Annotated in this window: 214 protein-coding genes and 1 tRNA gene (2 of these 215 running past the window's edge); 106 read left to right on the forward strand and 109 right to left on the reverse strand. The window is 62.0% G+C overall.

Features of this window, described 5'->3' with window-relative positions; translation table 11 throughout:
- On the forward strand, positions 1-731 hold the 3' portion of the coding sequence (locus CXK91_RS09255; RefSeq protein ID WP_103455862.1) for a response regulator. The gene continues 184 nt to the left of window position 1, outside the view; 731 of the gene's 915 nt are visible here — the last part of the coding sequence; its start codon lies beyond the left edge, outside the window; the stop codon is at positions 729-731.
- Positions 732-875: 144 nt separating this feature from the next.
- The gene (locus CXK91_RS09260; RefSeq protein ID WP_103455863.1) at positions 876-1,772 is read left to right on the forward strand and encodes a peptidoglycan DD-metalloendopeptidase family protein; all 897 of its coding nucleotides are present in this window, start codon (positions 876-878) and stop codon (positions 1,770-1,772) included.
- A 57-nt stretch (positions 1,773-1,829) separates the two neighbouring features.
- Here the strand turns inward: CXK91_RS09260 and CXK91_RS09265 are convergent, their stop codons facing one another.
- From CXK91_RS09265 to glcC, 7 genes are all read right to left on the reverse strand, one after another.
- Positions 1,830-2,591 (reverse strand): outer membrane protein, encoded by a 762-nt coding sequence (locus tag CXK91_RS09265; protein ID WP_103455864.1) that lies wholly within the window; start codon positions 2,589-2,591, stop codon positions 1,830-1,832.
- A 200-nt stretch (positions 2,592-2,791) separates the two neighbouring features.
- Complete coding sequence (locus CXK91_RS09270; RefSeq protein ID WP_103455865.1) at positions 2,792-4,135, reverse strand: hemolysin family protein; 1,344 nt, start codon at positions 4,133-4,135, stop codon at positions 2,792-2,794.
- Positions 4,136-4,227: 92 nt separating this feature from the next.
- The gene (gene phoR / locus CXK91_RS09275) at positions 4,228-5,529 is read right to left on the reverse strand and encodes a phosphate regulon sensor histidine kinase PhoR (protein WP_103455866.1); all 1,302 of its coding nucleotides are present in this window, start codon (positions 5,527-5,529) and stop codon (positions 4,228-4,230) included.
- Positions 5,530-5,598: 69 nt separating this feature from the next.
- The gene (gene phoB, locus CXK91_RS09280) at positions 5,599-6,288 is read right to left on the reverse strand and encodes a phosphate regulon transcriptional regulator PhoB (protein ID WP_063539518.1); all 690 of its coding nucleotides are present in this window, start codon (positions 6,286-6,288) and stop codon (positions 5,599-5,601) included.
- 147 nt (positions 6,289-6,435) lie between these two features.
- The gene (ubiA, locus tag CXK91_RS09285) at positions 6,436-7,326 is read right to left on the reverse strand and encodes a 4-hydroxybenzoate octaprenyltransferase (RefSeq protein WP_103455867.1); all 891 of its coding nucleotides are present in this window, start codon (positions 7,324-7,326) and stop codon (positions 6,436-6,438) included.
- 42 nt (positions 7,327-7,368) lie between these two features.
- Positions 7,369-7,905: a chorismate--pyruvate lyase family protein gene (locus CXK91_RS09290; protein ID WP_103455868.1), complete on the reverse strand. Its 537-nt coding sequence runs from the start codon at positions 7,903-7,905 to the stop codon at positions 7,369-7,371.
- Positions 7,906-8,035: 130 nt separating this feature from the next.
- Positions 8,036-8,809: a transcriptional regulator GlcC gene (gene glcC / locus CXK91_RS09295; protein ID WP_103455869.1), complete on the reverse strand. Its 774-nt coding sequence runs from the start codon at positions 8,807-8,809 to the stop codon at positions 8,036-8,038.
- 235 nt (positions 8,810-9,044) lie between these two features.
- On the opposite strand from glcC, the gene glcD reads away from it, so the two are divergent.
- The 10 genes from glcD (at position 9,045) to CXK91_RS09345 (ending at position 19,859) form a co-directional block, all read left to right on the forward strand.
- Positions 9,045-10,544: a glycolate oxidase subunit GlcD gene (gene glcD / locus CXK91_RS09300; RefSeq protein WP_103455870.1), complete on the forward strand. Its 1,500-nt coding sequence runs from the start codon at positions 9,045-9,047 to the stop codon at positions 10,542-10,544.
- Positions 10,544-11,605 carry a glycolate oxidase subunit GlcE gene (gene glcE, locus CXK91_RS09305; protein ID WP_103455871.1) on the forward strand — a complete coding sequence of 354 codons (1,062 nt, stop codon included), beginning with the start codon at positions 10,544-10,546 and terminating at the stop codon, positions 11,603-11,605. Before glcD ends, glcE begins: the two co-directional genes overlap by 1 nt.
- A 1-nt stretch (position 11,606) precedes the next feature.
- Positions 11,607-12,824, forward strand: a complete 1,218-nt coding sequence (glcF, locus tag CXK91_RS09310; RefSeq protein WP_103455872.1) for a glycolate oxidase subunit GlcF — start codon at positions 11,607-11,609, stop codon at positions 12,822-12,824.
- A gap of 73 nt (positions 12,825-12,897) precedes the next feature.
- On the forward strand, positions 12,898-13,302 hold the full coding sequence (locus CXK91_RS09315; RefSeq protein WP_103455873.1) for a heme-binding protein: 405 nt from the start codon (positions 12,898-12,900) through the stop codon (positions 13,300-13,302).
- 20 nt (positions 13,303-13,322) lie between these two features.
- Positions 13,323-15,503 carry a malate synthase G gene (locus CXK91_RS09320; RefSeq protein ID WP_103455874.1) on the forward strand — a complete coding sequence of 727 codons (2,181 nt, stop codon included), beginning with the start codon at positions 13,323-13,325 and terminating at the stop codon, positions 15,501-15,503.
- A 215-nt stretch (positions 15,504-15,718) separates the two neighbouring features.
- Positions 15,719-17,422, forward strand: coding sequence for an L-lactate permease (locus tag CXK91_RS09325; RefSeq protein WP_103455875.1), 1,704 nt, complete (start codon positions 15,719-15,721; stop codon positions 17,420-17,422).
- A gap of 114 nt (positions 17,423-17,536) precedes the next feature.
- Complete coding sequence (locus tag CXK91_RS09330) at positions 17,537-17,704, forward strand: rubredoxin (protein WP_103455876.1); 168 nt, start codon at positions 17,537-17,539, stop codon at positions 17,702-17,704.
- Between the two features lie 34 nt (positions 17,705-17,738).
- On the forward strand, positions 17,739-18,923 hold the full coding sequence (locus CXK91_RS09335) for an NAD(P)/FAD-dependent oxidoreductase (protein ID WP_103455877.1): 1,185 nt from the start codon (positions 17,739-17,741) through the stop codon (positions 18,921-18,923).
- Between the two features lie 149 nt (positions 18,924-19,072).
- On the forward strand, positions 19,073-19,345 hold the full coding sequence (locus CXK91_RS09340; RefSeq protein WP_003283322.1) for an HU family DNA-binding protein: 273 nt from the start codon (positions 19,073-19,075) through the stop codon (positions 19,343-19,345).
- Between the two features lie 139 nt (positions 19,346-19,484).
- Positions 19,485-19,859, forward strand: coding sequence for an SCP2 sterol-binding domain-containing protein (locus tag CXK91_RS09345; RefSeq protein ID WP_103455878.1), 375 nt, complete (start codon positions 19,485-19,487; stop codon positions 19,857-19,859).
- Between the two features lie 182 nt (positions 19,860-20,041).
- On the opposite strand, the gene CXK91_RS09350 is transcribed toward CXK91_RS09345, so the two are convergent.
- The gene (locus CXK91_RS09350; protein WP_103455879.1) at positions 20,042-20,944 is read right to left on the reverse strand and encodes a LysR family transcriptional regulator; all 903 of its coding nucleotides are present in this window, start codon (positions 20,942-20,944) and stop codon (positions 20,042-20,044) included.
- A 172-nt stretch (positions 20,945-21,116) separates the two neighbouring features.
- On the opposite strand from CXK91_RS09350, the gene CXK91_RS09355 reads away from it, so the two are divergent.
- On the forward strand, positions 21,117-22,298 hold the full coding sequence (locus CXK91_RS09355) for an acyl-CoA dehydrogenase (protein WP_103455880.1): 1,182 nt from the start codon (positions 21,117-21,119) through the stop codon (positions 22,296-22,298).
- A gap of 130 nt (positions 22,299-22,428) precedes the next feature.
- Positions 22,429-23,652: a CaiB/BaiF CoA transferase family protein gene (locus CXK91_RS09360; RefSeq protein WP_103455881.1), complete on the forward strand. Its 1,224-nt coding sequence runs from the start codon at positions 22,429-22,431 to the stop codon at positions 23,650-23,652.
- Between the two features lie 17 nt (positions 23,653-23,669).
- On the opposite strand, the gene CXK91_RS09365 is transcribed toward CXK91_RS09360, so the two are convergent.
- Complete coding sequence (locus CXK91_RS09365) at positions 23,670-24,683, reverse strand: zinc-binding alcohol dehydrogenase family protein (protein ID WP_103455882.1); 1,014 nt, start codon at positions 24,681-24,683, stop codon at positions 23,670-23,672.
- A 102-nt stretch (positions 24,684-24,785) separates the two neighbouring features.
- On the opposite strand from CXK91_RS09365, the gene CXK91_RS09370 reads away from it, so the two are divergent.
- The 4 genes from CXK91_RS09370 (at position 24,786) to CXK91_RS09385 (ending at position 27,806) form a co-directional block, all read left to right on the forward strand.
- A complete protein-coding gene (locus tag CXK91_RS09370; RefSeq protein ID WP_103455883.1) occupies positions 24,786-25,703 on the forward strand; it encodes a LysR family transcriptional regulator in 918 nt (305 codons plus the stop codon).
- A gap of 91 nt (positions 25,704-25,794) precedes the next feature.
- Positions 25,795-26,418 carry a LemA family protein gene (locus CXK91_RS09375; protein WP_181003933.1) on the forward strand — a complete coding sequence of 208 codons (624 nt, stop codon included), beginning with the start codon at positions 25,795-25,797 and terminating at the stop codon, positions 26,416-26,418.
- Entirely contained in the window at positions 26,415-27,170 is a 756-nt protein-coding gene (locus CXK91_RS09380; RefSeq protein ID WP_103455884.1) for a TPM domain-containing protein, read from the forward strand. Before CXK91_RS09375 ends, CXK91_RS09380 begins: the two co-directional genes overlap by 4 nt.
- An 18-nt stretch (positions 27,171-27,188) precedes the next feature.
- Positions 27,189-27,806, forward strand: a complete 618-nt coding sequence (locus tag CXK91_RS09385) for a TPM domain-containing protein (RefSeq protein WP_103455885.1) — start codon at positions 27,189-27,191, stop codon at positions 27,804-27,806.
- Between the two features lie 40 nt (positions 27,807-27,846).
- Here the strand turns inward: CXK91_RS09385 and CXK91_RS09390 are convergent, their stop codons facing one another.
- Positions 27,847-29,823: an AAA family ATPase gene (locus CXK91_RS09390; RefSeq protein WP_103455886.1), complete on the reverse strand. Its 1,977-nt coding sequence runs from the start codon at positions 29,821-29,823 to the stop codon at positions 27,847-27,849.
- 494 nt (positions 29,824-30,317) lie between these two features.
- On the opposite strand from CXK91_RS09390, the gene CXK91_RS09395 reads away from it, so the two are divergent.
- The 3 genes from CXK91_RS09395 to CXK91_RS09405 all read left to right on the forward strand — a co-directional run bounded on the left by CXK91_RS09395 (position 30,318) and on the right by CXK91_RS09405 (position 32,514).
- A complete protein-coding gene (locus CXK91_RS09395) occupies positions 30,318-31,076 on the forward strand; it encodes a substrate-binding periplasmic protein (RefSeq protein WP_103455887.1) in 759 nt (252 codons plus the stop codon).
- Positions 31,077-31,471: 395 nt separating this feature from the next.
- Positions 31,472-31,933, forward strand: a complete 462-nt coding sequence (locus tag CXK91_RS09400) for a FecR domain-containing protein (RefSeq protein WP_103455888.1) — start codon at positions 31,472-31,474, stop codon at positions 31,931-31,933.
- Positions 31,934-31,956: 23 nt separating this feature from the next.
- Positions 31,957-32,514: an OmpA family protein gene (locus tag CXK91_RS09405; protein WP_181003942.1), complete on the forward strand. Its 558-nt coding sequence runs from the start codon at positions 31,957-31,959 to the stop codon at positions 32,512-32,514.
- Positions 32,515-32,561: 47 nt separating this feature from the next.
- Here the strand turns inward: CXK91_RS09405 and CXK91_RS09410 are convergent, their stop codons facing one another.
- From CXK91_RS09410 to CXK91_RS09430, 5 genes are all read right to left on the reverse strand, one after another.
- Complete coding sequence (locus tag CXK91_RS09410; RefSeq protein WP_103455889.1) at positions 32,562-32,942, reverse strand: RidA family protein; 381 nt, start codon at positions 32,940-32,942, stop codon at positions 32,562-32,564.
- A gap of 110 nt (positions 32,943-33,052) precedes the next feature.
- Positions 33,053-35,161, reverse strand: coding sequence for a bifunctional GTP diphosphokinase/guanosine-3',5'-bis pyrophosphate 3'-pyrophosphohydrolase (spoT, locus tag CXK91_RS09415; RefSeq protein WP_103455890.1), 2,109 nt, complete (start codon positions 35,159-35,161; stop codon positions 33,053-33,055).
- A gap of 60 nt (positions 35,162-35,221) precedes the next feature.
- On the reverse strand, positions 35,222-35,485 hold the full coding sequence (gene rpoZ, locus CXK91_RS09420; RefSeq protein ID WP_003283345.1) for a DNA-directed RNA polymerase subunit omega: 264 nt from the start codon (positions 35,483-35,485) through the stop codon (positions 35,222-35,224).
- Between the two features lie 116 nt (positions 35,486-35,601).
- Positions 35,602-36,222 (reverse strand): guanylate kinase, encoded by a 621-nt coding sequence (gene gmk / locus CXK91_RS09425; protein WP_103455891.1) that lies wholly within the window; start codon positions 36,220-36,222, stop codon positions 35,602-35,604.
- Positions 36,223-36,292: 70 nt separating this feature from the next.
- The gene (locus tag CXK91_RS09430; protein ID WP_103455892.1) at positions 36,293-37,156 is read right to left on the reverse strand and encodes a YicC/YloC family endoribonuclease; all 864 of its coding nucleotides are present in this window, start codon (positions 37,154-37,156) and stop codon (positions 36,293-36,295) included.
- A 153-nt stretch (positions 37,157-37,309) separates the two neighbouring features.
- Here CXK91_RS09430 and rph point away from each other — a divergent pair, with 153 nt between their 5' ends.
- Together rph and CXK91_RS09440 are read left to right on the forward strand one after the other, a co-directional pair.
- Positions 37,310-38,032 carry a ribonuclease PH gene (gene rph, locus CXK91_RS09435; RefSeq protein ID WP_103455893.1) on the forward strand — a complete coding sequence of 241 codons (723 nt, stop codon included), beginning with the start codon at positions 37,310-37,312 and terminating at the stop codon, positions 38,030-38,032.
- 17 nt (positions 38,033-38,049) lie between these two features.
- Positions 38,050-38,418, forward strand: coding sequence for a DUF4870 domain-containing protein (locus tag CXK91_RS09440; protein ID WP_103455894.1), 369 nt, complete (start codon positions 38,050-38,052; stop codon positions 38,416-38,418).
- Between the two features lie 16 nt (positions 38,419-38,434).
- On the opposite strand, the gene CXK91_RS09445 is transcribed toward CXK91_RS09440, so the two are convergent.
- A complete protein-coding gene (locus tag CXK91_RS09445; RefSeq protein WP_103455895.1) occupies positions 38,435-39,214 on the reverse strand; it encodes an exodeoxyribonuclease III in 780 nt (259 codons plus the stop codon).
- Positions 39,215-39,299: 85 nt separating this feature from the next.
- Between CXK91_RS09445 and pyrE the strand changes: the two genes are divergently transcribed.
- The 3 genes from pyrE (at position 39,300) to CXK91_RS09460 (ending at position 42,247) form a co-directional block, all read left to right on the forward strand.
- The gene (gene pyrE / locus CXK91_RS09450; protein WP_103455896.1) at positions 39,300-39,941 is read left to right on the forward strand and encodes an orotate phosphoribosyltransferase; all 642 of its coding nucleotides are present in this window, start codon (positions 39,300-39,302) and stop codon (positions 39,939-39,941) included.
- Between the two features lie 20 nt (positions 39,942-39,961).
- Positions 39,962-40,555: a DUF4124 domain-containing protein gene (locus CXK91_RS09455; protein ID WP_181003934.1), complete on the forward strand. Its 594-nt coding sequence runs from the start codon at positions 39,962-39,964 to the stop codon at positions 40,553-40,555.
- Positions 40,556-40,771: 216 nt separating this feature from the next.
- Positions 40,772-42,247 carry a DUF3360 family protein gene (locus CXK91_RS09460; RefSeq protein WP_103455897.1) on the forward strand — a complete coding sequence of 492 codons (1,476 nt, stop codon included), beginning with the start codon at positions 40,772-40,774 and terminating at the stop codon, positions 42,245-42,247.
- A 56-nt stretch (positions 42,248-42,303) separates the two neighbouring features.
- Here CXK91_RS09460 and argB read toward each other — a convergent pair whose 3' ends face one another.
- Genes argB through coaBC form a run of 4 tightly spaced genes read right to left on the reverse strand, consistent with a single transcriptional unit; the run spans position 42,304 to position 47,503 of the window.
- Entirely contained in the window at positions 42,304-43,206 is a 903-nt protein-coding gene (argB, locus tag CXK91_RS09465) for an acetylglutamate kinase (protein WP_103455898.1), read from the reverse strand.
- Positions 43,207-43,222: 16 nt separating this feature from the next.
- Entirely contained in the window at positions 43,223-45,796 is a 2,574-nt protein-coding gene (locus tag CXK91_RS22995; protein WP_103455899.1) for a phosphomannomutase/phosphoglucomutase, read from the reverse strand.
- A 41-nt stretch (positions 45,797-45,837) separates the two neighbouring features.
- Positions 45,838-46,293, reverse strand: a complete 456-nt coding sequence (gene dut, locus CXK91_RS09475; RefSeq protein ID WP_103455900.1) for a dUTP diphosphatase — start codon at positions 46,291-46,293, stop codon at positions 45,838-45,840.
- Between the two features lies 1 nt (position 46,294).
- Complete coding sequence (coaBC, locus tag CXK91_RS09480; protein WP_103455901.1) at positions 46,295-47,503, reverse strand: bifunctional phosphopantothenoylcysteine decarboxylase/phosphopantothenate--cysteine ligase CoaBC; 1,209 nt, start codon at positions 47,501-47,503, stop codon at positions 46,295-46,297.
- Between the two features lie 138 nt (positions 47,504-47,641).
- Between coaBC and radC the strand changes: the two genes are divergently transcribed.
- Positions 47,642-48,316 carry a RadC family protein gene (radC, locus tag CXK91_RS09485; RefSeq protein WP_103455902.1) on the forward strand — a complete coding sequence of 225 codons (675 nt, stop codon included), beginning with the start codon at positions 47,642-47,644 and terminating at the stop codon, positions 48,314-48,316.
- Positions 48,317-48,322: 6 nt separating this feature from the next.
- On the opposite strand, the gene CXK91_RS09490 is transcribed toward radC, so the two are convergent.
- Both CXK91_RS09490 and CXK91_RS09495 read right to left on the reverse strand, forming a co-directional pair.
- Complete coding sequence (locus tag CXK91_RS09490; RefSeq protein ID WP_103455903.1) at positions 48,323-49,666, reverse strand: hypothetical protein; 1,344 nt, start codon at positions 49,664-49,666, stop codon at positions 48,323-48,325.
- Between the two features lie 3 nt (positions 49,667-49,669).
- On the reverse strand, positions 49,670-50,113 hold the full coding sequence (locus CXK91_RS09495) for a PaaI family thioesterase (RefSeq protein WP_103455904.1): 444 nt from the start codon (positions 50,111-50,113) through the stop codon (positions 49,670-49,672).
- A 117-nt stretch (positions 50,114-50,230) separates the two neighbouring features.
- Between CXK91_RS09495 and CXK91_RS09500 the strand changes: the two genes are divergently transcribed.
- The 3 genes from CXK91_RS09500 (at position 50,231) to CXK91_RS09510 (ending at position 54,118) form a co-directional block, all read left to right on the forward strand.
- Complete coding sequence (locus CXK91_RS09500) at positions 50,231-51,754, forward strand: 3-hydroxyacyl-CoA dehydrogenase (RefSeq protein ID WP_103455905.1); 1,524 nt, start codon at positions 50,231-50,233, stop codon at positions 51,752-51,754.
- Between the two features lie 171 nt (positions 51,755-51,925).
- Entirely contained in the window at positions 51,926-53,491 is a 1,566-nt protein-coding gene (locus CXK91_RS09505; protein WP_103455906.1) for a methyl-accepting chemotaxis protein, read from the forward strand.
- A 102-nt stretch (positions 53,492-53,593) separates the two neighbouring features.
- Positions 53,594-54,118 (forward strand): DUF962 domain-containing protein, encoded by a 525-nt coding sequence (locus CXK91_RS09510; RefSeq protein ID WP_103455907.1) that lies wholly within the window; start codon positions 53,594-53,596, stop codon positions 54,116-54,118.
- A gap of 5 nt (positions 54,119-54,123) precedes the next feature.
- Here CXK91_RS09510 and CXK91_RS09515 read toward each other — a convergent pair whose 3' ends face one another.
- The 4 genes from CXK91_RS09515 to CXK91_RS09530 all read right to left on the reverse strand — a co-directional run bounded on the left by CXK91_RS09515 (position 54,124) and on the right by CXK91_RS09530 (position 58,555).
- Positions 54,124-54,867, reverse strand: coding sequence for a hypothetical protein (locus tag CXK91_RS09515; RefSeq protein ID WP_103455908.1), 744 nt, complete (start codon positions 54,865-54,867; stop codon positions 54,124-54,126).
- Between the two features lie 155 nt (positions 54,868-55,022).
- Positions 55,023-56,570 carry a phospholipase D family protein gene (locus CXK91_RS09520; protein WP_103455909.1) on the reverse strand — a complete coding sequence of 516 codons (1,548 nt, stop codon included), beginning with the start codon at positions 56,568-56,570 and terminating at the stop codon, positions 55,023-55,025.
- 58 nt (positions 56,571-56,628) lie between these two features.
- Positions 56,629-57,939, reverse strand: a complete 1,311-nt coding sequence (locus CXK91_RS09525; protein WP_103456067.1) for an NAD(P)/FAD-dependent oxidoreductase — start codon at positions 57,937-57,939, stop codon at positions 56,629-56,631.
- Positions 57,940-58,066: 127 nt separating this feature from the next.
- Positions 58,067-58,555 (reverse strand): Lrp/AsnC ligand binding domain-containing protein, encoded by a 489-nt coding sequence (locus CXK91_RS09530; RefSeq protein WP_103455910.1) that lies wholly within the window; start codon positions 58,553-58,555, stop codon positions 58,067-58,069.
- A gap of 146 nt (positions 58,556-58,701) precedes the next feature.
- On the opposite strand from CXK91_RS09530, the gene dadA reads away from it, so the two are divergent.
- From dadA to CXK91_RS09555, 5 genes are all read left to right on the forward strand, one after another.
- Positions 58,702-60,000 (forward strand): D-amino acid dehydrogenase, encoded by a 1,299-nt coding sequence (gene dadA, locus CXK91_RS09535; protein WP_103455911.1) that lies wholly within the window; start codon positions 58,702-58,704, stop codon positions 59,998-60,000.
- Positions 59,975-60,349: a RidA family protein gene (locus tag CXK91_RS09540; protein ID WP_103455912.1), complete on the forward strand. Its 375-nt coding sequence runs from the start codon at positions 59,975-59,977 to the stop codon at positions 60,347-60,349. The genes dadA and CXK91_RS09540 overlap by 26 nt, the downstream gene beginning before the upstream one ends.
- Positions 60,350-60,466: 117 nt before the next feature.
- Entirely contained in the window at positions 60,467-61,015 is a 549-nt protein-coding gene (locus CXK91_RS09545; RefSeq protein ID WP_103455913.1) for a cupin domain-containing protein, read from the forward strand.
- A 161-nt stretch (positions 61,016-61,176) separates the two neighbouring features.
- On the forward strand, positions 61,177-61,602 hold the full coding sequence (locus tag CXK91_RS09550; protein WP_003283385.1) for a c-type cytochrome: 426 nt from the start codon (positions 61,177-61,179) through the stop codon (positions 61,600-61,602).
- A 132-nt stretch (positions 61,603-61,734) separates the two neighbouring features.
- Entirely contained in the window at positions 61,735-62,271 is a 537-nt protein-coding gene (locus CXK91_RS09555; protein WP_103455914.1) for a cupin domain-containing protein, read from the forward strand.
- Positions 62,272-62,278: 7 nt separating this feature from the next.
- Here CXK91_RS09555 and CXK91_RS09560 read toward each other — a convergent pair whose 3' ends face one another.
- The 4 genes from CXK91_RS09560 to CXK91_RS09575 all read right to left on the reverse strand — a co-directional run bounded on the left by CXK91_RS09560 (position 62,279) and on the right by CXK91_RS09575 (position 66,740).
- Positions 62,279-62,851 (reverse strand): xanthine phosphoribosyltransferase, encoded by a 573-nt coding sequence (locus CXK91_RS09560; RefSeq protein ID WP_103456068.1) that lies wholly within the window; start codon positions 62,849-62,851, stop codon positions 62,279-62,281.
- 136 nt (positions 62,852-62,987) lie between these two features.
- Positions 62,988-63,572: a 3-keto-disaccharide hydrolase gene (locus CXK91_RS09565; RefSeq protein ID WP_103455915.1), complete on the reverse strand. Its 585-nt coding sequence runs from the start codon at positions 63,570-63,572 to the stop codon at positions 62,988-62,990.
- Between the two features lie 10 nt (positions 63,573-63,582).
- Complete coding sequence (locus CXK91_RS09570; RefSeq protein ID WP_103455916.1) at positions 63,583-65,202, reverse strand: alpha-amylase family protein; 1,620 nt, start codon at positions 65,200-65,202, stop codon at positions 63,583-63,585.
- Between the two features lie 2 nt (positions 65,203-65,204).
- Positions 65,205-66,740: an alpha-amylase family glycosyl hydrolase gene (locus CXK91_RS09575; protein ID WP_103455917.1), complete on the reverse strand. Its 1,536-nt coding sequence runs from the start codon at positions 66,738-66,740 to the stop codon at positions 65,205-65,207.
- A gap of 187 nt (positions 66,741-66,927) precedes the next feature.
- Between CXK91_RS09575 and gap the strand changes: the two genes are divergently transcribed.
- The 5 genes from gap (at position 66,928) to CXK91_RS09600 (ending at position 72,241) form a co-directional block, all read left to right on the forward strand.
- A complete protein-coding gene (gene gap / locus CXK91_RS09580; RefSeq protein ID WP_103455918.1) occupies positions 66,928-67,938 on the forward strand; it encodes a type I glyceraldehyde-3-phosphate dehydrogenase in 1,011 nt (336 codons plus the stop codon).
- On the forward strand, positions 67,938-68,519 hold the full coding sequence (locus tag CXK91_RS09585; RefSeq protein WP_103455919.1) for a cyclodeaminase/cyclohydrolase family protein: 582 nt from the start codon (positions 67,938-67,940) through the stop codon (positions 68,517-68,519). The genes gap and CXK91_RS09585 overlap by 1 nt, the downstream gene beginning before the upstream one ends.
- A gap of 163 nt (positions 68,520-68,682) precedes the next feature.
- Positions 68,683-69,849 carry an iron-containing alcohol dehydrogenase gene (locus CXK91_RS09590; RefSeq protein ID WP_103455920.1) on the forward strand — a complete coding sequence of 389 codons (1,167 nt, stop codon included), beginning with the start codon at positions 68,683-68,685 and terminating at the stop codon, positions 69,847-69,849.
- Between the two features lie 4 nt (positions 69,850-69,853).
- Positions 69,854-71,356, forward strand: a complete 1,503-nt coding sequence (locus tag CXK91_RS09595; RefSeq protein ID WP_103455921.1) for a CoA-acylating methylmalonate-semialdehyde dehydrogenase — start codon at positions 69,854-69,856, stop codon at positions 71,354-71,356.
- A 90-nt stretch (positions 71,357-71,446) separates the two neighbouring features.
- Positions 71,447-72,241, forward strand: coding sequence for an IclR family transcriptional regulator (locus CXK91_RS09600; RefSeq protein WP_103455922.1), 795 nt, complete (start codon positions 71,447-71,449; stop codon positions 72,239-72,241).
- On the opposite strand, the gene trhA is transcribed toward CXK91_RS09600, so the two are convergent.
- Positions 72,229-72,846, reverse strand: a complete 618-nt coding sequence (gene trhA / locus CXK91_RS09605) for a PAQR family membrane homeostasis protein TrhA (RefSeq protein ID WP_103455923.1) — start codon at positions 72,844-72,846, stop codon at positions 72,229-72,231. The genes CXK91_RS09600 and trhA overlap by 13 nt on opposite strands.
- A gap of 441 nt (positions 72,847-73,287) precedes the next feature.
- Positions 73,288-75,297, reverse strand: coding sequence for a DNA helicase Rep (rep, locus tag CXK91_RS09610; RefSeq protein WP_103455924.1), 2,010 nt, complete (start codon positions 75,295-75,297; stop codon positions 73,288-73,290).
- A 246-nt stretch (positions 75,298-75,543) separates the two neighbouring features.
- Between rep and CXK91_RS09615 the strand changes: the two genes are divergently transcribed.
- A complete protein-coding gene (locus CXK91_RS09615) occupies positions 75,544-77,172 on the forward strand; it encodes a putative bifunctional diguanylate cyclase/phosphodiesterase (protein ID WP_103455925.1) in 1,629 nt (542 codons plus the stop codon).
- A 42-nt stretch (positions 77,173-77,214) separates the two neighbouring features.
- Here CXK91_RS09615 and CXK91_RS09620 read toward each other — a convergent pair whose 3' ends face one another.
- From CXK91_RS09620 to CXK91_RS09630, 3 genes are all read right to left on the reverse strand, one after another.
- Positions 77,215-79,188 carry a BCCT family transporter gene (locus tag CXK91_RS09620; protein ID WP_103455926.1) on the reverse strand — a complete coding sequence of 658 codons (1,974 nt, stop codon included), beginning with the start codon at positions 79,186-79,188 and terminating at the stop codon, positions 77,215-77,217.
- Positions 79,189-79,318: 130 nt separating this feature from the next.
- A complete protein-coding gene (locus CXK91_RS09625; protein ID WP_103455927.1) occupies positions 79,319-80,815 on the reverse strand; it encodes a YifB family Mg chelatase-like AAA ATPase in 1,497 nt (498 codons plus the stop codon).
- A 36-nt stretch (positions 80,816-80,851) separates the two neighbouring features.
- Entirely contained in the window at positions 80,852-81,112 is a 261-nt protein-coding gene (locus CXK91_RS09630; protein WP_103455928.1) for an accessory factor UbiK family protein, read from the reverse strand.
- Between the two features lie 397 nt (positions 81,113-81,509).
- On the opposite strand from CXK91_RS09630, the gene glnK reads away from it, so the two are divergent.
- The 5 genes from glnK to sutA all read left to right on the forward strand — a co-directional run bounded on the left by glnK (position 81,510) and on the right by sutA (position 85,514).
- Positions 81,510-81,848: a P-II family nitrogen regulator gene (glnK, locus tag CXK91_RS09635; protein WP_003096476.1), complete on the forward strand. Its 339-nt coding sequence runs from the start codon at positions 81,510-81,512 to the stop codon at positions 81,846-81,848.
- A 38-nt stretch (positions 81,849-81,886) separates the two neighbouring features.
- Complete coding sequence (locus tag CXK91_RS09640; RefSeq protein WP_103455929.1) at positions 81,887-83,203, forward strand: ammonium transporter; 1,317 nt, start codon at positions 81,887-81,889, stop codon at positions 83,201-83,203.
- 123 nt (positions 83,204-83,326) lie between these two features.
- On the forward strand, positions 83,327-84,577 hold the full coding sequence (locus CXK91_RS09645; RefSeq protein WP_103455930.1) for an ammonium transporter: 1,251 nt from the start codon (positions 83,327-83,329) through the stop codon (positions 84,575-84,577).
- A 103-nt stretch (positions 84,578-84,680) separates the two neighbouring features.
- A complete protein-coding gene (locus tag CXK91_RS09650) occupies positions 84,681-85,106 on the forward strand; it encodes a secondary thiamine-phosphate synthase enzyme YjbQ (RefSeq protein WP_103455931.1) in 426 nt (141 codons plus the stop codon).
- A 78-nt stretch (positions 85,107-85,184) separates the two neighbouring features.
- Complete coding sequence (gene sutA, locus CXK91_RS09655; protein WP_103455932.1) at positions 85,185-85,514, forward strand: transcriptional regulator SutA; 330 nt, start codon at positions 85,185-85,187, stop codon at positions 85,512-85,514.
- A 69-nt stretch (positions 85,515-85,583) separates the two neighbouring features.
- On the opposite strand, the gene CXK91_RS09660 is transcribed toward sutA, so the two are convergent.
- The 6 genes from CXK91_RS09660 to lptM form a co-directional block, all read right to left on the reverse strand.
- Positions 85,584-86,285 (reverse strand): HAD family hydrolase, encoded by a 702-nt coding sequence (locus tag CXK91_RS09660; RefSeq protein WP_103455933.1) that lies wholly within the window; start codon positions 86,283-86,285, stop codon positions 85,584-85,586.
- Entirely contained in the window at positions 86,282-87,187 is a 906-nt protein-coding gene (gene xerC / locus CXK91_RS09665) for a tyrosine recombinase XerC (RefSeq protein ID WP_103455934.1), read from the reverse strand. The genes CXK91_RS09660 and xerC overlap by 4 nt, the downstream gene beginning before the upstream one ends.
- Before the next feature lie 81 nt (positions 87,188-87,268).
- Positions 87,269-87,964 carry a DUF484 family protein gene (locus CXK91_RS09670; protein WP_103455935.1) on the reverse strand — a complete coding sequence of 232 codons (696 nt, stop codon included), beginning with the start codon at positions 87,962-87,964 and terminating at the stop codon, positions 87,269-87,271.
- Entirely contained in the window at positions 87,961-88,791 is an 831-nt protein-coding gene (gene dapF, locus CXK91_RS09675) for a diaminopimelate epimerase (protein WP_103455936.1), read from the reverse strand. Before dapF ends, CXK91_RS09670 begins: the two co-directional genes overlap by 4 nt.
- 10 nt (positions 88,792-88,801) lie before the next feature.
- The gene (gene lysA, locus CXK91_RS09680; RefSeq protein WP_103455937.1) at positions 88,802-90,049 is read right to left on the reverse strand and encodes a diaminopimelate decarboxylase; all 1,248 of its coding nucleotides are present in this window, start codon (positions 90,047-90,049) and stop codon (positions 88,802-88,804) included.
- A 12-nt stretch (positions 90,050-90,061) separates the two neighbouring features.
- Positions 90,062-90,202 (reverse strand): LPS translocon maturation chaperone LptM, encoded by a 141-nt coding sequence (gene lptM, locus CXK91_RS09685; protein WP_103455938.1) that lies wholly within the window; start codon positions 90,200-90,202, stop codon positions 90,062-90,064.
- A 189-nt stretch (positions 90,203-90,391) separates the two neighbouring features.
- On the opposite strand from lptM, the gene cyaY reads away from it, so the two are divergent.
- Positions 90,392-90,724, forward strand: coding sequence for an iron donor protein CyaY (gene cyaY / locus CXK91_RS09690; protein WP_103455939.1), 333 nt, complete (start codon positions 90,392-90,394; stop codon positions 90,722-90,724).
- A 161-nt stretch (positions 90,725-90,885) separates the two neighbouring features.
- Positions 90,886-91,290: a nucleoside diphosphate kinase regulator gene (rnk, locus tag CXK91_RS09695; RefSeq protein WP_015278422.1), complete on the forward strand. Its 405-nt coding sequence runs from the start codon at positions 90,886-90,888 to the stop codon at positions 91,288-91,290.
- A gap of 174 nt (positions 91,291-91,464) precedes the next feature.
- Here the strand turns inward: rnk and CXK91_RS09700 are convergent, their stop codons facing one another.
- The 12 genes from CXK91_RS09700 to argH all read right to left on the reverse strand — a co-directional run bounded on the left by CXK91_RS09700 (position 91,465) and on the right by argH (position 105,168).
- Positions 91,465-92,571 carry a cytochrome-c peroxidase gene (locus CXK91_RS09700; RefSeq protein WP_256055745.1) on the reverse strand — a complete coding sequence of 369 codons (1,107 nt, stop codon included), beginning with the start codon at positions 92,569-92,571 and terminating at the stop codon, positions 91,465-91,467.
- Between the two features lie 77 nt (positions 92,572-92,648).
- Positions 92,649-95,432: a TonB-dependent receptor gene (locus tag CXK91_RS09705; protein ID WP_181003935.1), complete on the reverse strand. Its 2,784-nt coding sequence runs from the start codon at positions 95,430-95,432 to the stop codon at positions 92,649-92,651.
- Between the two features lie 100 nt (positions 95,433-95,532).
- Entirely contained in the window at positions 95,533-96,453 is a 921-nt protein-coding gene (locus CXK91_RS09710; RefSeq protein WP_181003936.1) for a FecR family protein, read from the reverse strand.
- 59 nt (positions 96,454-96,512) lie between these two features.
- Positions 96,513-97,019 carry a sigma-70 family RNA polymerase sigma factor gene (locus CXK91_RS09715; protein WP_103455941.1) on the reverse strand — a complete coding sequence of 169 codons (507 nt, stop codon included), beginning with the start codon at positions 97,017-97,019 and terminating at the stop codon, positions 96,513-96,515.
- 86 nt (positions 97,020-97,105) lie between these two features.
- Positions 97,106-99,928: a class I adenylate cyclase gene (locus tag CXK91_RS09720; RefSeq protein WP_103455942.1), complete on the reverse strand. Its 2,823-nt coding sequence runs from the start codon at positions 99,926-99,928 to the stop codon at positions 97,106-97,108.
- 152 nt (positions 99,929-100,080) lie between these two features.
- Positions 100,081-100,326, reverse strand: a complete 246-nt coding sequence (locus CXK91_RS09725; protein ID WP_103455943.1) for a TIGR02647 family protein — start codon at positions 100,324-100,326, stop codon at positions 100,081-100,083.
- A gap of 78 nt (positions 100,327-100,404) precedes the next feature.
- Positions 100,405-100,848, reverse strand: a complete 444-nt coding sequence (locus tag CXK91_RS09730; RefSeq protein ID WP_103455944.1) for a hypothetical protein — start codon at positions 100,846-100,848, stop codon at positions 100,405-100,407.
- A gap of 72 nt (positions 100,849-100,920) precedes the next feature.
- The gene (locus CXK91_RS09735; RefSeq protein WP_103455945.1) at positions 100,921-101,448 is read right to left on the reverse strand and encodes a hypothetical protein; all 528 of its coding nucleotides are present in this window, start codon (positions 101,446-101,448) and stop codon (positions 100,921-100,923) included.
- A gap of 91 nt (positions 101,449-101,539) precedes the next feature.
- Complete coding sequence (locus CXK91_RS09740; protein WP_103455946.1) at positions 101,540-102,688, reverse strand: NnrS family protein; 1,149 nt, start codon at positions 102,686-102,688, stop codon at positions 101,540-101,542.
- 41 nt (positions 102,689-102,729) lie between these two features.
- Positions 102,730-103,209 (reverse strand): GNAT family N-acetyltransferase, encoded by a 480-nt coding sequence (locus tag CXK91_RS09745; RefSeq protein WP_103455947.1) that lies wholly within the window; start codon positions 103,207-103,209, stop codon positions 102,730-102,732.
- 22 nt (positions 103,210-103,231) lie between these two features.
- On the reverse strand, positions 103,232-103,777 hold the full coding sequence (locus tag CXK91_RS09750) for an AAA family ATPase (RefSeq protein WP_103455948.1): 546 nt from the start codon (positions 103,775-103,777) through the stop codon (positions 103,232-103,234).
- Positions 103,774-105,168 carry an argininosuccinate lyase gene (gene argH / locus CXK91_RS09755; RefSeq protein WP_103455949.1) on the reverse strand — a complete coding sequence of 465 codons (1,395 nt, stop codon included), beginning with the start codon at positions 105,166-105,168 and terminating at the stop codon, positions 103,774-103,776. The genes CXK91_RS09750 and argH overlap by 4 nt, the downstream gene beginning before the upstream one ends.
- Here argH and CXK91_RS22705 point away from each other — a divergent pair.
- The 10 genes from CXK91_RS22705 (at position 105,155) to CXK91_RS09800 (ending at position 113,728) form a co-directional block, all read left to right on the forward strand.
- Positions 105,155-105,400: a hypothetical protein gene (locus tag CXK91_RS22705; protein WP_181003937.1), complete on the forward strand. Its 246-nt coding sequence runs from the start codon at positions 105,155-105,157 to the stop codon at positions 105,398-105,400. The genes argH and CXK91_RS22705 overlap by 14 nt on opposite strands.
- A complete protein-coding gene (locus tag CXK91_RS09760) occupies positions 105,375-106,433 on the forward strand; it encodes a sensor histidine kinase (protein WP_103455950.1) in 1,059 nt (352 codons plus the stop codon). Before CXK91_RS22705 ends, CXK91_RS09760 begins: the two co-directional genes overlap by 26 nt.
- On the forward strand, positions 106,430-107,176 hold the full coding sequence (locus CXK91_RS09765) for a LytR/AlgR family response regulator transcription factor (protein WP_103455951.1): 747 nt from the start codon (positions 106,430-106,432) through the stop codon (positions 107,174-107,176). Before CXK91_RS09760 ends, CXK91_RS09765 begins: the two co-directional genes overlap by 4 nt.
- Positions 107,177-107,343: 167 nt before the next feature.
- Positions 107,344-108,282, forward strand: coding sequence for a hydroxymethylbilane synthase (gene hemC / locus CXK91_RS09770; RefSeq protein WP_103455952.1), 939 nt, complete (start codon positions 107,344-107,346; stop codon positions 108,280-108,282).
- Positions 108,279-109,049, forward strand: coding sequence for a uroporphyrinogen-III synthase (locus tag CXK91_RS09775; protein ID WP_103455953.1), 771 nt, complete (start codon positions 108,279-108,281; stop codon positions 109,047-109,049). Before hemC ends, CXK91_RS09775 begins: the two co-directional genes overlap by 4 nt.
- 16 nt (positions 109,050-109,065) lie before the next feature.
- Positions 109,066-110,247, forward strand: coding sequence for a uroporphyrinogen-III C-methyltransferase (locus CXK91_RS09780; protein WP_103455954.1), 1,182 nt, complete (start codon positions 109,066-109,068; stop codon positions 110,245-110,247).
- The gene (locus CXK91_RS09785; protein WP_103455955.1) at positions 110,244-111,464 is read left to right on the forward strand and encodes a heme biosynthesis HemY N-terminal domain-containing protein; all 1,221 of its coding nucleotides are present in this window, start codon (positions 110,244-110,246) and stop codon (positions 111,462-111,464) included. Before CXK91_RS09780 ends, CXK91_RS09785 begins: the two co-directional genes overlap by 4 nt.
- A 118-nt stretch (positions 111,465-111,582) precedes the next feature.
- Complete coding sequence (locus CXK91_RS09790; protein ID WP_103455956.1) at positions 111,583-112,074, forward strand: disulfide bond formation protein B; 492 nt, start codon at positions 111,583-111,585, stop codon at positions 112,072-112,074.
- 261 nt (positions 112,075-112,335) lie between these two features.
- Positions 112,336-112,800 (forward strand): sigma D regulator, encoded by a 465-nt coding sequence (gene rsd / locus CXK91_RS09795; protein ID WP_103455957.1) that lies wholly within the window; start codon positions 112,336-112,338, stop codon positions 112,798-112,800.
- 94 nt (positions 112,801-112,894) lie between these two features.
- Positions 112,895-113,728, forward strand: a complete 834-nt coding sequence (locus CXK91_RS09800) for an AlgP family protein (protein ID WP_103455958.1) — start codon at positions 112,895-112,897, stop codon at positions 113,726-113,728.
- Here CXK91_RS09800 and CXK91_RS09805 read toward each other — a convergent pair.
- Complete coding sequence (locus CXK91_RS09805; RefSeq protein ID WP_103455959.1) at positions 113,701-114,180, reverse strand: TIGR02444 family protein; 480 nt, start codon at positions 114,178-114,180, stop codon at positions 113,701-113,703. The genes CXK91_RS09800 and CXK91_RS09805 overlap by 28 nt on opposite strands.
- A 69-nt stretch (positions 114,181-114,249) precedes the next feature.
- Here CXK91_RS09805 and CXK91_RS09810 point away from each other — a divergent pair, with 69 nt between their 5' ends.
- Genes CXK91_RS09810 through CXK91_RS09830 form a run of 6 tightly spaced genes read left to right on the forward strand, consistent with a single transcriptional unit; the run spans position 114,250 to position 118,660 of the window.
- Positions 114,250-116,160, forward strand: coding sequence for an ATP-binding cassette domain-containing protein (locus CXK91_RS09810; RefSeq protein ID WP_103455960.1), 1,911 nt, complete (start codon positions 114,250-114,252; stop codon positions 116,158-116,160).
- Positions 116,157-116,741: a mechanosensitive ion channel domain-containing protein gene (locus CXK91_RS09815; protein WP_103455961.1), complete on the forward strand. Its 585-nt coding sequence runs from the start codon at positions 116,157-116,159 to the stop codon at positions 116,739-116,741. Before CXK91_RS09810 ends, CXK91_RS09815 begins: the two co-directional genes overlap by 4 nt.
- The gene (locus CXK91_RS23055; RefSeq protein ID WP_423833779.1) at positions 116,738-116,854 is read left to right on the forward strand and encodes a hypothetical protein; all 117 of its coding nucleotides are present in this window, start codon (positions 116,738-116,740) and stop codon (positions 116,852-116,854) included. Before CXK91_RS09815 ends, CXK91_RS23055 begins: the two co-directional genes overlap by 4 nt.
- Positions 116,802-117,509, forward strand: coding sequence for a TerC family protein (locus CXK91_RS09820; RefSeq protein WP_423833780.1), 708 nt, complete (start codon positions 116,802-116,804; stop codon positions 117,507-117,509). The genes CXK91_RS23055 and CXK91_RS09820 overlap by 53 nt, the downstream gene beginning before the upstream one ends.
- Before the next feature lie 48 nt (positions 117,510-117,557).
- Positions 117,558-118,190 (forward strand): LysE family translocator, encoded by a 633-nt coding sequence (locus CXK91_RS09825; RefSeq protein ID WP_103455963.1) that lies wholly within the window; start codon positions 117,558-117,560, stop codon positions 118,188-118,190.
- A gap of 14 nt (positions 118,191-118,204) precedes the next feature.
- Complete coding sequence (locus CXK91_RS09830; RefSeq protein WP_103456071.1) at positions 118,205-118,660, forward strand: YaiI/YqxD family protein; 456 nt, start codon at positions 118,205-118,207, stop codon at positions 118,658-118,660.
- Between the two features lie 19 nt (positions 118,661-118,679).
- Here the strand turns inward: CXK91_RS09830 and CXK91_RS09835 are convergent, their stop codons facing one another.
- Both CXK91_RS09835 and elbB read right to left on the reverse strand, forming a co-directional pair.
- On the reverse strand, positions 118,680-119,147 hold the full coding sequence (locus tag CXK91_RS09835; RefSeq protein WP_103455964.1) for a thioesterase family protein: 468 nt from the start codon (positions 119,145-119,147) through the stop codon (positions 118,680-118,682).
- Positions 119,148-119,289: 142 nt separating this feature from the next.
- The gene (gene elbB / locus CXK91_RS09840) at positions 119,290-119,955 is read right to left on the reverse strand and encodes an isoprenoid biosynthesis glyoxalase ElbB (RefSeq protein WP_103455965.1); all 666 of its coding nucleotides are present in this window, start codon (positions 119,953-119,955) and stop codon (positions 119,290-119,292) included.
- Positions 119,956-120,256: 301 nt separating this feature from the next.
- Here elbB and hemB point away from each other — a divergent pair, with 301 nt between their 5' ends.
- Together hemB and ppk1 are read left to right on the forward strand one after the other, a co-directional pair.
- On the forward strand, positions 120,257-121,270 hold the full coding sequence (gene hemB, locus CXK91_RS09845; protein WP_103456072.1) for a porphobilinogen synthase: 1,014 nt from the start codon (positions 120,257-120,259) through the stop codon (positions 121,268-121,270).
- Between the two features lie 19 nt (positions 121,271-121,289).
- The gene (ppk1, locus tag CXK91_RS09850) at positions 121,290-123,500 is read left to right on the forward strand and encodes a polyphosphate kinase 1 (protein ID WP_103455966.1); all 2,211 of its coding nucleotides are present in this window, start codon (positions 121,290-121,292) and stop codon (positions 123,498-123,500) included.
- A 116-nt stretch (positions 123,501-123,616) separates the two neighbouring features.
- Here ppk1 and ppx read toward each other — a convergent pair whose 3' ends face one another.
- Entirely contained in the window at positions 123,617-125,119 is a 1,503-nt protein-coding gene (ppx, locus tag CXK91_RS09855) for an exopolyphosphatase (RefSeq protein WP_103455967.1), read from the reverse strand.
- Between the two features lie 183 nt (positions 125,120-125,302).
- On the opposite strand from ppx, the gene trxA reads away from it, so the two are divergent.
- The 4 genes from trxA (at position 125,303) to CXK91_RS09875 (ending at position 129,754) form a co-directional block, all read left to right on the forward strand.
- Positions 125,303-125,629, forward strand: coding sequence for a thioredoxin TrxA (gene trxA, locus CXK91_RS09860; protein WP_003283463.1), 327 nt, complete (start codon positions 125,303-125,305; stop codon positions 125,627-125,629).
- 231 nt (positions 125,630-125,860) lie between these two features.
- Positions 125,861-127,120, forward strand: a complete 1,260-nt coding sequence (rho, locus tag CXK91_RS09865) for a transcription termination factor Rho (RefSeq protein WP_058063663.1) — start codon at positions 125,861-125,863, stop codon at positions 127,118-127,120.
- 123 nt (positions 127,121-127,243) lie between these two features.
- Positions 127,244-128,710 (forward strand): 4-hydroxy-3-polyprenylbenzoate decarboxylase, encoded by a 1,467-nt coding sequence (ubiD, locus tag CXK91_RS09870; protein ID WP_103455968.1) that lies wholly within the window; start codon positions 127,244-127,246, stop codon positions 128,708-128,710.
- Between the two features lie 72 nt (positions 128,711-128,782).
- Positions 128,783-129,754: a CDP-6-deoxy-delta-3,4-glucoseen reductase gene (locus tag CXK91_RS09875; RefSeq protein ID WP_103455969.1), complete on the forward strand. Its 972-nt coding sequence runs from the start codon at positions 128,783-128,785 to the stop codon at positions 129,752-129,754.
- Positions 129,755-129,809: 55 nt separating this feature from the next.
- Here CXK91_RS09875 and CXK91_RS09880 read toward each other — a convergent pair whose 3' ends face one another.
- The 3 genes from CXK91_RS09880 to CXK91_RS09890 all read right to left on the reverse strand — a co-directional run bounded on the left by CXK91_RS09880 (position 129,810) and on the right by CXK91_RS09890 (position 134,551).
- Positions 129,810-130,475: an SPOR domain-containing protein gene (locus CXK91_RS09880; RefSeq protein WP_103455970.1), complete on the reverse strand. Its 666-nt coding sequence runs from the start codon at positions 130,473-130,475 to the stop codon at positions 129,810-129,812.
- Complete coding sequence (argS, locus tag CXK91_RS09885; RefSeq protein WP_103455971.1) at positions 130,476-132,215, reverse strand: arginine--tRNA ligase; 1,740 nt, start codon at positions 132,213-132,215, stop codon at positions 130,476-130,478.
- Positions 132,216-132,328: 113 nt separating this feature from the next.
- The gene (locus tag CXK91_RS09890; protein WP_103456073.1) at positions 132,329-134,551 is read right to left on the reverse strand and encodes a primosomal protein N'; all 2,223 of its coding nucleotides are present in this window, start codon (positions 134,549-134,551) and stop codon (positions 132,329-132,331) included.
- A 197-nt stretch (positions 134,552-134,748) separates the two neighbouring features.
- Between CXK91_RS09890 and rpmE the strand changes: the two genes are divergently transcribed.
- The 3 genes from rpmE (at position 134,749) to CXK91_RS09905 (ending at position 137,199) form a co-directional block, all read left to right on the forward strand.
- Positions 134,749-134,961, forward strand: a complete 213-nt coding sequence (gene rpmE, locus CXK91_RS09895; RefSeq protein ID WP_003283472.1) for a 50S ribosomal protein L31 — start codon at positions 134,749-134,751, stop codon at positions 134,959-134,961.
- 20 nt (positions 134,962-134,981) lie between these two features.
- Complete coding sequence (locus CXK91_RS09900; protein ID WP_103455972.1) at positions 134,982-135,776, forward strand: thermonuclease family protein; 795 nt, start codon at positions 134,982-134,984, stop codon at positions 135,774-135,776.
- Between the two features lie 154 nt (positions 135,777-135,930).
- Complete coding sequence (locus CXK91_RS09905; RefSeq protein ID WP_103455973.1) at positions 135,931-137,199, forward strand: malic enzyme-like NAD(P)-binding protein; 1,269 nt, start codon at positions 135,931-135,933, stop codon at positions 137,197-137,199.
- A 67-nt stretch (positions 137,200-137,266) separates the two neighbouring features.
- Here CXK91_RS09905 and CXK91_RS09910 read toward each other — a convergent pair whose 3' ends face one another.
- Positions 137,267-139,693 (reverse strand): penicillin-binding protein 1A, encoded by a 2,427-nt coding sequence (locus tag CXK91_RS09910; RefSeq protein ID WP_103455974.1) that lies wholly within the window; start codon positions 139,691-139,693, stop codon positions 137,267-137,269.
- A 180-nt stretch (positions 139,694-139,873) separates the two neighbouring features.
- Between CXK91_RS09910 and CXK91_RS09915 the strand changes: the two genes are divergently transcribed.
- From CXK91_RS09915 to hemE, 11 genes are all read left to right on the forward strand, one after another.
- A complete protein-coding gene (locus tag CXK91_RS09915; protein WP_103455975.1) occupies positions 139,874-140,938 on the forward strand; it encodes a pilus assembly protein PilM in 1,065 nt (354 codons plus the stop codon).
- Positions 140,938-141,510: a type 4a pilus biogenesis protein PilN gene (pilN, locus tag CXK91_RS09920; RefSeq protein WP_103455976.1), complete on the forward strand. Its 573-nt coding sequence runs from the start codon at positions 140,938-140,940 to the stop codon at positions 141,508-141,510. The genes CXK91_RS09915 and pilN overlap by 1 nt, the downstream gene beginning before the upstream one ends.
- The gene (gene pilO, locus CXK91_RS09925) at positions 141,507-142,130 is read left to right on the forward strand and encodes a type 4a pilus biogenesis protein PilO (protein ID WP_103455977.1); all 624 of its coding nucleotides are present in this window, start codon (positions 141,507-141,509) and stop codon (positions 142,128-142,130) included. The genes pilN and pilO overlap by 4 nt, the downstream gene beginning before the upstream one ends.
- Positions 142,127-142,654, forward strand: a complete 528-nt coding sequence (gene pilP / locus CXK91_RS09930; protein ID WP_103455978.1) for a type 4a pilus biogenesis lipoprotein PilP — start codon at positions 142,127-142,129, stop codon at positions 142,652-142,654. Before pilO ends, pilP begins: the two co-directional genes overlap by 4 nt.
- 53 nt (positions 142,655-142,707) lie before the next feature.
- Positions 142,708-144,789 carry a type IV pilus secretin PilQ gene (gene pilQ, locus CXK91_RS09935; protein ID WP_103455979.1) on the forward strand — a complete coding sequence of 694 codons (2,082 nt, stop codon included), beginning with the start codon at positions 142,708-142,710 and terminating at the stop codon, positions 144,787-144,789.
- Between the two features lie 4 nt (positions 144,790-144,793).
- Positions 144,794-145,339: a shikimate kinase AroK gene (gene aroK, locus CXK91_RS09940; RefSeq protein WP_103455980.1), complete on the forward strand. Its 546-nt coding sequence runs from the start codon at positions 144,794-144,796 to the stop codon at positions 145,337-145,339.
- Between the two features lie 23 nt (positions 145,340-145,362).
- Positions 145,363-146,466, forward strand: a complete 1,104-nt coding sequence (gene aroB, locus CXK91_RS09945) for a 3-dehydroquinate synthase (protein ID WP_103455981.1) — start codon at positions 145,363-145,365, stop codon at positions 146,464-146,466.
- 10 nt (positions 146,467-146,476) lie between these two features.
- Positions 146,477-148,030, forward strand: a complete 1,554-nt coding sequence (locus CXK91_RS09950) for an AAA family ATPase (protein WP_103455982.1) — start codon at positions 146,477-146,479, stop codon at positions 148,028-148,030.
- A 172-nt stretch (positions 148,031-148,202) separates the two neighbouring features.
- Positions 148,203-152,651 carry a glutamate synthase large subunit gene (gltB, locus tag CXK91_RS09955; RefSeq protein ID WP_103455983.1) on the forward strand — a complete coding sequence of 1,483 codons (4,449 nt, stop codon included), beginning with the start codon at positions 148,203-148,205 and terminating at the stop codon, positions 152,649-152,651.
- 108 nt (positions 152,652-152,759) lie between these two features.
- Positions 152,760-154,178, forward strand: a complete 1,419-nt coding sequence (locus CXK91_RS09960; protein ID WP_103455984.1) for an FAD-dependent oxidoreductase — start codon at positions 152,760-152,762, stop codon at positions 154,176-154,178.
- A gap of 139 nt (positions 154,179-154,317) precedes the next feature.
- Positions 154,318-155,382 carry a uroporphyrinogen decarboxylase gene (gene hemE / locus CXK91_RS09965; protein WP_103455985.1) on the forward strand — a complete coding sequence of 355 codons (1,065 nt, stop codon included), beginning with the start codon at positions 154,318-154,320 and terminating at the stop codon, positions 155,380-155,382.
- Positions 155,383-155,440: 58 nt separating this feature from the next.
- Here hemE and CXK91_RS09970 read toward each other — a convergent pair whose 3' ends face one another.
- A complete protein-coding gene (locus tag CXK91_RS09970; RefSeq protein ID WP_103456074.1) occupies positions 155,441-156,706 on the reverse strand; it encodes an MFS transporter in 1,266 nt (421 codons plus the stop codon).
- Positions 156,707-156,895: 189 nt separating this feature from the next.
- Between CXK91_RS09970 and CXK91_RS09975 the strand changes: the two genes are divergently transcribed.
- The gene (locus CXK91_RS09975) at positions 156,896-157,795 is read left to right on the forward strand and encodes a LysR family transcriptional regulator (RefSeq protein WP_103456075.1); all 900 of its coding nucleotides are present in this window, start codon (positions 156,896-156,898) and stop codon (positions 157,793-157,795) included.
- 21 nt (positions 157,796-157,816) lie between these two features.
- Here the strand turns inward: CXK91_RS09975 and CXK91_RS09980 are convergent, their stop codons facing one another.
- The 23 genes from CXK91_RS09980 to CXK91_RS10090 form a co-directional block, all read right to left on the reverse strand.
- The gene (locus CXK91_RS09980; protein ID WP_103455986.1) at positions 157,817-158,107 is read right to left on the reverse strand and encodes a hypothetical protein; all 291 of its coding nucleotides are present in this window, start codon (positions 158,105-158,107) and stop codon (positions 157,817-157,819) included.
- A 129-nt stretch (positions 158,108-158,236) separates the two neighbouring features.
- A complete protein-coding gene (locus tag CXK91_RS09985; RefSeq protein ID WP_103455987.1) occupies positions 158,237-158,677 on the reverse strand; it encodes an excinuclease in 441 nt (146 codons plus the stop codon).
- Positions 158,678-158,712: 35 nt separating this feature from the next.
- A complete protein-coding gene (locus CXK91_RS09990; RefSeq protein ID WP_103455988.1) occupies positions 158,713-159,945 on the reverse strand; it encodes a beta-ketoacyl-ACP synthase in 1,233 nt (410 codons plus the stop codon).
- Positions 159,945-160,673 carry a 3-oxoacyl-ACP reductase FabG gene (fabG, locus tag CXK91_RS09995; RefSeq protein ID WP_103455989.1) on the reverse strand — a complete coding sequence of 243 codons (729 nt, stop codon included), beginning with the start codon at positions 160,671-160,673 and terminating at the stop codon, positions 159,945-159,947. The genes CXK91_RS09990 and fabG overlap by 1 nt, the downstream gene beginning before the upstream one ends.
- Positions 160,670-161,122, reverse strand: coding sequence for a hotdog family protein (locus CXK91_RS10000; RefSeq protein WP_103455990.1), 453 nt, complete (start codon positions 161,120-161,122; stop codon positions 160,670-160,672). The genes fabG and CXK91_RS10000 overlap by 4 nt, the downstream gene beginning before the upstream one ends.
- The gene (locus CXK91_RS10005) at positions 161,119-162,315 is read right to left on the reverse strand and encodes a beta-ketoacyl-[acyl-carrier-protein] synthase family protein (RefSeq protein ID WP_103455991.1); all 1,197 of its coding nucleotides are present in this window, start codon (positions 162,313-162,315) and stop codon (positions 161,119-161,121) included. Before CXK91_RS10005 ends, CXK91_RS10000 begins: the two co-directional genes overlap by 4 nt.
- The gene (locus tag CXK91_RS10010) at positions 162,312-162,821 is read right to left on the reverse strand and encodes a DUF3261 domain-containing protein (protein ID WP_103455992.1); all 510 of its coding nucleotides are present in this window, start codon (positions 162,819-162,821) and stop codon (positions 162,312-162,314) included. Before CXK91_RS10010 ends, CXK91_RS10005 begins: the two co-directional genes overlap by 4 nt.
- 10 nt (positions 162,822-162,831) lie before the next feature.
- Positions 162,832-164,076: an NAD(P)/FAD-dependent oxidoreductase gene (locus tag CXK91_RS10015; RefSeq protein WP_103455993.1), complete on the reverse strand. Its 1,245-nt coding sequence runs from the start codon at positions 164,074-164,076 to the stop codon at positions 162,832-162,834.
- Positions 164,063-166,411, reverse strand: a complete 2,349-nt coding sequence (locus CXK91_RS10020; protein WP_103455994.1) for an MMPL family transporter — start codon at positions 166,409-166,411, stop codon at positions 164,063-164,065. Before CXK91_RS10020 ends, CXK91_RS10015 begins: the two co-directional genes overlap by 14 nt.
- Positions 166,401-167,021, reverse strand: a complete 621-nt coding sequence (locus tag CXK91_RS10025; RefSeq protein WP_103455995.1) for an outer membrane lipoprotein carrier protein LolA — start codon at positions 167,019-167,021, stop codon at positions 166,401-166,403. Before CXK91_RS10025 ends, CXK91_RS10020 begins: the two co-directional genes overlap by 11 nt.
- Entirely contained in the window at positions 167,018-167,443 is a 426-nt protein-coding gene (locus CXK91_RS10030; RefSeq protein WP_103455996.1) for an acyl-CoA thioesterase, read from the reverse strand. The genes CXK91_RS10025 and CXK91_RS10030 overlap by 4 nt, the downstream gene beginning before the upstream one ends.
- On the reverse strand, positions 167,436-168,968 hold the full coding sequence (locus tag CXK91_RS10035) for an HAL/PAL/TAL family ammonia-lyase (RefSeq protein ID WP_103455997.1): 1,533 nt from the start codon (positions 168,966-168,968) through the stop codon (positions 167,436-167,438). Before CXK91_RS10035 ends, CXK91_RS10030 begins: the two co-directional genes overlap by 8 nt.
- Entirely contained in the window at positions 168,961-169,905 is a 945-nt protein-coding gene (locus tag CXK91_RS10040) for a glycosyl transferase (protein WP_103455998.1), read from the reverse strand. Before CXK91_RS10040 ends, CXK91_RS10035 begins: the two co-directional genes overlap by 8 nt.
- The gene (locus tag CXK91_RS10045) at positions 169,902-170,669 is read right to left on the reverse strand and encodes a glycosyltransferase family 2 protein (protein ID WP_181003943.1); all 768 of its coding nucleotides are present in this window, start codon (positions 170,667-170,669) and stop codon (positions 169,902-169,904) included. Before CXK91_RS10045 ends, CXK91_RS10040 begins: the two co-directional genes overlap by 4 nt.
- Before the next feature lie 50 nt (positions 170,670-170,719).
- The gene (locus tag CXK91_RS10050; RefSeq protein WP_103456000.1) at positions 170,720-172,396 is read right to left on the reverse strand and encodes an acyl-CoA synthetase family protein; all 1,677 of its coding nucleotides are present in this window, start codon (positions 172,394-172,396) and stop codon (positions 170,720-170,722) included.
- On the reverse strand, positions 172,393-172,935 hold the full coding sequence (locus CXK91_RS10055) for a hypothetical protein (RefSeq protein ID WP_103456076.1): 543 nt from the start codon (positions 172,933-172,935) through the stop codon (positions 172,393-172,395). The genes CXK91_RS10050 and CXK91_RS10055 overlap by 4 nt, the downstream gene beginning before the upstream one ends.
- Before the next feature lie 99 nt (positions 172,936-173,034).
- The gene (locus CXK91_RS10060) at positions 173,035-173,292 is read right to left on the reverse strand and encodes an acyl carrier protein (RefSeq protein ID WP_103456001.1); all 258 of its coding nucleotides are present in this window, start codon (positions 173,290-173,292) and stop codon (positions 173,035-173,037) included.
- 12 nt (positions 173,293-173,304) lie between these two features.
- Positions 173,305-173,568: a phosphopantetheine-binding protein gene (locus CXK91_RS10065; RefSeq protein WP_103456002.1), complete on the reverse strand. Its 264-nt coding sequence runs from the start codon at positions 173,566-173,568 to the stop codon at positions 173,305-173,307.
- Complete coding sequence (locus CXK91_RS10070) at positions 173,549-174,355, reverse strand: lysophospholipid acyltransferase family protein (protein WP_103456003.1); 807 nt, start codon at positions 174,353-174,355, stop codon at positions 173,549-173,551. The genes CXK91_RS10065 and CXK91_RS10070 overlap by 20 nt, the downstream gene beginning before the upstream one ends.
- The gene (locus CXK91_RS10075; RefSeq protein WP_103456004.1) at positions 174,331-175,056 is read right to left on the reverse strand and encodes a beta-ketoacyl synthase chain length factor; all 726 of its coding nucleotides are present in this window, start codon (positions 175,054-175,056) and stop codon (positions 174,331-174,333) included. The genes CXK91_RS10070 and CXK91_RS10075 overlap by 25 nt, the downstream gene beginning before the upstream one ends.
- 193 nt (positions 175,057-175,249) lie before the next feature.
- The gene (gene trxC, locus CXK91_RS10080) at positions 175,250-175,687 is read right to left on the reverse strand and encodes a thioredoxin TrxC (RefSeq protein WP_103456005.1); all 438 of its coding nucleotides are present in this window, start codon (positions 175,685-175,687) and stop codon (positions 175,250-175,252) included.
- 79 nt (positions 175,688-175,766) lie between these two features.
- Positions 175,767-177,044: a bifunctional O-acetylhomoserine aminocarboxypropyltransferase/cysteine synthase gene (locus CXK91_RS10085; protein ID WP_103456006.1), complete on the reverse strand. Its 1,278-nt coding sequence runs from the start codon at positions 177,042-177,044 to the stop codon at positions 175,767-175,769.
- 92 nt (positions 177,045-177,136) lie between these two features.
- The gene (locus CXK91_RS10090; RefSeq protein WP_015278349.1) at positions 177,137-178,927 is read right to left on the reverse strand and encodes an SLC13 family permease; all 1,791 of its coding nucleotides are present in this window, start codon (positions 178,925-178,927) and stop codon (positions 177,137-177,139) included.
- A 403-nt stretch (positions 178,928-179,330) separates the two neighbouring features.
- Between CXK91_RS10090 and CXK91_RS10095 the strand changes: the two genes are divergently transcribed.
- A complete protein-coding gene (locus tag CXK91_RS10095; RefSeq protein WP_102820714.1) occupies positions 179,331-179,582 on the forward strand; it encodes a helix-turn-helix transcriptional regulator in 252 nt (83 codons plus the stop codon).
- Complete coding sequence (locus CXK91_RS10100; RefSeq protein ID WP_103456007.1) at positions 179,582-180,778, forward strand: type II toxin-antitoxin system HipA family toxin; 1,197 nt, start codon at positions 179,582-179,584, stop codon at positions 180,776-180,778. The genes CXK91_RS10095 and CXK91_RS10100 overlap by 1 nt, the downstream gene beginning before the upstream one ends.
- Before the next feature lie 410 nt (positions 180,779-181,188).
- On the opposite strand, the gene CXK91_RS22585 is transcribed toward CXK91_RS10100, so the two are convergent.
- The 11 genes from CXK91_RS22585 to rpsU all read right to left on the reverse strand — a co-directional run bounded on the left by CXK91_RS22585 (position 181,189) and on the right by rpsU (position 193,373).
- Positions 181,189-182,262 (reverse strand): hypothetical protein, encoded by a 1,074-nt coding sequence (locus tag CXK91_RS22585; RefSeq protein WP_146048127.1) that lies wholly within the window; start codon positions 182,260-182,262, stop codon positions 181,189-181,191.
- Between the two features lie 47 nt (positions 182,263-182,309).
- Entirely contained in the window at positions 182,310-184,073 is a 1,764-nt protein-coding gene (locus tag CXK91_RS10105; RefSeq protein WP_103456008.1) for an ATP-binding protein, read from the reverse strand.
- The gene (locus CXK91_RS10110) at positions 184,070-185,116 is read right to left on the reverse strand and encodes an SIR2 family protein (RefSeq protein ID WP_103456009.1); all 1,047 of its coding nucleotides are present in this window, start codon (positions 185,114-185,116) and stop codon (positions 184,070-184,072) included. The genes CXK91_RS10105 and CXK91_RS10110 overlap by 4 nt, the downstream gene beginning before the upstream one ends.
- A gap of 99 nt (positions 185,117-185,215) precedes the next feature.
- Complete coding sequence (locus tag CXK91_RS10115; RefSeq protein ID WP_103456010.1) at positions 185,216-186,136, reverse strand: restriction endonuclease; 921 nt, start codon at positions 186,134-186,136, stop codon at positions 185,216-185,218.
- A gap of 47 nt (positions 186,137-186,183) precedes the next feature.
- Positions 186,184-186,585, reverse strand: a complete 402-nt coding sequence (locus tag CXK91_RS10120; protein WP_181003938.1) for a lysozyme inhibitor LprI family protein — start codon at positions 186,583-186,585, stop codon at positions 186,184-186,186.
- A gap of 31 nt (positions 186,586-186,616) precedes the next feature.
- A complete protein-coding gene (locus tag CXK91_RS10125; protein ID WP_103456011.1) occupies positions 186,617-187,387 on the reverse strand; it encodes a nuclease-related domain-containing protein in 771 nt (256 codons plus the stop codon).
- Between the two features lie 112 nt (positions 187,388-187,499).
- Positions 187,500-188,621 (reverse strand): Fic family protein, encoded by a 1,122-nt coding sequence (locus tag CXK91_RS10130; protein WP_103456012.1) that lies wholly within the window; start codon positions 188,619-188,621, stop codon positions 187,500-187,502.
- A 345-nt stretch (positions 188,622-188,966) separates the two neighbouring features.
- Positions 188,967-189,043: transfer RNA gene (locus CXK91_RS10135), tRNA-Ile, on the reverse strand.
- 111 nt (positions 189,044-189,154) lie between these two features.
- A complete protein-coding gene (gene rpoD / locus CXK91_RS10140; RefSeq protein WP_103456013.1) occupies positions 189,155-191,008 on the reverse strand; it encodes an RNA polymerase sigma factor RpoD in 1,854 nt (617 codons plus the stop codon).
- A 67-nt stretch (positions 191,009-191,075) separates the two neighbouring features.
- On the reverse strand, positions 191,076-193,019 hold the full coding sequence (gene dnaG / locus CXK91_RS10145) for a DNA primase (protein WP_103456014.1): 1,944 nt from the start codon (positions 193,017-193,019) through the stop codon (positions 191,076-191,078).
- Positions 193,020-193,157: 138 nt separating this feature from the next.
- On the reverse strand, positions 193,158-193,373 hold the full coding sequence (rpsU, locus tag CXK91_RS10150) for a 30S ribosomal protein S21 (RefSeq protein ID WP_003283508.1): 216 nt from the start codon (positions 193,371-193,373) through the stop codon (positions 193,158-193,160).
- Between the two features lie 196 nt (positions 193,374-193,569).
- On the opposite strand from rpsU, the gene tsaD reads away from it, so the two are divergent.
- On the forward strand, positions 193,570-194,595 hold the full coding sequence (gene tsaD / locus CXK91_RS10155; protein WP_103456078.1) for a tRNA (adenosine(37)-N6)-threonylcarbamoyltransferase complex transferase subunit TsaD: 1,026 nt from the start codon (positions 193,570-193,572) through the stop codon (positions 194,593-194,595).
- Positions 194,596-194,610: 15 nt separating this feature from the next.
- On the opposite strand, the gene plsY is transcribed toward tsaD, so the two are convergent.
- Positions 194,611-195,180, reverse strand: a complete 570-nt coding sequence (gene plsY, locus CXK91_RS10160; RefSeq protein WP_103456015.1) for a glycerol-3-phosphate 1-O-acyltransferase PlsY — start codon at positions 195,178-195,180, stop codon at positions 194,611-194,613.
- A gap of 74 nt (positions 195,181-195,254) precedes the next feature.
- On the opposite strand from plsY, the gene folB reads away from it, so the two are divergent.
- Both folB and folK read left to right on the forward strand, forming a co-directional pair.
- A complete protein-coding gene (folB, locus tag CXK91_RS10165; RefSeq protein WP_058063682.1) occupies positions 195,255-195,608 on the forward strand; it encodes a dihydroneopterin aldolase in 354 nt (117 codons plus the stop codon).
- Positions 195,599-196,141 carry a 2-amino-4-hydroxy-6-hydroxymethyldihydropteridine diphosphokinase gene (gene folK / locus CXK91_RS10170; protein ID WP_103456016.1) on the forward strand — a complete coding sequence of 181 codons (543 nt, stop codon included), beginning with the start codon at positions 195,599-195,601 and terminating at the stop codon, positions 196,139-196,141. Before folB ends, folK begins: the two co-directional genes overlap by 10 nt.
- Before the next feature lie 9 nt (positions 196,142-196,150).
- Here the strand turns inward: folK and CXK91_RS10175 are convergent, their stop codons facing one another.
- From CXK91_RS10175 to CXK91_RS10225, 11 genes are all read right to left on the reverse strand, one after another.
- On the reverse strand, positions 196,151-197,329 hold the full coding sequence (locus CXK91_RS10175; RefSeq protein ID WP_103456017.1) for a multifunctional CCA addition/repair protein: 1,179 nt from the start codon (positions 197,327-197,329) through the stop codon (positions 196,151-196,153).
- A gap of 95 nt (positions 197,330-197,424) precedes the next feature.
- Positions 197,425-198,972 (reverse strand): SpoVR family protein, encoded by a 1,548-nt coding sequence (locus tag CXK91_RS10180; RefSeq protein WP_103456018.1) that lies wholly within the window; start codon positions 198,970-198,972, stop codon positions 197,425-197,427.
- A gap of 10 nt (positions 198,973-198,982) precedes the next feature.
- Positions 198,983-200,254, reverse strand: coding sequence for a YeaH/YhbH family protein (locus tag CXK91_RS10185; RefSeq protein ID WP_103456019.1), 1,272 nt, complete (start codon positions 200,252-200,254; stop codon positions 198,983-198,985).
- An 81-nt stretch (positions 200,255-200,335) separates the two neighbouring features.
- Complete coding sequence (locus CXK91_RS10190) at positions 200,336-202,258, reverse strand: PrkA family serine protein kinase (RefSeq protein WP_103456020.1); 1,923 nt, start codon at positions 202,256-202,258, stop codon at positions 200,336-200,338.
- A 270-nt stretch (positions 202,259-202,528) separates the two neighbouring features.
- Positions 202,529-202,858 (reverse strand): thiosulfate sulfurtransferase GlpE, encoded by a 330-nt coding sequence (gene glpE, locus CXK91_RS10195; protein WP_103456021.1) that lies wholly within the window; start codon positions 202,856-202,858, stop codon positions 202,529-202,531.
- A complete protein-coding gene (locus CXK91_RS10200; RefSeq protein WP_103456022.1) occupies positions 202,855-203,682 on the reverse strand; it encodes a symmetrical bis(5'-nucleosyl)-tetraphosphatase in 828 nt (275 codons plus the stop codon). The genes glpE and CXK91_RS10200 overlap by 4 nt, the downstream gene beginning before the upstream one ends.
- Positions 203,679-204,062 carry a Co2+/Mg2+ efflux protein ApaG gene (gene apaG / locus CXK91_RS10205; protein ID WP_058063689.1) on the reverse strand — a complete coding sequence of 128 codons (384 nt, stop codon included), beginning with the start codon at positions 204,060-204,062 and terminating at the stop codon, positions 203,679-203,681. Before apaG ends, CXK91_RS10200 begins: the two co-directional genes overlap by 4 nt.
- Before the next feature lie 37 nt (positions 204,063-204,099).
- Positions 204,100-204,894 (reverse strand): 16S rRNA (adenine(1518)-N(6)/adenine(1519)-N(6))-dimethyltransferase RsmA, encoded by a 795-nt coding sequence (gene rsmA / locus CXK91_RS10210; RefSeq protein ID WP_058063690.1) that lies wholly within the window; start codon positions 204,892-204,894, stop codon positions 204,100-204,102.
- 124 nt (positions 204,895-205,018) lie between these two features.
- Entirely contained in the window at positions 205,019-206,011 is a 993-nt protein-coding gene (pdxA, locus tag CXK91_RS10215) for a 4-hydroxythreonine-4-phosphate dehydrogenase PdxA (protein WP_103456023.1), read from the reverse strand.
- A 103-nt stretch (positions 206,012-206,114) separates the two neighbouring features.
- The gene (locus tag CXK91_RS10220; protein ID WP_103456024.1) at positions 206,115-207,422 is read right to left on the reverse strand and encodes a peptidylprolyl isomerase; all 1,308 of its coding nucleotides are present in this window, start codon (positions 207,420-207,422) and stop codon (positions 206,115-206,117) included.
- Positions 207,403-210,174, reverse strand: a complete 2,772-nt coding sequence (locus tag CXK91_RS10225; protein WP_103456079.1) for an LPS-assembly protein LptD — start codon at positions 210,172-210,174, stop codon at positions 207,403-207,405. Before CXK91_RS10225 ends, CXK91_RS10220 begins: the two co-directional genes overlap by 20 nt.
- 129 nt (positions 210,175-210,303) lie before the next feature.
- Here CXK91_RS10225 and CXK91_RS10230 point away from each other — a divergent pair, with 129 nt between their 5' ends.
- Genes CXK91_RS10230 through CXK91_RS10240 form a run of 3 tightly spaced genes read left to right on the forward strand, consistent with a single transcriptional unit; the run spans position 210,304 to position 212,760 of the window.
- Entirely contained in the window at positions 210,304-211,323 is a 1,020-nt protein-coding gene (locus CXK91_RS10230) for an aminoglycoside phosphotransferase family protein (protein ID WP_103456080.1), read from the forward strand.
- Entirely contained in the window at positions 211,320-211,991 is a 672-nt protein-coding gene (gene murU, locus CXK91_RS10235; protein ID WP_103456025.1) for an N-acetylmuramate alpha-1-phosphate uridylyltransferase MurU, read from the forward strand. Before CXK91_RS10230 ends, murU begins: the two co-directional genes overlap by 4 nt.
- A gap of 1 nt (position 211,992) precedes the next feature.
- Positions 211,993-212,760: a TerB family tellurite resistance protein gene (locus CXK91_RS10240; RefSeq protein ID WP_103456026.1), complete on the forward strand. Its 768-nt coding sequence runs from the start codon at positions 211,993-211,995 to the stop codon at positions 212,758-212,760.
- Between the two features lie 6 nt (positions 212,761-212,766).
- Here CXK91_RS10240 and CXK91_RS10245 read toward each other — a convergent pair whose 3' ends face one another.
- Positions 212,767-213,789 carry a DUF3530 family protein gene (locus CXK91_RS10245; protein ID WP_103456027.1) on the reverse strand — a complete coding sequence of 341 codons (1,023 nt, stop codon included), beginning with the start codon at positions 213,787-213,789 and terminating at the stop codon, positions 212,767-212,769.
- Between the two features lie 96 nt (positions 213,790-213,885).
- Here CXK91_RS10245 and CXK91_RS10250 point away from each other — a divergent pair, with 96 nt between their 5' ends.
- From CXK91_RS10250 to trpD, 13 genes are all read left to right on the forward strand, one after another.
- A complete protein-coding gene (locus tag CXK91_RS10250; protein ID WP_103456028.1) occupies positions 213,886-216,303 on the forward strand; it encodes a PAS domain-containing sensor histidine kinase in 2,418 nt (805 codons plus the stop codon).
- Entirely contained in the window at positions 216,300-216,929 is a 630-nt protein-coding gene (locus CXK91_RS10255; protein ID WP_103456029.1) for a response regulator, read from the forward strand. Before CXK91_RS10250 ends, CXK91_RS10255 begins: the two co-directional genes overlap by 4 nt.
- A 148-nt stretch (positions 216,930-217,077) precedes the next feature.
- On the forward strand, positions 217,078-218,187 hold the full coding sequence (locus CXK91_RS10260) for an ABC transporter ATP-binding protein (RefSeq protein ID WP_103456030.1): 1,110 nt from the start codon (positions 217,078-217,080) through the stop codon (positions 218,185-218,187).
- A gap of 48 nt (positions 218,188-218,235) precedes the next feature.
- Positions 218,236-219,267 carry an ABC transporter substrate-binding protein gene (locus CXK91_RS10265; RefSeq protein WP_103456031.1) on the forward strand — a complete coding sequence of 344 codons (1,032 nt, stop codon included), beginning with the start codon at positions 218,236-218,238 and terminating at the stop codon, positions 219,265-219,267.
- Positions 219,268-219,330: 63 nt separating this feature from the next.
- On the forward strand, positions 219,331-220,584 hold the full coding sequence (locus CXK91_RS10270; RefSeq protein WP_103456032.1) for an ABC transporter permease: 1,254 nt from the start codon (positions 219,331-219,333) through the stop codon (positions 220,582-220,584).
- Positions 220,585-220,647: 63 nt separating this feature from the next.
- The gene (locus tag CXK91_RS10275) at positions 220,648-221,475 is read left to right on the forward strand and encodes an ABC transporter permease (RefSeq protein ID WP_103456033.1); all 828 of its coding nucleotides are present in this window, start codon (positions 220,648-220,650) and stop codon (positions 221,473-221,475) included.
- A gap of 12 nt (positions 221,476-221,487) precedes the next feature.
- Positions 221,488-222,954, forward strand: a complete 1,467-nt coding sequence (gabD, locus tag CXK91_RS10280) for an NADP-dependent succinate-semialdehyde dehydrogenase (protein WP_103456034.1) — start codon at positions 221,488-221,490, stop codon at positions 222,952-222,954.
- 157 nt (positions 222,955-223,111) lie between these two features.
- On the forward strand, positions 223,112-224,392 hold the full coding sequence (gabT, locus tag CXK91_RS10285; RefSeq protein ID WP_103456035.1) for a 4-aminobutyrate--2-oxoglutarate transaminase: 1,281 nt from the start codon (positions 223,112-223,114) through the stop codon (positions 224,390-224,392).
- A 104-nt stretch (positions 224,393-224,496) separates the two neighbouring features.
- Positions 224,497-225,171 (forward strand): ribulose-phosphate 3-epimerase, encoded by a 675-nt coding sequence (gene rpe, locus CXK91_RS10290; RefSeq protein ID WP_103456036.1) that lies wholly within the window; start codon positions 224,497-224,499, stop codon positions 225,169-225,171.
- Positions 225,168-225,869, forward strand: a complete 702-nt coding sequence (locus CXK91_RS10295; protein WP_103456037.1) for a phosphoglycolate phosphatase — start codon at positions 225,168-225,170, stop codon at positions 225,867-225,869. Before rpe ends, CXK91_RS10295 begins: the two co-directional genes overlap by 4 nt.
- A 179-nt stretch (positions 225,870-226,048) precedes the next feature.
- Positions 226,049-227,533, forward strand: a complete 1,485-nt coding sequence (gene trpE / locus CXK91_RS10300) for an anthranilate synthase component I (protein ID WP_103456038.1) — start codon at positions 226,049-226,051, stop codon at positions 227,531-227,533.
- 2 nt (positions 227,534-227,535) lie between these two features.
- Entirely contained in the window at positions 227,536-228,129 is a 594-nt protein-coding gene (locus CXK91_RS10305; protein WP_103456039.1) for an aminodeoxychorismate/anthranilate synthase component II, read from the forward strand.
- On the forward strand, positions 228,129-228,671 hold the 5' portion of the coding sequence (gene trpD, locus CXK91_RS10310) for an anthranilate phosphoribosyltransferase (protein ID WP_103456040.1). Its footprint extends 504 nt past the window's final position; the window shows 543 of its 1,047 coding nt (coding positions 1-543); it begins with the start codon at positions 228,129-228,131; the stop codon falls past the right edge of the window. The genes CXK91_RS10305 and trpD overlap by 1 nt, the downstream gene beginning before the upstream one ends.

Genomic DNA, 228,671 nt, shown 5'->3' on the forward strand with positions numbered 1-228,671 from the left:
TGTCGGGGCTGGAACTGCTGACCTGGTGTCGTGCCCAGGATTCGCTGAAGACCACGCCCTTCATCATGGTGACCAGCCGTGGAGACAAGGAGAACGTGGTGCAGGCCATTCAGGCCGGGGTGTCGGACTTTGTCGGCAAACCGTTTTCCAATGAACAGCTCACCAGCAAGGTTCGCAAGGCTCTCGGGCGTGCCGGCAAGCTGGATGCGCTGGCCGCCAGTGCCCCGAACAGAAGCATGGCAACCGGCATGGCCAATGATTCGCTCGCCGCGCTGACTGGCGGCAAAGCGGAGGTGGTGCGTCCCGCCGCTTCTTCTGCGAGTGCAGCGGCCAAGGCGTCACCGCTTATCCAGCAGTCGGCTGCGCCTGCGAGCAGTCCGCCCGGCGCTGCGTCCGGTCGTGGGCAGGGCCAATTGCGCCTGGCCAACGGCAGTATCTCTTGCGTGATCAAGGCGCTGAGCCTCAAAGAGGCACTGCTGGTGGTCAAGCGTGGCGAGCAGCTGCCTCAGGTGCTGGAAAGTGCGGTGCTCGATCTCGAACAGGGTGATGGCGGTGAGGTCGCCCGTCTCAATGGCTATCTGCACGCCGTTGCAGCTTTCGAGCCCAAGCCCGACAGCGAGTGGCTGCAGTTGTCGTTCCGCTTCGTCGATCGCGACCCGCAGAAAATGGACTACCTGTCCCGTCTGATCGCCCGCGGCACAGCACAGCGGCACTTCGTTCCAGGCGCCTGAATCGGTGTGGCCAGGCGACCGTTCGGCGCCTGGCGGCTCGCACAAACTGACCGGCATCACACCCCGACGGTCGGTAGCTCGCGCAGGCCTGTCGCCACTGCTAGTCTTCCCGCTCCAACACTATAACCACTAGAAAATGCCGTTATGCTGGGGCGAATCCTTCTGTTGCTCGGGCTGTCCGTGCTGGCCTCGCCAGTGCTGGCTCTGACCATCTATAAATACACTGACGCCAATGGGGTTGTTACCTATAGCGACCAGGCCGCGCCTGGTGCGCAGGTATTCGTCTTCAGTGACCGTATGGTGGAAAAGCTCGATACCCAGGTCAAACTGGAAACCCGCAAGCATGCGGCCGGTGAAACGCTGCTGGTGCGCAATGATCTGTTCGCGCCGGTTGATATCGAGTTGAAGCTGGAAAACGTCGATAACGTTGTCGGCGCACCCGCCAAGCCCATCCGCTGGGTACTGCCACCGCGCAGTCAGATCCGCCTGGCGACTCTGGCGCCGCGCGATCCGTCCAAACCAATCAAATACACACCCAAGCTGCGGCACGCGCTGGGTGATCCGCGTCTGATTCCCAAGCCCTACAAATATCCGCTGCCCTGGCGCGGCGGTCCGTTCCGCCTGACTCAGGGCGCTAACGGCCAATACAGCCACTTCACGCCCAAGGGGCGTTACGCGGTGGATATCGCCATGCCGGAGGGCACGCCCATCGTCGCGGCGCGTGGTGGCATGGTGGTAAAGGTCGAAAACGAACAGAGCGGGCGCGGCAACAATCCGGCCGGCAACTTCGTGCGCATCATGCATGACGACGGCACGATGGGCGTTTACCTGCACCTGATGAAGGGGTCGGTAGCGGTACGCGAAGGGCAGCGGATAGAGAGCGGTGCGCGTATCGCGCGCTCCGGCAACACCGGCAACAGCACCGGCCCGCACCTGCACTTCGTGGTGCAGCGTAACGTCGGGCTGGCTGTCGAGTCGATTCCCTTCGACTTCTCGCAGCCGGTCAACAGCCTGCCGAACTTCGCCGTGGGTGGTGAGTAGCCGCACGCCGGCTACTTCCTGGCTTTTTCATCCGACAGGCGGGCGGGCTTCGGCCGCTTAGAACGCCAGGCCTACCTTCAGACCAACTTGCTCCTGCTTGAGCTTACTGTTCTCAGCGAACTCGCTGTTGCTGTCGAGCTCGTAGCGGGTCTGGGTGTAGTACAGGCTGGTGCTGATCGGCATGTTGTTGATGCCCTTGTTCCATAGCACGCTCAGCTCGCCGTAAGGGTTGACCTTGTCCTTGAGGTCCACGGTGTCGCTTTCCCCGCCAACTTTCAGTTTGCTATCGGCTTCGATGGAATAGCGAGCGCCCACTTCCAGGCGCACGGTGTAATCCGGCGTCAGGTAGTTATAGCCGACACCGGCTTTGGCGAAGGGCGAACGGGTAGTCAGCTTGACGTCTTCGTCGAACAGGCCGAAATCGACGTCATCTTGCTCGATGCGGCCCCAGTCATAACCGCCGCCAACGATTACGTCGACATAGTTGTTGGTGCTGAGCGCTGCACGCAGGCCGAGATCCACGTCGGCTCGAGCGGAAAGATATTCCACGTCGTCCTTGTCGCGGTATTGGCCTTCGATGCCTAGCTGGTAGATGAAGCCTTCCTGACCGGTCAGCTTGTTGCCGAAGGTGTAGTACAGACCACCCTGGTTCAGGCGTTCCTTGTCGCTTTCATCGTTCACGGTCAGCTTGTACTGGTTGTGCGAGCCGATCACGCCGATGGTGGAAATCGGGCCGGTCGCGGACTGAGCGAAGGCCTGGGACGTGCCAGCCAGGCAAAGGGCCAAAGCTGCGGTACTGGTCAAAGCATTGATGCGCATGTGGGTAGCTCCATCGCTATTCGATAAGAATCGGATGGCGGGGATTAAGAGCGCCCCGCCTAATCCCGTGGACCAGTACTACCCGGAAATAATTCTGCACTCTGCGATGGGCGGTCATATTTGTTGCAAATCAAGCACTAGCAGCAAGTACGTAAACGAGAATGTAAGTGACAGGTTTAGTCCTGTGACCCGTTGGTCACTTAATCCTGAAGGCGGAGGACTTTCGCCAACACGATCTTCGGCCCGCGCATTTTCTTGATGACGATCTGCAGGCCATCGACCTGAAGCACCTCGTCCTCATCGGGTACACGCTTGAGGGTTTCGTAAACCAGCCCGGCCAAAGTCTCCGCCTCGACGTGGTCGAGATCGATGCCCAGAAGGCGCTCGAGTTTGAACAGCGGCGTGTCGCCGCGAACCAGTAGCTTGCCTGGTTGGTAGGCGAGCACGCCACGCTCGGTCTTGCGGTGCTCATCCTGAATGTCGCCGACCAGTACTTCCAGCACGTCCTCCATGGTCAGGAAGCCGATGACCTTGTGATCGCCTTCCTCAACTAGCACGAAATGCGCACCACCCTGGCGAAATTGCTCCAGCAGGGTTGCCAATGGCATGTGCTTGGACACCCGCTCCAGCGGACGCAGCAGCTCGCTCAGGCAGAAGTGCTCGGTCAGATGGTCGTCGGCGGCCAACGCCAGTAGCAGGTCCTTGATGTGCAGCAGGCCTACGTATTCGCCCTTGATGCTGTCGTACACCGGGTACCGGCTGTACTTGTGACGGCGAATCACTCCAAGCACATCCGCTAGCGATGCGTCGTGGTCGAGCTGTAGCAGGTCCTCGCGGGAGTTGGCCCAGTCGACCACTTCCAGTTCGCTCATTTCCACCGCCGAGGCCAGCACCTGGATCTGCTGGTTGCCGGGGTCGCGGGCGCGGTTGGAATGCAGGATCAGCTTTAGCTCTTCGCGGCTGTAGTGATGGTCGTGATGTGCGCCGGGCTCGCCCTGGCCGGCGATGCGCAGGATGGCGTTGGCACTGGCGTTGAGCAGGTAGATGGCCGGATACATCAGCCAATAGAACAGGTACAGCGGAACCGCCGTCCACAGCGATAGCAGCTCCGGCTTGCGGATCGCCCAGGACTTCGGCGCCAGCTCACCAACCACGATATGCAGGTAGGAAATGATGAAGAAGGCGGTGAAGAAAGCGATGCCGTGCACCAGCGCCTGGGACTGGATGCCGATGCTGGCCAACAGCGGTTCGAGCAGGTGCGCGAAAGCCGGCTCGCCGACCCAGCCGAGGCCGAGCGAAGCCAGGGTGATGCCCAGCTGGCAGGCCGAAAGGTAGGCGTCGAGCTGAGCGTGAACGGTGCGCAGGATGTGCCCGCGCCAGCCGTGCCGGCTGGCGATCGCTTCCACCTTGGTGGCGCGCAGTTTGACCATGGCGAACTCGGCGGCGACGAAGAAACCGTTGAGCAGCACGAGGAACAAAGCAAAGAGAATCAGACCGAACTCGGCGAAGTAGGAGGTGGCGGCGTAACTGGGGGAGGGGTCCATGAACGGGTCGGGTGGCCTATGATCGCGACAGAATGGCGGCGGCGAGTCGGCTTTTCAAGCGATCAGCCGTGAATTTTCAGCTCGATGGCGAATCATCGGCCAGGCACCTGGCTGTTCTGAAAATGGCAGGCAAAACGGCTGCCCTGCCCGGGGGTGCTGCTGATATCCAGGCGGCCTTGGTGGCGCAGTAGCACGTGTTTGACGATAGCCAGGCCCAGCCCCGTGCCGCCGGTGCTGCTGGCGCGGCTGGAATCGACCCGGTAGAAGCGTTCGGTCAGACGCGGCAGGTGCTTTTGCTCGATGCCGATGCCACTGTCCTCGACGCTCAGATGCGCACCGACCTCGTCTCCCCACCAGCGCACATGCACACTGCCGCTATCGGGCGTGTACTTCACTGCATTGAACACGAGATTTGAGAAGGCGCTGCGCAGCTCCGTCTCACTGCCCTTGAGTTGCAGCGCCGGGTCGGCATCGAGGCTGATGAGGTGCCCGCGGGTGCCCGACAGCGCGCGGGCATCGCTGATGATCGACTGTAGCAGCAGCCCCACCTCTACCGGCTGGTTGTCGGTTGGACGGCTGCTGGTTTCCAGGCGTGCCAGTAGCAGCAGATCGTTGAGCAGGTGCTGCATGCGCCCTGCCTGCTGGTTCATCTGCTGCAAGGCGCGTAGCCAGCGCGGATTCACCCCTTCGGCATTCTCCAGCATGGTCTCCAGGTAGCCAGCGATCACGGTCAGTGGCGTGCGCAGTTCGTGGGAGACGTTGGCGACGAAGTCTTTGCGCATCTGCTCCAGCTGGTGCAGGCGGGTGACGTCGCGCACCAGCAGCAGGTGCTCGCTGTTGCCATAGCGGGTGACGTTGAACTGCAAGCGAAGGCGATCATCCACCGGCGAAGCCAGGTCCAGCGGCTGATCGTAGTTGCCATTGTCGAAGTACTCTTTGAAAGCCGGGTGGCGCACCAGGTTGCCAATCGGGTGGCCCGCGTCCTGCGGCTTTTTCAGCCCCAGCAACCGGTTGGCGGCGGGGTTCCACCACTCCAGGTTGCCTTCGCTGTCGAGCATGATTACCGCGTCCTTGAGGGCTGCGGTGGAGCCTTGGGCGCGATCGATGATGCCCTGTAGCTGCTCGCGCAGACGCAAGTCACGCCGTTGCATCTGGTACAGGCTGTCGAACACATCGCCCCAGATACCGGCCGAATCCGGTGGAGGCTCGTCGGGATCGGCGCGGTGCAGCCAGCGCTGCAGGCGCAGCAGTTGGCGCAGCGTCCAGAGCAGGTAGCCGGTCAGGCCGATGACCAGCACCCAGGCATAGTGGCCAGTGATCAGGCCCAGCAGCAGGCAGCTGCCCAGCAGGAGCAGCAGGCGACGAACGAGGGCTCCTTGCCAGTCCTGATTCAACCGATTCACTCCAGAAAGATAACGATGGTGGTTAGCGGACGGCGCCGGGTGCATACCCACCCGATGTGCTCAGCTTTTGCTGGAGAAACGATAACCGGTGCCGCGCACGGTCTGCACCAGATTCTCGTAGGCTTCGCCGAGCGCCTTGCGCAGGCGCCGGATATGCACGTCCACGGTGCGCTCCTCAACGTACACATTGCCACCCCAGACTTGGTCGAGCAGCTGGCTGCGAGTGTAGGCGCGCTCCTGGTGAGTCATGAAGAATTGCAGCAGGCGGTACTCGGTAGGGCCCATCTCGGCCGGCTTGCCGTCGATGGTGACGCGGTGGCTGACCGGGTCGAGCAGCAGGCCACCGATTTCGATCGGCGATTCGCTATCCACCGGCGCGGCCCGACGCAACACCGCTTTAAGGCGGGCGACCAGCTCGCGCGGAGAGAACGGCTTGGTGATGTAGTCGTCGGCGCCGACTTCCAGGCCCTGGATCTTGTTGTCCTCTTCGCCCTTGGCGGTAAGCATGATGATCGGCGTGTCGGCGGTGAGCTCGTCACGCTTGAGGCGGCGGGCCAGCTCGATTCCTGAGGTGCCGGGCAGCATCCAGTCGAGCAGGATAAGGTCCGGCTTGCGGTCGATGATCAGCGCATGGGCCTGCTGGGTGTTCTCTGCTTCGAGACAGTCATAGCCGGCCATTTCCAGGGCGACGACGATCATCTCCCGGATCGGCGCCTCGTCATCGACGATCAGTATGCTCTTGCCGTTCATGGTCCAGCCTCGGGTCTGTTCTTGTCGTCCGGCATTAGATAACGGAATTATTGCAGCCATGTGACAGGAGGGCTTCAGGCTGCAGCTTTGAGGCCAGGGCTGGATGCCAGAGGCTGGCGGTGTGCCGAGAAAGGCGCCTGAAGCCGCTCAGCGAGCGGCGTAGTCCAGCACGATGCCAGCAAGAATCGCCAGCCCCGCCCAATGGTTGTGCAGGAAGGCCTTGAAACAGGCCTGCGGCTTGCGCGACTTGGTCTTCCAGAACTCCCAGGCAAAGCACCCGGCCGCAACGACCAGGCCGAGGTGGAACCACTGGCCGAGTTCGAAGCGCACGCCTGCGAGCAGCAGGCAGAACAGCGCCAGACCCTGCAGCGTGACGATGATGACGCGGTCTGCTTCGCCGAAGAGGATGGCAGTGGACTTGATGCCGATCTTCAGATCATCGTCGCGATCCGCCATGGCGTAGTAGGTGTCATAGGCCACCGTCCACAACAGGTTGGCGATGAACAGCAGCCAGGCTTCGGGCGGCAGGCTGCCGGTTTCGGCCGTGAAGGCCATCGGCATGCCCCAGGAGAACGCCGCACCGAGCACCACTTGCGGGTAGAAGGTGTAGCGCTTCATGAATGGGTAGCAGGCGGCCAGGGCCAGGGCGCCGAAGGACAAGTAGACGGTTGCCGCGTTGGTCAGCAGTACCAGCCCGAAACTCAGGCCCACCAGCACGGCGAACAGCGTCCAGGCCTCGCGCGAACTGATCTTGCCGGCGGCCATGGGGCGCGTCTGCGTGCGTTGCACATGGCCGTCGAAGTTGCGGTCGGCGAAGTCGTTGATCACGCAGCCTGCCGCACGCATCAGGATCACGCCGGTGACGAAGATGAACAGGTTCTTCGCGCTGGGTATGCCTTCGGCGGCGATCCACAGCGCCCACAGCGTCGGCCACAGCAGCAGATAGGTACCGATTGGCCGGTCCAGGCGCATCAGCTGGATGAAGTCCCAGGCGCGCGGGTGCAGGCGGTTGCTCGATTGCAGCAGTTTCAGGTACATCAGCGGCTCTCCTTGGCGGAAGGGGCATGTAGAGCGGCGTGCTCAGGGCTTGATGGCGGCCTGCCACAGCTCGGGGAGGAACACCTCGGCAACCAGTACACCGAGCTGATTCTGGCTGAAGCACGAACGGCGTGCCCAGAGGCCGTCGACACGGCACGCATTCGGTAGCCAGTGCGATGGGTACTGGCAGGCCTCAAGCGTGCCGCGAGTGAACGCCGGATTGCTGAACAGCAGCTCGCCCAGCGAGCGATTGCCCAGGCTTTGCAGGTCGAGGCCGGATTCAGCCAGTTGCGCTCGCGCAGCAACGCTACGAGCGAATACCCATGGCTGGCCGTGACCGCACAGATACACCTCGCGCACCCAACCTTCGCTTTCTGCCGGCACACCGAGCGCGGCACATTCGTCGGTGCGCAGGGGCTGCCAGGCTTCGTGCAGGGGCGTCACGCTGAAAGCGCCATCGGCCAGCTCGGTCAGGCGGCGGGTCAGCGAGCCCTTTTCGACGTACAGCCAGTCATGCAGGGCGGGATCGAGGGGGGCGGGCAGGCGGTCGGCACTAAGCCAGTCATGAATTTCGGACACGGTGCGTCAGAGCTAGCGAAAAGAGCGGCGAGTCTAGCACGCGCCTCGGCCGCGGCAGGACCAGGCGACTTCGCTGCAGCGGTCTGAGCAGAAGAGGCTGTAGCAGCGCTCGGCTGGCGCTACAACAGCGTCAGGTCCAGCCTTCCAAGCGCATGGTAGCGCGCACCAGGCGCTGTTCCTCCTGCTCGATCTCCTTGAGGTTGTCGCGAATACCGTGGATATGGTCGCGTGCGGCGCGCTGGGCCTGTTCGGGCAGGCGTTCGATCACAGCGTGGTAGAGCCGTGAATGCTGGCGGTCGATCTGCCGTTTCTGCGCTGGGCGATGGTAGAGGTTGTTCACCGAGGCGAACACGGTGCTTAGCATCAGGTCGGTCAGCGACTGCAGCGTATGTACCAGCACCGGGTTATGCGAGGCCTCGCAGATGGCCAGATGGAAGGCGTGGTCAAGGCGGGCATGCTCACGTGGGTCGGCACCTGCCTCGCTGGTATGCGCGGCGAGCATTTCTTCGTAGCGCCTGCCAAGCAGGACGAAATCCGCGTCGGTGCCGCGCAATGCTGCCAGCCGGGCTGATTCGCTTTCGAGCAGGGCGCGTACTTCCAGCAGGTCATAGAGCGTGCGTGGCTGCGATTTGAACAGGTGCATCAGCGGGCTGGCATCGTGGTTGCCGGAAAGCTCGGCAACGAATGAGCCGCGACCCTGGGACGTCTCGATGATGCCGCGGCCACGCAGAACACGTAGACCCTCACGCAACGCAGAGCGGGATATGCCCAGCTTTTCGCACAGACGCCGCTCTGATGGCAGCGCCTGCCCGACCTTCAGTACGCCGTCGACGATCAGCCGCTCAATGCGTTCGGCGACGACGTCGGCGACTTGACGACGATCATTGTGGTTTTCGTTCTGCATGCCTCTCGCTCTCCACTGGTAGGACCAGTTGGAAGGGAGTTTAACCCTAATATCATAGAGCTAGTAATAACGGCGTCTGGAGAGGTGTTAGGTAGTGCCTTCCATCGGGCAACTACAAAAAACTGGTAGGACCAGTTGCATGGCTCATGGACTGACGCCCATCTTCGACGTTAAAGATGCGTCATTCCACCGCAGTCGTTCGTGCTGGCTGCAACCCACGAGAACGGAACCTGTCATGAACATTCTCTACGACGAACGTGTCGATGGTGTGTTGCCAAAGGTCGACAAGGCTGCCTTGCTGGCCGAGCTGCAGGCGCAGCTGCCCGACCTGGACATCCTCCATCGTAGCGAGGACCTCAAGCCTTATGAGTGCGATGGGCTTTCCGCCTACCGCACCACGCCACTGCTGGTGGTGTTGCCCGAGCGTATCGAGCAGGTTGAGACGTTGCTCAAACTCTGTAACCAGCGTGGCGTGCCGGTGGTTGCCCGCGGTGCCGGCACGGGCCTGTCCGGCGGCGCGCTGCCGCTGGAGCAGGGCATCCTGCTGGTGATGGCGCGTTTCAACAAGATTCTCGAAGTCGACCCCGCCGGTCGCTTCGCCCGTGTCCAGCCCGGCGTGCGCAACCTGGCGATTTCCCAGGCTACGGCGCCCTATGAGCTGTATTACGCGCCGGATCCTTCGTCGCAGATCGCCTGCTCCATCGGCGGTAACGTCGCCGAGAACGCTGGCGGCGTGCACTGCCTGAAGTACGGCCTGACCGTGCACAACCTGCTCAAGGTGGACACCCTCACCGTCGAGGGCGAGCGCATGACGCTCGGCTCCGATGCGCTGGATTCGCCGGGCTTCGACCTGCTGGCGCTGTTCACCGGCTCCGAGGGCATGCTCGGTATCGTCACCGAGGTGACGGTCAAGCTGCTGCCCAAGCCGCAGGTGGCCAAGGTGCTGCTCGCTGCCTTCGACTCGGTGGAGAAGGCCGGGCGTGCGGTCGGCGACATCATCGCCGCCGGCATCATCCCCGGCGGCCTGGAAATGATGGACAACCTGTCGATTCGCGCTGCCGAAGACTTCATCCATGCTGGCTACCCGGTGGATGCCGAGGCCATCCTGCTCTGCGAGCTGGACGGCGTCGAAGCCGATGTTCACGACGACTGCGCGCGAGTCAGCGAAGTGCTGAAGCTGGCTGGCGCCACCGAAGTGCGCCTGGCCAAGGACGAAGCCGAGCGCGTGCGTTTCTGGGCCGGGCGCAAGAACGCCTTCCCGGCGGTCGGGCGCATCTCGCCGGACTACTACTGCATGGACGGCACCATTCCGCGGCGCGAGCTGCCGGGCGTGCTCAAGGGGATTTCCGACCTCTCCGAGCAGTTCGGTCTGCGCGTGGCCAACGTGTTCCATGCCGGCGACGGCAACATGCACCCGCTGATCCTCTTCGATGCCAACCAGCCCGGTGAGCTGGAGCGCGCCGAAGACCTGGGCGGCAAGATTCTCGAGCTGTGCGTGAAGGTGGGCGGCAGCATCACCGGCGAACACGGCGTCGGCCGCGAAAAGATCAATCAGATGTGCTCGCAGTTCAATGCCGATGAGCTGACGCTGTTCCACGCGGTGAAAGCGGCATTCGACCCGAGCGGCCTGCTCAACCCGGGCAAGAACATCCCGACTCTGCATCGCTGCGCCGAATTTGGCCGCATGCACATCCACAACGGCGAGCTGCCTTTCCCTGAACTGGAGCGTTTCTGATGTCCGTAATCGCCAACGACGCCAGCGCGCAGTTGCTGGATCAGGTCAACCAGGCGCTAGCCGCCAAGACGCCGCTGCGCATTCAGGGCAGCGGCAGCAAGGCCTTCCTCGGACGACAAACCGAAGGTGTACTGCTCGATACTCGTGAGCACCGTGGCATCGTCACCTACGACCCCACCGAGCTGGTGGTCACCGTTCGCGCTGGCACGCCGCTTGCGGAGCTGGAAGCGGCGCTGGATGCTGCAGGGCAGATGCTGCCTTGCGAACCGCCGCACTTCGCCGAAGGCGCCACTGTCGGTGGCATGATCGCCGCCGGGCTGTCCGGCCCGCGTCGCCCGTGGAGCGGTTCGGTGCGCGATTTCGTGCTCGGCTCGCGGGTCATCACCGGCCAGGGCAAGCACCTGCGTTTCGGTGGCGAGGTGATGAAGAACGTCGCCGGCTACGACCTGTCGCGCCTGATGGCCGGCAGCTTCGGTTGCCTCGGCGTACTCACCGAAGTCTCGCTCAAGGTGCTGCCCAAGCCACGCCTGTGCACCAGCCTAAGACTGGAAATCGACCTCGACCGCGCGCTGCTCAAGCTTGCCGAGTGGGGCCAGCAGCCGATCCCGATCAGCGCCGCCAGCCACGACGGCCGGGCGTTGCATCTGCGTCTGGAAGGCGGCGAAGGCTCGGTGGGGGCGGCACGCGAGCGTATCGGTGGCGAGGATCTCGACCCCGGTTACTGGAACGACCTGCGCGAGCAGCACCTGGCCTTCTTCGCCGATCCGCGTCCGCTATGGCGCCTGTCGCTGCCGAACAACACGCCGGCGCTCGGCTTGCCGGGCGATCAGCTGGTGGACTGGGCCGGCGCCCAGCGCTGGCTGAAGTCCGATGCCGACGCGGTGACCATCCGTGGGATCGCCATCGAAGTCGGCGGCCATGCCACCTGTTTTACCGCTGGTGCCACGACGAATCCGTTCCAGCCGCTGTCCGTACCGCTGCTGCGCTATCACCGCCAGCTCAAGGCCGCGCTTGATCCGCAGGGGATATTCAACCCCGGCCGCATGTATTCCGAGGTCTGATATGCAAACCAATCTGAGCGAAGCGGCCAAGCGGTTGCCGCGCGCCGAGGAAGCCGAAAGCATCCTGCGCTCCTGCGTGCACTGCGGCTTCTGCAATGCCACCTGTCCGACCTACCAGCTGCTGGGCGACGAGCTGGACGGCCCGCGCGGGCGCATCTACCTGATGAAGCAGATGTTCGAAGGCGGCGAGGTGACCGAGAGCACCCAGCTGCACCTGGACCGCTGCCTGACCTGCCGCAACTGCGAGACCACCTGCCCGTCCGGGGTGAAGTACCACAACCTGCTGGACATCGGCCGTGACTTCATCGAGCAGCAGGTGCAGCGCCCGTTGGGCGAGCGTGTGCTGCGCGGTGGCCTGCGCACGGTGATCCCGCGTCCGGGCCTGTTCAAGGCACTGCTGGGCGCCGGCAATGCGCTGAAGCCACTGATGCCCGCGTCACTGAAGGACCACCTGCCGCGCGAGATCCGCCCGGCCAAGCCGCGCCCGCAGGTCATGCACAACCGTCGCGTGCTGATGCTCGAAGGCTGCGTGCAGCCGAGCCTGTCGCCGAGCACCAACGCTGCCGCGGCGCGGGTACTCGACCGCCTCGGCATCAGCGTCAGCCCGGCGCGCGAAGCCGGTTGCTGCGGCGCGGTGGATTACCACCTCAACGCCCAGGATGCCGGCCTGGACCGCGCACGGCGCAATATCGACGCCTGGTGGCCAGCCATCGAAGCGGGTGCCGAAGCCATCGTGCAGACCGCCAGCGGCTGCGGTGCCTTCGTCAAGGAATACGGTCACCTGCTCAAGGATGACCCGGCCTACGCCGCCAAGGCCGCCCGCGTCAGCGAGCTGGCCAAGGACCTGGTTGAGGTTTTGCGCAGCGCCGAGCTGGAAAAACTGGACGTGCGCGCCGACAAGCGCATGGCCTTCCATTGCCCCTGCACCCTGCAGCACGCACAGAAGCTCGGTGGCGCGGTCGAAGACGTGCTGTCACGCCTGGGCTACCAACTCACTGCGGTACCGGATGCGCACCTGTGCTGCGGCTCGGCCGGCAGCTATTCGATCACCCAGCCGGAGATTTCCCACCAGCTGCGTGACAACAAGCTCAACGCGCTGGAGAGCGGCAAGCCGGAAGTGATCGTCACCGCCAACATCGGCTGCCAGACCCACCTCGATGGTGCCGGCCGTACGCCGGTCAAGCATTGGATCGAAGTGGTCGAGGAATCGATGCAGTAGCAATGCCTCATGGTTCGGTCGCCCACCCAGGGCGTCCAACGAACAACCGAAATACGAAGACAGGAGAATCGAGATGAAAAGCAAAGCCGTACTGAGCCAGACCGAAGTCGCCACCATCCTCGCCGCCGCCCGTGCCGAAGCGCAGGCCAACGGCTGGGCCGTGACCATCGTCGTCGCCGACGACGGCGGCCATCCGCTGGCGCTGGAGCGTCTGGACGGCTGCGCGCCGATCGCCTCCTACATCGCCACCGAGAAGGCCCGCAGCTCGGCCCTCGGCCGCCGCGAAACCAAGGGTTACGAAGACATGGTCAACGGTGGCCGCAGCGCCTTCCTCTCCGCGCCGGTGGTTTGCTCGCTGGAAGGCGGCGTGCCGGTGGTAGTCGATGGTCAGGTGGTCGGCTCGGTCGGCGTCTCCGGCGTGACCGCCGCCCAGGACGCCCAGATCGCCAAGGCCGGCGTCGCCGCCCTGACCAACTGAACAGACAAGGAGAGCGACAGATGACCGAGCGTGTAACCCTGGGCCGCCTGCAAGTGGCGGCCAATCTGCAGCGTTTCATCGAAGACGAAGTCCTGCCGGGCACCGGTATCGAGGCCGCGACCTTCTGGCATGGCCTGGACGCCCTGGTCCATGACCTGGCGCCGAAGAACCGTGAGCTGCTCGCCGAGCGCGACCGCCTGCAGGTCGAGCTGGACTCCTGGCACAAGGCCAACCCGGGCCCGATCAGGGACATGGCTGCTTATCGCGCCTTCCTCGAATCCATCGGCTACCTGCTGCCGGTGCCGGGCGAGGTGAAGATCGAGACCGCCAACGTCGACAGCGAGATCGCCACTCAGGCCGGCCCGCAGCTGGTGGTGCCGATCATGAACGCGCGCTACGCGCTGAACGCCGCCAACGCCCGCTGGGGCTCGCTGTATGACGCGCTTTACGGCACCGATGCCATCTCCGAAGAGGGCGGTGCGCAGAAGGGGCCCGGCTACAACGAAGTCCGTGGCGCCAAGGTCATCGCTTACGCGCGCAACTTCCTTGATCAGGCCGCGCCGCTGGCGCAGGGCAGTCACGCCGACGCCACCGCCTACCGCATTCAGGACGGCCAGCTGAAGGTCACCCTGGAGAACGGCAGCGTCACCGGCCTCAAGCAGCCGGAAAAATTCGTCGGCTTCCAGGGTGAAGCGGTCGAGCCAAAGGCCGTGCTGCTGAAGAACAACGGCCTGCACATCGAAATCCAGATCGATCCGAACAGCCCGATCGGCCAGACCGATGCCGCTGGCGTGAAGGACCTGCTGGTCGAGTCCGCCGTTTCCACCATTCTCGATTGTGAAGACTCGGTCGCCGCGGTGGATGCCGACGACAAGGTGCTGGCCTACCGCAACTGGCTGGGCATCGCTCAGGGCAGTCTCAGCGAGGAGGTGGCCAAGGGTGGCTCGAGCTTCGTACGCCGCCTGAACCCAGACCGCGAGTACAGCGCACCGAATGGTGGTGAGCTGAAACTGCACGGGCGTTCGCTGCTGTTCGTTCGCAACGTCGGTCACCTGATGACCAACCCGGCGATACTGCTGGAAGACGGCCGCGAGATTCCCGAAGGTATCATGGACGGTGTGTTCACCAGCCTGATCGCCAAGCACGACCTCAAGCGCAAGGGCAACTCGCGCACCGGCAGCGTCTACATCGTCAAGCCGAAGATGCACGGGCCGAAGGAAGTCGCCTTCGCCGACGAGCTGTTCGGTCGCGTCGAGGACCTGATCGGTGTGCCGCGCTACACCCTGAAGATGGGCATCATGGACGAGGAGCGCCGCACCAGCGCCAACCTCAAGGCCTGTATCGCCGCGGCCAAGCACCGCGTGGCGTTCATCAACACGGGCTTTCTCGACCGTACCGGCGACGAGATGCACACCTGCATGGAAGCCGGCCCGGTGCTGCGCAAAGGCGACATGAAATCCACACCGTGGATCCAGTCCTACGAGCGCAACAATGTGCTGGTCGGTCTAGCCTGCGGCCTGCGCGGCAAGGCGCAGATCGGCAAGGGCATGTGGGCCATGCCGGACCTGATGGCGGCCATGCTCGAGCAGAAGATCGATCATCCGAAATCCGGCGCCAACACCGCCTGGGTGCCGTCGCCGACCGGCGCCACCCTGCACGCGCTGCACTACCACCAGGTGAACGTGCAGGCCGTGCAGAGCGAGCTGGAGAAGATCGACCTGGCTGCCGAGCGCGATCAGCTGCTCAACGATCTGCTGACCATTCCGGTGGTCGCCGAAGACAACTGGAGCGCCGAGGAGAAGCAGCAGGAGCTGGACAACAACTGCCAGGGCATCCTCGGTTACGTGGTGCGCTGGGTCGAACAGGGCGTCGGTTGCTCCAAGGTCCCGGACATCCACAACGTCGGCCTGATGGAAGACCGCGCCACCCTGCGTATCTCCAGCCAGCACATTGCCAACTGGCTGCATCACGGTGTGGTCAGCCGCGAGCAGGTTCAGGAGACCCTGGAGCGCATGGCCAAGGTGGTGGACCAGCAGAACGCCGGTGATCCGCTCTATCGCGCCATGTCCAGCGACTACACTCAGTCGATCGCTTTCCAGGCGGCGTCGGATCTGGTGTTCAAGGGCCGCGAGCAGCCGTCCGGCTACACCGAGCCGCTGCTGCATGCATGGCGCCAGCGTTACAAGGCAAACCAGGCCTGAACGGCTAGGAGGCCGCGTGCTGCCGGAGGCTCGGCGTACGCGGTGCAGGACAGCAGCCCCAGGCGCCAATTGGCGTCCGGGGCTTTCGAGCATTGGCGTCGAGGTTACGGCCTCGGCGCTGCGAGACGCACCGTGAGGGGGCGTTTCATGCGAAGCACCGGGCACGCCCGGACACATTAGAAGCGGTTCACAACAAAAACACAGGGACCCAACAAATGAGTCAAACACTACTGTCCATCCTGGCCTTCGTGCCGCTGGTGCTGGCGGGTGTGCTGCTGATCGGCTTTCGCTGGCCGGCCAAGTACGCCATGCCGCTGGTATTCGTCCTCACTGCGCTGATCGGTCTGCTGGCCTGGGACATGACCCTCAACCGGGTCATCGCCTCAACCTTGCAGGGCCTGATCCTTACCGCGGCGATCCTCTGGATCATCTTCGGTGCGATTCTGCTGCTCAACACGCTGAAACACTCGGGGGGGATCAGTTCGATTCGGCGTGGCTTCTCCAACGTCAGCCCTGACCGTCGTGTTCAGGTGCTGATCGTCGCCTGGCTGTTCGGCTGCTTCATCGAGGGGGCCTCGGGCTTCGGCACGCCAGCGGCGGTGGCGGCTCCGCTGATGGTCGCACTGGGCTTCCCGGCACTGGCGGCGGTGGTCATGGGGATGATGGTGCAGTCCACGCCGGTGTCATTCGGTGCGGTAGGCACACCGATCCTGGTCGGTGTCGGTGCGGGTCTGGACAAGACTGGCATCAGCGAACAGCTGGCGGCGGTGGGCAGTAACTGGGAGGTGTTCTTCCACCTGATCTTCTCGCGCGTCGCGATCATCCATGCGCTGTGCGGAATCCTCATGCCGCTGATCATGGTCAGCATCATGACCCGCTATTTCGGTCGCAACAAATCCTGGACCGAAGGTCTGGCGGTTGCGCCGTTCGCCGTGTTCACCGGTCTGGCCTTCGTCATTCCGTACGCGGCCGCCGGCGTGTTCCTCGGTCCGGAGTTCCCGTCGATGATCGGTGCGCTGGTCGGTCTGGCCATCGTCGTGCCGGCTGCCAAGGCCGGGTTCCTGCTGCCCAAGGACACCTGGGATTTCGCCCCGGCGAAGGAATGGCCGTCCGAATGGATGGGCAAGATCGAAATGAAGATCGAGGACGTCGCTGGCAAGACGCCGATCTCCGTGCCGATGGCTTGGGCGCCGTATCTCGTGCTGGCCGGGCTGCTGGTTGCCTCGCGGGTGTTCCCGGACTTCAAGGCGCTGCTGATGTCATTCACCTTCGGCTGGAAGGACATCCTTGGCGAAACCGGCGTGTCCGGCACGCTGGAGCCGCTGTACCTGCCGGGTGGCATTCTTTGCATGGTGGTGTTGATTACCTTCTTCCTGCATCGCATGAAGGCGCAGGAGCTGGGCGCGGCGATCTCCGAGTCGAGCAAGACTCTGCTCGGCGCGGGCTTCGTGCTGATCTTCACCATTCCGATGGTGCGGATCCTGATCAACTCCGGCGTGAATGGCTCCGATCTGGTGTCCATGCCGGTGGCGATGGCGCAGCTGGTGGCCAATAGCGTGGGCGGCGTCTATCCGTTCTTCGCACCTGCGGTCGGTGGGCTGGGAGCCTTCATCGCCGGTTCCAACACCGTGTCCAACCTCATGCTGTCGCAATTCCAGTTCAACACCGCGGGCCTGCTGGGTCTGTCCGGTGCACTGATGGTGGCGTTGCAGTCGGTGGGCGCGGCGGCAGGCAACATGATCGCCATTCACAACGTGGTGGCGGCGTCGGCCACGGTCGGCCTGCTCGGTCGCGAAGGGATCACCCTGCGCAAGACCATGTTGCCGACCCTGTACTACCTCATCTTGGCCGGCACCATCGGCATGATCGGGTTCTACGTAATGGGTATCAGCGATCCGCTGGCCGGTGCTGCAGGCTGAGCCTGACGGTATCGCGACGGGCGGCCTAGGCCGCCCGTTTTCATTTGTGGGATTGGTGCGGCGCGCCGTTCTGGTATAGCGTGCGTCGCAGTCGACAGAGCATCGAGGTTACGCATGAAGAAATGGCAATGTGTGGTGTGCGGCTATATCTATGACGAAGCGCTGGGCGTCCCGGAAGAGGGCATCGCGCCGGGGACCGCTTGGGAAGACGTGCCGGAAGACTGGATGTGCCCGGACTGCGGCGTCGGCAAGATGGACTTCGAAATGATCGCCATCGGCTGATCTCTTTCGCAACGCTTCACTGGAGGACAAGATCGTGAGCGCACCTGTAGTCATCATCGGCACCGGCCTGGCCGGCTACAACCTGGCCCGGGAATTTCGCAAGCTGGACCCGCAAACACCCCTGTTGCTGATTACCGCCGATGACGGGCGCTCCTACTCCAAGCCGCTGCTGTCCACCGGCTTCGCCGCCAACAAGAACGCCGAAAGCCTGGGTATGGCTACGGCCGGCGCAATGGCCGAGCAGCTCAACGCGGAAATTCGCACGCATACCCGCGTGACTCGCCTCGACCCGGCGAATCGGCGCGTCTGGATCGGCAACGAGCCGGTGCCATACCGCGACCTGGTACTGGCCTGGGGCGCGCAAACGATCCAGGTGCCAGTCGCAGGCGATGCCGCCGACGCGATCTTCCCCATCAACGACCTGCATGATTACGGCCGCTTCCGCGCTGCGGTGGCCGGCAACCGTCGGGTGCTGATCCTCGGTGCCGGGCTGATTGGCTGTGAATTCGCCAATGACCTGCTGCTGGGTAGCCACAAGGTCGATCTGGTCGCGCCTAGCGAGCAGGTCATGCCCGGCCTGCTGCCACCCGAAGCGGCCCAGGCGGTTAGAAATGGCTTGGAAGGTATCGGCGCGCGCTTCCATCTGGGTTGCACGCTGCAGCATTTGCAGCGCAGTGAGGACGGGCTGCAGGCGACGCTTTCCGATGGGCGCCGGCTTACTTGCGATCTGGTGGTCAGTGCCGTCGGGCTGCGCCCACGTACCGAGCTTGCCGCCGAGGCGGGGCTCGATGTGGCACGTGGCATCGTCGTCAATCGCCTGTTGCAGACCTCGGCGGCGCACGTCTATGCCCTGGGCGATTGCGCTGAAGTGGAGGGGCTGAACCTCCTTTATGTGATGCCTTTGATGGCCGGTGCGCGGGCCCTCGCTAAAACGCTGTTTGGCAATCCTACCTTCGTCAGTTACGGCCCCATGCCGGTCACGGTAAAGACTCCCGCATGTCCGGTAGTGGTCTCTCTGCCTGCAGTCGGAGCTGAGGGCGACTGGACCGTCGACGCCCATGGCAATGACGTCAAAGCCCTCTATCTCGGCTCTTCCGGGCAGCTGCTTGGTTATGCCCTGACGGGGGCGGCCGTGCAGGAACGACTGGCGCTAAATAAGCAGCTGCCGCCGGTATTGGCGGAACTACCGCAAATTCTGTCGTTAAAGTCCCCAGGCTGATGCTGTAAGGCGTCCAGCGGGACTGGCGCAGGTGCTAGCGTCGTGCCATTCTCCATGGGTCTGCCGCAGCCTAGAGCTGTTGCAGCGCCTTTAGCGCTGTTCTTGTGAACAGTACGGACACAACAACAAAAACGTCTCAGAGGCTCCCCATGCGTAAACCGGAACTCGCCGCAGCCATTGCCGAGAAGGCCGATCTGTCCAAGGACCAGGCCAATCGCGTACTCAACGCCGTGCTGGATGAAATCACCAACGCGCTGAACCGTAAGGACAGCGTAACCCTTGTTGGTTTCGGCACCTTCGTTCAGCGTCACCGTGGCGCCCGCACCGGGAAAAACCCGCAAACCGGGCAACCGGTTACCATCAAGGCCAGCAATACCGTCGCCTTCAAGCCCGGCAAGATGCTCAAAGACGCGGTCAACTGACGCTGCGCCAACCCGGAGCCAGCGAGCTCCGGGTCAACCTGACCACCCGGTCTGCCTCGGACCCGCTCGTATCCATCCTTTCCCCTGCCGACCAAGCCACTACAATGCGGCCTTTTCTCGTACCGGTCGGGACATCACCATGAAATTCCGCTTTCTGCTTTGGATGCTGGGCCGCCTGATGGCCAAGGCCAGCCGTACCAATTCCGAGTTCCAGCAGCAGCTGGGCGACAAGGATCTGAGCTTCCAGCTGCATACGCTGGACGGCAAGGTGGCTCGGCATTTTGTCGTGAAGAACCAGCGCATCACCAGCAAGAGTGGCCCGGCAAGTGAGCCGGCATTCTCCCTCGGCTTCAAGGACGCCGCCTATGGCTTCGCCACCATGACAGCGAAGAACAAGCAGCTGGCGTTCATGCAGGGGATTCAGAACAAGGACATCCAGATTCAGGGGGATCCGGCGCTGGTGATGTGGTTTCAGGGGCTGATGAAGTATCTGAAGCCGAAAAAGAAGAAGTAGTTTCGCCCCGAGTCCACGATTCGGCGCGCCCTGTGGGGTTGGACTTGTCCGCGAATGATGCTGGCTCGCTGGTCGGTATGAGCACGCCGCGCTTTCCTCAGCTGGGACTACAGGGTGCGCCGAGGAAAGCGCCACGCTTCACTCAAGCCTGGGTGCCAACCCTAACCGGACAAGCGCTATTTCTACGCTCCCTCCCGCCAAACCCTCGCCTCATTCTTCAACCAATCCCGAAACGCCACCAGCCCCGCCGACTCCACCTTGCGCTCCGGAATCATCAGGTAATACGCCCGCGTTTCGCTGCGATAGGCATGTGGATGCGCGAGCACCAACCGCCCTTCGGCCAGCTCTCGCTGGATCAGGAACGGCGGAATTAGCGCCACCCCCATGCCGTGCTCGGCCGCCTGCGCCAGCATGGAGAACAGCTCCAGCCGCGGACCGGTCATGTCGCGGGCGACTTTCAGCTCCAGCGAATCGAACCACTGGCGCCAGGCATAGGGCCGGGTGGTCTGCTGCAGCAGCGGTATTTCGGCCAGGGCCTGGGTGGTGAGCTGCTGACCGTCGCGCAGCAGGGTGGGGCTACACACAGGCTGCAGGTCCTCGGGCATCAGGTAGTACGCTTCGGTACCTGACCAGTCGGCATCGCCGAAGTAGATGGCCGCGTCGAACTCGGTATCGGCGAAGAGGAAGGGCCGGGTACGGTTGGTCAGGTTCACCGTGATCTCCGGATGCAGCGCCTGGAAATGCCTGAGGCGCGGCACCAGCCACTGCGTGCCGAAGGTCGGCACCACAGCCAGCTCCAGGCTCATGGCGCCTTGCTGGCCCATCACCGACAGCGTATCGCGCTCCACCGCGTCCAGCTGCGCGGCGATGCGGCGGGCGTAGGACTGGCCGGCAGCAGTCAGCTTCACGCCGCGCCGCGAACGGCGGAACAGCGCCAGGCCGAGAAATTCCTCCAGCCCGCCGATCTGCCGGCAGATGGCGCTTTGGGTCAGTGCCAGCTCGTCGGCCGCGCGGGTGAAACTCTCGTGGCGGGCGGCGGCCTCGAAGGCGATCAGCGCGGCAGTGCTGGGAATCTTGCGGCGCATTATGCAAAGACCTCACGGGATAAGCCTGATAATGGACGCAGAGCTTATCGCGGAGTGAGCGAAACGCACAGTTTGGTGCGAAATCCTCGTTTGCGACGCACCCTAGCGGCGCCTAGGATCAGCTCATCCCGCCCGCGCAACCGCGGTGCCGAAGACAACAAGAGGAGCCCCCATGGCCGGCAAAGCAAGCTTCAACTGGATCGACCCGCTGCTGCTCGATCAGCAGCTGACCGAAGAAGAACGCATGGTGCAGGGCAGCGCCGCGCAGTTCGCCGCCGACAAGCTGGCGCCGCGGGTGCTGGAAGCCTTCCGCCATGAACAGACCGATCCGGCGATCTTCCGCGAGATGGGCGAGACCGGCCTGCTCGGCGCGACCATTCCCGAAGCCTACGGCGGCAGCGGCCTCAATTACGTGTGCTACGGCCTGATCGCCCGCGAGGTCGAACGCGTCGACTCCGGCTACCGCTCGATGATGAGTGTGCAGTCGTCCCTGGTGATGGTGCCGATTTACGAGTTCGGCAACGAGGCGACCAAACAGAAGTACCTGCCCAAGCTCGCCAGCGGCGAATACATCGGCTGCTTCGGCCTGACCGAGCCGAACCACGGTTCCGACCCTGGCAGCATGGTCACCCGAGCGAAGAAGGTCGACGGCGGCTATCGCCTGACCGGCAGCAAGATGTGGATCACCAACAGCCCGATCGCCGATGTCTTCGTCGTTTGGGCCAAGGATGACGCCGGCGAGATCCGCGGCTTCGTGCTGGAAAAGGGCTGGGAAGGGCTGTCCGCCCCGACGATCCACGGCAAGGTCGGATTGCGCGCCTCGATCACCGGCGAGGTCGTCATGGACAACGTGTTCTGCCCGGAAGAGAACGCTTTCCCGGATGTGCGCGGCCTGAAAGGGCCGTTCACCTGCCTGAACAGTGCCCGCTATGGCATCAGCTGGGGTGCGCTGGGCGCCGCCGAGTTCTGCTGGCACACCGCGCGCCAGTACGTGCTCGACCGCCAGCAGTTCGGTCGCCCGCTGGCCGCCAACCAGCTGGTCCAGAAGAAGCTCGCCGACATGCAGACCGAGATCACCCTGGCCTTGCAGGGCTGTCTGCGCCTCGGCCGGATGAAGGACGAGGGCACCGCGGCGGTGGAGATCACCTCGATCATGAAGCGTAACAGTTGTGGCAAGGCGCTGGACGTGGCGCGCATGGCCCGCGACATGCTGGGCGGCAACGGTATCAGCGACGAATTCGGTGTGGCCCGGCATCTGGTCAACCTGGAGGTGGTGAACACCTACGAGGGCACCCATGACGTGCACGCGCTGATCCTAGGCCGCGCGCAGACCGGCATTCAGGCGTTCTTCTGAAACTGCTCCCCTCGTCCTGTGGGAGAGGGGCTGGGGGTGAGGGCGCTTGGCACGGCCCATGGTTCTCTCACCCGGCCCTCTCCCAGAGGGAGAGGGTGCTTGCACCGTCCAATAGCCTGTGAGGTTTTCCATGCCCGGCGCCTTGTTCCATATCCGCGTGCTCGACCTGTCCCGCGTGCTCGCCGGGCCCTGGTGCGGGCAGATTCTCGGTGATCTCGGCGCCGAGGTGATCAAGATCGAGCGCCCCGGCACCGGCGACGATACCCGCCATTGGGGGCCGCCCTATCTCAAGGATCAGCACGGCGAGAACACGTCGGAGGCGGCCTATTACCTGACCGCCAACCGCAACAAGCAGTCGCTGACCGTCGATTTCACCCGGCCCGAGGGCCAGCGCATCATCCGCGAACTGGTTTTGCAGTGCGACGTGCTGCTGGAGAACTTCAAGGTCGGCGGGTTGGCCGCTTACGGCTTGGATTACGCTAGCCTGAAAGCCGTTAATCCGCGGCTGATTTATTGCTCGATCACCGGTTTTGGTCAGGATGGGCCCTACGCCGGGCGCGCCGGCTACGACTTCATGATCCAGGGCCTCGGCGGGCTGATGAGTCTGACTGGGCGCAGCGATGCGGAGGAGGGTGCCGGCCCGGTCAAGGTCGGGGTGGCGCTGACCGATATCCTCACCGGTTTATACGCTACCGTCGGCGTGCTCGCCGCGCTGGCGCACCGCGAACGCAGTGGCGAAGGCCAGCATGTTGATACGGCGCTGCTCGATGTGCAGGTAGCCTGCCTCGGCAACCAGGCGCTGAACTACCTCACCACCGGCGTGGCGCCCAAACGCATGGGCAATGCCCATCCGAACATTGTGCCCTATCAGGATTTCCCCACCGCCGATGGCGACATCATCCTCACCGTCGGCAACGACGGTCAGTTCCGCAAGTTCTGCGAGGTGGCGGGGCGGCCGGAGTGGGCGGACGATCCGCGCTTCGCCAGCAACCGCGCGCGGGTCGCCCATCGCGCCGAACTGATTCCGCTGATTCGCCAGGTCACGGTGTTCCGCACTACGGCCGAATGGGTCAGTGCGCTGGAGCAGGCCGGCGTGCCCTGTGGGCCGATCAACGATCTGGCGCAGGTATTCGCCGACCCGCAGGTGCAGCATCGCGGGCTGAAAGTCGAGATGCCGCATCCGCTAGCCGGCAGCGTGCCGCAGGTCGCCAGTCCGCTGCGCCTGTCGGCCACGCCAGTGGATTACCGCAATCCGCCGCCGCTGCTGGGCGAGCACAGCGAGGCGCTGTTGCAGCGCCTGCTGGGCATGAATGACGAGCAGATCGCCGGCCTGCGCGCGGCCAGAGTTATCTAGCTTGGAGGCTATCTGGCTCAGAAGCCTTCCAGCACGATCTTGCCCTTGGCCTTGCCGCTTTCCAGCAGGGCATGAGCACGGCGCAGGTTGGCCGCGTTGATGGTGCCGAAGTGCTCGCCGAGGGTGGTGCGCAGCACGCCCTGATCGACCAGCTCGCTGACGCGCTGCAGCAGGAGGTGTTGCTCGATCATGTCCGGCGTCTCGAACAGCGAGCGGGTGAACATCAGTTCCCAGTGCAGCGACAGGCTCTTGCGCTTGAGCTTCATCACGTCCAGCGGCTGGGCCGGATCGTCTATCAGCGCCAGGCGGCCCTGCGGCGTCAGCGCCTCGACCAGCTGATCGAAGTGCTGATCGGTCTGGGTCAGGCTGGCGACATGGCTGACGCTGGCGAAACCGGCGCGCTGCAGCTCGGCGTGCAACGGCTGGCTATGGTCGATGACATGGTGCGCGCCCAGTTCACGCGACCAGGCCTGGGTCTCCGGGCGCGAGGCGGTGGCGATCACGCTGACCTCGGTGAGCTGACGGGCCAGCTGCAGCATGATCGAACCGACGCCGCCGGCAGCACCGACGATCAGCAGCTGCTGCCCTGCGCCCTGGCCTTCGACCAGTTGCAGGCGCTCGAACAAGAGTTCCCAGGCGGTGATGGCGGTCAGCGGCAGCGCGGCGGCTTCGGCGAAGCTCAGCGTCTGCGGCTTGCGCCCGACGATGCGCTCGTCCACCAGATGGCGTTCGCTGTTGCCGCCGGCGCGAGCGATGGAGCCGGCGTAGAACACCTCGTCGCCGACCTTGAACAGGCTGGTCTCGTCGCCCACTGCGACCACCACGCCGGCCACGTCCCAGCCCAGCACCTTCGGCTGACCGGCCTCGGGCTGGGTGTTGCGGCGTACCTTGGTGTCCACCGGGTTGACCGAAATGGCGCGCACCTCCACCAGCAGGTCGCGCGGGCCGGGCACCGGCTCTGGTAGCTCCACGTCCTGCAGGGCACGGGGATCGTCGATGGCAAGAGAATCGAAGTAGGCGACCGCTTTCATGCTGTTGCTCCATAGGGTTCGGTTGAGTGCGGGCATGCTCGTTTATTTGACTCGGCGGAAAAACGTGGCGATAAGCGAGGCTCTTTCAACGGAATATTGAAAATGCTGCGTATCGATGACCTACAGCTTTTTGTCCGCACTGCGGACAGCGGCAGTCTGTCTGCGGCCGCGCGGACGCTGGATGTTTCCCCCGCGGTGGCCAGCGCCGCGCTCAAGCGCCTCGAAGCCTCGCTCGACGTTCGACTGTTCGTACGCTCCACACGCAGCCTGCGCCTCACCGCTGAGGGCGAGCTGTACCTCGGCCACGCCCGTGCGGCGCTGGCTAGTCTGACCGAGGGGGCGCAGTCGCTGGCGGGTGGTCGAGAAGCGATCAGCGGCATGTTGCAGCTGTCGGCGCCGTCGGATTTTGGTCGCAATGTGCTGCTGCCCTGGCTGGAAGCTTTTCAGACCAGCCATCCGCAACTGCAGGTACGGCTGCTGCTGGGTGACGGGCTGACCGACCTGTTTCGCCAGCCAGTGGACATCGCCTTGCGATACGGCGCGCCGGAGGATTCCAGCCTGGTGGCATTGCCGATCGCTGCCGACAATCGGCGCGTGCTCTGCGCCTCGCCGGCTTATCTGCAAAGGCGCGGCGCGCCGCAGCGGCTGGAGGAGCTGGCCGCGCATAACTGCCTGCGCTTCATGCTCGCCGGGCGCGTGCATGACCGCTGGTGTTTTCAGGAAGGTCGGCGTGCGCTCACCGTGCAGGTCGGCGGCGATCGGGTCAGCGACGATGCCGACGTGGTGCGTCGCTGGGCGCTGGCTGGCGCCGGAGTGGCATACAAGTCCTGGCTCGACATCGCCGATGACGTAGCGGCGGGCCGCCTGCAGGTGCTCCTGCCTGATTGCCTCGGCGAGGCTGCGCCGCTCAGCATGCTTTGCGCCCATCGTGCGCAGTTGAGCAAACCGGTGCGGCTGTTGCGCGAATATCTGCAGACCTGCTGCGCAGCGCTGTCGACGCGCGCGCCCTGGCATCTTTAGAACCGTTATTCGTGCTTGAGCTGTGAGCTTTTGTTGCGCGCGTGAACTCTTATGGCGTTTGGCTATTCTTATCTGCGTACTGGTTAACAGAATGGACAAGCGCATCATGCAAACGCAGCGTTTTCGCTACACCTGGCAACTGACTGCCGTGATCTTCCTCTCCTGGCTGCTGGCCGGCTGCGGGGTCAACAACATTCCTACCTATGACGAGCAGGTGAAAGCCGCCTGGTCGCAGGTGGAGAACCAGTACCAGCGCCGCGCCGACCTGATACCGAACCTGGTCGAAACGGTCAAGGGATTCGCCCGTCAGGAGCAGGAAACCCTTACCGCCGTGGTCGAGGCGCGGGCCAAGGCCACGTCTATTCAGGTCGATGCGAGCACGCTCGATGATCCGCAGAAGCTGCAGCAGTTCCAGCAGGCGCAGAATCAGCTGACCGGTGCCCTGAGCCGATTGATGGCGGTGTCCGAGCGCTATCCGGATCTGAAATCGAATCAGAACTTCCTGGCCTTGCAGTCGCAGCTCGAGGGCACGGAAAACCGCATCGCAGTGGCGCGTCGCGACTTCATCGCTGCGGTCGAGCGCTACAACACCGAGATCCGTACGTTCCCCGGCCGCATCTGGCACACGCTGATGTATAGCGACATGCCGATCCGCGAGAACTTCGAGGCCACGGCCGAGAATGCCGAGCAAGCGCCTCAAGTGCAATTTCAATGACCTCCAGGTTTCCGCTACTGCTGATTCTGTTGCTCTGGGCGGGAAGTCTCGTCGCCCAAGAGACCGAGCTGCCGGCGCTGACCGGCCGTGTGGTTGATCGCGCCGAGCTGCTCGACACCCAGGCCGAAGCGCGCCTGACCAGCATGCTGGCCGGGCACGAGCAGGCGACGGGCGAACAGGTCGTGGTGGTGACGGTGCCTGACCTCGGGGGGCGCAGCATCGAGGAGTTCGGTCTGGAACTCGGCCGCAGCTGGGGTATAGGCCAGAAGGACGAGGACACCGGAGCGCTGCTGATCGTCGCTCGCGACGATCGCAAGATCCGCATCGAGGTCGGCTACGGCTTGGAAGGTCGACTGACCGATGCGCAGTCCTCAGTGATCATTAATCGGATCATCGCGCCGGCATTCCAGCGCGGCGACTTCACCGCCGGGATCATCGAAGGGGCGGAGGCGATCGTTACCGTGCTCGGGGGCGACCCGCTGCCGGCTGAATTGCGTCCCGTCATGCCCATGGGTCAGGAGCAGCCTGGTGGCCTCGGCATCCTTGGCTTCTTCCTCATGCTGGTAGTGATCTTCGTCATCGGCGGGGGGCGCGGCGGCCGCGGTGGTGGTGGTCGTGCATTGCTGCTAGGCGCCCTGTTGGGTGGCATGGGGAGAGGCGGTGGCGGCTTTGGCGGCGGTGGATTCGGCGGTGGTGGCTTCGGTGGGGGAGGTGGCGGTTTCGGTGGCGGTGGCGCTTCCGGCGGCTGGTAAATCAATGATGGATGAACGATGACCTTACTGAGCGAAAGCGAACTGCAACAAGTGGCCGAGGCGATAGAGCGAGTCGAACGCACCACTGATGCCGAACTGGTGACGGTGCTGGCCGCGCGCGCCGATGATTACCATTACATTCCGTTGCTTTGGGCGAGCCTGATCGCGTTGCTGCTGCCTGGCGCGCTGCTGTTCTTCAGCGGCTGGCTGGGCGCCTGGCAACTGCTGCTGGTGCAGTGGGCGACCTTTATCGTGCTGGCCGTGCTGTTCCGCATGCCGGCGTTGACCAGCCGCATGATTCCACGCTCCGTGCGTTGCTGGCGTGCTTGCAACCTGGCGCGGCGGCAGTTTATCGAGCTCAACCTTCACCACACCGATGCCGACACCGGGGTGCTGATCTTTGTGTCGGAAGCCGAGCGTTACGTGGAGATTCTGGTAGATCGCGGCATTTCCAGTAGGATCGACAATGCTGCGTGGGAGTCGATCGTCGCCTGCTTCACCGATCGAGTGAAGCAGGGGCAGGTGCTGGAGGGGTTTCTTGGCTGCATCGAGGCCAGTGGTGCACTACTGGCGCAGCATGTGCCGAAGACTCACGAGCGCGACGAGCTGCCCAACCGCCTGGTGTTGCTGCCCTGAGGGAGCGGCCGCTGCCAGGCGGAGCAGATCGGTTGGCGTCTCACGCCATTCCGGGCCCTTCCGGTTCAGTGGCATCCTTGGGCTCCCCGGCGACAAGATCGAACAACGCGCCGCTCGTGTCGTCGAAAGCCGACGCGGCGACCCGCTCCAGACCGGTGACGGGGCCATGCAAAGGCGAGACGCCATGGGCGCGATCAACCGGAAGTCGCGCGATGGCGGCCAGTACTTCTTCACCTGGCACCGTCTCACAGTCGAGTAGGCGCTGGGTGATGTGGTCGAGGGCGGGCCTAAGCCGTTGCAGTAACGCCAGGCAATCCTGATTTAGCTGCTGCAGCAATTCGTCGGCCGCTTCCAGTGCGTCGCGCGGATCGCTGTCCAGGTGCGCGTCACGTACGGCTTGCAGGCTCAGCAGCGAGCCACGCGGCCCCATGCCCAGGGCGCCAACCATGGACAGGGCGATCTTCGAGGCTTCCTGCAGATCCTGCCCGGCACCTGAAGACACCTCGTGGAAGTACAGCTGTTCGGCACCGCGCCCGGCAAGCAGCATCTGGATGCGATTGCGCAATTCGGAATACATATGCAGGCGTTTGTCTTCTACCGGCGTCACCAGGGTTACACCCAGCGCCTGGCCGCGCGGCAGGATGGTGACCTTCTCCACTCGACCGACATTCAAGGCCGCTGCGACCAGTGCGTGGCCGGCCTCGTGCACGGCAATGCGCTTGCGATCTGTCGGCGACAGCGGCGTTGCGCCGGAAGGCTGCTCACCAATGCGGCAGGTTTCCACTGCGTCGACGAAGTGGGCCATGTCGACCTGCTTGGCGCCGGCGCGAGCGGCCAGTAGGGCCGCATGGTTGACGATGTAGGCGATGGCGGCCGGCGTCAGGCCGACGGTGTTGCGCGCCAGCTGCGCTAGATCCAGATCGCTCGCGGCGCTGACTTTTGCGACATACAAGCGAAACAAGGCTTCGCGGTCATCCAGGCCCGGCAGGCCAACGGCGATGGAACGATCAAAGCGGCCTTCACGCACCAGCGCCGGGTCGAGGGAGTTCGGAAAATTCGTGGCGCCTAGCACCAGAACACCGGCCGCACCGTCGAAGCCGTCCATCTCGGCGAGGAACTGGTTGATGATGCGGTTGCTCTCGGCATCGCTGGAACGGGTCTGCTCCGCACGTTTGCCGATCCCGTCGATCTCGTCGATGAAGATGATGCAGGGTGCCTGTTTGCGCGCGGTGCGGAACAGCGCCTTGACCTTCTGGATGCCGACTCCGAAGTACATCGAGGAAAAGTCGCTACCGGTCACCTGAATGAAGCTTGCATTCGACTCGCTGGCTAGCGCCTTGGCCAGCTGGGTCTTGCCAGTGCCGGGCTCGCCGGTCAGCAACACACCCTTGGGCGGACGGGCGCCAAGGCGCGCATAGGAGGCCGGGTCACGCAGGTAGGCGGTCACGTCGCTGAGTGCCTGCTTGGCTTCGGCAGCGCCGATGACATCGGCAAAGGTAATACCGCTGCCCTTGCGTTGCACCGCGAAGCTGCGGGTCTTCATGGTGAAGAAGACTCCAGCGCCGATCAGTAATAGGACGAACGGCGAGTAAGGCAGCAGGTACGTGTAGAAGGGTTTTTCCGCATCGGTCTGGAACACGGCAAGCGGGAACAACTCGCCGCTGCGCTGAGCGTACTGCTCGAGCAGCAGGCCGGCGACGCGCCCGGACTGGTCGGGCACCCAGTAGCGCAGACCATCGTTCAGGCTGACATAGACCGCATCCTTGCCCAGTGCAGCACTGGCAATGCTGGCGCCACGCAGATCGCCCATCAGCACCGAGAGGTCGCGCCGATTGGCCTGCCAAGGTTCGGTGGACTCCTGCAGGGCTTCGACCATGCTGGCGGCCGCGCCAGTGGCTGGCACCGATGGGGCGGAAGGGCGCAACTGCCAATAGGCCACGCATGTGGCGATCAGCAGTAGAAAGATAACGGAGAGCACAGGGCCGCGGCGACCTTGTAGCAGACGTGGTGTTTTCATTTCACATCCAATCGGGAAGCCCCGATGTTTCGACAAACCACCGCCAGAGGCGGACCACAGTTGTTTTGCGGGAAACCCGCGGCGCCAATTGCATGGCGCTCCACAGTTCGGATGTGTTGGATGCGATTTATATGCCCGACTGTGTCTCGGATCGGCAGACTCCGATAGCCGGCGAGAATACGGCAAGTGCCACCATGGGGGCGGTCTCGCGACGAACGGAGGGCATCTTTTCGACGAATGACCGGTTGCTGGGGGAACGAAATCTCAGGCGGCAAAAGACTTCAAAGTCCTGCCTCGTCCTACTTCGCTGATGGGTGTCTGTCACGTAAGTGATCCGACGCAGAGATTGTGGCGCAACGGCCTGCTACGGTTCACCGCCGCGCGGCGGTTTGCCTCGAACCGCTGCGCACATAAGCGAAATCTGCCAACAGCTGCGCCGGGCCCGATGCCGGTGGCGGCATAAAAATAACGTCCGTTCGACCCGAGACTTCAACATGCCGATCAACAACAAGTATCTCCGCTCCGCTTTTCTGAGCGCGCTGATTGCTCTCCTGCCATTTGCTTCGGCCAGCGCCGCCGAAGAGGCGATCAACCTGCTCACGCAAAACTTCCCGCCGTTCAGTATGGCCGCCGATGGTAAGAACTTCGCCAAGGAGGGTGCCATCAGCGGCATCGACGCTGAGGTGGTGACCGCGCTGTTCAAGCGGGCAGGTGTGCCCTACACGCTCACCCTGCGCTTTCCCTGGAGTCGCTTGCAGCAACTGGCCGAGAAGAGCCCCGGATTCGCCGTGTTCTCCCTGAGCCGCACGCCCGAACGTGAGCCCAAGTACAAGTGGGTCGGCCCCCTTAGCGAGATTCAGATCGTGTTGCTCAAGAGGCCTGACAGTCCGATCCAGATTTCCTCGCTGGACGATGCCAGGCAGTATCGCATCGGCTCGAAGGATGGCAGCGTGGGCAGCCAGTATCTGATCAGCCGCGGTATCGAGGTGCAGAGTTCGTTGATCGACACGCCGGCCAAGCTCAAGGCCGGCCAGTTTGACCTCTGGGCAACGACCAACCCTTCCGGCGAATACGAGGCGAAGGAGGCCGGCGTGGGGCCGTTGGCCGTTGCGCTGACCTTGAGCCGGGTCGATCTGTACCTGGCACTGAACAAGGAAACGCCTGACGCGGTTGTCGAGAAGCTTCAGCGCACGCTCGACCAGATGAAGCAGGAAGGATTGCTGCAACAGGCTGCCCGACGCTATGTGAACTGAAGTCGGACTCGCTGGCCGCCGAAGTGCTTTGCGCGGCCAGCGCGCAGCGCTGTGAGTCGAAACGCTGATGAAGTGGCGGGGGCAGCCATCTTTTCTTCATTTGCCAGCTGAGGTTTTATTTCAGCCAACCCCGATTGCAAGCCATGCAGAATATCGCGTCGAGTTGAACGCAGTAGACAGCATCTGCGCGGGCGCAACTGCCCAGGCTTTCCCGCCTCACCTGGGAGAGCCTTTTAGCCGAGTTCGCCGGCCCGGTCGCAGCCCTATGGCATCGCTGTCCAGGGCCTGAATGGCCGGAAAACGAAACGGCGGGGATTTTTTGCCGGTTTGGACTGCCTTAGTCCATTGGAGCCAAACGGCATCGCTCCTCCTGCATTCCCGACTCGAGAGTTTCGATGATTTGTCCTCACTTCTATTTATTGCGCGCCTGCTGTGTGGCAGCCGTGGCCTGGGGCGCGCCTGCCGTGGCCGAAAGCCTGCCCGAGCCCATCGGGCACGTGGCCCGGGTGGAAGGCGCTGCCTACATCAGCAGTCGCGGCCATACCAATGCCGCCAAGGTAGGCCAGGCAATTGTGCCTGGCGTGGCGCTGAGCACTGGTGCCAAAGGCGCACTGGGCGTGATCCTCGGCGATGGCAGCGTGCTGTCGTTCGGACCATATAGCGAGCTGACCCTGGATGACTACCGCTTCGTCCCGGCAAAGGATGAACTGCGTCTGCGCGCGATGCTCACTCGTGGCACGTTGAGTCTGATTTCCGGCGATATGGCGCGGCTCGACCCGCAAGCCATCGTCATCGAAACTCCGGAGGGCCGAGTCCGCGTGCGCGGTGGCCACGTACTGATGAAGGTGAGCCCGTGAAACGGCAATTGCTGATACGGCTGATGGTGCTGCTAACGATCGCGTCGCTAGGCGGCTGCGCGCAGCATTCCTATGTGATGCTGGCGGACGACTCGGGCGGGCGCGGTGGAGTGATGCTTGGTGATGATGAGCATCGGCTGCTCGACGTATCGGGGCAGGGTGTGGCCATCGCTGGCGCCGGCCAGGCGTACAGCGTTTCCGAGCTCCAGCGCAAAAGGGATTTTGAGAAGACCTTGGCAGCGCATCCACCTTTACCTGAGCGCTTCACGATCCGCCTGGCGCCATCCGGAGAACTGGACGGTGCAGCCGAGCAGGTGCTCGACAGCGTCTTGCTGGCTGCCCGTCGGCGGGATTATCCGGTTGTCACGGTGATCGGTCACACCGACACCCTGGGCCATCGTGCTGCTAACGAGCAGGTGGGCTTGCGCCGAGCACAGAGCGTTGCCGAACTATTGCGATCCCGCGGGCTGGAGGCGATGGAGCTGCGTGTGGAGTCCCACGGTGAGCGCAATTTGCTGGTGGCGACGCCGGATGCTACCGCCGAGCCGCGTAACCGGCGGGTCGAGGTGCTGGTGCGCTGATCAAGCACGCGCCGGCACGGTGTTGCACCGCGCCGGCCTGGAGCAGATCAGTCGATGACCAGAATTGCGTCCATTTCAACCTGGGCGCCCTTGGGGAGCGCGGAAACGCCGATGGCAGCGCGTGCCGGATATGGCTGCTGGCAATAACGGCTCATCACTTCGTTGACCGTGGCGAAGTTGCCGAGATCGGTTAGGAAGATGTTGAGCTTGACGATGTCTTTTAGCGAGCCGCCAGCAGCTTCGGCTACCGCCTTGAGATTCTCGAACACCTGAACCGCCTGCGCTTCGAAACCCTCCACCAGCTCCATGCTGTTGGGGTCTAGCGGGATTTGCCCGGACAGGTAAACGGTGTTGCCGGCCTTGATGGCCTGCGAGTAGGTGCCGATTGCAGCAGGGGCCTTGTCGGTGTTGATCACGGTCTTGCTCATGGAGACTCCTCTGGGAATTGGGCAACGGGCAGCCAGCATAATGGCTGACGGAGGCAGCGGCCAGCCGAGGCGTTGTGCGGGTATTGCCTGCGAAGGCGTTGGCGGAGTGATCAGGCCTTGACGCGGGTGATGCGTGTGACGCCCTTGATCGCGCGCAGCTTCTTGATAACCCGGGCCAGGTGCACGCGATCATGCACGCTGACCACCAGCTGGACGACACTTATGCGCCCGTCGCGCTCGTCCATGCCGATCTTCTCGATATTGCCGTCGGCGGCGTTGACGCTGCCGGCAAGCAGTGCGATCAGGCCGCGCTGGTGCTCCAGCTCGACGCGCAGTTCGACGTTGAACTCGCCAGTGACATCCTTCGACCAGGACAGCTGGATGCACTTGTCCGGGTTATGACGGACGTCGGCGATATTTCGACAGGTGTCGAGGTGCACCACCATGCCCTTGCCGGCGGACAAATGTCCGACGATCGGATCGCCAGGAATCGGTGTGCAGCACTTGGCGTAGTTGAGCACCAGCCCCTCCGTGCCACGGATCGCCAGCGGCCCCTCGAGTGTCGGGGCCTCCTCGTTGTCGCGCGATATCAGGCGGCGCGCGATCACATAGGCCATGCGGTTGCCCAGACCGATGTCTTCCAGCAGATCCTCGACGTATTCCATATGGTACTCGGCGAGCACCTGCTGGATGCGCTCGGCGCTGATCTTCTCCAGATTGGTCTCGAAGCCACTGAGTGCCTTGCTCAGCAGGCGCTCACCGAGGTTGATCGACTCGGAGCGGCGCTGCAGCTTGAGGGCATGGCGGATATGCGTACGCGCCTTGCCGGTGACGACGAAGTTCAGCCAGGCCGGGTTCGGACGCGCGCCCGGGGCGGTAACGATTTCTACCGTCGAGCCGCTTTCCAGCGGTTGCGACAGCGGTGCCAGGCGGCGATTGACGCGACAGGCGATGCAGGTGTTGCCTACATCGGTATGCACCGCGTAGGCGAAGTCGACTGCGGTGGAACCCTTGGGCATCTCCATGATGCGGCCCTTCGGGGTAAACACGTAGACCTCGTCCGGGAACAGATCGATCTTCACGCTTTCGATGAATTCCAACGAGTTGCCGGCGCGCTGCTGCAGCTCGAGTACCCCCTTGACCCACTGGCGGGCGCGGGCATGAGTACCCTTGGGTACTTCGTCTTCGCTGGATTTGTACAGCCAGTGCGCGGCGATGCCATTGTTGGCCATCTCTTCCATCTCGCGGGTACGAATCTGGATCTCGATGGGCACGCCGTGCATGCCGAACAGCGTGGTGTGCAGCGACTGGTAGCCGTTGGCCTTGGGAATCGCGATGTAATCCTTGAAGCGGCCAGGTAGCGGCTTGTACAAGCTGTGCACGGCACCCAGCACGCGATAGCAGGTATCTGCCTTGTCCACCACGATGCGGAAAGCGTAGACGTCCATGATCTCGTGGAACGCCTTACGCTTGCCGCGCATCTTCTTGTAGATGCTGTACAGATGCTTCTCGCGGCCCAGCACATCGCCTTCCAATCCTTCACGCTCGAGGCAGTGGATCAGCGACTGTTCGATCTTCTCGACGATCTCGTTGCGGTTGCCGCGGGCGCGACGTACGGCGGCGCGGATGCGCTCGGAACGCATCGGGTGCATGGCCTTGAAACCGAGATCCTCGAATTCCACGCGCATGGTGTGCATACCCAGCCGGTTGGCGATGGGGGCGTAGATCTCGAGGGTTTCCTTGGCGATGCGGCGGCGCTTTTCCCCGGCCAGCACTTCCAGCGTGCGCATGTTGTGCAGGCGGTCGGCGAGTTTGACCAGAATCACGCGAATATCGCGGGCCATCGCCATGGCCATTTTCTGGAAATTCTCGGCCTGCGCTTCGGCCTTGGTCTCGAAGTTCATCTGGGTCAGCTTGCTGACCCCGTCGACCAGCTCTGCAACGGTTTCGCCGAACTGCGCGACCAGTGCGTCTTTGGGAATGCCGGTGTCTTCGATGACGTCATGCAGCATTGCGGCCATCAGGCTTTGATGGTCCATGTGCATGTCGGCGAGGATGTTGGCTACCGCGAGGGGGTGGGTGACGTAAGCTTCACCGCTGCGTCGGCGCTGCCCGTCGTGGGCTTGCTCGGCGTAGAAATAGGCACGGCGGACCAGATTGACCTGGTCGGGGCCGAGGTAGGTCGATAGGCGATCCGCAAGCGCGTCTATGGCTGGCAAGATAATGCTCCTTGCCAGCGGGCTTCGATATTATCGGTTCGACTTCGACCTGGCATTTAATCAGATGGCCTCGTTCGGCTCTTCCTCGTACTGCGTGAAGAGCGGTTCGTCGTCAACGATCTCGTCCTGAGCAATGACATCGTAGTCGACCAGGCCGGAAGCGATCTCGCGCAGCGCGACGACGGTCGGCTTGTCATTTTCCCACGCGACCTTGGGCTCTTTGCCACCGGTGGCCAGCTGACGCGAGCGCTTGGTAGCGAGCATGACCAGCTCGAAGCGGTTATCAACGTTGTCCAGGCAATCTTCAACGGTAACGCGGGCCATGGTGTTCCTCATCAGTAACTGTAGAGCGTGCCCGAATGGGCGAGCGGACGGAGTAGTCTAAAAAATCACCAGCCCGAATGGAAGCGATGTTTCTGCGGCGCCGCGCGTCAGGCGATCTACGCCAGCAATTCGCTGAGCAAGCGGGCATGCCGCTGTTGCTGCGTCAGCTGAATTAACTGGTTGGCACGGAAGATCGATTGCAGGTCGATCAGCGCGTGGGCGAAATCGTCGTTTATCACCAGGTAGTCGTACTCGACGTAGTGGCTCATTTCGCTGACTGCTTCGCGCATGCGCTTTTCGATGATTTCGTCGCTGTCCTGCCCGCGATTGTTGAGGCGCTGGCGAAGGGCTTCCTGAGTCGGTGGAAGAATGAAGATCGACTTGGCCTGAGGCATCAGGCGGCGCACTTGTTGCGCGCCCTGCCAGTCGATTTCCAGGATCAGGTCAAAACCTTCGGCCAGGGTAGTTTCTAGCCAGCGCTGCGAAGTGCCGTACAGGTTGCCGAATACCTCGGCATGCTCGAGAAATTCGCCGCGCTCCAGGCGCTCGAGAAAGTCCTCGCGACTGACGAAGTGATAGTTCACTCCGTCGACCTCGCCTGGCCGCATGGCGCGGGTGGTGTGGGAAACCGACACTCGCACCTGCGGTTGTGCATCGATCAGCGCTTTGACCAGGCTGGTCTTGCCGGCCCCGGAAGGCGCGGAAACGATATAGAGCGTACCGGTGGTGGCGGACATGACGGGTTCCTGGAATCGCTATGAATGCTGTGGGACAAAAATAGACCAGCTGCTTTTTGACGGCAGGTGGTTATTCGAGGTTCTGCACCTGTTCGCGCATCTGTTCGATCAATACCTTCAGGTTAACCGCAGCCTGCGTGCTGCGCGTGTCGAAGGCTTTCGAACCGAGAGTGTTGGCTTCCCGGTTGAGCTCCTGCATGAGAAAGTCGAGCCGCCGGCCGGCCGCGCCGCCGGTCTTGAGTACTCGGCGCACTTCGGTTACGTGAGTGCTCAGGCGGTCTAGCTCTTCTGCAACATCACTTTTCTGCGCCAGCAGCACCATTTCTTGCTCGAGCCGCTGAGCGTCAAGCTCGGCACGCATTTCGGCGAAGCGGTCGAGAATCCTCTGACGCTGGGCTGCCAGCATATGCGGCACCTGCTCACGGAGTGTCGCAACTTCTTCAAGGATGCTGTCAAGGCGCTCGTTGAGCAGCTTGGCCAGCTCCTCGCCTTCACGCTGGCGCCCGTCCTTGAGCTGATCAAGGGCGCTGTGGAAGAGCTGTAGGGCATTGTGGTTGAGTGCTTGCGGATCGATAGCATCGCCTACCAATACGCCGGGCCAGCCGAGCACCTGCAGCGGGTCGATGGCGGCGGGTTTGCTGATCAGCGCAGCAACACTTTCGGCCGCGGCGATCAGCTGGCTGGCGCGTTCGCGATCGACCTGCAGAGTCGTGCGGTTGTTTTCCTCGGTGAAACGCAGGGTGCACTCCACCTTGCCGCGAGAAAGGCCTTTGCGTAGGGCATCGCGGATCAGTCCCTCGAGATCGCGAAATGCCTCGGGCAAGCGCAAGTGAGGCTCGAGATAGCGGTGATTGACCGAGCGGATTTCCCAGCTGAGGGTGCCATGGGTGCCGGCCTGCTCGCTGCGGGCAAAGGCCGTCATGCTGTGGACCATCGGGGATACCTCTCGAATACGGGCTGCGAAAGGCGAAGGATTGTAAAGGAAAACCGGGTGTCGCTGCAGTGATGCCCTGACGGCCGCGACCCTATTTGCAATCAATGGCCTCTATAATGCCGGTTACTTTCTTCTCTAGCAGGACGTGTATTCATGAAGCGACCCAGTGGCCGTGCCGCCGATCAGCTGCGCTCGATCCGCATCACCCGCAATTACACCAAGCACGCGGAGGGTTCGGTGCTAGTGGAGTTTGGCGATACCAAGGTGATCTGCACGGTCAGTATCGAGAACGGCGTTCCGCGCTTCCTCAAGGGGCAGGGGCAAGGCTGGTTGACTGCCGAGTACGGCATGTTGCCGCGCGCCACCGGGGACCGGAATCAGCGTGAAGCTACGCGCGGCAAGCAGGGTGGTCGCACCTTGGAAATCCAGCGTCTGATCGGGCGGTCGCTGCGTGCAGCACTCGACATGAGCAAGCTTGGCGAGAACACGTTGTTCATTGACTGCGATGTGATCCAGGCGGATGGCGGCACGCGCACGGCGTCCATCACCGGTGCCATGGTGGCGGTCATCGACGCTCTCAAGGTGCTGAAGAAGCGCGGCGGTCTGAAATCGGGCGATCCGATCAAGCAGATGATCGCAGCGGTCTCGGTCGGTATCTATCAGGGCGCGCCGGTGCTGGATCTGGATTATCTGGAAGACTCCGCCGCAGAAACCGATTTGAACGTAGTGATGACCGATGCTGGCGGCTTCATCGAGGTTCAGGGTACTGCTGAGGGCGCACCTTTTCATCCTGAAGAGCTCAATGCGATGTTGGCGTTGGCCCATGACGGTGTACGGCAGCTGTTCGAATTGCAGCGCGCGGCGCTTGCAGACTGATAGAGAGGACACCTGCGATGACCGATCAGGATCTGGTTCCGCTGCCCAGTCGCGAAGCGCGCCAGTGGGCAATGTTCTGCCACTATTCGGCGTTCTTTTGGTTTCTGGTGCCGATGATCGGAAACGTGATCGGTCCGCTGATTGTCTGGCAACTGAAGAAGGACATGGATCCCTTCGTTGATCAGCAGGGCAAGGAGGCGCTGAATTTTCAGCTCACGTTCAGCATTCTGATGATGATCTGCGGCGTGCTCGCCTGGATCCTCATCGGTTTTCCGTTGATGGTGCTGGTGAGCGTGGTGGCGCTGGTGCTGGTGGTGATCGCGGGCATTCGTGCCAACGAGGGCAAGCCCTACCGTTATCCGTTCTGCTGGCGGATCGTCAAGTAGGGCAAGCCGTGAAGCCTCAGAGGCTCAGCGTCCAGTCGTAGTCCACGATCAGCGGCGCGTGCTGGGAGAAGCGCGGCTGACGCGGCAGGCGAGCGCTACGCACGAAGCGGCGCAGGCCGGACGTCAGTATCTGGTAGTCGAAGCGCCAGCCGAGGTTGAGCATTTCGGCCTGTTCGGTATCCGGCCACCAACTAAACAGGTCGCCTTCGCGGTTGACTTCGCGTAGGGCATCGATATAGCCCATGTTGCCGAAGATTTCGTCCAGCCAGGCGCGCTCAGGTGCCAGAAAACCGGGGTCCTGCTGGCAATCGCGCCAGTTCTTCACGTCGAGTTTCTGATGGGCGACGTACAGCGAGCCGCAATAGATGTACTCGCGGCGCTTGCGACGCTGCTTGTCCATATAGTGGGCGAAGTCGTCCATGAACTTGAGCTTGTGGTTTAGGCCGGCGTCACCGCCTTGGCCAGACGGCGCCAGCAGGCTGGCGATGCTGACCTTGTCGAAGTCGGCCTGCAGATAGCGGCCATAGCGATCCGCCGTCTCGAAGCCTAGCCCCATGATGACGGCTTTTGGTTGCAGTCTGGAGTAGAGCGCCACGCCTCCCTGCTCCGGAATCTCGGCATCGCAGGCATAGAGAAAATAACCGTCCAGTTGATAAGCCGGATCGTCGAGTTCCAAGGCAGAGGCGCGGGTATCCTGCAGGCAGATGACATCGGCATTCTGCGCTTGCAGCCAGCTGAGCAATCCTCGCTGTGCCGCCGCTTGAATGCCATTCACGTTGACACTGATGATCCGCATAAATGGCCCCTAAAAACACGTGCGTGTATGATAACCCAAGCTCTTCGCAATTAGCTAAAACAGTGGTTTTCCGGGAAATTTCTTCATGCAGGCGTACCAGCGCGAGTTCATTCGCTTCGCCATCGAGCGCGGCGTTTTGCGTTTCGGTGAGTTCACTCTCAAGTCGGGCCGCACCAGCCCTTATTTCTTCAATGCCGGTCTGTTCAACAGCGGTAGCGCGCTGGCTCAGCTCGGGCGCTTCTATGCATCGGCGGTAATGCAGAGCGGGCTGGACTTCGACGTCATTTTCGGTCCGGCATACAAGGGCATTCCCCTGGGCGCCGCTACGGCCATTGCCTTGGCCGAGCAGCACCAGCGCGACCTGCCTTGGTGTTTCAACCGCAAGGAAGCCAAAGATCATGGAGAGGGTGGCACCCTGGTCGGTGCCCCGTTGGCAGGTCGCGTGCTGATCGTTGATGACGTGATCACGGCTGGCACTGCAATTCGCGAGGTGATGCAGATCATTCAGGCCCAGAATGCCGAGGCAGCGGGCGTTCTCATTGCATTGAATCGTCAGGAAAGAGGGCAGGGAGAGCTATCGGCGATTCAAGAAGTTGAACGTGATTATCGAATGCCGGTAATCAGTATTGTGTCGCTGGAACAAGTGCTGGAATATCTCGCCGACGATGTTCAATTGAAACAGTACCTGCCTGCGGTAGAGGCTTATCGCGCGCAGTATGGAATCTGACCCAGGGTAGGTGTTCCACCATGCGCAAATCGGTAGCCGTTCGAACGTTGCTTTTGCTGGCAGTCATATGCCCGGCGCTGGCTTCGGCTGCCGAGCTGTATCGCTATGTCGATGAGCGCGGCGTTATCGTGCTCGACCGTCACGGCGTGCCGCCGCAGCATATTTCACGTGGCTATCAGGTCCTCAACGAGCAAGGGCGGGTGATTCGTGTCGTACCGCCGGCGCCGAGCGCCGAGGAATTCGCCCGGCTGCAGGCGCAGAAGGCACGTGACGCTTCTGATGCGCAGCTGCTTCGACTGTATGCCAGTGTCGAGGATGTGGAGCGGGCCGAGACACGCAAGCTTGCCGAACTTGGCAGCGTCATCGGGCTGGCTCGGGGAAATCTGCAATCGATTCGGAATCAGCGCAGCAGTTTGCAGAAGCAAGCGGCCAACCATGAGCGCGCTGGTCGCAACGTGCCGGATAACCTGCTGGCACAGATCAAGAACCTTGAAACCGAAGAGCAAAGCCTGCTGCGTGACCTCACGCGGTTCGAAAAGGCGCGTGTCGATGCCGAGGTCAGTTTTGCCAATGATCGCCAGCGCATCGCTGAGCTGCTCGGGCAGGCGCAGTAGTTTTTGCCGTCTTGCGGGAAAGCTGTTCAGCATCTCCTGCCACATCCAACAACTCCCATCTTTGTCAGATTCGTTTCGAGGCTTATCACTCGGCGCCTGTTGGGTAGCTTGCTTACTATCATAGTGACCGCTCTAACTCAATAGTTTCAAGGTAGGGATGAGTTCAGAGGGGGCAGTCTGTACCGTGTCGCAAATTTTTCGGTATGGCTGAATATCATGAATGATAGGGACCTACGCAGTTATCAGGAGCTCCATAAGCCGAAGGGAAATTTCGCAACTCGCTCCGATTATCTGGAGCACGAACTGGAGATCATGGCGCCGAAACGCTGGGGTATTAACCTGCCGTTTCGTGATTACCGCTTCGAGTACGAAGACTGGGTGCCGGCGATGGCGGCAACCATCGGCAAGATCGTCATGGTGGCAGCGGTAGTCGCGGCCTTCGCTGGCCCCATGGGACTGTCCAATGAGTTCGTCATCGAGAACGCTCGTTACGAGATGTTGATCGCCGCAGTGCTCTTCGTGGTGCTGTTCTCCGGCTTTCTCAACCCTACGGCCAACCTGGCCGGTACCCATGGCCCGCTGATTCCACTGATTCCGCTGATCGTCGCATCGGGTGGGCATCCGATGGCGTTGGGCATCATGGTCGGCGTACTCGGCTTTACCTTGGGTGTGTTCAAGGGCGGAAGCCTGCTGGCACGGCTTACCAGCGACGGGGTTTGCGGCGGCCTGTTGCTCTATCTGGGTTTCATCGGTATCACCTCGCAGATCAAGAAGCTGTTCGGCTGGGCCGACAGCTTCGATATGGGCTATATCGCCTTCGTCGTGGTCTTCGCGACCATCGTGATGTACGCCTATCTCGAGCATATCCGTATGCGCTGGCTGGCGATCCCGCTTGGCTCGGCATTGGCGGCGCTGATCGCCTTCGTGATGGGCGCTCCGTTCGAGTTCACCACCGAGCCGGGCGTGCCGAATCTCAATCCAATGTATTGGTGGGGCGAGAACACTGGTTGGCAGATCGGTTTGCCTGACCTGCACCATTTCATCGCTGTCGCACCCTTCGCCGTGTTGGCGGTGGCGATGTGGTCGCCGGACTTCCTCGGCCATCGCGTGTTTCAGCAGCTCAACTACCCGCCAAAGGCGAAGAAAGTGCTGATGAACATCGATGACACCATGTGCGTCGCAGCGGCACGGCAGATCGTCGGCACGTCGCTGGGTGGCGGTAACCTGGCCTCTTCCTGGGGCACCTTCATGGTGCCGGCAGCCATTGCCAAGCGGCCGATTCCTGCTGGTGCGCTGCTTACCGGGCTGCTCTGCGTGGTGGCAGCGTTGTGGGGTTATCCGATGGACCTTGCAATCTGGCCACCGGTGCTGAGCGTGGCGCTGATGGTTGGGGTGTTCCTGCCGCTGCTGGAGGCTGGCATGCAGATGACTCGTGAGGGCAAGACTTCGCAGTCCGCCGCTATCGTGATCTTCTCGTCGGCGCTGGTTAACCCGGTGTTCGGTTGGTCGCTGACCGTGCTGCTGGACAACCTCGGGCTGATCGGTGACAAGGAGCGTGGTCAGTCCTTGAGCCACCTGCATCGCTGGGTGATCCCGACGATCGTGTTCATCGTGCTATGCGCCGTAATGCTGGGTATCGGCATGTTCCCGGGTATCCCGGCGATGCTCGAGTCGTTCCGCATCGATCTTTGATTACTGGCGGCATAGAAAAGGGGAGCCTCGGCTCCCCTTTTCATTTGCGCCTGCCTTTAGGCCTGGCTGTTGGTGATCAGCGTGCCAACGCCCACGTCGGTGAAGATTTCCAGCAGCACCGCGTTGGGTACGCGACCGTCGATGATATGCGCGCTGTTGACGCCGCCCTGCACCGCTTCCAGAGCGCAGCGGATCTTCGGCAGCATGCCGCCGTAGATGGTGCCGTCGGCGATCAGTGCGTCGACCTGGGCGGTGGACAGGCCGGTCAGCACGCTGCCCTGCTTGTCCATCAGGCCGGCAATGTTGGTCAGCAGCATCAGCTTCTCGGCTTTCAGCGCTTCTGCGACTTTACCGGCGACCAGGTCGGCGTTGATGTTGTAGGACTCACCTTTGTCGCCGACGCCGATCGGGGCTATTACGGGGATGAAGTTACCCTTCACCAGCATTTCCAGCAGCTCGGCGTTGACGCCGGTGACTTCGCCGACATGGCCGATGTCGATGATTTCCGGCTTGGTCATCTCGGGTGTCTGGCGGGTCGCATTGAGCTTTTTGGCGCGGATCAGGCGGGCGTCCTTGCCGGTCAGGCCAATGGCGCTGCCGCCATGCTGATTGATCAGGCTGACGATGCTCTTGTTGACCTGCCCGCCGAGCACCATTTCCACCACATCCATGGTCTGGCTGTCGGTGACCCGCATGCCGTCGATGAAGTGGCTTTCGATGTTCAGGCGCTTGAGCAGGTCACCGATCTGCGGACCCCCGCCGTGCACTACCACCGGGTTGATGCCGACGGCCTTCATCAGCACGATGTCGCGCGCGAAGCCGGTCTTCAGCTCCTCGCTCTCCATTGCGTTGCCGCCGTACTTGATGACCAGCGTCTTGCCGACGAAGCGGCGGATGTAGGGCAGCGCTTCGGACAGTACCTTGGCGAATTGGGTGGCAGCTTCACGGCTGAGGGTCATGCAGGGCTCCGCAGGATCAGAACGGCAGTTTGAGGTCGGGTGCAACGCGCAGCAGCTGTCCGCGGAAGACGTCCTGAATACGGCTGAGCTCTTCTTCGCTGTCGGCTTCGAAGCGCAACACCAGTACCGGTGTGGTGTTCGAGGCGCGAATCAGGCCCCAGCCCTTGGGATAGTCGACCCGCACGCCGTCGAGAGTGATCAGGTTGGCTTCACCCCACTGAGCGTCGCGTTGCAGGGCGTCCATGATGGTGAATTTGCTTTCTTCTGTCACCGTGATGTTGATCTCGGGTGTCGAGATATCGCAGGGGAACGCGGCGAATACCTGCTCGGCGTCGCGCTTGTCCTGGCTGAGGATTTCCAGCAGGCGCGTGGCGCTGTAGATGCCGTCGTCGAAACCGAACCAGCGCTCCTTGAAGAAGATGTGGCCGCTCATTTCGCCAGCCAGCAGCGCGCCGGACTCTTTCATCTTTTTCTTGATCAGTGAGTGACCGGTTTTCCACATGACCGGACGACCGCCGTAGCCGCTGATCAGCGGGGTGAGGCGGCGTGTGCATTTGACGTCGAAGATGATGTCAGCGCCGGGATTGCGCGAAACCACATCCTTGGCAAACAGCATCAGCAAGCGGTCCGGATAGATCATGGTGCCGGCATTGGTGACTACGCCGACACGGTCACCGTCGCCGTCGAACGCCAGGCCCAGATCGGCCTTTTCGGACTTGACCTTGGCGATCAGGTCGACCAGGTTCTCGGGCTTGCCCGGATCCGGGTGGTGGTTCGGGAAGTTGCCGTCGACGTCGCAGTACAGCGGGATCACGGTGCAACCCAGTGCTTCGATCATGCGTGGGGCGATGACGCCAGCTACGCCATTACCACAGTCGACCACCACCTTCATCGGCTTGGCCATGGCGATGTCGCTGCGGATCTGCTGGAAATAACGCTCTAGCACATCGACCTGCTCGACTTTGCCGACACCGCTGGACAGGTCGTTGGTCTCGATGCGCTTGCGCAGGGTTTGAATCTGCTCGTTGGCCAGCGTGTCGCCCGCGATGACGATCTTGAAGCCGTTGTAGTCCGGCGGGTTGTGGCTGCCGGTGAGCATCACGCCGGACTTGCCGGCGAGAATATTGGCGGCGTAGTACAGCACCGGGGTCGGCACCATGCCGATATCGCTGACGTCGCAGCCGCTGTCGAGCAGGCCTTGTATGAGGTGCTGTACCAGTTCCGGGCCCGACAGGCGTCCATCACGACCGACCGAGACGTTGGGTTCCCCTTTGGCGAGGCTCTCGGAGCCGACCGCACGGCCGACCCAGTAGGCCGTTTCGTTGGTCAGGCTGTCGCCGACTACGCCGCGGATGTCATAGGCACGAAAAATACTGGCGGGCAAATTCGGGGCTTTGGCGCTGCTCATTGCGGTTTCTCGCTCCTTGGTGTCGAGGCCGAAAATATCCTGGTCCTCGTCGAGAATGTCGATGTCGAGAATATCGGTCTCCGGCAAGCGCGGATCGACGTACTCGGTAGGTTTGGCTGGCCGGACGACTTGAGCCGCGGCGGGTGCCTGAGTCGGAGCCGGTCCGGCAGAGCGGACGGGCAGTCGGACCATGTTCCTGGCCAGTGCGTCGAGGACCGGCAGGCTCAAGGCCGGTAATTGGATGGTCTTGCCGGTGGAGAGTTCCTGCAGCAGGCGACTGATCTGCAATACGTCTTCGCGCAGCTTGCGTTGCTGAGCGCCGAGCACCAGCTGCAAGCCGATCAGCATGCCTGCAAGGGCCACTAGTGCGGCCGCTATCAGGTGCAGGGGCGTGAGTTTCGCCTGTGCCGCTTCGCTGCCTGGAATGTATGCCAGTTTCCAGTTGGGGTTGCCGCTATCGAGAACCATCGCTGTAGCCGCGTCGCCTGCCGTGCCGCGCTGCAGCAACAGCTGTTCCGGTGCGCCGGAAAACTGCTGGGTCAGGCGTAACTGTCCGGCCCCGGCGGGCAATGTCGGAAGCGTTGCGAGTACCCGTTCAAGGTCGCTGACCAGCAGCAGGGTGCCGCGTATGGCCTGTTGGCCTTCTGCGCGCAGCGGCACCGCGCTGTAGAGCAGCCAGCGGTTGTCGACCTTGTAGGCTTCCGGCGTGGGCGCCTGGCCGGCTTCGACCCGTTGCAGCAGATCGAGCGCGGCGAAGTTCAACGGGCCTGGGCGGTTGGCTTCCGGCACAGCTCTGCCGCGTACATTCAGATGTGCGTCGATCACACCCGGCAGTTCCAGCAATCGCTGCTCAGCTTCGCCTTTGCGCTCGACGTCGCCGCGTAGTGCATCGGCCAACTGCTGCTGATTCACCGCGGCCAGGGTATCGTTCTGCAGCTGCCGTAGGGCATGCTGCAAGGCGCTAGCCTGACTCTGTCCCCAGGCATTGGCGAGCTGCGTCTGTTGTTGCTCCTGAGCATTCTGCAGGCCCAGCCAGAGCAAGGTAGCAGCGGCTCCAATACCGATGAGACTACTGACGAGGCCACCAAGCAGCGGCTTGATATCGAAACCGCTGCGCTTGCTGCGGGTGTTGGCCGGGCTCAGTACGCCTGAATCCTTGGCGGTGCGCTTGAAGAGTGCCATGAAGCTCCTCGAATCATCCTGAAGGTAACGGGGCGTGCTACTTAGTGGCTGCCGGAATGCCCGAAACCGCCAGCACCGCGATCACTACTGTCAAAACTGTCGACCAGCTCGAAGCGGGCCTGCACTACCGGCACCAGCATCAGCTGCGCGATGCGCTCGCCGACGGCGATGGTGAATGCACTCTGGCCGCGGTTCCAGCAGGACACCATCAGCTCGCCCTGGTAGTCCGAGTCGATCAGCCCGACCAGGTTGCCGAGCACGATGCCGTGCTTATGGCCCAGCCCCGAACGAGGCAGAATCAGCGCGGCCAGCCCTGGATCAGCAATGTGGATCGACAGTCCGGTCGGAATCAGCAGCGTCTGTCCCGGCTCCAGCACGGTATCGTTCTGCAGCATTGCGCGCAGGTCGAGGCCGGCCGACCCCGGTGTGGCGTATTCGGGTAGTGGGAAGTCCTTGCCGAGGCGAGGGTCGAGGATCTTGGCTTGAAGTGCGTGCATGTCAGGACTCTTTGTAGCGGTCGGCGATGAAGGCCACCAGCGCGCGGGCGATATTTCCCTTGCTGGCCTGGCCGAAGCGGGTTTCGTGTTGCTGGCGGTCGATTACGCTGACGGCATTGTCTTCGCTGTTGAAGCCGATGCTGGGGTTGGCCACGTCATTGGCAACGATCAGGTCGAGATTCTTGTCCCGTAGCTTGCGCGTGGCGTATTCCAGCAGGTTCTCGGTTTCGGCGGCGAAACCGACGCAGAACGGCCGATCCGGGCGGCCGGCCAGGGTGGCGAGAATGTCCGGGTTGCGAACCATCTGCAGCAGCAGGCCGTCACCGGTGCTGGGGTCTTTCTTCAGCTTGTGCGGTGCCACCACTTCCGGGCGGTAGTCGGCTACTGCAGCGGCGGCGACCAGGATGTCGCAGGGCATTGCGGCCTCGCACGCGGCGAGCATATCGCGGGCGCTGACCACGTCGATTCGTTGCACGCGATCAGGTGTTGGCAGAAACACCGGGCCGGTCACCAGCGTAACTCGAGCGCCGGCTTCGGCGGCGGCTTCGGCGAGGGCAAAACCCATCTTGCCGGAGCTGTGGTTGGTGATGTAGCGCACCGGGTCGATGTTTTCCTGAGTCGGCCCGGCGGTAATCAGCAAATGCCGTCCGGTCAGCAGGCCGGTATCGAAGCAGTTCGCAGCGGCCTGGGCCAGTTCCTCGGCTTCGAGCATGCGGCCCATGCCGACATCGCCGCAGGCCTGGCTGCCAGAGCCGGGGCCGAACAGGCGGATGCCGCGTTCGAGTAGCAGTTCACGATTGGCCTGGGTGGCAGGGTCGGCCCACATGGCCTGGTTCATTGCCGGCGCCAGGGCAACCGGGGCGTTGGTCGCCAGTACCACGGTGGTCAGCAGGTCGTTGGCGATGCCCTGGGCCAGGCGGGCCATGAGATCGGCGGTAGCCGGAGCGATCAATATCAGGTCGGCCCAGCGGGCCAATTCGATATGCCCCATCGCCGCTTCGGCGGCAGGGTCGAGCAGGTCCAGATGGACCGGGTGACCGGACAGCGCCTGCAGGGTAAGGGGTGTGATGAACTCTCGCCCGCCCTGGGTCATCACTACCCGGACTTCGGCACCGTGGTCACGCAAGCGGCGGACCAGTTCGGCGCTCTTGTAGGCGGCGATGCCGCCGCCGACGCCCAGGACGATGCGTTTACGATACAGCCGCTGCATAGGCCTGCCTTGTTATCTTGTAGGGACTGTCCGGAGTGAGAACCAGGTCTGAACTCGCCTGATACCCCGGAAAAATGACGGGCTAAGATAGCACAGCGCCCACAGTGGAAAAGTGGGCTTGCTCGACAGGGAGGTGACATGAGCATACGTGACTGGCCCGCGGCGGAGCGCCCGCGGGAGAAGCTACTCGAACAGGGCGCAGCCGCGCTTTCCGACGCCGAATTGCTGGCGATATTCCTGCGCACCGGCGTCGCTGGAAAAAGCGCGGTGGATCTGGCCCGCCACTTGCTGGCCGAGTTTGGCAGCCTGCGGGCGTTGTTGGAGGCGGATCTCGTTCAATTCAGCGCGCACCTGGGGCTGGGGCCGGCGAAATTCGCACAGCTGCAGGCCGTGCTGGAAATGGCGCGACGGCATCTGGCCGAACGGCTGCGGCGCGATTCCGCGCTTGAGTCGCCGCAGGCGGTGCGCGACTACCTCAAGGCCTGTTTGCGTCATGAGCCGCATGAGCTGTTCGGCTGCCTGTTTCTCGATTCCAAGCATCGTGTACTGGCGTTCGAAGTGCTGTTCCACGGCACCATCGATGGCGCCAGCGTCTATCCGCGGCAGGTGGTGAAGCGTGCGCTGGCGCAAAACGCAGCTGCCGTCATCCTCACGCACAATCACCCGTCCGGTGTGGCTGAACCCAGTCAGGCAGATCGTCAGCTGACTCAGCGCTTGAAAGAGGCACTGGCACTGATCGACGTGCGGGTGCTCGACCATTTCATCGTCGGTGATGGCGAGCCGCTTTCGATGGCCGAGTACGGCTGGATGTGATCGTTGCTATGTCAGCAGCGGCACCAGCAGCAGTGGGCCAAGCACCAGCAGCACGAAACGGCCGTTCCAGCCGAAGGCGATACGCCACGGGGATAACTGGGCGTGGCGTGCCAGCATCAGCGCTGACGGGCCATATGGTGACAGCAGCATGGCCAGCGAGAAGCCGATCAGCAACGCCACCGCTGGCTGCATGATCGCCACACCGTGTCCGGCAAGCTGCGCGAGCAGTGCGGCACACAGGCTCAGCGAAATGATCGGTGCGACGCCGAGCAAGGCCAGGGCGATGATTGTGAGCATGCCAGCGCTACCGAGCCCGAAGAGCGCCAGTGGCGTGCTGCCGAAGTGGCTCGCCAGTCGTTCCACGGGTATCAGCACGGCGGTAACGCCGCCGAGCAGAGCGGAGCAGGCAAAGATGAAGGTCTCGTTGCGCATTCCTGCCAGGGTGTCCCGCATCTCGGTATAAACAGAAGCGAGTGAACCGCCTTGGTATAGCAACAGCCCGACCACCGTGAGCGGCACCAGCAGCATGGCGGCCTGGGTCGCTGAGAGCCAGGTCAGGTTGGCGAGCAGTGTGATCAGCAGAATGCCGAGCAGGCTGCCATACAGCAGATTGCGCAGCCCGCTTGCCGGCCCAGCAGTTTTTGAATCGTCCGCTGGGGCATCGGCTTGCTGCAGCTGCTGCAACCGATGATTTTCCATCGGCCAGCCCACCAGCAGCAGAATGAACCCGCAGAGCAGGCCGAACGGCAGCAGGGTGCTCCAGCTCAGCCCCGGCAGCTCACGGGTGAGAATCGCCACGGCCACGCTGGTGGGGGCCAGCAGCGGCACGAGGGCGAAACCACGGAGCGCCGTGACCATCACCCCTCTGGCCCCTTCGCGACGCTGCGTCGGGCTGTACGACTTCCGATCCAGATGGCGTTCCAGCGAGCCGCAGACCAGATTGAGCATGCCGAAACTCAGCACCGAGCTGATGGCGAAGGTGCTGAACAGATAGCTCGGATAAAGGCTGTAGCGGGGCTGATGCAATAGCAGTCGGTGCAGTTCGCCAAGCTGGGGTAGCCGTTTCACCGCACAATGGGCAAGCCCGAGCGCACCGATAAAGGCGGCGTAGTAAGCTGCTGACGAGAGCATCCGCTCGGCCTGCTGCCAGTCGGGTTCATCGAACAGTATCCAATAGCCGAATAGGCTCAGGGTGACCAGCCCGAGCCGGCGCGGATAGGGCATGAGCGAACGCCAGTGCCAGGCAAAGAACAGCACAAGCAGCGCAGCGCTGATCACACTCAATAGTGACATGCGTGTAACCAAGGCGAGCAGCTCGCAGATGAGCGCCAGCGGCAGCAGCGCACGCATCGTTCAGGACAGCTCGTTGCGCAGCTTGCCGCGCTTGTAGACACCCTCGCCGAACGCCAGCAACCGGTCTTCCTCATCCAGCAGGTCGCAGCTGGCCATGAACACCTTGTGTCCGGTGGACCGATTGACAGCGACGGCCCGAATTCGACTGCCGACCGGCGCCGGAGCACTGAAGTTGACGTTCATTGACAGCGTGGTCGCCACGCGGCGCTGCTCCGGCTGTTCGACCCAGGTCCCGCAGAGGCCCATGGCCACGTCCAGCAGGGTAGCCGTAACCCCGCCATGCAGGTTGCTGGCGTTGTTCAGGTGACGTGGCAGCATTAGCAGTTCGACCACTACTCGTTCCGGGCCGTATTCGATGAGGCGGCAGCCGAGATCCTGAAAGAACCCGGTCAAAGAGTTTTCCACTTCTAGCAACGTGGCGGCGGGGTAGGGCTGTTCAGGCATGAGCAGGTGATTTGGCAGCTGACTTGCGCTGGAGATTGGCAGTCTTTACGCTCACGGTCAATTCGATGGAATGGCATTCCGCACTGCGAAATAAGGTTTGAGCTTGAGGAGGTCTACATGTTTAACCGTATCGGTATCGTCGGCGCTGGAGCTATGGGTCGCGGCATTGCGCAGTTGTTTGCCAGCGCCGGCAAGCAGGTGCGGTTGCACGATGCACGCAGCGAATCGATCAGTGAAGCGTTGCGCTTCAACCGTGAGTTGCTCGAGCGCGGTGTGGCCAAGGGACGCCTGACCGTCGCCGAGCTGGACGCCACGCTCGCGCGCATGCAGGCGGCACCTGCGCTGATCGACCTGTCCGGATGCGATCTGGTGATAGAGGCAATCGTCGAGGATCTTGATGCCAAGCAGGCGCTGTTCGTCGAGCTGGAAGCGCTGCTCGCCGAGGACGCGGTTCTGGCGACCAATACATCATCGCTTTCGGTCACGCGCATCGCCGCTTCCTGCCAACGTCCGGAGCGAGTGGCAGGCTTTCATTTCTTCAACCCGGTGCCGTTGATGAAGCTGGTGGAGGTGGTGTGCGGTGAGCGCAGCGATTCACAAGTCATCGATAGACTGGTGAAACTGGCTGAAGAGGCGGGTCACTTTCCTGCCGTTACGCCGGACACCCCTGGCTTTCTTGTCAACCACGCCGGTCGCGCCTACAGCACCGAGGCGCAGCGCATCCTCGCCGAGGGCATTGCCAGTGCCGAGCAGATCGATCGCATCCTGCGCGATGGGCCGGGGTTCCGCATGGGGCCGTTCGAGCTGTTCGATCTCACGGGCCTCGATATTTCCCATGCGGTGATGGAGTCGGTGTATCAGCAGTTCTATCAGGACCCGCGCTATACGCCGTCCTATCAGGCCGCGCAGCGGGTCGCCGCCGGCCTGCTCGGGCGCAAGACCGCCAAGGGCTATTACCGCTACGAGAGCGGTCAGCAGATCCGCACGCCGGAGCCCCAATGGCCGCCGGTAACCGTCGAGCGTCCGTTCTGGCTGGACAGTCGGGATGCCGAATTGCGTGGCCGGCTGGCGGCTCTGTTGCGTGAGGCCGGTACGCAGCTCGAAACCGGCGAGAGACCGTCGGAGCGCGCCATCTGCCTGATCACGCCGCTGGGTGAGGATGCCAGCACGATGATCGCTCGACTGGATCTGCCCACCACGCGCAGTATCGCCTTCGACTTGTTTGCCGACTTCGAGCGGCGCCGGGTGCTGATGCGCCAGCCGGCGCTCGACCCTGCTCTCGAAGCGCAGGCGCGCCAAGCACTGAGCAACGATGGCGTGCCGGTCGAGGTGATCAACGACTCGCCCGGTTTCGTCAGCCAGCGGGTAGTGGCGAGTATCGTCAACCTGGGCTGCGAAATCGCCCAAAAGGGCATCGCCGATCCACAGACGCTGGATCGTGCGATCACCCTGGCGCTGGGCTATCCAAAGGGGCCGCTTGGATTCGCCGAGCATTACGGCGCGGCTCGAATTCTCGCCATCCTGCAAGCCATGCAGGACTGCTACGGCGGCGAGGCGCGTTATCGTCCGAGCCCCTGGTTGCGCCGGCGGGTGCAGCTCTCGCTACCTCTGACCGCGCCGGACAGGCCGCTCGATGCGTAACGCCCGAGGGCGACCGGAGGCGTACCCGAATACCTTCAGTTTGTTCGAGCGCGGCCGTTAAGTCTGGAGTGAGCCTCCGATGACGGCACGTTGCTACTAAGGCACTACTGTTCTTTATTGGAGGGTATGCGTACAACGTCGGATCGATCCGACAAGAACAAGAGGCCTGCCATGAGCCCCGTCTACCGCCACCCCAAGGCTGTCTTGCTGCACGCCGTGCTGATAATCGGTCTGCTGCTCGTGCATTACTGGTTGGCGCCGCCGTTGCTGGTGACCGCTGCGTTGCTGCTAGGCGCGGCTATGTGGCCCTGGTTTACCGCCTGGACTGCAGCGGAGCGTAGTGCTTCAAATGCTGGCGATGCGCCTGAGGCCTTCGCCGAGCTGACCAAGAATCTCTCGCGCAACACCTGTCATAACGCCCTGTCTGCGGCTCAGGTCGCGTTCAGTGCCGAGCAGCTGGCTATCCGGCTGAAGTCGCAGTTGCAGGCAGTGAGCGAAATCGCCAACGGTGCTCAGGCCATTGCTGCCACCGAACAGGACAGCGCTGAGCGGGCCCGGCACACGCTGGATGCGGCGCAGGCTGTGCGCCAGCGCAGCGACGCCGGGCAAAGCGAGCTACAGCGAGCGATCGAGCGTATGCAGCAGCTCAGCGCGCAGACCCATGCCAGTCGCGAACTGATCGACGGGCTTTCGGCGCGGACTGAAGAAATCCGCCGAATTACCGACGTGATCCAATCCATCGCCAGCCAGACCAACCTGCTCGCCCTCAACGCAGCCATCGAGGCCGCGCGTGCCGGGGAAGCAGGCCGCGGTTTTGCCGTAGTTGCCGACGAAGTGCGCAGCCTGGCAGGGCGCACTTCCAGCGCCACTGAAGAGGTCGGCCGTATGGTCGCCGACATCCGTCAGCAGAGCGAGGCGGTGGTCAGCTATATCCAGCGCCAGGCCAGCGAGCTGGACGCCGCGGCAGAGCAGATCGCTGCAACCGGCGAGCAGCTTAGTGGTATTGCTGGCTTGGCCGGCAGTGTGGAAAGCCAAGTGGAGCAAATCACCACCGGAACCGCCGACAATCATCAACGGCTGACCGCGCAGTTCGTCGCCCTCGATCAACTGCGTACTGACGCTCTGGATAGCGAGAAGCAAACGCGTCAGCTCGAGCTGGCGGCCGAGCGCCTCGTGGCTCAAGCCGAGAGTGCCAGCGAGCAGTTGGCCGAGGTTCAGCTCGACGATTATCACCAGGCCATCTTCGATCTGGCTCGTCGGGGCGCAGCGGCCATTGCCGAGCGGTTCGAGGCGGATATCCAGGCAGGGAGAGTCACTCTTGATGACCTGTTCGATCGTAATTATCGAGCGCAACCCAATACCGATCCGGTGAAATATCAGACCCGCTTCGACCGCTATACCGATGAGGTGCTACCTGCGATTCAGGAACCTCTGCTGCAGCAGCACTCGGCGCTGGTGTATGCCATCGCCACGACGCCCGAAGGCTACGTGCCGACGCATAACCGCGCGTTCAATCAGCCACCGGTGGGCAAACCGGAAATCGACCGGGTCAAAAGCCGCGGCAAGCGCCTGTTCAATGATCGTACGGGCGGTCGCTGCGGCAGCCATCAGCGCCGTGTGCTGCTGCAGACATACAGCCGCGACACCGGTGAGCTGATGCACGATCTTTCCGTGCCGATCATGGTGGGTGGGCGCCATTGGGGCGGCCTTCGCCTGGGCTACCGCCCCGAGGAATAGCCTGGCCACCATCGATGTTGGCGTGATTGCCCTGCGGCTGGCGGGGGTGCAAACGCGCTGGGCAGCTAAGCTTGGCGGATATGACTTGCCGAGGCGCCGTCAATGAAAACCCTAACCGAACACCTGGCGCAGTACGCGGCCTATCATCGCGACCCGCGCAACCTACTCACCCATTTCATCGGAATCCCACTGATCGTGCTTGCCGTGGCCGTGCTGCTATCACGGCCCGGTGTCGAGTGGGGTGGCTTGTGGCTTAGTCCGGCGGCGCTGGTTTCGCTCGCGGCGGCAGTGTTCTATCTACGGCTAGATCTGCGCTATGGCCTGCTGATGAGCGCCGTGTTGCTGCTATGCGTCTGGCTGGGCGCAGGGCTCGCCAGTGCGACGACGATGCTGTGGCTGGGAGTCGGAGTGGGGTTGTTCGTGCTCGGCTGGATCATCCAGTTCGTTGGGCATTACTTCGAGGGACGCAAACCGGCATTCGTCGACGACCTCACGGGGTTGATCATCGGTCCGCTGTTCGTCGCGGCCGAGCTTGGCTTCATGCTCCGCTTGCGCGAGCCGCTGCGCCTTGCGATCGAAGCGCGTGTCGGTCCGGTGCGCCTGCGCCAATCAGCCGCTCACGGCTGAAGCACTCAGGGCTTGGCGGCCATCCACTGGTCGCTGAGGCTGCGGGTATGGCGATCGACCATGATCGGCGCAAAGGGTCGCCCAGACGCAGTGGTGAAGTTATTGCTGCCGCTATTCATGTCCTCCAGGGCGACCTTGAGAAAGTCCCAGCGGGTCTTGAGCTTGGCCAACGCTGGGTCGCGTTTGTCGTCCAGTTCGGCCAGTTGGGCATTGATCGCCGGCACCAGATGGCGTTCATCCTGGCCGAGATAGGTGTCAGGCTGTTCGCGAGCGATTTCGAAGGAGCCGATGTAGGCGCGGCTTAGGTACTGCACCGCCAGATACTCGACCTTTGCCGGCAGTTCGGCCTGGGTGTCGGCGCCCTGCTGCGAACGGGCTGCGGTGAGAAAGTCCCGCAACGCCTTGCTCATCTCCAACGGCCAGCCCCAGGGCATGTCGTCTTCCGCGTAGCCGAAGCTTGCGCCTTCGCGCAGGCGCGCCTGCAGCACCTGATGGCTTTCGCGCAAGGCGGTGGTGGGGTTGGCGACATTCAGCATGGCCGTGTTCAGCGCGCGAATGTCTTCTTCCAGGCGTAGCAGATGCGCCTTCTGGAAACCTTCACCACGGTACAGCAGCAAGCTGCTGGTGGCGCGGTTGGCGTGGATCTGCATGCTTTGCAGATCGGACGGGGGTTCGGCTTGGGACGCTTCAGTAAAAGCGGGCAGCATTCCGAGTATCAGTAACAGCCAGAAGCGAGTTAAACGATCCATTGTCGTGCTCCTTTTTATTTTTATAGAAGCGATGCGTGCGTGGCAGCAGCCATCTGAGCCTAACGGACGGCTGGCTAAGTGGTATCACCCCAAAGAATGATTTGTGGCGGTTTGATGCTATTCAGGCGCGATCATGCAGCGTTGGGTCGCGAACACTAAAGCATCTTCTCCAGTCCGATCACCTCGGCGAACCAGCCGTTGAAGCGTCGCCAGAGCCCGCCTGGCTCTTTCTCGATTACGCGTAGACGCCCGTCATCCTCGGCGATCCATACCAGTTGCTTGCGCCCGTCGCGTTCCTCTAGACGCACCTCGTAGCTCAACGCTGGCGACATGCCTTCGAGTGTGAGGCGATGGACCTCCCGCGCCAGCTCCGGGCTTTCCACAAGTACGCCTACTTCACTGTTCCAGAGCACTGAGCGGGGGTCGAGGTTTAGCGAGCCGATGAAAACTTTTTCCTGATCGAATACTGCGGCCTTGCTATGCAGGCTGGATTCCGATTCACCGAGGAAGCTGTAGGAAGGCTCCTGCTCCGGTTGCCGGCGCAGTTCGAACAGGCGCACGCCAAGCTCGAGCATCTCCTCACGATACGGAGCATAGCCACCGTGAACTGCCGGAACGTCGGTGGCCTCGAGCGAATTGGTGAGAATGCGCACCGCGACGCCCGCGCCGGTGCGGTCCGCCAGGTACTCCACGCCGTTGGTGGTTGGAACGAAGTAGGCGGAAACCAGAGTCAGCTCTCGGCTTACCGCCTGCATGGTGGGTGCGAGCTGCGTGGTTAGCAGCAGCGAGGCGGCCGGTATGCCTTCTGCCAACAGCTTCTCCGGGGCGTCCCACATCGCCTCGCCGGGTGCCCAGATGAGTTCATCGAGCCATTGCTGTAGCTGCGGCTCCTGCTTGTATCGCATCAGGCGCTGGTACTGCTCGCTGTTGTCTTGTTTAGCCTGCTGCAGATAATTGTGCAGCTGCTGTCGGGCCTTCTCCAGCCGGCTTGGCTTCGGCTGCCACCAGAGGAAGCGCTGGATTGGAATGCTCAGTTGATTGTTCCAGTACTGATCGAAGCTCTGCGCCAACTCCTCGGCGACCGGCCCCGCGCTTAGCAGATCGATATCGGTGAAGTTGAAGGCCTGATCGGCGTCGAAATACTCGTCGCCGAGGTTGCGTCCGCCGACGATGGCCAGGCTGCCATCAACCAGCATCAGTTTGTTGTGCATGCGCCGGTGTTGTAGCGACAAGTGCAGTAGTCGTCCCATGGCGCGGGTGACTGCATTGCTGCGCCCAAGATGAAGGGGGTTGAAGACTCGAATCTGGATATTGGGATGCGCGGCGAGGGTGCCGATACGGTAGTCGTGGCCATCGCTGGTGGTGTCGTCCAGCAACAGACGCACGCGTACGCCGCGGTCGGCGGCCTGCAGCAGTTCGCCGATCAGCGCCCGGGTGGTCATGCCGTCATGGACGATGTAGTACTGCACATCCAGGCTGAGCTGCGCAGCGCGAATCATCTCGGTGCGGGCGGCGAATGCCTCCGTGCTTTCCGCCAGCAGGCGATAGCCCGAATAGCCGTGCGGCTGCTCCGCGGCGAGCTGCTGTATACGCCGCCCGAGCGGAGTCGCATCCGGTGCCACGGAGTAGGACTCACTGGGTGGGGGATGGCTGGCACAGCCAACCAGCAGTGTTACCAGCAGAAGGGTCAGGTAAGCGCGCAAGGTATCTCCGGGATGCGTCCTTTCATTTATGCTTGGACGTTACGCTTGGCCCGAAAATTCAGAAGCGGTCCTTGAGTCGATACCAGAGCATACCCATCGCCAGCAGCGGGGAGCGTAACGCCCGCCCGCCTGGGAAGGTCGGATGTGGCACTTTGGCGAACAGGTCAAAGCCGCTGCTTTGCTGGCCAGCAATAGCTTCAGCGAGCAATCGACCCGCCAGGTGCGTGGCATTCAGGCCATGCCCGGAATAGGCCTGGGCATAGAACACGTTTGGATGCTCCGCCAGCCGACCGATCTGCGGCAGGCGGTTGGCACCGATGCCAATCATGCCGCCCCATTGGTAATCGATGCCGATGCCGATCAGCTGAGGAAAGACCTCGAGCATCTTCGGCTGCATGTACGCGGCGATGTCTTTCGGGTCGCGGCCAGAGTAGTGGCAGGCGCCGCCGAACAGCAGGCGGCCGTCGGCAGAAAGGCGGAAGTAATCGAGCGCCACGCGTTGATCACAGACCGCCATGTTCTGCGGCAGCAGCTCGCGGCAAAGCGGCTCGGGCAGGCGCTCGGTGGCGATGATGTAGCTGCCGGCCGGCAGTACCTTGCCCGCCAGCTTTGGCTGCAGGCCGTTGAGGTACGCATTGCACGCCAGCACCAGATGGTCAGCCTGGACCACCCCCTGTGCGGCATGCACCTTTACCTGCGGGCCGTACTCGATACGCTCGACGGCTGACTGTTCGAACAGGCGCACGCCTAGCGATTGCGCCGCCGCAGCTTCGCCGAGTGCCAGATTCAGCGGATGCAGATGCCCCGAGCCCATGTCCAGCAGGCCACCCAGGTAGCGCTGAGAGCCAACTATCGTGGCCAGGTTGGGCCGTGAAACGCGCTGCAGCGGATGCGGGTAGCCGAGGCGCAGCAAATCTGAATATTCCTCGTCGAAACCTTTCAGGTGTCGCGGCTTGGTCGCCAGGTCGCAATAACCCCAGGTCAGATCGCAGTCGATGGCGTAGCGCTCGATGCGCTGGCGGACGATATCCACGGCTTCGAAGCCCATGCGCTTGAGTTCGTCGACGCCTTCTTCACCGAGGATATTGGTGAATTGCTCGACGTCATGGCCGACGCCGCGGATCAACTGACCTCCGTTGCGACCGCTGGCGCCCCAACCGATTCGATGTGCTTCCAGCAGAATGACGCTTAGCCCGCGCTCTGCCAGTTCGATGGCTGTGTTGAGGCCGGAGAAGCCGCCACCAACGACGCAAACGTCGGCTCGTTGTTCGCCCTGCAATGGCGCGAAGGAGAGCTCGCGATTGACGCTCGCGGCATAGTAGGAAGGTGCATGTACGCCGTCGTTCGGCGCGGATGCGCGGTGATTCATCGGATAGTCATGAAAGGTCTGCATGTTTCTAGGGTAGACCGGAGCGGGGGCGTGGGGCAAAGCCAAGCTTGACCGGAGGTACAGGAATAGCGCCGTCCCGAGCCTGCGTCGTCAGTGCCCATCCGCTCTATTCCGGCACCGGCAGGTCAAGCGACTCCTTGATTTCTTCCATAACGATATAGCTCTTCGATTCACGCACGTGGGGCAACTTCAGCAGGATGTCGCCGAGCAGTTTGCGGTAGGAGGCCATCTCCGAAATGCGTGCTTTGACTAAGTAGTCGAAGTCGCCGGACACCAGATGGCACTCCAGTACATGCGGCAACTTGAGCACCGCGCGGCGGAACTCCTCGAATATATCGCCGGACTTGTACGCGAGGCTGATCTCCACGAACACCAGCAGGCCCGCCTTGAGATGCTGCGGATTCAGCCGCGCGGAGTAACCCATGATGATGCCCTCGCGCTCGAGGCGTCGCACTCGCTCGGTGCAGGGTGTGGTGGACAGGCCGACGCGCTCGCCCAGTTCGGTGAAGGGCAGGCGACCCTCGGCCTGCAGGATTCGCAGAATGTGGCGGTCGATTTTGTCCAGCTCGCGGCGTGTCTGATGCCGGGTTCGCAAGGGATATGCCCTCCAAATAAAGCGCCGTTGGCGTGAATAAAGGCCAAAGATAGCTTTTTATATGGTGAATAACACTGCTTGAGCCTTTTTATACTCCGCTTCAATAGTGATCTGAAAAAGTCCGCTCGAGCGGGCGGGAGGCTGCAATGCGTGTACTGGTATTGGGTAGCGGGGTGGTGGGTACTGCCAGCGCCTACTATCTGGCGCGAGCCGGTTTCGAAGTGGTGGTGGTCGATCGGCAACCGGCCGTGGCCATGGAGACCAGCTTTGCCAACGCCGGTCAGGTTTCGCCCGGCTACGCCTCGCCCTGGGCCGCGCCCGGTGTACCGCTCAAGGCGATGAAATGGCTGTTGCAGCGTCACGCTCCGCTGGCGATCAAACTCACCGGTGACGTCGACCAGTACCTATGGATGGCGCAGATGCTGCGCAACTGCACGGCGGCGCGTTATGCGGTGAACAAGGAGCGCATGGTGCGCCTGTCCGAGTACAGCCGCGACTGCCTCGACGAATTGCGCGCCGAAACCGGCATCGCCTATGAAGGTCGTCAGCTGGGAACCACGCAGCTGTTCCGTACCCAGGCGCAACTTGACGCGGCGGCCAAGGACATCGCCGTGCTGGAGCAGTCAGGCGTGCCCTATGAGCTGCTCGATCGCGCTGGCATTGCCTGGGCTGAGCCGGCCCTGGCCAAAGTGGCGCACAAGCTGAGCGGCGCCTTGCGTCTGCCCAACGACCAGACCGGCGATTGCCAGATGTTCACCTCGCGGCTGGCCGACATGGCTGTGGCGCTGGGAGTCGAGTTCCGCTTCGAACAGAATATTCAACGCCTCGAGCATGCCGGCGACCGGCTCGCCGGAGTGTGGATCGACGGCAAACTGGAGACTGCCGACCGCTACGTGTTGGCGCTTGGCAGCTACAGCCCGCAGATGCTCAAGCCCCTGGGAATTCGTGCCCCGGTCTATCCGCTCAAGGGCTATTCGCTGACTGTGCCGATCAGCGATCCGGCGATGGCGCCGCAGTCGACCGTGCTCGATGAAACCTACAAGGTTGCCATCACCCGCTTCGACCAGCGCATCCGCGTCGGCGGTATGGCGGAAATCGCCGGTCATGATCTGTCACTCAACCCGCGCCGCCGGGAAACGCTGGAAATGGTGGTGGGCGACCTCTATCCGCAGGGCGGCGATCCGGCCGACGCGGTATTCTGGACCGGCCTGCGACCGGCCACACCCGACGGCACGCCGATCATAGGCGCGACGCCCTACCGCAACCTGTTCCTCAATACCGGCCACGGCACGCTTGGCTGGACCATGGCTTGCGGTTCCGGCCGAGTACTGGCCGATCTGCTCGCGTCCAAACGCCCGCAGATCAGCACTGAGGGGCTGGATATCTTCCGTTACGGCAAGCACAAGGAGACACGTAAACATGCCCATCCGGCGGCTGCACACTGAAACCCGTTACAGCGAGGCGGTGATCCACAACGGCGCGGTTTACCTGTCCGGACAATTGGCCGACGACCTGTCCGGCGATATCCGCGACCAGACCCGTGAAACTCTGTCGAGTATCGAGCGCTTGCTGGAAGAGGCGGGTAGCAATAAGGCTCGGCTGCTTTCGGCGACCATTCATCTCAAGGACATATCCACCGACTACGCCGGCATGAACGAGGTTTGGGATGCCTGGCTGACCCCAGGCACTGCGCCGGCGCGGACCACGGTTCAGGCGCTGATGTATTCGCCGGATGTACGGGTCGAGATCACTGTGATTGCGGCAATGCCGGATCTTGCAGGCCCGGTACTCTGAGGCTTGGCTGAGCCGCACGCCGCGAGCGACGAGCCGTCCGGAGGTAGTGTTGTAAATTCTGAACGCCATTGCCATGATAGCCCCCTTTCGCACTGCTCTTGAAAGGGGGCTCCCGTATTGGACGTCGGCGTTCGACTGCAAACCATCCGCAAGCTCAGGGGTCTGTCCCAGCGTGAACTCGCCAAGCGTGCCGGCGTAACCAACAGCACCATTTCCATGATTGAAAAGAACAGCGTCAGTCCGTCGATCAGCTCGCTGAAGAAGGTGCTCAGTGGTATCCCCATGTCACTGGTGGAGTTCTTTTCCCCCGACTTCGAGCAGGACGGCGACACCCAGGTGGTCTACAAGGCTGGCGAGCTGATCGACATATCCGACGGCGCGGTCAGCATGAGGCTGGTAGGCAAGGCTCATCCGGGGCGCGCCATCGCCTTTCTGGCCGAAACCTATCCACCGGGCTCCGACACCGGCACCGACATGCTCTCCCATCAGGGCGAGGAGGCCGGAATGCTCGTCGAGGGTCGTCTTGAGCTCACCGTAAACGGTCAGGTGTACGTGCTGGAAAGCGGAGACAGCTACTACTTCGAAAGCAGTAAGCCGCATCGTTTTCGCAACCCCTTCGACACCCCGGCCAGACTGATCAGTGCTACGACGCCAGCGAACTTTTAGCCGCGACCGGCCTCGATTCTCCGAGCGTCGCGGTGCGACAAAGCGTCGCTGGAGTTGGGAGGGCCTTTCGTATTGTTTCGGCCAGCAAGGCTTGCCGTTATACTGACCGCCGCTCGCGTTACCGTGGCCGCGGGCGTGTCTAGCCACAATGAGGGTGTAAGGTGAACCTGATTAAGAAGATCCTGGTAGCACAGACTGCCGTAGTGGCCCTGTGGGCAATGAGCGCTCAGGCTGCGACCGACGATGCAATCGCCGAGCGCCTCAAGCCGGTGGGTAGCGTATGTATTCAAGGTGAAGAGTGTGCCGCTGCTGGTGCCGGCGCTGCCGCTGCTGCTGGTGGTGCCGCTCGTAGCGGTTCCGACGTGTACGGCAAGTTCTGCACTGCCTGCCACGGTTCGGGTCTGCTAAATGCGCCGAAGACCGGTGACACTGCCACCTGGTCCGCCCGTGCAGATGCAGCGGGTGGCCTCGATGGTCTGCTCACGCATGCCATCAACGGCATCAACGCCATGCCGCCGAAGGGCACCTGTGGCGATTGCTCCGATGATGAGCTGAAGGCTGCCATCGAGCACATGTCCGGCCTCTGATCGAGCGTCGAGCCGCACCAGCAAAGCCGCCTCCGGGCGGCTTTGTCGTTTCAATGGGAGCAAAGCCTGCGGGCATCGAGTCGAATCAGCTACGGCTTGTCGCCGGACTTCATCGATGCCAGAGGAGCCCCCATGCCCAGTTCCGCACCACAACCCGAACAGCTGCGCCTGAGCAGCGATGGACGTACGCCCAATAGTCCGCATCCAGTGCTGATCTACCGTCAGCTGCCATTGACTGGACCAAGCCCCGCCGAATCCTTCGAGCGGTTGTTCGACAGCCATCTGTGGCCATCTGCGTGGCGCGGAACGGTTTATGACTACCATCACTACCATTCCACCGCCCATGAGGTGCTCGGCGTGGCCAGCGGCTGGGCGCGGTTGATACTGGGTGGCGAAAACGGGCAGGAGGTCGAGCTGAACGCCGGCGATGCCGTGGTGCTGCCGGCCGGGACTGGGCACTGTGCGCTGCAGGCAAGTGAGGACTTTCAGGTGGTGGCCGGTTATCCGGTCGATCAGCAGTACGACATGCAGCGCCCGGACGCCGCCACCCACGACCAAGCATGCCAGCGTATCGCTCAGGTCGGCGTGCCCATCAGCGATCCGCTGGCAGGCACGCAGGGCGCGCTGGTGACATTGTGGCGCGGCGATGTGGCGCCGGTCAGTCGATAAGGCGCACTCAGTCTATGAACTGCACTTCGCCGTTAGCCAGCGAAGCGACACGGGCCAGCGACTCGACGCGATAGCCGGCTTCTTCCAGCTCCTGGCGACCGGCCTGAAAGGCTTTTTCGATAACGATGCCGAGCCCGGCGATGCTGGCCCCAGCCTGGTTGATGATCGAGATCAGGCCCTTGGCGGCTTTGCCGTTGGCCAGAAAGTCATCGATGATCAGCACGCGGTCGCTCGATGACAGGTGCTGCGTGGACACCGCGATGGTGCTTTCCACCTGCTTGGTGAATGAGTACACCGTGGCGGTTAGCAGGTTGTCCTGCAGGGTCAGCGACTGGTGCTTGCGCGCAAAAATCACCGGCACGCCCAGCTCCAGGCCCGCCATGACCGCTGGCGCGATACCGGAAGCCTCGATGGTGACGATCTTGGTGACGCCATCATTGCGGAACAGGCGGGCGAATTCCTGCCCAACCGCCTGCATCAGCACGGGGTCGATCTGATGGTTGAGGAACGCGTCGACCTTGAGCACCCGGTCGGAAAGCACGATGCCTTGACTGCGAATCTTATCTTTCAGCTGTTCCACGAACGCTACCTCAGGCGTGGGCGGCCGCGGCATGCGTGATGCATGGCGCCTTGGCGCTTCTGCCTTCACTGCGTTTCGCAGCCTGGAAAAGCCGCGCATTCTCGCTCAATTCGCGGTGCCGATCCAAGGCCGGCGTTCAGCGCAGCGTTTCGATCGACAGGCGGCGGAAGCGCACGGCCTCGCCGTGGTGCTGAAGGACGATATGGCCGGAAGCGGCTTGGGCGAATTTCGGCATCTCGGCGAACTTGCTGGTCGTGATGCGTGCATGCAGTGCCGGGTCATCCAGGCGGTAACTGAGCACCATACGGTTGTCCAGCCAGTGCTCGACCTCCGTACCGCGTACCTTCAGTGCGCCTTCCATGAAGCTGCCCGGCTCGATCGGTGTTGCCTGCTGCGTGGCGAGCAGCCCGTACAGGGCACCGTTGCGCGTGGTCGGCTCGGCGCCGTCAGGATGAACTTCATCATCGAGCAGCTGCATTTCCGGGCCGCTGTGCCAACTTAGCTGTGCGCCCCCGTCGGCCCGGTAGAGCACGCCGGAATTGCCGCCCACTGGCAGTGCGAACTCGAAACGCAGCATGAAATCACCGTAACACTCGCGAGAAATCAGATCGATTCTGGGCGCGCCGACGATGGCGCACAGCTGATCGTCACCGCAGTACCAGCTGCCATCGGGAAAGGTATCGCCATGCCAGGCGCGCCACTGGGTTGCATCGAGAATCATCGTCCTGCCCTCATCCGAACAGTTGTTGTTTGCGCCGCAGCCAGCGGTAGCCATATGGCCCGAGCTTCAGCTTTAGCGGCGAACCTTCCGGCTGCCCGTAATCTCGGTCGGCAAGTACATCGACCATGTCCTGCAGATCTTCTGCTGTGATCTCCACCGTCGTTTCCTTGTCGGCGAGATTGACCAGCATCAGTACTGAAGAGCCGTTGTCGTGGCGGATGGCGAATACGGCCGGGTCGTCCACCTCTACGGTCTGCCGCTTGCCGATGCCGATCTCACGCAGCCCGATGCGGGTGCGGATCATGTTGCCGGTGCGCGCCATCAGTGAGTCGCTGCGCAGCGTCTGAGCGAACACGTTGATCTTTTCGTAGGCGAAAGGCCCTTCGTCGATCACCGGTGCGGCCAGCTCACCTTTCGTGCAGGAGAACCCGGCGTTGGGCTCGTTGGACCACTGCATGGGCGTGCGTACTGCCAGCCGCTCAGGGCGATCGAGGTCGTCGCCCATGCCGATTTCTTCGCCGTAGCGAATGATTGGCGTGCCGGGCAGTGAAAACAGCAGCGCGTGGGTCGCCGCGATGCGTCGCTCGTCGCCATCGAGCATGGGCGCAAGTCGCCGGCGGATGCCACGGTTATAGGCGCGCATGTTTTCCTCGGGGGCGAAGGTGTCCATCACCTCGTTGCGTTCATCCTCTTCCAGTCGGTCCAGGCTCAGTTCGTCGTGGTTGCGGATCCACAGCGCGTATTGCGAATGGCTGGGTGGCAGTGGTTGGCTGTTCAGGGCGCGAACCAGCGGCTCGGCCTGCTGGCGTGCCAGGGCAAGGAACAGGTGGTTGTTGGTCCAGAAGTCCAGTAGCAGGGTGACGCGGTCGGCTTCATCGCCGAAGTATTCGACGTGCTTTTCCGGGTCGGTGTCGATCTCGCCGAGAAGCACGGTTTCGGGCCGGCGCATGGTGACGAAGTCGCGCATGTGCTCGAGCAGCCAGTAGCCCTTTTCCAGTTCACCGCCGCCGGCCTGGCGCACCATGTGCACCGCCGCGTCGATGCGGAAACCGGACACGCCCAATCGCAGCCAGAACGACATGATCCGCTCGATCTCGTGGATGACCCGCGGGTTGGTCAGGTCCAGATCCGGCTCGTGTTTGTAGAACAGGTGGCGATAGTACTGGCCGGCTTCCTCGTCCCAGGTCCAGATACTGTCCTCGACGGTCGGGAAGATCGGCTCCATGAAATCGTCCGGCTCGTCGGCCCAGATGTAGTAGTCGCGGTAGGGCGATTTGCGGTCCCGACGCGCCTCCTGGAACCACTTGTGCTGGATGGACGTGTGTTGCACCACCAGCTCGATGATGACGTGCAGGCCCAGTTCTTCGGCCTTTTCCAGCAGCGCGACGATATCCGCCAGGTCACCGAAGCGCTCGGCCACCTGCAGATGATCGCTGATGTCATAGCCGGCATCCTCGAAGGGCGACTGGTAGAACGGCATGAGCCATACGGCCGTGCAGCCGAGGCCGCGAATGTAGTCGAGCCGTTCGGTGATGCCGCGCAGATCGCCGCAGCCGTCGCCGTTGCTGTCGCGAAACAGGGTCGGGTCGATCTGATAGATGACCGCGTTGCGGTACCAGAGTGGGCGCATGCTCAGTTCTCCGTTGGGCGCAGCACGACGGCCTGCCCTGGGTTAAGGGTGCCGTTGTAGGGAGTGCCTTCACCGACGCCGTCACTGGCGATCTCGACGCGCCAGGCGCCCGCATGCGGAAGGGCGTGGGGCTGGTCGGAGAAGTTGATGCAGACCACGCATTCGTCGTTGCCCTGGTGTCTCCGGTAGGCAAGCACCTCGGGGTGTGAAGGCAGTTCTTCATAGCTGCCGTGATGCAACGCTGGGCTGGATTTACGCGTGGCGAGCAGGCGCTGATAGAGCGCGAACATCGAGTTCGCCTCGCCCGTCTGGCGTTCGGCTGCCAATTCGTCAGCCTCGGGTGGAAAGGGCAGCCATGGGGTCGCGCCGTCCCAGCCATGGGGTGGCTCGACCTGCCAGGGGATCGGCGCGCGGCAACCATCGCGGCCGCCGGGGTCGGTGCGTGTTTCGGCCGTGATCACCGCGTCTTCCAGCCCCAACTCCTCACCCTGATAGATGAAAGGCGTGCCGCGCAGCGTAAGCAGCATTACCGCTGCGGCACGGGCGGCTCGCTCGGAGCCCTTATAGCGGCTGCGCTGGCGCACGTTATCGTGATTGGAAAGCACCCAGGTCGGCCAGGCACCGGCCGGCTGCAGCCAGTGCTCGACCTCGCGGATGCAGGTGCGAAACAGCACCGGGTCCCATGGCGCGTCGAGCGGGTTGAAGTTGAAGGCCAGGTGCAGCTCATCGCCCGCGCCGTAGTACTGCAGCACGCGTTCGGTGGAACGGATGTTCACTTCACCCACGAGCATGCGGTCGCCGGGATAGCTATCGACCAGTTTGCGCAGACCACGCAGCACTTCGTGACTGTAAGGCTGATCGTTGAAGTCCGACAGCGGCTGGCCGGCCTGGCAGCGCGGGTCATCGGCGAAGCTCGGGTCCTTGCCGGTGCAGTGGATGACGTCGATGCGAAAGCCGTCGATGCCGCGGTCGAGCCAGAAGCGCAGCACGTCGTGCATCGCCTCCACTACCTCGGGGTTGCGCCAGTTGAGGTCCGGCTGCTTGGCGAGGAACAGGTGCAAGTAGTACTGCTGGGTGTGCTCGTCCCAGGTCCAGGCGCTGCCGGCGCCCAGCGCAGCGCGCCAGTTGTTCGGCTGGTCGCGCCAGATGTACCAGTCGCGTTTCGGGTTGTCCCGCGAGCTGCGCGACTCGACGAACCAGGGATGCTCATCGGAGGTGTGATTGGGAACGAAGTCCAGCAACACGCGGATACCGCGGGCATGGGCTTCGGCGATCAACCGGTCGATATCGGCCAGCGAGCCGAACAGCGGGTCGATATCGCAGTAGTCGCTGATGTCGTAGCCGGCATCGGCCATCGGCGAGCGAAAGATCGGCGACAGCCAGAGCGCGTCGACGCCCAGCTGCTGCAGATGATCGAGGTGGCGAAGCACGCCGTTGAGGTCGCCGATGCCGTCTCCGTTGCTGTCGGCGAAGGATCTTGGGTAGATCTGATAAACGGTCGCGCCCTTCCACCACGGTGTTCGGGTTGTCTCGCTCATGCCATGCACCCCCTGATTTGCCTCAGGTCGCGGTCGGCCCTGCACCGCCGCGTCGTCAGGTTTACGACTGACCAAAGGCACATGGGTTCGCCACTTAATTGATCCCGGTCGTTCGGCGATGAACGCAAGGGTGGATACTCCGCCTAAGCTAACTACTGACTTTCAACCCCCTCCGAGGAGTTTTGCCATGCTGCGTATTGCCATCAATGGATATGGACGTATCGGTCGCGCCGTCGTACGAGCGCTGTTCGAGCGTGGATTGCAGGATCGGGTACAGGTCGTTGCCATCAACGATTTGAGTGACCACCAGACGCTGGTGCATCTGACGCGCTTCGATTCGACCTTTGGTCGCTTCCCCGAGCCTGTAGAGCTGCAGGGTGAATCGATGGTGGTGCGTGGCCAGGCGATCCGGCTGCTGGCCGAGCGCGATGCGACCAAGCTGCCGTGGAAGGAGCTGAACGTCGACGTGGTGCTGGAGTGCACCGGCAAGTTCAAGAAACGCGCGCTGATCGAGCAGCATCTGCAGGCGGGTGCAGGTCGGGTATTTGCCTCCCATCCGCTGGACGGCGGCGACCTGACCGTGGTCTACGGCGTGAACCACCAACTGCTGGGCGATCAACGCGTCGTTTCCAACGCATCCTGCACCACCAATTGCCTGGCGCCGTTGGCCAAGGTGCTGCACGAAGCGGTCGGCATTCGTCAGGGACTGCTCAACACCGTGCACTCCTATACCAACGACCAGAACCTGCTGGACAAAGCGCACAGCGATCTCTATCGGGCTCGCGCCGCGGCTTTGTCGATGATTCCGTCCACCACTGGTGCCGCCAAGGCCATCGGCCTGGTATTACCGGAACTGGCTGGCCGCCTGGATGGACTGTCCGTGCGCGTGCCGACCCCGAATGTCTCGCTGGTCGACCTGACCTTTATCGCCGAAAACGCGCCGGAGAGCGTCGAGGCGATCAACCAGATTCTGCGTGAAGGCGCGCTGAAGATGCCGGCGGGCGTCATGGAGTGCAACGAAGAGGCGCTGGTGTCTTGCGACTTCAATGGTTATCCGGCGTCCTGCGTGGCCGACCTCAGCCAGACTCGCGTGCAGGGCGAGCTGGTCAAGGTGATGGCCTGGTACGACAACGAGTGGGGCTTCTCCAACCGCATGCTCGATGTGCTGCTGCATTGGGACGCAATGTCGGCTGCCTGATGAGCGAAGCCGATAGACCGGGCGAGGGGCAGGGGCTATGGCAACTGCCTCTCGCGCAATTTCGTCACTCCGTTGCCGAGCGCGCCTTGCCCGGCTGCGGTGCGGTTACCGCGGTCACGGCTGACTTGGCCGTGGCGCTGATCGTCAAGGCACTACGGGTCAGCGCTTCGCATGGCGATGCCTCATGCGCCACGCTGCTGGCCGAAGCCCGCTCGCTGCTTGGTCGTCCCGGTGCCTTCGCCGATGACGATGTGGCGGTCTTTTCCGAATATCTGAAGGGCGACGAGGGCCAGACGCCGGGCCTGTCACGACAGGCCTGTGCGGTGCCGCTGGCGACGGCACATGCCTGCGTCGAGGCGCTGAGTATCGCCGAGCGCGCCAGGCCAATGGTCGAGTCCTCGCTGCGCTGTGATATCGAGGCGGCGGTGCTGTTGCTGGGTGCTTGCGTCGAGGCCGCACTGCTCAATGTCGAAGCCGATATGAATGGGTTGGACGCCCCGGCGCAAGCCGAGCTGCTGTCGGCCTGTGCGCATCTGCGTCAACGAGCGAGCCTGAGCGGCCATCGCCTGACTTCGCGATAACTTCACTAATTCTCGGCTACCGATGATGCAGCCTGAGACGGTATGTCTCGTTTCAGGTTGACGGCGGCTGCCTGCCCTACCTACTCTGCATCAATAGTGAGACATAAAATCTCAAAATAAGAAGCTGCCAGCTCGTCAGGCAGTCCATTTTCGGAGAGTGCCCATGAGTCATCGCATCGTTCTGCCGCGCCTGATGGAAGTCGGCGCCGGCGCCAGCCAGCAACTCGCTCGCGTGTTGAAGGAGCTGGGCTGCAATCGCCCGCTGATCGTCACCGACCGCATGATGGTCGAGCTGGGCTATGTCGCCCGTATCGCCGGTCAGCTGGAAGAGGCCGGCATCGCCAGCCAGTGCTTCGCCGATACCCTGCCTGAACCGACCGCTGCTTCGATTCGAGCGGGCGTGGAAATGGTCCGCGAAGGCGATTTCGATTCCATCGTCGCCCTCGGCGGCGGCAGCCCGATCGATTCGGCCAAGGCCATCGGCATACTCGGCAAGTTCGGCGGCGAGATGCGCGACTACCGCTTCCCGCGTGACGTCAGCGAAGCCGGCCTGCCGCTGATCGCCATCCCCACCACCGCCGGCACCGGCTCGGAGGCGACGCGCTTCACCATCATCACCGATGAGACCAGCGACGAGAAAATGCTCTGCGCGGGTCTCGGCTTCATGCCCATCGCCGCGCTGATCGACTACGAGCTGACCCTCTCGCTGCCGCCGCGGGTCACCGCCGACACCGGCATCGACGCGCTGACCCACGCCATCGAGGCCTATGTCAGCCGCAAGGCCAGCCTCTACAGCGATGCCCAGGCGCTGGAAGCCATGCGTCTGCTGGCGCCGAACCTGCGCGAGGCCTTCAATGAGCCGGGCAACCGCGCCGCGCGCGAGGCGATGATGCTCGGCGCGACCCTGGCCGGGATCGCCTTCTCCAACGCCTCGGTGGCGCTGGTGCACGGCATGAGCCGGCCGATCGGTGCCTTCTTCCATGTGCCGCATGGGTTGTCCAACGCCATGCTGCTGCCGGCGATCACCGCCTTCTCGATTCCCGCAGCGCCCGAGCGTTACGCCGACTGCGCGCGGGCGATGGGCGTCGCCGCGCAGACCGACAGCGTCGAGACGGCGAACGACAAGCTGCTCGCCGAACTGCGCGCGATCAATCAGGAGCTGCAAGTGCCGAGTCCGGAGCAATTCGGCATAACCCGCGAACGCTTCTTCGAGCTGCGCGAAACCATGGCCCGGCAGGCGCTGGCCTCCGGCTCGCCGGGCAACAACCCGCGCGTGCCCACGGAAGCGGAAATCATCGACCTCTACGAAACCGTCTGGAACCAGGAGTGAAGCCATGCAGACCCTCGGCAATCTGATCAACAACGAGGCCGTCGCCGGCCGCTCCGAGCGCCACGCCACCGTCTACAACCCGGCCACCGGCGAGCCGCGGCTGTACGTTTCGCTGTCCTCAGCAGACGAAACCCGCGAGGCCATCGCCGCCGCCCAAGCCGCCTTCGAAGGCTGGTCGAAGACCCCGCCGTTGGTGCGCGCGCGGGTCATGTTCCGCTTCAAGGAACTGCTCGAACGTCGCCGCGACGACGTCGCCCGGCTGATCACCAGCGAGCACGGCAAGGTGTTTTCAGACGCCCAGGGCGAAGTGACCCGCGGGCTGGAAGTGGTCGAGTTCGCCTGCGGCATCCCGCACCTGCTCAAGGGCGAGTTCTCTTCCAATGTCGGCCGCGACATCGACTCCAACTCGCTGATGCAGCCGCTCGGCGTCTGCGTCGGCATCACCCCGTTCAACTTCCCGGCGATGGTGCCGTTGTGGATGCTGCCGGTGGCCATCGCCTGCGGGAATACCTTCGTGCTCAAGCCCTCGGAAAAGGACCCCAGCGCGACCATGCTGCTCGGCGAGCTGCTGGCCGAAGCCGGGCTGCCGGCCGGCGTGCTGAACATCGTCAACGGCGACAAGGAAGCGGTGGACGTGTTGCTCACCGACGAGCGCGTGCAATCGGTGAGCTTCGTCGGCTCGACACCGATCGCCGAGTACATCTATGCAACCGCGTCGGCCCACGGCAAGCGCTGCCAGGCGCTGGGCGGGGCGAAGAACCACATGGTGGTGATGCCCGACGCCGATCCGCAACAGGTCGTCAGCTCGCTGATCGGTGCCGCCTATGGCTCGGCGGGCGAGCGCTGCATGGCGATCTCCGTGGCGGTGTGCGTCGGCGACGAGGTGGCTGACAAGCTGGTCGAGATGCTCAAAGCTGAAATCAGCCAGATGCGTACCGGCCCGGGTCTGGGCGTCGAGCCCGAGCCGCACATGGGCCCGCTGGTGACCCGCGAGCACCAGCAGAAGGTCAGCGGCTACATCGATCTGGGCGTGGAGGAGGGTGCAACGCTGGTCTGCGACGGTCGCGGCATCCAGGTCGAGGGTCATGAGAACGGCTTCTATGTCGGCCCGACGCTGTTCGACCGAGTGACGCCGAGCATGCGTATCTATCAGGAAGAAATCTTCGGCCCGGTGCTGGCGGTGGTGCGGGTGAAGCGCTTCGACGAGGCGCTGCAGCTGATCAACGACCACGAGTACGGCAACGGTACTTCGATCTTCACCCGTGACGGCGACACCGCGCGGCAGTTCGAGGAGAACGTCAGGGTCGGCATGGTCGGCGTCAACGTGCCGATTCCGGTGCCGATGGCGTTCCACTGCTTCGGCGGCTGGAAGCGCTCGGTGTTCGGCCCGCTGAACATGCACGGCCCGGATGGGGTGCGCTTCTTCACCCGGATGAAGACCGTAACGAGGCGCTGGCCCACCGGTATCCGAGCTGGGGCCGAGTTCGCCATGCCGACCATGAAGTAATCCGCGCGGCACCGTTGCACAGACGGTGCCGGTCGCTACACTCGTGCGCGCCCTGCGGGGCGCTCATCTCATCGAACCACAAGGCAGACGATGCGCAGTACTCCCCGCGAGAAAGGCTCTTCCATTACCCGCGTGCTGGAAATCATCGAGGCGGTAGCGGCGGCGAAGGAGCCGCTCAGCCCGACCGCGCTTGCCGAACGCCTGGACATTCCCAAGGCCAGTGCGCACCGGCTGGTGCAGACGCTGGAGAAGGAAGGCTTCCTGCAGTTCGGCCTGCGCGGTGGGCTGTTGCCGGGCGAGCGTCTTCACGTCGCGGCGCTGAACATCCTGCGCAGCAGCCGGCACAAGGCATTGCGCCAGGCTATCCTGCGCCAGCTCTCCGAAGCCATCGGCGAGACCTGCGGGCTGGCGATCCCGGATGGCCTGGACATGCTCTATTTCGACCGGGTGCAGACCAACTGGCCGCTGCAGATCAACCTGCCAATCGGCAGCCACACGCCGCTCTGGTGCACCGCCAGCGGCAAACTCTACCTCGCTTCGCTGCCGCCAGAGCAGCTGGAGCGGGTGCTGCCGCGCCTGCCGCTGCAGCGCATGGCGCGCAACACCATTACTGACCTTAGCGCGCTGCGCGATGACGTCGCGCGCGTGCGTGAAGAGCAGCTGGGCACCGATTCCGAAGAATTCATCGACGGCATGGTCGCCTGTGCCGTGCCGGTGCGTGATGCCAACGGCGAGCTGCTGGCCTGCCTGTTCAGCCACGCGCCGGTGATCCGCTGTTCGATGGCGCAGCTGCTGGAGTTCGTGCCGCGTCTGCGTGCGGCGGCGAGTGAACTGGAAGCGGTGCTCGGCAGCGCGGCGGCGCTGGAGGCCAATCAGATCACGTAGAACAGAATCGCGATGAAGTGCAGCAGACTGCCAACCATCACGAAGATGTGCCAGATGCCGTGCCAATGGCGGAAACGATCGTCGAAGACGAAGAACACGATACCCACCGTGTAGCAGATGCCGCCGGCCAGTAGCCAGGCGAAGCCGGCACCGCCGAGCGCCGCCAGCAGCGGCTTGACGGCCACCAGCACGATCCAGCCCATCACCGCATAGATCACCAGTGACAGCACTCGCGCCTCGGAGCGCGGCTTGATCTCCTGCAGCATGCCGATCACCGCCAGGCCCCAGACGATGCCGAACAGCGTCCAGCCCCATGCGCCGGCCAGGGTGACCAGGCAGAACGGCGTATAGCTGCCGGCAATCAGCAGATAGATCGACAGGTGATCGAGCTTGCGCATCACAACCTTCGCTTGCCCGCGCAGGCTGTGGTACAGCGTCGAGATGCTGTAGAGCAGGATGAGACTGAGGCCGTAGATCGCCACGCTGACGATCTTCGCCAGCTCGCCATCCAGCGCAGCGAGCACCAGCAGCCAAATGGCGCCCAGACAGGCCAGCAGCGCACCGACCAGATGCGTCCAGGCGTTGAAGCGTTCACCGTGGTACATCGAATCCCTCCAGAAACCGCAATCGGCAAAGCATGCCGCGGTTGGGTTACGGGATACAAACAGATCAGTGGAAGTTGCTTGGAGTTCAGGCGCAGAGCGGTGTCAGTCTTATGGACTTTTGCCGTTATTCGGCCTGATTCGCCGCGAGGGCGCGCCTCCCACGGGGAGCAATGTGCATTGATTGCCTGTTGTGGCGGCCTCGGGGCGTACTCCAGCAAGTGAGCGATGTGCGCAGTTCTTTGCGTGGGAGGCCCGACCTCGCATCGCCGCGAGGGCGCGCCTCCCACGGGAAACGATGTGCACAGAGTGTCTGTGCGTGGGGACGGGCCCCAGGCTGCGCCTCCAGCAGGCAGTGTGCACAGGCCGCTTTCGTGGGAGGCCCGCCCTCGGGGCGAAGCTCTTCAGGCGTCTACTCCGTAGCTTCGCCTGCCGCGGCTGTTCTCAGCGCTTGAGCATCGCCCGCATCGCCGCCAGGGCGTCGTTGCCGCGAGCAGCCTTGACCTCCACTGGTGCATCTTCCTGACCTTCCCAGACCAGATCCTCTGGGGGCAGTTCGTCGAGGAAGCGGCTCGGTGTGCAGTCGATCACCTCTCCGTACTGCTTGCGCTTGGCAGCGAAGGTCAGTGCCAGGTTGCGCTTGGCGCGGGTGATGCCGACATAGGCCAGGCGTCGCTCTTCTTCGATGGTGTCCGCTTCGATGCTGGAGCGGTGGGGCAGAATCTCTTCCTCGAAGCCGATGATGTACACCGAGGGGAATTCCAGTCCCTTGGAGGCGTGCATGGTCATCATCTGCACGCCATCGGCACCTTCCTCCTCTTCCTGCTGACGCTCGAGCATGTCGCGCAGCACCAGCTTGCCGATGGCGTCCTCGATGGTCATGTCGCCGTCTTCGTCCTTGTCCAGCGTGCTTTTCAGCGCGTCGACGAGGAACCAGACATTGCCCATGCGCGCGTCAGCCACCTTGTCGCTGGAGGCGTTCTGCCGCAGCCAGTTCTCGTAGTCGATATCCATCACCATGCTGCGGATGGCGGCGATCGGCTCGTTGACCACGCACTGTTCGCGCACGCCATCCATCCAGCGCTTGAAGCGCGCCAGGCGGTCGGTGTATCGGCTGTCCAGATGCGTACCGAGGCCGATCTCGTCGGCAGCGGCGTACATCGAGATACCGCGTTCACTGGCGTAGTTGCCGAGCTTCTCCAGCGTAGTGGAGCCGATCTCGCGGCGCGGCACGTTGATCACCCGCAGGAAGGCGTTGTCATCGTCCGGATTGACCAGCAGGCGGAAGTAGCTCATCAGATCCTTCACTTCCTGGCGGGCGAAGAAGCTGGTGCCGCCGGAAAGGCGATAGGGGATTTGGTGGTGCTGCAGCTTCAGCTCCATCAGCTTGGCCTGGTAGTTGCCGCGGTAGAGGATGGCGAAGTCGCTGTAGGGGCGCTGGGTGCGCAGGTGCTCGGTGAGGATCTCCAGCGCCACGCGTTCGCATTCGGCGTCCTCGTTGCGCGTGCGGATCACGCGGATCTCGTCGCCTACGCCCATCTCCGACCACAACTGCTTTTCGAACACATGCGGGTTGTTGGCGATGAGGATGTTGGCGCACTTGAGGATGCGGCTGGTGGAGCGGTAGTTCTGCTCCAGCATCACCACTTTCAGGGACGGATAGTCCTCTTTCAGCAGCATCAGGTTTTCCGGACGCGCGCCGCGCCAGGCGTAGATCGACTGGTCGTCGTCACCGACCACGGTGAACTGGTTGCGCATGCCCACCAGTAGCTTCACCAGCAGATACTGGCTGGCGTTGGTGTCCTGGTATTCGTCGACCAGCAGGTAGCGGATGCGGTTTTGCCACTTCTCCAGGATGTCGGCGTGCTCCTGAAACAGCTTCACGGGCAGCAGGATCAGGTCGTTGAAGTCCACCGCGTTGTACGCCTTGAGCGTGCGCTGGTAGTGCAGGTAGACGATGGCGGCGGTCTGCTCCTTGGGGTTGCGCGCGTTGGCCAGGGCCTCGTCGGGCAGGATCAGGTCGTTCTTCCAGCTGTCGATGTAGTTCTTGATCTCGTCCGCACCGTCATCGCCGGAGTATTCCTTCTGCATGATGTCGGTGAGCAGCGCCTTGATGTCGCCGTCATCGAAGATCGAGAAACCGGGCTTGTAGCCCATCCGCGCGTATTCCTTGCGGATGATGTTCATGCCCAGGTTGTGGAAGGTGGACACGGTCAGGCCGCGCGCCTCGGCGCCCTTGAGCAGGCTGCCGACGCGCTCCTTCATTTCGCGCGCGGCCTTGTTGGTGAAGGTCATGGCGACGATGTGGCGGGCTTGGATGCCGCAGTTCTGCACCAGGTGCGCGATCTTGCGGGTAATCACGCTGGTCTTGCCGGAACCGGCGCCGGCGAGCACCAGCATGGGGCCGCCGACGTAGTTCACGGCTTCCTGCTGCCGAGGATTGAGTCGGGACATGTCGTTCAGGTCGTTTGAAGCGGGGGCGGGAGTTTAACAGGCTGATGTGGTGATGCAGTTCGGTTGCGCACGCAATAAAACGCCGGTCGTCGCGCATGGGGCTTGGCTAACAGGAATAATCGATTAGTCTTGTGCGGCGCTGCAGGATGCAGAGGCTGGTGGCAGAGGGAACGTGCTGGAATCTGGGGCGTTCGCGCCTTCCAACCTATCGAGTCCGGAGGCCGCTTGCCAGCGCCCGTCCAATCCATGCCGCTGCTGCTGTTGGCTGATCGACCCGAGTGGGCCGAGCGGCTGCGCGCCTGCCTGCAGGGCTCGCCCAATCCTGAGCGGCTGATCGTCGCGGCGGATTGGGATAAGGCCGGCGAATACCTCGACGCGCCCTGTCTGCTACTGGCGACACCGCAGTGCCGCCCAGCGGTGGGTCGCTGCCCCTGGCCGCTGATCCTGCTGCTCGACGAGGAGCCATCAGACACTCCGGAAGGCGCAGTCGACTGGCTGGTGGCCGATCAGCTGAGCGCCGAGGTGCTGCGGCGCTGTCTGCGTTACGTGCGCGAGCGTTGCAACCTGCAGGGCACCTTGCAGCGGCTTGCCGAGCAGGACCCGCACACCGGCATCGTCAACCGTCAGGGCTTCCAGGCACTGCTGCTCAATGCGCTGGCCGAGCACCAGGGCCAGGGACTGGTGTTGGGATATCTGGATCTGGATAACTTTCGCCACGTCAATGACGCGCTTGGCCATCAGGCAGGGGACCGACTGATTCTGCAAGTGGTGGCGCGGCTCAAGGCGCAGCTGGAGGTCGGCGACATGCTGGCGCGGCTCGGTGGCGATGAGTTTGCCCTGCTGCTCGATACCCGCGACGAACCGGAGCGCGCCGTAGCGGTTGCCGATCGGCTGGTCGAGGCCTTGGCCGAGCCCTATTGGGTGGAGGGTGAAAGCCTGATGCTTGGCTGCAGTCTCGGGCTGGCGCGCGTCTGCAGGGGTATCGGTGCTGACCCGCTGCTGTGGCACGCGCAGATCGCCATGCGCCAGGCGAAGGCGAGTCAGGGCTGCACCTGGTGCTATTACGACGAACAGTCCAGCCGCAGCGCGCGCAGCCTGGCCGACCAAGAGGGCGAGCTGCGTCGTGCACTACGCCGCGGGGAGCTGGAGCTGCACTACCAGCCTCGTCTGTGCCTGAAAACCGGACGCATCGTCGGACTCGAAGCCCTGGTGCGCTGGCTGCATCCCGAACGAGGTCTGCTGGCACCGGACGCCTTCATCCCCATGGCCGAGGAGAGTGGGCTGATCGTGCCGCTGGGCTATTGGGTGATCGCCCGTGCTTTGCGCGATCTGCAAAGCCTGCACGACGGCGGTGCGGGCTCACTGCACATGGCCATCAATCTGTCGTTTCGCCAGTTCCAGGACAGCCAGTTGCTGCCGACGCTCAACCGCTTGATCGACGAGCGCGGGATTGATCCGCATTGGCTGGAATTCGAACTCACCGAAACCGCTGTAATGCGTCGTAGCGAGCAGGTGCAGACCGCCATGCATGCCCTCGGGAAACTGGGCGTGCGCTTTTCGCTTGACGATTTTGGCACCGGTTTCTCCTCGTTCGTGCATCTCTCCAGCCTGCCTATCACGCTGCTGAAGATCGACAAGAGCTTCGTCGCCGACATGACGGCCCGCCCGGAAAAATTGCAGTTGGTGCAGGCGATGATCGGCCTGGCTCATAACCTCGACCTGGAAGTGGTCGCGGAGGGGGTGGAGGTCGTCGCTCAGCTTGAACTGCTGCGCCAATTTGGTGCGCAGCAGGCTCAGGGGTTTCTGATCAGCCAGCCATTGCCATTGCCCGAGCTGATCGACTTCATGCGAGCCGAGCGCGCCAGAGCCTGCTGATCGCCCCCTGCGGGCGAATCGGCAGGTTGGCGTCGAGCCGCTTTAGCGGACCATGTGCAGGAAGTGCATGTGCTTTTCATACTGGCCGAGGATGTCGCTGATCACATCTTCTCGGCTCCAGCCCATGACGTCGTAATCCTGCCCGCCTTCCTTGAGGTGCACTTCGGCGCGGAAGTACTTGCGCTCCTCGCGTTCGTCGTCCTCGCTGCTGGCGACGAAGCTTGGCATGGCATAGGCGCGTGGGCGCACCTCATAGATGAAGTCCGGCTCGCCGTCGTGGATGATTTCGAAGCGCAAGCGGCGATCTTCGCCTTCGCTGATCTCAACGACGTATCCCTGCTTGCGCATCTCCTCGGCGATTGCCTCGCAAGCCGGGTGCACCACTTCGGCGATGAAGCGCACTACATGGGCGCGCCGCGGGAATAGCATCAGAGTGCGCAGGCGGCGCTGCCAGCCGCCGGGGCTGCGTGGTGCGTTGGGCGAGGTACTCAGCGCCTGGTAGCGCAGCCCCTGTTTGGTGGCGTCCAGACGCAGCGCCTTGAGCAGGCCCCACATCGAGCAGAGCAGGGCGATAGTGAAGGGCAGGGCGCTGGCAATCGTCGCCGTCTGCAGGGCAGTCAAGCCATCGGCGAGCAGCAGGGCAATGGCCACGCCCCCCATGGAGACGGCCCAGAAGATTCGCTGCCACACCGGAGTGCCTTGCCGGCCGCCCGAGGCGAGCATATCCACCACCAGTGCGCCGGAGTCCGCCGAGGTGACGAAGAACACCACCACCATGATGATGGCGATCACCGAAATGAACGCCGAGAAGGGAAAGTGCTCGAGGAAGGCGAACAGGGCTAGCGAGCTGTCCTGCTCGATGGCTTCTCCAAGGCTGGTCACGTGCTCCCAGAGGATCATATGGATGGCCGTGTCACCGAACACTGTCATCCACATCAGGGTGAACGCGGTAGGCACCAGCAGCACGCCGGTGACGAACTCACGGATCGTCCGGCCACGCGAAATGCGCGCGATGAACAGCCCGACGAAGGGCGACCAGGCCAGCCACCAGCCCCAGTAGAACAGCGTCCAGCCGCCGATCCAGTCGTTCGGCTCGTAGGCGTAGAGGTTGAAAGTCTTGTCGACGATGTCCGACAGGTAGCTGCCGGTGTTCTGTACGAAGGTCTGCAGAATGAACACCGTTGGCCCGGCCACAAGCACCATCAACATGAGCAGCACGGCCAGCGTCAGGTTCAGCTCGGAGAGCCGTCGCACGCCTTTGTCCAGCCCGGTCACCACCGAAATCGTGGCCAGCAGCGTGGTAGCCATGATCAGGCCGATCTGTACCGGTACCGAAACTGGCAGCCCGTAGAGATGGTTCAGCCCGGTGTTGATCTGGGTAACGCCCAGGCCCAGTGACGTAGCGACGCCCAAGACTGTGCCGATGATGGCGAAGATGTCCACGGCATGGCCGATCGGCCCGTAGATGCGCTCGCCGATCAGTGGGTAGAGCGCCGAACGCAGCGTCAGCGGCAGGCCGTGACGATAGGCGAAGTAAGCCAGGATCATCGCCACGATGGCGTAGATCGACCAGGCATGCAGGCCCCAGTGGAAGAAGGTGATCTTCATCGCTTCGCGCGCGGCGAGCGTGGTGCCGCCCTCACCGGTGGGTGGCGAGAGGAAGTGCATTACCGGCTCGGCAACGCCGAAGAACATCAGGCCGATGCCCATGCCGGCGGAGAACAGCATGGCGAACCAGGTCAGCGCGCTGTAGTCCGGCTCGCTGTGGTCCGGACCTAGCTTGATGTCGCCATATCGGCTGAAGGCCAGTAGCACCACCATCAGCAGAATCAGCGCGACAGCGAGGATGTACAGCCAGCTGACGTTGGCAATGATCCATGCCTGCGTATCGCCGAACAGCGTCTGGGCGTGGCTCTGAAAGGCCACGCTGTAGATCACCAACGCCAGGATGATGGCCGCCGAGCCGTAGAAGACCGGGGGGTTGATTTGAGAGGACGAGGGCTTTTTTGCCTCCATGCTGCGCTCCTTCGGGTTATGTCTGGGGAGTGGCCGCCTGTGGCGAAAGCCAGCCAACTTAACACAGACCGCGAAGGGCGCCGGTTGTCCGCGGCCGATTTACGCGAGCCAGAGCCCGCGCCAGAGTGGCTCAGGCCTGGCTGCCAGGCCGATATTGCAGCGCTTCGGCGAGGTGCTGACGGCTGATGCGCTCGGCCTGTTCCAGATCGGCGAGAGTGCGCGCTACCTTGAGCAGGCGGTGCGCGGCACGCAGGGACAGCGCGAGGCGTTCACAGGCGCGCTCCAGCCAGGCCTGATCCTCAGCCGTCAGTTGGCAGTGATTGCGCAGGCCCGAAAGGTCGAGGAAGGCATTGGCACAACCCTGGCGGACCTGCTGCAGCTGTCGCGCCTGTGCCACTTGAGCGGCCAGCACGGCGCTGCTCTGGCCGGCTTGAGGCGGTGCGTTGAGCGCCGTGGCTTCACGTGCGACGGTCAGGTGCAGGTCGATGCGGTCGAGCAGGGGGCCGGAGAGCTTGTTGCGGTAGCGCTGTATCTGGTCCGGCGTGCAGCGGCAGCGTCCGTTGGGGTCGCCGAGATAACCGCACGGGCAGGGATTCATTGCCGCCACCAGCTGAAAGCGTGCCGGAAAGCGCACCTTGTCGCGCGCTCGGGCAATCACGATATGACCCGACTCCAGCGGCTCGCGCAGGACTTCAAGCACCTTACGATCGAACTCCGGCAGCTCGTCGAGAAACAAGACGCCCTGGTGCGCCAACGTGATTTCGCCTGGCTGTGGGCGGCTGCCGCCACCGACCAGTGCGGGGCCGGATGCACTGTGATGGGGCTGGCGAAACGGACGCTGCGGCCAATGTTCAAGCGGGCTGTGGCTGGCCACCGAATGGATGGCGGCCACCTCCAGCGCTTCCTGTTCGTCCAGCGGCGGCAGCAGGCCGGGCAACCGGCTGGCCAGCAGCGTCTTGCCGGTGCCTGGTGGTCCGGAAAACAGCAGGTTGTGCGCGCCAGCCGCGGCGATCAGCAAACCGCGCTTGGCCGCCTGCTGGCCTTGCACATCGCCCAGGTCCGGATAGGGCTGGATCTGTCGCAGCAGGCCCTGAGCAGCATAGGGTTCGAGAGGTGTGACGCCGTTGAAGTGTGCCGCGACCTCAAGCAAATGCTCGGCGGCATAGACGGTCAAGCCTGAAGCCAGGCTGGCTTCCTCGGCATTGGCCCGTGGCACCAGCAGCGCGCGGCCTGCGGCGCGCGCGGCAAGCGCTGCCGGTAGGACGCCTCGAACCGGACGCAATGCGCCGGACAGTGCCAGCTCGCCGAGGCACTCCAGGCTGTCGAGGCGTTCGGCAGGCAACTGGCCGCTGGCGGCGAGAATGCCGAGGGCAATGGACAGGTCGAAACGACCGCCATCCTTGGGAAGGTCGGCAGGGGCGAGGTTGAGCGTGATGCGGCGAGGCGGGAAATCGAAGCCGGAGGTAAGAATCGCGCTGCGCACGCGGTCCTTGCTCTCCTTGACTGCGGTTTCCGGCAGGCCGACCAGCGTGAGCGCCGGCAGACCGTTAGCAAGATGGGCTTCCACGGTCACTGGCGGTGCTTCCACACCGACCTGCGCGCGGCTATGAACTATGGCCAGGGACATTCGATCACTCCTTTGATCGTGTCGCGGCCCGGCCTGTCAGGGCGCGGGCGGCGTGAGCTTCTCTTCCAGTTCGGCGACCTTGGCCTCAAGCGCCTCCAGGCGCGCGCGGGTGCGGGCAAGCACGACCATCTGGCTGTCGAATTCATCGCGGCTGACTACATCGAGCTTGCTCAGTGCGCTTTGCACCACACCCTTGAGCTGGGCTTCGAACTCGCCACGCGGTAGCGGCGTCTCGCCGTTGAACAGGCGTGAGGCCTGGGAGCCGATGGCATCTAGAAAAGCTTTTGGCGGCAGCATTGAAAACACCTGTCTTTGGACAGGGCGCAGTGTAGCACGGTGCTTTTTGTGTCTTTCTGGCAAGGCGTGCACAGAAAATGAGCAGGAGGTAGTGCGTCTAGGCACTGTTTTGGTGCGCTGGCTGGGTGTAACCGTCCGTCGGCCGCTCCCGTTGCGCTTAAACCCCTTGAAAATCGGGGCTTGCAGAAAGCTGGCATCGATTCTGCTTTGTCCGTAGCGACGCATGCACCACAGGGTTGCGGTGCATGGGCGATTCGAGACGCTTTGTCGGAGAGGTTGGTGGTGTCGGTTAGCTGCTCAGGTTCAGCCGGAGCGTTACAAGAGCCAGACACTGAGCTTAGACTTGAGCCGGGTTCGTACTTCTGGGGCAAGTCCACCTAAAACGGGAGAAGTTTTCATGAAACTAGTCACTGCCATCATCAAGCCGTTCAAGCTGGACGACGTGCGCGAGTCGCTGTCGGAAATTGGCGTACAGGGCATCACCGTTACCGAAGTAAAAGGCTTCGGTCGTCAGAAGGGTCACACCGAGCTGTACCGCGGTGCCGAATACGTCGTCGACTTCCTGCCAAAGGTCAAGATCGACGTGGCCATCGCTGACGATCAGCTTGATCGCGTCATCGAGGCCATCACCAAGGCCGCCAACACCGGCAAGATCGGGGACGGCAAGATCTTCGTAGTCAACCTGGAACAGGCCATCCGCATCCGTACCGGCGAAACCGATACCGACGCGATTTAAGCAGCACCTCCGAACCCCCACGCCCCAGGAGTAAAACCATGACTCTGCGAAAATTCGCAGGGCTAGGAGCCCTTTTGTCTCTGATAAGTCCAGGCCTGGCCCTGGCGCAAGAGGCAACGCTGGATTCAGGCGACACGGCATGGATGCTCACGGCCACTGCGCTGGTGCTGTTCATGACCATCCCTGGGCTGGCGCTGTTCTACGGCGGCATGGTCCGCTCGAAGAACATTCTCTCGGTGATGATGCAGTGCTTTGCGGTCACCGGCCTGATGAGCATCCTCTGGATGGTCTATGGCTACAGCCTCGCTTTCGACACCACGGGTATGGAAGCTGGGGTTACCAACTTCAACTCTTTCGTCGGCGGTCTGGATCGCGCTTTCCTCAGCGGCCTGACGCCCGATAGCCTGGTTGGCGCATTCCCTGAAAGCGTCTTCATCACCTTCCAGATGACCTTCGCCATCATCACTCCGGCGCTCATCGTCGGTGCCTTCGCCGAACGCATGAAGTTCTCCGCGATGCTGGTGTTCACGGGCATCTGGTTCACGCTGGTCTATGCGCCCATCGCGCACATGGTCTGGGGCGGCGACGGCGGTCTGATGTGGGACTGGGGCGTCCTCGACTTCGCTGGCGGCACCGTGGTGCACATCAATGCCGGTATCGCCGGCCTGGTGGCCTGCCTGGTGCTAGGCAAGCGCAAGGGCTACCCGACCACGCCAATGGCGCCGCATAACCTAGGCCTGACGCTGGTTGGTGCCGCGATGCTTTGGGTCGGCTGGTTCGGCTTCAATGCAGGCTCGGCTATAGCGGCGAACGGTACTGCCGGCATGGCCATGCTGGTCACCCAGATCGCTACTGCAGCCGCAGCGTTGGGCTGGATGTTCGCCGAGTGGATCGGTCACGGCAAACCGAGCGCGCTGGGAATAGCCTCTGGCGTGGTGGCGGGCCTGGTAGCCATCACTCCGGCCGCCGGCACCGTGGGCCCGATGGGCGCACTGGTCATCGGCCTGGTTTCCGGAGTGGTCTGCTTCTTCTGCGCCACCAGCCTGAAACGCAAGCTCGGCTACGACGATTCGCTGGATGCCTTCGGCGTGCACGGCATTGGCGGCATCGTCGGAGCGTTGCTCACCGGCATCTTCGCTGCACCCATGCTGGGCGGTTTCGGCGAAGTGGAGAACATCGGCCTGCAACTGTGGATTCAGTTCAAGGGCGTGCTCTTCACCGTGGTGTACACCGGCATCGTCACCTACCTGATCCTCAAGGCGATCGATCTGGTGATGGGGCTGCGGGTCAACGAGGAGCAGGAAACCATTGGCCTCGACCTCAGCCTGCACAACGAGCGTGGCTACAACCTGTAATCCATTCAGGGCACCCCGGAGCCAACCCCGGGGCCAATCGCAGGACCAACGCAGGCCTTCGAAGCAGCATGCGATGGCCTGCGGACCGAACAGCGCAGACAGCGCGACAGCAAGAGGTGACACATGGATAGCACTGCATTGATACCCGTCCAGTACGGACTCGATACCTTCTACTTCGTGATTTGCGGAGCGCTGGTGATGTGGATGGCGGCGGGTTTCGCCATGCTCGAAGCCGGTCTGGTCCGGGCGAAGAATACCGCCGAAATTCTCACCAAGAACATCGTGCTCTACGCTCTGGCGTCGATCATGTATCTGCTGGTCGGCTACTACATCATGTACTCCAGCCCTGAGGGCGGCATCTTCCCCAGCCTGGGTTTCCTGATCGGTGACGAGCATGCGGCCGACCTGGTCGCCGCTGGCGGTGAGGATGCGCCTTACTATTCCGCCCGTGCCGACTTCTTCTTCCAGATCGTGTTCGCCGCGACCTGCATGTCGGTGGTATCCGGTGCGGTGGCCGAGCGCATGAAGCTGTGGGCCTTCATCGCCTTCGCCGTGGTGATGACCGGCTTTATTTACCCGGTTCAGGGCTTCTGGAAGTGGGGCGGTGGTTTCCTCGACGCGGCTGGCTTCCTCGACTTCGCCGGCTCCGGCATCGTGCACATGGCTGGCGCGGCTGCGGCTCTGGCGGGTGTCCTGCTACTCGGTGCGCGCAAGGGTAAATACGGTCCGAATGGGCAGATCAACGCCATTCCCGGTGCCAACATGCCGATGGCGACCCTAGGCGCCTTCATCCTGTGGATGGGCTGGTTCGGCTTCAACGGTGGCTCGCAGCTGAAGATGAGCACCATCGAAGACGCCAATGCTGTGGCTCAGGTCTTCGTCAACACCAATATGGGTGCTGCTGGCGGCCTGATCGCTGCCCTGATCACCGCACGCCTGCTGTTTGGCAAGTCCGACCTGACCATGGTCCTCAACGGCGCTCTGGCTGGCCTGGTGGCGATTACCGCAGAGCCGCTGACGCCGAGTGCATTGCAGGCGACGCTGATCGGCGGAGTGGGTGGTGTGCTGGTGGTCTTCAGCATCCTCGGTCTGGACAAGCTCAAGCTCGATGACCCGGTCGGAGCTATCTCCGTGCACGGTGTCGCCGGCATGTGGGGCCTGCTGGCCGTGCCGCTGACCAACGCCGATGCCACATTCGGTGCACAACTGCTGGGACTGGTGTCGATCTTCCTCTGGGTGTTCATCGCCAGCCTGATCGTCTGGGGCATCATCAAGGCAGTGATGGGCCTGCGCGTCAGCGAAGAGGAAGAATACGAGGGCGTGGACGTGGTCGAATGCGGTCTGGAAGCCTATCCGGAGTTCACTCGCCAGTAACTATTCGGTGATACATGACAAGGGCGCCTTTTGGCGCCCTTTGTTTTTTTTTGCGTCACGCTAGAATGCGCGCGACCAGCCGTTGAACATGAGCCTTTCGAACATGTGGCAACAGACCCTGATCACCTTGCGCGCGCGTCCACGGGGCTTTCATCTCGTCACCGACGAGCTGCTCGACGCATTGCCGGAACTGCGGCGATGTCAGGTCGGTCTGTTACACCTGTGGCTGCGGCATACCTCGGCGTCGCTGACGGTCAACGAGAATGCCGATACAGCGGTTCGGCGAGATTTCGAGCGCTTCTTCAATCGCCTGGTGCCGCAGGGTGAGGGAGGCTACGAGCATGATTACGAAGGACCGGACGATCTGCCTGCGCATTTCAAGGCCAGTCTGCTTGGCTGCCAGCTGAGCCTGCCGGTCAGTGATGGCCGACTGGCACTGGGTACTTGGCAGGGCATCTATCTCGGAGAGCACCGCGACCAAGGTGGAGCGCGGCAGATAGTGGCGACGCTGCACGGGACGGCAAGTTGAATTTTTTTTGGCGATGTCGGTCTTTCCGCATCGCTGGGCTATAACTTACTCCGCTTTGGCAAGGCCATGAGGTTGAACATGAGCGACGAAGAACTAGAACAAGACGATCTGGACGTTAGCGACGAGGAGGACGGGGAGGACCTGGCCGCGGCCGACGACGGCGACGATAGCCTCGACGACGAAGGCACCGACAGCGAGCGTGCCACGCCGGCCAAGAAGGCCAAGGCCAAGGCCGTCGAGCCTGACGAGCTGCCAAGCCTGGAAGCCAAGCAGAAGGAGCGCGAGGCATTGGCGCGGGCCATGGAAGAGTTTCTGGCGCGTGGTGGCCAAGTGCAGGAGGTCGAACCCAACGTGGTCGCCGATCCGCCGAAGAAGCCGGACAGCAAGTACGGCAGCCGCCCTATCTGAGCAAGAACGAAACAAGACAAAGCCCGCCATCATGCGGGCTTTGTCTTGTTGGCGGCCTTTGTTGGGTGTTTAGGATTCGCGCCAGCCGAGCAGCAGCTTGGGCAGCTCGGCCAGGCTCTGGATTTGCGCGTCGGGATGGTAGTCGTGCGGCCAGGCAACGCGCTTGGGGTTGAACCAGATCGCCCGCAGACCAGCCTGTTGTGCTCCGGCGATATCGTCCAGGGCGTGATCGCCAATGTGCACGGCTTGTTCCGGGCGGGCATGACCCAGCCGTAGCGCCTGCTGGAACGGGTGGGGGTCCGGCTTGCCAACGCCCAGTTCCTCGGCGCACAGCGTGAATTGGAAATAGTCGGCCAGGCCCAGGCGGCGCACGTCGGCATTGCCGTTGGTGATCACGCCGAGGGTGTAGTGATTGGCGAGAAATTCCAGCGTGGGCTGCACGTCTGGGAAAATCTGCACCTCATGGCGCGCATCGAGAAATACCTGAAAGGCCCGCTCGGCCAGCTGGTCCGCTTCATCGGCGGGATAGCCGGCGTCGTGCAGCGCGTGCTGCAGGATGCGTCGGCGCAGCTCGCTGATACGGTGGCGCAGCGCCGGGTCCTGTTCGATCAGCATGCGGCGGATCGCGCCGAGGGCTTCGACGGGAAATTCGCCCAGGCGCGGTGCATGCACGCCCAGCCAGTCGCGCAGCGCAGTTTCGGCACTCTGGATGGCTGGCGTGGTTTCCCAGAAGGTGTCGTCCAGGTCGAAGGTGATCAGGCGGATGCTCATGTGTCAGTGTCCTGCTTGCGCTTGGCGCGCGGATGCGCCTGATCGTAGACCTTGGCCAAGTGCTGAAAGTCCAGGTGGGTGTAGATCTGCGTGGTGCCGATGTCAGCGTGACCGAGCAGCTCCTGCACAGAGCGCAGATCCTGAGACGACTCCAGCAGGTGACTGGCGAAGCTGTGACGCAGCATGTGCGGATGCAGATGTTGGCCGAGTTCGCGCACGCCGGCCTGGCGTACTCGCAATTGAACGGCCCGCGCACCTAAGCGGCGGCCCTGCTGACCGATGAATACCGCGCCGTCGGCCGGATTGGCCAGTGCGCGCATTGGCAACCAGGCTTGCAGCGCCTCGCGCGCCTTGCGCCCCACTGGCAGCTCTCTCACCTTGTTGCCCTTGCCGAGTACCCTCACCATGCCTGCGGCCAGGTCGAGCTGGTCGAGATTGAGGCCAACCAACTCCGACAGGCGCAGGCCGGATGAGTAGAAAAGCTCGAGCATGGCCTGATCACGAAGGGCGATGAAATCGTCCTCGACGCCACCATCGAGCAGCTGCATGGCGCGATCGGTATCCAGCAGTCGCGGCAGGCGGCGTTCACCCTTTGGCGCGGACAGACCGGCGGCCGGATCGTGCTCGCATAGCCCTTCCTGATTGAGATAGCGATACAAGCCACGGACCGATGAAAGCAGGCGCGCCAGGCTACGGCTGGACTGACCCTGGCGGTGCAGTTCCCCGACCAGTTGGCGCAGATGCCGGCCTTGCAGCGCGCGCCAGTCGGCGATGTGCTCGCGTTCGCAATAGGCCAGCAATTTGTTGAGATCGCGACGGTAGCCGTCCAGCGAGTGCGCTGACAGCTGCCGGGCACTGCGCAGGTATTCGAAGTAGGCGTCGAGAGCGGTTGCAAGCGTCAAGCTTCATGCTCCAAGGGAAGGCCTCCGGTCTTGGCTGCTGGCCTGTCCCGGCAGCCTGAAGCGTGCGGCTTATAGCTGCCTTCAGCGAACCGAGCGCAGCGGCGTGCCGAAGCGCGGCAGCACGCGGGTCAGCACCTCGGCGATATAGCCGAGGAACAGCGTGCCCAGCGAGCTCTTGTAGTGTTGCGGGTCCGGGCTGCCGATGGCCAGAACACCGAGCTGATTGTTCAGGCTGACCACTGCGGCAGAGCCTACATTGCCGCTGTCTTCGGCGCCAAACAGAAAGCTCAGCTCATGTGGGCGCAGCACGCCGCAGATGGTCTTGCCGCCGTCGAGCAGTCCGCCGATGCTCTGCTGTGCTTCGCCTGTGCTGACGCAGCGGCCCACCGGCAGCGTTGCGTCGCTGAACAGGATCAGGCTGACGTAGGGCACTTGGAATTCATGGCGCAGGCTGTCTTCCACTGCGCTGACCACTTCTTCCAGGCTGCTGGCATCGAGCAGGTCGAGCACCAGTCGGCGGGTCTTGTCGAACAGGCGGTCGTTGTCGCGTGCCACATCCATCAGCTGCGACAGGCGGTGGCGCATCTCGATGTTGCGCTCGCGCAGCAGCTTGACCTGACGCTCCACCAGCGACACCGCAGTGCCCGGCTGATGGGGAATGCGCAACTCCGGGATCAGCTCGTCGTGATCGACGAAGAATTCCGGATGGGCGCGCAGGTAGGCGGCGACGGCTTCGGCGTCGGGTAGCGGCATGCTGCCCTGGGTCTGGTCGGTCATAGGCGAACCTGTCCTTCAAATACACGAACGGCGGGGCCGGTCATCATAACCGGCTGTCCGGGGCCTGCCCATTCGATGGACAGACGGCCGCCGGGCAGGTCGATCTGCACGGGCGAATCCATCCAGCCCTGACGAATGGCGGCAACTGCGGCGGCGCATGCGCCGGTGCCGCAGGCCTGGGTCTCACCGGCGCCGCGTTCCCATACGCGCAGGCGCGCATGGCGGCGGTCAACGACCTGGAGGAAGCCGGCGTTGACCCGTTGTGGAAAACGCGGGTGATGTTCGATCTTTGGCCCCAACTCGTGCACCGGCGCCTGCTCGACGCAGTCGACACGCAGCACTGCATGGGGATTGCCCATCGACACGGCGGCCAGCTCGACGTACTGGCCATCGACGTCGAGCGGGTAGCTCAGGGCTTCCTGCTCCGCCTGGAACGGAATCTCGGCCGGTACCAGTCGCGGCGGGCCCATGTCGACGCGGATCTGTCCATCCGGGCGGATATCCAGCTCGATGATGCCGCCCCTGGTTTCCACCTTCATCTTGCGTTTGACGGTCAGGCGCTTGTCGACCACGAAGCGGGCGAAGCAGCGCGCGCCGTTACCGCATTGCTCCACTTCCGAACCGTCGGAATTGAAGATGCGATAGCGGAAATCCACGTCCGGATTCTGCGGCGGCTCGACGATCAGCAGCTGATCGAAGCCGACGCCGGTATGGCGATCGCCCCACTGCTTGGCGTGCTTGGGCTGGATGTGCGCGTGCTGGCTGACCAAGTCGATGACCATGAAGTCGTTGCCCAGACCGTGCATCTTGGTAAAGCGCAGAAGCATGATCTTGGCCTCAAGTGGGCAGCAGGCTTTCGCCGGCGTATAGCTCCTGAACGCTCTCGCGACGGCGCACTTCGAACGCCTGGTCACCGTCCACCAGCACCTCGGCGGCGCGGCCGCGGGTGTTGTAGTTGGAACTCATGACGAAGCCGTAGGCACCGGCCGAACACACCGCCAGCAGATCGCCTTCGACCAGAGCGAGCTCCCGATCCTTGGCGAGGAAGTCGCCGGTCTCGCAGATCGGTCCGACGATGTCGTAGCGACGCGTATCGCCTTCGTGCGGCTGCACTGCGATGACGTTCATCCATGCCTGGTACAGCGCCGGGCGGATCAGGTCGTTCATCGCTGCATCGACGATGGCGAAATCCTTGTGCGCCGTATGCTTGAGGTATTCCACGCGAGTCAACAGCACGCCGGCATTGGCAACGATGGAACGGCCTGGCTCGAATACCAGTGCCAGCCCACGGCCTTCGATGCGCTGGCGCACCGCCTGGATGTAGTCGCCGGCCAGTGGCGGCTGCTCGTCGCGGTAGCGCACGCCGAGACCGCCGCCCAGGTCCAGGTGACGAAGCGGGATGCCGCGTGCGGCGAGGCGGTCGGTCAGTGCGAGCAGGCGGTCGAGGGCATCGAGGAAGGGCGGCAGGCTGGTCAGCTGCGAGCCGATGTGACAATCGACGCCGACCACTTCGAGATTCGGTAGCTCGGCAGCTCGGGCGTAGACCGCCTCGGCATTGTCGATGTCGATGCCGAATTTGTTCTCTTTGAGGCCCGTTGAAATATAGGGATGGGTACCGGCGTCGACGTCCGGGTTGACCCGCAGCGACACCGGTGCCTTGACGCCGAGCTCGGCGGCGACTAGCTGCAGACGCTCAAGCTCGTCGGTGGACTCGACGTTGAAGCAGTGCACGCCGACTTCCAATGCGCGGCGCATGTCGTCACGGGTCTTGCCGACGCCGGAGAAGACGATACGGTCCGGCTGCCCACCGGCGGCCAGCACGCGCTCCAGTTCACCGCGCGAAACGATATCGAAGCCCGCGCCAAGGCGCGCCAGCACGTTCAGCACGCCCAGGTTGGAGTTGGCTTTGACGGCGAAGCAGACCAAGTGCGGCATGCCATCCAGCGCATCGGCATAGGCCCGGTACTGGGCTTCGATGTGCGCGCGGGAATAGACGTAGGTCGGGGTGCCGAAGCGTTGCGCAAGTGCGGGCAGTGCCACGCCTTCCGCGAAGAGTTGACCGTCGCGGTACGAGAAGGCCTCCATGAACAGCCTCCTTTAGAGTTCGAAACGATCTTTGGAACGTTCTTTGACGGCTTGTTCGTCGTCCGGCAGATACAGCGGACCTTTCTGGCCGCAGCCGCTGAGTGCGGCGGCGAGGACGGCGAGGGCGATGAAGGGAAGCAGGAGGCGCTTCATGGGGGCTGGAATCCTTGAAAAATCTAATCGCCGGAGTATACCCAGCACCCGGCGTATTGCCTATGCGAGCAGCACGCCGCACGGCGGCTGTACCGGCAGGCGACTCGCTTGATCCGCTTGCGCCCTGCTAAGCTCGCCGCCATCGCGTACGGCCAGCGCCGCGCGCAGAACAATTCGAGGAAGTGTTGCATGAGCCTGAGCGAAGCCCGTTATCACGATCTGGTCGATGCCGTGCAGGAGAGCGTCGAGGACGTCTTCGACGACACCAGCATGGACGTCGACCTGGAAAATTCCGGTGGTGTGCTGACCGTGCGCTTCGCCAGTGGCAGCCAGCTGATTCTCAGCCGCCAGCCAGCGCTGCGTCAGCTGTGGGTGGCGGCGCGCTCTGGCGGCTTTCATTTCGACTATGACGAAGGCAGCCAGCTGTGGCTGTGCGATGCCAGCGGTGAGCGCCTCGGCGAACTGCTGACGCGGGTGACGCTGGAGCAGGGTGGCGAAGCCATGGAGTTCGAGGATATCTGACTCATGACGCCTGCAGGCCCCGTTTCCCGGGGGCTGCAGGCAGGGGCCTTGCTTATTCGGGCTGCTGTGATAGTGTCTCTCGCAGGTCAACAAAACCCCGCCTTCGGGCGGGGTTTTGCTTTTTTCGTCTTTTGACTTTTCCCAGGAGCTTGCCAGAACCCATGACCAGTGCACCGCCGATCATCCTTACCCAACTCGATCTGCAGCGCCTTGAGCGGCTGCTCGACAGCCTGGACGACTACGGTCCGGCCGCCGAAGCGCTCGAGCAGGAACTGTCGCGGGCGCAGATCGTGGAACGCAGCGAGATGCCTGCGGGCGTCGTGACCATGAACTCGCGTGTGCATTGCCTCGACGAGGGGACTGGCAAGGAATATCACCTGACGCTGGTCTACCCTCACGACGCAGGCAAGGAAGGAACCGTGTCCGTCCTAGCTCCAGTGGGCACCGCGCTGCTGGGTATGAGCGTCGGCCAGCACATCGACTGGCCAACCCCGGCTGGAAAGATCATCAAGCTGACCCTGCTCGCCATCGAGTATCAGCCTGAAGCGGCTGGCGATCCTTTCTGACCTAAAGCGCCTGCTCCCTCCGTTGCCCGGCAGCCCGGCTGCCGGATTTATCGCCAGCATCTTTCCTGGCGATGAATCCGGTGCATCGTGATCGCTAGCGGAGTAGCCGCTGCCGTTCTCAAACCCTGCCTGATGACGGGCGAGCCGAGCATTTCCACTCCTTTCTCCTCTGGTTTATAAAGCGTCGAGAAAGCTGCGTAAGGCGCTTAGCTCATCGCGGGTGAGATTCAGCGCTTTGAGGCGAGGAGACGTCTGCGGAAAGAGCGGGTCGTCCCGCTGTGCGGCGGTTGGTTTTGGTCTGGGCATGCCTACGTTGTAGAAATTGAGCACGCCCATCAGATCAGGGAACAGACCGTTGTGTAGCCATGGTCCGGTCTTGCTTACCAGGCGCAGCGACGGGGTACGGAACCGACCTACATCCTCTATCTTGCCCGTCACCTCATAGCGCCCCAGGTCTTCGTACTTGCGACCGTAATAGGTCATGCCGGCGTTATGGAACTCGTCATCGCTCAATGTAGCGCCGTGATGACAGTTCATGCAGCGCGCCTTGGTACGGAACAGATGCAGGCCGTGCAGTTGGCGATCGTCCAGCGCATCGTGCTGGCCACGCAAAAAGCGTTCGAAGGGCGTGTTGCGGGCGACCCGAACGAGGGTGCGTTGATAGTCGGCCAGCGCCTGGCGCAGTTGTTGGTCGGTAATAGGCGTTGCATCAAAGGCGGCGGCAAAGCCTCCTCGGTAATCTGGATCGGCATTCAGCCATGCCAGCAGCTCGGTGATGTCGTAGGCCATTTCCAGCGGGTCCTCGACGGGAAATGTCGCCTGGTGCTCGAGGCTTTCAGCGCGGCCATCCCAGAAGAGCCGAGCGGTAAATCCGCTCATCACCAGGCTCGGCGAGTTGCGCCGTCCCGCCTGGCGGTCGTGGCCGAACGAAACCTTGCGGCCGTCGGCGAAGGCGAGATCGGGCTCGTGACAGGATGCGCAGGCGATCTGTCCGGAGCGCGACACACGAGGGTCGAAGAACAGTTGCTCGCCGAGTGCCGCCTTGGCTTCGCTGAAGGCACGATCGGGTGGTGAGGGCGCTCGCACCGGTAGCGGCCCGAGTTCCGTCCATACGACATCTTTATCCACCTCGGGCGCTGGCCACTGGGCGGGCGGGCGAGTGTAGGCCTGGCGCAGGCAGGAGACATCTGCAGCGTTTAGCTGCCCGTTGGCAAGGTGCTTCATGCAGTCGTTCGAACCGACAGCACGAACTGACAGCAGCACGAGTGCGCCGAACAGCATCGTCACGCTTGCTCCTGCTCTCCATCGTTGACGAGCACGTGGAGCCCATCGCAGAACGCCGCTCTGCTGACGGGCTTTCAAAAGCGGTAACCCACTTCGACCCAGTACTGGCGGCCGGTCTCGTATACCGCCGAGGTCATGGCAGTGGTCTGGGAGGTATTGCCGGAGACGTTCACCCGATCGGTCAGGTTGAAAATATCGAGGTTGACGAATGCCGCCTGATCCTTGCCGGTGGGCAGCTCCCAGCCCAAGCGCATATCCCAGGTGAAGGCTGCAGGGTAGCGCTTGTCGTACACCTCGTTGTAGCCGTCGACCTTGTAATAGGTGCGTTTGAGCGTTTGCAGATCGGAGCGATAGCGAAAAAAGTTGCTCCACTTCAGGTTGAGCATCGGTAGTTCGCTGAAGGTACTCAGGCGATACGTCCAGTCGTGGCTGAAGTTGGTAGGCGGTAGTTCGCTTTCGTGAATGATCGCGCCCTGGTAGCGAACGTAATCGTTGTCCAGGTCGGTGAAATCGTCGGTATAGGTGGCTACGTTGGTGTTGTGGTGCTGCCAGTCTGCCGCGAACTGACCGGCGTGCCGGGTGCCCCAGAAGTCGAAGTTGTGCAGCGGGGTCAGCGTCAACGTAATGACTTCGGTGTTGGATCGGCCGTTGTTGGTGTATCGGTAGTAGTCAGCAGGCATGCTGGGGTCGTTGATGTTTTTCAGCTTCTCACGGCGCACTTGGTCACGCCCCTCGCGACGCACCCATTTCAGGCCAAGCTCAAGGTCCCGGACCTGCTGAGTGATACCGAAGGTCAGCTCGTCGTCATAGGGGATATCCAGCTGATTGAACGGGGCATCGGTCAGGTAGCCGGACTTGGTCCAGTTGGCGGTGTAGCTGGTACGGGCATAGTCGCTACGCAACTGTCGGTGACCTTCTTCGAGAAGCCATTGCGCAGCATTGCGTCCGTAGTAACGGTTGCGCCCGGCGCTGATACGCGTCCCCCTGTCGCCGAACACATCCCATTCCAGCGCCAGGCGTGGGGCGAGGGTGGTGACGTCCATGTAGCTGTCCTTCTCCAGGCGCACGCCCGGGCGCAGGCTTAGGCGGCCTATCTCGATTTCGTCTTGCAGGTACAGCGCCAGTTGATCGAGGCTGAAGTCGAACGTGCCGGGGCTGAATTGAGTGAGGGTTCGGACGTACTGGCGGGCATCGCTGTCGCAGCGCCCTGAGCCGCCCAGTGAAGAGGCCAGAGCACAGTTGCCGCTGGCCGGCAGCGCCAGATAGGTGCTGACGTCGGTAGCGGTAAGGCGCTCATATTCGAACTGCTGGTGACGCAGTTCGACGCCCGAGCTCAGGCGATGCACCATGCCGTACAGAGCGATGGCGTCCCACTCGACGTTGAGTTTGTAGTCGATGGTCCGCTGGCTTTGCTCGATGTCGCCATAGCCGCCCTCCATCGCCGAGGTGATTCCCCAGTTCTTGACGCTGCTTTTGCGCCAGTTGTTCCAGTCATCGGCGTCGCTGTCACGGGAGTTTTCCATCAGGCTAAGGCCGACCTGCTGGGTGTAGCGGGCCAGGTCGCCTTGATAGACGGACTTGAGATTTATGAGCGTGCCACCCGACTCAATGCTGTAACGGGTATTCAGCGCATTGTCGCGAAAGTGGGTCGCGGACTCGGGTGCATGGGCCAGGCTACCTTCTACATCCAGCCGCTCGTTTGCTTTCCAGACCCCCTTGATGAAGAAATTCTGCGACTTGAGCTCGCGATCCTGTTTGTCGCGGGCATAGCCTGCTTTATCCAAGTTGTTCGGACTGTAGATGCTTACCGGGATACTCGATGTCTTCTGGCTGAAATTGGCCAGCAGACCGAAATTTTCCGTGAGGTGGCCTTCAAGGGTGGAGCGAACGATGTGTTTTTCGAACTCTGGCTGGTAGCCGTAGAGCTCGCCCATGCTGGCACCGTCGAAGTACTCCTGTTGATCCTCATCGATGTGGTAGCGAGTCCAGTCTGAACGGGTCGTCTGGTAGGACACCTTGCCATGGAAGTCCTGTGTCGGCCGGCGGGTGTTAGCTTCCACAACCCCACCGTTGAAGCCGCCGTAGGCCGCCGGAACGTTGCTGTCCAGCACTTTGATGTTGTCCAGCAGGTCGGTGTCCAATGCCAGGCCTTGGCTACGGCCAGGCACCTTGCTGGCATCGTTGGTGCTGACCGTGTCGCCAGGATTGATATCGTTGTTCATGTTCATGCCGTCGACCAGAAAGGCGTTCTGGTAGAACTTGGCGCCATTGATGCTGATATTGGCTGGGCCGATTTCACCGGGCGTTTTGCTGCTCAGCTGGCTATTGTCGAACTGCACGTTCGGATGCGTCTTGAGCAGGCTGGTGATGTCGCCATTGCCCGAAGGTAGCGCCTCGATGGTGCGCCGGTCGATTACCGTATCGCCCTGTTTGCGCTGCTGCTCGGCCAGCACGACGACATCGTCGAATTGCATGGGGCGCTCGGAGGGCGCTGCGCGAGAGGGTTCCGGTTCGAGATTGAGTGCGCCGTTGGGGCTGAGATGCCAGATCAGTCCTGTGCCGCCAAGTAGACGTTGCAGGGCCAGCTCCAGACTGAGCGTGCCCTGTACCGGCCCAGAGTATTTGTCGCTTAGCAGCCGGCTGTCGGCGCTGACTTGCATGTTGGCCTGCTGGCCGAAGTCGATCAGCGCTGCGGACAATGGTTGAGAAGGAATATCGTAGTGCCGCGCCTGCTGTTGTGAGGCTGGCGTTGTGTCCGCCGCGGCGGCTCCATGGGCTAGCAGCCCGGCCAGCACGGCGGCGCCAAACAGGCGTTGGAAAACAGGTTGATGGCGGTGGGCTGGGGCGCGCGGACTCACTGATCGTTCCTTCTTCTTTATTCTGCAAATGCAAACAATTATCTGTTGCATGCAGTAAGACGAACGACGCCTACGAATTTTCAGAAAATAAATCGTGTGCTCAACGATCAATGACCAAAACGAAGGGCGACCAGCGCTGTATACGACCACCATGTGGCTGGACCAAGGCTTCGAGCGCGGCTTGGGGATCGTTCAGGTTGTACAACCCGGTAACGCGCTCAGCGGCGAGGTTATCGTTCCTGAGCAGAATCCAGCCCTGATGGTACGAGCGGAGCTGGTCCACCACCTCGCTGATCGGCTGGTCTGCTGCGATCAGCTGACCGTGGCGCCAGGCTGCAACATGTGTCGGGGCTATGGCCGTGCGGCTGCGCAAGCCCGCATCAGTGTTCAACCGCAGGCGTTGGCCTTGCTTGAGCACGGTGGCGCGCTGCGGGTTCTCGACGCGAACCGAACCGTGTGCAACCGCCACGTCTAGCGTGGTGCCATCAAGGGCGACCGTAAATGCGGTGCCGGTAACTGCAACGTTGCTGTCAGCGGCATGCACGATGAAAGGGCGCGCTGGGTCAGTCGTGACGTCGAGGAATATTTCGCCTTCGAGAAGATCCAGCTGCCGATGCGTCGCGTTGAAGTGTTGCCGAATGGAGCTGCCGCCCTTCAGCCAGATGCGGCTCCCGTCCTCCAGCACCAGCTTGCGCGGTCCACCGTGGGGGTTATCAATGGCGCCCTGGGGCGTTGGCAGCAATACCATCAGCAGGGCAAGGCAGGCTGCCACAGCCGTTGTGAAGAAGGCAGACCGACGTCTACGACTGCCCGGCCAGCGGTTCCGGCTGGAGGATGGCAGCTGGCCGCTGAGATGCCAGACGCGCGCGGCCCGCTGCCAGGCTCGGGCGTTGGCAGGTGACGCGCGCTGCCATGCCTCGCAGGCCGCACGCAATTCTGGGTCATCGGGTGATTCCTGCAGCCAAAGCAGCCACTCCATGGCTGAGTTCCAATGAGGGTCCTGGCGAGGTGTATTGCTCATCGCGAATTCCGCTGAGGTTAGGTCGCTTTCGTGGGCGGCGTGACTCGGTCGATCGCGCTTCAGCATGACTCGTCGTCCAGCGCCGCTGCGCAGTGACTGAGGGCAGTACGCACGAGTTGATGGGCCAGGCCAACGGAAATACCCAGGTGAGCAGCGATCTGCTGCAACGTATAACCGCCCAGGCGGTGCATTTCGAATGCCACGCGGGTTCGCTCCGGCAATCGCGCCAGCGCCTCGGCGATCAGGCGCAGTTCGTCCTGCTGACAAAGATGCTGTTCCGGCGACGGTGTACTGGCCGGCAGCCCCGCGAACAGCTGTTCGGCATCCTCTTCGCGCCGCTGATTGCCGGCGCGTCGCGCGATGTCCAATGCCAGATTGCGCACGATGCGATAAAGGTAGGCCAGCGGCTGGGTGAGGTGGTTTTGTTCGGTCTGGCTGAATCTGAGCCAGGCCTCCTGCACGACTTCCTCTGCTTCGGCTCGGCAGCCAGTGATGGGAGCCGCGTAATCAACGAGGGCGTTGCGATGGTTGACGAACAGATCGGTTCTGCTGCCTTGCTCGTTCACGTTGGATGCTCGGATAGGGGCGATGCGCCGGTGGCGCGGCGATCCTAGCGTGAAGGCTAAATGGTATCAACTAATAATCGTTATCATTACGATTCTATTGCGGCATTCAGCGCGGCTTCCAGGCGTGACTTGTAGCGCAGGTATTGCACCGTCTGACTGCGCCCGCTGCCGTGCAGGCCAGTGAGGTCGAGGTCGGTGATATAGCAGGGGTAGCGCTCACCCTCGCGGCGGCGGGAAATGATGGTAAGTGCCACTGCTGCGAATAATTCCGCACCATATTCCATGCCGGAAAATTCCTGATGGTTGCAGTACAACGTGACCTGCGAACGCCCGTTTTCACCTGATTCGACGATGGCTTGAACGTCGTAGAACGGGTCATTGACCTCGCCTTGCGGAGTTGGTCGTCGTTCGAGTTGTGACGGCTGCGTGCCGTGACCGGGTTGAATCCGGTAGAAGAGGATAGTTGGGTCGACCAGTTCCTCCGTCTGGCTTGGCTGCTGCGCCCTGCGCCGATAGAGCATCGACTCAAGGAAACGCATCAACGGTCGCAACAGCGTGCGCTCGTCCCGATAGGGCAGTTGCTGGCGCCATAGCGCGTTGCACTCATCGAGCACACTGAGTTCGGCGGTATCTCCAGACGCGCGGTAGAACACCTGCAGGCAGCCCGGACGCCCCTGCGCAAGAATCAGCGCCAGATCGTCGCCCTCCAGCGCTGCTCGGTCGAGCCGAAGCGGACTATAGCTGTGGTGAGCTTCACCCAAGTGTTCGTGCAACGCCGCGCGGTCGATCACATTGGTCAGACGCAGTTCGTTAGCGTCGCGTTGCAGCACGTGGAAATGCTGGCGAATCTGCAGCAGGTAGCGCCCGTGAACAACGTTGCCAAGGCTTTGCTGCGCATCATCGAAGATCTGCCCGACTCGTCGTGCGATGGCCTGCCCGCGATTACGGGCGAAGCAGAACACCTGCAGCTGCGGTGCCTCATTGGTGGGCCCGAGGCTGTCCAGGTAATCACGAAGGCACAGCGGCAGTGCCTTCGGTCCTTCGTAGCGGGTTACCAGCATCTCGTTCCAGCTGTTGAGCGTTACCTGATCTACGCTCAGCACCAGGTTCTCCGGCGCTATGCTCAGGATTGACTGCTCGCCGTTCGCGAGCCCCGTAGCAGTCTGCAGGGTAGGATCCAGGCCGACATTGATCAGTAGCAGCATGCGACTGGGCTTGCTCGACGCCAGCAGCGTGTCCTCATCTACCTGAGAAAGCGGCATCGGCAGCGCACGGCGCAGATCGCTGACCAGCGCAAACAGCTCCGCTTCGCTAAGGCCGCTGTCGCCAGGGAAAAGTGACAAGTGGGTGGTGGCGTCCACTACCCCGTTGCGGTGACCCCAGGCGAGCAGCGCGACCAGCTCGCGAGAGCGTTTCAAGGGGGCGAAGTTGGTCAGTTCCAACGCGGTGAGTTGGCCCTGATAGAGCGACCAATGCACATTGCCCGCAGCGTCATAGCCGTGAACCAGGGTCACGCTGTCTTCGGCCATATCCGGTGAAATGCCGAGATTGATCACCTCCACCTTGCCAGCCTTGCGCTCGATGGCCGCGTACAGGCGTCGGCCGAGTACGCCCAGATCGCGGCTGGTGAGCGGACTGGTCGCCTGCACGCGACGGGTGAAGTCGCTGAGAAATCGATAGCCGTAGGTCAGCTCATTGACCAGCGCACGGCGCTCCTGGCTGACCTGTCGCACCTTCCAGCGACTGCGATTGTCGAGCAGCGCCAACTGCCGCTCGTCCCAGTGCCAATCGCGAGTCAGATGCTCGAGCAAGGTTCTCTGCCAGCTCTTGTTGCGGTTGACTGGCGGTCGGCTCAGCGGGCGGTTGATCTTCAGATACAGGCAGCGCCTTGCCAGCTCGAGTCGCTCGTGATCGCCACGCTCGGTCAGGTAGCTCTCGATAGCATGGTAGGTGGCAAGGTAGGGGTCGAGCTCGTCCAGCTCGGCTCGGCCTTGATAGATGGCCCGCTTGAAGTCCAGCGCCAAACAGCGCACCTGTGGATATTGACTGGCGTAGACCTCTACCAGAAGCAACTTGAACAGCGATTTGTACGGTGAGGCGATAGCCTTGTAGAGCTGCCAAAGCCCTGCACCGACAAACTCGCCAGGCGGCATTTGCCCAAGGTGGCCGAGATCGAGCACCTCATCGGCGCGTACGAAACGCTTGGCCAGTAGCGTCGTCACGTATTCGTCGTAGCGATGCTCTTCGTAATCGGGTACCAGCCACCACAGCGGCGTGCGCCCGCCGAGCCAGAGCGCGGTGCGGTAGAACTCGTCGAGCAGCAGGTAATGCTGGGTGGTGCCGCAGTCATCGGAGGTCAGTTTGGCTTCGCGCTGGCCCTGGGCGAAACGCTGCGGATCGACCAGAAAGAAGTGCGCTTCGCTGCCCTGGCTCGCCGCCCAGATTTGCAACAGCTCGCATTTTCGGCGCAATTCGTCGAGCTGTTTGGCATCCAGAGCAGGGTCGTGGCAGACCCACACATCGAGATCGCTGTGCTCGTCTTGGGCCACCGTGCCCAGGCTGCCCATGAGGAACAGGCCGAGTATCGGTTGGGTCGCGTTACCGCGCGCCGGTTTATAGGCGAAGGAGCGGCTAAGGCGCTGAGCCTCGGCAAGCTGTTCGGTATCCGGTTCGAAGTGAGCGAGTCCTGCAGGGGTGGTAGCCGACACATAGCCGGGAAAGATCGGGTGATTGACATGAAACAGCAGCGGCAACAGCTTGAGTACCTGTTGCTGGCGGGGCGACATACTGTGCCGCGCGCGCTCCAGCCGTGCGCTATTGATCGCGAGAAAGCGCGCCCGCAGTGTGGCCAGCACCTTGCGGTCGATGCCTTCCTCAAGAATTGGATGGATATGTTGAGTGCGGATCATGGTGCTTCGTGCAGGCGAGGCTAACTCCTGTTCATCGGCCAATTGGTGCGGGGCTTGAGGCGGGGCGTACTTTTGCCCGCGGAAGGCGACCAGTGGCCAGGGCCGGTGTTATCCGAGCCCTGGGCAGGCGAAGCAGAACGGACGTTGGCAGATCAGGCCGTCACGGTTTCGGAAAGGATGGTGAGCAGCGTTTGTGCCTGTTCGGCCGCATCACGGCCCAGGCTGGTGAGATAACCGCCGTCGGCCTGGGTGATAAGACCCTTGGCATGGAGACGTCCGAAAGCAGCGACGGTAGCGGGGCCGGCCTCGTGATGCACCTTAAGCCCTTCCTGCAGATTTTCCAGATTGAACTGTCGAAGTACTTCCAGTTCGGCGACCAACTCAGGGGTATACGACATGCTCGCTCCTCGGATGGTGGGCTCGTGCCCTGTTTGCTGAGTGTAGATGCTGCCGTTGGCCCTGCCTTGATCCAAGTCTTATTCGGCTGTTTCAGGCATTTGCGGCAGATTGCGCAACATGGCCTCATAAGCAGCTCCGTCGAACGGCCGGTCTTCACTGAGCATCGCATTGATTTCGTGTGCCAGCACCAGCGCCATCATCTGCAGGCATTCGTCGCGCTCGTAGCCAACCAGGGTGAGCTTGTTCAGCGTGGCCTGGGTAGCGGCCGGCTCGCCGGCTTCGAGCTGGTTCTCGATGGCCTGGATCAAAGTGGATTCGGCAAAGGCTTCGTTTTCTTCGCTGCTGGGGATGTCTTGCGCCATGGCGGGGTTCTCGTCGAGCGGTGCCGGATTCTCTTCGTCCAGCTGGCAGATCGCGCAGCTGCCGTCATCCGGCCGATTGGTTTCGACGTAGCGTACCCGGCGATGGGCCGCCTGGCGATCAGCATCGACGCGATAGCGTGGGCGGTCTGGTTCGGACATTGGTTCCTCCGTATGAATGCTTCCAGATAAGCACCTGGCTACATCCGAGGCAATGCTACGGCTGCGCGTCGGTCAGTCCATGAAGCTCAGGGCCAGGCACAGCAGGCCGAATGCGGCCCATACCAGCGAGAAAATTATAGGCGTGCGCAGCGAAAACAGCAGGGTGCGTTTGTAGCGAGGTCCGCCGACAGGGCTGTTGCCTTCGCCGAACAGGGCCGACTCGTTGTTTGGCAGCATGCCCACACGGCCTTCGAGCTGCAGCAGTTCGGACTGCTTCTGATGCCAGCGCTCGATCACCTCGAAATTCGACTTGATGCCGGGCATGGCGTGGAGTGATGTGATCAGCCCCAGAACGGAAAGAATCGCCGGCACCACCAGGCGGAACAGATCGCCCCATTCTGGATTGCTGTTGGCCATGGAGGAGGCGAACGCGATCATCAGGAACGACTGCGATGACAGATAGGTACTTGTGCGGTCGGCCAGCAGTGTTGATTCGAAGTGAATTTCGGAACGGTAGAAGATCAGGCGCTCCTTGGGCGAGTCGAAGAGCTCGGCGCCCTGGGTGTCCTGGTTAAGCAGCAGGGTGCGCAGGTCGGTCATGCAGGCCTCGATGGGTGCGGCAGGCGTCAAAGGAATTCGCCACTGGCTGCATGTAGGTCAAGCGTAATCCCTGAGAGTTCCGAGCGATGACTTAGCGGTCAGGCACGTGGCGTGGACTATCCGAGTGGGCATCGCGACAGCGCCAGAGCAACAGCGCCAACGCTAGAAAGGCCAGCGACCAGCAACCGGCAGCGAGTAGCAACCAGCCCTGCAGAGGCTGGTTCAGCAGGGCCGGCAACACACGAGCCAGCGCTGCCAGGCTGATCAGTAGCGCCCCTGCCTGAAGCCAGGGCAGGACAGCCGGATCACGGAATCGATAAATCAGGCGTGTGCGGGCCATGACCGCGAAGGTCAGGCTGCCCAGCGCGCCGACGCTCAGTGCATGCAGCGTTGCGTTCAATGGCAGTGTTTTCAGCAGGGTGCCCAGACCGAGCAGAAGCAAGCCGGTAGCGAGCCAGGCATAGCCCAGCAGCAGAATCAGTAGGTCCATGCGCGTGCAACGCCAGGGCTGCCAACGCAGCAGGCGGACCGCCGTGAGTGCGCTGGCGGCGACCAGCAGGGCGCCGGTCAATTGCTGGGTCAGTGGCCAGGGCATGACATTGAGTAGCAGGGCGGCCCCCAGCAAAATCAGTACGGCGCCTTCGATATGCGGCTGGACTCGCGCATCCAGTCGCCATCCCTTGCTTTGCGCGTATCCAGCGATGGCTGGCGCAATGATCCGCCCGCCCATGAAGAACATCAGCGTAGCGATCAATAGCAGCGCCTCTTCCGTCATGAGTCGGTCATAGCCGGCTCCGAAGCCGCCGCTGGTGAGAGCACTGAGTAGGCTCAGTCCGGCGACCACTGGAGCAACTGTCTGGTTGCGCCATTTCTTCGCGGCACCGAGAAAGCGCGGCAGCACCTTCCAGCAAAGACCGGCGGCAAAGACAGCAGCGCTGGCCAGTGCCAACCAGGAGCCGGGCCAGAGCAGAAAGCCAAGGCGTGCCAGACACCAGCAGGTCAGCAGAGCGAGCGTCAGGCCCAAGCGTTGCGGCCCGAGCAGGTAGCCGGTCACCACGGCCAGGGCGAAGCCGAACAGCATTTCATGGGCGTGACCGGCGGACGTCGCCAGCCCAGGTAGCGCGGGAACCAGTCCAAGCAGAGTGAGGACTGACCAGGGCAGCAGCAAGGCCGCATACAGCGCAGCCGCTGGAAAGAACCAGGCATTGGCAAAGGGTAGGCGAGGTTTGCGCGGCCGCATCGTATCTCCAGAATGTGGGGCAGGCGCGCTTGAACGGGTGATCAACCTGCTGCGAAATCTGTCAGTGCATCGCCGGTAAGACGGTAGCCGATCCACTCGTTCTGTGGCTTGGCGCCAATGGACTCGTAGAAGTCGATGGCCGGCTGATTCCAGTCCAGCACCGACCATTCGAAGCGACCGCAATCGCGCGCCACTGCCATTTTGGCCAGATGGCGCAGCAGCGCCTTGCCGGCGCCGACGCCACGCTGCTGCGGAGTGACGTACAGGTCTTCCAGATACAGGCCGTGCTTGCCCAGCCAGGTGGAGTAGTTGAAGAAGTAAACCGCGTAGCCGATGGGCTCGCCGTTCAGCTCGCAGATCAAGCCATGGGCGGTGCCGCCTTCGGCGAACAGGCTGTTCTCGATGCCAGCGACATCGGTCTTTACCTCATGCTCGGCCTTTTCGTAGATGGCCAGGTCGGTGATGAAGCGCAGGATCAGTGCGGCGTCATCGCGAACCGCAGGACGGATATTCAGAGACATTGCGGCGAGCCTTCAAGAAGGTTTAACGGGGCGGCAGGTTCGCCAGGAAGGCGTCGACGGCCTGCAGTGAATCCAGGCGCAGGTACCGACAGGATGGCGGAGCGTTACGCAGTTCCTCGGCGTAGCGCTGTCGGTACACCGGGTGGCGCGTCCATGACCAGGCCAGGATGGATTGGCGCGGATTCAGCTTGAACAGGTTGCCCCAGCGTTCGCGATTGCCATTCCACAACTCCTCGCGGCAGGCCAGGCGCCGCAGGGTGCGCCAGATGACTTGGCGCATCACCTTGTGGCGTGGCAGATCCAGCCAAATCACCATGTCCGAACGTTCACGCACCAACGGGCGCACGGCCGAGTAGTTACCTTCTGCGACCCAGCCGTCACCCTGCAGCGCGTCTCGAGTTGCCTGCTGAAATTGTTCGGTGGGCAGCGGTTGCCAGCCTGGCTGATGGAACAGGGCGTCCAGCTCTACATGGCGATACCCAAGCTGCTGCGCCAGCCGGCGCGACAGCGTGGTTTTGCCGGCACCCGAACAGCCGACCACCGAAATGCGGAGGCCGGGCGTGATCACCGAGTGGCCAACAGGCTCTTGCCGCGTGCCACCGCTGCGCGTACCTGGTTGGGGGCCGTGCCGCCGATGTGATCGCGAGCGTTCACCGAGCCTTCCAGGGTCAGCACGGCGAACACGTCGTCGCCGATCTGGTCGCTGAACTGGCGCAGCTCGTCCAGGCTCATCTCGGCCAGATCCTTGCCGGTTTGCACGCCGTACTTCACCGCATGGCCGACGATCTCGTGGCAGTCGCGGAACGGCAGGCCCTTGCGTACCAGGTAGTCGGCAAGATCCGTGGCGGTAGAGAAGCCGCGCAGCGCCGCTTCGCGCATGATTTCGCGCTTGGGCTTGATCGCCGGAACCATGTCGGCGAAGGCTCGCAGCGAGTCACGCAGGGTGTCTGCGGCGTCGAACAGCGGCTCCTTGTCTTCTTGGTTGTCCTTGTTGTAGGCCAGCGGCTGGCCCTTCATCAACACCAGCAGGCCGGCCAGCGCGCCGAATACACGGCCGGTCTTGCCGCGTACCAGCTCCGGCACGTCCGGGTTCTTCTTTTGCGGCATGATCGAGGAACCGGTGCAGAAACGATCCGGCAGGTCGATGAACTGAAACTGTGCGCTGGTCCAGAGCACCAGCTCTTCGGAGAAACGCGACAGGTGCATCATTGCCACCGAGGCGGCCGCGCAGAATTCAATGGCGAAGTCGCGATCGGATACGCCATCGAGCGAGTTGCCGGAGATCGCTTCGAAACCGAGCAGTTCGCAGGTGATTTCCCGCTGGATGGGGTAGGTGGTGCCGGCCAGCGCAGCCGAACCCAGCGGCATGCGGTTGGTGCGCTTGCGGCAGTCGACCAGGCGCTCGTAGTCGCGTGACAACATCTCGAACCAGGCCAGCAGGTGGTGACCGAAGGTCACCGGCTGCGCGGTCTGCAGGTGGGTGAACCCTGGCATGATGGTGTCCGCTTCGGCTTCCGCCAGGCCCAGCAGGCCCTGCTGCAGGCGGGTGATTTCGCCGAGGATCAGGTCAATCTCATCGCGCAGCCAGAGTCGGATGTCGGTGGCTACCTGGTCGTTGCGCGAACGCCCGGTATGCAGCTTCTTGCCGGTGACGCCGATGCGGTCGGTCAGACGCGCCTCGATGTTCATGTGCACATCTTCCAGATCGACGCGCCAGTCAAAAGTGCCGGCTTCGATTTCGCCCTGGATGTCCTTCAGATTGGCGATGATCGCGTCGCGTTCGCTCTCGGTCAGCACGCCAGCCTTTTCCAGCATGGTGGCGTGGGCGATCGAGCCCATGATGTCGTGGCGATAGAGGCGCTTGTCGAACTCGACGGAGGCGGTGAATCGGGCGACGAAGGCGTCGACGGGCTCGCTGAAACGGCCGCCCCAGGACTGGTTGGTCTTGTCGGTGCTCATGAATGCGCTCGCTGAAATCCGAAGGCTGATGAAAGGCGGCGATGATAACAGGGATGGCGCTGCTGTCGGGCACGTCGACACCTTGCGGCGAAGGGTGAGCTGGCTGGCAATTCCGGATTATTCCCCCTGGCTGATCGGTGGCCGACTTGCCGTTGTCCGGGTGGGCAAGGAAACTGCCGGGCAGGTAAATCCACAGGCTGAAGCGCGTGAAATCCACTGCCGTATCCGATGACTTTTTCGTCCCTGAGCTGTGCCAGCCCGATGCCTTGCTCGGTCTGGTCCTGCTCGCCGAGCTGCTGGTGTTCGTGCTGGTGCTGGCCGAGCCGATGCAGCCGGGCTTCGACTGGATGCGCCTGGCGCTGACCTCGTTGTTCGTACAGTGGATCGTTTTGCTTTCGGCCGGGACCATGTGCCTGCTGCGACCGCTGCTGGCGCGCCTTGGTGCGGCCATGGCAGGGCTCGCCTGCTGCGCGCTGGTGGTTGGGCTGACGCTTGCGTGCACCGCCGTCGCCGATATTTACCAGCTCGGTGGCCCGCTCTCACGCGACGGTGAGGTCAATCTCTACCTGCGACATGCGTTGATCAGCCTGATCATGTCGGGGTTGCTGCTACGCTATTTCTATCTGCAGAGCCAGTGGCGCCGTCAGGAGCAGGCCGAACTGCGGGCTCGGATCGAGTCGCTACAAGCGCGTATCCGACCGCATTTTCTGTTCAACAGCCTCAACAGCATTGCCGCACTGGTTGCGAGCGATCCGGTGAAGGCCGAACAGGCCGTGCTGGATTTGTCCGATCTTTTTCGGGCGAGCCTGGCGCGTCCCGGCACGTTGGTGGCATGGCGCGACGAGCTGGAGTTGTCGCGTCGTTACCTGTCGATCGAACAGTATCGGCTGGGTGATCGTCTACAGATGGACTGGCAGGTCGACGGCGTACCGGACGATTTGCCGATTCCGCAGCTCACGCTGCAGCCGCTGCTGGAAAATGCGCTGGTCTATGGCATTCAGCCACGTATCGAGGGAGGAGTAGTCAGCGTAACCGCCGATTATGTCGGCGGCGTGTTTCAGTTGGTGGTCAGCAACCCGTTTGACGAAGCCGCTCAAACGCAGGCTTCTCGCGGAACGCGCCAGGGCTTGCAGAACATTGACGCACGATTAGCGGCACTTTTCGGTCCGCTAGCGAGTCTCAGCGTGGAGCGCCGTGAAGGCCGCCATTACACATGTCTACGCTATCCATGTGCGAGACAAACGCAGGAAGCCAGATCTATATGAATGTCCTGATTGTCGATGACGAACCTCTAGCCCGCGAGCGCCTCAGCCGACTGGTAGGTGACCTCGACGGCTATCGTGTCCTCGAGCCTGCTGCCAGCAATGGCGAAGAAGCGCTGACGCTGATCGAGGAAATGCGCCCCGATGTCGTGCTGTTGGATATCCGCATGCCGGGCCTCGATGGCCTGCAGGTTGCAGCCAGGCTTTGCGAGACCGATGCACCGCCTGCCGTGATCTTTTGTACTGCCCATGATGAATTTGCCTTGGAGGCTTTTCAGGTCAGCGCGGTTGGCTACCTGGTCAAGCCGGTGCGCCCGGAACACCTCTCCGAGGCCTTGAAGAAGGCCGAGCGGCCCAACCGTGTGCAGCTCGCTGCCTTGACTCGGCCGGCGGCGGTATCCGGTGCCGGACCGCGCAGTCATATCAGTGCGCGTACCCGCAAGGGCATCGAGCTGATTCCGTTGGATCACGTGATCTATTTCATCGCCGACCACAAGTACGTCACCCTGCGCCACGTCGGGGGTGAGGTGCTGCTGGACGAGCCGCTGAAGTCACTGGAAGACGAGTTCGGCGAGCGCTTTGTGCGTATCCACCGCAATGCGCTGGTGTTCCGTGATCGGATCGAGCGCCTGCAGCGCACGCCGCTCGGGCACTTCCAGCTGTTCCTCAAGGGGCTCGAGGGTGAGGCGCTGACGGTGAGCCGGCGACATGTAGCGGGTGTGCGCAAACTGATGCAGCACCTCTGATCCACGTCGCATGCGGCGATGGCGCTCTTCAGTCTGATGGCTGGCGAGCACCATCGCCGTACTTCGGCGTGGCCGCCGCACCACCGCCCTTTACTTGATTCCGGCCAACTCAGGCTGCCAGCTCGGCCTGTTATCATCGCCGGCAATTCATTGTTCTGGAATTGCCCATGTCTCGCGAAATTCGCATCGCTACCCGCAAGAGTGCCCTGGCCCTGTGGCAGGCCGAATACGTCAAGGCGCGCCTGGAGGCGTCGCACCCAGGGCTGAAGGTCAGCCTGGTACCGATGGTCAGTCGCGGCGACAAGCTGCTCGACGCCCCTTTGGCGAAAATCGGCGGCAAGGGGCTGTTCGTCAAAGAGCTGGAAACAGCGCTGATGGAAAACGAAGCAGACATCGCCGTGCATTCCATGAAGGATGTGCCGATGGAGTTTCCCGAGGGGCTCGGTCTGTACTGCATCTGCGAACGCGAAGACCCGCGAGATGCCTTCGTCTCCAATCATTTCGATAGTCTGGATGCGCTGCCGCCCGGCAGTGTGGTCGGCACCTCGTCGCTGCGCCGTCAGGCCCAGCTGCTGGCGCGTCGGCCTGACCTGAAAATCCAGTTCCTGCGCGGCAACGTCAACACCCGTCTGGCCAAGCTCGATGCTGGCGAGTACGACGCCATCATCTTGGCCGCCGCGGGACTGATCCGGCTTGGCTTCGGTGAGCGTATCCGCTCCAGCATCGGTGTCGACGAAAGCCTGCCGGCTGGCGGTCAGGGTGCGGTCGGCATCGAGTGCCGTACCACCGATAGCGAGCTGCATGTGCTGCTGGAATGCCTGAACCACGCGCCGACCGCGACCCGTGTCGTTGCTGAGCGCGCCTTGAACAAGCGCCTGAACGGCGGTTGTCAGGTGCCGATCGCCTGTTACGCGGTGCTTGAAGGCGAACAGCTGTGGTTGCGCGGACTGGTCGGCCAGCCGGACGGCACCGTGCTGCTGCGCGCGGAAGGCCGTGCGCCGGCCGTCGATGCCGAGGCACTGGGCGTGCAGGTTGCCGAAGCGCTGCTGGACCAGGGGGCGGAGCAGATTCTCCAGGCGGTTTACGGCGAGGCTGGCCACGAGTGACTGGCTGGCGTCTGCTGCTGACCCGGCCTGCCGAGGAGTGCGGTGCGGTCGCGGCGTCTTTGGCCGAGGCCGGCATTCATAGCGCGAGTCTGCCACTGCTGGCGATCGAGCCCTTGCCGGAAACCCCCGAGCAGCGCGCGACGATTCTTGAGCTGGATCGCTATTGCGCGGTCATAGTGGTCAGCAAGCCCGCAGCGCGACTGGGCATTGAGCTGCTCGACAAATATTGGCCGCAACCTCCGCTTGGCCCAGCCTGGTTCACTGTAGGCGCCGCCACTGGCGCAATCCTGGAAAGCTACGGGCTGGATGTCAGTTGGCCGCAGCGTGGTGATGACAGTGAAGCATTGCTGGGGCTGCCGCGGCTTGATGAGGCGCTGGCCAGGCCCGACCCGAAGGCGCTGATTCTGCGTGGGGAGGGTGGCCGGGAGCTGCTCGCAGAGACATTGCGCGCGCGCGGTGTGCAGGTGGATATTCTCGAGCTTTACCGGCGTTACCTTCCGGATTACCCCGCCGGAGCACTTGCCGCGGTGGTCCGCTCGGAACGGCTCAACGGCCTAGTGGTCAGCAGTGGGCAGGGTTTGCTGTCATTGCGCGAGCTGGCGGCGGACACCTGGTCCGAACTGCTTGAGCTACCCTTGTTCCTACCAAGCCCGCGGGTGGCGGAGATGGCTCGGCAGTTGGGCGCTAAACGAATTGTGGATTGCCGCGGCGCAGGTGTCGCGGCCTTGCTGGCGGCTCTGCGGGAAACCGCGGTGACCGCTTCCTGAAGCAAAGGATGGAAACGTGAGCGAAGCAGACTCCAAGAAAGAACCGCTGCAACCCCCCGCCAGTGAGCCGAACCCAGCTGTCGAGCCTGCGAAGCCCGCCAAGCCTGCTCCATCCAAGCCTGTCTCAAGCTCCAATAGCGGTGCCAAGTCCGTGGCAGCGCTGGCGTTGGTGGTGGGCCTGGGCGGTGTGGCACTCGGCGGTTATGGCCTCTGGCAGCTGCAGCAGCTTGGCGCCAATGAAGATCGTCAGCTCGAAGCGTTGCAGAGTGCCGGAGAGCAGACCCGCCAGCTGGCTGAGCGTGAGCGCGAGCTGGCCGCGCGGCTGGGCCGTCTGGAGCAGCTGCCTTCGGCCGCCGAGCTGGAGGAGCGGCGGCGGCTGCTGGCGGCGTTGCAAAGCGATCAGCAACGCCTCTCCGGTCGTGTAGAACAGGTGCTCGGCGCCAGCCGCGAAGAGTGGCGCCTGGCCGAAGCCGAACATCTGCTGCGCATGGCGATGCTGCAGCTATCGGCCATGCAAGATGTGAACAGCGCGAAGATGCTGGTCCACGAGGCCGACCTGATTTTGCAGAAGCAGGATGATCCGGGCGCCTACGGCACACGGCAGAAATTGCTGGAAGGGCTCGAAGCACTGCGCAGCCTGCCGGAACTCGACCGCACCGGGCTGTTTCTGCAGCTCGGCGCCTTGCGCGGGCAAACCGCTCAGCTCAGCGCGCTGGCACCGGAGTTCGTCAATGGCCAGGCGCAGCCGGAAAGCGCGCAGGACAGTCGCTGGCAGCGCTGGTTGAACGAGCTTACGCGCTACGTGCGGGTGGACTTCGATGCCAGTGGCGACGTCAAGCCGTTGCTCGCCGGCCAGACGCTGGGCCAGGTGCGCCTGGCGTTGTCGCTCGCTATCGAGCAGGCGCAATGGGCAGTGCTCAACGGCAATACCGAGGTCTATCGACAGTCGCTGGAACAGGCGAGTGAGGTGCTCAAGGACCACTTCAGCGAAGACAACGGCAAGGCCCGCGGCCTGCGTGAGCGCCTTGAGGTGCTGGCCCAGCGTGAAGTGGAGGTCACCCTGCCTGATCTCGCCCCGGCATTGCAGGCCCTGCAGGCCTATGTGCAGAAGCGTGAGCGTCGCGATGAAGGTGAGGCGACGGAGTCGTCCGCACAGCCGGAGACGGAGAATCAGGCGCAGGAGGCCCAACGCACATGAAACGTCTGGCTCTGGTGTTCATTCTTTTGCTTGCGATTGCAGGCTTTCTCGGTTGGGCGATCAGCCAGGGCGCCGGCTATGTACTGATCACTTACGACCAGTTCCGCTACGAATCGAGCTTCTGGGTTTTCCTCGCGCTGGTTGGTTGCCTCTGGCTGGTGGCAATGGCGATGCATTGGTTGTTGGGGTTGCTGCAGGTGTCTGGAGCGCTGGTCAATCCCTGGTCGCGGCGCCACCGTGCCCGCAGGGCTGAGAAAGCATCTCGCAGTGGTCTGCGAGAGCTCGCCGAAGGGCAATGGGGGCCTGCGCTCGGGCATTTGCAACTGGCCGCGGAAAAGGACCGTCAGCCGCTGGTGCACTACCTCGGCGCTGCGCGCGCGGCCAACGAGTTGGGCGACTACGCCCAGAGCGACGAATTGCTGCAGAAGGCCCGCGAACGTGAGCCCGAGGCAGCGCTGGCGATCGGCTTGACCCAGGCGCAACTGCAAATCGCCCGTGGTCAGTACGTCGAAGCACGGGCATCGCTCAGCGAGTTGCAAGCCGAACATCCCCGTCACCCTTATGTGCTGACGCTGCTGCAGCAACTCTATGTGCAGCTCGAAGATTGGTCGGCACTGTGCAAGCTGCTGCCGGAGCTGCGCAAGCATCGAGTATTGCCTGCGTCGCGCCTGAGCGAACTTGAAGTGTTGGCCTGGACCGCCGCCGTCGAACAGGCCGGCCAACCCTCGGAGCTTCCTGCCGAGGCAGGCATCGAGACCTTGAACCAGCGTTGGCAGACGGTACCCAGCTCCTTGCGCAGTGAGGCGTTGGTGGTACGTGCCTACGCCGATGGGCTACGCCGGTTGGGAGCGCAGACCAAGGCCGAGGAAGTGCTGTACGCGGCGATCAAGCGTCAATTTGATGATCGATTGGTAGAGCGCTATGGACTTGTGCATGGCCGTGATCCGGCGCGTCAGCTCGCACATGCCGAAGGATGGCTCAAGGATCATCCACAGAATGCGGTGTTGTTGCTTGCGCTGGGTCGCCTCAGCCTGCGCAACGAGCTGTGGGGCAAGGCGCGCGATTATCTGGAAGCGAGCCTGCGTTTCGATCATCGCCCGGAAACCTGTGCCGAGCTCGCGCGCTTGCTAGCGCAACTAGGCGACACCGAAAACAGCAATCGGCTGTTTCAGCAAGGCGTCGGTCTGCTCGACCGAAATCTTCCCGCCACCTTGTGATCGGCTAGTCAGGCCCGCCATGTGGTGGGTCTGATGTCTCTACGCGGCCGTTGCGCTGCTTGTAAGGCCATTGGGCTTTCCACTACCGTAGCGAACTTTTCCAGCTAGCGGAGCCATCATGCGCCTGGCCAGCCCTCGTTCTCTATTCGTTCTCTCCTTTGCGGGCAGCGCCCTGCTGATCGCCATCGCGCTCTACATGGAGCATGTGATGGGCCTCGCGCCGTGTCCGCTGTGCATTGTCCAGCGTATTTGCGTAATCGGTTTCGGTCTGGTCTGTCTCGCCGCTGCGATCCATGGTCCAGCGAAGATGGGGCGGCGCATCTATGCGGGCTTCGCCCTGTTGTTCGTGGCGGCAGGTAGCGCTACTGCGATACGGCAGATCTGGTTACAAAGTGTGCCTGCCGATCAGCTGCCGAGCTGCTTGCCGAGCCTTGAGTACATGATGGAGGCGTTCCCGTTCCAGGAAATCATCCGTCTGGTATTGCACGGAACCGCTGAATGCGCGGAAGTGAGCTGGACTCTGCTGGGAATGAGCATTCCCGAGTGGAGCCTGCTGGGCTTCATCGGCATGGCCATCGTCTGTCTCTGGCAACTGCTACGGCGCGACTGAGCGCAATTTTACCTTCCCGTGGGCGAACTACCGCTGCGCTTGCAGGGTCTTCTCATGGACCTGTGGCCTCTTCGGAGCCGCTGCGGGCGTGTGAGATTCGTCGGCATTTTGCTTGATGCTTCGAGCGCCGCGGCATAGTCTGCTCGTGCGGTGACGGATTTTTGCCATTCGTTACCGTCACTCACCCAAAGGCCGATACCGAAAGACAAAAACGTCTCGGAATGGCGTACAAGCAACATCGATTAGGGAAGTGAGGTCATCATGCTCGAGAGCTGTCGGAATGCCCAGGAACGCTGGGGTGGTGTACATCTGCTGATCGACCGTTGGCTGCACGAGCGCCACGCGCTGATCAACGCCTACGACGGTCTGCATACAGAGCGCGACGATACTGCTCGTCAGGCCCTGCAGCGGTTCTGCGAATATCTGGTCGATTATGTTTCGGCCGGCCACTTCGAAATCTACGAACAATTGCTTGCCGAGGCCGAAGCCTTTGGCGACGCGCCTGCCATCGAGCTTGCCAAACAGATCTACCCGCGTATCGAAACGATCACGCAGGTTGCACTTGGCTTCAATGATCGCTGCGATAAAGGCGATTGCCTGGGCAGTCCGGGTCTGGGCGATGAGCTCAAGAAGCTTGGCCAGCTCTTGCACGAGCGTTTTGAGCTCGAAGACTGCCTGATCGAAGTGCTGCACACTGCACACAAGCAATCTGCTGCAACGGCCTGAAAGCTGGGGCGCCCGCTTCGGCGGCTGTGGCCCCTGGCGGCTATCTGGTGGGCCGTCTAGTATGGGTGCATCGTTCCTGCCAGGAGGCACCTTCATGCCCGCGAAGAAGAAGTCGGTTACCACCCCGCTGCATTTGCTGCAGCAGCTTTCGCACAGTCTCATCGAGCATCTGGATAAGGCCTGCACACAGGCGATCAAGGATGCCGAAAGCGCGCTCGCCAAGCTGCAGAAGCAGCGCGGCAAGGCGCAGGAAAAGCTGACAAAGGCCCGGGCCAAGCTGGATGAGGCCGGCAGCGCAGGTAAGACCAGGGCGCAGACCAAGGCGCGCACACGGCTTACCGAACTGGAAGGGGCACTTGCGCTACTGCAGGCGCGTCAGAGCGAAACCCTGACCTACCTCGCTGAGCTCAAGCGTGATGCGGAGCAGAGCTTGAAGCTGACTCAGGGTATCCGGCAGGTCGCCGATGCCGCGGGCAAGGCCTCGCAAAGCCGCCAGCAGCCGTCAGCCGCCAAGCCAGGCGCAACCTCCCGGCCGACTGCTCGCAAACCTGCCAGCAATTCAGTGCCTGTCGTGGCCAAGGCAGGTAGCTCCTCTGCCAAAACCCAAACAGCCAAGGCTGCAGCAAAGCCGGCTGTTAAAGCTCCGGCCACAAAGCCAGCAAAGACGCCAGCCAGCTCCTCCGCGGCGAAGCCTGCTAGCACACGTCCGGCCGCAAGTAAGGCTCCGGCCCGCGCCCGGTCAGCCGGTGCCGTCAAGGCTGCGGTCGTTCCTCAGTCCGCCGAAAGTGCAGCAGCCAGTGTGGAGACGCGTTCCAAGCCCGCTGCAGGCAAGTCGACCGTCAAGACAGCCGCGAAAAAGCCCGCCGCGCGTAAGCCTGCAGCAAAGCGTGCCGCTGCTTCTCAGACGTCGTCGCCTAGCTCCAGCTGAGTTTGATACGCCGCGTGGCGCAGGGTTTCCAGCGCTGTGCGGCAGTGGCCTGCTGGCGCTAGGGCGCTCAGCCAATTGTTGGGCCCAGTCGTCTCTATCCATTCGCAGCTGGCCATCTGTAGCCGTTCCAATAAGCTGCGTTCGGCCTCCAGTTCCATGTTCTTCAGCGTTTCGCGCAGGTTGTGCAGGACCGCGTCCTGCTCAGCCAACGAGCGCCATGCCTGACGCAGTTCGCGCAGGGGCTGAACTACGTTCACTCGCCAGGGTGCGGCAACCTCTTCCAGCGCTTGTAATCGCTCTTGGTTACAGGCGACTCCTTGCATCTCGAGCCGAGCCGCGCAAAGCAGCACACAGACATCCGCGCCCAGATTTTGCAGCTCCAGGCAAGCGCCCTCGACGCCTGGTCGTGCGTAGCAGCGCAAGGCGAAAGTCCAGAGATCAGGGTTCGACATTAGCAACACGCCTTTTTTTGTTGGCAGCCCGGCTGGCATTCCAGGCGACCTGATAAACTCGCCGGCATTATGATCCGACTTCAGAATCTCACTCTACAGCGTGGCCCGCAGCGTTTGCTGGAAGGCGCCGAGCTGACCCTGCACCCCGGCCAGAAGGCCGGTCTGATCGGTGCCAATGGCGCCGGCAAATCCACCCTCTTTGCATTGCTGCGTGGCGAGCTCGTGCCCGACGGCGGCGATTGTCAGTTGCCGCCGGACTGGCGCATCGCGCACATGCGCCAGGAGATCGATACGCTCGAACGTCTGGCGGTGGACTATGTGCTCGATGGCGATATCCAGCTGCGGCATATCCAGACCCAGCTTGCCGCTGCCGAACAATCACATGACGGCAATGCCCTGGCGCGCCTGCATACCGAGCTGGACAACGTCGACGGCTACAGTGCCGACGCCCGCGCGCGCAAGCTGCTTGCCGGGCTGGGCTTTGCCAATGAGCAGATGACTCTGCCGGTTAGCAGCTTCTCCGGTGGTTGGCGCATGCGTCTGAACCTTGCCCAGGCGCTGATGTGCCCGTCCGATCTGCTGCTGCTGGACGAGCCGACCAACCACCTCGATCTTGACGCGATTCTCTGGCTGGAGGATTGGCTCAAAGGATACCCCGGCACGTTGCTGCTGATTTCCCACGACCGCGACTTCCTTGACGCGGTGGTTGATCACGTCATTCATCTCGAACAGCGCAAGCTGACGCTTTACCGTGGGGGCTATTCGGCGTTCGAGCGTACCCGTGCCGAGCGCCTTGCGCAGCAGCAGCAGGCCTTCGAGAAGCAACAGGCACAGCGCGCTCACATGGAAAGCTATATCCGTCGCTTCAAGGCCCAGGCGACCAAGGCACGCCAGGCCCAAAGCAGGATAAAGGCGCTGGAGCGCCTCGAAGAGTTGGCGCCGGCACATGTGGACTCGCCATTCGATTTCCGCTTCCGCGAGGCGGACAAGGTTTCCAGCCCGTTGCTGGACCTTGCAGAGGGTCTACTCGGTTATGGCGATAAGGTGGTGCTGGAGAAGGTCAAGCTGCAGCTTGTGCCCGGCGCCCGTATCGGTCTGCTGGGCCCGAACGGCGCAGGCAAGTCGACGCTGATCAAAACACTCGCTGCCGAACTCGTCCCGCTCGGCGGGCGCCTGCAGCGCGGCGAGAATCTGGCTGTTGGCTACTTTGCCCAGCACCAGCTGGATTCGCTCGACCCCAAGGCCAGCCCCTTGCTACATCTGCAGCGTATTGCTCCAAACGAGCGCGAGCAGACCCTGCGCGATTTCCTCGGCGGCTTCGATTTTCGTGGCGCGCGCTGCGATGAGCCGGTGCTGAATTTCTCCGGCGGCGAGAAGGCGCGTCTGGCGCTTGCGCTGATCGCCTGGGGCAAGCCAAACCTGCTGCTGCTCGACGAGCCGACCAACCACCTTGATCTGGAGATGCGCCTGGCGCTGACTCTGGCGCTGCAGGATTTCGAAGGGGCGGTATTGGTGGTCTCTCACGACCGGCATCTGCTCAAGAGCACCACCGATGAGTTTCTGCTGGTGGCTGACGGTGTGGTGCAAAGCTTCGACGGCGATCTAGAAGACTACGCACGTTGGCTGGTGGATTACCGTGCACGTCAGCAACCCATTTCCAGCAGTGAGGGCGCGGCGGACAAGACCGACAAGCGCGCCCAGCGTCAAGCCGCCGCCGCCCTGCGCCAGCAGCTGGCGCCGCACAAGCGCCAGGCGGACAAGCTGGAGAAGGATCTGGCCGTAGTACACGAAAAGCTAGCTGAGCTGGAAACGAGGCTGGGCGACAGCGCGCTTTATGATGTCGCGCGCAAGGATGAATTACGGGAACTGCTGGCCAAGCAGGCCGAACTGAAGGTTCGCGAAGGCGAGCTGGAAGAGGCCTGGCTGGAAGCGCTGGAAGCTCTTGAAAGCCTGCAGGCGCAGCTGGAGGCCAGCGCATGAGCGAGCCTTGGCTGGCATTGGTCGAGGAGTGGCAGGTGCAGTGGATGCTGGGCCTGCAGGTGCTGCTGATTCTGCTGGTGGCCTACGTGCTGCAACGCTTGGTTGCCCGCGGGCTGACTCGGCTTTCGTCACGTTATCCGCTGCCGCCGGAGCTGGTGATTCCGGTGCGGGGCGGTATCCGCTGGTTCATCGTCGGCGGCGCGTTGATCATGGTTCTGGAGCGCTTCGGTGTGTCCGCCACCGTTCTGTGGACGGCCCTCTCCGGTTTCGTCGCGGTGGCGGCGATTGCTTTCTTCGCGATCTGGAGCGTACTGTCCAATTTGCTCTGCGCAGTGCTCATCCTGACTGTCGGCCCGTTTCGTTTGGGCGATGTGGTGGAAATCGTCGAGGCTTTCGACAAGCCGATCGTCAAGGGCAGGGTGATCGATATCAATTTGCTCTACACCACCCTTGAAGAGGTGGCTGAAGCCGGCACCGGCGCCATCGTACAAGTGCCTAACAGCCTGTTCTTCCAAAAGGCCGTGCGCCGGTGGCGTGGCAGCGATGTGCAGCTATACAACCGCAACCCCAACGAGAAGTGATTCCTCATGGAATGGCTCAGCAATCCGGAAATCTGGGTCGCTTTTCTGACTCTGACTGCCTTGGAAATTGTCCTCGGCATCGACAACATCATTTTTATCTCGATCCTGGTTAGCCGCCTACCCAAGGAGCAGCAGCCGCAAGCTCGTTTCTTCGGTCTGGCGTTGGCCATGGGCACGCGCATACTCTTGTTGCTGTCGATTGCCTGGGTCATGCGGTTGACCAACAACCTGTTTACCGTCTTGGGCGAGGGTGTTTCCGGGCGTGATCTGATTCTGTTTTTCGGCGGTCTTTTTCTGCTGTTCAAGAGCACTCTGGAGATCTGGCACAGCGTCGAAGGCGAGGAAGAAGAGCGGAGTGGTAGCGGTGGTGCTGTGAAAGCCGGCTTCATGGGCATCATTTTGCAGATCGCAGTAATCGACATTATCTTCTCGCTAGATTCGGTGATCACGGCGGTGGGCCTGGTGCAAAACGTGCCGGTGATGGTCGCGGCGATCGTCATCGCGGTGCTGGTGATGATGTTGGCGGCCGGCACCATCAGCGAATTCATCGACAAGCACCCGACGCTGAAGATCCTTGCGCTGTCATTCCTAATTGTCGTCGGCACGCTGCTGATCGCCGAGGCCTTCGATGTGCATGTGCCCAAGGGCTATGTGTACTTCGCCATGGCCTTCTCGCTGGGCGTCGAGGCGTTGAACATTCGCATGCGCAAAGCCATGAAGCGCAAACTCAAGGAACCGGTGAAGCTGGGCAAGGGCTTTCCGGACTGAATCGAAGCGCCAGGCAACCGGCGCAACTGCTTGAACGGAGGGACTCACATGTCACTGGAAACCTGGCTTGCTTTCTTTGTCGCCTGCTGGGTGATCAGCCTGTCACCGGGTGCCGGTGCCATTGCCTCGATGTCCTGTGGATTGCAGTACGGATTCTGGCGTGGCTACTGGAATGCCATTGGCCTGCAACTGGCGCTGGTGCTGCAGATCGCCGTGGTTGCCGCAGGCGTAGGCGCAGTGCTGGCAACCTCTGAGCTGGCGTTCGGCCTGATCAAGTGGTTCGGTGTCGGCTATCTGCTGTGGCTCGCTTGGAAGCAGTGGCAGGCACAGCCGCAAGCTCTGGATGATTCGGCTGCGCCGCGTCCCATCGGTAGGCCGCTGAGCCTGGTGCTGCGTGGGTTTGTGGTCAACGCGAGTAATCCCAAGGCGATCGTCTTCATCCTCGCGGTGCTTCCGCAGTTTCTCGACCCGCAGCGGCCGCTGCTACTGCAGTACAGCGAGATGGCAGCGACCATGGTAGTGGTCGATCTGGTGGTCATGGCCGCTTACACCGGGATGGCGGCAAAAGTGCTGCGGCTGTTGCGCACGCCGCGCCAGCAACGCCTGGTCAATCGTAGCTTTGCGGCGATGTTCGCCGGTGCGGCGGCGCTGTTGGCTACGGTTCGGCGCGCGGTCGCATGAGCGAGCAGGGCGCGATGCGCGTCTGGATCGATGCCGATGCCTGTCCGCGCGCGGCCAAGGATCAAGTGATCAAGTTCGCGCTGAAACGCAGGTTCGAGGTGCTGCTGGTTGCCGGGCAGAGTCAGGTGAAGCCCGCATTTGCCTGTGTTCGGCTGATCGTGGTGCCGAGCGGGCCGGATGCGGCCGACGACTATCTGGTCGAGCATGCCGCGCCTGGCGATCTGGTGATCTGCAGCGATGTGCCGTTGGCCGATCGCCTGGTGAAGAAGGGCGTTGCGGCGCTCGACCCGCGTGGCCGCGAGTTCGACGAGCGAAACATGGGCGAGCGGTTGGCGGTACGCAATCTGTTCACCGATTTGCGCGATCAGGGCCAGATGGGCGGCGGTCCGGCGGCCTACAGCGAACGCGATCGGCAGGCCTTCGCCAATGCACTGGATCGCTTGCTGACGCAACTGTCGAGAGTTCGCTGAGCGGCGTCAGTTCTGGTATTCAACCGCAAAGATAGGTGCCGGTGCCCACGGCGATCAGGGTGCCCAGTTCGTTGTGCAGCTCCGAGCGTACAACCGCAACCTTGTTGCCCGAACGCAGTAGTTCCGCGCTGGCGCTGAAGCGGGTACCGCGGCCTGGGCGCAGATAGTCTATGCGCAGGTCGATGGTGCCTAGCCGCGAAAGGCGTGCGGCGCGCTCCTGGGTCGTCAGATGGCGATGCTTGTCGAAGGCGCCGAGCATCGCCATCGCACCTCCAGCGACATCCAACAGCGAGGCGATCACTCCACCATGCAGGATGCCATGGACGAAATTGCCCACCAGCTCCGCCTTCATGGGCAAGTGCATGACCACCCGTGACGTCGATATCTCATCTAGCTCGATGCCCAAGGCCTGGTTGAACGGGATGCGTTCGAACATCTGGCGCACAGCCCGGGCCTGCTCGGCGAGCAGTGCATCGTCTTGATTCATGTTCGGCGCTCCTGTGCATGAGCGAGCAAGCTGCACTAGGTTGTCCGTGCTGAACAGGTCATCGGCACGAGCAGCCGCGGCTTTGGCGGCTTTCGCGCAAAAAAAATCCCGGGCGGGCCGGGATTTTCATGTGGCGTTGGGATCAATCCTCGACGGTCATCTCCAGCACTCGATCGACCAGCTTGTAGATCCCTGAAGCGGCTTCGCTGATGGACTGCGCCAACATATAGGCTGGTGTGGTCACCAGGCGGTGCTTGTCGTCTACAACGATGTCAGTCACCTCACACGCCTTGTGTTCGGCGCCCATCTCGCCGACCGCCTTTGCTGCGTCGGCCTCGTCACTTCCCAGGGTGCATACAACGCCGGCTCCAAAGATCTGCGCGGCCATCGTGGGTGCGATGCACATCATGCCTATTGGCTTACGGGCCTCGGCGAATGCCTGCGCAAGGGCGACCACGTCAGGCAATGCCTTGCTGCCTACGCCTTCAGTGGCGAAGGTCGAAAGGTTCTTCGCAGCGCCGAAACCGCCTGGGATGATCAACGCATCAAAATCTTCGGCGCGCGCCTCGCGCAGATCCTTGATTTCGCCGCGAGCCAGACGGGCCGACTCGGTCAGCACGTTGCGCGACTCCGGCATCTCGTCGCCGGTCAGATGGTTGATCACATGCATCTGCGCAATGTTGGGCGCGAAGCACTGCACTTTGGTGCCCCGCTGATCCAGGCGCAAAAGGGTGATGACGCTCTCGTAGATTTCCGAGCCGTCGTAGACGCCACAGCCGGAAAGAATCACGGCGACTTTCTTGTTCATAGCGGTACTCCTGGTCAAGTTCAACGGCCCTTCGGAGGGCACGGCGGATGCGTTCGATGCTAATACCTGAGACGGTTTCAGGTAAGCCCGCATGTTCCTTTGGATTCGCGCGATTCGCCGGTGTTCATTGCCGCAGGTCTGGCATGCCGGTTTGCGGCTGATCAAAGCACTGGCAGTTGCGGGCATGGGTGGCGACAATGGGATGGTATCGGAGGCTAGGCAGCGTGACCTTGTCATCATTTCGTCATGCTTCAGGCCTATAAACGTCATATTCGCCCGCACTGCGGGCCAGGAGTCCGTCGTGAGTTTCGTTCCTGCCAGTCGGCTGTTTCCCGCCACTCGTTTGCGCCGCAACCGTCGTGATGATTTTTCCCGTCGCCTGGTGCGTGAGAACGTCCTCACGGTCGACGACCTCATCCTTCCGGTGTTCGTGCTCGATGGCGAAAATCGCCGCGAGCCCGTGCCGTCGATGCCTGGCGTAGAGCGCCTGTCCATCGACCTGTTGCTCGAGGAAGCCGAGGAACTGGTAGCGCTGGGCATTCCGGCGCTGGCGCTGTTCCCGGTGACGCCGCTGGAGAAGAAGTCTCTGGATGCCGCCGAAGCCTGGAATCCCGACGGCATCGCTCAGCGCGCCACGCGCGCACTGCGTGCACGCTTTCCGGAGCTGGGGATCATCACCGACGTCGCGCTCGACCCATTCACCACCCATGGCCAGGACGGCATCCTCGACGAAAGCGGCTACGTGCAGAATGACGTTACGGTCGATGCGTTGGTCCGCCAAGCGCTGTCCCACGCCGAAGCAGGCGCTCAAGTGGTTGCGCCGTCGGACATGATGGACGGTCGCATCCAGGCGATCCGCGAGGCGCTCGAAGTGGCCGAGCACCACAATGTGCGCATCATGGCTTATTCGGCCAAATACGCCAGTGCCTACTACGGCCCGTTCCGCGATGCGGTTGGCTCGGCGGCCAATCTAGGCAAGAGCAACAAGAATACCTATCAGATGGACCCGGCCAACGGTGACGAGGCGCTGCACGAGGTGGCCGCTGATCTGGCTGAAGGCGCGGACATGGTGATGGTCAAACCGGGTCTTCCCTATTTGGATATCGTTTGGCGCGTCAAAGATGCGTTCAAGGCGCCGACCTTCGTCTATCAGGTCAGTGGTGAATACGCCATGCACATGGCAGCCATCCAGAACGGCTGGCTGAGTGACGCCGTCATTCTTGAGTCTTTGGTCGGCTTCAAGCGTGCCGGGGCTGATGGCATCCTCACTTATTTCGCCAAACAGGCGGCACAACAATTAAAACGGGGCCAGTGAGCCCTTTCGAGGCAAAGCGATGATCAACCAGGGACTCAGCGAAAAAGAACTGCAGGACGCCAGTGTCAGTGAGGTGCTGGAGCAGACGTTGCCGGAGGTGCTGACGCCCGCACCGCCGGAAGTCGTCGAGGAAGCGCCGGTCGTGCCGGTGCTCAATCTGGATGACAGTGCGCTGTACATCCACCGCGAGCTATCGCAGCTGCAGTTCAATATCCGCGTGCTCGAGCAGGCGCTGGATGAGTCCTATCCTCTGCTGGAGCGGCTGAAGTTCCTGCTGATCTTTTCCAGCAACCTCGATGAGTTCTTCGAAATCCGCGTAGCCGGTCTGAAGAAGCGCGTCACTTTCGCTCGCGAACAAGCGGGTGCCGACGGCTTGCAGCCGCACCAGGCGCTGTCACGGATATCCGAGCTGGTGCATGAGCAGGTCGACCGCCAATACGCGATTCTCAACGATGTGCTGCTGCCTGCGTTGGCCGAACACCAGATTCGTTTCATTCGTCGCCGCCACTGGACGACGAAGCTCAAGACCTGGGTGCGCCGTTATTTCCGTGACGAGATCGCGCCGATCGTCACACCGATTGGCCTGGATCCCACGCATCCGTTCCCATTGCTGGTGAACAAGAGCCTGAACTTCATCGTCGAGCTCGAAGGTATTGATGCCTTCGGCCGCGATTCCGGTTTGGCGATCATCCCCGCACCACGCCTGTTGCCGCGAGTCATTCGTGTGCCCGAGTCGGTAGGCGGTGCAGGGGACAACTTCGTGTTCCTCTCCTCGATGATCCATGCCCATGCCGATGACTTGTTCCACGGCATGCGCGTCAAGGGCTGCTACCAATTCCGGCTCACGCGTAACGCCGACCTTTCCGTGGATACCGAAGATGTTGAAGACCTGGCCCGTGCGCTGCGCGGCGAGCTGATCTCGCGGCGCTACGGCGATGCCGTGCGTCTGGAGGTGGCCGATACCTGCCCGCAGCATCTGGCCGACTTCCTGCTCAAGCAGTTCAGCCTTGGCGAGAGCGAGATGTATCGGGTCAACGGCCCGGTCAACCTGACTCGGCTGTTCAGTATCACCGGCCTGGACAGTCACCCGGAGCTGCAATACAACCCGTTCACGCCGTCGATTCCGAAGTTGCTGCAGAACAGTGACAAGATTTTCAGCGTGATCAACAAGCAGGACATCCTCCTGTTGCATCCTTTCGAGTCGTTCACGCCAGTTGTCGATCTGCTGCGCGAGGCCGCCAAGGATCCGTGTGTGCTGGCGATCAAGCAGACCCTGTACCGTTCAGGTGCCAACTCCGAGATCGTCGATGCGCTGGTAGATGCGGCACGCAGCGGCAAGGAGGTCACCGTGGTGATCGAACTGCGTGCCCGCTTCGATGAGGAGTCCAACCTGCAGCTCGCCAGTCGGCTGCAGCAGGCTGGTGCGGTCGTGATTTACGGAGTGGTCGGTTACAAAACCCACGCCAAGATGATGCTTATTCTGCGGCGCGAGAACGGCGAGCTTTGCCGCTACGTGCACCTGGGCACCGGCAACTACCATGCGGCCAATGCGCGGCTATACACCGACTACAGCCTGCTGACGTCCGATGACGCGCTGTGCGAGGACGTCTCCAAGCTGTTCAGCCAGCTGATTGGCATGGGCAAAACCATGCGCATGAAGAAGCTGCTGCATGCGCCGTTCACGCTGAAGAAAACGTTGCTCGACCTGATCGCGCAAGAGACGCAGCACGCTGCCGAGGGCAGACCCGCGCACATCATCCTGAAGATCAATGCACTGACCGATCCGAAGATGATCAAGGCGCTGTACAAGGCCAGCCAGACCGGCGTACGCGTCGACCTCATCGTGCGTGGCATGTGCTGCCTGCGGCCTGGCATCGCCGGGGTTTCGCATAACATCCATGTGCGTTCGATCATCGGCCGCTTCCTGGAGCACAGCCGGGTGTTCTACTTCCAGAACGATGGTGACGAGAAGCTCTATCTGTCCAGCGCCGACTGGATGGAGCGCAATCTTGATCGTCGCGTGGAGACCTGTTTCCCGGTGGAAGGCAAGAAGCTGGTCATGCGGGTGAAGAAGGAGCTGGAAGGCTTCCTCAGCGACAACACCCAAAGCTGGGTCCTGCAGCCTGACGGCAGCTACCTGCGCATAAGCCCCACTGGCAACCAGAATGCACGCAACGTGCAGAGCACGCTGCTGGAGCGCCTGGCCGGTCCGCAGATTGTCACGCGCTGAAAGATCCGGCCGGAACGGCCGGATATGGGCTGTGTAGCCTGACGGCAGCAGCGCTGCATCGTGCGTGTAGAAGGGGGTAGAGGCGGGCAGGGGTTAAGCCTTCTGATCCAGCCTCTTTATTTCATCCGTAGCTCGTAACCGACCCGTGCGAGCCAGGCGGCTTCGGCTTCGAAGTCGGCGCGGGTCAGCGGGTTGGCGCCGAGCCAGCCGGTAGGGAAGATCAGTTCCAGACTGCGTTCGGTGGCCTTGAGCTGAACTTCGGAAACGGCATTCGCACCGCGGATGTGATGGAACAGGATGGCGAAGCGCAGCAGGATGCACAGTCGTACCAGTGCGTCGGCGTCGGTACCGATCTCTCCAAACTTGTCCTGCGGGATGTTGCGACGATGGCCGCGCACCAGCAATGCCAGCACGAGTTGATCCTGGCGCGAGAAGCCGGGCAGATCGGAGTGCTCGATCAGGTAGGCGCCGTGTTTATGGTAATGGTAGTGGGCGATATCAAGGCCTACCTCATGCACGCGGGCGGCCCAGGCAAGCAGTTCGCGATGCCAGTCCTGATCAAGATTCCAGGCCTCTGCCACCTGATCGAATGCTTCCAGTGCCTTGGCTTCGACCCGTGCGGCCTGCTCCATGTCGACGTGGTAGCGCTCCATCAGGAAGCTCAGCGAACGGTCGCGAATGTCCTCATCATGGTGGCGGCCCAGCAGGTCGTACAGCACGCCCTCGCGCAATGCCCCTTCCGAATGAGTCATGCTCCCGAGTTCGAGCGCATCGAAGATCGCTTCGAGAATCGCCAGGCCGGCAGGGAATACTCCGCGCCGATCCGGCTTAATCCCATCGATGTCGATCTTCTCAACATCGCCGAGCTTGAAGAGCTTGCGCTTGAGCCAACCCAAACCTTCAGTATTGACCTCGCCGTTACCGAAGCCGCCGCTTTTGATGGCTAGCCCGACAGCGCGGATGGTGCCTGATGCGCCGATCGATTCCTGCCAGCCAAGCCGGCGCAGGCCGTGCTCGATGCCCATCAACTCGACCCGAGCCGCGGTGTAGGCCTGGGCATAGCGTGCCGGAGTGATCTTGCCGTCGCGGAAGAATCGCTGGGTATAGCTTACGCAGCCCATCTGCAGGCTTTCGCGCAGCTGCGACTCAAAGCCTTCGCCGATGATGAACTCGGTGCTGCCACCGCCGATATCGGCGACCAGGCGCCGGCCCGGGGTGCCGGGGAATGTGTGCGAGACGCCAAGATAGATCAGGCGTGCCTCTTCGCGCCCGGAGATGACCTCGACCTGATGGTTGATGATCTCTTCGGCGCGGCGGATGAACGTCGCCCGATTACGCGCCTCACGCAGGGCATTGGTGCCGACGATGCGCACTGCCCCTTGCGGCAAATGGTTGACCAGCTGCGCGAAGCGCCGCAGACAGTCGAGTCCGCGCTGCATGGCGTCTTCGTCGAGCAATCGATTTTCGTCGATGCCGGCGGCCAGCTGGACCTTCTCGCCGAGCCGTTCGAGGATGCGCATTTCGCCGTTACTGGTGCGGGCCAGCACCATGTGGAAGCTGTTCGAGCCCAGATCCAGGGCGGCGATCATAGGGAAAGTCTCAGCGGTGTTCTGGCGCATTGGGCGGTCTCGATGCAAAACCCCGACATCCTGACATGATCGACCTCATCCGCCAACGCAGACGTCGACGCACCACGCTGCCCTTCAAGCGCGCTCGTCACTCGCTCGCGGGTCTGCGGCTTTCGGTCCGCTCCCAGTAGGGCTATGATGGCGACCTTTCCGTTCCGACCCTGGAGAAAATCCATGAGCGAATACATCAACAATGTCAGCGACAGCAGTTTCGAGCAGGACGTCCTCCAGGCCGACGGTCCCGTACTGGTCGACTACTGGGCTGAGTGGTGCGGCCCCTGCAAGATGATCGCACCTGTTCTCGACGAGATCGCTAAGGACTACGAAGGCCGTCTCAAGGTGTGCAAACTGAACATCGACGAGAATCAGGAGACCCCGCCGAAGTATGGCGTGCGTGGCATTCCGACACTGATGCTGTTCAAGAACGGCAACGTCGAGGCGACCAAGGTGGGCGCGCTTTCCAAGTCGCAATTGGCAGCCTTCCTCGATAGCAATATCTGAGTCCGCTGCAGTTCCCTTCTAAAGCCCTCGCAGATGCGGGGGCTTTTTTTATCGGCAGGGTGGACGCTTCGCCTGTGCGGTGCTAAATTCGGCCTCGCGACGCTTTCTTGCGTCGCCCTCTGCATGCCGTCGCCGACGCACTTCAGCCTCATAAAGCACAACGAACTCGTTCGTCTCTTGCTGCGCGGCTTCTCAAGCTAATCGCTTTCTACATCCTTCCTGACTCTTTCTATGAATCTGACCGAACTCAAGCAAAAGCCCATCACCGAACTGCTGGAAATGGCCGAACAGATGGGCATCGACAACATGGCCCGTTCGCGCAAGCAGGACGTGATTTTCTCCCTGCTCAAGAAGCACGCTAAAAGCGGCGAGGAAATCTCCGGTGATGGCGTGCTGGAGATTCTCCAGGACGGCTTCGGCTTCCTGCGCTCCGCGGATTCTTCCTATCTGGCCGGTCCGGACGACATCTACGTCTCGCCAAGCCAGATTCGCCGCTTCAACCTGCGCACCGGTGACACCATCATTGGCAAGATCCGTCCTCCCAAGGAAGGCGAGCGCTACTTCGCCCTGCTCAAGGTCGATTCGATCAACTACGATCGACCGGAGAATGCGAAGAACAAGATTCTCTTCGAGAACCTGACACCGCTGTTCGCCAATCAGCGCCTGAAGATGGAGGCCGGCAATGGCTCCACCGAAGATCTCACCGGCCGGGTGATCGATCTTTGTGCGCCGATCGGCAAAGGCCAGCGCGGCCTGATCGTCGCGCCGCCGAAAGCGGGCAAGACGATCATGCTGCAGAATATTGCCAGCAACATCACCCGCAATAACCCCGAGTGCCACCTGATCGTCCTGCTGATCGACGAGCGCCCGGAAGAAGTGACTGAAATGCAGCGCACCGTGCGTGGCGAAGTGGTCGCTTCCACCTTCGACGAGCCGCCGACCCGCCACGTTCAGGTCGCTGAGATGGTGATCGAGAAGGCCAAACGTCTGGTCGAGCACAAGAAGGACGTGGTCATTCTGCTCGACTCGATCACTCGCCTGGCGCGCGCCTACAACACCGTGATCCCGAGCTCCGGCAAGGTGCTTACCGGTGGTGTCGATGCTCACGCCCTCGAGAAGCCGAAACGTTTCTTCGGTGCTGCGCGGAACATCGAAGAGGGCGGTAGCCTGACCATCATCGCCACTGCGCTGGTGGAAACTGGCTCGAAGATGGACGAAGTGATCTACGAGGAATTCAAGGGCACTGGCAACCTGGAGCTTCAGCTCGATCGTCGCATCGCCGAGAAGCGCGTATTCCCGGCCATCAACATCAATCGCTCGGGTACTCGTCGGGAAGAGCTGCTGACCAGCGAGGAAGAGCTCCAGCGCATCTGGATTCTGCGCAAGCTGTTGCATCCGATGGATGAAAGCGCTGCCATTGAGTTCCTGCTCGACAAGCTCAAGGACACCAAGACCAACGACGAATTCTTCATGTCCATGAAGCGCAAGTAAGCGCACGTCGTTACCAACAAGGCCGGGGAAACCCGGCCTTTGTCTGTCTGCAGGTTTTGGAAAACCCAACGCTGGGGCTAAACTTTGCGCCCCGACCCCGCCCGGCCCATACGAGGCTCAAGCATGCAGTATCGCGATTTGCGCGACTTTATCAGCGGCCTGGAAAAACGCGGTGAACTCAAGCGAGTCACGGCTGCCGTCTCTCCTGTTCTGGAAATGACCGAGATCTGCGATCGCACCCTGCGCAAGCAGGGGCCGGCGCTACTCTTCGAGAACCCGACCGGCTTTGACATGCCTGTGCTCGGCAACTTGTTCGGCACGCCGCAGCGGGTGGCCTTCGGCATGGGTGCCGAAGACGTTTCCGAGTTACGTGAGATCGGCAAACTGCTGGCCTTCCTCAAAGAGCCCGAACCGCCCAAGGGGCTGAAGGACGCCTGGAGCAAGCTGCCGATCTACAGGAAGGTCATCAGCATGGCGCCCAAGGTGCTCAAGGACGCGCCTTGCCAGGAAGTGATCCTCGAGGGCGACGACGTTGACCTGGCGAAAATCCCGGTGCAGCACTGTTGGCCGGGCGACGCCGCGCCGTTGATTACCTGGGGCCTGACCATCACCAAGGGGCCGAACAAGGAGCGTCAGAACCTCGGCATCTATCGCCAGCAGGTTATCGGTCGCAACAAAGTGATCATGCGCTGGCTCAGTCACCGCGGCGGTGCGCTGGATTTCCGCGAGTGGTGCGAGAAGTACCCGGATCGCCCTTATCCGGTAGCGGTGGCCCTGGGCGCCGACCCGGCGACGATCCTTGGCGCGGTTACACCGGTGCCCGACACCTTGTCCGAATACGCCTTCGCAGGGCTGTTGCGTGGGTCGCGTACCGAGCTGGTCAAGGCGCTTGGTTCCGATTTGCAGGTGCCGGCGTACGCGGAGATCGTTCTTGAAGGGCATATCCATCCAGGCGAGATGGCCGACGAGGGGCCGTATGGCGATCACACCGGCTATTACAACGAGGTGGATCGCTTCCCGGTATTTACCGTCGAGCGCATCACTCACCGCAAGAATCCGATTTACCACAGCACCTATACCGGCCGGCCACCAGATGAACCAGCGATTCTCGGGGTGGCGCTGAACGAAGTGTTCGTGCCGATTCTGCAGAAGCAGTTTCCAGAGATCATCGACTTCTACCTGCCGCCGGAAGGCTGCTCGTACCGCATGGCAGTCGTGACCATCAAGAAGCAGTACCCCGGTCACGCCAAGCGGGTGATGCTCGGCGTTTGGAGTTTTCTGCGCCAGTTCATGTATACCAAGTTCGTCATCGTCACTGACGACGACATCAACGCCCGTGATTGGAACGATGTGATCTGGGCAGTTACCACGCGGATGGACCCCAAGCGTGACACGGTGATGATCGACAACACGCCCATCGACTACCTGGATTTCGCCTCGCCGATCTCCGGCTTGGGCTCCAAGATGGGCCTGGATGCCACCCACAAGTGGCCGGGCGAGACCAGTCGCGAATGGGGGCGAGCCATCGTCCAGGATCCGGCGGTGAAGCAACGGGTCGATGAACTCTGGTCGCAGCTGGGTATCGACTGAAATACAAAGACGCGGGCCCGATCCCGCCCGAAGCCTTGGCGGGTCATCCCGTTCACTGATAATGACGTGCACATGAAAGTAACCTTGCAGCCATCCGGTGCCGTACTCGACGTACGGCCCGGCGAACGATTTCTCGATGCCGCCAGGCGCCTGGGCTATGAGTGCCCGCAAAGCTGCCGCAACGGCAATTGCCATATCTGTGCCTCGCTTCTGGTTGAAGGGCGGGTGCTCCAGGCCGGCGAGGTGCGTGATCACGGTGAGTTGCTGGCCTGTCTGGCCGAGCCATTGGAGGATTGCGTGTTGCTCTGGGACGGTGTGCTGGCGCCCGGCGAATTGCCGGTGCGCGAGCTTAGCTGCCAGCTGAGTAGCTACGAAGAGGTGGGTGGCGATGTGGTGCGTGTGCGCTTGCGCCTGCCTGCGGGTAGGCAACCACGCTATCACGCCGGTCAGTATCTGCTGCTGCAGCGCGAAAATGGAGAGTGGTCGGCTTTTTCCCTTGCTTCGGCGCCTGGTAGTGGCCGAGAGCTGGAATTACACGTGCTGGCACGGGAGGAGTCTGCCATCGAGCTACTGGCCTTCCTCCGACGGCAAGGCTTTGCGCGAATACAAATGCCGTTCGGCGATACGCACCTGGCGGAGCTGCCAGAGGGTCCGCTGGTGCTGGTGGCGGCTGGCACTGGCATGGCGCAAATGCATAGTTTGATCGAGTACTGTCGGGCAGCAGGGTTCTCGCATCCAGTACACCTGTACTGGGGCGTGCGTCGGCCGGACGACTTCTACCAGCTTCCTCACTGGGCCGAATGGCAGGGCATGAGCAATCTGCACCTGCATCGGGTGGTCAGTGATGTTTGTGGTTGGGAAGGTCGCTGCGGCATGCTGCACGAAGCGATTCGGGAGGATTTCAGCGATCTCAAGCCGCTGCATATTTATGCCAGTGGGTCGCCGTCGATGGTTTACGGCACGCTGGATGCACTGGTGGAAGCCGGAATGGACCCGCATCAGATGCGTGCCGATGTATTTGCCTATGCGCCGCGGGAAAGCTGATCCGCTGCGCTCCGCCGAAAAGAAAAACGCCGGGTCGAAAGCCCGGCGTTTTCATTCACGGCGTCTGCCGCTGCTGCAGCAGCAGGTTCTTGTAGCCGCTGGCGGCCAGCGTCTTTTGCGCAGCGTTCAATTGCTCGCGGCTGCCGAACGGACCAACCAGCACGCGATACCAAGGCTCGTCCCGCACTTTGACGCTTTCCACGCGCACGTCTTGGCCAAGCAGGATGATCTGTGCGCGTACCCGATCGGCCTCAGCCTGCTGGCGGAACGAGCCGGCCTGCAGGAAGAACTGGGTGACCGGCGCTTTGGCGACGGTCGGCGGTGGCGGGGGAATCTGCCCGTTGAGCGCGGCTTGCGCTCGAGCTGCGTCGATCTTCGCCGCTTCCTCTGGTGTAACCGGTTTGGCGGGCGGCTCCGGCTGTTTGGCTTCCGGCGGCAGAATTACCTCGGATTCGGGCAGCAGCGTATAGAAATCATACTTCGGTCGTGGCGATTGCTCAGTGCTTGGGGTGCGCTTGGGCTGTTCCTTGATTGCGGTCTTGGGCGCCTCCTTGGCGCGTTTGACCTCTTTGCCGCCTGGCTCAAGGCTCATCAGAAACACGATGAAGCCGCCGATCACCAGGCCGCAGACCAGCCAGATCCACCCCGGCACCGCCTGTTTGGCGGGCGCCTGATAGCGGCTGGCGCCTCGTTTGGGGGCAGCTTTCTTCCTTGCAGCCACTTACATGCGCTCCAGAGTTTCCAGGCCGAGAAGTTCCAGGCCCTGTTTGAGGGTCTTGCCGGTTAGGGCAGCCAGGCGCAGACGACTCTGCTTCTGCTCTTCCTGTTCGGCACTGAGAATCGGGCAATGCTCGTAGAAGCTGGAGAAGAGTCCGGCCAGATCGTACAGGTAAGCGCACAAGAGATGAGGCTCGCCTTTTTCACCGACGCTGTTCAGCACTTCGCCGAACTGAGCGAGTCTGGCGGCCAGGGCGAGCTCCTGCTCTGCCTCGAGCTGGATACGCCCACCGATCTCGCCTATTTCTTTGCCCAATTTGCGGAACACGCTGGCTACGCGGGTGTAGGCGTACAGCAGGTAAGGTGCGGTATTGCCTTCGAAGCTGAGCATCAGCTCGAAGTTGAAGCGGTAGTCGCTCGTGCGGTGCTTGGACAGGTCGGCGTACTTGACTGCGCTGATGCCCACTGCCCGGGCGATCTGGCGCAGCTCGGCTTCGTCGAGGTCCGGGTTCTTGCCTTTCACCAGGGCGTAAGCTCGCTGCTCGGCTTCGTCGAGCAGGTCGATCAACTTTACCGTGCCGCCGTCGCGGGTCTTGAACGGCCGGCCGTCGGCGCCGTTCATGGTGCCGAAGCCCATATGTTCCAGTTGCATGCCTTCATGGACGAAGCCGGCGCGGCGGGCCACTTCGAAGGCCATCTGGAAGTGCAGCGCCTGACGCTGATCGACGAAATACAGTACGCGATCGGCATGCAGCACCTGGCTACGATAGCGCATGGCGGCAAGGTCGGTGGTGGCATAGAGATAACCGCCACCGGCTTTCTGCACGATCACCGGCAGCGGATTGCCCTCGGCATTCTTGAACTCGTCGAGGAAGACGCACTGCGCGCCGTTGTCCTCGCTGAGCAGGCCTTTACTGCGCAGGGCCTCGACGATATCCGCAAGGTCGGCGTTGTAGGCGCTCTCACCCTTGACGTCGGCCGGCGTCAGCTTGACGTTGAGGCGGTCGTATAGCTTCTGGCAGTGCGCCAGCGAGATATCGTTGAAGCGTGTCCAAAGGCTCAGGCACTGGGCGTCGCCGGCCTGCAGTTTCACTACCAGCTCGCGGGCGCGATCGGCAAACTGGGTGGACTCGTCGAAGCGCTGCTTGGCGGCGCGATAGAACTGTTCGAGGTCGGACAGCTCGCTTTCCGCAGCCGCCGGCTTCTCCTCAAGATAGGCCAGCAGCATGCCGAACTGGGTGCCCCAATCGCCGACGTGATTCTGCCGAATGACCTCGTCGCCCAGATGCTCGAGTACGCGGCCTACCGCGTCGCCGATGATGGTCGAACGCAGGTGGCCGACGTGCATTTCCTTGGCCAGGTTCGGGGATGACAGGTCAATCACCACACGCTGGGTGGCAGCGGCCTTGCGCACCGCCAGCTGCGGATCGGCCAGCGCGGTTTCAAGGCGTTGAGCCAGTGCGTCGCTGTTCTGAAAGAAATTCAGGAAACCCGGGCCGGCGATTTCCACTTTGCTGACCTGCGCGTCCTGTGGCAGTGCGGCGATCAGCTTTTCGGCGAGATCGCGAGGCTTCAGTCCGGCTGGTTTGGCCAGCATCATGGCGATGTTGCTGGCGAAGTCACCGTGGCTCTTGTCCTTGGTGTTTTCCACCTGGATCGCAGGGGCCAGCCCTTCAGGCAGGACACCTTCGGTGGTCAGGCGGACAAGGGCTTGCTGGATCAGGTGGCGAATGCTGTCTTTCATGGTCGGCTCAGTCCGCAAGAGTGCGCGAAAACCCGGCATTATCGGGGTGCGATGGGTGTCGCTTCAAGGTGGCGTGGTGCGCAGTGCTGGAAAAGTCACTTTTCATGTGTCGATCAGAACAAATCGATCGGGTCGACATCCAGGCTCCAGCGCACGGCACGGCTACCGGGCAGTTGTTCGAGCATGGGCACCCAGGCGCCCATCAGTCGGTGCAAGGTCGCCCGAGTATTGCCTTGCAGCAGCAGCTGCGCCCGATAGCGGCCGGCGCGGCGTTCCATCGGTGCGGGCACCGGGCCGAGCAACTCGATGCCGCTGAGTTGCAGCTGCCCGAGCAGTTGCTCGGCAAGACTGCAGGCGTCATCCAGGAAAGCTTCTGCTTGGCCGGGCTTCTGCGCCTCGGCGCGTAACAGTGCCAGGTGGCTGAACGGTGGCAGGCCAGCTGCGCGGCGTTCGGACAGCGCCTGCTCGGCAAAGGCGAAGTAGCCCTGTTCTGTCAGTTGCACCAACAGCGGGTGGTCGGCCAGATGAGTCTGGATGATTACCTTGCCTGGCTCCTCCGCGCGTCCGGCGCGTCCGGCGACCTGAACGATCAGTTGGGCCATTCGTTCGCTGGCGCGAAAGTCTGCGGAAAACAGTCCGCCATCTGCATCGAGGATCGCCACCAGCGTCACGCGCGGAAAATGGTGGCCCTTGGCAAGCATCTGGGTGCCCACCAGCAGGCAGGGGTCGCCACGATTGATGGTGCTGATCATCTGCTCCATCGCGCCCTTGCGTGAGGTGCTGTCGCGGTCGATGCGTAGCACTGGAAAATCGGGAAAGAGGATGCCGAGGCGTTCCTCTGCGCGTTCGGTTCCAGCTCCTACCGGGCGCAGATCCACCTTGCCGCAATCTGGACAATTGCGTGGCGGCCGCTCGATATGTCCGCAGTGGTGGCAGCGCAGCTCGTTGTGCCGCTGGTGCAGCGTCATGCGCGCATCGCAGCGTGGGCACTGGCTGAGCCAGCCGCAATCGTGGCAGAGCAGAGTGGGGGCGAAGCCGCGACGGTTGAGGTACACCAGTACCTGCTGGCCGGCAGCGAGGGTCTGGCCGATGGCCTGTTGCAGTGGACCGGAAATGCCGGCGTCCAGCGGACGGCTCTTTACATCCAGGCGCAGGAAACGCGGCGATTGCGCATTTCCTGCTCGCTGAGTCAGCTTCAGCAGGGCATAGCGACCAATATAGGCGTTGTGCAGGCTCTCCAGCGAAGGCGTGGCGGAACCGAGCACGATCGGCAGGTTTTCCTGGCGCGCGCGTAGCAGGGCCAGGTCGCGTGCGTGGTAGCGCAAACCCTCCTGCTGTTTATAGGAGGCGTCGTGCTCCTCATCGATGATGATCAGGCCCGGGTTCTTCATCGGCGTGAACAGCGCCGAGCGAGTGCCAATGATGATGTCCGCCTCGCCATCACGAGCGGCGAGCCAAGCATCGAGCCGTTCGCGATCGTTGATGTTCGAGTGCAGCAGTGCGATTCGAGCATTGAAGCGCTGCTCGAAGCGCGCAAGAGTTTGCGGCCCCAGGTTGATCTCCGGAATCAGCACCAGGGCCTGCTTGCCGGCTTCCAGGACGCGATGAATCAGTTGCAGGTATACCTCTGTCTTGCCGCTTCCGGTCACACCGGCAAGGAGAAACGCCTGAAAGCCGTCGAGTCCTGCACTCACCGCCTCGTAGGCTGCGCGTTGCTGCGCATTCAATGTGAGCTCGGCCTGCAGCAACCAGCTGCCGCTATGGCCGCGTGGCGGGTGGCTACGACGTGATTCGACACGCACCAGGCCTTTTTCCAGCAGCAGATCGAGGCTGTCCTTGTTCAACTGCAGCTTGCTGAGCAGCGCATGTGGCAGACCGTGAGCGTGCTGGGCAATGGTCTTCAGGGCTTCGCGCTGTCTCGGTGCGCGTGCCAGGCGCGGGTCGTTCGGGCTAGCGCCATCCACCAGGCGCCAGTAGCGCTCCTGGCGTGCTTCGGCGGGTTCGCCCTGACGCAACAGTACTGGTAACGCCCAGCTTAAAGTGTCGCCGAGGCTGTGCTGATAGTACTGCGCCGTCCATAGGCAGAGCTTGAACAGCGGAGCGGGAAGAGGTGGTTTGCTGTCCAGCAGTTCCAGAGCTGGCTTGAGCTTCTCCATCGGCACTTCGCTCTGGTCTGTCATCTCCACCAGAATGCCGACGACTTCGCGCCGTCCGAATGGCACGCGCAGGCGCATGCCCGGTTGCAGGGTGGGGCGCGCGAGGCCGATCGGCGGCAGGTAGTCGAACAGGCGGCGCAGGGGTGAGGGCAGCGCCAGACGGAGGATGCTGGAAGACACGCGATGATCCTTGGCAATGAGCGGCGATGGTAAACGATCGTAACGTCCGCCGCCGGCCATAAGCGCATCCTTCGTTGGGGCTGCGCGCCCGTCGCCTGTACTTGCATCACCCTAGCGCTCTGGTATGATTCGCGCCCTAATTCGTGCGGTACTCGACATAGGGTCGGGTGGCGGCACACAATCCTAGAGGATTCACCATGAAAGCCGATATCCATCCTAATTACGTCGAAATCGAAGCCACTTGCAGCTGCGGCAATGTCATCAAGACCCGCTCCACGCTGGCCAAGAACCTGAGCATCGACGTGTGCTCCGAGTGCCACCCGTTCTACACTGGCAAGCAGAAGGTGCTGGATACCGGCGGCCGTATCGATCGCTTCAAGCAGCGTTTCGGTGTGTTCGGCGCCAAGTAAGACGGCGTACCGGGAATCCAATGCGGTTTTCCGAGCACATGAAAAAGGCGTCCCTGGTGGGCGCCTTTTTCGTTTCCGTTCTCTGGCACACTCAAACGCTGGCGTTGTGCCCGTCGCCCGGACGCTTGCCATTGGTGGAGGTGGCACGGGTGGTCGATGGTGACACGCTGCGCCTGGTCGATGGTCGCAGTGTGCGGCTGATCGGTATCAACACGCCAGAATTGGGCCGTAAAGGGCGCAAGGCCGAACCTTTTGCCGTGGCAGCGCAGCGGCGATTGCAGGCGCTGGTAAAGGCCAGCGACGGTCGGGTGGGGCTGATCATGGGGTCTGAGGCGAAGGACCGGTATGGTCGTACTCTCGCCCATGCCTACGATTCGCGAGGACGTAATCTTGAGGCCGCGCTGCTCGCTGACGGGCTCGGTTTGATGGTGGCGATGGCGCCGAACACGGCGCTGGTGGTCTGTCATCAGCGAGCGGAGCAGTTGGGGCGCCAAGGCGGGCTCGGTGTCTGGCGCAAGTTGACGCCGCGCTCGCCGCAGTCGCTGAAACACGGTGGCTTCACGCTGCTTGAAGGCAAGGTCGAGCGGGTCGAGCGCAATCGCGGCGGCTATTGGCTTGAGATGGAAGGCCCGCTGGTTGTGCACATACCACCGCAGGCTTTCGATGCGTTTGATGCCCGGTCGCTGGCCGCGCTGGCGGGCAAGCGGCTTGAGCTGAGAGGCTGGGTGGTCGATCGTCGCGGACGGACTGGAGCGGGCCAGGCTCGCTGGATGCTGCGCGTGACTCATCCCGCCATGTTGGGCATGCCGCGCTGACCTGATCGGTCATTGCCATGCCTGCAAAATCTACCCGGAAAGTCGTATTGGCCTGGGCTTGACAGTCTGCTGGCCGACTGGCTTGTGAGTGCGCTTGTTCTTGGCGTATGCTCGACCGCCTGTCTGTCCCAGTAAAATAAAGCGGAAATGCCACATGACTGACCTGAAAACTGCCGCGCTCGAATACCATGCCAAGCCCCGCCCGGGGAAACTGAGCGTCGAGCTGACCAAGCCAACAGCCACCGCTCGTGATCTATCCCTGGCCTACAGTCCAGGCGTAGCCGAGCCTGTTCGTGAGATCGCTCGCGATGCGGAGCTGGCATACCGCTACACCGGCAAAGGCAATCTGGTGGCGGTTATCTCCGATGGCACCGCCATTCTAGGCCTGGGCAACCTCGGCCCACTGGCATCCAAGCCCGTGATGGAAGGCAAGGGTGTGTTGTTCAAGCGTTTCGCCGGTGTCGACGTGTTCGATATCGAAGTCGATGCCGAAAGCCCGCAGGCTTTCATCGATACCGTCAAGCGTATCTCGATCACCTTCGGTGGCATCAACCTGGAAGACATCAAGGCACCTGAGTGCTTTGAAATCGAGCGTGCGCTGATCGAACAGTGCGACATTCCGGTATTCCACGATGATCAACACGGCACCGCGATCGTTACGGCTGCAGGCATGCTCAACGCGCTGGAAATCGCTGGCAAGTCGCTTGAGCAGGCCAAGATCGTCTGCCTTGGCGCTGGCGCGGCAGCGACCTCGTGCATGAAGTTGCTGGTCAGCATGGGCGCGAAAATCGAAAACATCTTCATGATCGATCGTAAGGGCGTGATTCACGCCGGTCGTGACGATCTGAATCAGTATAAGGCTGTGTTCGCCCACGAGACGGACAAGCGCACGCTGGATGACGCTCTGGAGGGTGCCGACGTATTCGTCGGTCTGTCCGGCGCCAATTTGCTGAGCGCCGAAGGCCTTAAGCGCATGGCGGCCAATCCGGTGGTTTTCGCTTGCTCCAACCCGGACCCGGAGATCAGCCCTGAGCTAGCGCATGCGACCCGTTCTGACGTCATCATGGCGACCGGCCGCTCGGATTACCCGAACCAGGTGAACAACGTGCTCGGTTTCCCGTTCATCTTCCGCGGTGCGCTGGATGTCCGTGCCAGCCGCATCAATGAGGAGATGAAGATCGCTGCTGCTCTGGCTCTTCGTGATCTTGCCAAGCTGCCGGTGCCTGCTGAAGTGGCCGCAGCCTATGGCGTGGATAGCCTGGAATTTGGTCGTGAGTACATCATTCCCAAGCCGATGGATCCGCGCCTGATCACGCTGGTGTCTGATGCAGTCGCCAAGGCTGCGATTGAGAGCGGCGCAGCGACGTTGCCTTATCCGTCGCACTATCCGCTCCAGTCGGTGAATGACGTGTTCAATGGCTGATTAGCTGCAAGCGATAAAAAAACCCCGCCATGGCGGGGTTTTTTATTGCTCGATGAAGCCACTCGGCCTAGAAAAGATCGAGCGGTGCCGCTTCATCGGCAGGCAGTGGGCTGCCCGGCGCTTGGTAAGTGGGATCGAATTCGCCCATTGGTGGTGGCGAATCTTCACTCTTGAACACTTCGAAGTAGGCGTCTGGGGTGGCCGGCGTGGCGGCCCGGCCGCTGACTGGATCGATGCGCAGCTTGAGCAGGCCGTCAGGCTCGGCCGGTGGGTGCTCGGGCATGTCCTTGAGCACGGCGCTCATGTAGTTCATCCAGATCGGCAGCGCCACCGTGCCGCCGTATTCGTGTCGACCCAGGCTCTGCGGCTGGTCGAATCCTGCCCATACGGTCGTGACGATGTCCGCGTTATAGCCAGAGAACCAGCTGTCGATCGAGTCGTTGGTCGTGCCTGTCTTGCCCGCGATATCGTTGCGGCCCATGGCCAGCGCCCGGCGGCCTGTGCCGCGCTTGATGACGTCCTGAAGCATGCTGGTCATGATGTAAGCAGTACGGCTATCGAGAACCTGTTCCGCGAAGCGAGGCTCTGTATCCGATTGGTCTTCGGTCCTGCGTGCATCATCCATCGGCGCTGCGCTGCTTTCTACCTCAGGACGCTGCGCTTGCTGCTGCGCTGGAACTCGCGCCGGATTGGCTTCGAAAAGCAGATTACCTTCGCGGTCTTCGATGCGCTGGATAAGGTACGGCTCGATCTTGTAGCCGCCATTGGCAAACGTCGTCCAGCCTACGGTGATTTCCATTGGCGTCAGTGTCGCGGTGCCCAGTGCAAGCGATAGATTGCGGGGAAGGTCCTGCGGATTGAAGCCAAAGCGACTTATGTAGTCGACCGTGTGGTCAATGCCTAGGGTTTGCAGCAGGCGAATCGAAACAAGATTTCTGGATTTGTACAGCGCTTCGCGCATGCGAATCGGGCCCAGGAAGGTGTTGTTGTCGTTCTTCGGGCGCCAGATACGGTCCATGCCTTGTTCGACGAAGACGATGGGTGAGTCATTGACCAGGCTGGCCGCGGTATAGCCGGCATCCAGGGCCGCGCTATAGATGAACGGCTTGAAGCTCGAGCCGGGCTGGCGTTTAGCTTGGATAGCGCGGTTGTAGTTGCTCTGTCCAAAGGAGAAACCGCCAGCCAGTGCCTCGATGGAGCCATCCTGAGGGTCAAGTGATACCAGCGCTGCTTGTGCTTGCGGTACCTGACTGAATAGCGCCTCCTCGTCCTGCCAACGGATGCGTATGACGTCGCCAACCTTTACTACGTCTGCAGGGCGCTGCGGTCGTGGTCCCATACTGTTGGTGCCAAGGAACGGGCGAGCCCACTTCATGCTTTCCCAGGCGACGGCATGCTCTTGGCCGTCACGGGTAAGTACGAGAATACCGCTGTCTTCCACCTGGGTGACTGCCGCTGGGTGCATTCCAGATAGGCTTCTATGTTTGGCCAGTTCCTGCGTCCAGCTATCGCGAGGCAGGTCGGCAAGACGTGCCTCTGGGCCGCGATAGCCGTGACGCTGGTCGTACTCGATCAATCCGCTGTTGAGTGCGATGTTCGCTGCGACTTGTCGCTCGCTGGAAACCGTCGTGTGAACCCGGAAGCCATCGGTGTACGCTGCGCTACCGAAGCGTCCCACCATTTCGGCTCTAGCCATCTCTGCTATATAGGATGCGTCCAGTTCAGGCGAGGCGCCGTGGTATCTGGCGTTCTCAGGTTCGGCCAGAGCCTGCCGATAAGTTGTTTCATCCAGTCTGCCAAGCCTGTACATGCGCCCCAGAATCCAATCCCTGCGTTCCAGGCTGCGGGCCGGGTTTGCCAGTGGGTTGAAGGCGGAGGGTGCTTTTGGCAGGCCCGCAATAGTTGCAAGCTGCGCGATGCTTAATTCCGAAATCGGTTTGCCGTAATACACCTGTGATGCAGCTTCGATGCCGTAGGCGCGATTGCCTAGGTAGATCTTGTTTACGTACAGCTCAAGAATTTCATTTTTGCTGAGCTCGCGCTCTATCTGCAGGGCCAGCAGGATTTCGTTGATCTTGCGCGAAAAGCTTCTTTCGCTGGTCAGGAAGTAATTCTTCGCGACCTGCATGGTGATGGTGCTGCCACCGGTCTGAATCTGGCCACTTTTCAATAATTGCGTGGCAGCGCGCATCAGGCCCGTTATGTCGACGCCATAATGATTGGCGAAATTATCGTCCTCCGCCGCCAGCAGCGCGTGGATGAACTCCTCCGGGATGTCGTCGAAGCGAATTGGCGAACGTCGCATTTCACCGAATTCGGCGATTAGCTTGTCGTCGGCGCTGTAGACCCGCAGCGGAATCTGTAGCTGTATGCTGCGAAGGGAATCGACTGAAGGAAGGTTTGGGCTGAGGTAGAGAAATGCACCGCTGATGCTCAGCAACAGCGCGCAGAAAACTGCGAAGCACGACCAGAGAAGAAATTTCAAAAAACGCATCGGGGTTCTTGGAATCCAGAATTTGAGAGGGGGGAGCGGCGACGATGCTGAAAGGGAAAACCGTTCACATTATATGCGTTTTTTTTGCCGGGTAGCCATTTGCGCTTCTGTCAAGGCTGTTATCTAATGTGGATAAACATAATTAATCCGTAAGTTGCGGATAAAGATAGGAAATCGGTCGTGCTAGGGCTCCTCACTAAGAAAGCGAACACGCTGCTTGGGATCGATATCAGTTCGACCTCAGTCAAGCTCATCGAATTAAGTCGATCGGGTAGTCGGTACCGCGTCGAGGCTTATGCTGTCGAGCCGCTTCCGCCAAACGCCGTTGTCGAAAAGAACATTGCAGAGCTCGAAGGGGTTGGGCAGGCATTGCAGCGCGTTGTTGCCAAGGCCAAAACGGGCTGCAAGTCGGCTGTCGTTGCGGTTTCCGGGTCGGCCGTTATCACCAAGACGATCGAGATGGATGCCGGGTTGTCCGACGAAGAGCTCGAAAACCAGCTGAAGATCGAGGCGGATCAATACATCCCCTACCCGCTGGAAGAGGTGGCGATCGACTTCGAGGTTCAGGGGCCTGCACCCCGCGCTCCGGGTCGGGTCGAAGTCCTGCTTGCGGCGTGCCGCAAGGAAAACGTCGAAATCCGCGAGGCCGCTCTGGCCTTGGCCGGGCTGACCGCCAAGGTGGTCGATGTCGAAGCTTATGCGCTTGAGCGCTCTTTTGGGCTGCTTGCCCCGCAGTTGGGCGCAGCGCATGACGAGTTAACCGTGGCGGTTGTGGATATTGGCGCGACCATGACCACCTTAAGCGTCTTGCATAACGGTCGCACCATCTACACCCGTGAGCAGTTGTTCGGGGGTCGCCAGCTGACTGAGGAGATCCAGCGACGTTACGGTCTCTCCCAAGAGGAAGCTGGCCTTGCCAAGAAGCAGGGTGGGCTTCCAGATGACTACGACAGTGAGGTTCTGCTTCCGTTCAAAGAGGCTGTTGTCCAGCAGGTCTCGCGCTCCTTGCAGTTCTTCTTTGCTGCCGGACAGTTTCATGATGTTGATTGCATTCTGCTTGCGGGCGGCACTGCGTCGATCCCCGGCCTCGATGACATGATCCAACAGAAAATAGGCACTCAAACTCTAGTTGCAAACCCTTTTGCCGATATGGCTTTGAGTAGCAAGGTCAACGCAGGGGCGCTGGCCAGCGATGCGCCGGCATTAATGATTGCGTGCGGCTTGGCGATGAGGAGCTTCGACTGATGGCGCAGATCAATCTACTCCCATGGCGTGAGCAGCTGCGTGAAGAGCGCAAGCAGCGTTTTCTGGCCTCTCTGGTAGGGGTGCTTATCGTGGCGGCCGGTTTGGTATTTCTCGGTGATCGCTATTTTCAGGGCGCAATAGAACAGCAAAACGCTCGAAACGAATTCGTGAAAAAAGAAATAGCGGTTCTGGATGCGCGCATAAAAGAGATCAAGGAGCTGAGGGAGCGTCGGCAGCAGCTACTGGAGCGAATGAAAATTATCCAGGATCTCCAGGGTAATCGACCGATTATCGGGCGCGTGTTCGATCAATTGGTGCGGACCTTGCCGGACGGTGTTTATTTCACGGCGCTGAAGATGACCGGGAAGAATATCGCAATCGTGGGGGCTGCCGAGTCGAATAATCGGGTTTCCAATCTCATGCGTAACCTCGATGGATCGGAGTGGCTCGAATCTCCCAATCTGAACGAGGTTAAGGCGGTAACTGCCGGTGCTGTTGATCAGGAGAACGTGTTCCAGCTGACAGTGCAGCAGACCCAGCCAGCGGTCTCTACGGAAGGAGTGAAGCCATGAGTCTGGGCGAGTCGCTAGAAAGTCTGCGTAAAGTTGATTTTGCCGAACTGGATCTGAATAACCTGGGGTCTTGGCCGGCGCCGGTCAAGTTTATAACCGGCGTGCTTCTGCTCTCAGTGGTGCTCGGGCTTGGTTATTACTTTCATTTACAGGATTTGCAGCTGCAGTTGGAACAGCAGCGTGCGCAGGAAGTGACGCTAAAACAGCAGTTCTCGACCAAGGCATTTCAGGCTGCGAATCTCGAAGCCTATAAAGAGCAAATGGCTGAAATGGAAACATCATTCGGCGCTTTGTTGCGGCAATTGCCAAGTGATACCGAGGTGCCTGGGCTTCTAGAGGATATAACACGCACAGGTTTGGGTAGCGGCTTGGAGTTTGAAGAGATCAAGTTGCAGCCTGAGGTGGCTCAGCAGTTCTATATCGAGCTGCCGATCAATATAAAGGTTGTTGGTGGATATCACGATCTCGCGACCTTTGTAAGCGGCGTTTCGAGCCTTCCACGTATCGTGACTTTGCATGATTTCGATATAAAGCCCGATAAGAATCAAGCGACATCAAAATTACGGATGAGTATTGTCGCCAAGACTTATCGCTACAACGACAAGGGGCTGCAGAAATGAGGAGGGGGCGACTCACTGCGCTGGGATTGAGCCTGGCGGTGCTAACCGGTTGCGGTGGCAACTCGGACTTCAGCGATCTGCAGCGGTATTTGGATGATGTAAGGGCTAAGCCAAAGGGGACGATTGAGCCGCTGCCGGCGTTCATACCTTATGAGGCATTTACCTACAGCGCGGCCGCTTTGCGCCATCCGTTTCAGCCGCCGGTGAAGCTTGATCTGGCACAGCGGCAGAAAGGCAACAAGGACGTTCAGCCTGACGAGGCTCGGGTCAAGCAGTTCCTTGAAGGGTTCAACATCGAGAATTTCACCATGGTTGGCACACTGACCAACGGTGGCGGTCGGTACGCTTTGATCATGGGGGGCGATGGGGTTCATCGAGTCAAGATCGGTGACTATCTGGGCCGCAACCACGGTCGCATCGTCGAGATAAGCGATGCGGGTGTAGATGTGTTGGAGATCGTTCCTGATGGAGAGGGTGGGTGGCTTGAGCGCCCGCGCAGTCTGACCTTGAAAGAGCGCACCTAGCGCGGGGCAAAAGCATGGAAAACCTTTACCGGTCTGCACAACGGAAGCAATTTATGAACAGTATCCTTTCACGCTTGGGCGTTTCCCTGCTGGCGGCGTTTATATCGCCAGCTCTGTTGGCGGCCAAGCTAAACGCGCTTGATGTGGCGGCTCTTCCCGGTGATCGCGTCGAGCTCAAGTTGGCATTCGATGAGCCTGTAGCGTCGCCGCGTGGTTATACGCTGGACCAGCCGGCGCGCATTGCTCTTGATCTGCCCGGCGTCTCCAACAATTTGGGCACAAAGAATCGTGAGCTGGGGGTGGGTAACGCCCGGAGTGTGACGGTCGTGGAAGCCCAGGGTCGTACTCGTCTTATCGTCAATCTGACGTCTCTTGTGCCGTACTCTACTCGAGTGGATGGCAATAACCTCTTTGTGGTCCTCGGTGAAAATGGGGGCGCTAACAAGCCTGCCGCTGTCTCTACGGCACCAGTCGCACCCATTGCTGCGCCCGCACCTGTAAAGGCGGCGGCAGTTGGTAAGGCGATCGATAATATCGATTTTCGTCGTGGCGAAGATGGCGCTGGAAACGTTGTGATTACTCTTTCCGATTCCTCCATAAGTTCGACTATCGAGGAGCAAGGCGGCAAGATTCGCGTTCTGTTCGATAAAACCCAGTTGCCCGAATCGCTGCGCGTTCGATTGGACGTGCAGGATTTTGCTACGCCTGTAAGATTTGTGGATTCTTCCGCCCAGGCAGGCGGCGTAAGCATCGCCATCGAGCCGACCGGTCGGTATGACTACCTGGCCTATCAGACTGACAACAAGCTGACCATCAGCGTCAAGCCTCTTACTGAAGATGAAGCCGAGAAGCGTAAGACTGAGCGGTTCGCCTACTCCGGCGAGAAGCTGTCGCTGAACTTTCAGGACATCGACGTACGTTCGGTGCTACAGCTGATCGCCGACTTCACTGATCTGAACCTAGTGGCAAGTGACACAGTCAGCGGCAATATAACCCTGCGTCTGCAGAACGTGCCATGGGATCAGGCTCTGGATCTGGTGCTCAAGACCAAAGGCTTGGACAAGCGCCAGGTGGGCAACGTATTGCTGGTTGCTCCCGCGGAAGAGATTGCGGCTCGTGAGCGCCAGGAATTGGAATCCCAGCGCCAGATAGCTGAGCTTGCTCCGCTGCGCCGCGAAGTCGTGCAGGTCAATTACGCCAAAGCGGCTGATATTGCTCGGCTATTCCAGTCGGTTACCAATACTCAAGGGCAGACAGACGAACGCGGCTCAATGGCGGTCGATGATCGGACCAACAACATCATCGCGTACCAGACTCAAGAGCGCTTGGACGAGCTGCGACGTATTGTTGCTCAGTTGGATATTCCGGTGCGGCAGGTCATGATTGAGGCTCGCATCGTCGAGGCAAACGTCGATTACGACAAGGCGCTGGGTGTGCGTTGGGGTGGAACTCAGCTTTTCGCAAACGGGCGAGGGGCTGTGTATGGCAGTGACGACTTCGGAGACGAGGGAGGAAAAAGCGGTAGTGAAAGCAATGGTAATTTCCCATTCGTCGATATGGGCGTGACGAATCGTACTGCTGGCATAGGCATCGGTTACATCACTGACAACCTGATTCTCGATCTCGAGCTCTCCGCAATGGAGAAGTCCGGCAATGGCGAAGTGGTCTCCCAGCCGAAAGTCATGACGGCCGACAAGGAAACGGCGAAGATTCTGAAAGGCTCGGAAATTCCCTATCAAGAGGCAAGCTCCAGTGGTGCCACTTCGACAACCTTCGTTGAAGCGGCGCTCTCCCTTGAGGTAACGCCACAAATCACTCCCGATAATCGCATCATCATGGAGGTGAAGGTCACCAAGGATGAGCCGGATTTCGCAAATGACGTGAATGGAACTCCGACGATTCGGAAAAACGAGGTCAATGCAAAGATCCTCGTTAATGATGGTGAGACGGTTGTGATTGGTGGTGTCTTCTCCAACACACAAAGTCGCTCGGTCGATAAAGTTCCTTTCCTCGGTGATCTGCCTTATCTTGGACGCATGTTCCGTCGGGATGTCGTGGCGGACTCGAAGTCTGAGCTCCTGATATTTTTGACCCCAAAAATTCTTAATCACCAGGCAGTCGCCGTGAGTCGCTGATTCGTTGAACAACACCATCCTCGTAGGCCCGATGGGAGCTGGAAAAAGCACCATCGGGCGTTTGCTTGCCAAAGAGCTCCGTCTGCCGTTCAGAGACTCCGATAAGGAGATTGAGCAGCGGACCGGGGCAAGTATCCCTTTGATTTTCGATGTGGAGGGTGAGGCAGGCTTTCGCGAGCGGGAGCGCGCTGTGATCGCGGATCTTTGTCAGCTTGAGGGTGTAGTGCTAGCAACCGGCGGAGGTGCGGTGTTGCGCGATGATAATCGTGAGGCGCTTCGCTCCGGAGGGCGTGTTGTCTATCTTTGTACATCGGTCGATCAGCAGCTTGAACGCACCTCTCGGGACAGAAATAGGCCGCTGTTGCAGGCAAATGATCCTCGTAGCGTGCTGGCCGGTCTTATGGCGATTCGCGATCCCCTGTACCGCTCGATAGCGGACATCATTATCGAAACCGACGAGCGTCCCCCACGGCTGGTGGTGATGGAAATTCTCGATCGGCTCGCATCATTACCGCCCCGTGAAAGCCGGGATGAATCTGCGCTATCCTAGGCCCCTTTGTTATCGGGGGCCCCATGCAGATTCTTCAGGTCGATCTCGGTGAGCGTAGTTATCCCATCCATATCGGCGAGCGGTCGATTGATTGCGCCGAGCTTTTTAGTGACAAGATCCGTGGGCGGCAAGTAGCCATTGTCACCAATGACACGGTTGCACCGCTCTACCTCGATCGTCTGATGCAGACCCTTTCCGATTACACCGTCACGCCGGTGATCCTGCCCGACGGTGAAGGATTCAAGAACTGGCAGACTCTCCAACTCATTTTCGACGCCTTGCTCGGCGCTCGCCATGATCGCCACACGACTATTATCGCGCTCGGCGGCGGCGTTATCGGCGATATGGCCGGCTATGCCGCTGCCAGCTATCAGCGTGGGGTCGACTTCATCCAGGTGCCCACTACGCTGCTGTCGCAGGTGGACTCCTCGGTTGGTGGCAAGACGGGCATCAATCATCCGTTAGGCAAGAACATGATTGGCGCGTTCTATCAGCCTCGTGCGGTCGTTATCGATACCACTACGCTGAAGACTTTGCCGCCTCGTGAGTTGTCCGCAGGCCTGGCCGAGGTAATCAAGTACGGGCTTATCTGCGATGAGCCATTTCTTGGCTGGCTCGAGGCGAACATCGACCGTCTCCGGGCGCTCGATTCGGCTGCGCTGACCGAGGCGATCAATCGTTCCTGTGCCGCGAAAGCCAAAGTTGTGAATGCCGATGAGCGCGAGTCTGGCGTGCGCGCGATTCTCAACCTGGGTCACACATTCGGCCACGCGATTGAGACCCATATGGGCTATGGCGTTTGGCTGCATGGTGAGGCAGTGGCTGCTGGAACCGTGATGGCGCTGGAGATGTCTTGTCAGCTGGGTTGGATCAAACGGACGGAGCGTGACCGGGCTATTAGATTATTGCGGCGGGCGGCACTTCCCGTCGTGCCGCCTGAGGAAATGCAGCCGCACGACTTTCTCGAGCACATGGCCGTCGATAAGAAAGTTCTGGACGGCCGGCTACGCTTGGTGCTGCTACGGCAGATAGGCGAGGCGGTTGTGACCGGAGACTTTCCTCGAGACGTGCTCGAAACAACCTTGAGCGCCAATTACGGCGCAATGACGGAACATCTGGGAGCTTAAGAAAATTTCCATGACCAGTTTGTCTGCGGACGACGCGTTTTTGAACCACTATGGCTTCAGCCATGATCCTTTCGCCGCTCGCGTTCCGGGCTTCAAGTTCTTTCCCGCGCAGCGCAAGCCAGTGCTCGGACAGCTGCATCATCTGGCTCGCTATAGCCAGTTGCTGCTGTTGGTGACCGGGCCGGAAGGCAGCGGCAAAACCTTACTTCGTCAGGCGCTGGTGGCCAGCAGCAACAAGCAGTCGGTTCAGAGTGTGGTGATTACGCCGCACGCGACTACCGATGCCAGCGCATTGCTCGCTCAGATCGCTCAGGCGCTGAACAGTCCTGGCGCTGACTTCGAAGGCGTAATGGGGCAGGTCATCCAGCTGGCGCTGACCGGCCAGGAGGTCTACCTGCTGGTCGATGACGCCGAGCAACTCACCGGCGCTGCGGTAGAAACCTTGTTACGCCTCGCGGCGGGCACCCCAGAAGCTCGCCCTCATGTCTTCCTGTTCGGTGAGCCAGCCCTGGCTGCTCGAATCGAAGCCTTGAGCGAGGGGGAGGAGCGCTATCACGCTATCGCGCTACAACCCTATGAAGAGGACGAAACCCGTGAGTACCTGGCGCAGCGCCTAGAGGGTGCCGGCGCTGGCATTGAATGTTTGAGTGATGAGCAGATCGCACATATCCATGAGCAATCGGGTGGATGGCCAGGTGCGATTAATGCTGTTGCTCGGGATGAGCTGCTGTCCGCTATGCAAAACAGTCGCGGCCGCGCAAAAGCCATTGGAATTGCTCTGCCAAAGAAACATCTGCTGGCTGCATTGGGCGTGCTCGCGGTTATCGCGATCGCGATTCTCTTTCTTCGTAGCGGTGATCCTGAACGCTCCAGCACCGCTGAAGTGACCCGTCTGCCACTTGAAAGCTCGTCGGCAGACGGCGAGGTCGATCAGGATCAGCAGACCGCCATCCAGTTCGATGCTGAGGGGCGTTCCTCATCTCTTCCCCTTGGTCGCGACGCACAGCCGGTGATCCGCGAGCCGCTGGCTGCTGCAGCAGGTGGCGAGGATGAGGGCGATGCGATGCGCTCCGAAGATAATGCGCCTACAGTACCTGCACCTGCACCTGCACCTGCACCTGCACCTGCACCTCCCGCGCAGATTCCTGAACGAGCGCCGGCGACGCCGCCGGTTGTGACTACACCTGCTCCCGCTCCGAAACCTGCGCCGCCCGCAGTGCGACCGAATGTCGCTGATCCGGCGCCGGCAACTACTGCGGTGCCTTCGACTTCAGGCAATAGCGCGTGGTATGCCAGCCAGCCAGCAGGCAATTACCTGATTCAGATTTTAGGTACACGTGTCGAGAAGAACGCTCAGGCAGTAGTTCAGCAGCATGGCGGTAGCTATCGCTATTTCGCAAAGGTGCATGAGGGCAAGCCGCTCTACGTCGTCACGTACGGCAATTTTGCCAATCGCGCCGCTGCGGTAGCCGCTGTCAAATCTCTGCCCGCTTCGCTGCAGGCTGGTAAGCCTTGGGTGCGGAGTTTTTCCAGTGTGCAACAGGAAATGACGCAGTCTCGTTAAAAAATGCCCTAAAAAAGTGCGTTACGCACCTTTTTGGGGCTTGCAAAAATAAATTGTGTCGCTCTAGCTGGCTTTGTAAACTGCTCCCCCTTTTGCCCACGTGAATGACGGGGTGATCCTGTTCCCGTCAATAAGGGGTTGATTTACAACGAATTTAGCTGGTGGAGTGCCTATGAGAGCAGGTCTTTTTCGTCCTGAAGAGTTCAAGGATAACTGCGGCTTCGGTCTGATTGCCCACATGCAGGGCGAAGCTAGCCATCACCTGCTAAAGACTGCCATTCAGTCCCTGACCTGCATGACTCACCGTGGCGGCATCAACGCCGATGGTAAAACGGGTGACGGCTGCGGTCTGCTGATGCAGAAGCCCGATGGCTTCCTGCGGGCCAAGGCGCTGGAGCATTTCAACGCTGAGCTGCCGGCGCAGTACGCCGTCGGCATGATTTTTCTCGATCCGGATACCAGCAAGGCGGATCACGCCCGCGCTCGTCTGAGCGAAGAAATCGTCTCGCAAGGTCTGACTCTGGTCGGCTGGCGCGAAGTTCCGGTCGATACCAGCGTGTTGGGTCAACTGGCCTTGGAACGCTTGCCGCGAATCGAGCAAGTGTTCGTCTCCGGTGACGGGATGGACGACCGCGAGTTCGGCATCAAGCTGTTCTTCGCACGCCGCCGTGCCGAGGTTGCGCTTGCTGACGACAGCGCCTTCTACGTCTGCAGCCTCTCCGACAAGGACATCATCTATAAGGGCCTGATGATGCCCGCCGATCTGGCGCAGTTCTATCCCGACCTGGGTGATGAGCGTCTTGCGACCGCAATCTGCGTGTTCCACCAGCGTTTCTCCACCAACACCATGCCGCAATGGCGTCTGGCCCAGCCGTTCCGTTTTCTCGCGCACAACGGTGAGATCAACACCATCACCGGCAACCGCAACTGGGCGCAGGCGCGCCGCCTGAAATTCGCCAACGAGCTGCTGCCTGACCTTGAAAGCCTGTCGCCGCTGATCAACCGCACCGGCTCGGACTCCTCCAGCATGGACAACATGCTTGAGCTCTTGGTCACCGGCGGAATGGATCTGTTCCGCGGGCTGCGCATGATCATTCCGCCGGCTTGGCAGAACGTTGAAACCATGGACCCCGATCTGCGGGCGTTCTACGAATTCAACTCCATGCATATGGAGCCCTGGGATGGCCCGGCTGGCGTGGTGTTGACCGATGGTCGCCACGCTGTCTGCCTGCTAGACCGCAACGGCCTGCGTCCTGCCCGTTGGGTGACCACCAAGAATGGTTACATCACGCTCGCTTCCGAAGTCGGCGTATGGGATTACAAGCCCGAGGATGTCCTGGCCAAGGGCCGTGTGGGCCCAGGGCAGATCCTTGCCGTCGACACGCACACTGGCAAGGTGCTGCACACCGATGACATCGACAACCATCTGAAGGCCCAGCAGCCCTACAAGAAGTGGCTGCGCCAGAATGCGCTGCGTATCCAGTCGACGTTGGACGACAACGATCACGGTTCGGCCTTCTACGATGCCGACCAGCTCAAGCAGTACATGAAAATGTACCAGGTCACTTTCGAGGAGCGTGACCAGGTGCTGCGCCCGCTGGCCGAGCAGGGCCAGGAAGCAGTCGGCTCGATGGGCGACGACACGCCCATGGCTGTACTGTCGCGCCGCGTTCGCTCGCCCTACGATTATTTCCGTCAGCAGTTCGCGCAGGTGACCAACCCGCCGATCGATCCGCTACGCGAAGCCATCGTCATGTCGCTGGAAACCTGTCTGGGTGCCGAGCGCAATGTCTTTGAAGAAACCGCGGAGCACGCCAACCGCGCGATTCTGACCACGCCTGTGATCTCGCCAGCGAAGTGGCGCACGATCATGAATCTGGAGCGTCCGGGTTTCGAGCGTCTGGTCATTGACCTGAACTACGACGAAACCATTGGCCTCGAGTCGGCGATTCGCAACATCGCCGACCAGGCCGAGGAAGCCGTACGTGGTGGAAAAGTGCTGCTGGTCCTCAGTGACCGCCATATCGCCCCAGGCAAGCTGCCGGTGCATGCCTCCTTGGCCGTGGGCGCCGTTCACCACCGTCTGCTCGAGACCGGCCTGCGCTGCAGCTGCAACATCCTGGTGGAGACCGCTACTGCGCGTGACCCGCATCACTTCGCGGTGCTGATCGGCTTCGGCGCGACTGCGGTCTACCCGTTCCTTGCTTTCGAGGTGCTGGGCGATCTGATCCGCACCGGAGAAGTGCTAGGCGACCTGTACGAGGTGTTCAAGCACTATCGCAAGGGCATCTCCAAGGGGTTGATGAAGATCATCTCCAAGATGGGCATCTCGACTATCGCCTCCTACCGCGGCGCACAACTTTTCGAAGCTGTGGGCCTGTCCGATGAAATCGTCGAGCTAAGCTTCCGTGGCGTTGCCAGCCGTATCAAGGGCGCTCGCTTCGAGGATCTGGAGGCCGAACAGAAAGCGCTCGCTGCCGAAGCCTGGAGCAGCCGCAAGCCGATCCAGCAGGGCGGTCTGCTGAAGTTCGTCTACGGTGGTGAATACCACGCCTACAACCCGGACGTGGTCAGCGCGTTGCAGATAGCCGTGCAGAGCGGCGACTACAGCCGCTTCAAGGAGTACACCGCGTTGGTCGATCAGCGCCCGGTGGCGATGCTGCGCGACCTGCTCAAGGTCAAGGTGGCTGAGCAACCGCTGGCCCTGGAAGAGGTCGAGCCGCTGGATGCGATCCTCAAGCGCTTCGACTCCGCTGGTATCTCGTTGGGCGCCCTGTCCCCGGAAGCTCACGAAGCCATCGCCGCGGCGATGAATCGCATCGGTGCCCGTTCGAACTCCGGTGAGGGCGGTGAAGACCCAGCCCGCTATGGCACCGAGCGCAGCTCGAAGATCAAGCAGGTCGCGACTGGCCGCTTCGGTGTCACTCCGGAATACCTGGTCAATGCCGAAGTGCTGCAGATCAAGGTCGCCCAGGGTGCCAAACCCGGCGAGGGCGGTCAGCTGCCCGGCGGCAAGGTGAACGGTCTGATCGCGCGGCTGCGTTACGCAGTACCGGGCGTGACGCTGATTTCTCCGCCACCGCACCACGACATCTACTCCATCGAGGATCTGGCACAGCTGATCTTCGACCTCAAGCAGGTCAACCCGCAGGCGCTGGTTTCGGTCAAGCTGGTAGCCGAGCCTGGCGTCGGCACCATTGCAGCTGGTGTGGCCAAGGCCTATGCCGATCTGATCACCATCTCGGGTTACGACGGCGGTACCGGTGCCTCGCCACTGACCTCGATCCGTTACGCCGGCTCGCCTTGGGAGCTCGGTCTGGCCGAAACCCACCAGACGCTGCGCGGCAACGATTTGCGTGGCAAGGTCAGGGTGCAGACCGATGGCGGTCTGAAAACCGGTCTGGACGTCATCAAGGCCGCAATCCTAGGCGCCGAGAGCTTCGGCTTCGGTACCGCGCCGATGATCGCGCTGGGTTGCAAGTACCTGCGTATTTGCCATCTGAACAACTGCGCCACTGGCGTCGCCACTCAAAATGAGCAGCTGCGCAAGGATCACTTCATCGGCACCGTCGACATGGTGGTCAACTTCTTCCAGTTCGTCGCCGAAGAAACCCGCGAGTGGCTGGCTAAGCTGGGCGTACGCAGCCTGGAAGAACTGATCGGCCGTACCGATCTGCTCGAATTGCTGCCAGGCGAAACGGCCAAGCAAAACAATCTGGACCTTTCGCCGCTGCTTGGTGGCAGCAACATCCCGGCCGACAAGCCGCAGTTCTGCCAAGTTGAAAAGAACCCGCCGTTCGATCAGGGGCTGCTGGCCGAAGAGATGGTCAAGCTGGCCAAAGGTGCCATCGATACCAAGAGCGGCGGCGAGTTCGAGCTGGAAATCTGTAACTGTGACCGTTCCATCGGTGCCCGTGTGTCCGGCGAGATCGCTCGCCAGCATGGCAACCAGGGTATGGCCGGTGCGCCGATCACCTTCCGCTTCAAGGGTACTGCTGGCCAGAGCTTCGGTGTCTGGAACGCCGGCGGCCTCAACCTGTATTTGGAAGGCGACGCTAACGATTACGTCGGCAAGGGCATGACAGGTGGCAAGCTTGTCGTTACGCCGCCACAGGGTGCTGCGTACCGCTCGCAAGACTCGGCAATCATCGGTAACACCTGTCTGTACGGCGCCACTGGCGGCAAGCTGTTTGCTGCTGGTACTGCAGGCGAGCGTTTCGCGGTACGTAACTCCGGCGCCCATGCGGTGGTCGAGGGCACTGGCGACCATTGCTGCGAGTACATGACTGGTGGCTTCGTTTGCGTTCTCGGCAAGACCGGGCACAACTTCGGATCGGGCATGACCGGTGGTTTCGCCTATGTGCTGGACATGGATAACAGCTTCATCGACCGTGTGAACAATGAGCTGGTCAACCTGCAGCGCATCACCGGCGAGGCAATGGAAGCCTATCGCAGCCATCTGCAAGGCGTCCTGCGTGAATACGTTGCTGAAACCGCGAGTGAGTGGGGGGCTGAACTGCTGGATAATCTCGACGATTACCTGCGTCGTTTCTGGCTGGTCAAGCCCAAGGCGGCCAACCTGGCCTCGCTGCTGTCGAGTACCCGGGCCAACCCGCAATAACAATAAGCTGCTTCAGGCAGCGGTCCCAGCCACGGCAGGGGCCGCTGCTTACCCTGATTGTCTTGCTGCCGTATGTATTGCCTACGGCTGCTGTTGAGAGGTTTTGAAATGACTGAACGTCTGAATAACGACTTCCAGTTCATCGAGGTCGGGCGCAAGGATCCGAAGAAGAAGCTGTTGCGCCAGCGCAAGAAGGAATTCGTCGAGATCTACGAACCCTTCAAGCCGCAGCAAGCTTGCGAGCAGGCCCACCGCTGCCTGGGTTGCGGCAACCCGTACTGCGAGTGGAAATGCCCGGTTCACAACTACATCCCCAACTGGCTCAAGCTGGTTTCCGAGGGCAACATCCTCGCCGCCGCTGAGCTGGCGCATCAGACCAACACGCTGCCGGAAGTCTGCGGCCGCGTCTGTCCGCAGGATCGTCTTTGCGAAGGTGCCTGCACCCTGAACGATGGTTTTGGCGCGGTGACCATCGGGTCGGTGGAGAAGTACATCGCCGATACCGCTTTCGCCATGGGTTGGCGCCCGGATATGTCCAAGGTCAAGCCGACCGGCAAGAAGGTCGCGATCATCGGTGCCGGCCCTGCGGGCCTGGGTTGTGCCGATATCCTCGTGCGCAACGGCGTGACCCCGGTGGTGTTCGACAAGAACCCCGAGATCGGCGGCCTGCTGACCTTTGGTATCCCCGAATTCAAGCTGGAAAAGACCGTACTCAGCCGCCGTCGCGAAATCTTCGGTGGCATGGGCATCGAGTTCCGTCTGAACACCGAGGTGGGCAAGGACATCACCATCGACCAGCTGCTGGCCGAATACGATGCCGTGTTCATGGGCATGGGCACATATACCTACATGAAGGGCGGCTTCCCCGGTGAGGATCTGCCGGGCGTGTACGACGCGCTGGATTTCCTCATCGCCAACGTCAACCGCAACCTCGGCTTCGAGAAGTCCGCTGAAGACTTTATCGACATGAAGGGCAAGAAGGTCGTGGTACTTGGCGGCGGCGATACCGCGATGGACTGCAACCGCACTTCCATTCGTCAGGGCGCCAAGAGCGTGACCTGCGCCTACCGTCGTGACGCGGCGAACATGCCGGGTTCACGCCGCGAAGTGAAGAACGCCAAGGAGGAGGGCGTGAAGTTCCTCTTCAACCGTCAGCCCATCGCCATCGTCGGTGAAGGCAAGGTCGAGGGCGTCAAGGTGGTGGAGACCCGTCTCGGCGCGCCGGACGCCCGCGGTCGCCGCAGCCCCGAGCCGATCCCCGGCTCCGAGCAGGTATTGCCGGCTGATGCCGTGGTCATCGCCTTCGGTTTCCGGCCGAGCCCTGCGCCGTGGTTCGAAGCCCAGAGCATCCAGATCGACAACCAGGGCCGTGTGGTGGCGCCGGAGGTTGGCCAGTTCAAGCACCAGACCAGCAACCCGAAGATCTTCGCCGGCGGCGACATGGTCCGCGGGTCCGATCTAGTGGTGACGGCGATCTTCGAAGGCCGTCAGGCTGCCGAGGGCATCATGGATTACCTGGGCGTCTGATCTGAGTTGCCGGGCGCCGTCGCGCGGCCGAAAGTAGCCTGATTTGAATCAAGCCCATCGCTAAATGGCACGGCGCTCGCCGTGCCTTTTTTTTTCCGCTTTGCGACAATGCACGGCACTTTTACGCTGGAATCCTGCCATGACCGCCTTGAAGAACGACCGCTTCCTTCGTGCCCTGCTCAAGCAGCCTGTCGATGTCACCCCGGTGTGGATGATGCGCCAAGCCGGCCGCTATCTGCCCGAGTACCGGGCCAGCCGCGCCAAGGCCGGTGACTTCATGAGTCTGTGCATGAATCCCGAGCTCGCCTGCGAGGTGACCTTGCAGCCACTGGAGCGTTATCCGCTGGATGCTGCGATCCTGTTCTCCGACATCCTCACCGTGCCGGACGCCATGGGCCTGGGTCTGTATTTTGAGACCGGTGAGGGGCCGCGCTTCAAGAAAGTAGTGAGCACCATTGCGGACATCGAGGCGCTACCGATCCCCGACCCAGAGAAAGACTTGGGGTATGTGATGGATGCGGTGCGCACTATCCGCCGCGAACTCAATGGGCGCGTGCCGCTGATCGGTTTTTCCGGCAGTCCCTGGACGCTGGCCACCTATATGGTCGAGGGCGGCTCGTCGAAAGACTTCCGCAAGTCCAAGGCGATGCTCTACGAGAACCCGCAGGCGATGCACGCGCTGCTGGACAAGCTGGCGCAGTCGGTCACAAGCTACCTCAACGGCCAGATCCTCGCTGGCGCCCAGGCCGTGCAGATCTTCGATTCCTGGGGCGGCAGCCTGTCGGCGGCGGCGTATCAGGAGTTCTCCCTGGCCTACATGCGCAAGATTGTCGATGGCTTGATTCGCGAACATGACGGCCGTCGTGTGCCGGTCATCATGTTCACCAAGGGCGGCGGTCTCTGGCTGGAGTCGATGGCCGAGGTGGGCGTCGAAGCACTTGGTCTGGATTGGACCTGCGACATCGGCGAGGCGCGTCGTCGCGTTGGCGACAAGGTTGCCCTGCAGGGCAACATGGACCCGAGCGTGCTTTATGCCAAGCCCGATGCCATCCGCGCCGAGGTTGCGCGCATTCTTGCCAGTTTTGGTCATGGCGACGGCCACGTATTCAACCTGGGCCATGGCATCACACCAGAAGTCGACCCGGCCCACGCCGGCGCCTTCATCGAGTCGGTGCACGAACTGTCGGCGCAGTATCACGGCTGATTCGCGGTACGTAGTTATAACCAGCGCCCCGCTTTGCGGGGCGTTGTGCTTTTTGGGGTCAATGTGCGGTCTGTGGCTCGGGCAAGGCTGGCAGGCGCGCAAGGTGCAGGGCCACGGCCAGCGATATCAGCAATAGCGATGCGATGAACAATCCGACTCCATCCCAGCCGGCGGCATGCCAGAAGACACCGCCCAGTGTCCCGGCGATGCTGGAACCCAGGTAATAGCTGAACAGATACAGCGACGAGGCCTGGCCGCGAGCCTGCCTGGCGCGGCGTCCGATCCAGCTGCTGGCGACCGAGTGTGCGCCGAAGAAGCCGAAGGTGAACAGCAGCATGCCCAGCAGCACCATAGGCAGCTGGTCGAACAGGGTCAGGCCGACCCCGGCGAGCATCAGCGAAATCACCACCCAGAACACCCGACGGCGACCGAATCGATCGGCCAGCGCACCGACCTGCGCCGAACTGTAGATGCCTGACAGATACACCACCGCCAGCAGTCCGACCATGGTCTGACTCAGCTGAAAGGGCGAGGCGATGAGGCGATAGCCGATGTAGTTGTAGAGGGTGACGAAACTGCCCATGAGGAGAAATCCCTGCAGGAACAGCCAGGGCAGGCCGGCATCACGAAAATGCATGCCATAGCCCTGCACCAGTCCTCGAGGGCGCAGCGGGCGTGGGTTGAAATGCCGTGAATCAGGCAGGAATCGCCAGAGCAACAGCGCGGCCAGCAGCGCCAGGCCGCCCATCACCCCGAGTACGCTGTGCCAGGAAACGTAGTCGACCAAAACGCCGCTCAGCAGGCGCCCGCTCATGCCACCAATTGCGTTACCGCCGATGTAAAGCCCCATCGCCAAGCCGAGATGTTGCGGGTGTATTTCCTCGCTGAGGTAGGTCATCGCAACAGCCGCCAGCCCGCTCAGCGCCAGGCCGACAAGCGCGCGCATCAACAGCACGCCATGCCAGCTGGGCGCCAGCGCGCTGCCCAGGGTGAACAGAGCTGCAGCCAGCAAGGATGCGACCATTACCGGTTTGCGGCCTATGGCGTCGGAAATCGGCCCGGTTATCAGTAGGCCGACCGCCAGGGTGATGGTCGAAAGCGAAAGGATCAGGCTGCTTTCTGCCGCATTTATGCCAAAGGCGTGCGACAGCATGGGCATCATCGGCTGTACGCAGTAAAGCAAGGCGAAAGTGGCGAAGCCTGCGGCGAACAATGCCAGCGCCGTACGTGTAAAGCGCGGAGTGCCTTTTTCGGTGTAGAGGAGTGGCGCGGGACTGTCTTTCGTATCTGCCGGCGCGCCTGCGGCGCACTGCGTGCTGTTCAAGATCATGGCCTCTAGGGAATACATTTTTCCGACCAAACGTCGCTCCGTAACGCCTGCATTCATCGATTGAAAAGCGGGCGAGGGCGCATTTGATTGGGTTTATGAGGGGAATGATAGGGAGCTTTATTTGAGCTATCCAATATATTATTCGACCCTATTGATATGTTTTACGAATCGTTCGGAGGGCTCGTGGAGCTGCGTCATCTACGCTATTTCGTCGCCGTGGCCGAAGAGCTGCACTTCGGTCGCGCTGCCGAGTTGCTGCGCATCTCGCAACCACCGTTGAGCCAGCAGATCCAGGCGCTGGAGCAGGAGTTGGGGGTGCGCTTGTTTGATCGCTCCAATCGACGGGTGTCGCTGACCGATGCGGGGCGGCTGTTTCTCGACGAAACGCGACGCACGCTGGCCCAGGTGGACAAGTCCATCGATGTGGTGCGGCGCGCCGAGCAGGGCGAGATCGGCGAGCTTCAGGTCGGCTTCACCTCGTCGGCGCCGTTCACCTCGATTTTGCCCCGAGCGATCCTGGCGTTCCGTCAGGCGTTTCCGGCCGTGCACCTCGCGCTGCAGGAAATGACCAGCAAGCAGGTGATCGACGCCGTGCAGGATGAAACACTGCAGGTCGGAATGATTCGTCCCTTCGCCTTGCCGCCTGGGCTGCAGACGGTGGAACTGTTCAGCGAGCCGCTGGTGGCGTTGATGCATGCCGGGCATCCGCTTGCCGAGGCGGGGGAGGAAGGCCTGGCGCTGGCGGAACTGGCCGAGGAACCTTTCGTGTTCTTTCCCCGCAGTTACGGTACCGGGCTCTACGACCAGCTGCTCAACCTGGCACGGCAGGCCGGGTTCAGTCCGCGGATTGCGCAGGAGGCAAACGAGGCGCTGACCATCATTGGGCTGGTTGCTGCAGGGCTGGGCGTTTCGGTGCTGCCGGCATCCTTTCGCCGTATCCGCATCGACGGGGTGAGGTTCCGCACGTTGTCGGACAAGGACGCCACCACGGCCGTTTGGCTGGTCAAGCGCCGCCAGGAGCAGTCACCCCTGGCGCAAGCGTTCATGGATCTGGTCACGCGTGAAGCATTGAGTCAGCGTTAGCGCTGCAACCGTAACGATGGTTCAGGGCTGCTTGTGATGGGCGGGCGTTTCACCCTTCTCCTGCTTGTGGACACGGGTCACGCGAATATCGGTGATGCCCATGACTTCGGCTTGCTCCAGCAGTTGGGCTTCGTCGGCATCGGCCTTTGGCATTACCAGGCTGTTCTCGGCGTCGCCGTTGTGCAGCTGGATGAGATAGCGCGCGGCTTCGCCTTGGGACAGGCTGTCGCCATCGGCGTCGTAAGTGACAGCGCGGGGGTCGTTCTGGCAGATGTAGTTGATTTCGAAAGTATGCGAGGACTTGCCAAACATGAGGGGCTCCGGTCGAGTGGTCACTGATATTCAGTGGACTCGACGGCCTCGCCAATCGTTCCAGCGCACGCGCTGCGAGGGCAGACGGACGGTCGGTGTCCTGGGCGTTACGCCGACCGGCCGCGAGGCCTACTTGACGTTGGCCAAGTCGCCCTTGAGCGCGACACCGGCCATGATGGCGCCGGCATGGCATTCGTACTTCTGGCTGTCCTTGTACTCGACGTGCTTGTAGTTGCTGGCGATGTTCACCACAGCATTGGCGCCAGCGGCCTTGGCAGTCTGCTGCATTGCGATCAGCGCCGATTGCAGTGCCCAGCTGCAGGCACCCTCGTCGGTCTTGTTGAAGGCGTTGGTCTTCTTGCTGGTGGTGACACCGTTGCGTAGGACCTTGGCGCTGGCTGGCGTCTTTCCTGCCAGGTAGAACTTCACGCTGCCGTCCAGGCGTCCTGCCTGGGTCGCCTCAGCCACGACAGCGTCGAATGGCAGGTAGTGAGTGGTATCGCGGGCTTGGCTGATACCAGGTACTGCCAGAAGCGCCAATGCAGCGCCGATCCATGCGGTTGTCTTCATCTGTTTTTTCCTAGCGTTGTTGTTGGGGAAAGCCCTCAGGCCCAGCGGCGAAAGATCAGCGAAGTATTGATCCCGCCAAAGGCGAAATTGTTGTTCATCACGTACTCGTGTTGCATGGCGCGCGCCGAACCTTGCAGGTAGTCGAGCTCGCCACAGCGCGGATCGATGGTGTCCAGATTCAGCGTGTGGATGTAGCGGTCGCGGTTGAGCATTTCGATGCTGAACCAGGACTCCAGCGCACCGCACGCTCCCAGCGTGTGGCCGAGGAACGACTTTTGCGAGCTGATCGGCATGCTGCTGCCAAACAGCGCCTGGGTGGCATGGGTTTCAGCGATGTCGCCCTGTTCCGTGGCCGTGCCGTGGCCATTGACGTAGCCGATGGCAGTCGGTGCGAGCCCTGCATCTTCCAAGGCCAGCTCCATGGCCCGGCGCATGGTCACCTGTTCGGGCTTGGTAGCGTGCTGGCCGTCTGCATTGCTGCCGAAGCCGACCAGCTCGGCATGAATCTTCGCCCCACGCGCCAGGGCATGCTCCAGCTCCTCGAGCACCAGCATGCCGGCGCCTTCGCCGATCACCAGGCCGTCCCGGTCGCTGTCATAGGGACGTGGTGAGGTATGCGGTGCGTCGTTCTTGAGGCTGGTGGCGTAGAGCGCATCGAAAACCATTGCCTCGGTAGCGCACAGCTCCTCGGCCCCGCCGGCGAGCATCAGCGGCAAGCGTCCGAACTTGATCGCCTCGTAGGCATAGCCGATGCCCTGGCTGCCACTGGTACAGGCGCTGGACGTGGGGATTACCCGGCCGGTAAGGCCGAAGAAGATGCTGATGTTGGCCGCAGTGGTGTGCGGCATCATGCGGATATAGGAGTTGGCATTGAGCCCATCGGCCACCGAGTTCAGCAGCATATTGCCGAACGCCTTGATTTCTTCGGTGCTGCCGGTGGAGGAGCCGCAAGCGACGCCCATGCGACCATCGCGGATCGACGGGTCGTCCAGTAAACCGGCGTCTGCCAGTGCCCGTTCCGCAGCCAGCACAGACAGCCGTGACACGCGCCCCATGCTGCGCAGTTGTTTGCGAGTCCAGTGCGCCGGCACGACGAAGTCATCCACGGGACCGGCCAGGCGGGTGTTCAGCTCGGTGAAACGGTCCCACTCATGCATACGGCGGATGCCGCTGCGGTTGGCGCTGAAATTGGCTTCGATGCTCGCCCAGTCGCTGCCCAGGGACGTGATACCGGCCATGCCGGTAACGACCACGCGTCTGCCATTCATCAGCACAGCCCTCCGTTGACGGCGATGACCTGCCGAGTGATGTACGCCGCCTCGGCGGACATCAGGAAATTCACCGCACCGGCTACCTCTTCCGGGGTGCCCATGCGCTGTGCCGGAATCATCTTCAGCATCTCTTCGATGGGTAGCTCTGCATCGAGCATCTCGGTGTCGATAAGACCAGGCGCGACGCAATTGACGGTGATCCTGCGCTTGCCCAGTTCAACCGCGAGAGCCTTGGCCGCACCCATGACGCCCGCTTTGGATGCACTGTAGTTGACCTGGCCACGATTGCCGATCAGACCGGAGACCGAGGTGATGCAGACGATGCGTCCCGGTTGGCGCCGGCGGATCATCGGCATGGTCAAGGGCTGCAGCACGTTGTAGAAACCGTCCAGGTTGGTGCGCAGCACCTGGTCCCAGTCATCGTCGGTCAGCGCCGGGAAGGCGCCGTCACGGGTCAGACCTGCATTGCAGACCACGCCGTAGTAGGCGCCGTGGACTTCGACATCGGCCTCCAGCTCACGCCGGCAGGCGGCGCGATCGGCGATATCGAATTGCAGAATGCGTGCGGCGCGGCCCATAGCCTGAATCTCGGCCTGGACCGCCTCGGCTTGGTCGCGGCGCGAACGGCAGTGCAGCACGATGTCGTAGCCGGCCTGGGCCAGGCGCAGTGCGATGGCGCGACCTATGCCGCGACTGGAGCCGGTGACGAGGACGGTTTCACTCATGGGGCAGACTCTTGTAGGTAGCTCGCTACTTCGGGCGGGCGGAACACGTTCAGACGCGCCTCGGCGTGGATGCCGGGCCCGTCGAGATGGCATTCGAATACACCCATGCCGTTGTCGTCCTGCAGCGAACGAGTGGCACGGACGCGTAGTTGCGCACCGGCCGGAAAGAATTCGACATTGCATTGATAGTTGCGAGTGCCCAGCAGGAAACCCAGCTCCACCGGTTGGCCGGCCTGGCGCGCATGGCAACCGGCGAAGGCTGCGACGCTCTGCGCCATGATCTCCACGCCGGCCCAGGCCGGCAGGTTGCCGTCGGCGGCGCTGAGCAGTCCGTCGGCACGTACCAGCAGCAGGGTTTCCACGCTGTCGTCATCGAAACGCTCGACGCCGTCGAGCAGGATCATGTCGCCGGCATGGGGCAGCAGCTCGGCGATAGGCCAGTCGATCATGGTGCGTCTCCCAGAATCAGGCTGATGTTGTTGCCGCCGAAGGCGAAGGAATTGCTCATCATTCGTTGCGGGGCCACGGTGTTCATCGGTGTACCCGGCATTACCAGCTGCAGCGTTGGTAACGCCGGGTCGGGCTCGCCATCCCAGCGATGCGGCGGCAGCTGCCGTTTGGTGTTGAACTGCGACAGCGACAACCAGCAGAACGCTGCCTCCAACGCGCCTGCCGCGCCGAGCGTGTGCCCGGTCAGCGGCTTGCTCGAGGAGCAGGCTACGCCATGGGGGAACAGCGCGGCGACGGCGATGCTTTCCATGGCGTCGTTGTGGGTCGTGGCGGTGCCGTGCAGATTCAGATAGTCGATCTGTTCAGCTGTGCAGTCGGCGTTGGCCAGTGCCTGTCGCATGGCGCTCAATGCGCCGAGGCCGCCTGGGTCGGGCGCTGAGATGTGGTGTGCATCGGAACTGGCGCCGCCGCCGAGCAAGGCAATTGCGTTCCCGAGGCTGGCTTCGCCGGTCATAAGAAACAGCGCTGCCGCCTCACCGATGTTGATGCCGTTACGGTTGCGCGAGAACGGATTGCACAGCGTCTCGCTGGTGGCTTCCAGCGAGCTGAAGCCTTGCAGCGTGAGATCGCTCAGGCTGTCGACGCCACCACACAGCACCGCATCGCACAGGCCGGCATCGAGCAGGCGCTTGGCGCTGAGCAGCGCACGGGCGCTGGAGGTGCAGGCCGTGGAGATTGAATAGCAGGGGCCGGCCAGTTGCAGCCATTCGCCGAGGAAGCTCGCCGGTGCCGCCAGTTCCTGATGTGCGTAGTGGTAGCCTGCTGGAAATTCGCCGTCGCGCAACAGCCCGGCGATTCCCCGCGAAGCCTCCTGGATGCCGGTTGTGCTGGTGCCCAGGACCACGCCGACGCGGCTGTGGCCGTAACGGCTGATCGCCTGGCGGATGGCCGTTTCGATCTCCAACGCTGCGGCCAGCAACAGCTGGTTATTTCGTGTGGCGTGGCGCGGGTCATCGTTGGGCAAGCTTGGCAGCGCTGAGCGGACGGCCCCCACCGGCAACTGTCGGCCAACGACCGGCTGCGGATAGGGCCGCATGCCCGAGGTATCGCCGGCGAACAGGTGCGTGGCTACCTCGGCCTTGCCGCTGCCCAGGGCGCAGATCACGCCGAGGGCGTTGAGGTAGGCGGTCATCGATCGCGGCTTCCGGTGGCAGCGGGCAGGGGGGCGACACCATAGGTCAGGCCCGGCGCCACGTCGAGTTCGAAGATCAGCGGTGCTTGATAGCGTACCTGCCAGCGCAGCGTATCGCCTTGACGTAGCTGGCGTTCGCTCGCGTTGCTGCGCCAGCCTTGTCCGTCATACAGCGCAGGCAGTTGGCGGGTTTCGGTCAGGGCGAAGAGCAGGGCCGCGAACAGCTCGCGTGCCTCGGGGTTCGGACGCTGCAGCCCATCGGCGTGCCAGTGCCCGTCGCGCAACTGTTGCCGCGCCAGCGGAATGCCCAGCGGATCGAGCAGTGACCAGCGCAGGGCCGGCCCTTCACGCTGAATCACCAGCAGCCAGTCCGCCGGCTCGCTGCCGTGCCGTAGGACGTGCAGTTGCAGCGGCACATCCAGCGCGGGCGTTTGTGTCGGCAGCGGTGCGCGCGCCGCACAGCCGGCGAGCAGCACGACGGCCAGCCAGACCAGCAGTCGCTTCATGCCCGTCGACTCATGCATCAGCCGCGCAGAGTTCGGCCAGTACGCGCAGACGGCGTTTGGGTTCGGCGACATAGGGGTTCTTTTGGTCCCAGGCATAGCCGGCGAGGATCGAGCTGATCATCCGGCGGATTTCCGGCTGGGCGTGTTCGTAGTAGATCACGTCCTGGAAGCTGCAATCGTACCAACCCTCCACATAGGTCCGGAAGGTGTCGACGCCGCGCTTGAGGGGCACGGCGAACTCGGTTTCCCAGTCCACCGTTTCTCCGCGCAACTGGCGGTGCAGCACGGCTGCGGCCATGTGCGCCGAGCGCATGGCGATGGTCACACCGGAGGAGAACACCGGGTCGAGAAACTCCGCGGCGTTGCCGAGCAGTGCGAACCCAGGGCCGTGCAGGCTTTTGACGTTGGCCGAGTAGCCGCCGATCAGGCGTGCCGGCGTGTCCCATTCGGCATTCTTGAGGATGCGCTTAAGGTTTGGCGCTTCCTGAACGAACTCGCGCAGGCAGGCGTCCAGATTCACCGGGCGGCCCTCATAGCGCTCGGCGCTGGCGACCACGCCCAGCGAACAGCGGCCGTTGCTGAACGGGATGGTCCAGTACCAGACGTCGCGCAGCTCGGGATGGGTGGTGATAAGGATCTTCTCGCGGTCGAAGCGCGGATCGTCGATGCGGTCCTCGATATGGGTGAAGATCGCCCGGCGTACCGGAAAGCCGGAGGGCGCCTCCAGATCCAGCAACTGTGGCAGTACCCGGCCGTAGCCACTGGCATCGAGCACGAAGGCGGCTTCGACGCGATACTCACTGCCGTCGGCGCGGCGGACTTGCAGCCAGGGCCGATCGCCGCTGAAGTCGGCAGCAGTGACTTCTTCCTCGTAGCGGATCTCCACACCCTGCAGTTCGGCCTGGTCAGCCAATAGCTTGTCGAAGTCGGCGCGCTGGACCTGATAAGTGCTGCCGTGGCCTTCGGTGAATTTGTCGCGGAAGTCGAACTCGGTATAGCGCTCGCCCCAGCCAAAGGCTGCGCCGTGCTTGGTCTGGAAGCCCGCGGCACGCACCGCTTCGAGCATCCCGGCTTCCTCGATGAAATCCAGGCAATGCGAAAGCAGGCTCTCGCCGATGGAGAAGCGGGGAAAGCGTTGCCGCTCGACGATCAATACGTCATGGCCCTTGCGCTTGAGCAGCGCGCCGGCGATGGCGCCGGACGGCCCGGCGCCGATGATCACGACTTCACGGTGTTGCAACTCAAGCGGCGCCATGGGGGCTCCCTGCATGTGGTGGTGGGTCTTGCTCGATGGTGGCCCAGGGGGCCAGGAAAAAACTGAACGCCAGCCCGAGGCTGACCGTGAGGCCGAAATTACTCACCGCCGGTGTGCTGGAAATAGCCAGCAGACCGAACGACAGCCAGGTGGTGGTCGCCGCCAGCAGCGTGCCGACCAGACTGACCGCCGCACCGCCAACCCGCTCGCGCATCAGGATTGCGTAGTCGACGCCGATCGCGGTGACCAGCAGCAGGCCAAAAAGTCCGAACAGGGTCAGCGGCTGACCGAGCCAGCCCAAACTGGCCAGGCTGGCCAGTGCGGCTAGCAACGGCACCGCGATGCAGCGCAAGGCACCACCAGCGCCGAAGGGCATGCAAAGCAGGGCGAAGATCAGCAGGCTGGCAATTACCTTCAGCTCGGCCGCCTGCAGCTTGGTTTCGGCAAACAGCTGATTGAGCTGCGCTGGCCGATCGATCAGTGTCGTACCTGGAACAGCCTCGGCGATTGCCACCAGTGGTGCGCTGTCGCGCAGGCCTTGCAGGCTGATCAGCCCGGCTACGCCATCACCCGACTGGCCAAGCCAAAGCGCCCGCCAAGCTTCACCCAATGGCCCGGCAAGCGCCGCCTCGATAGTCACCGGCGGCTGTGCCCGCAGGCGCTCGATCTCCATCAGCAGCTGTTCGGGCGCAACGCCCAGCGCTTCAAGTGGCTGGCTCGCGGTGAGCAATTGCGGCAAGGCCGCACGCAGGCGCGTTTGTTCGGATGTCGGCGCGACCAGCTGGCTCAGCGCGAGATGGCCGCCTAACCGTTGCTCGCTTTGCAGGGTGTCGAGCTCTCGGCTCAGCTCGGCCTGGCGCTGGAGCAGCTGGTCGGCATCCGTGGCACGAACGAGGAAGTACTGGCTGGTGGGCTGAAATCCGGTAATCGAACCGATGCGTTCGGCTTGCCGTTGTAGCTCCGGCGCGTTGCTCACCCATTGGCGCAGATCGTCCTTGAACGACAGCTGCAGCACGCCGCCGACGCAGAACAGGCCGAGCCCGGCGAGCAGCCAGGGCGTAGTGATGCGCGCCAACAACGCCTGGCGCAGCTGCAGCCAGTGCCGCGCCCAGCCGAGAGGCTGTGGCCAGGGTGTCAGGCGGCCATTGAAAAAAACGGGCAACAGGCAGGTGGTGCAAAGAAAGGCACCGAGCAATCCGGCAGCGGAGAACACCGCTACCTGGGTTAGCGCCGGAAACGGGGTGAAGGCCAGGGCGAGGTAGCCGATCAGGTTGGTCGCGAGAGCCAAGGCCAGCCCCGGAAGGATCAGCCGCAACGCACGCCGGCCATGCCAGGGTTGCAACGTCCAGCTCTTGGAAAGGTAGTGCAGCGGGAAGTCCAGGCTGACGCCGATCAGGCTGGCGCCGAGTACCAGTGTCAGCACATGCATCTGTCCGAACAGCGCCACGCACGCCGCTGCACCGGCCAACGCGCCGACGGCCACCGGCAGTGCCGCCAGCAGAATGCGCGGGGTGCGAAACAGCCAGAGCAACAGCAGCAAAGTGGCGCCCAGCGAAAGGCTGCCGATCAGGCTGGCTTCCTGGCGTGCCTGCTGCTGGCCGTGGGCAGCATGCAGCAGACCGCCGGCCGCGAGCATTTCGCCCGCGCCGGATTCGACTTTGCCACGCACCGCTGCGACGAGCGCCGCCACCTGCTGCGGCAATTGTTCGTCGAAGGCGTTGCCGTGGGTGCGTGCGTGAACCACGGCCCAGCGCTGGCCGGCATACTCGGCAACCAGGCCGCCGTCCGTGTCTGCCCGCACGTTGCCCGCCTGCGGCAAGCGCTGCAGCGCCAGGCCGGCAATGCCGAGCCAATCCTGTTCCACCGCCAGCGGACTTGCGGCAAATGGGTCGTAGAGCCGCTCGACGCGTTGCAGGATGTACTGCTCGGGGTGCTTGATCAGCTGCTCGCGATCCGCGCTGGCGAGCAACGCCAGTGAGTGCTGCTGCAGCTGTCGATTTACCGCAGGAATATCACTTTTCAGGCTGCTGCGAACCTGCTCGAACAAGCCGCTTTCCAGCAAATCGGTGGCGGCGGTCTCGGCCAGGCGTCGTGCCTGCTGTTCGTCGGCATGCCGGACCAGCAGCATCAGGTCGCGGTTGAGCGGCTCCTGCATGCGTTCGGCCGCCAGTTGCTCAAGGGTGTCATGGCTGCCGCTGGGCAGCAGTTGCAGCAGATTGGCGCTCAGTGGCGGGCCGTTGCGCCATTGCCAGGCGCTCAGTGCCAGCAGGCCGATCAGCGCGAGAGCGAAGAGAATCGCCGGCCAGCGCGAGGAGGGCAGCTGATCAGTTGGCAAGATCGCGCTGCTCGCGGGTGTTGAGGTGGTCGTCGATCTGGCTGTCGAGCAGGCGCAGCACGGTGCGGTCGCCTTGAGCTTCGCGCAACTCGACCTGTGCAACGGTGCCGCCGCCCTCGATCTCGATGGCCTCGAAAACCTGCTTTAGCAGCGCGCCACGCGGGACTAGCAGCAGGCGCCAGGCGCTCGGCTCGCCGCTGAGAGTAAGCTCGAAGTCGCGCTGCAGGGCCAGCGTATCGCCGCTCAGTACGGCGAGGAACAGCTGGTTCTGCCGCGCCGAACTGCCCTTCGGGTCGATCGCCAGCCAACCGTGTTCGTTGCGCCGCGCGATACCTTTCACGGTGATGCGGTAGTCCTGGCGGATCGGCTGCTGCAACAGCCAGAGCAGGCCGCGGTTGCGGGCGAGGACGAAATGGCCCTGGCTGGTCAGCGGTTGCGGCAGCGCGCGAAGGTGCTTTTCCTGAATGAAGTCGCCACGCACCACGGCAGGCTGGCTCAGCTGCTGGGCAAGCTGTTGCAGGTCGAACGCCTGTGCCGGTGCCGTTGCGCTGATCAGCAGCAGGCTGGCGGCGGTCAGCAGTTTCTTCAGCACTATGGCGATCGGTCTCATGCCAGCGCCCGTTCAACCGCGTCGACGAAGATCCGCGGCGAGGCCAGGAGCATCTCGCGGCTTGCCATCTCCACGGCTACCTGCACCGTGCTGCCGCGGGTCATGCGTTCGCCGGTTTCGGCATCGCGGATCAGGTAGTTGATCTTCAGGCGGTTTTCCCACTCCAGCAAGTCGGCACGCACGATGATGCGCTGGTTGAAACGGGCGCCGCGCATGTAGCGCAGCTGCACGTCGATGATCGGCCAGGCATAGCCGGCTTCGCGCATCTGCTGGTAGTTGTGGCCTATGCGTTCGAGCAGCGCGCAGCGGGCGACTTCGAAGTATTTGACGTAGTGGCCGTGCCAGACCACATCCATGGAGTCGACATCGAAGAATGGCACGAGGATCTCGACCTCGGCCTGCAGTACACCCTCCTTACGCATAAAGGCTCCAATGCCGGTTGCGAATCTGCGCGATACACAGGCGCAGTTCGCCTTCCAGTGCGCGGTCTTCGATCAATGGTGGGAAATCCTCGGCCAGCGTGGCGTGCATGGCTGCCAGCGGCGCGGGAAGCTCATGGGCATCGCTCTGACGCTGGCGCAGCCAAACGCCCTGCTGGGCGGCGAGCAGCGTGGCCGCGGCGACCTGCTCGCTCAGCTCCAGGCTGCGCAGGGCATCGCGGGCGGCGATGGTACCCATGCTCACCTTGTCCTGGTTGTGGCACTCGGTAGAACGTGAAAACACGCTCGCCGGCATGCTGTTCTTCAGCGCTTCGGCGGTCCAGGCGCTGGTGCCGATCTGCACCGCCTTGAAGCCGTGGTTAATCATCGCGGTGGCGGCCGGCGCACCGGAAAGGTTGCTCGGCAGGCCATGGTTGTAGCGGCTATCGACCAGCAGGGCGAGTTGGCGGTCGAGCAGGTCGGCGACATTGGCTACCAGGTTCTTCAGACTGTCCATGGCGAAGGCTATATGCCCACCGTAGAAATGGCCGCCGTGCAGTACGCGCTCGTTGTCGGCATCGATGATCGGGTTGTCGTTGGCACTGTTGAGCTCGGTTTCGATGAACTGGCGCAGGAGGCCCAGGCTGTCGGCCAGCACGCCGAGCACATGCGGCGCGCAGCGAATCGAGTAGCGATCCTGCAGGCGGTGCAGGGGCGCCGCTGGTGCGTCGATGGCCAGGTCCTGGCGAATCCAGGCGGCGACCTGGCTCTGCCCCGGATGGGGTTTGGCGGCGAACAGACGCTCGTCGAAATGCTCCGGGTTGCCTTGCAGTGCCACGACATTGAGCGCGGTGATACGGGTCGCCAGCTGCAGCAGGTAATCGGCGCGGGCATAGGCCAGGCAGGCGAGACCGGTCATCACCGCGGTTCCGTTCATCAACGCAAGGGCTTCCTTGGGTCGCAGCGTCAGTGGCGTCCAGCCGAGTTGGCGGTGCACGTCGGCAGAGCTACGGCGTTCGCCGCCAAACAGCACCTCCCGCTCGCCCGCCAGGGCCGCAGCCACGTAAGACAGGGGGGTCAGGTCGCCGCTGGCGCCAACCGAGCCTTCCTCCGGAATCAGCGGCAGCACGTCGTGCTCGAGAAACGCCTGCATGCGATCGAGCAACTCGATGCGCACCCCGGACATGCCGTGGGTCAGCGAACGCAGACGCGCGGCGAGTACGGCGCGGGTGGCTTCGGCATCCAGCAGCTTGCCAAGGCCGCAGCCATGAAAGGTGAAAAGGTGCTGCGGCAGCGCTTCGACCTGATGCAGCGGCACCGCCACCACGCAGGAGTCACCATAACCGGTGGTGACGCCATAGATCACGCCTTCGCGATCCAGCAGCGTGTCGAGGAACTGTGCACCGCGGGCGATGCGGCTGCGGAACGCTTCGTCTGCTTGCAACCCGACCGGCGCACGGCGCTGTGCCACGGCCAGCACATCTTCGATGCGCAGATGATTTTCGCCAAAGATCACGGGCTCAGTCACGACGTCGGTCCTGTGTGTTCCAGAAGGGGTAGAAGTTGAACCACTGTAGCGGTGCCTCCAGGCAGCGCGCTGCGAGGCGATCGGCGTAGCGCTGCACTGCCTGCTTGATCACCGCGTCGCGCTCGGCGCGGCGCCAGTGGATGCGTTCGGCGAAGGGCTCCAGATGCACATGGAAGCGGCCTTCATGTTTGAGGCAGAACAGTAGGTTAACCGGGCATTCGAGCAGGCCGGCAAGCAGCCAGGGGCCCTGGGGAAACGCTGCGGGCTGCCCGAGAAAGTCGACCTCAGCGATGCGCCCGCCATGCAGCGGCACCCGATCGCCAGCGATGGCCAGCCACTCGCCGCGCTCCAGGCGCTGGGAAAGTTGCAACATGGTCGCCGGGTTCAGCTCGCTGACCTGGATCAGGCGCAGGTTATCGGCGCCGGATTGGTCGAGCAGCCGGTTGAACTGTTCGGCATGGCGGGTATGCACCAGTACGTTCATCTGCACTTCGCCGCCCATCTCCGCCAGCGCCCGGCAGATCTCAAGGTTGCCCAGGTGCGAGCCGACCAGCAGCTGGCCACGTGTACCGGCGAAGCTGGCGTGCAGATTTGCCGGGTCGTGGATCACCAGGCGCTCCCGGCCAACGCGCCCGCTCCAGACATCCAGCTTGTCCAGCAGCGCTTCGGCGAAACTCATGAACTGGCGATAGACCGAACGGGTGCTTGGCTGCAGTTCAGTGCGGCCGCTCCAGCGCGTGAGGTTGCCCTGGTATTGGCGTGCGCTGTCACGGGCGCTGCGACCAAACAGGTAGAAATACAGCACGATGAGATACAACAGCGGTGCCATGGCTCGCCGGCCGAGCACGCGCACCGCCCAGGCGGTCAGGCGCATCAGCGCAAAGCTTCCGCGCTCGCGTTGTGCGGCCCAATGCGAGGGCATCGGTGCCTCGCTCATCGCTGCAGTCGCTGGGCAAGCAACTTTGGCGCACGCAGCAACATGCCGAAGAACAGCCGCGCATGCATGGCGGAAATCAGTGCGTTGTCCAGCCACAGGCGGAAGTGCGAGATGCCGTCCTGCGGGTAATGCACCCGCGTCGGTAGCCAGACCATCGGCTGCTGCTGCCAGTGCAGGCGCACCAGAATCTCGGTGTCGAAGTCCATGCGCCGACCCAGGCGCACGCTGTCGATCAGCGCCAATGTCGGCGCCAGCGGATAGACACGAAAGCCGCACATCGAATCGCGGATCGACAGCGACAGCGTGTTGATCCACACCCAGACATGGGTCAGGTAGCGAGCGTACAGGCGGCCCTTGGGGACGCTGGCGTCATAGTGCGGATAGCCACAGATCAGTGCATCCGGTGCCTGGCTGGCGCGATCGAGAAACAGCTCGACGCCGGAGAGATCGTGCTGGCCGTCGGCGTCGACCTGCAGCGCATGGCTGAAACCCAGCCGCTGCGCCTCGTGCAGCCCACTGATTACCGCGCCGCCCTTGCCCTGGTTGTGTGGATGACGGAGCAGGAAGACCTCGGCTTGCTCGGCCAGCTCGTCGATGACCGCCGCAGCGGCAGGGCAGGAACCGTCGTCCACCAGCACGCAGGGCAAATCCGCGGCGCGTAGCGCGGCGACTACGGCGGGCAGGCTACGCTCGTGGTTGTACACCGGGATCACCGCGCAGGGCTTGAACCAGTCGTCCTCCGGCTGCGTGGGAGGGGCTGCCATCGCGGTTGCAGTCGCCGCAACGGCCACGGGTGGCAGCTCGTTCAGGGTGGTCATGGCTGTGCTCCCAGCAGGATGCGTCCGGACGAGCAGGGTTTGCCGTCGTTGTGGTAGGTGAAGTACAGCTTGCCGCGCTCATGGTCGAATCGCAGACTCAACTGCAGTCGGTCGCCGGGGCGGGCGAGCTGTTGGAATTTCAACACTTCCATGCCGCCGAAACGTGGCGGCAAGTCGCCGATCAGTTCGCGTGCCAGGCTCATTGCCCACTCGATCTGGACGACGCCGGGCAGCACCGGTGTGCGCGGAAAATGGCCGCTGAAGTGGGCCAGATCCAATGGCACTGCCAGTTCGATGTGCCAGTGATCATCCTGCCATTGCAGTTGCAGACGTTCTGGTTGCCGGGGGCGCGGTGCCTGCAGCAGCGTGTCCAGTTCGGCCTGAGACAGCTTGCCCTGAGCATTGCTCGGCAGTTCCCGCACCAGCCGCCAGCGCCGTGGTAGGGCCAGCGCCTCGCAGTGGGCGATCAGGTGCTTGCGCAGTGCCTGAGTAACGGCACGTCGCCCCTGATTGCGCAGCGCGAAAAGCCCGGCATCGCTCAGTGCCACAAGCGCGCCGAGGTACGCCCGGTTGTCCTGAATGACGCCGAGGCGCGCCTCGCCGACCCAGGGATGCTCGGCAAGCGCGCTTTCGAGCATCGGCAGCGAGATACGCTTTTCCTCCAGCTTGACGATGCGATCCAGCCGCCCGCGCAGCGCGAAACGGCCGTCCGGTTCGATTTGCACGGCATCGGCGGTCTGCTCCACATGGCCGCGTGGCAGCCATGGCGAAGCCACCTGCAGTGCGCCCTGAACGTCCTGAGCCAGATTGACGCCCGGCAGCGGCTGCCACAGTTGACCGCCCTGGCGCCAGGCGATGCCACCGGTTTCCGAACTGCCGTAGATCTCGGTAGGCCACTGGCCAAGGCGCTGTTGCAGAAGCTCCGCGGCTTCGGTTGGCAATGGGCCGCCCGAGGAGAAAACCCGGCGCACCTGGCGCAATGCCGGCCAGTCGAGGTTGTCACCCATGCGCTTGAGCAGCGCCGGGCTCGCGACCCAGCAGAACGCTGGCTGGGCGCGACTGGCCAGTTGCATGTCCTCGGCGAAGGGCAAAGCCCGGCGCAGCATCGGGCGGCCGGCGCACAGCGGCCAGAGCACCCGAAACAGCAATCCGTAGATGTGCTGCGTGGCGACGCTGCCGATCACAGTTGCATCGCCAAGGTCTGCGCCCCACAGCGCTTCCAGTGCCTGGACTTCGCTGGCGAGCTGGTGCAGGCGTTTGTCGATCAGCTTGGGCTCGCCACTGGAGCCGGAGGTGCAGAGCGTAAGGCCGAGCAGGTCGGGATCGAGCTCGGCAGCAGCAAGCGGGGTAGCCAGCAGATCCGTCAGGTGCAGGTCGCCCGCCTGATCGGTCAGCCAGAGCTCTGCATGAGCGCTCAGTCGCGCGCGGCTCGCCGGCTGCAGGTCTGCAGGCAGCAGCACGCGTATACCAGCACGCCAGGCGCCGAGCAGGGCGACGGCCAACTGCACGGCATCTTCCAGATGCAGGGCGAGCGTTCGCACGCCGCGCTGTTGCAGGCCGCCGGCCAGTTGCAGCGCCTGCTGCTGCAGTTCGCCGAAGGACAGCTCCGGATGCGTGGTTACTGGGCGCGATTCGCTACGCACCAGGAGTTTGCACATTGCAATCCAGTTCACGGGCGACTCCTGACACGCTGACGTATCAGCCATTCACCAGCGAACAGCAGGCCCATCAGGCCGTAGGCGATCAGGCCGTTGTACAGCGTCCACCAGGCCAGCGGCGCCCAAAGCGTCAGCGCTGTAGCAATCGAGCCGTTGAAAATGAAGAAGCCTACCCAGACCCTGGTCACCTGCCGCGTATAGCGCACACCTGAGGGCGGCAGATCCGGCTCCTGCAACCGCGCCAGGCGCTCGATAACCGGCATGCCGCTGAACAGGCTGGTGGCGAACAGCACGAGCATGGCGGCATTGATCAGCACCGGATACCAGCGCAGCAGGATGGCGTTGTCGAGCAGCGCCAGCACCAGGCAGAACAGCAGTGCGACGCCGGCAGTCCAGCGGCTTGCAGAGCGTCCGCTGCTCAGTAAACGCGCGCACCAGAGCGCCCCGAGCAGCGCAGCGAAAACGCGCGGTGAGAGGTGCTCGATGCCGAAATAGACGGCAAAGGGATACGCCAACCCGGCAAGGAGCAGCGCGAAGCCTGCCATCCGGGCCATACCGGCCGGGATGCTGGAAGAGCGTGTAAGCATCAGAAAATCCGGAAAATGCCGTGGGGTGCGCTGTACGTCACCCAGTTGGTGACGCCGAGGCGCTTGTCAGGCCGTCTCCGTGTTGGTCAGACGGTAAACCGCCTCGACCACATCGCCGACGGTGCGCACAGTCTTGAATTCTTCGGCGGCGATCTTCTTGCCGGTCTGGCGCTTGATATGGTCGATCAGGTCGACAGCGTCGATGCTGTCGATTTCCAGGTCCTGGTAAAGATTGGCTTCGAGGGTGATGCGCTCGGGCTCGAGCTCGAACAGTTCGACCAGAGCATCACGCAGGGTCTGGAAAATCTCGTTACGGCTATTCACGGGAGATGCTCCTCAGGCGGTGGCGCGATTGGCGCTGACGAAGGCTGCCAGGCTGTCGACATTGGCGAAATGCTTGCGGGTGTCCTTGGCGTCGGCGTCGATCTTGATGCCGAAGCGCTTCTGGATTGCCAGGCCCAGCTCCAGGGCATCCACCGAGTCCAGGCCAAGGCCTTCGCCGAACAAAGGCTGGTCGGCAATGATGTCGTCCGGACCGAGGTCTTCCAGACCCAGGGCGTCGATGATCAGGTGCTTGATTTCAAGCTGTAGTTGGCTCATCGAATGCGAGCTCCTTTATGAAGTGTCGGTGCAGATGGTCGTTGAGGCGTCGCGAGGCGATCGGTGCTGCGCCCAGGGCGGCGAACTCGCGTGGGTCGATGTCTTCACCCACGCGCAGATGAAAGTGGAATCGCCGTGAAGGAATGCGATACCAGGGCTCGGCTTTAGTCAGGGTAGTAGGCGTCACGCTGATCACCACTGGCGTCACCAGCTGTGCGCCGCGCAGGGCAATGGCAGCGGCGCCCCGGTGGAACTGTGGTGGCTGGCCGGGGGTGGTGCGGGTGCCCTCGGGAAAGATGATCAGCGTCTGGCCTTGCTGCAGTGCTTCGGCTGCTTCGTCCAGCATTTCGGCGCTGCCGTTATTGCTGATGTACTGCGCCGCGCGGATCGGGCCTCGGGTGAAGGGATTGTCCCACAGGCTCTGCTTGACCACGCAGTTTGCGTCACGAATCAGCGCGATCAGCACGACCACATCGATCAGGGACGGATGGTTGGCGATGATCAACTGCCCAGGACGCCCCAGTCGCTCGGCGCCTTCGACCTCGTAGGTCAGCACGCCACTGCGGTACATGAACTGCACGAACATCCAGAACAGCCAGCTGACCGTCTGCCGTGCACGGCGCCGGTGAGTGGCGACATCACCCGGCAGCAGCGAAAGCAGCGGGAAGATGATCAGGCGCAGGCAGAGGCCGCCGATGCCAAATAGGGCGAACGACAGCCCGGTGGCGACCAGTCGCCACGCCCACGGCATGTTTGGGCGCCTCAGCGATTCCGCTGCCAGTTCCATTTGCGCGTCTTCCAGTGATGCGTGAATCGGGGCTGGTCTGTGAGCAGTGCCTTGATCAGCTCCAGGGCGTGAGGTTGTGGCTGTAGCGGCGCAGTTTCATCGGCGGGCTGCAGGTGCAGTTGCCAGCTGTCGCCAGCGGTCAGCCGCAATGCCAGTGCGTAAGGAACGCTGGCATCTTCGATCCAGGGCCGGTAGGCCTCAGGAGGCAACTCCTCGGCGATCACCAGCAGCACGGCCGGAGCACCTTCGCTGAGCAGCAGGGCGGCTTCGAGCACGGCGTGCTCAAGTCCATCGCCCTCGGCTGCCAACGCGGTCATCTCGCTGGAGTCGCCTTGCTGGATGGACCAGAGCCCGACGATGGCGTTGTGAACGGACAGGCTGAATTGAGTCGGCGAAAGCGGCTGTTCATGCGCCAGGTCGCTGAGCAGGGCGAAGTTGCGCGTGGTTTCGCCATGCCGCGAGGCATACACCAGGGGCATTGGTGGCTGCTTCTCGGCCAGCGGCGTGGCGACGGCAAATACCATTCGCGCCAGCCGGCTCAGGCGGCGGCGTTGCATCGCTGGCAAAAAGGCCACGTCCGGTTGCGCTTCCGGGTCGTACTGCCAATCGCCGGACTGCGCCCAGCGCAACCAGTCGGCCTGGCAGGTGAGGCCCGGAGCCCAGGCCTGCCATTGGTCGATGTCGAAGCGAATTGCGCTCATGCCTGCACGGCCACTCGCGAACCCGCGTGACTTGCGCACTGACGTCCGTGTATTGCTTGCATTGGAAGTGCCGCTTGAGAAGAGCCGGCATTATCCAAGTGCAAGGAACGCTAGGCAAACATTGCGACACATATCCGGATGGGAGGTTGCGCCGGACGTGGAACTAGGTCGCAATTCGGTTGTCTGGCGACGGCTACCGCACGCCCTGCTGCGCCAGCCACGTCATCAGCTGTGGCAACGGCATTGCGCCGCTCTGCCGAGCGATCTCGCGGCCTTCACGAAAGAGGATCAGGCTAGGGATGGAGCGGATGCCGAGTTGCGTCGACAGCTGTGCATTGGCTTCGCTGTCGAGTTTGGCCAGGCGGCAGCGGCCTTTGAGCTGGCTGGCTGCCTGGGCGAAGGTCGGTGCGAAGCTGCGGCAGGGGCCGCACCAGCTGGCCCAGACATCCACCAATAGCGGCAGGTCGCCCTTGATCTGGTTGGCGAACTGGCTCTGTTGCAGGTCGAACGGTGCACTCGTCAGAGCCTCGGCCTTGCAACGACCGCAGCGCGGCGTGTCCTGCAGCCGGTCGGCGGGAATGCGGTTGAGGCTGGCGCAGTGCGCGCAGGGGATGATCAGCGATTCGGTCATGGCGAAGCTCCACGGCGGTATGCCGATAATGTGGAGCCTCGCCGTGGGATATCAAGCCGCAGTGTGCTGCTTTGCGACCTTAGCCCTTCGAGGCGCTAAGCGCCTGGGCCAGATCGGCGAGGATGTCGTCGATGTGCTCGATGCCGATGGACAATCGGATCAGGTCCTGGGATACGCCGGCTCTGGCCAGTTCCTCGGCATTGAGCTGACGGTGCGTGGTGCTGGCCGGGTGGCAGGCCAACGACTTGGCGTCGCCGATATTGACCAGGCGCACCACCAGCTTGAGCGCGTCGATGAAGCGCGCGCCGGCCTCCATGCCGCCCTCGATGCCGAAGCAGAGGATCGATGCCGGGGTGCCGTTCATGTAGCGGCGCGCCAACTCATGCTCAGGGTGATCCGCCAGCCCGGCGTACTTCACCCATGCCACCTGCGGATGCGCCTGCAGGTACTCGGCCACCTTCAGTGCATTCTCGCAATGGCGTTCCATGCGCAGCGCCAGGGTTTCCAGCCCCTGCAGGATCAGGAACGAGTTGAACGGCGAAATCGCCGCGCCCATATTGCGCAGCGGCACCACGCGGCAGCGACCGATGAACGCGGCGGGGCCGAACGCTTCGGTGTAGGTGACGCCGTGATAGGAGACGTCGGGCGTGTTCAGCAGCGCGAAGCGTTCCTTGTGCTGTGCCCAGGGAAACTTGCCGGAATCGACCACGATGCCGCCGATGCTGGTGCCGTGGCCACCCATGTACTTGGTCAGCGAGTGCACGACGATGTCCGCACCGTGCTCGAACGGCCGGCAGAGCATCGGCGTGGCAACGGTGTTGTCGACGATCAGCGGCACGCCGTGGCGATGCGCGGCTTCGGCCAGGGCGGCGAGATCGATGATGTTACCCGCCGGGTTGCCGATGGACTCGCAGAACACAGCTTTGGTGCGCTCATCGATCAGCGCCTCCAGTGCGGCGATGTCATCGTGGGCGGCGAAGCGCACTTCGATGCCCTGGCGCGGCAGCGTGTGGGCGAACAGGTTGTAGGTGCCGCCGTAGAGCTTGGCCACCGAGACGATGTTGTCGCCCACTTCGGCGATGGTCTGGATGGCGTAAGTAATTGCCGCCATCCCCGAGGCAACGGCCAGTGCCGCCACGCCGCCTTCCAGTGCCGCTACTCGTTGCTCGAGCACGTCGGTGGTGGGGTTCATGATGCGCGTATAGATATTGCCCGGCACTTTCAGGTCGAACAGATCCGCACCATGCTGGGTGTCGTCGAAGGCGTAGGAGGTGGTCTGGTAGATCGGCACCGCCACCGCTCGGGTGGTGGGGTCAGGACTGTAGCCGGCGTGGATGGCGAGGGTTTCCAGTTTCATGACGCGCTCCTTTTTTCTTGTTGGTCGGGCAAAGGCCGCAGAGCATGAAACTGAACGCCCACCCGGTCAATGATCCAGGGCAAACCTTCCCGTCAAAGCGGCGTAAGCGGCCAGAACAGCGGGATCACCAGCGTGCCGACCATCCACAACAGCAGGTTCAGCGGGATGCCGATCTTGAGAAAGTCGGTGAAGCGATAGCCGCCGGCGTTATAGACAAAGGTGTTGGTCTGATAGCCGATCGGCGTTGCGAAGCTGGCGCTGGCGGCGAACATCACCGCGACCACGAACGCCCGCGGATCGACACCCATGTGCTGAGCCAGGCCGATGGCGATCGGGGTGATGAGCACCGCCACCGCGTTGTTCGACAGCATCTCGGTGAGCAACGACGTCAGCAGGTATATAAAGGAAAGCATGAACAGCGGCCCGGCCCAGGGCGTCAGCGTGGTCACGTTCTGCACGATCAGCTGCACCAGGCCCACCTTGTCCATGGCGATGCTGATCGCCAGCATGCCGAAGATCAGGCTGAGGATCTTCCAGTCCACCGCTTTATAGGCATCCTCGACATCCAGGCAGCGGGTCGCCAGTACCGACGCCGCGCCGATGATCGCCAGGCCCTCGATGGGCATCACGCCGAAGGCTGCCAGCACCATGACCGCCAGGGTGGCAATGATCGCGATCGGCGCCTTATCGCGGCGGAAGGCGCGCTCCTGCACCGCATTCAGGCTGATCAGCTCACCGTTATCGGCGAAACGCTTGATTTGCGCCGGCGTGCCTTCGACCAGCATCACATCGCCGAACTGCAGCTGGAAATCGTCGAAGTTGCCCTGGATGTTCTCGTCCTGGCGATGTACCGCCAGCACGCTGATGCCATAGCGCGCAGAAAGGTCGAGATCGCGCATCGGGCGGTGGCTGTAGCGCGACCCGCGGCCGACGATGGCCTCGGCGAGAATCACGTCTTCGCTGCTGATGGTTTCGAAGGCATCGCCACGGTTGAAGGTCAAATGGCCGCTTTCGCGCAGCTCCACCACGTCTTTTACCTGGCCATGGATCATCAGCAGATCGCCTGCGGTCAGGGTGAAGTCATGCTCCGGTCGGCTGAACAGCTGGGTGTCGCGATTCACCTGCAGCACCTGCAGGCCGCTGCCGCCGTTGAGGTTGGCCTCTGCGATGGTCTTGCCGATCACCGGCGAGTTCGGTGGTACGCGCAGCTCGGTCATGAAGTTGCGGTCCAGCCGCGGGCCGAGCAGCTTGGACAGCGTGTCGCGTTCCGGCAGCAGATGCTTGCCGATGGTCAGCAGGTAGACCATGCCCGCGGCGGCCATGATCAAGCCCGCCCCGGTGATCTCGAACATGCCGAACGGCTCCAGCCCCGCCTTGCGCGCCACCCCATCGACGAGGATGTTGGTCGAGGTGCCGATCATCGTCAGCGTGCCACCGAGAATGGTCGCGTACGACAGGGGAATCAGCAGCTTGGAGGGCGTGGTGCCGGCGCGCTTGGCCAGCGAAATCGCCACAGGGGTAAGGATAGCCACTACCGGCGTGTTATTGAGGCAGGCAGAGATCACCAGCGCAGTGATCGTCAGGCCGAACAGCACTCGCGTAGGGCTGGTGCCCACCAGGTTGCCGAGCCAATTGCCCAGCGCATCGATGCAGCCGGTACGTTCCAGTGCCGCGGAAATGATGAACATGCAGGCAATGGTGACCGGCGCCGAGTTGGACAGCACACCGAGCACTTCCCCGGGCGTCAGCAGCTGCGTCGCCAGAAGCACCGCCACAGCAATTGCCACGACGATATCCGGGCTCCAGCTCTCCCTTACGAACGCCACCAACACCCAGATCAGCAAGGCGCAGACGAACAACAGCGGCAGCGATTCTGGAAGCATGGACGTCCTTAAGGGTGGCGAGTAGGCAGGTCGAAACAACGACCCCGCGGCGCACGATAGAGACGTCAGCTTAGAGAGTCCAGAAACCTTTCCTGATGTTTATATGCGATTTGGTTATTAATAGTGAGCGGCCTCGTGGCGCAGGCACAGAGGCTTCATTGGGTAGCGTCACAGCCCCAGGGAAGAAAACAGAAAAGCTACGCACCGCGCGGCTTTGATGGTGGTGGGCGCACACGGACTCAACCACCTGGCGCGAGCGGAGAGAACTATCAGCAGGTGCTGGAAACCTACCGCCAACGCAGTCGTAGCGCCGCTTCTTGGAGTTGAGCAAGCCAAATATCTTTGATTTCTCAGCTAGTCAGGTATACGTTACATTTCATATGAATTGTCGCGTATACGGAACATGGACTACTCCCTCATCACGCTGCGCCTCGGCGAGCAGCTTCGGCAGCGCCGTCTCAATCGCGGGCTGACTCAGGCCGCGCTCGCTTCCCTGGCCGGCATCACCCGGCAAAAGGTTATCGCCATCGAGAAGGGCGACCTCTCGGTGGGGATGATTGCCTATGCGCGAGTGCTGGCAGCCCTCGACGCTGAGCTAAATGTAGTGCCTGCAGCCATGCCCACGCTTGATGAAATCCACGGAGTATTCGACTGATGACAGCCGTGCTGCAGGTTGCAACGCCAGAGGGTGACAGCGGGAAGATTCTTGCCAGCGCCGGAGACTATCTGTTCCGCTACCGCGAGGACGCAGAAGCAAAAGCCGCCATCAGCTTGCTAATGCCGGTGCGCCTGGACGAATACCGCCATCGGGATCTGCACCCCATTTTCCAGATGAACCTGCCGGAAGGGTACGTCCTGGAGCAGCTACGCAACCGCCTGGCCAAGGTGGTGAACGTCGACCCGATGTTGCTGTTGGCGCTGTCTGGTAGCAGTTCGCCTATCGGGCGGGTGGCGGTCAGCTCGCCTGAGGTCGATGCGCTGTTGCGCAGGCAGCAGTTCCCCGGAGAAAAACTCGAAGAAATCCTCGCCTGGGACGGTGCAGAAGATATTTTCGCCGGGCTGGTGGATCGCTACATCCTGCGTGCCGGCATATCGGGCGTGCAGCCAAAGGTGCTGGTGCCAGAGCATCCGGATTCGGCGCCACAGCGCTTCACCTCGAAAACCTCTGACCTGATCATCAAGAGCGGTCGGGACGAGTTCCCAGGGCTGGCGATCAACGAGTTCCTTTGCATGTCCGTGGCCAAGGAGGCGGGCATTGCAGTGCCGGAGTTCTACCTCTCCGCCAATGCCAAGTTGTTCGTTATGCGCCGCTTCGACAGGGATAAGCAGCTCAACCCAATCGGTTTCGAGGATATGGCGGCATTGATGGGGCTGGCTGCGGAGCAAAAGTACAGCAAGAGCTATTCGGCCATCGCCAAGGCCATCCGCCTGTTCTGCCCGCCCGAGCAGATACAGGGCTCACTGGCGCAGCTATTCGCCATCGTGGCCCTGAGCTGCATTGTCGGAAACGGCGACGCCCATCTGAAGAACTTTGGGCTGCTGTATTCCGACCCGACCCAGCGCGATGCGCGACTCGCCCCGGCCTACGATATCGTCAATACCACGGCCTATATTCCAGAGGACGTATTGGCGCTGGATCTGGTAGGCAACAAGTCTCTCTTTGCGTCGCGCCAAGGGCTGCTGGAGTTTGCTCAAGTCTGTGACGTGGCGCGGCCAGATGAAGTGATCCGCGAGCAGTTGCAAGCATTGGAGCGGGTACTTGCACGCTCAACTGAGCTGGCCGAGCAGGCGCCGCATGTCGTCGCGGCGATTAGGCAGGGTGCTGAGCCGTTTATGCAGACGTTTGGCTAGCTCGCTTGGGGCGACTCCAGAGAGTGCCGACTGATACGAAAAAGCCGCGCAGTGCGCGGCTTTAAAAGTGGTGAGCCCACACGGACTCGAACCGTGGACCAAAGGATTATGAGTTGCCTGGAAACCCTGCAAGCCCAGTGAAATCGTGCGTAGCTTAACGCAGGTACAGTGAGCTGAAAGTAGCGTCGTTACTGGGGTTGAGCGTAATTTGGCGAGGGGGGTGGAAGCTGGGCGCTGTACCGCTGGTGTACTGTTTTTTGTACCGCGAAACGGTCAGGTTTTGATTTCCCATCAGGCTATTCACCTTTCGATGAACCTGTGCCGGTCATGTGATTGGCTCGAAAGCTCCTTCAGCGAGAGCGATGAGGGGGCGCGTAGAGGGTAGCTCTACAGAAGTTTTTGATGTGGGCTTATCCGTAGAGGAAAAGCCTGCCAATTATATCGCGCATATTTTCTGGAAGCTTTTTACTTATTATGTATGGCGTTAATAGTTTTCTTGATTTGTAAGAATTTAGCTCATCTATGAATTGTTCACTTTTCTTTAGAACTTTCAGGCTCTTTATGTGTGGTGGGTGAGAGTGTGTGCTGCGAAGCGCCAGGGCTTCCGCAATAGATTTATTTGCTTTGCTGTCATCCCAAAATGACCAGGCTGCATTTATGAAGTATATGGTTGACAGTTTCTCAAGGCTCAGCCTTAAACTATTCCACTTCGGGGTGTATGTGGTTTTTCCTGTTCCTAATGTTTTTTTTATGAAATATTTTGGATGGAGTTCGGCTGCGTCACGGCAGGCTTTATCGAAATAAGGTTTTTGCTGGATGGATGTCTTTATAAGGTTTTCGTAGTTTGCAATTCTTTCTTTGGCTTCTTGAATTGTTGCCTGTGATGGGTTTTGTAATGGTAGAGAATGGTTGCCATATTTGGCTATGTTACCTTCAAATAATACGTCTTCTGGAGTAATGTGCTGAATAGTCTTTATAATTGTCCCGTAGTGATTTGTCATTGACGTTGGGAAATAGCGCGCAGCAAGAGCTGTTCCGTGTGCTGAGTTGAGTAGTTCGTGCTCTATCGCTTCTTTCGTATACCGGATTACTTTTATTTTATGCTTCTCGGCTCCAGATAGACGGCTGTCAACCGTCGTACTTGGGGCCGTTGTATAGAAGGCAATGAAGCCATCACAATCCCAATCTCTTACTCTCTCGATGATGCTCTCTTCCCTGCTAACTGGTTGATCAGAGTGAGCATAGTGCTTGCAGCTAACGAGCCATCGTGTTCCATCTGAGGAACTTTCAACACCAAGGTCAATTCCATCGTCAGGGCCGTTAGAGACTGACTTAAAAATAGTCATCTTCTTTACAGTCAAGAAAAATTCTTGAGCGAATAGTTCAAAGTCATCTACCGAATTTGATTTGCCGACCTTGTTGTTTGATGACTTTGTGTAATTTCGATTGGGTGAGGCGATTTCTCGAAAGTCAAGTATTCCCATGCTCTTCTCCTTGCGCGGTAAATAAATTACTTGTTCTTATTGGGGAGTCAAGTTCCTGAGTTTCTAGTTTGGCTTCTCAGTGATTCCACAGCTTTAGTTAGCGCTGCTACATCAGGTGCTTGAGAGCCCCAGTCTTTCCAGAAGTCCCTAGTTGCACTGTCTGGCTTGATAGTCGGTAAATCTAATTTGATGCGTGATGGTAAAAGTACTGCGTCACCAAGCATCAACGCCTCGCCTGTGTCCAGTAGGGGAAGAATGCTGGTTAACCCAGCTAGAGAATCAGGCATCAATCGTTTGATGACGCTTTGATCCGTATCGTTTGTGAGCCGAAGCGATAGAAAGTTGTTGCACTGACTCAAAATGGTTCGACTGACATCTGAGGGGCGTTGACTGACTACAAGTAGTGAAAAACCATACTTTCGCCCCTCTTTGGCAATTCTCTCGAAAGCTCCGAGGGCTTGCCGTTGAACTGCATCAGCATCGTCGCGAACGGGTAAGTACAGATGAGCTTCGTCACACAGCAAAGTAACGGGGGTGCGCTTCTCTGCGGCCATCCAGAACTGCACGTCATACAGCAGTCGCGCTAGTGTCCCAGTTACCACTGGCAATACATCAGAAGGTACTTCTGAAAAGTCGATGATCTTGATGCCTTGACCGCCTGCCGCACCAAGGAGTCGGACGATTTGCGCTGCCAACCACCCATACGTATTTGCTACTGCAGGGGGCGTGAACATGAATCCGTAGCGGCGGTCATCAAGCTTTGCTTCCATTCTTGATATGAAACGAGTCAGCTTGTTTTCCCACTCTCCTATGATCGGTGCACCGTTCTTTCCTACACCCTTTGTAGTGTTGTCTGTGTTCAGAACGGCAAGCAGATCGTCGATAGCATAGGGTATTGGTGAGTCTACGGTGAAAGTCTTCGCCACATCGACCTGACCCTCAGTTTCAAGGGTTTTCTGCTTCAATGCACGTACATGAGACGTGAATCTTGACGCTTGATTCGGTGCGTTTTGGTCGCTGCGGTCGAGAATCATCGACAACATCTCGTCGCGATTCAGCAACCAGTAAGGTAGGAACAATGCATCGTCACTTGGGGTTGCCAAATCACCAGGCCCGGCGATGCGCAGGCGTGTCGCGAAGCCGTCGTTGGGTACATCGGCGAGTGGGGCATATTCCCCATGCATATCAAAAACAATAATATTCGGGTACTTGAGTTGAGCTGCGCGCTCCAGAATTAGCGCCACTGCATAGCTTTTACCTGAGCCTGTACTACCCAGAATTGCTGCATGCCGCTGAAAGAATTTGTCGCCGCTAACAATCGCTTCAGCTGTGCGGTCAGCGACAAAGACCCCCAACTTCAAACGTTCGTTTTCAGGGTAATCCGCACCAAGGATGCCCATGAATCGTTGAAGGTTCGCACCCTCAATTACATAGCACTCTCGATCGATCTGCGGAAAGCTATCAGCTCCTCGTTTAAACGTGTTGCTCTTGACCCCGTCGACTGTCCGAAAGGTTCCAATCAGTGCGCCCCGAACCGTGTCTGTTGGTAAGGCCGTTAGAGACAGCTCTTCACCCTCAGGAGGGAGCTCGTCAGGAAGGTCATCGCTCAGCGTTCGTCTAACGCGCTCGGCAATCGCGATTAGGAATTCACGTTCAGTGCTGCCTTTAATAGCGATGAGATTACCGATGCCAATTCGTGTTAGCAGTGTGGCGTTCGAAACATCGATAGCGACCCGGCTTGTATCAACAGAAGAAACTCGACCCAACAAGTCAGCATCAGCAAATTTCAGCGCGGCGGGAGTAGCTGTCATGGTTCTAAAACCTCCGTTACAAATAAACCTACGTCCCACATTCCGGTGTTCGGAAAGAAGAACTCCTTTTTTTCAATAATGGCAGCTGTACCTTCGATCCCATCCACTGTTGAGTATTCGAGTGTTATTACATTGGAGTGCGAGAGCGCAAGTTTTCTTGCTGTGTGCGACAACGATCGCGTGAGCATCAGCGTGGGCTTGCCACTTTTAATGCCAGGTGTCAGGTGTGTTTCAAGATGGTCATCATTGAATCCGTAGCCAAGAATCAAGTAGCGGCCAGCACGATCAATTGCATCATTAGCCCGTGTGCGATGAAGGTCGAATGGGCTTTCATAGCCGTTTCTAAATTTATTCTGACCTGGAGTAATAATTAGTCGAGTAGCTCCCGGTAGGTCACCAGCATAGAAGACAGGACGGCCAGCCCGAACATACCAATCAAGACTTCCATGCGGTTTACAGATTAGTGCTCGTGAACGGTACTGCAGTGAAACTGTTTTTGTCCGGGGCTTTACCGTTGCCTCGCGACAGAAACTCATTCGACTCTCGCGTTCGTTTAGCTGCCCCGCAAAGCGTCCGACGAACATTGTATCTGCACCAATACCCGCCTCCTCTACAGCTATTTCGACGAGGCGATCATAATTTGTCGTTACGATTACCATGCCTGTTGCTGGTTTTATTAAGTGGGTCAGCAGTCGTGTCAACCGCAGTGCTCGAGTCCCTGCAAATACCTCAGAAACGACGGTGCGTTCCCGCTCTGATATAAGTTGGCCCGTTTCGGTCGATATCGATGCCTCAAGCAGCGGTGTGGGTGGCGCAGCTAATAACGCTGCTTCCAAGCCTTTGGCAGTTATAAGCTGCGCCGCGGCCGTCCACGCAGCAGCGTCAGCGCCGGTCAATGCATTACCAACGATGGCGAGCAGGTGATCAGCAAGCTCTCCCATACCAGGCAGGCCTTCTGCACAAGAAAGTCCTGACCCCACAATAGTGACAAGCCCATCACTTAAATGAGCCTGCAGGCGGGCCTTCACTGTATGTAGGTCCATTTTTTTCCTTAACCGTCTATTGCTGGCATATCGTTCCCTAAGCAATGGCCGTCCGAGTGATCAATCACTAGCTGCAAGTGATAGGGAGACGATTTGGGTTCACTCCTCATCGAAGTAATCGCTATCTAGCTTCGGTAATCTGAGCAGGCGTGATGTCACGCCGACCTCATGATCCATCATCAGGTTGACCAGTCGACTGCCATCAACCAGCACCATGCCCTCCACTGAGCGGGTAAAATCGATGGCTTGGGCGGTGAAGCCTGAAGTGGTGATAAACACGCCACGCTTGGCCTTTTGACCTGCAAGAGCGCCATAGAAGGCCTGCAACTCTGGCCGACCAACCGTGCCTTGCCAGCGTTTGGCTTGGACGTAAACCTTTTCTAGGCCGAGCTTGTCGAGAGAGATCACTCCGTCGATACCGCCATCGCCGCTGCCGCCAACGCGCTGCAGGTCGTTGCGGCTAGCGCCGTAGCCAAGGCTGTGCAGCACATCCAGCACGATGACTTCAAAGCGGTTGGGGCTGACTTGCAGAAGGTTATCCAGCAGGTCGGCTGCAGTCGCTTCGCGTAGTTCACGTAGAGCCTGCTCCAGTCGGTCGTCAGGGCTAACCGTGGCTGAACTGAGTGCCGGTGCAGGCTGTTCTTGCCCATCGAGGGGGATGGCGTCGGTCGGACTTTTGAGTTTGACGTCCATAAAGCCGATGGCGAGCTGTTCGACCTTATCCGCAGTCAGAGGGGCGGGGTGCTGGACGGCATAGGTAATGCCTGCGTCGGTCAGCTTCCAATACCCACGCTTGGCACTGCTGGACAGGCCGGCTCGTTTGAGGCGGTCATGGGCCCAGCCTGCACGGTTTTTGTAGGTGGCCTGGCCGCTGGCAATAAGCTCTTGGCGCTGAGCCTCCGACAGGTTCAGCGCATCGGCTGCGGCTTCGTGGGCGTCACGTGCTGTCGCGCCTTCGGGCGTAGCGGCCAGGTAGCGCAGGATCGGCTCAATAAACTGGTCGTAGGTAGGGACAGACATTGCAGTTCCAGGAGCAAGGTGAATGTGTTGTTAGTGTCGATCTGGAGTCACAGGCTCGGCTCGACTAAGCGCTCAAGGCCATCGGCACGTTGCTTGGTCATATCCATAAAACACGAGGCGCTGTTAATGCGGTCGATGCTGCCGCCCGTGAGGCTGCCGAGTAGGGCGCAGTCGGCATCGCGGAATTTGATCCAAAGCCGCTGCGCGTCGCGCAGTTGTGTTTGCTGGGCGGGTGTAAGCGCTTGCATGGCGGTTTTGTAGTTTTGGTTCAGACGGGCGTCTTGCTGTGCCGTCTCACTGCCCATGCAATCGAGCATATTCATCGTCACACCGCCGGACTCATCCATGCAGGCGCTGTAGGTGGTGCTGTAGCCATCATTTGCTGCCTGTGCGCCAGCGCTGAGCGTCATAACGGCAATCGTCAAAAGCCAGTTTTTGCTTGAGTGCATGATGAGCGTCCTGCGTATCAATGGATGGGCGTTAAAGGCTTTGCATAGTTCTGCACTTGGGAAATGCCGAGCATCCCCAAAACTGTTGCCCCGCTTTCGCCCCTGATTTCACAGTACGAATCAGCAGCGTACTACCGCATTTCGGGCATTGCCGCTCGGCTGTCGGATCACTCCGGCGCTTGAGGTTCTGCACGTGCTCGCGGTGGGTGGCGAGGGTTGGTGCGCGGCGGCCGGTTTGCAGGGCGTGGAGCATGGCGTCGACTTCAGCCTCGCTGAATAGCGGCTGCTGGAAGGACTTGATATAGCGGATAAAGCCGATGCCCTGGGTCACGTTGGCCGGCACTTCAGTTTTGAAGCTGCTGCCGCCGACAAAAGTGATGACCGAGTGCAGGTGCTCGGGGTTAACGCCAAGGGTGGCTTCCAGTGCCTTGAGGTGCTTGTAGTTCTGCCGTAGCGGGTTCTGGAATTTGAAGGTGCGTTTGTAGAGCTTCTGCGTCCACTGCGCCTGCTTCTCGCTGCCGAAGATCCAGCCGCTCATGTTCTTCGTTTCCAGCACGAAGATGCCGTAGGGCGAGAGGAATACGTGGTCGATCTGCGTGGTGCCGTCTGGCGTGTTTAGCGTGACGTTGTGCAGGCGGCGATAGGTCTGCTTGTCCAACTGCCAATGGGCAAACAGTCGCACCAGGAGTTCGCCAATATGACCCTTGGCCCAAGGCGACTTGAGCAGGCCGATCAGCAGCATCAGCGGGATAACCCAACCGAGCCTGCCCCAGACCTGCGCGATAATCGGAGTGAAGTCCATTTCCTGTCCCTGGGTAATCCTGAATTAACCGGATAGTACCGAAACTTGGCGTAATGGCACGATAGTGTCGCGCTGCTTCTGGTGCGCTGCTTCGTCGCTGGGGGACGTTTGCTTAGTGCTGTATTTGGTAGCGCGTGCTGCGTCCGCCTCCGGGTAGGCGGGCAAGGCAGCCCTTCTCAACAAGATTGCTCAGATGGCGCGTGGCGGTGGCCTTCGAGACCTTGGCCACGGCCTGGTATTGGGCGGCGCTGATGCCGTTTTCGAAACCTCTCTCGCCGCCATCAAGAAGACGGTTAAGCACTTTGATCTGCTCGGCAGACAAGGCCTGGCTGCGGTGATCCTGCCAGAAGCGTGCCTTGACCAGTACACAGTCGATGCGAACTAGCGCCTGCTCCAGGCTCTTGAGCAGCGTTTCGAGGAACCATTGCAGCCAGGCTGTGATATTCAGCGTGCCTTTCTGGGTGGCTTCGAGGATGTGGTAATAGCCAGCGCGGTCATCGAGGATGCTCGCTGACATCGCGTAAAAGCGGATGGCCTGTTGTTCGCACTGAGCCAGCGCCAGGTCGGTGATGGCCCGGGTAAGGCGACCATTGCCGTCGTCGAAGGGGTGCAGGGTGACGAACCAGAAGTGCGCAATGCCGGCGCGCAGAAAGGGATCGAGGCTGGCATCGCTGCGGCTGCTTTCGAACCAGGCGAAGAAGTCGGCCAGTTGCTTTTCCAGCCCTGAGCGGGGAGGGGCTTCGAAGTGCACGGTAGGGCGGTCGAGGCGACCGGAAACCACCTGCATGGGCTCTTCGCCGCGCAGTGCTCCGATGTGTAGTGGTCTAGCCAGCATTTGGTCATCGCTGGGGAATAACCATCGGTGCCAGGTGAACAGTCGCTGCTCGTCCAGCGGCTGTTGATGCGCGCGGGTGGCATCGAGCAGCAGTTCCGCCAGGCCTTCGGAGCGTGAGGTGGTGCGGCCTTCTTCATTCAGCCCCAGGCGTCGCGCCAGTGATGAGCGCACCGAGCCAACATTCAGCTGCTCTCCCTCGATGGCTGAAGAGGTGACGATGTTCTGCAGCATGGCATCCAGATTGCTCTGCACTTCGGTGTCACTCCCCACTGCGCCGAGCATTCCTAACAAACGTCCCTGAGCCTGACCGCAAGCACGCAGTAGCGGTGCAAGCGCTTCGGCTTGCCAGCTGAAGTGTGGCCAATTGGGCTGCTGCCAGATCCAGAGGGGATCATTCATAAAGGTCGTTCGTCTGTGAGCCGATTAGCGAGCCTATTCGGCTCATTCCGTGAGCCGATAATGCCGGCTATTCGGCTCACTGTCTAATGGGGCTAGCGCAGCGTTCGTGGTTCAACTGTTGATCTGGTTGCTGCGCGCGCAATGAATGGCCGAAGCAATCGAGAGGCAAGCTGGCGCGATGTTGTAAGCGCGTCGTCTCGATGGCTGAGCATCTATAGTCGACCGGTTTCTTGCGGCGACCGGCAAGGTCGTGCGCCCTGTTTATCGACGTCTAGTAACACCGGCTAACGCCGAGCCGCTTTTCCATCGCGCAAGAAAAAGCCGCGCAATGCGCGGCTTTAAAGGTGGTGGGCCCACACGGACTCGAACCGTGGACCAAAGGATTATGAGTCCTCTGCTCTAACCAACTGAGCTATAGGCCCCCAGAAGGCCGGCGGATTATACCGGCGTGTAGCGGCTGCGCCAATCGAAGGTGGCTGCTTGAGCGTGATGTTGCATAAAAAAGAACCCCCGGCATGCCGGGGGTTCTGGTCTTACTCGTCGAGGAAGGAGCGCAGATGCTCGCTTCTCGTCGGGTGGCGCAGCTTGCGCAGTGCCTTGGCTTCTATCTGGCGGATTCGCTCGCGGGTGACATCGAACTGTTTGCCGACTTCCTCAAGGGTGTGGTCGGTGTTCATGTCGATGCCGAAGCGCATGCGCAGTACCTTGGCTTCACGAGCTGTGAGGCCGGAAAGTACTTCGCGAGTCGCTTCCTTGAGGCTTTCCACGGTAGCTACGTCGATCGGCGACTGCATGGCCGAGTCTTCGATGAAATCGCCCAGGTGCGAGTCTTCGTCGTCACCGATTGGCGTTTCCATGGAGATCGGTTCTTTGGCGATCTTCAGTACCTTGCGGATCTTGTCCTCGGGCATTTCCATGCGCTCGCCAAGCTCCTCAGGTGTGGGTTCGCGACCCATTTCCTGCAGCATCTGACGGGAGATGCGGTTGAGCTTGTTGATCGTCTCGATCATGTGCACCGGGATACGGATGGTCCGCGCCTGGTCGGCAATGGAGCGAGTGATCGCCTGGCGAATCCACCAGGTGGCGTAGGTCGAGAACTTGTAACCGCGACGGTATTCGAACTTGTCCACCGCCTTCATCAGGCCAATGTTGCCTTCCTGAATCAGATCGAGGAATTGCAGGCCGCGATTGGTGTACTTCTTGGCAATGGAGATGACCAGGCGCAGGTTGGCCTCGACCATTTCTTTCTTCGCCCGGCGGGCCTTGGCCTCACCGATGGACATGCGACGGTTGATGTCCTTGATGTCAGCAATTGCCAGGTTGCATTCCTGCTGCAGCTCGATCAGCTTCTGCTGGCAGCGCTGGATGTCTTCCTTGCGATTGCCGATAGCTTCGGCGTATTTGCCTTTGCCACTCGCTAGCTGGTCAGCCCAGTCGAGGTTGATCTCGTTGCTCGGGAACTGACGCAGGAAGTCGGCACGCGGCATGCGGGCATCACGCACGCACAGCTGCATGATGGCGCGTTCCTGAATACGGATCTGGTTCAGGGCATTGCGCACACGCTCGACCAGCGCATCGTACTGCTTGGGTACGAGCTTGATCGGCATGAACAGGATGGCGAGGGCTTCGAGCTCCTCGACGGCCTGCTGGCTGGCGCGACCATGCTTCTTGAGCGCCTTGTTGGCCTTTTCCAGCTGTTCTGCAACTGCGCCAAAACGCAGACGTGCAACTTCTGGATCCGGACCGCCGTCGCCTTCTTCCTCTTCGCTGTCGGAGTCGTCCTCTTCCTCGTCGTCCTTGTCGTCGGTCGCCGCTTTCGCGGGGGCCTTCGGGGCTTCGGGTTCGACTTCCTGCGGGCCGGCGGCGCCGTCGTCGTCAGGGTCGATGTAACCACTGAGGATGTCGGATAGACGGCCACCTTCGGTCGTTACACGCTCGTAATCTGCGAGGATGCTGTCGACGGTGCCGGGGAAGTGAGCGATGGCGCTCATCACTTCGCGAATGCCTTCCTCGATGCGTTTGGCGATTTCGATCTCGCCTTCGCGGGTAAGCAATTCAACGGTGCCCATTTCACGCATGTACATGCGCACGGGGTCGGTGGTGCGACCGATGTCGGTTTCGACCGCAGCGAGTGCGGCCGCGGCCTCCTCGGCAGCGGCTTCATCGGTATCGGCTTCGGCCAACAATAGGGCATCGGCATCCGGGGCAACCTCGAATACATTGATGCCCATGTCGTTGATCATGCGAATGATGTCTTCCACCTGTTCCGGATCGGAAATATCCTCCGGTAGGTGGTCGTTGACCTCGGCGTAAGTCAGGTAACCCTGCTCACGACCACGCTGGATCAACTCTTTGAGGCGAGACTGCTGTTGCGCTTTTCCGGACATATAACCCTATCCACTGAAGGTTCTGGCGGGCTGAAAACAAGCTGAGCATTATAGCCGAGCAAGGACCTCAGACGCCAGTTGAGGTCGGTGTAGCGGGTATTGCGTTACGGCTCAATAGGTTACGCAGTTGGTCTTTTTCCTCTGCGCTGAGTTCACCTTGCCGAGCTTTGCGTAGCAGACTTTCGAGGCGCCGTTCCCGCTGTCTGGCGGCAAGGCTATTAATGGTGTCGAAAAACTGCTGTTCAAGGTTATCGGCAGAGATCAGCCATTCTTTCTCGGCAAGTGCACGTAAAAGTCGACCCTGGTCGGTGCCATGCCAGCGGGCGATCAGCTGCAGGCTGCGCAGTTTGGGATTCTTCTGCAGTGCCCCAAGCAGCGCTACCAGCAGCTGGGCATAGGTGTCGTCTTCTGCTGCGAAATGGCTGACATCTTCGACTTTCTGTGCCAGTTCCGGGTGATGCAGCAGGGTGCGCAATGTGGTCAGCGCCGGCGGCTCGACAGCTGTAGGCGTGCGCGGGCCGCGAGGGGTGAAGTCTGGTCGCTGCCCGGATTTTTTCCAGTCTTTCTTCCATTCCTTTTTTCCGCCGCGTTGTGGCTTGGGCGCTTCGGGAGGTTGGAAGTAGTCGGTTTCGGCGTAGTGCGAACCCGTGTCGTAATAGGCGGTGTCGTCGTATTCGGCCGAGTTGTTGCTGGGTGCGGTGGCTGGCGCTGCTGCCATATGCTGCAGTGCTTCCCCATTCAGGCCGGTGATCTCGGCGAGACGCTGGCGCATCAAGGCGCGCAGGTTTGCACCGGGAATCTTTTCGATAAGCGGTGCTGCGAGCGTGGCCAGGTGGGCCTTGCCTTCCAATGAGCGCGGATCGGCCTCGTCACTCAGTTGCTGGAAAAAGTAGTCGGCCAGTGGCTGCGAGTGCTGCTGGATGCGTGCCCGAAACGCATCGGTGCCCTCGGCACGAACGAGGGTGTCCGGGTCTTCGCCGTCAGGCAGGAACAGAAAGCGTGCCCGGCGGCCATCCTGCAGATTCGGCAATGTGGCTTCCAGTGCGCGCCAAGCGGCCTTGCGCCCAGCTGCGTCGCCGTCAAAGCAGAACAGCACGCTGGGCACTATACGGAATAGCCGCTTGAGGTGTTCTTCGCTTGTCGCGGTGCCGAGGGTGGCGACGGCATTGCGCAGGCCTTGCTGGGCCAGGGCGATGACATCCATGTAGCCTTCGACCACCATGATCTCGTCGAGATCGCGGTTGGCCTGACGAGCTTCGTAGAGGCCGTAGAGTTCCTGGCCCTTATGAAACACCGGGGTTTCCGGCGAGTTCAGGTATTTGGGCTTGTCATCCCCCAGGACTCGACCACCAAAGGCGATGACCCGTCCGCGGCTGTCGCGGATGGGAAACATCACGCGGTCGCGGAAGCGGTCGTAGCGTTTGCCGTTTTCGGCATTCTCGATCAGCAGGCCGGCATCGATCAGGGCCTTTTGCTGCAATGCATCGCCCCCGAGGTGCTTCATCAGGTTGTCCCAGCCGGGCGGGGCGAAGCCGAGCCCGAAATCCCTAGCGATCACGCCGGACAGTCCGCGGCCCTTGAGATACTCCACCGCTGATTTTCGGGTCGAGTGGCTCTTCAGGGCCTGGCGATAGTAGTCGGCGGCGGCAGCCAGCAGCGGGTAGAGCGGCGAGTCGACCGGTTGTCGCGGCTTGTGCTTGCGGCCGCTATCCTCATGAGGGACTTCCATTCCGGCGCGCTTGGCCAGTTCCTCGACGGCCTGGGGGAAATCCAGCTGGTCGTGGTCCATGACAAAGCCGAGCGCATTGCCGCCAGCGCCGCAGCCGAAACAGTAATAGAACTGCTTGTCGGGGCTGACGCTGAATGACGGTGTCTTTTCTTTGTGAAAGGGGCAGAGCGCGCTGTAGTTTTTGCCGGCCTTTTTTAGCTGGATGCGCGAACCGACCACTTCGACGATGTCGGAGCGGTTGAGCAGGTCATCGATGAAGGATTGGGGGATCAGGCCGGCCATAGGGGTGTCAGATTACGCTCGCATTGCATGAGCCGGAAATGAAAAAACTCCGGCCTTTCGCCGGCTGGCGAAGCGGAGTATGCATGCAATGCAAAGCCCGGCCTGAGCCGGGCTTGATGCGGCGTCAGCTGTACTGGATTAGTACAGACGAACGCTGCGGCGCTGCTCGCGCTGCACTTTCTTGGCGTGACGCTTGACTGCGGCAGCAGCTTTACGCTTGCGCTCAGCAGTAGGCTTCTCGTAGAACTCACGGCTGCGGACTTCGGCCAGAACACCGGCCTTTTCGCAAGAACGCTTGAAGCGACGCAGAGCTACGTCGAATGGTTCGTTCTCTTTGACTTTAACGTTGGGCATCCAGGACGTACCTTCACTTGTTTACCGGTTACAACGCGCTTCGGCAAATATCGCGAGCACGCTGGTTTTAAGGGTTGCGGATGTTAACGCCTTGCCGCTTGGAATGCAAAGCCCCTGAACGAAAAGCGCTGGTCGGTCGCTGTCCCCGGCGATTAATATGCGCGGCTTCATTCGCTTCTTTGAAAGGGTCGTGCCCATGCTGGTGCTAGGGCTGGAAACTTCATGTGATGAAACCGGTGTCGCTTTGTATGACAGCGAGCAGGGTTTGCTGGCTGACGCGCTGTTCAGTCAGATCGATCTGCACCGCGTCTATGGCGGCGTGGTGCCTGAACTGGCCTCCCGCGATCACGTGAAGCGCATGTTGCCGCTGATTCGTCAGGTGCTGGGCGAGGCTGGCCGCGATGCCAGCCAGATCGATGCGGTGGCCTATACGGCCGGCCCCGGGCTGGTCGGTGCGCTATTGGTTGGTGCCTCTTGCGCGCAGGCGCTGGCGCTGGCCTGGGGCGTGCCGGCTGTCGGCGTGCATCATATGGAAGGCCATCTATTGGCGCCGATGCTCGAAGCACAGCCTCCAGCATTTCCGTTCGTCGCTTTGCTGGTATCGGGCGGACATACGCAATTGGTCCGCGTGGATGGTATCGGCCAGTACGAGCTACTCGGCGAGTCGGTGGACGACGCAGCCGGTGAAGCTTTCGACAAAACCGCGAAACTCATGGGATTGCGTTATCCCGGTGGGCCGGAGATTGCTCTGCTGGCCGAGCGGGGCACACCGGGTCGCTTCCTTTTCCCGCGGCCAATGACTGATCGTCCCGGTCTGGACTTCAGTTTCAGCGGCTTGAAGACGTTCACCCTCAATACCTGGCAGCAATGCCGCGCCGCTGGTGACGAGTCCGAGCAGACCCGTTGCGATATCGCCCTGGCATTCCAGCAGGCGGTCGTCGATACCCTGACCATCAAGTGTCGCCGTGCTCTCAAGCAGACAGGTTTGAAGTCGCTGGTCATCGCCGGCGGGGTCAGTGCCAACCAGTCGCTACGTCAGTCTTTGGAGAAAATGCTCGCCGACCTCCAGGGGCGGGTCTTCTATGCGCGGCCACGTTTCTGCACCGACAATGGTGCGATGATCGCCTACGCTGGCTGTCAACGTTTGCTCGCCGGTCAGCATGATGGTCCGGCGATCACCGTGCAGCCACGCTGGTCAATGGAAACACTGCCGGCGATCTGATGAGCGTTGGCGCGGTCAGAAGTGTCGTTCTCGTCCGGCGAAGAGGTCGCGCACATTGCTGCGATGTCGCCAGACGATCAGCGTAGCCAGCAGGCCCATCGGCAGCAGGGCGCCCGGTTGCTGCCAGGCCAGCAGTGGCAGGCAGAGCGGCAGGGCGATAAGGGCAGCCAGCGAGCTGGTGCGGGTCAGGCGAAACACCACCAGCCAGGCAACGAGTGCCAGCAGCGCGGCCGGCGGATAAAGCGCGAGCAGGGTGCCGGCGGCCGTGGCCACTCCCTTGCCGCCACGGAAACGGAAATACAGCGGGTAGAGATGGCCGCACACAGCGGCCAGCCCAATCCAGGCCTGTTGCTGGATCGACATTTCCAGCGAGGCGGCCAGTAGTACGGGCAGCAAGCCCTTGAGCAGATCGCCGAACAGCGTGCAGATCGCCAGTCGCTTGCCTGCCAGACGAAGCATATTGGTGGCCCCGGGATTGCCGGAGCCGCCGGCACGCGGGTCGGGCATTCCGGCCAGGCGGCTGAGCAGTATGGCGAATGACAGCGAGCCGATCAGGTACGCGAGCAATGTCAGCAGCCAGAACATGGAATCCATCCGGGGCAGGGAGCCTTGAGTCTAACGGTGCGTCTCAAGCTTGTCGTGCCGTAGGAGAACGTTGCGTGGACACAGTCTTCATTGAAGGCCTGGAAGTGGATACGGTAATCGGCGCCTATGACTGGGAGCGGGGCATTAGACAGTGCCTGCATCTGGACCTGACGCTGGGCTGGGACATACGACCGGCCGCCGAACATGACGAGCTGGACAAGGCGCTAGATTACGCCCAGGTCGCGGCGACCATCGATCGCTTTGCTGCCGAAGCTCGCTTCGAATTGGTCGAGACGTTCGCCGAGCGCTTGGCACAAAAGCTGATGAGCGAGTTCGGCATCGTCTGGCTACGCCTGCGGGTAACCAAGCCCGGGGTGAATGCGCGGGCCCGTGCGCTGGGTGTGGAGATCGAACGCGGATGTCGCTGAATCCCGTGCTGCTTGGCCTGGGTAGTAATGCCCAGCGCGATCACCATCTGCATGCCGGGCTCGATGCGTTGGCCGAGCTACTCCAGGATATGCGGTGCTCGCCGGTATTCGAGAGCCTTGCAGTAGGCTACAAGGGCGATAATTTCTACAACCTGGTGGTGGCTGGCAATACCGAGTTGCCGCTGACCGAACTGGATCGCCGGCTCAAGTTCATCGAGGCGGATAACGGTCGCTATGCCCCAGACCGCAAAGGGCTGCCACTGGACATCGACGTGCTGCTTTATGACGAGCTGGTCGGCAATTTCGATGGATTGCTGCTGCCGCGCGCGGAGATTCTGAAAAACGCATTCGTGCTCTGGCCGCTGGCGTTATTGGCGCCGACCCTGCGGCATCCGGCGGCTGGGAGGTGCTTTGCCGAGCTATGGGAGCAATCGTCGATAGACCAGCGACTCTGGCCGGTGCGGTTTCAGTGGCGCGGCATCGAGCTTACACCGCCGCAGCTGATCCGCGACCATCCCCCGCAATCCGCCTGAGCCCCCAGACTATTTCGCGTTCTGCTGGCAATACGTGCGCAGGGCTTCGAGCCGGGCAGCACTGAGTGCCTTGCCCAGCTCGGCTCCCTTCAAGCCCTGGTCCAGCAATGGTTTGACCGCTACGGTGCGAGCTGCGGTGGCGGCTTCGCGAAGAAAATCGGCCTGGGGGAATGATGGGCTTCGAGCATTTGCCCATGCCGTCATTTCGCAGGCAGCGACGAATTGCTCGAATCGCTCCGGGCGGCGATAGATGTCGAAGTGCTGCAGCATGTCCAGCAGCGCGTCGGCTGGCAGTGACTGGGCATTGAACGCATCGTGGTGGTACCTGCCGAGTAGCGTCGCCAGCTCCTGGCAGTCCTTCGGAGCTTTGCTGCGCTGGTTGAGTGTATCGATCATGTGCAGCGCTGTTGCCTGTTCTTGCTGACCTTCTGCCCGCACCGCGCAGCCGAGCAGCAGGCAGGCCCAGCGCACCGGTAGCGGCTGCATGTGCGTGGCGCACTGGCGCAGGGTGTCGAGCACGTGCTCACCGTCGGCGTTTCCTGTGACGAAAGCCGCCGCCAGCTCTGGGAACAACTCGGCCAGCGCGTCGCAGTCTCGCAGCACCTGAATAAAAACATCAGGCCGCGGCTCCATCAGCGCACGCGAAATCTCCTTCCAGCTGCGTTCCGCCGTCAGCGCCGACAGCTCGCCAGAGCGCGCCAGCTGGTGCATCAGCTGCAGCGTCTCATCGGCAATACGGAAGCCAAGCTCAGCGTAGCGCGCAGCGAAGCGCGCCACGCGTAGCACGCGCAGTGGGTCTTCGGCGAAGGCTGGGGAGACGTGACGCAACAGCCGCGCCTGCAGGTCGTGCTGGCCGCCGTAGGGGTCGATCAGCTGGCCACGGTCGTCTTCGGCGATGGCGTTGATGGTGAGGTCGCGGCGCTGCAGATCCTCTTCAAGCGTGACGTCGGGACTGGCATGGAAGGTGAACCCGCCATAGCCGCGACCGCTTTTGCGTTCGGTGCGCGCCAGGGCGTACTCCTCGCCGGTCTGCGGGTGCAGGAATACCGGAAAGTCCGCACCGACCGGGCGGAAGCCGCGGGCCTGCATCTGTTCCGGTGTAGCACCGACCACCAGCCAGTCCACTTCGCTTACCGTGCGCCCCAACAGGCGGTCGCGTACTGCGCCGCCGACTTTGTAGATCTGCATGTCCACCTCCGTTGGCGCGGAGGATAAAGGATAACGACGTCGACTACAGGCCGATGTGAGGGCAAATACCGGGCGAGCCTTCCCCGTGGCCAATATCAGGCGAAGCTCATCCCGGGAAAGCGGTTGTCGCCCTCGGCCTCGCTGCTTGGGCGCTGCGTCATATGGTGGGTATTGACCAGCTTGTCGTCCTGCATCGATTGCAGGTGCACGTCGAAGCCCCAAAGCCGGTGCAGGTGCTTGAGTACCTCGTCGGTGGAAACGCCCAACGGTTTGCGGTCGTGCTGCTGGTGACGCAGGGTGAGCGAGCGGTCGCCACGGCGGTCAACGCTCCAGACCTGCACGTTGGGCTCGCGATTGCCCAGGTTGTATTGCGCTGCCAGCAGCTCCCGAATGGTGTGGTAGCCACTTTCGTCGTGGATCGCCGGGACCAGCAGCTCGTCCTTGCGATCGTCATCGAGGATGCTGAACAGCTTGAGGTCGCGGATTACCTTGGGCGAGAGGAATTGCAGGATAAAACTCTCATCCTTGAAGTTGTTCATGGCGAATTTCACCGTGGTCAGCCAGTCGCTGCCGGCAATGTCCGGGAACCAGCGCTTGTCTTCCTCGGTCGGGTGCTCGCAGATCCGGCGGATGTCCTGATACATCGCAAACCCCAGGGTGTAGGGATTGATGCCGCTGTAGTAAGGGCTGTCGAAGCCGGGCTGATAGATCACGCTGGTATGCGACTGCAGGAACTCCATCATGAAGCCGTCGGTAACCAGGCCTTCGTCGTAAAGGTCGTTGAGCAGGGTGTAGTGCCAGAACGTGGCCCAGCCTTCGTTCATTACCTGGGTCTGGCGCTGCGGATAAAAGTACTGCGCGATCTTGCGCACGATGCGCACCACCTCGCGCTGCCAGGGCTCGAGCAGCGGGGCATGTTTCTCGATGAAATAGAGAATGTTCTCCTGGGGTTCGGCGGGGAAGCGTTGGCTGTCCGCCAGGGCATCGCCCTTTTCCGCACCCTTGGGGATGGTGCGCCAGAGGTCGTTGATCTGCCGCTGCAGATGCTCTTCGCGATCCTTCTGCCGCCGCCGCTCTTCTTCGGCAGAAATGGGATAGGGTCGCTTGTAGCGATCAACGCCATAGTTCATCAGCGCGTGGCAGGAATCGAGCAGGTCCTCCACCGCATCGATGCCGTGGCGCTCTTCGCATTGCATGATGTACTGCTTGGCGAAGACCAGGTAATCGATGATCGAGCTGGCGTCGGTCCAAGTGCGGAACAGGTAGTTGCCCTTGAAGAAGCTGTTGTGGCCGTAACTGGCGTGGGCAATCACCAGCGCCTGCATGCACATGGTGTTTTCTTCCATCAGGTAGGCAATGCAGGGATCGGAGTTGATCACGATCTCGTAGGCCAGGCCCATCTGGCCACGCTTGTAGTTCTTCTCCGTGTGCAGGAATTGCTTGCCGTAGGACCAGTGGTGGTAACCCAGCGGCATGCCGACGGAGGCGTAGGCGTCCATCATCTGCTCGGCGGTGATCACCTCGATCTGGTTCGGGTAGGTATCCAGCGCGTAGCGTTCGGCGATACGGCCGATCTCGCGGTCGTATTGCCGAATCAGGTCGAAGGTCCATTCCGAACCGGTGGAAATGGGCTGTCGCTTCATGCTGCACACCTCAGCTGGTCATGCGTCGCTGGAAGAGTTCGCGGAACACTGGATAGATGTCTCCGGCGCTGACCAACTGCTGTTGGGCGAACGCATCGGAATAGGCTTCAGCCACTTGGTTGTACTCGTACCAGAGTGCCTGGTGCTCGCGCGGGGTGATTTCGACGTAGGTGAAGTACTGCACGAACGGCATGATCTGGTTGATCAGGATGTCGCGGCACAGCGGCGAGTCGTCGTTCCAGTTGTCGCCGTCGGAAGCCTGGGCGGCGTAGATGTTCCATTCATTGGCGGGGTAACGCTCGGCCATGATCTCCTGCATCATCTTCAGCGCGCTGGAAACGATGGTGCCGCCGGTTTCCCGCGAGTAGAAGAACTCTTCCTCGTCGACTTCCTTGGCGCTGGTGTGGTGACGGATGAATACCACATCGATCTTGTCGTAGTTCCGCTTGAGGAACAGGTACAGCAGGATGAAGAAGCGCTTGGCGATGTCCTTGGTGGCCTGGGTCATGGAACCGGACACGTCCATCAGGCAGAACATCACCGCCTTAGAGCTGGGGTTGGGGTGCTTGACCAGCAGGTTGTACTTCAGGTCGAAGGTATCGAGGAACGGCACGCGTTTGATGCGCGCCATCAGCCGCTCGATTTCCTCCTCTGCAGCCTTGATGTCGCCGAAATTGTTCGGTTCCTCAATACGTAGTCGCTCCAACTCGGCCTTCAGGGTTCGCAGTTGTGCACGGCTGCTGCCGGACAGCGCGATGCGCCGGGCATGGGCCGAGCGCAGGGTGCGCACGATGTTGATGCGCGACGGGTTGCCTTCGTTGCTGATGCCTGCACGCACCGTTTTGAAAGTGTCGGTGCCGGTGAGGTGACGCTTGACCAGATTGGGCAGCTCCAAGTCCTCGAACATGAAATCGAGGAATTCTTCCTGGGTGATCTGGAAGACGAAGTCGTCCATGCCGTCGCCGCTGTTGCTGGCCTGACCGGCACCTTGCCCGCCACCACCGCCTTGCGGGCGCGGAATCCGCTCGCCGGCGATGAACTCCTTGTTGCCGGGATGGACGATGGTCTGGCGGCCGCCACGGCCGTGGTGCAGCACCGGCTCATCGATATCACGCCCAGGGATGCTGATCTGCTCGCCATGTTCCATGTCGGTGATGGAGCGCCGTCCGACGGCTTCCTCCACGGCTTTCTTGATATGCCCACGGTAGCGCTGCAGGAACCGCTGGCGGTTTACCGTGCTCTTGTTCTTGCCATTCAGGCGACGATCGATCACGTAGCTCATAGGCCCTCCGGGCTAGGCTGAAACCATAGGCCTGAAACTGGAAGCGTGCCGCGCTGCTTCCAGCTTCAGACTTCCAGCCGCTTACTGCGATTTACGCACCCGCAGATACCATTCGGACAGCAGGCGGACCTGCTTCTCGGTGTAGCCCCGCTCGACCATGCGCACGACGAAATCGTTGTGCTTCTTCTGGTCTTCCTTGCTCGCCTTGGCGTTGAAGCTGATGACCGGCAGCAGATCCTCGGTGTTGGAGAACATCTTCTTCTCGATCACCACGCGCAGCTTCTCGTAGGACAGCCACGACGGGTTCTTGCCGTTGTTGTTGGCGCGGGCGCGCAGCACGAAGTTGACGATCTCGTTGCGGAAGTCCTTCGGGTTGCTGATGCCGGCCGGTTTCTCGATCTTCTCCAGTTCCTCATTGAGCGCCACGCGATTGAGTATCTCGCCGGTTTCCGGATCGCGGTATTCCTGGTCCTGAATCCAGAAGTCTGCGTAGAGCACGTAGCGGTCGAAGATGTTCTGCCCATACTCGCTGTAGGACTCGAGGTAAGCGGTCTGGATCTCCTTGCCGATGAACTCGATGTAGCGCGGCGCCAGGTACTCCTTGATGAAGCGCAGGTAGCGCTCGCGCACTTCAGCTGGGAACTGTTCCTGCTCGATCTGCTGCTCCAGCACGTAGAGCAGGTGCACCGGGTTGGCGGCGATTTCGTGCGGGTCGAAGTTGAAGACCTTGGAGAGAATCTTGAAGGCGAAGCGAGTGGAGAGGCCGTTCATGCCCTCGTCGACGCCGGCGGTGTCACGGTACTCCTGGATCGACTTGGCCTTGGGATCGGTGTCCTTCAGGTTTTCGCCGTCGTAGACGCGCATTTTCGAGTAGATATTGGAGTTCTCCGGCTCCTTCAGACGCGACAGCACGGAGAATTGCGCGAGCATCTTCAGGGTGTCCGGCGCGCAGTGGGCATGGGCCAGCGAGCTGTTTGTCAGCAGCTTGTCGTAGATCTTGATCTCGTCACGGACACGCAGGCAGTAGGGCACCTTGACGATGTAAATACGGTCGATGAAAGCTTCGTTGTTTTTGTTGTTGCGGAAGCTGTGCCATTCCGACTCGTTGGAGTGGGCCAGCAAGATGCCGCTGTAGGGAATCGCGCCCAGGCCTTCGGTACTGTTGTAGTTGCCTTCCTGGGTAGCCGTGAGTAGCGGGTGCAGCACCTTGATCGGCGCCTTGAACATCTCGACGAATTCCATCAAGCCCTGGTTGGCCCGGCACAGTGCGCCCGAATAGCTGTAGGCATCCGCGTCGTTCTGCGGGAATTCTTCCAGCTTGCGGATATCCACCTTGCCGACCAGCGAGGAGATGTCCTGGTTGTTCTCGTCACCTGGCTCGGTCTTGGCCACGGCAATCTGGTTGAGGATCGACGGGTAGAGCTTGACCACGCGGAACTTGGAGATGTCGCCGCCAAATTCCTGCAGCCGCTTGGTGGCCCAGGGTGACATAATCGAGCTCAGGTAGCGTCGTGGAATGCCGTAATCCTCCTCGAGGATCTGCGCGTCTTCGATTGGGTTGAACAGCCCCAATGGCGACTCGAACACCGGCGAGTCTTTGATTGCGTAAAAAGGCACATGCTCCATCAGCTGCTTGAGCTTCTCGGCGAGCGAAGACTTGCCGCCACCCACCGGGCCGAGGAGATAGAGGATCTGCTTCTTCTCTTCCAGGCCCTGAGCGGCGTGGCGGAAGTAGGAGACGATCTGGTCGATGCACTCCTCCATGCCATGGAAATCCTCGAAGGCCGGATAACGGCGGATCACCTTGTTGGAGAAGATGCGCGATAGTCGGGAGTCCACGGAAGTGTCGACCAGTTCCGGCTCGCCGATCGCCATGAGTAAGCGCTCTGCGGCACTGGCGTAGGTCCCCGGGTCCGCCTTGCACAGATCGAGATATTCCTGGAGGGAATATTCCTCCTGGCGGGTCGCTTCGAAACGTTGTTGGAAGTGGCTGAAAATGCTCATGACTTCACCTCGATCGATGCACGAATAGGCGCGTCATCAGGCACTCTGGGCCCGGCCGAAGTGGCGGCCAGTGGAGTTCCCCCGAACACCTAATGGTCGAAACCCTGAAATCCGTCAGCCGTTTCCCGGCTTCGTTTATTTGGATGGCCTGAACTCAAGGATAGTTCGTATTCGGCAAGGTCAAGGAGGGGGAGGGATTTTAAGCGCGGCCTTTTAGCGCCTGAGAGCGCCTAGCCCGCGGTTGGCGGGCGATTGAGGTGAAATATTTTTTTACGCTTGCTCGCCGTGATCGACGTCGCTGGGGTAGGTGTGTCGCCAGAGCTCGAAGCCGCCGTCGAGGCTGTAGACATCCGAGAACCCCTGATTGACCAGATACGCCGCTGCGCTCTGACTGGAGTGGCCGTGGTAGCAGGTGACGATCAAGGGCTGGTCGAGATCGGCCGAGGCGATGAAGTCAGGCAGCGAATGGTTATCCAGGTGCAGCGAGCCACTGATGTGCCCATTGGCATAGCTGTGCGAGTCGCGAATATCCACGATAACGGCGCCGCTGCTGCGTAGGGTCTGAGCCTGTTCCGGCGGGATGCGTTTGAAGTCGGTCATGCAGTTTTCCCATGTTCGCATTCGCAGCGATGCATTTCGCCGCTGTCGAGGTTCATCAGGGTCATGGCATTGCCCCAGACGCAGCCGGTGTCCAACGCGAAGACATCTGGCTCGTCACACTGACCTTCCAGTGCGGCCCAGTGGCCGAAGATCAGCCTGACATTGCGAGTCTTGCGGTTGGCATGGGCGAACCAGGGTGCGTAGCCGGCGGGGGCGCTATCCGCTCCTTCCTTGGCCTCCAGATCGAGGGTGCCATCGGCCTTGCAGAAGCGCATGCGAGTGAAATAGTTGGTGATCAGGCGAAGCCGCGGTACGCCGTGCAATTCCTTGCTCCATTTCGCCGGTTGATTGCCGTACATGCCGTCGAGGAACGGCAGCAGCAGTGCGTCGTCCTGCAACGCCTGCTCCACTTCGGCGGCACGCTTGAGTGCCTTTTCCAGCGACCACTGCGGTGGAATGCCGGCGTGCACCATGGCTGTGTGGCGTCTGTCGTCATAGTGAATCAGCTTCTGCTGACGCAGCCAGTCGATTAGTTCGCAACGGTCCGGCGCATCCAGAATGGCCTGTAGCGTATCGGATTTGCGCATGCGCTCGATGTTGTGCGCTACGGCCAGCAGGTGCAGATCATGATTGCCAAGTACGGTGATCGCGGACGACTCGAGGTCGCGGACGAAACGCAGCGCCTCCAGCGATTGTGGGCCGCGATTGACCAAGTCGCCAGCCAGCCACAGGCAGTCGCGCGAGGGACTGAAGTCAACGCGCTCCAATAGGCATGTCAGCGGTTCGAGGCAACCTTGCAGGTCACCGACGGCATAGGTCGTCAATGCAGTGCTCCGGGTACGGCCAGGCGGAACGGCGCAATGACGGCATCGAAGCTGTGGCCGTCTTCGGCCAACATCTGATAGCTGCCTTGCATGCTGCCGACACAGGTCGCCAGCAGCGTTCCGCTGGTGTAGACGTGGTGTTCGCCTGGTGCGATAAGCGGCTGCTCGCCAATGACGCCGGCACCGCGTACTTCCTGCACCTGGCCATCGCCATCGGTAATGATCCAGTGTCGCGACATCAGTTGCGCTGCCACCTGGCCATTATTTTCGATGGTTACGGTGTAGGCAAAGGCGTAGCGATTTTGTTCCGGCTCAGATTGTGCGGCCAGATAGCGGGGCGTGATGCTGACATCGATGCGGTAGTTATTGTCGTTGGACATTGGCCGGCTCGCTGGAGGGCAGGTCTGGGGCTGGGCCCTAGCTGCGCTCGGTCAGTTGATCGGAAAGGCGAACGAAGGCCGCCAGGTCCAGTTGTTCGGGACGCAAGCTGCCGTCCACATTCGCCGCTGCGATGGCTTCGGCGTCCAGCAGCCCCTTGAGGGTGTTGCGCAACGTCTTGCGACGCTGGTTGAACGCCTCGCGAACGACGCGCTCCAGTTGACGGTGATCGCGCGCGGGGTGCGGCAACGTTTCATGGGGCACCAGACGGACGATCGCCGAATCGACCTTTGGCGCCGGGTTGAACGCACCCGGCCCGACGTTGAACAGATGCTCCACCCGGCAGTGATACTGCACCATGATCGACAGTCGACCCCAGTCACCACCGCCCGGCTCTGCCGCAAGACGCTCGACCACTTCCTTCTGCAGCATGAAGTGCATGTCGCGAATGAGGTGCGCGTGGGAGAGCAGGTGGAAGATCAGCGGCGTGGAGATGTTGTAGGGCAGATTGCCGACGATGCGCAGGCTGTTCGCCTCCTCGCTGAGGCGGCTGAAATCGAACTTCAATGCATCGCCCTGATGCAGGGTGAAATTGTCCCGCTCGGCAAACTTGCCCTGCAGTATGGGGATCAGGTCCAGATCGAGCTCGACGACATCCAGATGTGCGCCACTGTCCAGCAGTCCTTCGGTGAGCGCGCCCTGGCCGGGGCCGATCTCGACGAGCCGTTCGCCCTGTTTGGCATGAATTGCCCGCAGGATACGGTGGATGACGCCAGCGTCGTGCAGGAAGTTCTGGCCAAAGCGCTTGCGCGCACGGTGTTGATAATCGGACATCGGGGCTCCAGGGAGCAGCTTGAAGCCTGAAGCTTGAAGCTGAAAAGCAAATAAGGGGCGTATTTTAGCAGGCGAGTGCGGCAAGAAGATCGGCCGGGCCGTATCTGACCCGCCCGGATGGCGGTTAGCTGCGCACGCCGACCATCTGATAGGCAGTTTCCAGCGCCACCTGCAGACTGCCGGTATCGATCTTGCCGCTGCCGGCGAGGTCCAGCGCGGTGCCGTGGTCCACCGAGGTGCGAACGATCGGCAAGCCAAGGGTCACGTTGACCGCCGCCCCGAAACCCTTGTACTTGAGCACCGGAAGGCCCTGGTCGTGGTACATCGCCAGTACGGCATCGCAGCGCTCGAGATGCTTTGGCGTGAACAGCGTGTCGGCCGGCAACGGGCCGATCAGATCGAGGCCTTCACCGCGCAGCCTGGCCAGTACGGGCTCGATGACCTCGATTTCCTCACGGCCCAGGTGTCCACCTTCACCGGCATGTGGGTTCAGACCACAGACAAGAATGCGCGGTTGGGCGATACCGAACTTGCTGACCAGATCGTTGTGCAGGATCCGCGCAACCCGCTCGAGGCGCTCGGGCGTGATCGCCGCTGCGACGTCCTTGAGCGGCAGATGCGTGGTAACCAACGCTACACGCAATCCGTGCGTGGCCAACAGCATGACCACCTGCTCGGTGTGCGTCAGCTCGGCGAGAAACTCGGTATGCCCGGAAAAGGGGATGCCAGCCTCGTTGATCACGCCCTTATGGACTGGCGCGGTGATCATCCCGGCGAAGCTGCCGTCAAGACAGCCTTGCCCGGCTCGGGTCAGTGTCTCCAGTACGTAGTGACCATTGCGCGGATCAAGCTGACCTGCCGTTACCGGCGCGTTGAGAGGCGTGTCCCAGACGTACAGACAATTGGCAGGCGCCGGCTCGGCTGGCCAGCCGTTCGGGCCGACGGCACGGAGTTCTATCTTCAGCCCCAGCAGCGCGGCGCGCTCTGTCAGCAGTGAGCGGCTGGCGATGGCGATCAGAGTCTGAGGCTGGGCCTGGCGAGCCAATAGCACGCATAGGTCCGGGCCGATGCCGGCCGGTTCGCCGGGCGTTAGAACGAAGGGGCGGGAAACAGACATCAAGGCACTCTCGGCGTGGGGGCGGTTGTCCGCCTGAAATGAAAACGGGGTGGCGACCCTTAGGCCATCACCCCGCATTCCAGTCTTGCCTGTAGGTTGCAGTTTAGAGCTTGATCTCGACGTAGGCTTCGTCGCGGATCTGGCGAAGCCAGGCCTGCAGCTCTTCATCGTACTTGCGGTTGCGCAGCAGGGTTAGCGCCTGTTGCTCGCGGAACTGCTCGCTGGCGTCGGTGGCGCGGCGACCAAGCACTTCGAGGATGTGCCAGCCGTAGGGCGACTTGAACACCTGGGAGAGTTCGCCGCTTGCCGTATTGGCCATGATTTCGCGGAACTCCGGTACCAGCGAGGCTGGGTCGATCCAGTTCAGGTCGCCACCGTTGAGCGCCGAGCCCGGATCTTCAGAGAAACTCTTGGCCAGCTGGGCAAAGTTTTCGCCAGCACTGATGCGGTCACGCAGGCGCTGTACCAGCAGGCGAGCCTCGTCTTCGCTGCGGATCGCACTTGGCTTGATCAGGATGTGGCGGACATGCACCTCGTCACGTACCTGCGTCTCGCCGCCACGCTTGTCCAGCAGCTTGAGCATGATGAAGCCTGGCGGCGTGCGTACCGGTTGAGTTACCTCGCCTACCGACAGCTCACGTACTTCGGTATCGAAGGGTGGAGGCAGTTGAGCGGCCTTGCGCCAGCCCATGTCGCCACCTTCCAGCGCGTTCTCGCTGCCAGAGCGAGACACGGCGAGGCGCGCGAAGTCGGCGCCTTGCTGCAGCTGCTGGTAGGTCTCCATGGCAGTCCGCTCGGCGGCCTGAATGGTCGCCGAGTCGGCGGCTTCCGGAACGGCGATGAGGATATTGGCCAGGTGGTACTCCTCGGACAGCTGAAGCTTGCCCAGATCGGAGGCCAGGAAGTTCTGCACTTCCTGGTTGGACACCTGAATGCGTTCGGCCACACGGCGCTGACGCACGCGGCTGATAACCATCTCGCGGCGAATCTGCTCGCGGGCGCTCTCCAGACTCAGGCCGTCACGCGACAACGCTTCCCGAAACTGGTCGAGCGACATGTTGTTGCGCTGGGCGATGGTACCCATGGCTTGATTGAGTTCTTCATCGGCGATGCGAATGCCGGAACGATCGCCGATCTGCAGCTGCAGGTTTTCGGTGATCAGGCGCTCCAGCACCTGCTGTTGCAGGACATCCATGGGCGGCGCATCAGCGCCACGCTTCTCGATGGTCTGCTGAACTTCACGTATCCGCTGCTGCAACTGGCTCTGCATGATGACGTCGTTATCGACGATCGCCACGACGCGGTCCAGTGGCTGAACCTGAGCGAGGGCCGCAGGCGCGAGAGTCGCACCGCTCAGCAGCAGAGCGCCGAGCGCGAGCGGACGCAGTACTTCAGAAAGCTTGATCTTCACGTTCACGGTAGCCTTGAATGCCTTCGTCGAGGAAAGTTTCGGTCCCATTGCCGACTACGCCGCCGAGCCCTTTGAGCACGATCTGCAGGAAGATCCCGCGGTCCGGCTCGTCGTTGCGGTCGGGGTTGAGGCTGGTCTCGTCGTAGTCGACCCAGTAGCGATTGATCAGGCGCAGCTTCCAGCAGCAACTGTCGTACTCGAAGCCGCCGAAGGCTTCCAGTGTGCGGCTGCGGCTGTAGTCATGCTGCCAGCGAGCAATGACGCTCCATTGCGGGACCACCGGCCAGATGACGGAGAAGTCATGCTGGTTGATCTTGTAGTAGTCCTTGATGTACTCCGGCGAGTCCGGCGTGCCGTAATCGCCGCCGTAGGTCCACTCGCCGGTCGCTTGGTCGAAGCGCATGGTGTCGTTGCGATAGCGATAGCCGAGGTTGATGATCTTGCCCGGGTTTTCTTCCGGTTGGTAATGCCACATGGCACTGCCGGAGCGTGTGCTGTGGCTGTCCGGATCCCAGTTGAAGGTCGAGGTGAAGCGCCAGTCGCGGTTGTAGCGGTACATGTACTCCAGCGCATACGGCGATACGTCCGAGGTCGCATTGGAGCGTGTGCGGTAATCGATACCGCGCAGTTGCACCTTGCGATCCTCAAAGTAGAACGCCTGGCCGACGCTCAGGCGCTGGCGCTCGAAGCCGTTGGGCTCGACCCAACGACTGGTTACGCCAAGCGATACCTGGTCGGCATCACCGATACGGTCCTTGCCGGAGAAGCGGTTCTCGCGCCACAGCGAGGAATAGCTGAAGCTGCTTTCGCCAGTATCGAAGATCGGAATGTCGTCCTGATCCTCCTCCGGAACATAGAGATAGAACAGGCGCGGCTCCAGTGTCTGGCGGTAGTCCTTGCCGAACCATTGGGTATCGCGGTCGAAGTACAGTCCGCTGTCCACGCTGAAGATCGGCACGCTGCGATTCTGGCTGCTGTCGAACGATTCGTAGCTGGCCAGCGTACTCTGGCCGCGGTCATCCAGATCCAGGTCGTACTGCGTATAGGCATATTTCAGCGAAGGCTTGAGGAAGCCCCATGACCAGTTCAGCGGCAGGCTGACGCCCGGCTCGAGATGTATGCGCTCGCCCTCGGCGCGAGTCAGGCCACGCAGGCGATCGTCGTACCACTGTTCCGGATTGCCATCTTCGTTGATGAAGTTGCCGTCGCGCAGGCTGCGCTGGAAGCTGACGAATTCAGTCTTGTAGGCGAAGTTCAGGCCGCCCGGCTGGAACGGCAGACGTCCGTCCAGGGTCAGTTGTGGCAGGCGCTCATAAGGCGTGATGTCGGCGACGGTGGCGCGCTCATAGGCGTGCATATTCAGGCGCGCGGTGTAAGTGTTACCTCGATAGGTGAGCGTGCCGCGCTGATTGAGGTGATCCGGGCGGTCGATGCTGAGATTGGTATCAAGATCCTGGAAATAGTACGGGTCGCTGATATCGGTGTAGTCGACCTCGGCGAGCAAGCGCGAATCCAGGCCGGTACGGTTCTGCCAGCTATACATCCAGCGCTGGTCCTCGTACTCGGACTGCAGCTTGCGGTCGTCGTTACTGTCGTCCAGATAGGCAGCGCCGAACTGACCTTCGCTGCTGCGCGTCAGGTAGCGGAATTCGCCTTCCATCAGCAAGCCACGCTCGGACATCATGTGCGGATACAGCGTGGCATCGAAGTTCGGCGCGAGGTTGAAATAGTACGGCGTCTGCACGGAAATGCCGTTGTCGCTGGACGACCCGATGCTCGGCGCGAGGAAGCCCGACTGGCGGCGGTCATCAATGGGGAAGTGGATATACGGGGTGTAGAACACCGGAATATCCTTGACCCGCAGCGTGACGTTGGTCGCCGAGCCGAAGCCGGTGGCCGGGTTCAGCGTGACGTTGTTACCGCGAAGGTGCCAAGTATTCTCGCCCGGCTCGCAGCTGGTGTAGGTGCCATCTTTTAGACGGATGATCGCGGTTTCTTCGCGCTTGGCGTACTGCGCGCTGCCGCGGACTTTGCCGGAGTGCACGACGTACTCGGCGTTCTCGACCTTGGCTTCACCACTGTCGAGGAAGATCTCGGCGCGGTCACCGACCAGTAGCGCATCGCGGTCGCGGAAACGAACGTTGCCAGTCAGTTCTCCGCGATTTTCCAGCTGGTGCAGGTTGGCTTCGTCTGCTTCGACCTGGATGCTGCCCTGGCGCAGAACAACCTCACCGGCCAGGGTGGCAATCTCCTGTTCCTGCTCGTAGCGGGTCGCCTTGGCCGACACATAGGTCGGCGCTTCGCTCATTGGCGTTGTGTCGAACTTGCCGGGTCGATCCGGCTCGACATAAGCACCGGCACAGTAAGGGCCGGTTTCAGCGAGCTGGGCTGGTGTTAGCTGTTCGCGCGGGACCCAGTCCAGGTGACTGTAATCGGCGCTGCGCGAGGCGAGGGCGCGACCCTTGCTCTCGGTGACCAGTTTGGTGGTGGCCGTCGGCTGCTGCTGGGCCTTGGCGGACGTCGCCTTGGCGGTGCTCGGCGTGCTCACGGCGCTGCCGCTGTGTACCGGGCGCGGCGGCAAAGCCGGGCTGGCCGTATTGGACGCGCAATTCCAGCCGCCGGAAGCGTCGGGCTGGCAGGCGAACTGTTCGGCAGCGAAGACGAAAGGTACAGCTACCGGTTGCAATGCAAGCAGACCGCCAGTAACCAGTAGAGGGAATTTTTTACGAAACGCGGGGTATTTGACTGCCATCTTGTTTTTTGGTCCGTGCTTGCGGCGAGCCATCGGCCGGCTGGGCCGCACGCCTCTCGATGGGCTGAGAAAGATGCAGGATAATAAAGCATGACCCGCCTATCGGCTAGCGCCGTGGAGACCCTCTGGATGCCGCATCAAGATCAACGCCTGCTGGACCTCAGCGCCTGGCTGGAAGGACAACTGCCTGAACTCTTCGCTCGATACGGTTGGGGCGATGTGCCATCTGCTGAACTCATTGCTGCCAGCAGCGATGCCAGCTTCCGTCGTTATTTCCGTTGGCAGGGGGGCGAGCGCAGCCTGATCGTGATGGATGCGCCGCCGCCTCAGGAAGACTGCCGGCCCTTCGTTAAGGTCGCGCAGATGCTGGATGAAGCTGGCGTGCACGTGCCGCAGGTGCTGGCGGCCGACCTCGAGCGAGGCTTTCTGCTGCTCACCGATCTGGGCCGCCAGACCTATCTGGATGTGATCGATCAAACTAACGCCAACGAGCTGTTCGATGATGCCATCGAGGCGCTGCTGAAATTCCAGCTGCAGCCGGTAACCCAGCCCATGCCGGCTTATGACGAGGCGCTGCTGCGCCGTGAACTGCAGCTGTTTCCCGACTGGTACGTGCAGCGTCACCTGGGCCACACATTCAGCGAAGCGCAGCAGGCTGCGTGGGAGCGCATCTGCCGACTGTTGATCGACTCGGCGCTGGCGCAGCCGCGGGTACTGGTGCACCGTGATTACATGCCACGCAACCTCATGATCAGCGAACCCAATCCTGGTGTGCTTGATTTTCAGGATGCGGTGCTCGGCCCGGTCAGCTATGACATCACCTCGTTGTTCAAGGATGCTTTTCTCAGTTGGCCCGAGGAGCAGGTGCAGCGGTGGCTGGAAGGCTATTGGCACAAGGCGCGTGCCGCCGGCGTGGCACTACCCGAATCGCTTGATGAGTTCCTGCGGGCCAGTGACCTGATGGGGCTGCAGCGGCACTTGAAGGTGATCGGTATCTTCGCGCGAATCTGCCATCGCGACGGCAAGCCACGTTATCTGGCCGACGTGCCGCGCTTCTTCGCTTATATCGAGGCAGTGCTGGCGCGCAGGCCGGAGCTGGCCGAGTTGCAGCAACTGCTGGCTGAACTGCCGCGGGAACCGCAAGCATGAGGGCGATGATTCTTGCCGCCGGCAAGGGCGAGCGGCTGCGTCCGCTGACGCTGCACACGCCCAAACCGTTGGTTCGTGCTGCTGGCGTGCCGCTGATCGAGTACCACGTTCGTGCACTGGCAGCTGCGGGTTTCGAGGAGCTGATGATCAACCACGCCTGGCTCGGCCAGCAGATCGAGGACTATCTGGGCGACGGCAGCCGTTTCGGCGTGGCGATCCGCTATTCGGCCGAAGGTGAGCCGTTGGAAACCGGCGGTGGGATTCACCGGGCGTTGGGGCTACTCGGCGATGAGCCGTTTCTGGTGGTCAACGGAGATATCTGGACCGACTACAATTTTGCCCGGCTGAGACGACCGCTTCAGGGGCTCGCGCATCTGGTGCTGGTAAATAATCCGCCACATCACCCTGAAGGTGATTTCAATCTGGCTGACGCGACAGTTACAGAGCCCGGCGGCGATGGCGCAGCGTTGACCTACAGCGGGATATCGGTTCTGCACCCGGCGCTGTTCGAAGGCTGCCAGGCCGGTGCGTTCAAGCTGGCCCCATTGCTGCGACTGGCCATGGCCAATGCGCAGGTGAGCGGCGAGCGCTACGACGGGGCATGGGTGGACGTGGGTACCCACGAGCGCCTGGCCGAAGTCGAGCGGATACTGGAGGCGCGACGCTGACATGTTCTGGCCCATTACGCTGTTGGGACTGCTGATCGGCTGGTTGCTGGCCAGCATTCCTGGTGCCCTGCTCGGCGGTTTGCTGGGGCAGGTACTGGATCGTCGTCTAGGGCTCGATTCCTGGGCCAGCCTGCGTAAGCGCCTGGCCGGCAAACCGGTTCTGCAAGACAACGAATTGCTGTTCTTTCTGCTTGGGCGCCTGGCCAAGAGTGGTGGGCGAGTGAGCCCTGCTCATATCCAGGCCGCACGCGATGAAATGCGTCGGCAAGGGCTCGATGCAGGGGCGCAGCAGCTAGCCATTGCCGCGTTCAATCGCGGCAAAACCAGCGGTGATGGCTTGCGCGATACCTTGCACCGGTTACGCGGCCAGCGCGAGGAGGGTCGTCGTTTGATTCAGGCCTGCTGGCGCATGGCGCGTGCGCAGGGAAGCATGGGGGCGCGTGAGCACGAACTGGTGCTGCTCTGGGGCAAGTGGTTGGGCTGGAATGCGGCAGAAATCGCTGCGTTTGATCAGGGGGCGGCCCGACGCAAGGAGGCGCCCGCCGGCCGTGGCGGTGCCTACGAACAGGCGTTGCAGTTGCTTGGCGTGCGCCAGGATACCGACCCACAGCTGATCAAGCGTGCCTACCGACGCCTGCTGAGCAAGCATCATCCGGACAAGCAGGCGGGGGCCGGCGCGAATGCGGTCCAGGTTCGCGAGGCCACCGAGCGGACCCGTGAACTCCACAGCGCTTACGCATTGATACGCGAGCGTCGCGGGTTTCGCTGAGCGGATTTACCGCGCCGGCTTTCGGTCCAGCCAGCCACGCACTCGGCGTACCAGCTGTTCCTGCTCGCCGAAACGGTCGTTCTCCAGGGCGGGCAGCGCCACCTGGCGGTAGTCCGGATGGTCTGCTCGCCGCGCCGCAATGCGCCGCTGTAGTGCCTGCTCCTGCGCAGGCCGGCGAGTGTCGGTATAGAAATCGCCGACGCCGATCTTCAGCGTCGCAAGATATGTCTCTAGTGGCTGGTCGGACTGCGAGGGTGCGCGTGGGTCGATCACGATCAACTGGCCGACATCCTTTGGCTGAAGCTGCACCAGATACTGACTCGCCCAGTAGGCGCCGGTGCCATGGCCGACCAGGACGATCATCGGGGCCTGCAGTGTGCGGGCGTGCTCAATGGCTGCGTCAAGGCGAGCCTGCATGCGCTCGGCGTGGCCTGGCTCCGGTACGCCTTGCTCTGCTTGCGAGCTCGGTTCTGTTGCTTCATCGCTGTCCGCCGGTGCCGTTTGTTCAGGCAGGTAGCCCGCCGAAGGTGGTTGCGCTGCGGTTTGCTGGGAATCGGCCGCGCCAGGCTCTGCGTCTGTCTCGGGCGTTGCGTTCGCAGCAGGGGCGTCGGGCGCTGGAGGGCGCGGCCCCGGACTCAGCTCCGGATCATCGGGTGTCAGCGTCAAGGTATGCCAGCCATGCTCAGGAAGGCCGCGCCGAAGGGGTCGTACCGCGCGAGGCCAATCAGCAGTTTCGCCTTCGCTCGGGATGATGACGATAACGCCGCGGGCTTTCGGCGTATTGGCCTGATGCCAGAGCGCAAGAAATCTGTCGTCATTGCCGAGCTGAAGCTGCACTGCCGTTTCGAGCTGCCGTTGCAGTCCTCCGGCCAGCGACTCGCTGCGCGTTTGTGGTGCCGGACGCTGCGCTGCTGGCTCGTCCACTGGTGTTTCCTGTGCGGTTTCCGGCTCCTGCGCCGCTGCCATGTACGGCAAGCCACTGCCCAGCGCGAGGCCGAGCAGAAGCACACTGGCAGGCAAGCGTCGCATGGGTAGTCTCCGGTATCGGAGCCGGCACCACGCTGGCGCCGGCAGGGTTTATGCATTACAACAGCGTGTCGGCACGCCCATCAATTGCGTGAATATATGTTCGCCTTATCCCTGCGCTTTCTTCTTTTACTTACCCTGACGCTGCCGTTTGCAGCCGGCGCCGTGGTGCTGGACGATGAGAGCCGCGCCTGGTTGGAGAAAAATCCGGAGTGGCGCGTCGGCGTGGTGATGGGGGCTCCCTATGCCGAGTATGACCAGCGCCAGCGTCGCCTGTCAGGCTTTCATGTGCAGCTGATGGAACATCTCGCTACTGACCTTGGCGTGCGTCTGCAGTGGCGACGTTTCAGTGACGAAGCCGCGTTGGAGAAGGCCGCCCATGACGGCCTGATCGATGTGGCGCCCGGCCTGCGCCAGACGCCGGCTGGCTTGCGCCTGTGGCGCTACAGCGATCCCTTTCTGCGCATCCCGCGGCTGCTCGTCGGTGATCGTGGCGGCCCGCGCGCAATCGATCTTGAGTATCTGCACCCGAGCGAGCTGGTCTCCGCCGTAGGGCCGGGACCAGTCACCGAATTCCTTGCCAGCAACTATCCCAACATCACCGTGCTGACGGCGACGAGCCAGGCCGATGCGCTGCGTCAGGTACTGGAAGCCAAGGCCAGTTATGCCATCATCGACGAACCGGTATTCGGGCGCCTGTCGCAGCAGGTGGAGTATGACTCCCTGGCGGTGGTCGGTGATCTGGGTAATCCGCAGCTGCTGCGTATCGCCTCGCGGCGCGACAGCCCCGAGCTCGCCGCAGTGCTCGAGGCTGCGGTACGGCAGTTCCCGGCGCGGGAATTCAGCCAGCTGCAGGAGCAATGGCTCAAGCCGCGCAGCATCGATCTTGGGCGCGAGGTCAATTACTGGCGCAGTCTCAGTCTGCTGGTCGGCGTGTTGCTGCTGGCCTGCCTGCTGATGCTTGCCTGGCAGCGCCATCAGCATGGCTTGCTGGAAAGCCGCCTGAAGATTGCCCGGCGCGACATCGAGCTGCGCGAGGCGGCCGAAGAAGCGCAGCGTTTGACGCAGTTTTGTCTGGATCACAGCACCGTCGGCATCCTCTGGCTCAACTGGGACAGCCGCGTGCGTTACGCCAACCAGGCCGCCGAGGTGCTGCTCGGGCATTCCTCCGGCGGACTGCTGGATCACCCGCTGGAAACATTCGACCCGGCGCTGGGCATGGATGCCTGGCTGGCGCGTTGGCGTGCCGCGCGTACTGGCGAAGACGATCGCCAGGTGCATGAATGCGAATGGCTGCGCGCCGACGGCCAGCGCTTTCCGGCGGCGGTCACCTACAGCTTTCTGCGCTTCGGCAGCCGCGAATACCTGGTGGTCTTCCTTGCCGACATCACCGAGCGCCGTCGCGCCAGCGCCCAGTTGCAGGAAAGCGAGGCGCGTCTCAAGGCAATGGCCGGCAACGTGCCCGGGCTGGTGTTCCGCCTGGAGCGGGACGGGCCGCAGGAACCGGTGCGAGTGGCCTATATCAGCGAAGCCAGTCAGCGCCTGGTGGGCTATTCCGCCGAGCGCCTGCTACAGCCCGGACTTGGCATCCGCAGCCTGGTGCACGCCGATGACGAGGCCGGCTACTGGGCCAGCCAGCAGCTGGCACTGGAGAAAAGCCAGGACTGGCGCTGGCAGGGGCGCATTCTCAATCGCGACGGCGAGGTGCGTTGGGCGGATATCCGTGCGTCGGTGCGTGGTCAGACCGATGGTCGCCAGGTGTGGGACGGAATCGTCTGGGATATCACCGACAACAAGCGCATCGAGCTGGAGCTGGATGCCTCGCGCGCGCAATTGCGCGAGCTGGCCGCGCACCTGGAGACCGTACGTGAGGAAGAGAAGGCGCATATCGCTCGCGAGGTGCACGATGAGCTGGGCCAGGTGCTGACCGTGCTCAAGCTGGAAACCTCGATGTGCGAGCTGGGTTTCGCCGATCTCGATCCGGGCCTGGCGCAGCGGCTGGAGAGCATGAAGCGGCTGATCGCCCAGCTGTTTCAGCGTGTGCGCGATGTCGCCACCGCGCTGCGCCCGCCGATTCTCGATGCCGGCATCGCCTCGGCGGTGGAATGGCAGGCGCGGCGCTTCGAGGAGCGTAGCGGCGTGGCTTGTCTGGTCGAAGTGCCGGAATGCCCGCCGCTGCTGGGTAACGCCAAGGCCATTGGCCTGTTCCGCATTCTTCAGGAGTCGCTGACCAACGTGATGCGTCACGCCCAGGCGCAGACGGTCAGCGTGCAGTTACTGCTCGAAGGCAACATGCTCTGTCTGCGCGTCAGCGACGATGGTTGCGGTTTTCCGGTAGCCGCGCGTGGCGCTGGCAGCTCGTTCGGCCTGGTCGGCATGCGCGAGCGGGTGCAGATGCTCGGCGGGCAACTGATAATCGACAGCCAGCCCGGCGAGGGCACCACCATCACGGCGCGGGTTCCACTGGACCCGCAGCCGCTTCCATCAGCCGCAAGCACTGGAGCATTGCCGTCATGATCAGGGTCATGGTCGCCGAAGATCACACCATCGTCCGCGAGGGCATCAAGCAGCTGATCGGCATGGCGCGCGACATGCAGGTGGTTGGCGAGGCCGCCAATGGCCAGCAGTTGCTCGATCAGCTGCGGCAGATCAGTTGCGACGTGGTGCTGCTGGACATCTCCATGCCCGGCGTCAACGGCCTCGAGGCGATTCCACGGATCCGCGCATTGAGCCAGCCGCCGGCGGTGCTGGTGCTTTCGATGCACGACGAGGCGCAGATGGCGGCGCGGGCGCTGAAGATCGGCGCGGCCGGCTACGCGACCAAGGACAGCGAACCGGCGCTACTGCTTACCGCCCTGCGCAAGGTAGCCGCCGGTGGGCGCTATATCGACCCGGCGCTGGCCGACCGCATGGTCTTCGAGGTCGGCCTCACCGATTCGCGGCCGCCCCATGCGCTGCTTTCCGAGCGTGAGTATTCGGTGTTCGAGCGCCTGGTGCAGGGCGACTCAGTGAACGATATCGCCGGCAAGCTGGCCCTGAGCAGCAAGACTATCAGTACCCACAAGGCCCGCCTGATGCAGAAGCTGGCGGCGCATTCGGTGGCTGATCTGGTGCGCTACGCAATGGAGCACAAGTTGGTCTGACCGCCAGCCGCCGACCCTGCGTGTAGGGCGTTCCCTACACGCGACTCTCCCTCACGCCTAGGCCAATCGCTCCGCTGTACCGATTTCTCCGCCGCCGTTGCGCTTCTACGCTGTAGCCACGGTTCAACGGTTACGCAGGTGCAGCAGCATGGTCGAGTCAACGGCGAACGATATCCTGGTGAGCTTCCGCGGCATTCAGAAGAGCTATGACGGCGAGTCGCTGATCGTCAGAGATCTGAATCTGGACATTCGCCGCGGCGAATTCCTCACCCTGCTTGGGCCGTCCGGCTCGGGTAAAACCACCAGCTTGATGATGCTGGCCGGCTTCGAGACGCCGACGGCAGGGGAAATCCTGCTCGACGGTCGGGCGATCAACAACGTGCCGCCGCACAAGCGCGACATGGGCATGGTGTTCCAGAACTACGCGCTGTTCCCGCACATGACCGTGTCGGAGAACCTGGCGTTTCCGCTTAGCGTGCGTGGTATGGCCAAGCCCGACATCAAGGATCGGGTCAAGCGCGCGCTGGCGATGGTGCAGCTGGAGGGCTTCCGCAATCGCTATCCGGCGCAGCTTTCCGGCGGCCAGCAGCAACGTGTGGCGCTGGCGCGAGCGCTGGTGTTCGAACCGCAGTTGGTGCTGATGGACGAACCCCTGGGCGCACTGGATAAGCAATTGCGCGAGCAGATGCAGATGGAGATCAAGCATCTGCATGAACGCCTCGGCGTCACCGTGGTGTACGTGACCCACGATCAGGGCGAAGCGCTGACCATGTCTGATCGGGTGGCGGTGTTCCATCAGGGCCAGATCCAGCAGATCGAAGACCCGCGCACGCTCTATGAAAAGCCGGTGAACACCTTCGTTGCCAATTTCCTCGGCGAGAACAACCGCCTGCCGGCGCATCTGCTCGACCGGCGTGGCGATAGCTGCACGGTCAAGCTCGGCCGCGGCGAAACCGTCGAGGCACTGGCCGTCAACGTCGGTGCGACGGGGGCGCCGGTCAGCCTGTCGATCCGCCCGGAGCGGGTGCTGCTCAACGGCGCCAGTGCCAACTGCCCGAACCGCTTCACCGGGCGCGTTGCTGAGTTCATCTACCTCGGCGACCACATCCGTATCCGTCTCGAGGTATGCGGGGTTAACGACTTCTTCGTCAAACAGCCGATCGCCGAGTTCGACAGCGCCCTGCGGGTCGGTGACGTGGTGCCGATCGGCTGGCATGTCGAGCACGTCCGTGCGTTGGACCCGCTGCAAGCGGCCTAAGGCAACGCCTAGAAAAATCCAAACAACTGCATCAAGGAGCGAACTGGTATGAGCAACTACCTGAAACTGTCCGCGCTGGCGCTCGGTCTTGTCTGTGCCGGTCAAGCCACTGCCAACAGCCTCACCGCGGTGAGCTTCGGCGGCGCCAACAAGCAGGCCCAGGTCAAGGCTTTCTATCAGCCCTGGGAATCGGCCGGGCACGGCCGGATCATCGCCGGCGAGTACAACGGCGAAATGGCCAAGGTCAAGGCGATGGTCGACACCAACAGCGTGTCGTGGAATCTGGTGGAAGTAGAGTCGCCGGAGCTGTCCCGCGGCTGCGACGAGGGGCTGTTCGAGGAGCTTGACCCGGCCATCGTCGGCAATCCGGACGACTTCGTCGAAGGCGCGATCCAGCCCTGCGGCGTGGGTTTCTTCGTCTGGTCGACGGTGCTGGCCTACAACGCCGACAAGCTCAAGAGCGCGCCGGCGAACTGGGCGGATTTCTGGGATACCGAGAAATTTCCCGGCAAGCGCGGCCTGCGCAAGGGCGCCAAGTACACCCTTGAGTTCGCACTAATGGCCGACGGTGTGCCGGTCAAGGACGTCTACAAGGTTCTGGCGACCAAGGACGGACAGAACCGCGCCTTCAGAAAGCTCGATCAGCTTAAGCCGAACATCCAGTGGTGGGAAGCCGGCGCGCAGCCGCCGCAGTTTCTCGCTTCCGGCGACGTGGTGATGAGCAGCGCCTACAACGGCCGCATCGCCGCCGTGCAGAACGAGAGCAATCTGCAGATCGTCTGGAGTGGCGGCATCTATGACTTCGATTCCTGGGCTATTCCCAAGGGCGCGAAGAGCCAGGAGCAGGCGCGCAAGTTCATCGCCTTCACCGTCGAGCCGCAGCAGCAGAAGCTCTATGCCGAGAACATCGCCTACGGTCCGGCGAACACCCAGGCCGTGCCGCTGCTGGATGAAAAGCGCCTGACGCAGATGCCCACCGCACCGGAAAACATCGCCGATCAGGTGGCGATGGATGTGACCTTCTGGGCTGACTACGGCGAGCAGCTCGAACAGCGCTTCAACGCCTGGGCAGCACGCTGACCTGAGCGCCCCGCCGCATTGGCGGGGCCGGTCCCAGCTATCGGAACGAATCGCGGAGTCTTCATGGCCACAGCAATATCCCTGCCGGCGAACGAGATCGCCGAGCCCAATCTGAAACAGCGACTGGCACGGGCCGAGCGGGTGAACAAGCTCAAGTCGCAGGCGCTGATCCTGCCATTGCTGCTGTTCGTTCTGCTGACCTTTCTGGTGCCTATTGCCTCGCTACTCTGGCGCAGCGTCGAGAATCCCGAGGTGGTGAACACGCTGCCACGCACGCTGGCGGCGCTGGCCGAATGGGATGGTCGCGGGCTGCCGGCGGAGCACGCCTACCAGGCGTTGGCCGAGGACCTCTATCAGGCGCGCCGCGAGCAAACCCTGGGCGATCTGTCCAAACGGTTGAATATGGAGCTCGCGGGCTATCGCAGCCTGCTGACCAAGACTGCGCGGGCGATGCCGTTTCGCGAGACACCGGCGTCCTATCAGGAGGCGCTGGAGGCGCTCGACGAGCGTTGGGGCGATCCGGCGTTCTGGCAGGTGATCCAGCGCAACGACAGTGCGGTGACCGGCTACTACCTGCTGGCGGCGCTCGATCACCGCATCGACGAGCTGGGCGAGCTGGCCAAGGTCTCCCCGGACCAGGCGGTGTATCTGGACATCTTTGCCCGCACGTTCTGGATGGGCCTGGTGATCACCTCGATCTGCCTGCTGCTGGCTTATCCGCTGGCGTATCTCCTGGCCAACCTGCCGGCGCGGCAGAGCAACCTGCTGATGATCCTGGTGCTGCTGCCGTTCTGGACCTCGATTCTGGTGCGTGTGGCGGCTTGGATCGTGCTGCTGCAGTCTGGCGGCCTCATTAATGGTGCGTTGCTGAAGATGGGCCTGATCGACGAGCCGCTGCAGCTGGTGTTCAACCGCACCGGCGTGTACATCGCCATGGTGCACATCCTGCTGCCGTTCATGATCCTGCCGATCTACAGCGTGATGAAGAACATCTCGCCGAGCTACATGCGCGCCGCGGTGTCGCTGGGCTGTCATCCGTTCGCCAGCTTCTGGCGGGTGTACTTTCCGCAGACGCTGGCCGGTGTCGGTGCCGGCTGCCTGTTGGTGTTCATCATCTCCATCGGCTACTACATCACCCCGGCGCTGCTCGGCAGCCCGAACGACCAGATGGTCAGCTACTTCGTCGCCTTCTACACCAACACCACCATCAACTGGGGCATGGCCACGGCGCTGGGCGGTCTGCTGCTGCTCGCCACCATGCTGCTGTACGTCATCTACAGCTGGCTGGTCGGTGCCAGTCGCCTGCGGCTGGGTTGAGATGACGCACGTCGCGGCGCGGCCGCCTTTTCAGAGTCTTCATGCCGGGCAGGAGAACCTTTCATGCTGAGCCCCTATATGTCGCCCGTCGAACGGGCCTGGTACTACGCGCTGCGCATCCTCTGCGCGCTGGTGCTGCTGTTTCTGATCGTGCCGGTGCTGGTCATCGTGCCGCTGTCGTTCAACTCCGGCTCGTTCCTGGTCTATCCGCTGCAGGGCTTCTCGCTGCGCTGGTACGAGGCGTTGTTCACCTCGGCAGACTGGATGCGCTCGCTGAAGAACAGCATGCTCATCGCGCCCGCCGCGACCTTTCTCGCCGTGGTGCTCGGCACCCTGGCGGCGGTCGGCCTGACCCGAGCGGAATTTCGCGGCAAGGCGATGCTGATGACGGTGCTGATCTCGCCGATGGTGGTGCCAGTGGTGATCATCGGCGTCGCCAGCTATTTGTTCTTCGCGCCGCTGGGTATGGGCAACAGCTACCTGTCGCTGATTCTCGTGCACGCGGTGCTCGGTGTGCCCTTCGTGATCATCACGGTGTCGGCGACGCTGCAGGGCTTCAACTACAACCTGGTGCGCGCCGCGGCCAGCCTCGGCGCCTCACCGCTGACGGCATTTTTCCGCGTGACCCTGCCGCTGATCGCGCCGGGGGTGATTTCCGGCGCGCTGTTCGCCTTCGCCACCTCGTTCGATGAAGTGGTGGTGACGCTGTTCCTCGCCGGCCCGGAGCAGATCACCCTGCCGCGGCAAATGTTCAGCGGCATCCGCGAAAACCTCAGCCCGACCATCGCCGCCGCGGCGACGCTGCTGATCGGCTTCTCCATTGCGCTGCTGCTGACCCTGGAGTGGCTGCGTGGCCGCGCCGAGAAGCTGCGCACTCAACAACCTGCCTGACGGAATACGCACATGACTCTGCAACTTGGGCAACCCGATCTGTTGCGCCAAACCGCCTATCTCAACGGTGAGTGGTGCGAGGCCGACAGTGGCGCGCGCACGGAGATCTTCAACCCGGCCACCGGTGAGCTGATCGGCGCCGTGCCAAACATGGGCCGCAGCGAAACCCGCCGGGCCATCGAAGCCGCCCAGGCGGCACAACCAGCCTGGCGCGCGCTGACTGCCAAGGAGCGCGCCGCGCGCCTGCGGCGCTGGTACGAGCTGATGCTGGAGAACCAGGAAGACCTGGCCCGCATCATGACCGCCGAACAGGGCAAGCCGCTGGCCGAGGCGCGGGGCGAGGTGGCCTACGCCGCATCCTTCCTCGAGTGGTTCGCCGAAGAGGGCAAGCGCCTGTATGGCGATGTGATTCCCGCCCACGCCGGCGACAAGCGCATCCTGGTGCAGAAGGAGCCGGTCGGCGTCACCGCGGCGATCACTCCGTGGAATTTTCCCAGCGCCATGATCACCCGCAAGGCCGGCCCGGCGCTGGCCGCCGGCTGCGCCATGGTGCTCAAGCCAGCGCCACAGACACCGTTCTCCGCACTGGCGCTGGCCGCGCTGGCTGAGCGTGCGGGCATCCCGGCGGGGCTGTTCAGCGTGATCACCGCCGATGCCGCTACGTCCCGCGAGGTGGGCGCCGAGCTCTGCGAAAACCCAATCGTGCGCAAGCTCTCGTTCACCGGCTCGACCGCGGTCGGCATCAAGCTGATGCAGCAGTGCGCACCGACGCTGAAGAAGCTCTCGCTGGAGCTGGGCGGCAACGCACCCTTTATCGTCTTCGACGACGCCGATCTGGATGCGGCGGTGGAAGGCGCGATGATCTCCAAGTATCGCAACGCCGGGCAGACCTGCGTGTGTGCCAACCGCATCTACGTGCAGGACGGCATTTACGACGCCTTCGTCGCCAAGCTTGCCGCTGCGGTGGCGCGGCTGAAGGTCGGCAACGGTGCGGAGGAGGGCGTCACCACCGGTCCGCTGATCGATGCCGCGGCCGTAGCTAAGGTCCAGCGCCATCTGCAGGACGCCCTCGACAAGGGTGCCACCCTGCTGGCCGGCGGCAAACCCCATGCGCTGGGCGGCAACTTCTTCGAGCCGACGCTGGTGGGCGGCGTCACGTCCGAGATGGCCGTGGCGCGAGAAGAAACCTTCGGTCCGCTGGCGCCGCTTTTCCGCTTCAGCGACGAGGCCGAGGTGATTCGCCAGGCCAACGACACCGAGTTCGGCCTCGCCGCCTATTTCTACGCCCGCGACCTGAGCCGGGTGTTCCGTGTCGCCGAGGCGCTGGAGTACGGCATGGTCGGCATCAACACCGGAGTGATCTCTACCGAGGTGGCGCCGTTCGGCGGGATGAAAGCATCAGGCCTCGGCCGTGAAGGCTCGAAGTACGGCCTGGATGAATACGTGGAAATCAAATACCTGTGCCTGGGCGGCATCTGACCAAGCGGTCCAAATCAGGCGTGCAAAATAATGCACGGAGTTTTACTGTAATCCGAACGCTCTGGATGGCGCGGCAGTCGATCATCGTATGCTGCCGCGCCCGCTTCCTGGCGTTCTTTCCGACCCGTGCCGACGATGAGCGGCTACCGAGGAGCTTATGAGCAAGACCAATGAATCCCTGATGCAACGCCGTGTCGCCGCCGTCCCCCGTGGCGTCGGTCAGATCCATCCAATCTTTGCCGACCACGCCAGGAACAGCAGCGTAGTCGACGTCGAAGGCCGCGAGTTCATCGATTTCGCCGGTGGCATCGCCGTGCTGAATACTGGCCACCTGCACCCGAAGATCATCAAGGCAGTGGAAGACCAACTGCATAAGCTCACGCATACCTGCTTCCAGGTGCTGGCCTACGAGCCCTATGTCGAGCTGTGCGAGAAGATCAACGCGCGGGTGCCGGGTGATTTCGCCAAGAAGACCCTGCTGGTCACCACCGGCTCCGAGGCGGTGGAAAACGCGGTGAAGATTGCCCGCGCCGCCACCGGGCGTGCCGGCGTGATCGCCTTCACCGGCGCCTATCACGGCCGCACCATGATGACCCTCGGGCTGACCGGCAAGGTGGCACCGTACTCGGCCGGCATGGGCCTGATGCCCGGCGGTATCTTCCGTGCGCTGTACCCCTGCGCCATTCATGGCGTCAGCGTCGATGACTCGATCGCCAGCATCGAGCGCATCTTCAAGAACGACGCCGAGCCACGCGACATCGCGGCGATCATCATCGAGCCGGTGCAGGGCGAGGGCGGCTTCAACGTCGCACCGAAGGACTTCATGGCTCGCCTGCGCGCACTGTGCGACGAACACGGCATCCTGCTGATCGCCGACGAAGTGCAGACCGGCGCCGGGCGTACCGGCACCTTCTTCGCGATGGAACAGATGGGTGTGGTCGCCGACCTGACCACCTTCGCCAAGTCGGTCGGCGGTGGTTTCCCGATTGCCGGTGTCTGCGGCAAGGCCGAGATAATGGATGCCATCGCCCCCGGCGGGCTGGGCGGTACCTACGCAGGCAATCCGCTGTCCTGCGCAGCCGCCCTGGCGGTACTGGAAGTCTTCGAGGAAGAGCAACTGCTCGACCGCTGCAAGGCCGTGGCGGAGAGGCTCACCACCGGCCTCAAGGCAATCCAGGCCAAGCACAAGGAGATCGGCGAGGTGCGCGGGCTCGGCGCGATGATCGCCATCGAGCTATTCGAAGACGGTGATCATGCGCGACCGGCTGCCGCCCTTACCTCGCAGATCGTTGCCCGTGCGCGGGACAAGGGACTGATCCTGCTGTCCTGTGGCACCTACTACAACGTGCTGAGGGTATTGGTGCCTCTGACTGCCGAAGACGAACTGCTCGACCGTGGCCTGGCCATCATCGGTGAGTGCTTCGATGAGCTGACCTGATCCAACGGCGGGCTCGCCGGCATCCGCAATGGATGTCAGGCGCGCCGCAACCCTGACCCCTCGGGTACAATGCGCGGCATCTTGCCGTGCTACCCGAGGTCGTCATGCAGCCGTTCGCCATCGCTCCTTCGATTCTTTCCGCCAATTTCGCCCGCCTGGGCGAGGAAGTGGACAACGTGCTGGCCGCCGGCGCCGACATCGTCCATTTCGACGTGATGGACAACCACTACGTGCCCAACCTCACCATCGGCCCGATGGTCTGCTCGGCCCTGCGCAAGCACGGCGTGACCGCGCCCATCGACGTACACCTGATGGTCGAGCCGGTGGATCGTATGATTGGCGACTTCCTCGAAGCCGGTGCCAGCTACATCACCTTTCACCCGGAAGCCTCCAAGCACATCGATCGCTCGCTGCAGCTGATCAAGGACGGCGGCGCCAAGGCCGGCCTGGTGTTCAACCCGGCCACGCCGCTGGACGTGCTCAAGTACGTCATGGACAAGGTCGACATGGTCTTGCTGATGAGCGTCAACCCGGGCTTCGGCGGACAGAAGTTCATTCCCAACACCCTCGACAAGCTGCGCGAAGCGCGTGCGCTGATCGATGCCAGTGGCCGCGAGATTCGCCTGGAGATCGATGGCGGTGTGAATCCGAAGAACATCCGCGAAATCGCTACGGCGGGCGCCGATACTTTCGTTGCCGGCTCGGCGATCTTCAACCAGCCGGATTACAAAGCCGTGATCGACCAGATGCGCGCCGAGCTGGCGCTGGCGCGCCCATGACCCGCCTGGAGCAACTGTTCGACGGCAAATTGCCACGGCTGGTGATGTTCGACCTGGACGGCACCCTGATGGATTCGGTGCCGGACCTGGCCGCGGCGGTGGACAAGATGCTGATGCTGCTCGGCCGCGAGCCTGCCGGCATTGCCCGGGTGCGCGACTGGGTCGGCAACGGCTCGCGCGTGCTGGTGCGCCGCGCATTGGCCGGTGGGCTGGAGCATGAAGGTGTAAGCGACGAGTTGGCCGACGAGGCGCTGGCGCTGTTCATGCAGGCATACTCCGGCGGCCACGAGCTGACCACTGTCTATCCGGGCGTTCGTGAATGCCTGGACTGGCTGCGCGAGCGCGAGGTGAAGCTGGCGATCATCACCAACAAACCGGCGCAGTTCATCGAACCGCTGCTGGAGGAGAAGGGGCTGACCGGTTACTTCGATTGGCTGGTCGGCGGCGATACCTTGCCGCAGCAGAAGCCCGATCCGGCGGCGTTGTTCTGGGTGATGGACAATGCGGGCGTTGCGCCCGGCGAATCGCTATTCGTTGGTGACTCGCGCAACGACGTACGGGCTGCCAAGGCCGCGACAGTACGCTGTGTCGCGCTTACCTACGGCTACAACCATGGCGAGCCCATAGCCGATGAGCAGCCAGCGCTGGTGCTCGACGACCTGCGCGAGCTGGTTGCTTCGGCTCTGGGGCTGCGCTAGTGTGGCCGGACTCTTTTTGACCCACCGAAGAGATCAGCTCGTGGTGCTCACCCGCAGACAATGGATGAAAGTCATCAAGGCCCTGGCCCGTTGGCGCTGGCGCGCCTGACTTTCCCTGCCGGCCAGGCCGGCGCGTTTGCTGTTGTTCGATCGAACCCTCCTCAGACCACGAGGCTGACATGACCCGCGAAGAATTCCTGCGTTTGGCCGCCGAAGGCCATAACCGCATCCCCCTGTCGTTCGAAACCCTTGCCGACTTCGACACCCCGTTGTCGCTATACCTGAAACTGGCCGATGCGCCGAACTCCTATCTGCTTGAATCCGTTCAGGGCGGCGAGAAGTGGGGGCGCTATTCGATCATCGGCCTGCCGTGTCGCACCGTGCTGCGCGTGCGGGACTACCGCATCAGCGTGACCACCGATGGCATCGAGACCGAGGCCTGTGAGGTCGAGGATCCGCTGGCCTTCGTCGAATCCTTCCAGCAGCGCTACCGCGTCGCGCCGGTCGAAGGCCTGCCGCGCTTCAATGGCGGGCTGGTCGGCTATTTCGGCTACGACAGCGTGCGCTATGTCGAGCGCAAACTGGGCAATTGCCCCAACCCGGATCCGCTGGGCACACCGGATATCCTGCTGATGGTTTCCGACGCCGTGGTGGTGTTCGACAACCTGGCCGGCAAGCTGCACTGCATCGTGCTGGTCGACCCGTCGCAGCCGGACGCCTACGAGGCGGGCCAGGCTCGCTTGCAGGCGCTGCGGGCGAAGCTGCGCCAGTCGATCACGCCGCGCCTGGGCCTGGATTTCGAAAAGAGCAACGGCGCCGAACCGACCTTCCGCTCCAGCTTCAGCCGCGAGGATTACGAGCAGGCGGTCAACCGCATCAAGGACTACATCCTCGCCGGCGACTGCATGCAGGTGGTGATTTCCCAGCGCATGTCGATCCCGTTCAAGGCTGCGCCGATCGATCTGTACCGCGCGCTGCGCTGCTTCAACCCGACGCCCTATATGTACTTCTTCAATTTCGGCGACTTCCATGTGGTGGGGTCGTCGCCGGAAGTGCTGGTGCGGGTTGAGGAGGCTCTGGTCACGGTTCGTCCGATCGCCGGCACGCGTCCGCGCGGTGCGAACGAGGAAGCTGATCTGGCGCTGGAGCAGGACCTGCTCAGCGATGCCAAGGAGCTTGCCGAACACCTGATGCTGATCGACCTGGGCCGCAATGATGTCGGGCGCGTCGCCGAGACCGGTACCGTGCGCCTAACCGAGAAGATGGTCATCGAGCGCTATTCGAATGTCATGCACATCGTCTCCAACGTCACCGGTCAGCTCAAGGCACCGTTGACGGCGATGGACGCGCTGCGCGCGATCCTGCCGGCCGGCACGCTATCCGGTGCACCGAAGATTCGCGCCATGGAAATCATCGACGAACTCGAGCCGGTCAAGCGTGGTGTCTACGGCGGCGCCGTGGGCTATCTGGCCTGGAACGGCAACATGGATACCGCCATCGCCATCCGTACCGCTGTAATCAAGGACGGCGAGCTGCACGTGCAGGCCGGTGCCGGCATCGTTGCCGACTCGCAGCCGGCGCTCGAATGGGAGGAGACGCTGAACAAGCGCCGCGCCATGTTCCGCGCGGTGGCCCTGGCCGAACGCGACCAGCAGGAGAACTGATCATGCTGTTGATGCTGGATAACTACGATTCCTTTACCTACAACGTCGTGCAGTACCTCGGCGAGCTTGGTGCCGACGTCCAGGTGGTGCGCAACGACGAACTGAGCGTGGCCGAAATCGAAGCGCTGAATCCGGAGCGCATCGTCGTCTCGCCCGGCCCGTGCACGCCGAACGAGGCCGGTGTGTCGCTGGAGCTGATTCGTCATTTCGCCGGCAAGTTGCCCATTCTCGGCGTCTGCCTTGGTCACCAGAGCATCGGTCAGGCCTTCGGTGGCGATGTGGTGCGCGCCCGTCAGGCCATGCACGGCAAGACCAGTCCGGTGTTTCACCATGATCAGGGTGTGTTCGCCGGGCTCAATAACCCGCTGACCGTCACCCGTTACCACTCGCTGGTGGTCAAGCGCGAAACGCTACCCGATTGCCTGGAGATCACCGCCTGGACTCAGTTCGCTGACGGTTCGGTGGACGAGATCATGGGGCTGCGACACAAGACGCTGAACATCGAGGGCGTGCAGTTCCACCCCGAATCGATCCTTACCGAACAGGGCCACGAGCTGTTCGCGAATTTTCTGAAGCAGACCGGAGGCATGCGCTGATGGATATCAAGGAAGCCCTCAACCGCATCGTCGGGCAGCTCGATCTGAGCACCGAAGAAATGCAGGCGGTGATGCGCCAGATCATGACCGGGCAGTGCACCGATGCGCAGATTGGCGCGTTCCTCATGGGCATGCGCATGAAGAGCGAAACCATCGACGAGATCGTTGGCGCCGTGCAGGTGATGCGCGAGCTGGCCGCCCCGGTGCGTTTCGATACCGACAAGCTGGTCGACACCTGTGGCACCGGTGGCGACGGAATGAACATCTTCAATGTGTCCACCGCAGCCTCGTTCGTCGTTGCGGCGGCTGGCGGCAAGGTCGCCAAGCACGGTAACCGCGCGGTGTCGGGCAAGAGCGGCAGCGCCGATCTGCTCGAGGCGGCAGGAGTCTTTCTCGACCTGACGCCCGAACAGGTGGCGCGCAGTGTCGATACGGTCGGCGTCGGCTTCATGTTCGCCCCGGCTCATCATGGCGCCATGAAATACGCAGCCGGGCCGCGGCGCGAACTCGGCCTGCGTACGCTGTTCAACATTCTGGGCCCC

It is taken from the genome of Stutzerimonas stutzeri (assembly GCF_002909485.1).
Taxonomy (GTDB): Bacteria; Pseudomonadota; Gammaproteobacteria; order Pseudomonadales; family Pseudomonadaceae; genus Stutzerimonas; species Stutzerimonas stutzeri_AH.

Coding starts and splice junctions, on each gene's coding strand:
- CXK91_RS09355 (WP_103455880.1), top strand. CDS start 21,117: ATGGCCGGCAAAGCAAGCTTCAACTGGATCGACCCGCTGCTGCTCGAT.
- CXK91_RS22995 (WP_103455899.1), bottom strand. CDS start 45,796: ATGGCACTCTTCAAGCGCACCGCCAAGGATTCAGGCGTACTGAGCCCG.
- CXK91_RS09385 (WP_103455885.1), top strand. CDS start 27,189: ATGACCTTACTGAGCGAAAGCGAACTGCAACAAGTGGCCGAGGCGATA.
- CXK91_RS09400 (WP_103455888.1), top strand. CDS start 31,472: ATGATTTGTCCTCACTTCTATTTATTGCGCGCCTGCTGTGTGGCAGCC.
- CXK91_RS09810 (WP_103455960.1), top strand. CDS start 114,250: ATGATCCGACTTCAGAATCTCACTCTACAGCGTGGCCCGCAGCGTTTG.
- CXK91_RS10095 (WP_102820714.1), top strand. CDS start 179,331: ATGGACTACTCCCTCATCACGCTGCGCCTCGGCGAGCAGCTTCGGCAG.
- CXK91_RS09495 (WP_103455904.1), bottom strand. CDS start 50,113: ATGCCTGAACAGCCCTACCCCGCCGCCACGTTGCTAGAAGTGGAAAAC.
- CXK91_RS10055 (WP_103456076.1), bottom strand. CDS start 172,935: ATGGCCCGGATGGCAGGCTTCGCGCTGCTCCTTGCCGGGTTGGCGTAT.
- pilO (WP_103455977.1), top strand. CDS start 141,507: ATGAGTCTGGGCGAGTCGCTAGAAAGTCTGCGTAAAGTTGATTTTGCC.
- CXK91_RS09835 (WP_103455964.1), bottom strand. CDS start 119,147: ATGAATCAAGACGATGCACTGCTCGCCGAGCAGGCCCGGGCTGTGCGC.
- CXK91_RS09455 (WP_181003934.1), top strand. CDS start 39,962: ATGCGCAAATCGGTAGCCGTTCGAACGTTGCTTTTGCTGGCAGTCATA.
- CXK91_RS09510 (WP_103455907.1), top strand. CDS start 53,594: ATGAAAACCCTAACCGAACACCTGGCGCAGTACGCGGCCTATCATCGC.
- dnaG (WP_103456014.1), bottom strand. CDS start 193,019: ATGGCCGGCCTGATCCCCCAATCCTTCATCGATGACCTGCTCAACCGC.
- CXK91_RS09430 (WP_103455892.1), bottom strand. CDS start 37,156: ATGGTCCACAGCATGACGGCCTTTGCCCGCAGCGAGCAGGCCGGCACC.
- glcC (WP_103455869.1), bottom strand. CDS start 8,809: ATGCAGAACGAAAACCACAATGATCGTCGTCAAGTCGCCGACGTCGTC.
- CXK91_RS10000 (WP_103455990.1), bottom strand. CDS start 161,122: ATGATCGACTGGCCTATCGCCGAGCTGCTGCCCCATGCCGGCGACATG.
- CXK91_RS09625 (WP_103455927.1), bottom strand. CDS start 80,815: ATGTCCCTGGCCATAGTTCATAGCCGCGCGCAGGTCGGTGTGGAAGCA.
- CXK91_RS09445 (WP_103455895.1), bottom strand. CDS start 39,214: ATGCGGATCATCAGTGTCAACGTGAATGGCATTCAAGCGGCGGCACAG.
- CXK91_RS09620 (WP_103455926.1), bottom strand. CDS start 79,188: ATGGAGGCAAAAAAGCCCTCGTCCTCTCAAATCAACCCCCCGGTCTTC.
- CXK91_RS09800 (WP_103455958.1), top strand. CDS start 112,895: ATGCCCGCGAAGAAGAAGTCGGTTACCACCCCGCTGCATTTGCTGCAG.
- CXK91_RS09440 (WP_103455894.1), top strand. CDS start 38,050: ATGACCGATCAGGATCTGGTTCCGCTGCCCAGTCGCGAAGCGCGCCAG.
- CXK91_RS10295 (WP_103456037.1), top strand. CDS start 225,168: ATGACCCGCCTGGAGCAACTGTTCGACGGCAAATTGCCACGGCTGGTG.
- CXK91_RS09565 (WP_103455915.1), bottom strand. CDS start 63,572: ATGATTCTCGATGCAACCCAGTGGCGCGCCTGGCATGGCGATACCTTT.
- CXK91_RS10025 (WP_103455995.1), bottom strand. CDS start 167,021: ATGAGACCGATCGCCATAGTGCTGAAGAAACTGCTGACCGCCGCCAGC.
- CXK91_RS09735 (WP_103455945.1), bottom strand. CDS start 101,448: ATGACCGACCTGCGCACCCTGCTGCTTAACCAGGACACCCAGGGCGCC.
- rho (WP_058063663.1), top strand. CDS start 125,861: ATGAATCTGACCGAACTCAAGCAAAAGCCCATCACCGAACTGCTGGAA.
- CXK91_RS09585 (WP_103455919.1), top strand. CDS start 67,938: ATGAGCGAAGCCGATAGACCGGGCGAGGGGCAGGGGCTATGGCAACTG.
- CXK91_RS09350 (WP_103455879.1), bottom strand. CDS start 20,944: ATGCGCCGCAAGATTCCCAGCACTGCCGCGCTGATCGCCTTCGAGGCC.
- CXK91_RS09595 (WP_103455921.1), top strand. CDS start 69,854: ATGCAGACCCTCGGCAATCTGATCAACAACGAGGCCGTCGCCGGCCGC.
- cyaY (WP_103455939.1), top strand. CDS start 90,392: ATGAGCCTGAGCGAAGCCCGTTATCACGATCTGGTCGATGCCGTGCAG.
- CXK91_RS09575 (WP_103455917.1), bottom strand. CDS start 66,740: ATGAGCGAGACAACCCGAACACCGTGGTGGAAGGGCGCGACCGTTTAT.
- fabG (WP_103455989.1), bottom strand. CDS start 160,673: ATGAGTGAAACCGTCCTCGTCACCGGCTCCAGTCGCGGCATAGGTCGC.
- rpoZ (WP_003283345.1), bottom strand. CDS start 35,485: ATGGCCCGCGTTACCGTTGAAGATTGCCTGGACAACGTTGATAACCGC.
- CXK91_RS09670 (WP_103455935.1), bottom strand. CDS start 87,964: ATGACCGACCAGACCCAGGGCAGCATGCCGCTACCCGACGCCGAAGCC.
- gltB (WP_103455983.1), top strand. CDS start 148,203: ATGAGAGCAGGTCTTTTTCGTCCTGAAGAGTTCAAGGATAACTGCGGC.
- CXK91_RS09700 (WP_256055745.1), bottom strand. CDS start 92,571: ATGCTGTTCGGCGCACTCGTGCTGCTGTCAGTTCGTGCTGTCGGTTCG.
- rpoD (WP_103456013.1), bottom strand. CDS start 191,008: ATGTCCGGAAAAGCGCAACAGCAGTCTCGCCTCAAAGAGTTGATCCAG.
- dapF (WP_103455936.1), bottom strand. CDS start 88,791: ATGCTTCTGCGCTTTACCAAGATGCACGGTCTGGGCAACGACTTCATG.
- CXK91_RS09745 (WP_103455947.1), bottom strand. CDS start 103,209: ATGTCTCTGAATATCCGTCCTGCGGTTCGCGATGACGCCGCACTGATC.
- CXK91_RS10065 (WP_103456002.1), bottom strand. CDS start 173,568: ATGAGCCAACTACAGCTTGAAATCAAGCACCTGATCATCGACGCCCTG.
- glcD (WP_103455870.1), top strand. CDS start 9,045: ATGAACATTCTCTACGACGAACGTGTCGATGGTGTGTTGCCAAAGGTC.
- CXK91_RS09805 (WP_103455959.1), bottom strand. CDS start 114,180: ATGTCGAACCCTGATCTCTGGACTTTCGCCTTGCGCTGCTACGCACGA.
- murU (WP_103456025.1), top strand. CDS start 211,320: ATGAGGGCGATGATTCTTGCCGCCGGCAAGGGCGAGCGGCTGCGTCCG.
- CXK91_RS09460 (WP_103455897.1), top strand. CDS start 40,772: ATGAATGATAGGGACCTACGCAGTTATCAGGAGCTCCATAAGCCGAAG.
- CXK91_RS09265 (WP_103455864.1), bottom strand. CDS start 2,591: ATGCGCATCAATGCTTTGACCAGTACCGCAGCTTTGGCCCTTTGCCTG.
- dadA (WP_103455911.1), top strand. CDS start 58,702: ATGCGTGTACTGGTATTGGGTAGCGGGGTGGTGGGTACTGCCAGCGCC.
- CXK91_RS10005 (WP_103455991.1), bottom strand. CDS start 162,315: ATGACCGCCTACCTCAACGCCCTCGGCGTGATCTGCGCCCTGGGCAGC.
- CXK91_RS09730 (WP_103455944.1), bottom strand. CDS start 100,848: ATGTCCGAACCAGACCGCCCACGCTATCGCGTCGATGCTGATCGCCAG.
- CXK91_RS10275 (WP_103456033.1), top strand. CDS start 220,648: ATGCTGAGCCCCTATATGTCGCCCGTCGAACGGGCCTGGTACTACGCG.
- CXK91_RS10030 (WP_103455996.1), bottom strand. CDS start 167,443: ATGCGTAAGGAGGGTGTACTGCAGGCCGAGGTCGAGATCCTCGTGCCA.
- CXK91_RS10175 (WP_103456017.1), bottom strand. CDS start 197,329: ATGCAGATCTACAAAGTCGGCGGCGCAGTACGCGACCGCCTGTTGGGG.
- trpE (WP_103456038.1), top strand. CDS start 226,049: ATGACCCGCGAAGAATTCCTGCGTTTGGCCGCCGAAGGCCATAACCGC.
- CXK91_RS09395 (WP_103455887.1), top strand. CDS start 30,318: ATGCCGATCAACAACAAGTATCTCCGCTCCGCTTTTCTGAGCGCGCTG.
- aroB (WP_103455981.1), top strand. CDS start 145,363: ATGCAGATTCTTCAGGTCGATCTCGGTGAGCGTAGTTATCCCATCCAT.
- CXK91_RS09660 (WP_103455933.1), bottom strand. CDS start 86,285: ATGAGCATCCGCCTGATCACCTTCGACCTGGACGACACCTTCTGGGAA.
- CXK91_RS10190 (WP_103456020.1), bottom strand. CDS start 202,258: ATGAGCATTTTCAGCCACTTCCAACAACGTTTCGAAGCGACCCGCCAG.
- CXK91_RS09360 (WP_103455881.1), top strand. CDS start 22,429: ATGCCCGGCGCCTTGTTCCATATCCGCGTGCTCGACCTGTCCCGCGTG.
- CXK91_RS09340 (WP_003283322.1), top strand. CDS start 19,073: ATGCGTAAACCGGAACTCGCCGCAGCCATTGCCGAGAAGGCCGATCTG.
- folK (WP_103456016.1), top strand. CDS start 195,599: ATGTCGCTGAATCCCGTGCTGCTTGGCCTGGGTAGTAATGCCCAGCGC.
- CXK91_RS09320 (WP_103455874.1), top strand. CDS start 13,323: ATGACCGAGCGTGTAACCCTGGGCCGCCTGCAAGTGGCGGCCAATCTG.
- tsaD (WP_103456078.1), top strand. CDS start 193,570: ATGCTGGTGCTAGGGCTGGAAACTTCATGTGATGAAACCGGTGTCGCT.
- CXK91_RS10270 (WP_103456032.1), top strand. CDS start 219,331: ATGGCCACAGCAATATCCCTGCCGGCGAACGAGATCGCCGAGCCCAAT.
- CXK91_RS09985 (WP_103455987.1), bottom strand. CDS start 158,677: ATGAAGACAACCGCATGGATCGGCGCTGCATTGGCGCTTCTGGCAGTA.
- sutA (WP_103455932.1), top strand. CDS start 85,185: ATGAGCGACGAAGAACTAGAACAAGACGATCTGGACGTTAGCGACGAG.
- CXK91_RS10185 (WP_103456019.1), bottom strand. CDS start 200,254: ATGAGCTACGTGATCGATCGTCGCCTGAATGGCAAGAACAAGAGCACG.
- lysA (WP_103455937.1), bottom strand. CDS start 90,049: ATGGAGGCCTTCTCGTACCGCGACGGTCAACTCTTCGCGGAAGGCGTG.
- CXK91_RS09710 (WP_181003936.1), bottom strand. CDS start 96,453: ATGAGCAATACACCTCGCCAGGACCCTCATTGGAACTCAGCCATGGAG.
- trhA (WP_103455923.1), bottom strand. CDS start 72,846: ATGTACCACGGTGAACGCTTCAACGCCTGGACGCATCTGGTCGGTGCG.
- CXK91_RS09405 (WP_181003942.1), top strand. CDS start 31,957: ATGGTGCTGCTAACGATCGCGTCGCTAGGCGGCTGCGCGCAGCATTCC.
- CXK91_RS09900 (WP_103455972.1), top strand. CDS start 134,982: ATGCGGTTTTCCGAGCACATGAAAAAGGCGTCCCTGGTGGGCGCCTTT.
- ppx (WP_103455967.1), bottom strand. CDS start 125,119: ATGCGCCAGAACACCGCTGAGACTTTCCCTATGATCGCCGCCCTGGAT.
- phoB (WP_063539518.1), bottom strand. CDS start 6,288: ATGAACGGCAAGAGCATACTGATCGTCGATGACGAGGCGCCGATCCGG.
- CXK91_RS10250 (WP_103456028.1), top strand. CDS start 213,886: ATGTTCGCCTTATCCCTGCGCTTTCTTCTTTTACTTACCCTGACGCTG.
- radC (WP_103455902.1), top strand. CDS start 47,642: ATGAGCATACGTGACTGGCCCGCGGCGGAGCGCCCGCGGGAGAAGCTA.
- argH (WP_103455949.1), bottom strand. CDS start 105,168: ATGAGCACCGACAAGACCAACCAGTCCTGGGGCGGCCGTTTCAGCGAG.
- CXK91_RS09910 (WP_103455974.1), bottom strand. CDS start 139,693: ATGCGTTTTTTGAAATTTCTTCTCTGGTCGTGCTTCGCAGTTTTCTGC.
- CXK91_RS10085 (WP_103456006.1), bottom strand. CDS start 177,044: ATGAAACTGGAAACCCTCGCCATCCACGCCGGCTACAGTCCTGACCCC.
- gmk (WP_103455891.1), bottom strand. CDS start 36,222: ATGTCCGCCACCACCGGTACGCTCTATATCGTTTCCGCGCCTTCCGGG.
- CXK91_RS09785 (WP_103455955.1), top strand. CDS start 110,244: ATGAAACGTCTGGCTCTGGTGTTCATTCTTTTGCTTGCGATTGCAGGC.
- ubiD (WP_103455968.1), top strand. CDS start 127,244: ATGCAGTATCGCGATTTGCGCGACTTTATCAGCGGCCTGGAAAAACGC.
- rnk (WP_015278422.1), top strand. CDS start 90,886: ATGACCAGTGCACCGCCGATCATCCTTACCCAACTCGATCTGCAGCGC.
- CXK91_RS10245 (WP_103456027.1), bottom strand. CDS start 213,789: ATGCGACGCTTGCCTGCCAGTGTGCTTCTGCTCGGCCTCGCGCTGGGC.
- CXK91_RS09315 (WP_103455873.1), top strand. CDS start 12,898: ATGAAAAGCAAAGCCGTACTGAGCCAGACCGAAGTCGCCACCATCCTC.
- CXK91_RS09515 (WP_103455908.1), bottom strand. CDS start 54,867: ATGGATCGTTTAACTCGCTTCTGGCTGTTACTGATACTCGGAATGCTG.
- CXK91_RS10255 (WP_103456029.1), top strand. CDS start 216,300: ATGATCAGGGTCATGGTCGCCGAAGATCACACCATCGTCCGCGAGGGC.
- CXK91_RS10305 (WP_103456039.1), top strand. CDS start 227,536: ATGCTGTTGATGCTGGATAACTACGATTCCTTTACCTACAACGTCGTG.
- rsmA (WP_058063690.1), bottom strand. CDS start 204,894: ATGTCCGATTATCAACACCGTGCGCGCAAGCGCTTTGGCCAGAACTTC.
- CXK91_RS09960 (WP_103455984.1), top strand. CDS start 152,760: ATGACTGAACGTCTGAATAACGACTTCCAGTTCATCGAGGTCGGGCGC.
- CXK91_RS09555 (WP_103455914.1), top strand. CDS start 61,735: ATGCCCAGTTCCGCACCACAACCCGAACAGCTGCGCCTGAGCAGCGAT.
- CXK91_RS09725 (WP_103455943.1), bottom strand. CDS start 100,326: ATGTCGTATACCCCTGAGTTGGTCGCCGAACTGGAAGTACTTCGACAG.
- CXK91_RS09345 (WP_103455878.1), top strand. CDS start 19,485: ATGAAATTCCGCTTTCTGCTTTGGATGCTGGGCCGCCTGATGGCCAAG.
- CXK91_RS09765 (WP_103455951.1), top strand. CDS start 106,430: ATGAATGTCCTGATTGTCGATGACGAACCTCTAGCCCGCGAGCGCCTC.
- ppk1 (WP_103455966.1), top strand. CDS start 121,290: ATGATCAACCAGGGACTCAGCGAAAAAGAACTGCAGGACGCCAGTGTC.
- CXK91_RS09330 (WP_103455876.1), top strand. CDS start 17,537: ATGAAGAAATGGCAATGTGTGGTGTGCGGCTATATCTATGACGAAGCG.
- CXK91_RS10240 (WP_103456026.1), top strand. CDS start 211,993: ATGTTCTGGCCCATTACGCTGTTGGGACTGCTGATCGGCTGGTTGCTG.
- CXK91_RS10070 (WP_103456003.1), bottom strand. CDS start 174,355: ATGGAACTGGCAGCGGAATCGCTGAGGCGCCCAAACATGCCGTGGGCG.
- CXK91_RS09500 (WP_103455905.1), top strand. CDS start 50,231: ATGTTTAACCGTATCGGTATCGTCGGCGCTGGAGCTATGGGTCGCGGC.
- trxC (WP_103456005.1), bottom strand. CDS start 175,687: ATGACCGAATCGCTGATCATCCCCTGCGCGCACTGCGCCAGCCTCAAC.
- rpsU (WP_003283508.1), bottom strand. CDS start 193,373: ATGCCCAACGTTAAAGTCAAAGAGAACGAACCATTCGACGTAGCTCTG.
- pilN (WP_103455976.1), top strand. CDS start 140,938: ATGGCGCAGATCAATCTACTCCCATGGCGTGAGCAGCTGCGTGAAGAG.
- CXK91_RS09410 (WP_103455889.1), bottom strand. CDS start 32,942: ATGAGCAAGACCGTGATCAACACCGACAAGGCCCCTGCTGCAATCGGC.
- CXK91_RS09375 (WP_181003933.1), top strand. CDS start 25,795: ATGGACAAGCGCATCATGCAAACGCAGCGTTTTCGCTACACCTGGCAA.
- apaG (WP_058063689.1), bottom strand. CDS start 204,062: ATGTCCAACGACAATAACTACCGCATCGATGTCAGCATCACGCCCCGC.
- gabD (WP_103456034.1), top strand. CDS start 221,488: ATGACTCTGCAACTTGGGCAACCCGATCTGTTGCGCCAAACCGCCTAT.
- CXK91_RS10010 (WP_103455992.1), bottom strand. CDS start 162,821: ATGAAGCGACTGCTGGTCTGGCTGGCCGTCGTGCTGCTCGCCGGCTGT.
- CXK91_RS09875 (WP_103455969.1), top strand. CDS start 128,783: ATGAAAGTAACCTTGCAGCCATCCGGTGCCGTACTCGACGTACGGCCC.
- CXK91_RS09590 (WP_103455920.1), top strand. CDS start 68,683: ATGAGTCATCGCATCGTTCTGCCGCGCCTGATGGAAGTCGGCGCCGGC.
- rsd (WP_103455957.1), top strand. CDS start 112,336: ATGCTCGAGAGCTGTCGGAATGCCCAGGAACGCTGGGGTGGTGTACAT.
- pyrE (WP_103455896.1), top strand. CDS start 39,300: ATGCAGGCGTACCAGCGCGAGTTCATTCGCTTCGCCATCGAGCGCGGC.
- CXK91_RS10230 (WP_103456080.1), top strand. CDS start 210,304: ATGCCGCATCAAGATCAACGCCTGCTGGACCTCAGCGCCTGGCTGGAA.
- CXK91_RS09370 (WP_103455883.1), top strand. CDS start 24,786: ATGCTGCGTATCGATGACCTACAGCTTTTTGTCCGCACTGCGGACAGC.
- CXK91_RS10225 (WP_103456079.1), bottom strand. CDS start 210,174: ATGGCAGTCAAATACCCCGCGTTTCGTAAAAAATTCCCTCTACTGGTT.
- pilQ (WP_103455979.1), top strand. CDS start 142,708: ATGAACAGTATCCTTTCACGCTTGGGCGTTTCCCTGCTGGCGGCGTTT.
- CXK91_RS09790 (WP_103455956.1), top strand. CDS start 111,583: ATGCGCCTGGCCAGCCCTCGTTCTCTATTCGTTCTCTCCTTTGCGGGC.
- CXK91_RS10110 (WP_103456009.1), bottom strand. CDS start 185,116: ATGGACCTACATACAGTGAAGGCCCGCCTGCAGGCTCATTTAAGTGAT.
- CXK91_RS09390 (WP_103455886.1), bottom strand. CDS start 29,823: ATGAAAACACCACGTCTGCTACAAGGTCGCCGCGGCCCTGTGCTCTCC.
- CXK91_RS10115 (WP_103456010.1), bottom strand. CDS start 186,136: ATGTCTGTCCCTACCTACGACCAGTTTATTGAGCCGATCCTGCGCTAC.
- glcE (WP_103455871.1), top strand. CDS start 10,544: ATGTCCGTAATCGCCAACGACGCCAGCGCGCAGTTGCTGGATCAGGTC.
- ubiA (WP_103455867.1), bottom strand. CDS start 7,326: ATGTACCTGAAACTGCTGCAATCGAGCAACCGCCTGCACCCGCGCGCC.
- CXK91_RS09525 (WP_103456067.1), bottom strand. CDS start 57,939: ATGAATCACCGCGCATCCGCGCCGAACGACGGCGTACATGCACCTTCC.
- CXK91_RS22585 (WP_146048127.1), bottom strand. CDS start 182,262: ATGGGAATACTTGACTTTCGAGAAATCGCCTCACCCAATCGAAATTAC.
- elbB (WP_103455965.1), bottom strand. CDS start 119,955: ATGAACAAGAAAGTCGCCGTGATTCTTTCCGGCTGTGGCGTCTACGAC.
- argB (WP_103455898.1), bottom strand. CDS start 43,206: ATGACCCTCAGCCGTGAAGCTGCCACCCAATTCGCCAAGGTACTGTCC.
- plsY (WP_103456015.1), bottom strand. CDS start 195,180: ATGTTCTGGCTGCTGACATTGCTCGCGTACCTGATCGGCTCGCTGTCA.
- CXK91_RS10015 (WP_103455993.1), bottom strand. CDS start 164,076: ATGGCGCCGCTTGAGTTGCAACACCGTGAAGTCGTGATCATCGGCGCC.
- coaBC (WP_103455901.1), bottom strand. CDS start 47,503: ATGCAGCGGCTGTATCGTAAACGCATCGTCCTGGGCGTCGGCGGCGGC.
- lptM (WP_103455938.1), bottom strand. CDS start 90,202: ATGAAGCGCCTCCTGCTTCCCTTCATCGCCCTCGCCGTCCTCGCCGCC.
- CXK91_RS09825 (WP_103455963.1), top strand. CDS start 117,558: ATGTCACTGGAAACCTGGCTTGCTTTCTTTGTCGCCTGCTGGGTGATC.
- rep (WP_103455924.1), bottom strand. CDS start 75,297: ATGTCCCGACTCAATCCTCGGCAGCAGGAAGCCGTGAACTACGTCGGC.
- rpe (WP_103456036.1), top strand. CDS start 224,497: ATGCAGCCGTTCGCCATCGCTCCTTCGATTCTTTCCGCCAATTTCGCC.
- CXK91_RS09720 (WP_103455942.1), bottom strand. CDS start 99,928: ATGATCCGCACTCAACATATCCATCCAATTCTTGAGGAAGGCATCGAC.
- CXK91_RS09990 (WP_103455988.1), bottom strand. CDS start 159,945: ATGAATGGCAGACGCGTGGTCGTTACCGGCATGGCCGGTATCACGTCC.
- CXK91_RS09740 (WP_103455946.1), bottom strand. CDS start 102,688: ATGCGGCCGCGCAAACCTCGCCTACCCTTTGCCAATGCCTGGTTCTTT.
- hemC (WP_103455952.1), top strand. CDS start 107,344: ATGTCTCGCGAAATTCGCATCGCTACCCGCAAGAGTGCCCTGGCCCTG.
- CXK91_RS09650 (WP_103455931.1), top strand. CDS start 84,681: ATGTGGCAACAGACCCTGATCACCTTGCGCGCGCGTCCACGGGGCTTT.
- CXK91_RS09270 (WP_103455865.1), bottom strand. CDS start 4,135: ATGGACCCCTCCCCCAGTTACGCCGCCACCTCCTACTTCGCCGAGTTC.
- CXK91_RS09260 (WP_103455863.1), top strand. CDS start 876: ATGCTGGGGCGAATCCTTCTGTTGCTCGGGCTGTCCGTGCTGGCCTCG.
- argS (WP_103455971.1), bottom strand. CDS start 132,215: ATGAAAGACAGCATTCGCCACCTGATCCAGCAAGCCCTTGTCCGCCTG.
- gap (WP_103455918.1), top strand. CDS start 66,928: ATGCTGCGTATTGCCATCAATGGATATGGACGTATCGGTCGCGCCGTC.
- CXK91_RS10180 (WP_103456018.1), bottom strand. CDS start 198,972: ATGAAGCGACAGCCCATTTCCACCGGTTCGGAATGGACCTTCGACCTG.
- pdxA (WP_103456023.1), bottom strand. CDS start 206,011: ATGTCTGTTTCCCGCCCCTTCGTTCTAACGCCCGGCGAACCGGCCGGC.
- dut (WP_103455900.1), bottom strand. CDS start 46,293: ATGCACGCACTTCAAGCCAAGATCCTCGACCCTCGCCTCGGCAAGGAC.
- pilP (WP_103455978.1), top strand. CDS start 142,127: ATGAGGAGGGGGCGACTCACTGCGCTGGGATTGAGCCTGGCGGTGCTA.
- CXK91_RS09640 (WP_103455929.1), top strand. CDS start 81,887: ATGACTCTGCGAAAATTCGCAGGGCTAGGAGCCCTTTTGTCTCTGATA.
- CXK91_RS09490 (WP_103455903.1), bottom strand. CDS start 49,666: ATGCGTGCGCTGCTGCCGCTGGCGCTCATCTGCGAGCTGCTCGCCTTG.
- CXK91_RS09600 (WP_103455922.1), top strand. CDS start 71,447: ATGCGCAGTACTCCCCGCGAGAAAGGCTCTTCCATTACCCGCGTGCTG.
- CXK91_RS10265 (WP_103456031.1), top strand. CDS start 218,236: ATGAGCAACTACCTGAAACTGTCCGCGCTGGCGCTCGGTCTTGTCTGT.
- CXK91_RS09615 (WP_103455925.1), top strand. CDS start 75,544: ATGCCGCTGCTGCTGTTGGCTGATCGACCCGAGTGGGCCGAGCGGCTG.
- CXK91_RS10075 (WP_103456004.1), bottom strand. CDS start 175,056: ATGAGCGCAATTCGCTTCGACATCGACCAATGGCAGGCCTGGGCTCCG.
- CXK91_RS09570 (WP_103455916.1), bottom strand. CDS start 65,202: ATGCGCCCACTCTGGTACCGCAACGCGGTCATCTATCAGATCGACCCG.
- CXK91_RS10090 (WP_015278349.1), bottom strand. CDS start 178,927: ATGCTTCCAGAATCGCTGCCGCTGTTGTTCGTCTGCGCCTTGCTGATC.
- CXK91_RS10130 (WP_103456012.1), bottom strand. CDS start 188,621: ATGAATGATCCCCTCTGGATCTGGCAGCAGCCCAATTGGCCACACTTC.
- CXK91_RS09645 (WP_103455930.1), top strand. CDS start 83,327: ATGGATAGCACTGCATTGATACCCGTCCAGTACGGACTCGATACCTTC.
- CXK91_RS09505 (WP_103455906.1), top strand. CDS start 51,926: ATGAGCCCCGTCTACCGCCACCCCAAGGCTGTCTTGCTGCACGCCGTG.
- CXK91_RS10260 (WP_103456030.1), top strand. CDS start 217,078: ATGGTCGAGTCAACGGCGAACGATATCCTGGTGAGCTTCCGCGGCATT.
- CXK91_RS09980 (WP_103455986.1), bottom strand. CDS start 158,107: ATGTTTGGCAAGTCCTCGCATACTTTCGAAATCAACTACATCTGCCAG.
- CXK91_RS09630 (WP_103455928.1), bottom strand. CDS start 81,112: ATGCTGCCGCCAAAAGCTTTTCTAGATGCCATCGGCTCCCAGGCCTCA.
- CXK91_RS10040 (WP_103455998.1), bottom strand. CDS start 169,905: ATGAGCGAGGCACCGATGCCCTCGCATTGGGCCGCACAACGCGAGCGC.
- rpmE (WP_003283472.1), top strand. CDS start 134,749: ATGAAAGCCGATATCCATCCTAATTACGTCGAAATCGAAGCCACTTGC.
- glnK (WP_003096476.1), top strand. CDS start 81,510: ATGAAACTAGTCACTGCCATCATCAAGCCGTTCAAGCTGGACGACGTG.
- CXK91_RS10120 (WP_181003938.1), bottom strand. CDS start 186,585: ATGCACTCAAGCAAAAACTGGCTTTTGACGATTGCCGTTATGACGCTC.
- CXK91_RS09380 (WP_103455884.1), top strand. CDS start 26,415: ATGACCTCCAGGTTTCCGCTACTGCTGATTCTGTTGCTCTGGGCGGGA.
- CXK91_RS10105 (WP_103456008.1), bottom strand. CDS start 184,073: ATGACAGCTACTCCCGCCGCGCTGAAATTTGCTGATGCTGACTTGTTG.
- CXK91_RS10125 (WP_103456011.1), bottom strand. CDS start 187,387: ATGGACTTCACTCCGATTATCGCGCAGGTCTGGGGCAGGCTCGGTTGG.
- CXK91_RS10100 (WP_103456007.1), top strand. CDS start 179,582: ATGACAGCCGTGCTGCAGGTTGCAACGCCAGAGGGTGACAGCGGGAAG.
- CXK91_RS09815 (WP_103455961.1), top strand. CDS start 116,157: ATGAGCGAGCCTTGGCTGGCATTGGTCGAGGAGTGGCAGGTGCAGTGG.
- glcF (WP_103455872.1), top strand. CDS start 11,607: ATGCAAACCAATCTGAGCGAAGCGGCCAAGCGGTTGCCGCGCGCCGAG.
- CXK91_RS10045 (WP_181003943.1), bottom strand. CDS start 170,669: ATGGCAGCCCCTCCCACGCAGCCGGAGGACGACTGGTTCAAGCCCTGC.
- CXK91_RS09950 (WP_103455982.1), top strand. CDS start 146,477: ATGACCAGTTTGTCTGCGGACGACGCGTTTTTGAACCACTATGGCTTC.
- hemE (WP_103455985.1), top strand. CDS start 154,318: ATGACCGCCTTGAAGAACGACCGCTTCCTTCGTGCCCTGCTCAAGCAG.
- CXK91_RS09540 (WP_103455912.1), top strand. CDS start 59,975: ATGCCCATCCGGCGGCTGCACACTGAAACCCGTTACAGCGAGGCGGTG.
- CXK91_RS09905 (WP_103455973.1), top strand. CDS start 135,931: ATGACTGACCTGAAAACTGCCGCGCTCGAATACCATGCCAAGCCCCGC.
- gabT (WP_103456035.1), top strand. CDS start 223,112: ATGAGCAAGACCAATGAATCCCTGATGCAACGCCGTGTCGCCGCCGTC.
- CXK91_RS09325 (WP_103455875.1), top strand. CDS start 15,719: ATGAGTCAAACACTACTGTCCATCCTGGCCTTCGTGCCGCTGGTGCTG.
- CXK91_RS09365 (WP_103455882.1), bottom strand. CDS start 24,683: ATGAAAGCGGTCGCCTACTTCGATTCTCTTGCCATCGACGATCCCCGT.
- trxA (WP_003283463.1), top strand. CDS start 125,303: ATGAGCGAATACATCAACAATGTCAGCGACAGCAGTTTCGAGCAGGAC.
- CXK91_RS09830 (WP_103456071.1), top strand. CDS start 118,205: ATGCGCGTCTGGATCGATGCCGATGCCTGTCCGCGCGCGGCCAAGGAT.
- rph (WP_103455893.1), top strand. CDS start 37,310: ATGAAGCGACCCAGTGGCCGTGCCGCCGATCAGCTGCGCTCGATCCGC.
- glpE (WP_103456021.1), bottom strand. CDS start 202,858: ATGACCGACTTCAAACGCATCCCGCCGGAACAGGCTCAGACCCTACGC.